The 230,686-nt window shown below is 72.4% G+C and carries 185 protein-coding genes, 3 pseudogenes and 1 riboswitch; of the genes and pseudogenes, 109 read left to right on the top strand and 79 right to left on the bottom strand.

The window, feature by feature from the left end; all coding sequences use genetic code 11:
- Window positions 1-189 precede the first annotated feature (189 nt).
- On the top strand, window positions 190-1,086 hold the full coding sequence (locus ACWCPW_RS16170; RefSeq protein ID WP_449762177.1) for a lytic polysaccharide monooxygenase auxiliary activity family 9 protein: 897 nt from the start codon (window positions 190-192) through the stop codon (window positions 1,084-1,086).
- A 384-nt stretch (window positions 1,087-1,470) separates the two neighbouring features.
- The gene (locus ACWCPW_RS16165) at window positions 1,471-3,609 is read left to right on the top strand and encodes a carbohydrate binding domain-containing protein (RefSeq protein WP_449762176.1); all 2,139 of its coding nucleotides are present in this window, start codon (window positions 1,471-1,473) and stop codon (window positions 3,607-3,609) included.
- A gap of 412 nt (window positions 3,610-4,021) precedes the next feature.
- Here ACWCPW_RS16165 and ACWCPW_RS16160 read toward each other — a convergent pair whose 3' ends face one another.
- Entirely contained in the window at window positions 4,022-5,068 is a 1,047-nt protein-coding gene (locus ACWCPW_RS16160) for a hypothetical protein (RefSeq protein WP_449762175.1), read from the bottom strand.
- A 446-nt stretch (window positions 5,069-5,514) separates the two neighbouring features.
- On the opposite strand from ACWCPW_RS16160, the pseudogene ACWCPW_RS16155 reads away from it, so the two are divergent.
- Window positions 5,515-6,276 (top strand): annotated as a pseudogene (locus ACWCPW_RS16155) (XRE family transcriptional regulator).
- A gap of 159 nt (window positions 6,277-6,435) precedes the next feature.
- On the opposite strand, the gene ACWCPW_RS16150 reads toward ACWCPW_RS16155, so the two are convergent.
- The 3 genes from ACWCPW_RS16150 to ACWCPW_RS16140 form a co-directional block, all read right to left on the bottom strand.
- Window positions 6,436-7,278 (bottom strand): dioxygenase family protein, encoded by an 843-nt coding sequence (locus ACWCPW_RS16150; RefSeq protein ID WP_449762174.1) that lies wholly within the window; start codon window positions 7,276-7,278, stop codon window positions 6,436-6,438.
- A gap of 76 nt (window positions 7,279-7,354) precedes the next feature.
- Window positions 7,355-8,293, bottom strand: a complete 939-nt coding sequence (locus ACWCPW_RS16145) for an AraC family transcriptional regulator (RefSeq protein ID WP_449762173.1) — start codon at window positions 8,291-8,293, stop codon at window positions 7,355-7,357.
- Between the two features lie 384 nt (window positions 8,294-8,677).
- Window positions 8,678-10,018 carry a cytochrome P450 gene (locus ACWCPW_RS16140; protein WP_449762172.1) on the bottom strand — a complete coding sequence of 447 codons (1,341 nt, stop codon included), beginning with the start codon at window positions 10,016-10,018 and terminating at the stop codon, window positions 8,678-8,680.
- 244 nt (window positions 10,019-10,262) lie between these two features.
- Here ACWCPW_RS16140 and ACWCPW_RS16135 point away from each other — a divergent pair, with 244 nt between their 5' ends.
- From ACWCPW_RS16135 to ACWCPW_RS16125, 3 genes are all read left to right on the top strand, one after another.
- The gene (locus tag ACWCPW_RS16135) at window positions 10,263-11,702 is read left to right on the top strand and encodes a cytochrome P450 (RefSeq protein WP_449762171.1); all 1,440 of its coding nucleotides are present in this window, start codon (window positions 10,263-10,265) and stop codon (window positions 11,700-11,702) included.
- A gap of 82 nt (window positions 11,703-11,784) precedes the next feature.
- The gene (locus ACWCPW_RS16130; protein ID WP_449762170.1) at window positions 11,785-12,705 is read left to right on the top strand and encodes a terpene synthase family protein; all 921 of its coding nucleotides are present in this window, start codon (window positions 11,785-11,787) and stop codon (window positions 12,703-12,705) included.
- Between the two features lie 258 nt (window positions 12,706-12,963).
- A complete protein-coding gene (locus ACWCPW_RS16125; RefSeq protein WP_449762169.1) occupies window positions 12,964-13,803 on the top strand; it encodes an alpha/beta fold hydrolase in 840 nt (279 codons plus the stop codon).
- An 85-nt stretch (window positions 13,804-13,888) separates the two neighbouring features.
- Here ACWCPW_RS16125 and argF read toward each other — a convergent pair whose 3' ends face one another.
- Entirely contained in the window at window positions 13,889-14,872 is a 984-nt protein-coding gene (gene argF, locus ACWCPW_RS16120) for an ornithine carbamoyltransferase (RefSeq protein WP_449762168.1), read from the bottom strand.
- Between the two features lie 435 nt (window positions 14,873-15,307).
- Between argF and ACWCPW_RS16115 the strand changes: the two are divergent.
- A pseudogene (locus ACWCPW_RS16115) lies at window positions 15,308-16,471 on the top strand (Cmx/CmrA family chloramphenicol efflux MFS transporter); the annotation flags it as partial.
- A gap of 218 nt (window positions 16,472-16,689) precedes the next feature.
- Here the strand turns inward: ACWCPW_RS16115 and ACWCPW_RS16110 are convergent.
- Genes ACWCPW_RS16110 through ACWCPW_RS16095 form a run of 4 tightly spaced genes read right to left on the bottom strand, consistent with a single transcriptional unit; the run spans window position 16,690 to window position 21,569 of the window.
- Window positions 16,690-18,498 carry an SDR family oxidoreductase gene (locus ACWCPW_RS16110; protein WP_449762167.1) on the bottom strand — a complete coding sequence of 603 codons (1,809 nt, stop codon included), beginning with the start codon at window positions 18,496-18,498 and terminating at the stop codon, window positions 16,690-16,692.
- A complete protein-coding gene (locus ACWCPW_RS16105) occupies window positions 18,495-19,370 on the bottom strand; it encodes a M24 family metallopeptidase (RefSeq protein ID WP_449762166.1) in 876 nt (291 codons plus the stop codon). The genes ACWCPW_RS16110 and ACWCPW_RS16105 overlap by 4 nt, the downstream gene beginning before the upstream one ends.
- A 59-nt stretch (window positions 19,371-19,429) precedes the next feature.
- Window positions 19,430-20,563: a PDR/VanB family oxidoreductase gene (locus ACWCPW_RS16100; protein ID WP_449762165.1), complete on the bottom strand. Its 1,134-nt coding sequence runs from the start codon at window positions 20,561-20,563 to the stop codon at window positions 19,430-19,432.
- Between the two features lie 52 nt (window positions 20,564-20,615).
- The gene (locus tag ACWCPW_RS16095; protein WP_449762164.1) at window positions 20,616-21,569 is read right to left on the bottom strand and encodes a metal-dependent hydrolase; all 954 of its coding nucleotides are present in this window, start codon (window positions 21,567-21,569) and stop codon (window positions 20,616-20,618) included.
- A 383-nt stretch (window positions 21,570-21,952) separates the two neighbouring features.
- Here ACWCPW_RS16095 and ACWCPW_RS16090 point away from each other — a divergent pair, with 383 nt between their 5' ends.
- From ACWCPW_RS16090 to ACWCPW_RS16070, 5 genes are all read left to right on the top strand, one after another.
- On the top strand, window positions 21,953-22,636 hold the full coding sequence (locus ACWCPW_RS16090) for a TetR/AcrR family transcriptional regulator (RefSeq protein ID WP_449762163.1): 684 nt from the start codon (window positions 21,953-21,955) through the stop codon (window positions 22,634-22,636).
- Between the two features lie 220 nt (window positions 22,637-22,856).
- Window positions 22,857-23,822 (top strand): ABC transporter ATP-binding protein, encoded by a 966-nt coding sequence (locus ACWCPW_RS16085; RefSeq protein WP_449762162.1) that lies wholly within the window; start codon window positions 22,857-22,859, stop codon window positions 23,820-23,822.
- Window positions 23,822-24,673 carry an ABC transporter permease gene (locus ACWCPW_RS16080; protein WP_449762161.1) on the top strand — a complete coding sequence of 284 codons (852 nt, stop codon included), beginning with the start codon at window positions 23,822-23,824 and terminating at the stop codon, window positions 24,671-24,673. The genes ACWCPW_RS16085 and ACWCPW_RS16080 overlap by 1 nt, the downstream gene beginning before the upstream one ends.
- The gene (locus ACWCPW_RS16075; RefSeq protein ID WP_449762160.1) at window positions 24,670-25,881 is read left to right on the top strand and encodes a sensor histidine kinase; all 1,212 of its coding nucleotides are present in this window, start codon (window positions 24,670-24,672) and stop codon (window positions 25,879-25,881) included. The genes ACWCPW_RS16080 and ACWCPW_RS16075 overlap by 4 nt, the downstream gene beginning before the upstream one ends.
- Before the next feature lies 1 nt (window position 25,882).
- Window positions 25,883-26,551, top strand: coding sequence for a response regulator (locus ACWCPW_RS16070; RefSeq protein ID WP_449762159.1), 669 nt, complete (start codon window positions 25,883-25,885; stop codon window positions 26,549-26,551).
- Window positions 26,552-26,725: 174 nt separating this feature from the next.
- Here the strand turns inward: ACWCPW_RS16070 and ACWCPW_RS16065 are convergent, their stop codons facing one another.
- Window positions 26,726-27,628 (bottom strand): alpha/beta fold hydrolase, encoded by a 903-nt coding sequence (locus tag ACWCPW_RS16065; protein WP_449762158.1) that lies wholly within the window; start codon window positions 27,626-27,628, stop codon window positions 26,726-26,728.
- 105 nt (window positions 27,629-27,733) lie between these two features.
- Between ACWCPW_RS16065 and ACWCPW_RS16060 the strand changes: the two genes are divergently transcribed.
- Together ACWCPW_RS16060 and ACWCPW_RS16055 are read left to right on the top strand one after the other, a co-directional pair.
- Window positions 27,734-28,483 (top strand): TetR/AcrR family transcriptional regulator, encoded by a 750-nt coding sequence (locus tag ACWCPW_RS16060; RefSeq protein WP_449762157.1) that lies wholly within the window; start codon window positions 27,734-27,736, stop codon window positions 28,481-28,483.
- A 75-nt stretch (window positions 28,484-28,558) separates the two neighbouring features.
- Window positions 28,559-29,251 carry an RraA family protein gene (locus ACWCPW_RS16055; protein WP_449762156.1) on the top strand — a complete coding sequence of 231 codons (693 nt, stop codon included), beginning with the start codon at window positions 28,559-28,561 and terminating at the stop codon, window positions 29,249-29,251.
- A gap of 102 nt (window positions 29,252-29,353) precedes the next feature.
- Here the strand turns inward: ACWCPW_RS16055 and ACWCPW_RS16050 are convergent, their stop codons facing one another.
- The 5 genes from ACWCPW_RS16050 to ACWCPW_RS16030 all read right to left on the bottom strand — a co-directional run bounded on the left by ACWCPW_RS16050 (window position 29,354) and on the right by ACWCPW_RS16030 (window position 33,392).
- Window positions 29,354-30,487 carry a PP2C family protein-serine/threonine phosphatase gene (locus tag ACWCPW_RS16050; RefSeq protein ID WP_449762155.1) on the bottom strand — a complete coding sequence of 378 codons (1,134 nt, stop codon included), beginning with the start codon at window positions 30,485-30,487 and terminating at the stop codon, window positions 29,354-29,356.
- A 234-nt stretch (window positions 30,488-30,721) separates the two neighbouring features.
- A complete protein-coding gene (locus ACWCPW_RS16045; RefSeq protein ID WP_449762154.1) occupies window positions 30,722-31,501 on the bottom strand; it encodes a VOC family protein in 780 nt (259 codons plus the stop codon).
- A gap of 165 nt (window positions 31,502-31,666) precedes the next feature.
- Window positions 31,667-32,539, bottom strand: coding sequence for an arginase family protein (locus tag ACWCPW_RS16040; protein ID WP_449762153.1), 873 nt, complete (start codon window positions 32,537-32,539; stop codon window positions 31,667-31,669).
- Between the two features lie 109 nt (window positions 32,540-32,648).
- Window positions 32,649-33,110 (bottom strand): universal stress protein, encoded by a 462-nt coding sequence (locus ACWCPW_RS16035; protein ID WP_449762152.1) that lies wholly within the window; start codon window positions 33,108-33,110, stop codon window positions 32,649-32,651.
- 81 nt (window positions 33,111-33,191) lie between these two features.
- Window positions 33,192-33,392 carry a DUF1918 domain-containing protein gene (locus tag ACWCPW_RS16030; RefSeq protein WP_449762151.1) on the bottom strand — a complete coding sequence of 67 codons (201 nt, stop codon included), beginning with the start codon at window positions 33,390-33,392 and terminating at the stop codon, window positions 33,192-33,194.
- A 179-nt stretch (window positions 33,393-33,571) separates the two neighbouring features.
- Here ACWCPW_RS16030 and ACWCPW_RS16025 point away from each other — a divergent pair, with 179 nt between their 5' ends.
- Window positions 33,572-34,087 carry an ATP-binding protein gene (locus ACWCPW_RS16025; protein WP_449762150.1) on the top strand — a complete coding sequence of 172 codons (516 nt, stop codon included), beginning with the start codon at window positions 33,572-33,574 and terminating at the stop codon, window positions 34,085-34,087.
- A gap of 215 nt (window positions 34,088-34,302) precedes the next feature.
- On the opposite strand, the gene ACWCPW_RS16020 is transcribed toward ACWCPW_RS16025, so the two are convergent.
- Window positions 34,303-34,689: a BlaI/MecI/CopY family transcriptional regulator gene (locus ACWCPW_RS16020; protein ID WP_449762149.1), complete on the bottom strand. Its 387-nt coding sequence runs from the start codon at window positions 34,687-34,689 to the stop codon at window positions 34,303-34,305.
- Window positions 34,690-35,013: 324 nt separating this feature from the next.
- Window positions 35,014-35,463, bottom strand: a complete 450-nt coding sequence (locus ACWCPW_RS16015; protein ID WP_449762148.1) for a DUF4267 domain-containing protein — start codon at window positions 35,461-35,463, stop codon at window positions 35,014-35,016.
- Window positions 35,464-35,786: 323 nt separating this feature from the next.
- Between ACWCPW_RS16015 and ACWCPW_RS16010 the strand changes: the two genes are divergently transcribed.
- The 3 genes from ACWCPW_RS16010 to ACWCPW_RS16000 all read left to right on the top strand — a co-directional run bounded on the left by ACWCPW_RS16010 (window position 35,787) and on the right by ACWCPW_RS16000 (window position 37,890).
- Window positions 35,787-36,290, top strand: a complete 504-nt coding sequence (locus tag ACWCPW_RS16010; protein ID WP_449762147.1) for a MarR family winged helix-turn-helix transcriptional regulator — start codon at window positions 35,787-35,789, stop codon at window positions 36,288-36,290.
- Between the two features lie 105 nt (window positions 36,291-36,395).
- Window positions 36,396-36,887, top strand: a complete 492-nt coding sequence (locus ACWCPW_RS16005; RefSeq protein ID WP_449762146.1) for a hypothetical protein — start codon at window positions 36,396-36,398, stop codon at window positions 36,885-36,887.
- Between the two features lie 136 nt (window positions 36,888-37,023).
- Window positions 37,024-37,890, top strand: a complete 867-nt coding sequence (locus tag ACWCPW_RS16000; RefSeq protein WP_449762145.1) for an NmrA family NAD(P)-binding protein — start codon at window positions 37,024-37,026, stop codon at window positions 37,888-37,890.
- Window positions 37,891-38,259: 369 nt separating this feature from the next.
- Here the strand turns inward: ACWCPW_RS16000 and ACWCPW_RS15995 are convergent, their stop codons facing one another.
- The 4 genes from ACWCPW_RS15995 to ACWCPW_RS15980 all read right to left on the bottom strand — a co-directional run bounded on the left by ACWCPW_RS15995 (window position 38,260) and on the right by ACWCPW_RS15980 (window position 42,189).
- Window positions 38,260-39,153 carry a hypothetical protein gene (locus tag ACWCPW_RS15995; protein WP_449762144.1) on the bottom strand — a complete coding sequence of 298 codons (894 nt, stop codon included), beginning with the start codon at window positions 39,151-39,153 and terminating at the stop codon, window positions 38,260-38,262.
- Between the two features lie 28 nt (window positions 39,154-39,181).
- Window positions 39,182-39,760, bottom strand: coding sequence for an N-acetyltransferase family protein (locus ACWCPW_RS15990; RefSeq protein ID WP_449762143.1), 579 nt, complete (start codon window positions 39,758-39,760; stop codon window positions 39,182-39,184).
- A 160-nt stretch (window positions 39,761-39,920) separates the two neighbouring features.
- Window positions 39,921-40,523: a helix-turn-helix domain-containing protein gene (locus tag ACWCPW_RS15985; RefSeq protein WP_449762142.1), complete on the bottom strand. Its 603-nt coding sequence runs from the start codon at window positions 40,521-40,523 to the stop codon at window positions 39,921-39,923.
- A 157-nt stretch (window positions 40,524-40,680) separates the two neighbouring features.
- Window positions 40,681-42,189 carry a YibE/F family protein gene (locus tag ACWCPW_RS15980; protein WP_449762141.1) on the bottom strand — a complete coding sequence of 503 codons (1,509 nt, stop codon included), beginning with the start codon at window positions 42,187-42,189 and terminating at the stop codon, window positions 40,681-40,683.
- Between the two features lie 238 nt (window positions 42,190-42,427).
- Between ACWCPW_RS15980 and ACWCPW_RS15975 the strand changes: the two genes are divergently transcribed.
- Entirely contained in the window at window positions 42,428-42,868 is a 441-nt protein-coding gene (locus ACWCPW_RS15975; RefSeq protein ID WP_449762140.1) for an Lrp/AsnC family transcriptional regulator, read from the top strand.
- Window positions 42,869-43,031: 163 nt separating this feature from the next.
- On the opposite strand, the gene ACWCPW_RS15970 is transcribed toward ACWCPW_RS15975, so the two are convergent.
- Entirely contained in the window at window positions 43,032-43,613 is a 582-nt protein-coding gene (locus ACWCPW_RS15970) for a 2'-5' RNA ligase family protein (RefSeq protein ID WP_449762139.1), read from the bottom strand.
- Window positions 43,614-43,746: 133 nt separating this feature from the next.
- Between ACWCPW_RS15970 and ACWCPW_RS15965 the strand changes: the two genes are divergently transcribed.
- Window positions 43,747-44,283 carry a DoxX family protein gene (locus tag ACWCPW_RS15965; RefSeq protein WP_449762138.1) on the top strand — a complete coding sequence of 179 codons (537 nt, stop codon included), beginning with the start codon at window positions 43,747-43,749 and terminating at the stop codon, window positions 44,281-44,283.
- A gap of 170 nt (window positions 44,284-44,453) precedes the next feature.
- On the opposite strand, the gene ACWCPW_RS15960 is transcribed toward ACWCPW_RS15965, so the two are convergent.
- Complete coding sequence (locus tag ACWCPW_RS15960) at window positions 44,454-46,385, bottom strand: glycerophosphodiester phosphodiesterase (protein WP_449762137.1); 1,932 nt, start codon at window positions 46,383-46,385, stop codon at window positions 44,454-44,456.
- A gap of 625 nt (window positions 46,386-47,010) precedes the next feature.
- Between ACWCPW_RS15960 and ACWCPW_RS15955 the strand changes: the two genes are divergently transcribed.
- Entirely contained in the window at window positions 47,011-51,987 is a 4,977-nt protein-coding gene (locus tag ACWCPW_RS15955; RefSeq protein ID WP_449762136.1) for an amino acid adenylation domain-containing protein, read from the top strand.
- Window positions 51,987-57,431 (top strand): non-ribosomal peptide synthetase/MFS transporter, encoded by a 5,445-nt coding sequence (locus ACWCPW_RS15950; RefSeq protein ID WP_449762135.1) that lies wholly within the window; start codon window positions 51,987-51,989, stop codon window positions 57,429-57,431. The genes ACWCPW_RS15955 and ACWCPW_RS15950 overlap by 1 nt, the downstream gene beginning before the upstream one ends.
- A 172-nt stretch (window positions 57,432-57,603) precedes the next feature.
- Here ACWCPW_RS15950 and ACWCPW_RS15945 read toward each other — a convergent pair whose 3' ends face one another.
- A complete protein-coding gene (locus ACWCPW_RS15945; protein ID WP_449762134.1) occupies window positions 57,604-58,266 on the bottom strand; it encodes a TetR/AcrR family transcriptional regulator in 663 nt (220 codons plus the stop codon).
- A 250-nt stretch (window positions 58,267-58,516) separates the two neighbouring features.
- On the opposite strand from ACWCPW_RS15945, the gene ACWCPW_RS15940 reads away from it, so the two are divergent.
- Window positions 58,517-59,041 carry a YceI family protein gene (locus ACWCPW_RS15940; RefSeq protein ID WP_449762133.1) on the top strand — a complete coding sequence of 175 codons (525 nt, stop codon included), beginning with the start codon at window positions 58,517-58,519 and terminating at the stop codon, window positions 59,039-59,041.
- Between the two features lie 59 nt (window positions 59,042-59,100).
- Here ACWCPW_RS15940 and ACWCPW_RS15935 read toward each other — a convergent pair whose 3' ends face one another.
- The gene (locus ACWCPW_RS15935) at window positions 59,101-61,572 is read right to left on the bottom strand and encodes a beta-glucosidase (protein ID WP_449762203.1); all 2,472 of its coding nucleotides are present in this window, start codon (window positions 61,570-61,572) and stop codon (window positions 59,101-59,103) included.
- A gap of 154 nt (window positions 61,573-61,726) precedes the next feature.
- Here ACWCPW_RS15935 and ACWCPW_RS15930 point away from each other — a divergent pair, with 154 nt between their 5' ends.
- Window positions 61,727-62,368 carry a helix-turn-helix domain-containing protein gene (locus ACWCPW_RS15930; protein WP_331770830.1) on the top strand — a complete coding sequence of 214 codons (642 nt, stop codon included), beginning with the start codon at window positions 61,727-61,729 and terminating at the stop codon, window positions 62,366-62,368.
- A gap of 88 nt (window positions 62,369-62,456) precedes the next feature.
- Here ACWCPW_RS15930 and ACWCPW_RS15925 read toward each other — a convergent pair whose 3' ends face one another.
- Both ACWCPW_RS15925 and ACWCPW_RS15920 read right to left on the bottom strand, forming a co-directional pair.
- Window positions 62,457-64,763, bottom strand: a complete 2,307-nt coding sequence (locus ACWCPW_RS15925; protein ID WP_449762132.1) for an alpha-L-rhamnosidase-related protein — start codon at window positions 64,761-64,763, stop codon at window positions 62,457-62,459.
- Window positions 64,764-64,839: 76 nt separating this feature from the next.
- On the bottom strand, window positions 64,840-65,742 hold the full coding sequence (locus tag ACWCPW_RS15920; RefSeq protein WP_449762131.1) for an alpha/beta fold hydrolase: 903 nt from the start codon (window positions 65,740-65,742) through the stop codon (window positions 64,840-64,842).
- 119 nt (window positions 65,743-65,861) lie between these two features.
- Here ACWCPW_RS15920 and ACWCPW_RS15915 point away from each other — a divergent pair, with 119 nt between their 5' ends.
- The 8 genes from ACWCPW_RS15915 (at window position 65,862) to hisC (ending at window position 81,849) form a co-directional block, all read left to right on the top strand.
- Window positions 65,862-67,196 carry an ABC transporter substrate-binding protein gene (locus ACWCPW_RS15915; protein ID WP_449762130.1) on the top strand — a complete coding sequence of 445 codons (1,335 nt, stop codon included), beginning with the start codon at window positions 65,862-65,864 and terminating at the stop codon, window positions 67,194-67,196.
- A gap of 125 nt (window positions 67,197-67,321) precedes the next feature.
- Complete coding sequence (locus ACWCPW_RS15910) at window positions 67,322-69,754, top strand: MFS transporter (RefSeq protein WP_449762129.1); 2,433 nt, start codon at window positions 67,322-67,324, stop codon at window positions 69,752-69,754.
- Window positions 69,747-72,692: an ABC transporter permease subunit gene (locus tag ACWCPW_RS15905; RefSeq protein WP_449762128.1), complete on the top strand. Its 2,946-nt coding sequence runs from the start codon at window positions 69,747-69,749 to the stop codon at window positions 72,690-72,692. Before ACWCPW_RS15910 ends, ACWCPW_RS15905 begins: the two co-directional genes overlap by 8 nt.
- A gap of 3 nt (window positions 72,693-72,695) precedes the next feature.
- A complete protein-coding gene (locus ACWCPW_RS15900) occupies window positions 72,696-73,649 on the top strand; it encodes an alpha/beta hydrolase (protein ID WP_449762127.1) in 954 nt (317 codons plus the stop codon).
- 485 nt (window positions 73,650-74,134) lie between these two features.
- Window positions 74,135-76,069, top strand: a complete 1,935-nt coding sequence (locus tag ACWCPW_RS15895) for a CocE/NonD family hydrolase (RefSeq protein ID WP_449762126.1) — start codon at window positions 74,135-74,137, stop codon at window positions 76,067-76,069.
- A gap of 290 nt (window positions 76,070-76,359) precedes the next feature.
- Window positions 76,360-79,596 carry a BTAD domain-containing putative transcriptional regulator gene (locus ACWCPW_RS15890; protein WP_449762125.1) on the top strand — a complete coding sequence of 1,079 codons (3,237 nt, stop codon included), beginning with the start codon at window positions 76,360-76,362 and terminating at the stop codon, window positions 79,594-79,596.
- A gap of 212 nt (window positions 79,597-79,808) precedes the next feature.
- Window positions 79,809-80,405, top strand: a complete 597-nt coding sequence (locus tag ACWCPW_RS15885; RefSeq protein ID WP_449762124.1) for a hypothetical protein — start codon at window positions 79,809-79,811, stop codon at window positions 80,403-80,405.
- Window positions 80,406-80,679: 274 nt separating this feature from the next.
- Window positions 80,680-81,849, top strand: a complete 1,170-nt coding sequence (hisC, locus tag ACWCPW_RS15880; RefSeq protein WP_449762123.1) for a histidinol-phosphate transaminase — start codon at window positions 80,680-80,682, stop codon at window positions 81,847-81,849.
- Window positions 81,850-82,022: 173 nt separating this feature from the next.
- Here the strand turns inward: hisC and ACWCPW_RS15875 are convergent, their stop codons facing one another.
- Window positions 82,023-83,183, bottom strand: coding sequence for a pyridoxal phosphate-dependent aminotransferase (locus tag ACWCPW_RS15875; protein WP_449762122.1), 1,161 nt, complete (start codon window positions 83,181-83,183; stop codon window positions 82,023-82,025).
- Between the two features lie 120 nt (window positions 83,184-83,303).
- Between ACWCPW_RS15875 and ACWCPW_RS15870 the strand changes: the two genes are divergently transcribed.
- Both ACWCPW_RS15870 and ACWCPW_RS15865 read left to right on the top strand, forming a co-directional pair.
- A complete protein-coding gene (locus ACWCPW_RS15870; protein ID WP_449762121.1) occupies window positions 83,304-83,840 on the top strand; it encodes a helix-turn-helix domain-containing protein in 537 nt (178 codons plus the stop codon).
- A 148-nt stretch (window positions 83,841-83,988) separates the two neighbouring features.
- A complete protein-coding gene (locus ACWCPW_RS15865; RefSeq protein WP_449762120.1) occupies window positions 83,989-85,110 on the top strand; it encodes a poly(ethylene terephthalate) hydrolase family protein in 1,122 nt (373 codons plus the stop codon).
- An 18-nt stretch (window positions 85,111-85,128) separates the two neighbouring features.
- Here ACWCPW_RS15865 and ACWCPW_RS15860 read toward each other — a convergent pair whose 3' ends face one another.
- A complete protein-coding gene (locus tag ACWCPW_RS15860; RefSeq protein ID WP_449762119.1) occupies window positions 85,129-85,581 on the bottom strand; it encodes a heme-binding protein in 453 nt (150 codons plus the stop codon).
- 201 nt (window positions 85,582-85,782) lie between these two features.
- On the opposite strand from ACWCPW_RS15860, the gene ACWCPW_RS15855 reads away from it, so the two are divergent.
- From ACWCPW_RS15855 to ACWCPW_RS15835, 5 genes are all read left to right on the top strand, one after another.
- Window positions 85,783-86,172, top strand: a complete 390-nt coding sequence (locus tag ACWCPW_RS15855; RefSeq protein ID WP_449762118.1) for a cupin domain-containing protein — start codon at window positions 85,783-85,785, stop codon at window positions 86,170-86,172.
- Between the two features lie 277 nt (window positions 86,173-86,449).
- Complete coding sequence (locus ACWCPW_RS15850) at window positions 86,450-87,280, top strand: oxidoreductase (protein WP_449762117.1); 831 nt, start codon at window positions 86,450-86,452, stop codon at window positions 87,278-87,280.
- Between the two features lie 206 nt (window positions 87,281-87,486).
- Window positions 87,487-87,801: a GNAT family N-acetyltransferase gene (locus tag ACWCPW_RS15845; protein ID WP_449762116.1), complete on the top strand. Its 315-nt coding sequence runs from the start codon at window positions 87,487-87,489 to the stop codon at window positions 87,799-87,801.
- Between the two features lie 96 nt (window positions 87,802-87,897).
- Window positions 87,898-88,146 carry a hypothetical protein gene (locus ACWCPW_RS15840; RefSeq protein ID WP_449762115.1) on the top strand — a complete coding sequence of 83 codons (249 nt, stop codon included), beginning with the start codon at window positions 87,898-87,900 and terminating at the stop codon, window positions 88,144-88,146.
- Between the two features lie 180 nt (window positions 88,147-88,326).
- Window positions 88,327-88,677 carry a GNAT family N-acetyltransferase gene (locus ACWCPW_RS15835; RefSeq protein WP_449762114.1) on the top strand — a complete coding sequence of 117 codons (351 nt, stop codon included), beginning with the start codon at window positions 88,327-88,329 and terminating at the stop codon, window positions 88,675-88,677.
- Between the two features lie 16 nt (window positions 88,678-88,693).
- Here the strand turns inward: ACWCPW_RS15835 and ACWCPW_RS15830 are convergent, their stop codons facing one another.
- The 3 genes from ACWCPW_RS15830 to ACWCPW_RS15820 all read right to left on the bottom strand — a co-directional run bounded on the left by ACWCPW_RS15830 (window position 88,694) and on the right by ACWCPW_RS15820 (window position 91,355).
- Entirely contained in the window at window positions 88,694-89,359 is a 666-nt protein-coding gene (locus ACWCPW_RS15830) for a LysE family translocator (RefSeq protein WP_449762113.1), read from the bottom strand.
- Window positions 89,360-89,461: 102 nt separating this feature from the next.
- Entirely contained in the window at window positions 89,462-90,847 is a 1,386-nt protein-coding gene (gene hisS, locus ACWCPW_RS15825; RefSeq protein ID WP_449762112.1) for a histidine--tRNA ligase, read from the bottom strand.
- 127 nt (window positions 90,848-90,974) lie between these two features.
- The gene (locus ACWCPW_RS15820; protein WP_449762111.1) at window positions 90,975-91,355 is read right to left on the bottom strand and encodes a MerR family transcriptional regulator; all 381 of its coding nucleotides are present in this window, start codon (window positions 91,353-91,355) and stop codon (window positions 90,975-90,977) included.
- A 64-nt stretch (window positions 91,356-91,419) separates the two neighbouring features.
- On the opposite strand from ACWCPW_RS15820, the gene ACWCPW_RS15815 reads away from it, so the two are divergent.
- From ACWCPW_RS15815 to ACWCPW_RS15805, 3 genes are all read left to right on the top strand, one after another.
- A complete protein-coding gene (locus tag ACWCPW_RS15815) occupies window positions 91,420-92,637 on the top strand; it encodes an MFS transporter (RefSeq protein ID WP_449762110.1) in 1,218 nt (405 codons plus the stop codon).
- A 162-nt stretch (window positions 92,638-92,799) separates the two neighbouring features.
- The gene (locus ACWCPW_RS15810) at window positions 92,800-93,579 is read left to right on the top strand and encodes an SDR family NAD(P)-dependent oxidoreductase (RefSeq protein WP_449762109.1); all 780 of its coding nucleotides are present in this window, start codon (window positions 92,800-92,802) and stop codon (window positions 93,577-93,579) included.
- Window positions 93,580-93,812: 233 nt separating this feature from the next.
- Window positions 93,813-94,388, top strand: a complete 576-nt coding sequence (locus ACWCPW_RS15805) for a GNAT family N-acetyltransferase (RefSeq protein WP_449762108.1) — start codon at window positions 93,813-93,815, stop codon at window positions 94,386-94,388.
- 145 nt (window positions 94,389-94,533) lie between these two features.
- Here the strand turns inward: ACWCPW_RS15805 and ACWCPW_RS15800 are convergent, their stop codons facing one another.
- On the bottom strand, window positions 94,534-95,925 hold the full coding sequence (locus ACWCPW_RS15800; protein ID WP_449762107.1) for an MFS transporter: 1,392 nt from the start codon (window positions 95,923-95,925) through the stop codon (window positions 94,534-94,536).
- Window positions 95,926-96,211: 286 nt separating this feature from the next.
- Between ACWCPW_RS15800 and ACWCPW_RS15795 the strand changes: the two genes are divergently transcribed.
- Complete coding sequence (locus ACWCPW_RS15795) at window positions 96,212-96,598, top strand: VOC family protein (RefSeq protein WP_449762106.1); 387 nt, start codon at window positions 96,212-96,214, stop codon at window positions 96,596-96,598.
- 459 nt (window positions 96,599-97,057) lie between these two features.
- Entirely contained in the window at window positions 97,058-97,495 is a 438-nt protein-coding gene (locus ACWCPW_RS15790; RefSeq protein WP_449762105.1) for a hypothetical protein, read from the top strand.
- 341 nt (window positions 97,496-97,836) lie between these two features.
- Here ACWCPW_RS15790 and ACWCPW_RS15785 read toward each other — a convergent pair whose 3' ends face one another.
- Window positions 97,837-98,214, bottom strand: coding sequence for a MerR family transcriptional regulator (locus tag ACWCPW_RS15785; protein ID WP_449762104.1), 378 nt, complete (start codon window positions 98,212-98,214; stop codon window positions 97,837-97,839).
- 179 nt (window positions 98,215-98,393) lie between these two features.
- A complete protein-coding gene (locus tag ACWCPW_RS15780; RefSeq protein WP_449762103.1) occupies window positions 98,394-99,158 on the bottom strand; it encodes an SDR family NAD(P)-dependent oxidoreductase in 765 nt (254 codons plus the stop codon).
- Between the two features lie 201 nt (window positions 99,159-99,359).
- Between ACWCPW_RS15780 and ACWCPW_RS15775 the strand changes: the two genes are divergently transcribed.
- A complete protein-coding gene (locus ACWCPW_RS15775; RefSeq protein WP_449762102.1) occupies window positions 99,360-99,779 on the top strand; it encodes a TOBE domain-containing protein in 420 nt (139 codons plus the stop codon).
- A gap of 297 nt (window positions 99,780-100,076) precedes the next feature.
- Window positions 100,077-101,129 carry a 2-dehydropantoate 2-reductase gene (locus ACWCPW_RS15770; protein ID WP_449762101.1) on the top strand — a complete coding sequence of 351 codons (1,053 nt, stop codon included), beginning with the start codon at window positions 100,077-100,079 and terminating at the stop codon, window positions 101,127-101,129.
- Between the two features lie 33 nt (window positions 101,130-101,162).
- On the opposite strand, the gene ACWCPW_RS15765 is transcribed toward ACWCPW_RS15770, so the two are convergent.
- The gene (locus ACWCPW_RS15765) at window positions 101,163-102,137 is read right to left on the bottom strand and encodes a LysR family transcriptional regulator (protein WP_449762100.1); all 975 of its coding nucleotides are present in this window, start codon (window positions 102,135-102,137) and stop codon (window positions 101,163-101,165) included.
- A 299-nt stretch (window positions 102,138-102,436) separates the two neighbouring features.
- Between ACWCPW_RS15765 and ACWCPW_RS15760 the strand changes: the two genes are divergently transcribed.
- Window positions 102,437-103,132 carry a type 1 glutamine amidotransferase domain-containing protein gene (locus tag ACWCPW_RS15760; RefSeq protein WP_449762099.1) on the top strand — a complete coding sequence of 232 codons (696 nt, stop codon included), beginning with the start codon at window positions 102,437-102,439 and terminating at the stop codon, window positions 103,130-103,132.
- Between the two features lie 60 nt (window positions 103,133-103,192).
- Here the strand turns inward: ACWCPW_RS15760 and ACWCPW_RS15755 are convergent, their stop codons facing one another.
- Window positions 103,193-104,719, bottom strand: a complete 1,527-nt coding sequence (locus ACWCPW_RS15755) for an MFS transporter (protein WP_449762098.1) — start codon at window positions 104,717-104,719, stop codon at window positions 103,193-103,195.
- Window positions 104,720-104,778: 59 nt separating this feature from the next.
- Between ACWCPW_RS15755 and ACWCPW_RS15750 the strand changes: the two genes are divergently transcribed.
- Window positions 104,779-105,963: an ROK family protein gene (locus ACWCPW_RS15750; protein WP_449762097.1), complete on the top strand. Its 1,185-nt coding sequence runs from the start codon at window positions 104,779-104,781 to the stop codon at window positions 105,961-105,963.
- A 74-nt stretch (window positions 105,964-106,037) separates the two neighbouring features.
- Here the strand turns inward: ACWCPW_RS15750 and ACWCPW_RS15745 are convergent, their stop codons facing one another.
- A complete protein-coding gene (locus ACWCPW_RS15745; RefSeq protein WP_449762096.1) occupies window positions 106,038-106,883 on the bottom strand; it encodes a serine/threonine protein kinase in 846 nt (281 codons plus the stop codon).
- An 858-nt stretch (window positions 106,884-107,741) separates the two neighbouring features.
- Window positions 107,742-108,869 carry an outer membrane protein assembly factor BamB family protein gene (locus ACWCPW_RS15740; protein WP_449762095.1) on the bottom strand — a complete coding sequence of 376 codons (1,128 nt, stop codon included), beginning with the start codon at window positions 108,867-108,869 and terminating at the stop codon, window positions 107,742-107,744.
- A gap of 148 nt (window positions 108,870-109,017) precedes the next feature.
- On the opposite strand from ACWCPW_RS15740, the gene trpS reads away from it, so the two are divergent.
- Complete coding sequence (gene trpS, locus ACWCPW_RS15735; protein WP_449762094.1) at window positions 109,018-110,166, top strand: tryptophan--tRNA ligase; 1,149 nt, start codon at window positions 109,018-109,020, stop codon at window positions 110,164-110,166.
- Between the two features lie 894 nt (window positions 110,167-111,060).
- Window positions 111,061-113,193, top strand: coding sequence for an MMPL family transporter (locus ACWCPW_RS15730; protein WP_449762093.1), 2,133 nt, complete (start codon window positions 111,061-111,063; stop codon window positions 113,191-113,193).
- A gap of 212 nt (window positions 113,194-113,405) precedes the next feature.
- On the opposite strand, the gene ACWCPW_RS15725 is transcribed toward ACWCPW_RS15730, so the two are convergent.
- The 3 genes from ACWCPW_RS15725 to ACWCPW_RS15715 form a co-directional block, all read right to left on the bottom strand.
- Window positions 113,406-114,353, bottom strand: a complete 948-nt coding sequence (locus ACWCPW_RS15725; RefSeq protein WP_449762092.1) for a MerR family transcriptional regulator — start codon at window positions 114,351-114,353, stop codon at window positions 113,406-113,408.
- Between the two features lie 85 nt (window positions 114,354-114,438).
- Complete coding sequence (locus ACWCPW_RS15720; RefSeq protein WP_449762091.1) at window positions 114,439-116,067, bottom strand: ABC transporter substrate-binding protein; 1,629 nt, start codon at window positions 116,065-116,067, stop codon at window positions 114,439-114,441.
- A gap of 313 nt (window positions 116,068-116,380) precedes the next feature.
- On the bottom strand, window positions 116,381-117,937 hold the full coding sequence (locus ACWCPW_RS15715; protein ID WP_449762090.1) for an alkaline phosphatase D family protein: 1,557 nt from the start codon (window positions 117,935-117,937) through the stop codon (window positions 116,381-116,383).
- 219 nt (window positions 117,938-118,156) lie between these two features.
- On the opposite strand from ACWCPW_RS15715, the gene ACWCPW_RS15710 reads away from it, so the two are divergent.
- The gene (locus ACWCPW_RS15710; RefSeq protein ID WP_449762089.1) at window positions 118,157-118,609 is read left to right on the top strand and encodes an SDR family NAD(P)-dependent oxidoreductase; all 453 of its coding nucleotides are present in this window, start codon (window positions 118,157-118,159) and stop codon (window positions 118,607-118,609) included.
- A gap of 22 nt (window positions 118,610-118,631) precedes the next feature.
- Here the strand turns inward: ACWCPW_RS15710 and ACWCPW_RS15705 are convergent, their stop codons facing one another.
- Window positions 118,632-119,174 (bottom strand): YqeB family protein, encoded by a 543-nt coding sequence (locus ACWCPW_RS15705; protein ID WP_449762088.1) that lies wholly within the window; start codon window positions 119,172-119,174, stop codon window positions 118,632-118,634.
- A 243-nt stretch (window positions 119,175-119,417) separates the two neighbouring features.
- Complete coding sequence (locus tag ACWCPW_RS15700; protein WP_449762087.1) at window positions 119,418-120,353, bottom strand: NADP-dependent oxidoreductase; 936 nt, start codon at window positions 120,351-120,353, stop codon at window positions 119,418-119,420.
- 160 nt (window positions 120,354-120,513) lie between these two features.
- Here ACWCPW_RS15700 and ACWCPW_RS15695 point away from each other — a divergent pair, with 160 nt between their 5' ends.
- Both ACWCPW_RS15695 and ACWCPW_RS15690 read left to right on the top strand, forming a co-directional pair.
- Window positions 120,514-121,512 (top strand): GlxA family transcriptional regulator, encoded by a 999-nt coding sequence (locus ACWCPW_RS15695; protein WP_449762086.1) that lies wholly within the window; start codon window positions 120,514-120,516, stop codon window positions 121,510-121,512.
- A 137-nt stretch (window positions 121,513-121,649) separates the two neighbouring features.
- Window positions 121,650-122,462, top strand: coding sequence for an SGNH/GDSL hydrolase family protein (locus ACWCPW_RS15690; protein ID WP_449762085.1), 813 nt, complete (start codon window positions 121,650-121,652; stop codon window positions 122,460-122,462).
- Here ACWCPW_RS15690 and ACWCPW_RS15685 read toward each other — a convergent pair.
- A complete protein-coding gene (locus ACWCPW_RS15685; protein ID WP_449762084.1) occupies window positions 122,452-123,459 on the bottom strand; it encodes a DUF5937 family protein in 1,008 nt (335 codons plus the stop codon). The two genes, ACWCPW_RS15690 and ACWCPW_RS15685, sit on opposite strands and share 11 nt — an antisense overlap.
- A gap of 88 nt (window positions 123,460-123,547) precedes the next feature.
- Between ACWCPW_RS15685 and ACWCPW_RS15680 the strand changes: the two genes are divergently transcribed.
- From ACWCPW_RS15680 to ACWCPW_RS15665, 4 genes are all read left to right on the top strand, one after another.
- On the top strand, window positions 123,548-124,795 hold the full coding sequence (locus tag ACWCPW_RS15680) for an MFS transporter (RefSeq protein WP_449762083.1): 1,248 nt from the start codon (window positions 123,548-123,550) through the stop codon (window positions 124,793-124,795).
- A 348-nt stretch (window positions 124,796-125,143) separates the two neighbouring features.
- Window positions 125,144-125,506, top strand: coding sequence for a YciI family protein (locus ACWCPW_RS15675; protein WP_331770782.1), 363 nt, complete (start codon window positions 125,144-125,146; stop codon window positions 125,504-125,506).
- Window positions 125,503-126,753, top strand: coding sequence for an RNA polymerase sigma factor (locus tag ACWCPW_RS15670; protein WP_449762082.1), 1,251 nt, complete (start codon window positions 125,503-125,505; stop codon window positions 126,751-126,753). Before ACWCPW_RS15675 ends, ACWCPW_RS15670 begins: the two co-directional genes overlap by 4 nt.
- 200 nt (window positions 126,754-126,953) lie before the next feature.
- Window positions 126,954-127,520: a dihydrofolate reductase family protein gene (locus ACWCPW_RS15665; protein ID WP_449762081.1), complete on the top strand. Its 567-nt coding sequence runs from the start codon at window positions 126,954-126,956 to the stop codon at window positions 127,518-127,520.
- 70 nt (window positions 127,521-127,590) lie between these two features.
- Here ACWCPW_RS15665 and ACWCPW_RS15660 read toward each other — a convergent pair whose 3' ends face one another.
- Complete coding sequence (locus ACWCPW_RS15660) at window positions 127,591-128,103, bottom strand: VOC family protein (RefSeq protein ID WP_449762080.1); 513 nt, start codon at window positions 128,101-128,103, stop codon at window positions 127,591-127,593.
- Window positions 128,104-128,415: 312 nt separating this feature from the next.
- On the opposite strand from ACWCPW_RS15660, the gene ACWCPW_RS15655 reads away from it, so the two are divergent.
- Window positions 128,416-128,841, top strand: a complete 426-nt coding sequence (locus tag ACWCPW_RS15655; RefSeq protein ID WP_449762079.1) for a DUF3052 domain-containing protein — start codon at window positions 128,416-128,418, stop codon at window positions 128,839-128,841.
- 295 nt (window positions 128,842-129,136) lie between these two features.
- Here ACWCPW_RS15655 and ACWCPW_RS15650 read toward each other — a convergent pair whose 3' ends face one another.
- Window positions 129,137-129,751 (bottom strand): GNAT family N-acetyltransferase, encoded by a 615-nt coding sequence (locus tag ACWCPW_RS15650; protein WP_449762078.1) that lies wholly within the window; start codon window positions 129,749-129,751, stop codon window positions 129,137-129,139.
- A 61-nt stretch (window positions 129,752-129,812) separates the two neighbouring features.
- Window positions 129,813-130,016: pseudogene (locus ACWCPW_RS15645) on the bottom strand (family 1 glycosylhydrolase); the annotation flags it as partial.
- Here ACWCPW_RS15645 and ACWCPW_RS15640 point away from each other — a divergent pair.
- Together ACWCPW_RS15640 and ACWCPW_RS15635 are read left to right on the top strand one after the other, a co-directional pair.
- Entirely contained in the window at window positions 129,981-130,334 is a 354-nt protein-coding gene (locus ACWCPW_RS15640; protein ID WP_449762077.1) for a TetR family transcriptional regulator C-terminal domain-containing protein, read from the top strand. The pseudogene ACWCPW_RS15645 and the gene ACWCPW_RS15640 sit on opposite strands and share 36 nt — an antisense overlap.
- Window positions 130,335-130,561: 227 nt before the next feature.
- Window positions 130,562-130,900, top strand: a complete 339-nt coding sequence (locus ACWCPW_RS15635; protein ID WP_449762076.1) for a hypothetical protein — start codon at window positions 130,562-130,564, stop codon at window positions 130,898-130,900.
- 133 nt (window positions 130,901-131,033) lie between these two features.
- Here the strand turns inward: ACWCPW_RS15635 and ACWCPW_RS15630 are convergent, their stop codons facing one another.
- Together ACWCPW_RS15630 and ACWCPW_RS15625 are read right to left on the bottom strand one after the other, a co-directional pair.
- The gene (locus ACWCPW_RS15630) at window positions 131,034-131,414 is read right to left on the bottom strand and encodes a CGNR zinc finger domain-containing protein (RefSeq protein WP_449762202.1); all 381 of its coding nucleotides are present in this window, start codon (window positions 131,412-131,414) and stop codon (window positions 131,034-131,036) included.
- A complete protein-coding gene (locus ACWCPW_RS15625; protein ID WP_449762075.1) occupies window positions 131,411-132,340 on the bottom strand; it encodes a MurR/RpiR family transcriptional regulator in 930 nt (309 codons plus the stop codon). Before ACWCPW_RS15625 ends, ACWCPW_RS15630 begins: the two co-directional genes overlap by 4 nt.
- A gap of 207 nt (window positions 132,341-132,547) precedes the next feature.
- Between ACWCPW_RS15625 and ACWCPW_RS15620 the strand changes: the two genes are divergently transcribed.
- The 9 genes from ACWCPW_RS15620 to ACWCPW_RS15580 all read left to right on the top strand — a co-directional run bounded on the left by ACWCPW_RS15620 (window position 132,548) and on the right by ACWCPW_RS15580 (window position 144,699).
- On the top strand, window positions 132,548-133,684 hold the full coding sequence (locus tag ACWCPW_RS15620) for a C45 family autoproteolytic acyltransferase/hydolase (RefSeq protein WP_449762201.1): 1,137 nt from the start codon (window positions 132,548-132,550) through the stop codon (window positions 133,682-133,684).
- 138 nt (window positions 133,685-133,822) lie between these two features.
- The gene (locus ACWCPW_RS15615; protein ID WP_449762074.1) at window positions 133,823-135,469 is read left to right on the top strand and encodes an ABC transporter substrate-binding protein; all 1,647 of its coding nucleotides are present in this window, start codon (window positions 133,823-133,825) and stop codon (window positions 135,467-135,469) included.
- 43 nt (window positions 135,470-135,512) lie between these two features.
- A complete protein-coding gene (locus ACWCPW_RS15610; RefSeq protein ID WP_449762073.1) occupies window positions 135,513-136,463 on the top strand; it encodes an ABC transporter permease in 951 nt (316 codons plus the stop codon).
- Complete coding sequence (locus tag ACWCPW_RS15605; protein WP_449762072.1) at window positions 136,460-137,338, top strand: ABC transporter permease; 879 nt, start codon at window positions 136,460-136,462, stop codon at window positions 137,336-137,338. Before ACWCPW_RS15610 ends, ACWCPW_RS15605 begins: the two co-directional genes overlap by 4 nt.
- Window positions 137,338-138,351: an ABC transporter ATP-binding protein gene (locus ACWCPW_RS15600; protein ID WP_449762071.1), complete on the top strand. Its 1,014-nt coding sequence runs from the start codon at window positions 137,338-137,340 to the stop codon at window positions 138,349-138,351. Before ACWCPW_RS15605 ends, ACWCPW_RS15600 begins: the two co-directional genes overlap by 1 nt.
- Complete coding sequence (locus ACWCPW_RS15595) at window positions 138,348-139,169, top strand: ABC transporter ATP-binding protein (protein WP_449762070.1); 822 nt, start codon at window positions 138,348-138,350, stop codon at window positions 139,167-139,169. The genes ACWCPW_RS15600 and ACWCPW_RS15595 overlap by 4 nt, the downstream gene beginning before the upstream one ends.
- Before the next feature lie 232 nt (window positions 139,170-139,401).
- On the top strand, window positions 139,402-141,360 hold the full coding sequence (locus tag ACWCPW_RS15590; protein ID WP_449762069.1) for a fibronectin type III domain-containing protein: 1,959 nt from the start codon (window positions 139,402-139,404) through the stop codon (window positions 141,358-141,360).
- Between the two features lie 145 nt (window positions 141,361-141,505).
- Complete coding sequence (locus ACWCPW_RS15585) at window positions 141,506-143,596, top strand: fibronectin type III domain-containing protein (protein ID WP_449762068.1); 2,091 nt, start codon at window positions 141,506-141,508, stop codon at window positions 143,594-143,596.
- Window positions 143,597-143,817: 221 nt separating this feature from the next.
- Window positions 143,818-144,699, top strand: a complete 882-nt coding sequence (locus ACWCPW_RS15580; RefSeq protein ID WP_449762067.1) for an LLM class flavin-dependent oxidoreductase — start codon at window positions 143,818-143,820, stop codon at window positions 144,697-144,699.
- A 90-nt stretch (window positions 144,700-144,789) separates the two neighbouring features.
- Here the strand turns inward: ACWCPW_RS15580 and ACWCPW_RS15575 are convergent, their stop codons facing one another.
- Window positions 144,790-145,257, bottom strand: coding sequence for a pyridoxamine 5'-phosphate oxidase family protein (locus ACWCPW_RS15575; protein ID WP_449762066.1), 468 nt, complete (start codon window positions 145,255-145,257; stop codon window positions 144,790-144,792).
- Between the two features lie 192 nt (window positions 145,258-145,449).
- Window positions 145,450-146,052: an HDIG domain-containing metalloprotein gene (locus ACWCPW_RS15570; RefSeq protein ID WP_449762065.1), complete on the bottom strand. Its 603-nt coding sequence runs from the start codon at window positions 146,050-146,052 to the stop codon at window positions 145,450-145,452.
- A gap of 349 nt (window positions 146,053-146,401) precedes the next feature.
- Here ACWCPW_RS15570 and ACWCPW_RS15565 point away from each other — a divergent pair, with 349 nt between their 5' ends.
- The 5 genes from ACWCPW_RS15565 (at window position 146,402) to ACWCPW_RS15545 (ending at window position 151,943) form a co-directional block, all read left to right on the top strand.
- The gene (locus tag ACWCPW_RS15565) at window positions 146,402-147,037 is read left to right on the top strand and encodes a hypothetical protein (protein ID WP_449762064.1); all 636 of its coding nucleotides are present in this window, start codon (window positions 146,402-146,404) and stop codon (window positions 147,035-147,037) included.
- Between the two features lie 106 nt (window positions 147,038-147,143).
- Window positions 147,144-147,779 carry a TetR family transcriptional regulator gene (locus ACWCPW_RS15560; protein WP_449762063.1) on the top strand — a complete coding sequence of 212 codons (636 nt, stop codon included), beginning with the start codon at window positions 147,144-147,146 and terminating at the stop codon, window positions 147,777-147,779.
- A gap of 33 nt (window positions 147,780-147,812) precedes the next feature.
- Entirely contained in the window at window positions 147,813-149,918 is a 2,106-nt protein-coding gene (locus ACWCPW_RS15555) for a HelD family protein (RefSeq protein WP_449762062.1), read from the top strand.
- Window positions 149,919-150,044: 126 nt separating this feature from the next.
- On the top strand, window positions 150,045-150,686 hold the full coding sequence (locus ACWCPW_RS15550; protein ID WP_449762061.1) for an SGNH/GDSL hydrolase family protein: 642 nt from the start codon (window positions 150,045-150,047) through the stop codon (window positions 150,684-150,686).
- Between the two features lie 126 nt (window positions 150,687-150,812).
- Window positions 150,813-151,943, top strand: coding sequence for a DUF2079 domain-containing protein (locus ACWCPW_RS15545; protein WP_449762060.1), 1,131 nt, complete (start codon window positions 150,813-150,815; stop codon window positions 151,941-151,943).
- Here ACWCPW_RS15545 and ACWCPW_RS15540 read toward each other — a convergent pair.
- Window positions 151,916-152,713 (bottom strand): maleylpyruvate isomerase family mycothiol-dependent enzyme, encoded by a 798-nt coding sequence (locus ACWCPW_RS15540; protein WP_449762059.1) that lies wholly within the window; start codon window positions 152,711-152,713, stop codon window positions 151,916-151,918. The genes ACWCPW_RS15545 and ACWCPW_RS15540 overlap by 28 nt on opposite strands.
- A 175-nt stretch (window positions 152,714-152,888) precedes the next feature.
- On the opposite strand from ACWCPW_RS15540, the gene ACWCPW_RS15535 reads away from it, so the two are divergent.
- A complete protein-coding gene (locus ACWCPW_RS15535) occupies window positions 152,889-153,170 on the top strand; it encodes a type B 50S ribosomal protein L31 (RefSeq protein WP_449762058.1) in 282 nt (93 codons plus the stop codon).
- 177 nt (window positions 153,171-153,347) lie between these two features.
- Complete coding sequence (locus tag ACWCPW_RS15530; RefSeq protein ID WP_449762057.1) at window positions 153,348-154,193, top strand: SAM-dependent methyltransferase; 846 nt, start codon at window positions 153,348-153,350, stop codon at window positions 154,191-154,193.
- Window positions 154,194-154,224: 31 nt separating this feature from the next.
- On the opposite strand, the gene ACWCPW_RS15525 is transcribed toward ACWCPW_RS15530, so the two are convergent.
- Window positions 154,225-155,115 carry a Gfo/Idh/MocA family protein gene (locus tag ACWCPW_RS15525; RefSeq protein ID WP_449762056.1) on the bottom strand — a complete coding sequence of 297 codons (891 nt, stop codon included), beginning with the start codon at window positions 155,113-155,115 and terminating at the stop codon, window positions 154,225-154,227.
- Window positions 155,116-155,303: 188 nt separating this feature from the next.
- On the opposite strand from ACWCPW_RS15525, the gene ACWCPW_RS15520 reads away from it, so the two are divergent.
- From ACWCPW_RS15520 to ACWCPW_RS15510, 3 genes are all read left to right on the top strand, one after another.
- Window positions 155,304-156,338 carry an LLM class flavin-dependent oxidoreductase gene (locus tag ACWCPW_RS15520; RefSeq protein WP_449762055.1) on the top strand — a complete coding sequence of 345 codons (1,035 nt, stop codon included), beginning with the start codon at window positions 155,304-155,306 and terminating at the stop codon, window positions 156,336-156,338.
- Window positions 156,339-156,518: 180 nt separating this feature from the next.
- Entirely contained in the window at window positions 156,519-157,313 is a 795-nt protein-coding gene (locus ACWCPW_RS15515; protein ID WP_449762054.1) for an SDR family NAD(P)-dependent oxidoreductase, read from the top strand.
- Window positions 157,314-157,520: 207 nt separating this feature from the next.
- Window positions 157,521-159,146 carry an alpha/beta fold hydrolase gene (locus tag ACWCPW_RS15510; RefSeq protein ID WP_449762053.1) on the top strand — a complete coding sequence of 542 codons (1,626 nt, stop codon included), beginning with the start codon at window positions 157,521-157,523 and terminating at the stop codon, window positions 159,144-159,146.
- A 123-nt stretch (window positions 159,147-159,269) separates the two neighbouring features.
- Here the strand turns inward: ACWCPW_RS15510 and ACWCPW_RS15505 are convergent, their stop codons facing one another.
- The 4 genes from ACWCPW_RS15505 to ACWCPW_RS15490 all read right to left on the bottom strand — a co-directional run bounded on the left by ACWCPW_RS15505 (window position 159,270) and on the right by ACWCPW_RS15490 (window position 164,365).
- Window positions 159,270-160,799, bottom strand: coding sequence for an MFS transporter (locus ACWCPW_RS15505; RefSeq protein ID WP_449762052.1), 1,530 nt, complete (start codon window positions 160,797-160,799; stop codon window positions 159,270-159,272).
- A 165-nt stretch (window positions 160,800-160,964) separates the two neighbouring features.
- Window positions 160,965-161,657, bottom strand: coding sequence for a TetR/AcrR family transcriptional regulator (locus ACWCPW_RS15500; RefSeq protein WP_449762051.1), 693 nt, complete (start codon window positions 161,655-161,657; stop codon window positions 160,965-160,967).
- Between the two features lie 188 nt (window positions 161,658-161,845).
- Window positions 161,846-162,835 carry an aldo/keto reductase gene (locus ACWCPW_RS15495; RefSeq protein ID WP_449762200.1) on the bottom strand — a complete coding sequence of 330 codons (990 nt, stop codon included), beginning with the start codon at window positions 162,833-162,835 and terminating at the stop codon, window positions 161,846-161,848.
- 105 nt (window positions 162,836-162,940) lie between these two features.
- Complete coding sequence (locus ACWCPW_RS15490; RefSeq protein ID WP_449762050.1) at window positions 162,941-164,365, bottom strand: aminotransferase-like domain-containing protein; 1,425 nt, start codon at window positions 164,363-164,365, stop codon at window positions 162,941-162,943.
- 234 nt (window positions 164,366-164,599) lie between these two features.
- On the opposite strand from ACWCPW_RS15490, the gene ACWCPW_RS15485 reads away from it, so the two are divergent.
- Window positions 164,600-165,466 carry an SCO6745 family protein gene (locus tag ACWCPW_RS15485; protein ID WP_449762049.1) on the top strand — a complete coding sequence of 289 codons (867 nt, stop codon included), beginning with the start codon at window positions 164,600-164,602 and terminating at the stop codon, window positions 165,464-165,466.
- A 402-nt stretch (window positions 165,467-165,868) separates the two neighbouring features.
- The gene (locus tag ACWCPW_RS15480) at window positions 165,869-166,363 is read left to right on the top strand and encodes a DUF1203 domain-containing protein (protein ID WP_449762048.1); all 495 of its coding nucleotides are present in this window, start codon (window positions 165,869-165,871) and stop codon (window positions 166,361-166,363) included.
- Here the strand turns inward: ACWCPW_RS15480 and ACWCPW_RS15475 are convergent.
- Window positions 166,329-166,823: a hypothetical protein gene (locus ACWCPW_RS15475; RefSeq protein WP_449762047.1), complete on the bottom strand. Its 495-nt coding sequence runs from the start codon at window positions 166,821-166,823 to the stop codon at window positions 166,329-166,331. The two genes, ACWCPW_RS15480 and ACWCPW_RS15475, sit on opposite strands and share 35 nt — an antisense overlap.
- A 96-nt stretch (window positions 166,824-166,919) precedes the next feature.
- On the opposite strand from ACWCPW_RS15475, the gene ACWCPW_RS15470 reads away from it, so the two are divergent.
- Both ACWCPW_RS15470 and ACWCPW_RS15465 read left to right on the top strand, forming a co-directional pair.
- Window positions 166,920-167,558 (top strand): hypothetical protein, encoded by a 639-nt coding sequence (locus ACWCPW_RS15470; RefSeq protein ID WP_449762046.1) that lies wholly within the window; start codon window positions 166,920-166,922, stop codon window positions 167,556-167,558.
- A 346-nt stretch (window positions 167,559-167,904) separates the two neighbouring features.
- A riboswitch (cyclic di-AMP (ydaO/yuaA leader) is annotated at window positions 167,905-168,100 on the top strand.
- A gap of 32 nt (window positions 168,101-168,132) precedes the next feature.
- On the top strand, window positions 168,133-169,371 hold the full coding sequence (locus tag ACWCPW_RS15465) for a transglycosylase family protein (protein ID WP_449762199.1): 1,239 nt from the start codon (window positions 168,133-168,135) through the stop codon (window positions 169,369-169,371).
- A gap of 153 nt (window positions 169,372-169,524) precedes the next feature.
- On the opposite strand, the gene ACWCPW_RS15460 is transcribed toward ACWCPW_RS15465, so the two are convergent.
- Both ACWCPW_RS15460 and ACWCPW_RS15455 read right to left on the bottom strand, forming a co-directional pair.
- Entirely contained in the window at window positions 169,525-170,589 is a 1,065-nt protein-coding gene (locus ACWCPW_RS15460) for a glycerophosphodiester phosphodiesterase family protein (protein ID WP_449762045.1), read from the bottom strand.
- 318 nt (window positions 170,590-170,907) lie between these two features.
- On the bottom strand, window positions 170,908-171,390 hold the full coding sequence (locus ACWCPW_RS15455; RefSeq protein WP_449762044.1) for a MarR family winged helix-turn-helix transcriptional regulator: 483 nt from the start codon (window positions 171,388-171,390) through the stop codon (window positions 170,908-170,910).
- Between the two features lie 102 nt (window positions 171,391-171,492).
- Here ACWCPW_RS15455 and ACWCPW_RS15450 point away from each other — a divergent pair, with 102 nt between their 5' ends.
- Window positions 171,493-173,748, top strand: a complete 2,256-nt coding sequence (locus ACWCPW_RS15450; protein ID WP_449762043.1) for an MMPL family transporter — start codon at window positions 171,493-171,495, stop codon at window positions 173,746-173,748.
- Window positions 173,749-173,856: 108 nt separating this feature from the next.
- On the opposite strand, the gene ACWCPW_RS15445 is transcribed toward ACWCPW_RS15450, so the two are convergent.
- Window positions 173,857-175,320 (bottom strand): hypothetical protein, encoded by a 1,464-nt coding sequence (locus tag ACWCPW_RS15445; protein ID WP_449762042.1) that lies wholly within the window; start codon window positions 175,318-175,320, stop codon window positions 173,857-173,859.
- A 225-nt stretch (window positions 175,321-175,545) separates the two neighbouring features.
- Here ACWCPW_RS15445 and ACWCPW_RS15440 point away from each other — a divergent pair, with 225 nt between their 5' ends.
- The gene (locus ACWCPW_RS15440) at window positions 175,546-176,559 is read left to right on the top strand and encodes a hypothetical protein (protein ID WP_449762041.1); all 1,014 of its coding nucleotides are present in this window, start codon (window positions 175,546-175,548) and stop codon (window positions 176,557-176,559) included.
- Window positions 176,560-176,674: 115 nt separating this feature from the next.
- On the opposite strand, the gene ACWCPW_RS15435 is transcribed toward ACWCPW_RS15440, so the two are convergent.
- Window positions 176,675-177,325 carry a Type 1 glutamine amidotransferase-like domain-containing protein gene (locus tag ACWCPW_RS15435; protein WP_449762040.1) on the bottom strand — a complete coding sequence of 217 codons (651 nt, stop codon included), beginning with the start codon at window positions 177,323-177,325 and terminating at the stop codon, window positions 176,675-176,677.
- Between the two features lie 271 nt (window positions 177,326-177,596).
- Between ACWCPW_RS15435 and ACWCPW_RS15430 the strand changes: the two genes are divergently transcribed.
- Together ACWCPW_RS15430 and ACWCPW_RS15425 are read left to right on the top strand one after the other, a co-directional pair.
- Window positions 177,597-178,442 (top strand): polysaccharide deacetylase family protein, encoded by an 846-nt coding sequence (locus tag ACWCPW_RS15430; protein WP_449762039.1) that lies wholly within the window; start codon window positions 177,597-177,599, stop codon window positions 178,440-178,442.
- Window positions 178,442-179,665, top strand: a complete 1,224-nt coding sequence (locus ACWCPW_RS15425; protein WP_449762038.1) for a YVTN family beta-propeller repeat protein — start codon at window positions 178,442-178,444, stop codon at window positions 179,663-179,665. The genes ACWCPW_RS15430 and ACWCPW_RS15425 overlap by 1 nt, the downstream gene beginning before the upstream one ends.
- Window positions 179,666-179,793: 128 nt before the next feature.
- On the opposite strand, the gene ACWCPW_RS15420 is transcribed toward ACWCPW_RS15425, so the two are convergent.
- Window positions 179,794-181,296 carry an MFS transporter gene (locus ACWCPW_RS15420; protein WP_449762037.1) on the bottom strand — a complete coding sequence of 501 codons (1,503 nt, stop codon included), beginning with the start codon at window positions 181,294-181,296 and terminating at the stop codon, window positions 179,794-179,796.
- 210 nt (window positions 181,297-181,506) lie between these two features.
- Between ACWCPW_RS15420 and ACWCPW_RS15415 the strand changes: the two genes are divergently transcribed.
- Window positions 181,507-182,145, top strand: coding sequence for a TetR/AcrR family transcriptional regulator C-terminal domain-containing protein (locus ACWCPW_RS15415; protein ID WP_449762036.1), 639 nt, complete (start codon window positions 181,507-181,509; stop codon window positions 182,143-182,145).
- A gap of 217 nt (window positions 182,146-182,362) precedes the next feature.
- Here ACWCPW_RS15415 and ACWCPW_RS15410 read toward each other — a convergent pair whose 3' ends face one another.
- The 3 genes from ACWCPW_RS15410 to ACWCPW_RS15400 all read right to left on the bottom strand — a co-directional run bounded on the left by ACWCPW_RS15410 (window position 182,363) and on the right by ACWCPW_RS15400 (window position 185,755).
- The gene (locus ACWCPW_RS15410) at window positions 182,363-183,523 is read right to left on the bottom strand and encodes a (Fe-S)-binding protein (RefSeq protein ID WP_449762035.1); all 1,161 of its coding nucleotides are present in this window, start codon (window positions 183,521-183,523) and stop codon (window positions 182,363-182,365) included.
- Window positions 183,520-184,905: an FAD-binding oxidoreductase gene (locus ACWCPW_RS15405; protein ID WP_449762034.1), complete on the bottom strand. Its 1,386-nt coding sequence runs from the start codon at window positions 184,903-184,905 to the stop codon at window positions 183,520-183,522. The genes ACWCPW_RS15410 and ACWCPW_RS15405 overlap by 4 nt, the downstream gene beginning before the upstream one ends.
- Window positions 184,906-184,990: 85 nt before the next feature.
- Window positions 184,991-185,755, bottom strand: coding sequence for an SDR family NAD(P)-dependent oxidoreductase (locus ACWCPW_RS15400; protein ID WP_449762033.1), 765 nt, complete (start codon window positions 185,753-185,755; stop codon window positions 184,991-184,993).
- A gap of 115 nt (window positions 185,756-185,870) precedes the next feature.
- Here ACWCPW_RS15400 and ACWCPW_RS15395 point away from each other — a divergent pair, with 115 nt between their 5' ends.
- The 10 genes from ACWCPW_RS15395 to ACWCPW_RS15350 all read left to right on the top strand — a co-directional run bounded on the left by ACWCPW_RS15395 (window position 185,871) and on the right by ACWCPW_RS15350 (window position 197,609).
- Complete coding sequence (locus tag ACWCPW_RS15395) at window positions 185,871-186,644, top strand: IclR family transcriptional regulator (RefSeq protein ID WP_449762032.1); 774 nt, start codon at window positions 185,871-185,873, stop codon at window positions 186,642-186,644.
- A gap of 253 nt (window positions 186,645-186,897) precedes the next feature.
- Window positions 186,898-187,749 (top strand): fumarylacetoacetate hydrolase family protein, encoded by an 852-nt coding sequence (locus tag ACWCPW_RS15390; protein ID WP_449762031.1) that lies wholly within the window; start codon window positions 186,898-186,900, stop codon window positions 187,747-187,749.
- Window positions 187,746-188,645 carry an SMP-30/gluconolactonase/LRE family protein gene (locus tag ACWCPW_RS15385; RefSeq protein ID WP_449762030.1) on the top strand — a complete coding sequence of 300 codons (900 nt, stop codon included), beginning with the start codon at window positions 187,746-187,748 and terminating at the stop codon, window positions 188,643-188,645. The genes ACWCPW_RS15390 and ACWCPW_RS15385 overlap by 4 nt, the downstream gene beginning before the upstream one ends.
- Window positions 188,646-188,768: 123 nt before the next feature.
- Window positions 188,769-189,701: an alcohol dehydrogenase catalytic domain-containing protein gene (locus tag ACWCPW_RS15380; protein ID WP_449762029.1), complete on the top strand. Its 933-nt coding sequence runs from the start codon at window positions 188,769-188,771 to the stop codon at window positions 189,699-189,701.
- Window positions 189,702-189,758: 57 nt separating this feature from the next.
- Window positions 189,759-191,054 (top strand): alpha-galactosidase, encoded by a 1,296-nt coding sequence (gene melA / locus ACWCPW_RS15375; RefSeq protein ID WP_449762028.1) that lies wholly within the window; start codon window positions 189,759-189,761, stop codon window positions 191,052-191,054.
- Between the two features lie 225 nt (window positions 191,055-191,279).
- Window positions 191,280-192,371 (top strand): amidohydrolase family protein, encoded by a 1,092-nt coding sequence (locus ACWCPW_RS15370; RefSeq protein ID WP_449762027.1) that lies wholly within the window; start codon window positions 191,280-191,282, stop codon window positions 192,369-192,371.
- Entirely contained in the window at window positions 192,368-193,303 is a 936-nt protein-coding gene (locus tag ACWCPW_RS15365) for a carbohydrate ABC transporter permease (protein WP_449762026.1), read from the top strand. Before ACWCPW_RS15370 ends, ACWCPW_RS15365 begins: the two co-directional genes overlap by 4 nt.
- Before the next feature lie 10 nt (window positions 193,304-193,313).
- On the top strand, window positions 193,314-194,276 hold the full coding sequence (locus ACWCPW_RS15360) for a carbohydrate ABC transporter permease (RefSeq protein ID WP_449762025.1): 963 nt from the start codon (window positions 193,314-193,316) through the stop codon (window positions 194,274-194,276).
- A gap of 19 nt (window positions 194,277-194,295) precedes the next feature.
- Window positions 194,296-195,669 (top strand): ABC transporter substrate-binding protein, encoded by a 1,374-nt coding sequence (locus ACWCPW_RS15355; protein ID WP_449762024.1) that lies wholly within the window; start codon window positions 194,296-194,298, stop codon window positions 195,667-195,669.
- 44 nt (window positions 195,670-195,713) lie between these two features.
- The gene (locus ACWCPW_RS15350) at window positions 195,714-197,609 is read left to right on the top strand and encodes a spherulation-specific family 4 protein (protein ID WP_449762023.1); all 1,896 of its coding nucleotides are present in this window, start codon (window positions 195,714-195,716) and stop codon (window positions 197,607-197,609) included.
- A gap of 206 nt (window positions 197,610-197,815) precedes the next feature.
- Here the strand turns inward: ACWCPW_RS15350 and ACWCPW_RS15345 are convergent, their stop codons facing one another.
- Complete coding sequence (locus ACWCPW_RS15345; protein WP_449762022.1) at window positions 197,816-198,688, bottom strand: aldo/keto reductase; 873 nt, start codon at window positions 198,686-198,688, stop codon at window positions 197,816-197,818.
- A 254-nt stretch (window positions 198,689-198,942) separates the two neighbouring features.
- On the opposite strand from ACWCPW_RS15345, the gene ACWCPW_RS15340 reads away from it, so the two are divergent.
- A complete protein-coding gene (locus ACWCPW_RS15340; RefSeq protein WP_449762021.1) occupies window positions 198,943-200,214 on the top strand; it encodes an ATP-binding protein in 1,272 nt (423 codons plus the stop codon).
- Window positions 200,215-200,458: 244 nt separating this feature from the next.
- Here the strand turns inward: ACWCPW_RS15340 and ACWCPW_RS15335 are convergent, their stop codons facing one another.
- Both ACWCPW_RS15335 and ACWCPW_RS15330 read right to left on the bottom strand, forming a co-directional pair.
- On the bottom strand, window positions 200,459-201,313 hold the full coding sequence (locus tag ACWCPW_RS15335) for an endo alpha-1,4 polygalactosaminidase (protein WP_449762198.1): 855 nt from the start codon (window positions 201,311-201,313) through the stop codon (window positions 200,459-200,461).
- Between the two features lie 366 nt (window positions 201,314-201,679).
- A complete protein-coding gene (locus ACWCPW_RS15330) occupies window positions 201,680-202,297 on the bottom strand; it encodes a TlpA family protein disulfide reductase (protein ID WP_449762020.1) in 618 nt (205 codons plus the stop codon).
- A 423-nt stretch (window positions 202,298-202,720) separates the two neighbouring features.
- Between ACWCPW_RS15330 and ACWCPW_RS15325 the strand changes: the two genes are divergently transcribed.
- The 6 genes from ACWCPW_RS15325 to ACWCPW_RS15300 all read left to right on the top strand — a co-directional run bounded on the left by ACWCPW_RS15325 (window position 202,721) and on the right by ACWCPW_RS15300 (window position 210,150).
- Entirely contained in the window at window positions 202,721-203,281 is a 561-nt protein-coding gene (locus ACWCPW_RS15325; RefSeq protein WP_449762019.1) for an ATP-binding cassette domain-containing protein, read from the top strand.
- The gene (locus tag ACWCPW_RS15320; protein ID WP_449762018.1) at window positions 203,278-203,712 is read left to right on the top strand and encodes a S26 family signal peptidase; all 435 of its coding nucleotides are present in this window, start codon (window positions 203,278-203,280) and stop codon (window positions 203,710-203,712) included. The genes ACWCPW_RS15325 and ACWCPW_RS15320 overlap by 4 nt, the downstream gene beginning before the upstream one ends.
- 128 nt (window positions 203,713-203,840) lie before the next feature.
- Window positions 203,841-205,007: an L-rhamnose isomerase gene (gene rhaI / locus ACWCPW_RS15315; RefSeq protein ID WP_449762017.1), complete on the top strand. Its 1,167-nt coding sequence runs from the start codon at window positions 203,841-203,843 to the stop codon at window positions 205,005-205,007.
- A gap of 242 nt (window positions 205,008-205,249) precedes the next feature.
- Window positions 205,250-207,292, top strand: coding sequence for a bifunctional aldolase/short-chain dehydrogenase (locus ACWCPW_RS15310; RefSeq protein WP_449762016.1), 2,043 nt, complete (start codon window positions 205,250-205,252; stop codon window positions 207,290-207,292).
- Between the two features lie 132 nt (window positions 207,293-207,424).
- Entirely contained in the window at window positions 207,425-208,918 is a 1,494-nt protein-coding gene (locus tag ACWCPW_RS15305; RefSeq protein WP_449762015.1) for a rhamnulokinase, read from the top strand.
- Between the two features lie 206 nt (window positions 208,919-209,124).
- A complete protein-coding gene (locus ACWCPW_RS15300; protein WP_449762014.1) occupies window positions 209,125-210,150 on the top strand; it encodes a LacI family DNA-binding transcriptional regulator in 1,026 nt (341 codons plus the stop codon).
- Between the two features lie 49 nt (window positions 210,151-210,199).
- Here the strand turns inward: ACWCPW_RS15300 and ACWCPW_RS15295 are convergent, their stop codons facing one another.
- Window positions 210,200-212,782 carry a collagenase gene (locus ACWCPW_RS15295; RefSeq protein WP_449762013.1) on the bottom strand — a complete coding sequence of 861 codons (2,583 nt, stop codon included), beginning with the start codon at window positions 212,780-212,782 and terminating at the stop codon, window positions 210,200-210,202.
- A gap of 618 nt (window positions 212,783-213,400) precedes the next feature.
- On the opposite strand from ACWCPW_RS15295, the gene ACWCPW_RS15290 reads away from it, so the two are divergent.
- Complete coding sequence (locus ACWCPW_RS15290; protein WP_449762012.1) at window positions 213,401-215,722, top strand: glycosyl hydrolase family 18 protein; 2,322 nt, start codon at window positions 213,401-213,403, stop codon at window positions 215,720-215,722.
- 374 nt (window positions 215,723-216,096) lie between these two features.
- Here ACWCPW_RS15290 and ACWCPW_RS15285 read toward each other — a convergent pair whose 3' ends face one another.
- The gene (locus ACWCPW_RS15285; RefSeq protein ID WP_449762011.1) at window positions 216,097-218,649 is read right to left on the bottom strand and encodes an alpha-L-rhamnosidase-related protein; all 2,553 of its coding nucleotides are present in this window, start codon (window positions 218,647-218,649) and stop codon (window positions 216,097-216,099) included.
- Between the two features lie 273 nt (window positions 218,650-218,922).
- On the opposite strand from ACWCPW_RS15285, the gene ACWCPW_RS15280 reads away from it, so the two are divergent.
- Complete coding sequence (locus tag ACWCPW_RS15280) at window positions 218,923-219,531, top strand: TetR family transcriptional regulator (protein ID WP_449762010.1); 609 nt, start codon at window positions 218,923-218,925, stop codon at window positions 219,529-219,531.
- A 581-nt stretch (window positions 219,532-220,112) separates the two neighbouring features.
- A complete protein-coding gene (locus tag ACWCPW_RS15275) occupies window positions 220,113-222,611 on the top strand; it encodes a hypothetical protein (RefSeq protein WP_449762009.1) in 2,499 nt (832 codons plus the stop codon).
- Window positions 222,612-222,857: 246 nt separating this feature from the next.
- On the opposite strand, the gene ACWCPW_RS15270 is transcribed toward ACWCPW_RS15275, so the two are convergent.
- The 7 genes from ACWCPW_RS15270 to ACWCPW_RS15240 all read right to left on the bottom strand — a co-directional run bounded on the left by ACWCPW_RS15270 (window position 222,858) and on the right by ACWCPW_RS15240 (window position 229,279).
- Entirely contained in the window at window positions 222,858-223,337 is a 480-nt protein-coding gene (locus ACWCPW_RS15270; protein ID WP_449762008.1) for a VOC family protein, read from the bottom strand.
- A gap of 124 nt (window positions 223,338-223,461) precedes the next feature.
- Window positions 223,462-224,235, bottom strand: a complete 774-nt coding sequence (locus ACWCPW_RS15265; protein ID WP_449762007.1) for a copper homeostasis protein CutC — start codon at window positions 224,233-224,235, stop codon at window positions 223,462-223,464.
- Window positions 224,236-224,582: 347 nt separating this feature from the next.
- Complete coding sequence (locus tag ACWCPW_RS15260) at window positions 224,583-225,551, bottom strand: asparaginase (RefSeq protein ID WP_449762006.1); 969 nt, start codon at window positions 225,549-225,551, stop codon at window positions 224,583-224,585.
- Between the two features lie 134 nt (window positions 225,552-225,685).
- Window positions 225,686-226,549: an amino acid ABC transporter permease gene (locus ACWCPW_RS15255; RefSeq protein WP_449762005.1), complete on the bottom strand. Its 864-nt coding sequence runs from the start codon at window positions 226,547-226,549 to the stop codon at window positions 225,686-225,688.
- Complete coding sequence (locus ACWCPW_RS15250) at window positions 226,546-227,190, bottom strand: amino acid ABC transporter permease (protein WP_449762004.1); 645 nt, start codon at window positions 227,188-227,190, stop codon at window positions 226,546-226,548. The genes ACWCPW_RS15255 and ACWCPW_RS15250 overlap by 4 nt, the downstream gene beginning before the upstream one ends.
- Window positions 227,191-227,367: 177 nt before the next feature.
- Window positions 227,368-228,333, bottom strand: coding sequence for a glutamate ABC transporter substrate-binding protein (locus tag ACWCPW_RS15245; protein ID WP_449762003.1), 966 nt, complete (start codon window positions 228,331-228,333; stop codon window positions 227,368-227,370).
- A 178-nt stretch (window positions 228,334-228,511) separates the two neighbouring features.
- A complete protein-coding gene (locus ACWCPW_RS15240) occupies window positions 228,512-229,279 on the bottom strand; it encodes an amino acid ABC transporter ATP-binding protein (protein ID WP_449762002.1) in 768 nt (255 codons plus the stop codon).
- Between the two features lie 148 nt (window positions 229,280-229,427).
- Here ACWCPW_RS15240 and ACWCPW_RS15235 point away from each other — a divergent pair, with 148 nt between their 5' ends.
- A complete protein-coding gene (locus ACWCPW_RS15235) occupies window positions 229,428-230,582 on the top strand; it encodes an ROK family transcriptional regulator (RefSeq protein ID WP_331770679.1) in 1,155 nt (384 codons plus the stop codon).
- Window positions 230,583-230,686: the final 104 nt, after the last annotated feature.

Raw genomic sequence — 230,686 nt, 5'->3', positions numbered from 1 at the left:
GGAACACCGGGATCCGTCGCGGCCGTCGCGGATCCCCGTCCCACCTGTGTCGACCCACCCCACCCGTGCCGACCCACCCATCCGCGCCGACCGTCCCATCCGCGCCGATCCGCCCCATCCGAGGGCTCCCGTACGAGGCCTCCCGCACGTCCCCGTTTTCGGCAACTCCCTTACCCGGAGGGCTTCATGATGTCTCGCCGCAAGGTGGCGGCTTTCGCCGCGACCTGCTGTCTGGCGCCCCTGACGATCGCCGCGCTCTCCACCGGCACGGCCCAGGCACACGGCACGCTGAGCAATCCGCTCAGCCGCACCGGCACGTGTCGTGCCGAGAATCCGGAGAACCCGACGTCCGCCGCGTGCAAGGCCGCGGTCGCGATCGGCGGCACGCAGCCCGTGTACGACTGGAACGAGGTCAACCTCGCGGACGTTGCCGGCCGGCATCGTCAAGTGATTCCCGACGGCAAGTTGTGCAGTGCCGGGCGGGACAAGTACAAGGGCTTCGACCAGGCGCGCGCCGACTGGCCGGCGACCGCCGTCGCCGCGGGCAGCACGTTCAACTTCCTGTTCCGGGCCACCTCCCCGCACCGGGGCACGTTCGAGTTCTACGTGACTCGGGACGGCTACGACCCCACCGTGCCGCTGAAGTGGTCGGACCTGGAGCCCACTCCGTTCCTGACCCAGACCGACCCGCCCCTGGACAACGGGTCGTTCGTGATGAACGGGCGGATGCCCACCGGCAAGACCGGCCGGCATCTGATCTACGTCGTCTACCAACGCACGGACAGTCCCGAGGCGTTCTACTCGTGCTCGGACGTCGTCTTCGGCGCCGCGCCCGCCGCCGCACGGGTGAACGCGGCCACCGCGCCGCTCGCGCACGAGACCGGCGCGCCGTACATCGAACCGGCCGGGACCAACCACCAGAGCATCCACGAGGCCCCGGTCGCCGCGGCCGTGTCGGACAACGGCCCCGCCGGCGTCCCGCGTGCGGTCGCCGTCGGCGCGGCGGGAACGGGCGCGCTGATCATCCTCGGCGGCGGCGTCATGGTGCTCAGCAACCGGCGCCGGGAGGCCCACGCGCGGCGCTGAACCACGCGCCGACGCCCCACAGATGCCACCTCCGGTCCGGACGAAGCCGACGGGCCCGACCAACCCGACGGCCGCCGCCGGGCCGGAGGTGGGCCAACTCCCCGCGCGACCCCGCCGCCCCACGCACCCCGCCCACGCTCCCGTACCTCGCCGCACCACGCTGCGCGCCGCCCCCGCGCACCGCGGACGCCGCACCCACGCACCCCGCCTCCGCCGCACCATCCCGCGCGCCGCACCCCGCACCGCGCACACCGCGGGCCGCACCCCGCGCATGCCGCTCGGCGGCGCATCGCACCGCATCCCGTCTCGGATCCGCCGCCTCGCGTCACCGTCCCGTCCCACCCGGCACCGTCCCTTCCCGTCCCTTCGAATACGGGAGCACCGATGAGACGACCACATCCGCTTCGCGCCCTGGCGACCGCGCTGACCACGGCGGCCGCGTCGCTGGGCCTCGTGCTGTCCGCAGCCGGCGCCGCGCCCGCCGTACCCGCCGCGCCGACGACCGCCTCCACGACCGCCACGACCGCCACGGCCGCCGCGACGCCCGCCGCCGCGCGCCAGGCCCTCGGTACCCCGATACCCGCCCGCGTGTTCGCGCCGTACTTCGAGGCATGGACCGGCGAGAGCCCGGCGACGCTGTCCGCGCAGTCCGGCGCCAAGTACCTGACCATGGCCTTCATCCAGACCCCGAGCCGGGGATCCTGCACGCCGTACTGGAACGGCGACACCGGGATGCCGATCTCGCAGTCCACGTTCGGGGCGGACATCGCCACGATCCGCGCGGCCGGTGGCGACGTCATCCCGTCCTTCGGCGGCTACACCGCGGGCAACACCGGTACCGAGATCTCGGACAGCTGCACCAACGTCAACTCGATCGCCGGCGCCATGCAGAATGTCATCTCGACCTACGACCTCACCCGGATCTGCCTCGACGTCGAGGACAACTCGCTGACCAACACCGCCGGCATCGACCGCCGCAACAAGGCGCTCAAGCAGGTACAGGCCTGGGCGGCTAGCACCGGCCGGCCGTTGCAGATCCAGTACACCCTGCCGACCACGACGCACGGCCTGGCCCCCAGCGGCCTGGCCGTGCTGCAGAACGCGGTCACCAACGGCACCAAGGTCGACGTGGTCAACATCATGACCTTCGACTACTACGACAACCAGCCGCACCAGATGGCCGAAGACGCCAAGACCGCGGCGACCGGCCTGAAGAACCAACTCGCGCAGTTGTACCCGACCAAGACCCAGGCGGAGCTGTGGGCCATGGTCGGCGTCACCGTGATGCCCGGCGTGGACGACTTCGGCCCCGCCGAGACCTTCACCACCGCCGACGCGGTCACCGTCTACAACTGGGCCAAGGCACAGGGCATCAGCACCCTGTCGATGTGGGCCCTGCAACGTGACAACGGCAACTGCCCCGGCGGAGGGGCGGCCGACAACTGCTCCGGGATCCCGCAGGAGCTGTGGCAGTTCACCCGCACCTTCGCGCCCTTCACCAGCGGGGGACCGGTCACCAACGACTTCTCGCTCGCGGCCAGTCCCGGGTCCGGTTCGGTGGCCAAGGGCGCGAGCACCTCGGCGACGATCAACACGGCGGTCACGGCCGGCAGCGCGCAGAACGTCGCGCTCACCGTCACCGGCGCGCCCGCCGGGGTCAACGCCACGATCACCCCGACCTCGGTCACCGCGGGCGGGTCCGCGACGTTGAACATCGCCGCCTCCACGTCCGCGACGCCGGGCACCTATCCGCTCACGATCAACGGAGTGGGGCCCTCGGCGACGCACAGCGCGACCTACCAGCTCACCGTCACCTCCGGGCCGACCACCGACGACTTCTCCATCTTCGTCGCACCCGCGTCCGGCACCGTCCCCCAGGGCGGGACCGGCACGGCGACGGTCAATACCGGCGTCACCGCGGGTCTCACCCAGAACGTCGCGCTGACCGTGACCGGTGTGCCCACCGGGGTCACCGCGACGGTCGACCCGACGTCGGTCGACGCGGGCTCGTCGGCGACGTTGAACATCGCCGTGTCCACCACCGCGCAAACGGGCACCTTCCCGCTGACCGTCACCGGTGTGGGTCCCTCGGCGACGCACAGCGCGACCTACCTGCTCACCATCACCGTCATCGGCGGCGGCGGCCTGCTCAACGCGGACCTGGAGAGCGGCGCACTCAGCCCGTGGACCTGCCAGCCGGGCGGCGCGGTGGTCACCACCGTCGCGCACGGCGGTACCCACTCCATCGCGGCGGCGGCCGGCCCGGCGCAGACCGGGGAGTGCCGGCAGACGCTGCAACTCGCCCCGAACTCGACGCACACGCTCACCGGTTGGGTCCGCGGGAACTACGCCTACCTGGGCGTCAGCGGCGGCGCGAGCGGCAGCACGTGGGCTTCGCCCGGGGCCGCGTGGACCAAGCTGACGGTGCCGTTCACCGTCGGCGCATCCGGCTCGGTGACCGTCTACCTGCACGGCTGGTACGCGCAGGGTTCGGTCTACGGCGACGACTTCGCGATCACCTGAGCTCGGGGCGTCGAGATCGACCGGGACCGGATCGTCGAGCCGGGACCAGGTCGTCGTGACCACCCGGAGCCCGGGTCGTCGTGACCACCCGACACCGGATTCGCCGGAGCGGGCCCCGCGGATCCGATCGGGTCCGCGGGGCCGGCCGCACACGCCCCGTCGATCGCCCATGAACCCCGGTCGCCGGCTCGCGACCCCACCGTGAGCCGGCGGCCGGTCGTCGGCGTGCGCGCGATGGAAGGTCTCGACGCGAGCGGGTCCGTTCGGCGTCGGTGCCTTCGGACGGCGCCCGCGGGCGTCCGTCGGCGTCGTGCACCCCCTGGTGCCGGGCCGGACGAGTACCGGTACGCAGTTGTCACGCCCTGCCTCGCAGCGGCAGCACACGCGATACGAGGGGGCGTGCATCACGCCATCACTGCCGCTGCGCGTACTGCCACGGTCCAGTCATGCACGAGTCGGTGCGATGCTTCGGCGAGTTCGGCGAGTTCGGCGAGTCGTGCCCGTTGCCGGTCTTCATGCGGACCCATGACGTGGCTCGGGAAACAGCCCGGCGCGCGGTCGCGATCGTGCGCGAGGCCGGCCACGTCGAGACGAAGCCACAACGAGGCACGTTCGTGTTCGCACGCGACAAGGACACCGAAAGCTGAAGTAGGTCAGCCCCGACCCCGGTTGCTTCGGGTTGGGGCTGACCCGGGTGCTGGGTGATGGGCGCCGGTCCGATCTCCACTCGGCGGTTCGGGCCGTCGACCCATGTCCGTTGCCCGTCCGGGCTCACGGTGACCCCGTGCTGTTCGCGCGCGGGCTCGCCCTGGGCACGCCACGCGTCGTAGGCGGTTTCGATCTCCGCCCACAGATCACGTGGTCCGGACTCGTTCACCTCGAACTTGTCGGCCCCGGGCACGTAGTCCACCGATGCCCACGACAAGCCGTCACTGAGCCATTGCGTGTACTCGTCCGCAGCGTCGCCGCGCCCGAAGTACACGCGTTGCTCGACATCCGGCAGTCGGAGCCCGATCGCGAACTCTGTGTGCTCCTCCCTCATGCGTCTTGGGTCGGTCGTGGTGTGTCGCACCCTGTCCGGTGCCGGGTCCGGGATGACGTCGCCCACGAACTCGCGGGTGTCGAACCTTCGACGTTGCGACCGTGCCCACATGAAGTTCACGCTGCCCACGAACGGACCGCTCGCCGTGCCGTCGCTGTTGACGACAAGACGTAGAAGCCCGCTGTTGTGGAACGCGGTTCCCCAGGGTGTGAGGATCACACCGCCGGGCTTCACTTGCTCCGGCCACTCGTACGGCACGTGCTGAACCGCCATGGTCGCGATGAGGCGGTCGTACGGTGCGCCGTCCGGGTACCCCCGCAATCCGTCGCCCACGACAACGAACGGTGCGGCGCGGCAAGCGATCAGGCTCTCTTTGGCTTGTGCCGCCAGGGCCGGGTCCACCTCGATCGTGATCACCTCGCCATCGGTCAGCGCGGTGGCCCGAACTCCCATACGGGGTGCGGCTTTCGCATCCGATCGGACGGGGCAGAGGGTCCGACCAACTGTGAACGGAGGTTGCCGGTTCCCCCTGCCCCCTTCCGCGCACGGATCGGCCGTACGAGCGCGTACCCCGACAGTGTTCGGCCATCGATGCGTGAAAGGCGATACTCGGGCGGGCTTTCCGCAACCGGCTCATCCGGCATCGCGCATCACTCCGATTCGGGTAGCGGTCCGTGGCTCTCGGCGCGCCGTGCGGGGAATGGACAAGCCCAGCGCCGAGGTTCTGCCGCCGATTCAGCTCCATACACAGACGTTGGCGGTGCGCGGTAGACCCGCGCGGCGACAGAGAAGACGGCATTCCGGCGTCATTAGGGGCGGCAAGTCGGTGTCGGAAGCGTGTGCGCACGTCTACCGTGATCCGCATGACGGAGCCGAACAGCACACTTCGCGCGGTCCGCATGGGGCTGCTTCTGAGTCAGGACGAAATGGCCCGGGCCGTTCGCAACGCCGGCGAACGGTCGGGGGAACCCAACGGGTGCAGCAAGCGACACGTCCAACGCTGGGAAGCGGGTGAAGTCGCAGCGCCACGGCCGGTCTACGCACGTGCCCTCGAGTCCGTCACCGGCCTTCCGATCGGCGCGCTCGGCTTCACACTGGCGGTACCCGTGGCGCGGCTCTCCGACGACTGAGCCGGTGGCCATGATCTGAAGCCCTCGCCCACCGGAGTGGCAGCCGCCCGCAACACGCCCGGCGCCGACACTCATGAGGCCGCCCAAGGCAGCTACAGCGGGATATGGCTCAGCCGGTACGAATACTACTCCAGTGGCCGGAACGGAACGTACGTCGGACAGCACCACGTCATCCTGTTGCAACACGGCAACCGGCTCACGGCGCGCAGCCTGCCCGGCTCCTCGGACTCCCCGCTGACTCTCGATCCGGCCGTCGATCGGAACGTCGTGACGGGTACGTGGACGGAGCAGACCGCGAACGACGGCTACTACCAGGGGGCGCGCTACCACGGGGCGATCCAACTCCTCGTGGAGCCGACCAGCCGCCGTATGTCCGGGAAGTGGGTCGGATTCGGCAAGGAGTTCGACGTGAACACGGGACCGTGGGAACTGGTCTTCAAAGACGCGTCCACGTCGAAGGCAGCCCTGGAGCGGTACAACAAACGCCCCGAATGAGCGATGACGAGGTCTGGCGCGGAGCAAGGTACCGACGGAACCGTCGTTGGCCTTTGCCGCGAAGCTCCCGGTCGGTGACCGGCGCCGGGCATGCGTTGGGCCCCGGCGGGTGGCGCCGCCGGGGCCCGTGATCGACTCGCCTCCCCCCGAGGGTGTCGATCAGATCCGCTGCCACAGAGCCGGCACGTTGGGCGGCTCCCAGCCCGGTTGTGCGGTGTGGCCCTGCAGGCAGCGGTAGTTCTGGCCGCCGTAGGTCGCCGTGCTGCCGGCCGCGTAGTTGGTGCCCACGCGCCAGGTGCCGCCCGGCGGGTTGGTGGGCGGTTCGCTCGTCGGCGGCTGCGTGGTCGGCGGTACGCCGTTCACGTTCAGCACGAAGTCGAAGGACGCCTGCCTGCCGTTGCCGACCGTGCGCACCGTCATCAGCAGGCGGGGGTCGAAGATGGTGTCGGTGTTGTTGCGCGGCTCACCCGGGAAGTACGTCTGCGTGGTGAGGATGCCGCGGTTGGGCGCCTGGACCTTCATGTGCAGGTGCCGGGTGCGGCCGGGGTACAGGCCCGGCACGATCGTGGTCAGCGAGTACGCCCCCTGGGCGTTGGTGAACTGGTGGCCCCGGAAGGTGTATCCGACGTTGTCGTAGTTGCCGTTGGTGTCCGCCTGCCAGAAGTCGAGCAGTACGTTCGCCAGTGGCTGACACTGCCGGCCGAACACGTATCCGGAGACGGTGAGCGGCACACCCGGGGTGTTGGGGGTGGTGAGCACCGAGCGCAGCGGTGAGTTGGGCTTGAAGTACGGGCCCTCGGTCTGCGCGATCGTGGGCTCGTCGCCGTCGTGGCAGAAGGGGGTGGGTTCCAGCGTGCCCGACTCGCGCTGCGCCCTGGCCAGCGCGGGCACGCCGCCGATGAGCAGCGGGAGGGGGGCGGCCACCAGGGCCGCCTTGAGCAGGTTCTTGCGGGTGATGCCGTGCCTGACGGGCTCGTCCTGATCGGTGTTGTCGGTGTCCACGGCGACCTCTCCTCGGCGAGGGGGACGGGCGGGCAGGGTCGAGGAATCGATCCGCCCACTCGCGATTGGTCTGAACCTATGCGCGCCGATCGGGTGCGTCGATGGACAAAGCACGGCCCTCGTGGTGCTTCGCGTTGATGTCCCGGCGGTACTCCCCGGGGGTGCTTCCGGTCTCCCGGCGGAAGAATCGGCAGAAGTACGCGGGGTCCGCGAATCCCACCCGATCGGCGACCTGGCGCACCGTCAGATCACTGCCCGCGAGCAGCCGTTTGGCCTCGACCACCTGGGTCTGGCGGATGATCTGACCGGGGGTGCGCCCGGTCGTGCTCTTCACCGCGTGGTTGAGGTGGCCCACCGATACGCCCAGTTGGGCGGCATACGCGCCGACCGTGCGATCCAGGGGATCCAGGTCCACCGGCCCGTCCAGCAGCCGGGTGAAGCGCTGGGCGATGACGGCGGTGGGGCCCGGATCGGGATCGGGGTCGCCGTCCGGGCCGCTTCGTGCCGCGAGTCGTGCCGCGCGCAGGATCAGCACGTGCAGGTACGCCTGCAGGATCGGGATGAACCCCTCGCCCTGCTCGGCGTATTCGCGCCGCATCTCGGCCACCACCCCGGCCAGCCCCGGTGCCGCCTCGGGTGTGGGTCGCAGCCTCGGGTGTCCGGCCAGGTCGCGTACCGTGTCCCGGTCCTCGGGGTGGGTGAGCAGGAAGTCGTCGTTGAACAGGACGACCCAGCCGGTGAGTTCCCGCATCCGGTGCCAGAAGTGCACCTGGCCGGGCGCGACGAAGAACAGGTGCGGCGGGGTGACCGTGCGCGGCATTAGGTCGATCACGTGTGTGCCGCGCCCGCCGGTCACGAAGACGATCTCGTAGAAGGTGTGCCGATGGGGGAAGTCGGCGCGCGACATCGGCCCGATCGTGTCGAACGAGCCGATCGCGAACGGCAGGATGCTCGGCGCGGGGACGTCCAGTCGGTGCAGGGGGACCGCCGGGCGAAGCTGGGTCGGCGAACTCATCGGCTCACCCCGACGCGTTCGTCGGGCCGTTCCGGTCGTTCCGGTCGTTCCGGCCGTTCGCCGGGCCGGTGCTGCCGGTGCTGCCGGTGCTGCCGGTGCTGCCGGTGCCGCCGGTCCCGCCCGGGTGGCCCGTCCGCTCCTTCCGTCCCGGGCGGCCCGTCCGGCCCGTCGTAGCTGCGCGAATTCCATGCCATGTCGGCCCCCTGCGGTTCCGGTCGATGCGGCCGGCGCTCGTTCAGCGGCCAGGCTAGACCGATCGATACCCGCCGTGGGCGAGTTCGCACCGTCCGTCACGAACTGGCAAACACGGCCGCCCCGGTGGGCCGCCGCGCGAGCGGCCGGGCACGCGGGACGCCCCGACCCTCCGCCCCCGGGCCCGGGCGGCTACCCCACCGGACGCACCAAGAGGGTCAGTCCGGTCGGGCTGGGAATGGGCTCGCGCACCGACACTCCCACCCGCAGACCCGCCGGCGGCTCGAAGCTCCAGCGTCGACCCACCGCCACCAGGGTGGCCATCATCTGCATCCCGGCGAAGTTGTCCCCGATGCACTTGAACCGGCCACCGCCGTACGGGGTGAACGCGTGCCGCGGCGGCTGCCATCCGCCGCCCGGCAACCACCGCTCGGGCGAGAACACCTTGGGATGCGGGAACAGCCGCGGATCGGTGTGCAGGGAGTGCTGGCTATAGGCGGTGTCGGTGTCCACCGGCAGCATCACCCCGCCCAACTCCACGGCGGCGGTGGTGCGTTGGGTCACGAGCTGGACCGAGTGCAGGCGCATCGCCTCGTACAGCACCGCCCGGGTGTAGGGCAGTCGGGCCAAGTCGGCCATCGTGGGGACGCCCTCCAGTGTCGCGATCTCGGCCAGCATGCGCTCCTGCGCGCCGGGACGCAGCGCCAGGCGGAACCACGTCCAGGCCAAGGTGGTCGGCACGTTGGCCGCACCGCCGATGAGCATCGCGATCACCTCGTCGCGCACGAGCTCGTCGCGCAACGGCGCACCGGTGTCCGGGTCGCGGGCCGCCAGCAGGCATCCCACCACGTCCGCCGCCCGCGCGTGCGCCGGTTCGGCGTCGCGGCAGGCGGCCACCGCCTCGTCGACCACCGCGCGCATGCGGACCATCGCCGCCTCCCCTCGGCGGACGAAGGGCAGCGGCATCCGGTCCACCGACTTGGGCATCATCGGGCGCTCCACCGCCGCCTTCTCGATCACCGGAAGCACCTCCGCCAACCGGGCGAGCACGTCTGTGCTCAGCCGCCCGGAGAAGAGCGTCTCCGCGGTCTCCGCGACCGCGAGCGCCCTCAACTCGCCCATCACGTCCACCGGACACCCGGGCGTCCAGTCGGCGCAGCGCAGTTCCACCTGTCGGTATACCGACGCCAGGTGCCGCTCGACGTGGGCGGGTCCGAACGCCTTTCGGATGGTCAGCCGTTGCCGGTGGTACAGCTCCCCGTCCGAGGTGATCACCCCGTGGCCCAGCAGCGGCACCATGCGTTGGAACTGCCTTCCGCGGCCGAAGCTGCGTCCCTTGGACGACTGCACCTGGTGCACCAGGTCCGGGTCGGTGACCACGTACATCGGTGCGGTACCGAGCCGGATCCGCACCAACGGCCCCAGCCGGCGCAGGGATTCGAGGAATCGCAGCCGGTCGCCGGCGAGTCGGTGCAGATGTCCCACTCCCGGCAGGCCGCCCGCGGCGGTGGGCACATCGTCGAGAGTCAGCACAGGCCACTCCTTCGCGTGGTTCGCCCAGCCCCCGTGCCCGCCAGTGTGACCATCGCGGCGTCGTACCGGCAGGGCGCGCCAACCATCGTGGCCGGCGCCCCCGCGTGCGACCCCGCACGCCCTTACCGACCGGGCCCGGGAGCGCGAGCATGGCCCGGTGACGGGGGCAACGCCCGGTGCCGCGGACGTCTGCGGTCGGCCACGGGCGTGCCCCGCGACGGACAGCGGATCCAAGGAGCGCTCCATGTCCACGCCCACCACCGCCATCGCGCCGCCGATGGCCGCCCACGCCCTACCGATCCTGGGGCACACCCTGCCCATGTGGCGCGACCCCATGTCGTTCCTGCTGGCGCAGCACGCGATCGCCCCCGTGGTGCGCCTGCGCCTGGGCCCCAAGCTCGCCTACCTGATCACCCGTCCCGAACCGGTGCACAAGGTGCTGGTCACCGAGGCGCACCGGTTCGACAAGGGCGGTCCGTTCGTGGACGCCGCCCGCACGCTGATCGGCGACGGCCTCGGTACCTGCGCCGCAGGCGACCACCGCTACCAACGTCCGTTGATGAACCAGGCGTTCCGCAAGCGGTGCATCGTCTCCTATACGGATGCCATGGTCGACTGCGCCCGGGACCTCGTCTCCTCGTGGCAGCCCGGCCAGATCATCGACGTGTGCCGGGACATGCGCCGGCTGGCCTGCCGCGCGCTGACCCGCACGCTGTTCTCCGATCCCGCGCAGGCCCGGCTGACCGCCGAGATCGAAGCGGCGTACACCGTGCTGATGCCCGGCATGTGGTGGCAGATGGTGATCCCCATCGGCCTCGTGCACAAGGCGCCGCTGCCGGCGAACCGCCGTTTCGAGCGGGCCCGGGTGACCGCCCGCAGCCTGATCGCCCGCATGGTCGCCGCCTATCGGGTCCGGGACGAGGAGATGCACGACGGTCTGGCCACGATCATGTCCGCCCGCGACGAGCACGGTCGGGCGTTCACCGACGACGAGGTGTGCGATCAGATCGCCACCTTGATGATCGGCGGCATCCCGGCCACCGCCGACCTGTTGGCGTGGCTGTTCTGCGTGCTCTCCCGGGAGGAGGCGAGGAGCCGGGAGGTGACCGCGGAGGTGGACTCCGTCCTGGCCGGTCGCGCCCCCGGCCACGAGGACATCGCGCGGTTGCCCCGGCTGGGCCGGGCACTGACCGAGACACTGCGGCTGTACCCGTCGGTGTCGATCCTCAGTCGCCGGGTCGTCGAGCCGATCACCCTCGACGGCACCCGGCTCGAGGCGGGCGACGAGGTGTTGTTCAGCCCGTACTGCCTGCACCGCGACCCGGGCGTGTTCGCCGACCCGGAGCGATTCGACCCCGACCGTTGGCTGCCCGCGGCCGTCGGCCGGGAACAGCGCGAGGCGTTCATCCCGTTCGGGGCCGGCACCCGCAAGTGCATCGGCGACGCGTACGGCATGACCGAGGCCACGCTCGCCGCCGCGGCGATCCTCTCCCGGGTGCGGCCGGCCAAGGTCCCCGGTACGCCGGACGCGGCGCCGCTGCTGCGGATGACTCTGTCGCCGGTCCCGCTGAACCTGACGGTCGAACCGCGTACCAACGGAATCCACGGACCGAGGGAGACCGCCGATGAAGGCGCACCGGCTCGCTGCCCAGCCCATCGTGCCGGCGGCGGCGACGGCGACTGACCACCGACATCCGGCGACCGGGCTCGAGACCCCGCGATTGTGGTGCCCGATCGCGCCGGCCCGGCACGCGGCGGAACAGGAGGTGACCGACCGGACGATCGAGTGGATGCGGCGATTCGACTACATCCGCACACCGCAGGAGGAATCGAGCGCGCGGGCCGCCCGGTTCGGCGCACTCGGCGCGCTCACCCATCCGCACGGCAGCCTCGACGGCGCCGTGTTGGCGGCGCAGGCGATGGTGTGGCTGTTCCTCCAGGACGACCGGTTCTCCGAACGCGCCCCGGCGCAGGGCCGGATCGAGGATCTGGCCGAGCACATCCTGTGCTGCCAGCGGGTGTTGCACGGCCCGGCGGAGATCCCCGAGCCGCCCGGGCGGTATCCGGCCGCGCTGCTGGATCTGCGCATCCGGCTGGCCGGCATGGCGGCCGACCCCGAGCAGGTGGAGCGGTTCACCGACGGCTTCAACCGGTATCTGGCGGCGGTCGCCGCGGAGGCGATCTATCGGGTCCGGGGCGTCACGCCCGACCTGGCGCAGTACATCCGGCTGCGGGAGTCGACGATCCTGATGCGCGGCATGTGCTTCGTGCTCATCGAACTGGCCGACGACTGCTACCTGCCGGGCCCGCTGTGGGCGCGGCCCGACGTGCGCCGCTGCGAACGGGCCGCCGCGCTGGCGATCGCCTACACCCACGACATCCTCTCCGGCCTGCGTGAGTTGTACTGGCCGGGCCACGTCAATCTGATCACCGCGCTGGCCCGGCACCTCGATCGTCCGTTGGCCGACGCGTTGGCGGAGGCGGTGCGGATGTGCGAGGAGCAGATGGCCCTGTTCCAACGACTGGCCGGGCCGCTGGCCGAGGAGGGGGACGAACGACTGGCGCGCTATGTGCGGGGCATGGGCGCGTGGATCCGCGGCAACCTGGACTGGTCGATGACCTGCGGCCGCTACCACGTGTCCTCGCCGCGCCCCTCGGGCGAGTCGCCCGGGATGTTCGGCGCCTGAGGACACGGCCCGGGGGCGGCGGACGACGCGAGGACGATTCGTCGGCGGGAGACTACTTCATACGGCGTTTCGTCCGTGAAACCGGAGAACCACCCCGAATGGGTCGCCAGAGGTCGAGTGGGCGAATGTCTGGTCGCGCGCGAAGAGGCCCGGCCGACGTTTCGTCGGTCGGGTCGCGCCCGCGCCTTCGGCGGGCGGGGCGGCGCACGTGCGGGAAGCCGATTGCCCGGGGTGCGGGCGGCCGGCAGGGTCGTGGCCATGCCTACCTTCTCCGCGCACGACGGGACCCCGCTCGCGTACCACGTGTCGGGGGACGGCGCGCCCTTGGTGTGTCTGCCCGGCGGGCCCATGCAGGCCTCCGCCTACCTCGGCGACCTCGGCGGCCTGGCCGGGCACCGCCGGTTGATCATGCTCGACCTGCGCGGGACCGGCGAGTCGGCGAAGCCGCAGGACACCTCCTCGTACCGCTGCGACCGGCTCGTCGAGGACGTCGAGGCGCTGCGTGGGCACCTCGGCCTGGCGCGGATGGACCTGCTCGCGCATTCGGCGGGCGCGAACCTGGCCGGGCGGTACGTGAGCCGGCACCCCGAACGGGTGGGCCGGCTCGTGCTGGTCACGCCCAGCGTGATGGGCGTCGGGCTCGCGATCACCGCGACGGACCGGACCGAAACCGCGCGGCTGCGCCGGGCCGAGCCGTGGTTCCCGCAGGCGTTCGCGGCCCTGGAGGCGATCGTGGCCGGCCGGGCCGCGGCGGATACGTGGGGCGCCATCGCGCCGTTCGCCTACGGCGTCTGGGACGATCGGGCCCGGGCGCATCGCGCGGCCGAGGACACCCAGCGCAACGACGAGGCGGCGGCCGCTTTCGGGGCGGAGGGCGCGTTCGACCCGGCCGCCACCCGCGCGGCGCTGGCCCGCTTCGGGGCGCCGGTCCTCCTGCTCGCCGGCGAGGTCGACATCTCCGGTCCGCCGCGGGTGATGGGGGAGTTCGCCGCGTTGTTCCCGCACGCCGAACTCGTGGTCCAGGCCGGGGCCGGCCACTTCCCCTGGCTCGACGACGCCGACCGTTTCGTGCGGACCACGGCGACGTTCCTGGGGTAGCGCCGTGCCGCGCCGCGTCCCGGGAGCGCCGCGCCTCGGAGCGCCGCGCCGTCGGCTCCGGGGGTGTGTGCGAGAGCGCCTTCGGTCAGCCCGCGATGGTGAGTTGCATCAGGGCCTTCGCGGTGTGCATGCGGTTCTCGGATTGCTCGAAGACGCGGCTTCGAGGGCCTTCGAAGACCTCGTCGTCCACTTCGAGGATGTCCGGGTGCGCGCGGGCGGTCTCGGTGTCGAGGTCGTGGAAGGCCGGGAGGCAGTGCAGGTAGATGGTGTCCGCGCGCCCGGTGCCGGCCATCAGGTCGGGGGTGACCTTCAAGTCCCGGAGCAGGTCGACGCGTTCGCGGGTGTGCGCCTCCTCGCCCATGGACACCCACACGTCGCCGTAGACGGCCGCCGAGTCGGCCAGGGCATGGGCGGGCGACGCGGTGACGGTGATCGCGGCGTGCGGGGACTCGGCCTCGGCGAGCAGCTCGGCGATGGATCCGGGGTTCGGGTGCAGCGGCTCGGGGGCCAGGACGCGCAGGTCCAGACCGAGTTTGGCGGCGGCGATGGCCAGCGTGTACGCCACGTTGTTGCGGCCGTCGCCGACGTAGGTGACGGGCAGGCCCTCCAGACGACCGAAGTTCTCGCGCAGGGTGAGCAGGTCGGCGAGGACCTGGGTGGGATGGTACGAGTCGCACAGGCCGTTCCACACCGGTACGCCCGCGTGGCGCGCGAACTCGGCGATCGTCGCGTGCTCGAAGCCGCGGAACATCACGCCGTCGAAGACCCGACCGAACACCCGGGCGATGTCGCGGACGGACTCCTTGACGCCGAACCGGATGTCCTCGCGGCCGAAGAGCTCCGGATGCGCGCCGGACTGCGTGGCGGCGACCACGAACGAGACCCGGGTGCGGCACGAGGGCTTGAGAAAGATCAGTGCGATGTTGCGACCGGCCAGGACCGGGACACGTTCGCCGTGCGCGGCCCGCTCCTTGGTGTCCGCCGCCCGGTCGAGCAACTCGGTGATCTCGTTTGCGCCGACGTCGCGCAGGGAGAGCAGATTGCGGCCTTTGAGAGTGGAATATCCCATGGGTGGACCTCGACTCGACGACTCGATGATGCATGAATATGTCTTACTCGGCATCATCATGCACCATGGCGTGCGGATGCCGCAGGTGTTTCCGCCCGGAAACCGGTGGAGGCCGGGCGGGTCCGGCTGGTAGCTTCCCGATCGTGTCCAGCCCCGAGTCGGACAGACGACGGCCGCCGGTGAAGCGGTGGCCGACCTCCTGTCGAACGTGTCGATGAACTGAGCCGCCCGGCCGCAGCAGCGAGCCGAGGGCGTGCTTCGACCCGCCCGCGGGCATGACCGCCATCCGAGTCGCCGGAGCAGCGAAGTGTGGGCTCCGCGCCGCAGTTGCGACACCCGGGCGAACAAGCCGGTGTCGTGCGCACGCGCGGACGCGGCCCACCCCTGCCCAATCGGATCCGGATCGGATCCCTCGGACGTCCATGGGGTTTCGTCATGCCATTCGCTGTCTACGTGCTCGGGCTCGCGGTCTTCGCCCAGGGCACCTCGGAGTTCATGCTGTCCGGCCTGCTCTCGGGCATCGCCGCCGACCTGCACGTGTCCATTCCCACCGCCGGGCTGCTGACCTCGGCGTTCGCGATCGGGATGGTGGTCGGCGCGCCCGCGATGGCGCTGCTGAGCCGCACCTGGCCCCGCCGGCGCGCGCTGTTGTCGTTCCTGGGCGTGTTCATCGCCGTGCACGTGGTCGGCGCGCTCGCCCCGAACCACCCGGTCCTGCTGGCCACCCGGGTGGTCGGCGCACTCGCCAACGCCGGGTTCTGGGCGGTGGCCCTGGTGACCGCGATCGACCTGGCCGGGCCCGAACGTCGCGCCCGGGCCACGTCCGTGGTGGTCGGCGGGGTCACCCTCGCGTGTGTGGCGGGGGTGCCCGCCGGTGCGTTGCTGGGCGCGTGGTGGGGGTGGCGCTCGGCGTTCTGGGCGGTGGCCCTGGTGTCGCTGCCGGCCGTGTTCGCGATCGCCCGCACGGTGCCGAACCGGCCGGTCATGGCGGATGCCGCGGTCGGCGCGCGCCGCGAACTGCGGGCCCTGTCCACGCCGCCGCTGCTGATCACCCTGCTGCTGAGCGCGCTCGTCCAGGGCGCGACGTTCGGTACGTTCTCCTACCTCGAACCGCTGGTCACCGACGTCGCCGGGCTCGGCGACGGATGGGTGCCGCTCACGCTCGCGCTGTTCGGGGTGGGCTCGTTCGTCGGCGTCACCGTCGCGGGCCGCGTCGTCGACGCGCGGCCGAACGCGCTGATCACGGCCGGCATGGCGGCGCTGGCGGTGGGATGGGCCCTGCTCGCGGCGACGGCCGCTCATCCGGTCGCGGTGATCGTGCTCGTCCCGGTGCAGGGGATGCTCGCGTTCGGCACCGGAACGGCCTTGATCTCCCGGGTGCTTCGACTCGCCCCGGAGACCTCGGCGTTGGCCGGAGCGGGCGCCACCGCCGCCTTCAACGTGGGCGGCGCCCTCGGGCCCTGGCTCGGCGGCTTGGCCATCGACGCCGGGTTCGGCTACCGCGCGCCGGTGTGGGTGAGCACGATCCTGATGGTCACCGCCCTTGCGGTGGCGGGGGTGACGCGTCGGGCGACCCGGGCGAGCGCGGCGACCCACGCGCCCGACGCGACCCACGCGCCCGATGCGCCACGGGTACCCGGGACGCCCGAGGCGCCCGAGGTGGCTGAAGCGATCCAAGGGCCCGAGGCGACCCAAGGGCCCGAGGCGACTCGAGCGCCAGAGCCCCGCGAAGGCGTCCGGTAGCTCTCACCCCACGACGCCGGTCGGGCGCATCGATCCACCGCCCGACCGGCGTCGGAGCCGTCGGCCCGCGGCCGTCAGCCCATCCCGACCCGCGCCAGCACCCGCATCGCCCCCGGCGACACCCGACTCAGCAACCGGCCCGCCTTCGCCTCCGGCGTCACCGGCACCACCGCCCGCCGCCGTCGGATCGCCCGCACGATCTGGTCGGCGACCTTCTCCGGCGGGTAGTTCCGCCGGGCGTACAGCCTGGAGAACCGTTCCCGACGCGCGTCCTGTTCGGTGTCGTCCACGCCGGAGAAGGTGGTGCTGCGGGTGATCCCGGTGTTCACGATGCCGGGGCAGATCGTGCTCACCCGCACGCCCGAACCGGCGAGCTCGGCCCGCAGGCAGTCGGACAACATCGCCACCGCGGCCTTGCTCGTCGCGTACGCCGCCAGCATCTTGGCTGGCGTATACGCCGCCGCCGACGCGAGGTTGACGATGTGCCCGCCCTCGCCGCGCTCGGCCAGCAGCGTGCCGAACGCCCGGCAGCCGTGGATCACGCCCCACAGGTTGACGTCGAGCACACGCTTCCACTCGGCGTTCGTCGTGGCCAGGAACGTGCCCGAGTGACCCACACCCGCGTTGTTGACCACGATGTCCGGGACGCCGTGCGCGTGCACGACCTCGGCGGCGAACGCGTCCATCGCCGCGCCGTCGGCCACGTCCACCCGATACGCGTGCGCCGTCCGCCCGTACAACCGGGCGAGTTCGGCCGTGCGCTCGGCGGCGGGCAGATCCAGATCGCACACCACCACATCCGCGCCCTGTTCGGCGAACGCGACCGCGGTGGCCCGCCCGATCCCACCTCCCGCGCCGGTGACCAGCGCGAGTCGCCCCGCGAACGGGTCGTCGCCAGACGGGCGTTCGCGTTGCCGGGCCAGGTCCAGCGCCGGTGTCGCGGTGCCGTGCTCGATGTGTTCGACGAACTCGCGGGTCATTCGGGCCACGGTCGGTCCCTTCTCCAGGAGGGCGGACCAGTGGCCCGCGGCGACACTCCGCCGCCACAGCCGAGGCACCCAGCGTTCCAGGCCCTCGGACAGCGCCGCCCCGACGTAGCGGTCGTCGGTGAGCGTGATCAGTTGTACCGGCACGGTCGTCTCCCGGCGGCCCGGCAACACCATCCGCGGCAGCATGTTGGCGCGGTACAGCGCGATCCCGCGCACCGCGTCCTCGACCAGCGTGGGCTGCGGGTGCCCGGCGCGCGGCCGGATCCCCTCCGCCCCGGCCAGCACCCGATCCCAGCGGGCGGCCAGTCCCAGCCGCCAGGTCGCGGGCGCGAGCACCGGCAGGTGGAACGCGGTGATGTACCACGAGCGCACGGACTGCGCCGCGAGTTGCCGCAGATGCCGGGGGGTGGGCCGGGCGAACCGGGCGCGGGCCCAGTGCCCGACGTGGTCCAGACAGGGCCCGGAGATCGAGGTGTACGAGGCGATCCGGCGCGGGCCGGCCCGATCGGTGACCGCCTCCCAGGCCTGGATCGAGCCCCAGTCGTGGGCCAGCACGTGCGCCGGCCGATCCGGCGCGACCGCAGCCAACACCGCGAACAGGTCGGCCGCCAGTTGTTCGAGCCGGTAGCCGTACCGACTCCCGGGCGCGCCGGAGGCTCCCGCGCCGCGCACGTCGTAGCGGACCACCCGGTGATCGCGTTCCAGGTCGGCGGCGACGTCGTCCCAGACCCGATGGCTGTCCGGGTACCCGTGTACCAGCAGCACCAACGGCCGTTCCTCCGGGCCCTGTTCGTACACCGCCAGGGACACCCCGGCGGAGACCACCGTGCGGGTGCGCAGGTCCTCGACCACGTCCACGACGCGCTTCGCGTCGGTCGCGGGCGGCGCCGTCATCGCCCGCCCGCCGCACGCACCCGGTGCACGTGCGGCACGTCCTCGTCCAGCCAGTACGCGTCGTCGTCGGTGACCACCAGCAACTCCTCGAATTTGGCGCCCACCGCACGCAACGCGATGTGCGGCTCCACCGCCCACAGTCCGGGCGTCGGCGCGTGCCGGGACGCCCGTCCGTCCGCCCACAGCGGCGAACGCCCGTGCAGCCGCTCGCCGATCAGTTCCCGGCCCAGGGTGCGCAGTGTGCGCACGCCGAAGCCCAGGGCGTTCACCCCGACCGGCCGGCGCAGCGTCACCCGGGTGACCCGATGGCCGATCACCCGGCCGGGATAGACCCGATGCCGGTTGTCGTAGCCGTGTTCGAGGATCAGCGCGTCCACCGCGCGGTACACGTCGTCGAGCGGCTTGCCCGCCTTGACCTCGCGCAGGATCAGGTCGCGGTACGCGCCGAGGTCGAGGACCAGGCGATCCCACACCGCGTTCTCGCCGACCTTGCCGGCATAGCCGATGTCGGCGGTGTACCCGTCCACGATCGGCGCGCAGTCCAGCACGTACGGCATGCCCTCGGCAAGCACCCGGCCGGTGGCGAAGAACTGCAGCGGGCTGTGGAAGTTCCGGAAGGCGGTGCGGTCGCCGAACCACGCGAACGGGATGTGGAAGAAGTCCCGGACTCCCTCCGCCACCAGTTCGCGGCGCAGCCGCGCGGCGGTCTGACGCTCCGTCACGCCCGGCTCGATCCAGGCCGCGACGCGCTCGGCGCAGCGGTAGGCCAGCCGCTGCACGTCGCGGAAACGATCAAGGTCGACCTCGTCGAACGCGAACGCCGGGATCCCCCGGGGCGCTCGTGCCGCCGGAACCTGTGGCCGTGTGCTCATGTCCTCCGCCTTCGTGGGGGGTGGGATGGCGAACGCGGACACCCCGCCCGCGCGGTCGCTCACAGATCCAGGATCAGCCGCTCGCCCGCCGCGGCGCGCGACACGCACACCAACATCGCGCCGGCCGCCCGCTCGTCGTCGGTCAGCCGCAGATCGCGGTGGTCGACCTCGCCCGCCAGCACCCGTACCCGGCACACACCGCAAAATCCCTGACGGCACGAGTAGGCGGTCTGGGGCAGGGCCTCGCGCAGCACGTCCAGGGCGGGTCGATCGGCGGGCACGGCCAGATCGATCCCAGCGCGCCGCAGGCGCAGTTCGAACGGCCGCCCGTCGACCACCGGGGCGGGCGCGAAGCGCTCGAAGTGCAGACCGCCGCCCGGACCGGCGTCGACGGCAGCGCGGACGCCGGCCAGCATGGGCGCCGGCCCGCAGCAGTACACCGCGGCCCCGGCGGGCGCTCGGCCCACCAGCTCCGCGCAGTCGGGCGGGCCCGCCTCGTCGTCCGCACGCACCTCGAACCGCCCGCCCGAGCCGTCCAGTTCGCTCAGCTCGGCGCCGAACGGCAGCGAGGCGCGGGTGCGGCCGAGGTGGATCAGCCGCCAGTCCAGGCCCGCCCGGGCGGCCTGACGCACCATCGGCAGGATCGGGGTGATGCCGATGCCGCCGGCCAGGAACAGCACGGCGGGTTCGGCGGCGAAGGGGAACGCGTTGCGCGGGCCGATCGTGCGCAGCGTCGCGCCCACCGGCAGTGCGTCGTGCATCTCCACCGATCCGCCGCCGCCCTCGGGCAGTCGGCGGATCGCGATCCGGTAGGTGTAGCGGTCCAGGGGGTCGCCGCACAGCGAGTAGTGCCGGCGGCGCCCGGAGGGCAGTTCCAGGAGCAGGTGGGCGCCGGGCTGCCAGCCGGGCAGCCGGCCGCCGGCAGGTGCGGTCAGCCGCAGCGAGATCACCTCCCGTGCCTCGACGACCCGCTCGCGGACCACGAGTTCGAGCATTCCCGCCGGCCGGGGCGGGGCGTCGGGCGCGCCGGCTCGGGCCCGCCGCCGGCCGCGGTGCGCGACCGCGTCGGTGTGCAGCCGGCCGAGCACGGTCAGCGCGCGCATCATCCGGTCGGCGCGCTCGCGCCCGTACAGGTCCGGTGGCACGGTGCTCGGCCCGCCGGATATCGAAGTCGGCGGCGTGGACGGGCTCATGGGCATCCTCGGCATCCTCGGTGTCCGGGACGGACGGCGGGCGGGGGCGCGCTCAGCGGGCGGCGGCGCGGGCGGCGGGTGAGCGGGCCAGGTACGCGACGGCCTGGCGGGTCGAGCCCTCCTGGGTGGGGTGGTAGCGCGGCTTGACGTAGCGCGCGGCGGACCGCGCGGCCCCGGTCAGTCCGGGCAACAGCCCCCGACGCGAAGCCTGTACGTACGCCCGCCAGGTCGGCCTGGCCCGACCTTCCAGCTCGGGATCGGTGAGCATCAGGAAGCGCACACCGCGCACCCACAGCCAGGTCAGTACCGGCCCGGTGACCGCCATGGTGCGCATGCGCCGCAGGTAGCCGGGGTCCAGGTGGACCAGCAAGTCGTAGGCGACGCTGCGGTGTTCGACCTCCTCTGCGCCGTGCCAGCGCAGCAGGTCGAGCATCGTGGGGTCCACCTCGGCCCGGTCCAGGCCGGGCGCGTTGAGCACCCAGTCGCCCAGGAACGCGGTGAAGTGCTCGATCGCGGCGATGATCGCGACGCGCTCGATCAGATTCTCCCGGCGGGCCGCGCCGGTCAGGTCGTCCCGGCCGCCGAGCACCCGGTGGAAGAGCCATTCGACCTGGCGCACGAACGGTGCCGGGTCCAGGCCCTTGGCGAGCAGCAGGTCCAGCACGCCCTGGTGTGCCTCGGCGTGCACGGACTCCTGGCCGATGAAGCCGATCACGTCCTCGCGCAGCCGCTCGTCGGCGATCAGCGGCAGCGCCTCCCGGAAGGTGCGCACGAACCAGCGCTCGCCCTCGGGGAGCAGCAGGTGCAGCACGTTCATCGTGTGCGTGGCCATGGGCTCCTGCGGCACCCAGTGCATCGGAAGGCGCGACCAGTCGAACCGCACGTCGCGCGGGTCGAGTGCCAGGTCGTGGTGTTCGTCGGCGCGAATGGCCGCTCCCTGTCCCGGAGTTCGGGTCGAGCGTCGGGCGATCCGCAAGGCCGTCGGGGCGGGTGGAACCGAGGACATGGCGGTGCTCCTTCGTCGGAAGGATTCTTGTTACCTCACAGTAGGGAGTGTTGAATAAAAGTCAATACCTTGCTCGGACGGCACCGGGGCCCACTTTGCCGAGGCCCCGCCCGGTGCGCGGAACGGCCCGGGCGCGATGTCGGCGGTGAGCTTGTCCGCGGATACGGGGGACTGTCGGGCGCGCACGTCGATCCGGAGACGAACGGCGGCACGATCGGTCGACAGGCGCGCGACCGAGGGGTGTTCGGGAAGGAGTTCCCCGACTTTCGCGAGGTCTTCGCCGGTACTCTTGCCGTGGACGTGCGACTTGGAGCGGAACCGCCCCCGCCGCGTCACCGCCGACCCGTGCACACACCTTGCCGCGATCGAGACTAGGCGCCGTTTTGAATCAAAGTCAACGCCCCCGACCGCAGGGCCGCCGGACCCCGCCCGACTCCGAACGCTCCCAGGCGCGCCGAGCCGAACTCGTGGCCATCGGACGGCAGTTGTTCGCCAACACCTCCTACGACGCGTTGTCCGTGGACGAGATCGCGGCCCGCGCCAACGTGGCCAAGGGCCTGCTCTACTACTACTTCCGGAACAAGCGCGGCTACTACCTCGCGGTGATCGAGGACTCGGTCGCCGACCTGGTCGCCCGCGCCCGCAGCGATGCCGACCAACCCGCCGCCGATCGGCTGCGCAACGTGCTGGACGGCTACCTGCGCTTCGCCCAGGGCAACGAGGCCGCCTACCGCACGGTGGTCAGCGGCGGGGTCGGCTTCGACACCGACGTGCTCACCATCCGCGAACGCGTCCGCGAGGAGATGCTCACCTCGCTCGCCGAGGGGGCCTACGGTCGGTCCGACCTGTCGCCGATCGCCCGCGCCGCGCTGATCGGCTGGTTGTACTGCGTCGAGGGGGTCACCCTGGACTGGCTCGCCCGCCGGGAACTGGAGCGCGAGGCGGTGCACCACCTGCTGGTGATGCTGCTCCTGGACACGTTCGTCACGATCGCCCGACTGGACCCGGCGTGGCAGCCCCCGGCGGCGGCCCTGGCCCTGTGGCGCGCGAGCGGGCACCCGGAATAGCCGACGCCGGGCACCCGGAACAGCCGACGCCGGCACCCGGCGGGTCATCCCAGCGACGGACGCGTTCACCCTCGGGGCCCACATTCGCCGCTCCCGGGTTCGCCCCCACGGCGATCGTCACGGTCCCGGCCGCCGGCTAGCGTTGAGGGCAGATCGGGCACCCGCCCGACGGCCCTCCTCGCGGAGGTGCCCAAGCACCGGAGCCACGGAGACGGCAGCGATGATCAAAGCCGACGCACTCACCAAGCGCTACGGGCCCAAGACCGCCGTCGAGGCACTGACCTTCACCGTCCGCCCCGGCGTGGTCACCGGCTTCCTGGGCCCCAACGGCGCCGGCAAGTCCACCACGATGCGGATGATCCTGGGCCTGGACCACCCCACCTCCGGCACGATCACCGTCAACGGCCGCCGCTACGCGGACCATCGCGCCCCGCTGCACGAGGTCGGGGCGCTGCTGGAGGCCAAGGCCGTGCACACCGGGCGCTCGGCGTACAACCACCTGTTGTCGATGGCCGCCACCACCGGCATCCCCACCCGCCGGGTGCGCGAGGTGATCGAGATGGTCGGCCTGGACGAGGTGGCCCGCAGGCGGGTCGGCGGCTTCTCGCTGGGCATGGGTCAGCGCCTGGGCATCGCCACCGCGCTGCTGGGCGATCCGGCCACGCTGGTGCTGGACGAGCCGGTCAACGGGCTCGACCCCGAGGGCGTGTTGTGGATCCGCACGCTGCTCAAGTCGCTGGCCGCCGAGGGCCGCACGGTCTTCCTGTCCTCGCACCTGATGAGCGAGATGGCGCTCACCGCCGAGCACCTGATCGTGGTCGGCCGCGGCCGGCTGATCGCCGACGTCTCGGTCGCCGAGTTCATCCACAACGCCGCGCCCGACCAGGTCCGGGTCCGTACGCCCGACGCCGACCGGCTGCGCGCGCTGCTGTTCGGCCCCCGGGTGCGGATCAGCGGCCACGAGCGGGACGTCCTGGAGGTGTCCGGGGTGTCCAGCGACGACATCGGCCGGGTCGCGGCGGCGCACGGCATCACCCTGTTCGAACTGGTCCCGCAACAGGCTTCACTGGAGGAGGCGTTCATGGAATCGACCCGGGACGCGGTCGAGTACCGGGTGGCCGCGGGCGGACCCGGATCGGCGCGGACGACCGGCGCGGGCCGCCGCCGCAAGGACGAGGCGGCCTGATGTCGACCACCACGACCGTCGCCGGCGACACCGCCGGCGTCCCCCGATTCGTCTCCACGGCCGCCGGCCGGGGCCGGGTCACCTTCGCGCGGGTGCTCCACGCCGAGTGGATCAAGCTGCGCAGCCTGCGCTCGACCCTGTGGGTCCTGGCCACCGCCGTCTTCCTGGTGATCGCGCTGGGCCTGCTGATCACCTCGGGCACGGTCGACCGCTGGCCGAACATGAGCGCCGGCGAGCGGGAGCGATTCTCCGCGCCCAACGCGAGCCTGACCGGGTTGTATCTGGCCCAACTGGCGATCGGCGTACTCGGCGTCCTGGTGGTCACCGGCGAATACGCCACCGGCTCGATCCGGGCCACCATGTCGGCGGTGCCGCACCGGCTTCCGGTGTTGTGGGCCAAGACCGCGGTGTTCGCGACGGCCACCTTCGTGCTGATGCTCGGCACCTGCCTGGTCGCGTTCACGAGCGGACAGGCGGTGCTGGCGAAGGAGCACATCGACGTCTCGCTCGGCGACCCGGGCGTGCCGCGCGTGGTCGTGGGCGTCGCGGTCTACCTCGCCCTCACCGGCGTCCTGGCGATCGGGATCGGCGCGATCGTCCGCAACGCCGCCGGCGGCATCGCGATCGTGTTCGGACTGCTGCTGGTCCTGCCCGAGGTGGTGCGCGCGCTGCCCGCCGACTGGCAGGAGCGCATCACCAAGTACCTGCCCAGCGAGGCCGGTCAGGCGCTCAGCCGGTGGCGGCCGACGGAGGGCGTGCTGTCCCCGGGAGCGGGCATCACGGTGTTCGTGCTGTACGCGGCGGCCGCGCTCGCGGTGGCGGCGGTGCTGCTCCGGCGGCGCGACGCGTGAACACGATTTCCGCACGGTTCGGCGGCGAGCACGCGCTCGCCGCCGTACCGGCACGTGTGGTGGCCTTCACCCGCCGGCATCCGGTCCGGGCCGACGCCACGCTCTCGGTGGCCCTGCTGTTTCTCTTCGAGGCCGGCAACCTGCTGCGGCTGTCCCCGTGGGTGGTGACGGGGGCGGTGCTGACCCTGCCGCTCGCGCTGCGCCGCCGGGCCCCGGTCGCGGTGTTCGTGGTGATCTCGGCCACGGCGCTGGGGCAGTGGTCCCTCGACGCGCGGACGGGCGCGGACGCGAGCCTGCTGATCGCGCTGTACACCGTGGCCGCGACCTGCGACCGGCGGCGCACCCTGTACGCGCTCGCCGTGGTCGAGATCGGCATCGTGCTCGCCGTCGCGCGCTGGACCGTCGACGGGTACCGGTTCGGCGCGTTCGTCGGGCTCAGCGCGATGGCCGTCACGGCGGCGGTGCTCGGCGCCAACCTGCGCACCCGGCGGCGCTACCTGCTGGCCCTGGAGGAGCGGGCGCAACGCCTGGAGCGCGACCAGGAACAGCAGGCCGAACTCGCGGTGGCGGCCGAACGGGCGCGGATCGCCCGCGAGATGCACGACATCGTCACGCACAACCTGTCGGTGATGGTGGCGCTCGCGGACGCCGCCACGATGACCGTGCACAGCAGACCGGACCGCTCGGCCGCCGCGATGGAGCAGGTCTCCGGCACGGGCCGGCAGGCGCTCACCGAGATGCGCCGCTTCCTGGGCGTGCTGCACGAGGACGAACCCGACGCCGCCCGGCACCCGCAGCCGGACCTGGCCCGGCTGGGCGCGTTGGCCGAACAGGTGCGCGCGGCGGGACTGCCGACCACGCTCACCGTGCAGGGCGACACCCGGCACGTGCCGGCGGGCGCGCAACTGGCGGTGTACCGGCTCGCCCAGGAGGCGCTGACCAACACCCTCAAGCACGCCCATCCCGGCGCGAACGCGCGGATCCGAGTCCGGAGTTCGCCCGAACGGCTGGAGCTGAGCGTGGTCGACGACGGCCGCCCACGCGCGCGCGAGGTCGGCGACCGGGAGGAACCGCGGGGCGGGCGGGGGCTGGCCGGCATGCGGGAACGAGCCGCCGTCTACGGTGGTGATGTGGAGGCCGGGCCGTTGCCCGGGGGCGGCTGGCGAGTGTCGGCGCTGTTGCACCTGACCGATCCGGGAGGATCCTGACGTGGCCATCGACGTACTGGTGGTGGACGACCAGCCGCTGCTGCGGATGGCGTTCACGATGGTTCTGGACGCCCAGGAGGACATGGCACTGGCGGGCGAGGCCGACTGCGGCGAGGACGCGGTCCGGCTGGCCGAGTCGGTGCGCCCGGACGTGGTGTTGATGGACGTGCGCATGCCCGGCATGGACGGCATCGAGGCGACCCGGCTGATCACCGAGCGCTGCCCGGCCACCAAGGTGCTCATCCTGACCACGTTCGACCTGGACGAGTACGCCTTCGCCGGACTGCGCGCGGGCGCCTCCGGGTTCCTGCTCAAGAACGCGCTGCCCGCCGAACTCCTGGGCGCGATCCGCTCGGTGGCGGCGGGCGACGCGGTGGTCGCGCCCCGGGTCACCCGCCGCCTGTTGGAGACGTTCGCGCACCGGCTGCCGCGGCACGATCTCGCGCCCGGCGCCGAGGATCCGCGGCTGGCGCAGTTGACCGAGCGCGAACGCGGGGTGCTGATCGAGGTCGCGCGCGGCCTGTCCAACGCGGAGATCGCCGCGCGACTGCACCTGTCGGACGCCACGATCAAGACCCATGTGAGCCGGGTGCTGGCCAAGCTCGGCGTCCGCGACCGCGTGCAGGCGGTGGTGGTCGCGTACGAGAGCCGCCTGGTGCAACCGCTGTGACCTGGGCGCCGCACGGGTCGGGCACAGCCCGCGCGGCGCCGGGGACCTTGTTCGCACAGGCGTGGTACACACCCGACGCCGTGCCGCGTACCGGCGGTGACCGGAAACGGGCCATCGCGGTCCGGCCGGCATCTCGGGCCGGTGCCGGCGGACCGCCCCCGCCCCCGCGAACGGTCAGACCCGTGCGATCGACGCGAGGTCGCGCACCTCGTCGGCGACGGTCGTCCACAGGGCGGCGGGCAGGTCGTGGCCGACGCCCGGAAAGGTCACCAGGCGGGCGCCCGGCACCGTGCGCGCGGTCGTCCTGGCCGCGTGCACGCGCAGCAGCGGGTCCTGTTCGCCGTGCAGGACCAGCATCGGCCGGCGCAGCTCGCGCAGCTTCGGGCCGTGCCACCGGGCGCCGATCTGCCGGCTCTGCGCCTTCTTGTCGCGCGGTCCGCTGTCCACGTCGGCCTCGACCCACGCGCGGGCCGCGTCCTCGTCGAACGGGTAGCCGGGCGAGGCGATGCCGCGCCACACGGTGAGCGCGGCCTCGATGTCGCCCTCGCGTCCCGGTGGGAACTCGGCCCGGGCGAGCCGGGCGAGCAGCCCCGGGCGCAGGTAGCGCAGTACGCGCAGGCCGGAGACGTCGCTGGGCAGCGCGGCCGAGGAGGTGACGCCGAGCACCCGATCCGGGTGCCGCAGCGCGATCCGTTGCGCGATCACCCCGCCCAGCGAGTGGCCGAACACGTGCGCGCGCTGCCAGCCGAGGGCGTCCAGCACGGCGATCGCGTCGTCGACCATGTCCTCGGACGTATAGGCCTCGCCGCGCCTGCCGAACAGCGCCCGGAACGGGTTGCCGGTGGCGGTCTCCGGCAGCCGGGTGGATTCGCCGGCATCGCGCTGGTCGTAGCGGGCGACCGCGAAACCGGCCGCGGCGAACGCCTCGCACAGCCCGGCCGGCCACCAGAACCGGGCCGTGGCCAGACCCATGATCAGCAGCAGCGGTTCGCCCTCCGCACCTTCGAGCCGGTCGTAGGCCACCTCCACCGCGCCGTTGCGGGCGTGGCGGGTCGGCGTCCATCGGGTGTCGGGCATGGCGATCCCCTTCCGTGCGTGCACCGTTTCACAAAACTGCGATCGATGTTCGCAGTTTCCGATCACTAAGCTACTGCATACGTCGTTCGCAGAAAAGGAGAGTCCGTGACCGAGCCCGCGCACAGCATCTGGCTACGGCCCGAACGCGCCGCCCGCGGTCCGGCGCCGGAGTACGACCGGGACCGGATCGCCTCGGCCGGCGTCGCGATCGCCGACGCGCAAGGGCTCGCCGCGGTCACGATGCGCGCGGTCGCGGTCGCCCTGGGCGCGGGCCCGGCGTCCCTCTACCGCTACGTGGCCACGCGCGACGAACTCCTGGAATTGATGACCGACCGGGTCAACGGGGAGATCTCCTACGCCGGACTCGGCGGCGCGCACTGGCTCGACGACCTGCTGGCGCTGGCCCGGGAGAGCCGGCGCGTGCACCTCGCGCACCCGTGGTTGTCGGAGGCCGGCGCGCAGCGGACGTCGATGGGACCGCACGCGGTCGACTACCTGGACCACGCCATGGCCGCACTCGCCGATCTCCCGGTCGGCCCTCGGGTCAAGCTGGAGGCCGTCGGCATCCTCAACGCCGTCGTCGCCGCGCTGACCCGTGCCGAGATCGAACAACGCCTGGCCGGGAAGACGATGGCGCAGTGGCAGCGGGCCCAGGGCGAATACCTCGCCCACGTGGTCGAGGCGGGCCGCCACCCGCACCTGTCCGCCGTGCTGACCGGGGCGGCTCCCGGAGCGGACGAGGAGCCGGTGGAACCGCTCTTCGACCGGATGGTCACCCGGGTCCTGATCGGCCTCCTGCACCCCGAGGACACCGGCCGACCCGCGACGTCGACGCGTGCGAGCGGGCGCGGATAGCATCGCAGCGCTGTGCCGCCGCGTCCGCGCGCGCCGCTCCCGGGTCGGGACGACGCCGAGCCACGGAGAACGCCCATGCCCGAGACCTTCGCCGACCTGTCCACGCCGCTGGTGGCCGACGCGTGCGTGCGCCACGGCGTACCGCTGCGCGTGGCGCCACCGGGCATCGGCGCGGTCGTGCCCGGACACCGCGTCGCCGGGCGGGTGTTGCCGGTTCGGCACTACGGCAGCGTGGACGTGTTCCTGGAGGCGTTCGGCGGGGCCGAGCCGGGCGACGTGCTGGTGATCGACAACGGCGGCCGGTCGGACGAGGCGTGTGTCGGCGACCTGGCGGTCCTGGAGGCCGAGGCGGCGGGGGTGGCGGCCCTGGTGGTGTGGGGGCTGCACCGCGATACGCCGGAGCTGGTGGAGATCGGCCTGCCGGTGTTCAGCTACGGCGCCTTCCCGCCCGGACCGGTGCGGTTGGACGAGCGTGAACCCGAGGCGCTGAGCACGGCGCGGTTCGGGACGCACCTGGTGAGCGGCGCCGACCTGGTGTTCGGCGACCGGGACGGCGTGCTGTTCGTCGCCGCCGATCGGGCCGACGAAGTGCTCGCGACGGCCCGGGGGATCCGCGACACCGAGCGCGAACAGGCCCGCCGGATCCGGGCCGGCGAGACGCTGCGCCGACAGACGACCTTCGACGACTATCTGGCCCGGCGCGCGGTCGACCCGTCGTACACGTTCCGGCAACACCTGCGCCGCACGGGCGGGGCGATCGAGGAGTAGGCCGTCGAGCGCGAGGCGGGCGCCCGGGGTCGACCGGCGCGGCGCTCGCCCACCGCGGGATCGGGTGACCTCGACCGCGGCGCGCGAACCCGCGCGCCGAGTTCACGGCGCGTGGTGGGGCTCCGGCGGGTCGCTCGCCCTGGCGAGCGCCAGGACCAGCGCGTCGTCGGTGAGCCGCAGGAGGCCGACGTGCCGCATCAGGTCGTCGCCCAGCCGTTCCACCGCCACCACCGGATCGGCGTCGCCCAGACGGCCCTCGCGGCACAGTGCCCGGATGCGCTCGATCAGCGGATAGTGCCCGCCCGCCGCGTCGCGCGCGTCCGCGAACCCGTCGGTCATCAAGAGCAGCAGATCGCCCTCGTGAAACGGCACCACCCACACGGGGGGCGGCTCCGGCTCCAGTTCGCCCAAACCCAGCGGCAGACCGGGATCGGGGGGTTCGAGCACATGCACACTGCCGTCCGCGTGGATCGCCACCGGTTCCTCGTGGCCGCGGTGGGCGAAGGCCACCCCGTCGGGCCGGACCTCGACCAGGAGCGCGGTGACGAACCTGTCCGCGGGCGCGTTCCGGGTCACGCTGACGTCGATGCGGCGGGCCACCGTGCTCAGTTCGGGTTCGTCGTAGGCGGCTTCGCGAAACGCGCCGATCGTGATCGCGGCCGTCCGGACCGCCCCCAGGCCCTTGCCGAGCACATCGCCGATGATCAGCCGCACCCCGAACGGCGTGTCGAGCGCGATGTAGAGATCGCCACCGAGTTCGGCCTCCTCGGCCACCGCGAAATAGCGCACCGCCAGGCGCAGACCGCCCAGATTGTCGGTCGGCGGCAGCAGGATCGCGCGCTGCGCGGCGACGGCCACCTCGGAGACGGCGACCAGGGCCCGCTCGCGGCGGATCCGGGCGGCGGACAGGTACATGGCCAGCGCGGTCGCCATGACGTACATCCAGGTACTGACCTCGAAGAGGTCGCTGTACTCCGGGCCGAGATACCCGTCGTTGGCGGCCAACCAGTAGCGCAACGGCAGCGAGACGCCGCCGATGACCAGGATCGCCGCCGGCGGCGCGGTGGCGGCGGCGAGGGTCGGCGCGAGGAGCAGGAACGGATAGAAGACCGTCGAGGTTCCGGTGGCCAGGTCCACCACCGTGACCACGACGAGAATGCCCACGGGCAGCGCGACCTGCCGGAGCAGCGACCCGGTCGCCGACCCGGCCACCCGCGGCGGTGCCAGGCTGTTCATCGTCGCGTCCATGATCGCCGGCCAGGCGGCATCGTGTCGCCGCGCAGCGCCCGCCGAACAGGTGAAGACGCCCGAACGGACGCGGCGGAGACCGTGCGGCGAACGGACCGGGCCGGCGGCCCGCGAACCCCGGGCCGGGCGCCGCGACCGGAACGGTGCACCGGCTCCCGGGAGCGGCGTCGGGACGCCCGCGCGGCGGCACCTCGGCGGTCACCGCGGCGTGATCGCGAACGACTACCCGGCCTGCGGTTCGCTCCGGATGATGGCGAAGGGCGCGCCGAAGGGGTCGGCCAGCCACGCCAGGCGGCCCACCTGCGGGACGTCGGCGGCGGGCATGAGCACCGTTCCGCCGTGCTGCCGCGCCTTGGCGACGATGTCGTCGGCGTCGGCGACCTCGAAGTAGGCGATCCAGTGCGGGTCCTGGCCGTTGGGGTCCGGTACGACACCGCCGAAGGAGGCGTCCTGCTGCTCGCCCTCGGCCGTGGACAGCACGGTGTAGGTCATCGCGGGCATCTCGAAGGCCTGCGCACGCCAGCCGAACAGCCCGCCGTAGAAGGAGGTCGCCACGCCGAGCTCGACGCCGTGCAGTTCGACCCACGACAGCGAATTCGGCTTGCCCACCAGCTCCGAGCCCTGGAACGTGCCGGGTTGCCAGATGGCGAACTCGGCGCCGGCCGGGTCGGTGAGCGGCGACATCCGGCCCATCTCCATGACGTCGAACGGTTCCACCCGGACCGTGCCGCCGGCCTGCCGCGCGGCGCGGGCGGTGGCGTCGGCGTCGGGCGTCTTGAAGTAGACGGTCCAGGCGGACGAGGCGCCCTCCTCGGTGAGCGGGCCGATCCCGCAGATCGTCTTGCCGTCCTGCGTGAACAGGCCGTAGCCGCCGGCGTCGGGTCCGGCGGACTGGAAGTCCCAGCCGAAGACGGCGGTGTGGAAGGCGGCCGCCGCCTCGGTGTCGGGGCTGCCGAGGTCGAGCCAGTTCGGCGCGCCGGTCACGTAGTCGGTGCTGAGCATGTCGCTCCTTCATCGGACCATCGGACCCGGTTCGGCCCGATTCACACGTGTGGTTCGGACATGTCAAGTCTGACTCCGCAGGCCGGTGCGAGGCTCGCGAACGCGCGGGTTCGGGGACGGCGGATTGGCCGTGCTGCGCCGAAGGGGTGAGCGAGCCGACGCTCGTCACCCCGCGGACACGCCGGCGAAGATCTCCCGGAGCACGCGGTCGTTGCCGGCCGGATCGCCGGCCGCCTCGGTTCCCGGCGCCGGCGCGTGCTCGGTGATGCCGAGCCCGGCGAGCGAGAACGCGCCGGTCAGCGCGCACAGCGCCGCGCGCAGCCGCGCGGGCGGCAGGCCCTCGGGCTCCGGGAAGGACAGCGCGGTGAACTGCTCGGGATCCAGGACGTCGAGATCGACGTGGATGTAGACGTGCGTGGCCCCGGTCTCGGCCACGGCGGCGACCAGCTCGCTCGGCTCGTCGAGGCGGTCGACGGACACCCGGCGAATGTGCGCGGAGTCGATGAACCGCTGCTCGGCGGGATCGATGGACCGCACACCGGCGAGCACGAGCCGCTCGGCGGACAGCCGTTGTCCGGGCGGCGGAAGCAGTGCGGCGGGCCCCTGGCCGAGCAAGGTGCGCAGCACCATGCCGTGGAAACCGCCGGAGGGCGAGGTGTCGGGGGTGTTCAGGTCCGGATGGGCGTCGAACCACACCACGGCCAGGCGATCGCCGTGCCGGCCCACGGCGTGGGCGATCGGGGCGAGTTCGACACCGCAGTCGCCGCCCACGGTGAACAGGGCCGCCTCGCCCCACCCCTCCAGCGCCCGCCCGGCCGCGGCCGACGCGCGGGTCAGGACGTCGAGTTGCCGTACGCCGTCCCGATCGGGCGCCGGGTCCGCGTCGACGCTCACGAAGGTGCGTCGTACGGCGGGCAGCAGCGCGCTCAACCGGTGGGCTCCCGCGACCAGGCGGCGCGCGTCGACGGCGCTCGAACCCTGCCATTGCGGGACCACCAGCATGTGTTCGAGCGGCGGCGCCGAATAGATATGCTCCATGTGACATATATTTGCAGGGTGGTCGTGGCCTGTCCAGGGATTTGTCCGCTGTGGGCCACGCGAGCGCGCCGGCCGCCCCGTAGGGATCTCGGGCCCCGGGTGCGGCGGTTCAGGGGATGACGGTGACCGGCCAGCGGGCCGAGCGGACCAGGCGGATGGCCAGGGAGCCGATCAGGCGGTGGCCGAAGCGTTCGGAGGCGCCGACCACGACCGCGTCGGCGCGCACCTCGTCGGCGACCTTGGCGATCTCGTGCGCGATGTCGCCGCGCGCCTCGACGAAGCGGTGCCGTACCCGCAGTTCGGCGGCCCGTCGGGCGATGTAGTCCGCGATGTCGCGCATCGTGTCCTCGTGCGCCTGCTCCATTACCTCGGCGCCCTCGGGCGTGGTGGCGGCGAGCCCGAGCGGCGCGCGCACGTAGACGCCGACCAGTTCCGCGCCGCCGCGTCGGGCCTGGCCCAGTGCGTAGTCGGCGGCGCGGAGGGAGGTTCGGGAGCCGTCCACGCCGACCAGTACGGCACGAGGCCCGTCCGTACCGAGCTCGAACGCCGGCGGCGGCGCGGGGCTGGTCACTGGGGGATCCTCCTCGGGAGGCGTGCGCACGAGCGGGCCGCGTGGGCCGGGCGGCCCGACGGTCGCCGGGCGGCCGACTCGCTAGTCGGAGTCGCCGGACTTGCGGTGCTCGACCACCGAGTCCGGGCCCGGCGACATGATCGTCTCGTGCCCGTTGGCGGCCCGCACCCGAAACGGCGGTGTGCCGTCGGGGCCCAGGACCTCGATGATCTCCACGAAGTGGTCCTCCTGGCCGACGACTCGGCCGTGGATGAGAAGGCGATCGCCCTTGGTGGCGTGCATGTCGAATGGCTCCTCTGGGGTGGATGGCATGCGGTGGGACATCAGGATACTCAAAGGGTAACAGGATGATCACTATGAGTGAGTAGTGCTCGATCGCGGGTCCCCGTCGACGGCTGGAGTCCCGGCCCGATCTCTCCTACAGTGCGTAGGAGTTTTTGCCGGGTGAGGAGACGTGTGCGATGGCGCGGTTTGCGGGCGGCGGGCCGGCGAACCCGGCGGACCGGGTGCGTCCGGCGCCGATCCAGGGTGGAGCGGTGTTCGACGCGGTTCCCGCCGAGGTGCCCCGGGCCCGGCGCGTGCTGGTCGCGGCCTTGCGCCGGTGGCATGTGCACGAGGACGACGTGCACAGCGCACAACTGGTCGCGTGCGAGTTGCTGAGCAACGCGGTCCGCTACGGCAGCGGGCCGACCATGGACCTGGACGTGCGGATGGACGAGGCGCACATACACCTGGCGGTGCGCAACCGGCATGCCCGCCCCAGGCGCCTGGCGCGGTCCAACGGCTCGGCCGCGCCGATCGGGTCGCCCGAACCGGATGAGGCGTCGGAGCCGAGCGAGTCGGTGTGGGGCAGCGAGTGCGGCCGAGGTCTGCGCTTGGTCGAGGCGCTGGCCGTGGAGTGGGGGAGTCGGCCGCTGGCGGGCGAACTGCTGGTGTGGGCCACGATCGCGCGTGCCGATGCCGGGCGGTCGGCCTGATCGAGAATGCGGTCGGTGGCAACGCGGGTTCGCGCCTGCCCGGGTGACGGCGCGCGGCGCGTTCGGCTATCGGTGTGCGAACGAGGCCGGATGGGCGTGCCTGTGACACCGGACCGGGGCCGCGCCGAAATCCCCGGTGCCGACCAGGGTCGCGCTCGGCGTCGGGCCCGTCGCGATCGCCGCGCCCGACAGCGCGGCCCGGACGGCGAACGTGCTCATCGCCCGCCGCGCTCGTGCTCGATCCGGCGGGCGAGTTCGCGCAGGTCCTCCAACTCCGACACCTTCAGCCCGCCGACGAGTTGCGCGAGGGCCACCCGTCGGGCCGGCGCGGACGCCGCGGCGAGCGCCGAACTCACCGAGGAGGCAACGTAGTCGGCCTCGGTCACGGTCGGCCGGTATACGAACGCCTGTCCCTCCCGGGCTCTGGCCAGCAGACCGCGCTCGGTCAGCCGATTGCACACGGTCTGCACGGTCGTATAGGCGCCACGCGAGGGCTCGGCCAACTCGGAGCGGATGCGCTCGACGGTACCGGCCTCGATCCGCCACAACACGGACATGATCTCCGCCTGCAACTCCCCCTGCACTCGGGGCGACTCGTCCACCGCGTCCCTCCGTCCTCCGTGTCCGCGCACACCCGGCTCCCGGTTGGTTGCGGGTCTCGACGGTACCCGCTCGCGGACGCGAATCGGCGCGCACCGGCCGGCCCACGGCTGCGGATGGTGCGCCGTTGCAAGCCGATTCGCGGATGCCGGGCGCCGACGCACGCGGGCCGGCTCGGGTTGGTGACGATCGGCGCGCGTGGCGGCGAAGTCGGAGCGACCCGGTCGCGGACGGGCCTCGGCCGCCTTGCCCGCGCCGACCGAGAGGTCGGGGGGCGAGGCGGCCGGAGGGATCGGGCTCGGGGCTCGGGGGCTCGGACCGGTCGGTCAGCCCGCGGCCGGGGCCGGGATCCGGGTCGCGGCGGGGGAGGCGGGTGCGGGGGAGGTCGCCGGGGCGGGGCGCTCGCGCAGCAGCAGGCCGGCGGTCAGCGCGACCAGGGCGGCGGTGAGGCCGTGGATGCCGAGGGCCTTCGCCGCCGAGCCGTCGTTGCCCAGCACGATCACCATGTCGCCGGCGGGCACGAAGGTGATGGCCGCCAGCGCCCAGCCCAGCGCCCGCCGGTGGCCGGTCAGCAGCAGCGCGAAGACGACCAGCCCGGTGCCCAGGTCGCGCACACCCTTGATGGCCAGGAACGCGGTGCCCTCGTGCTCGGGCCAACTCGGCAGACCGAACCCGGACGCGGAGGACTGCGGGGCGATCAGGTAGGCCATCCCGATGTAGACGATGAACAGGCCGCCGAGAGCGGCCAGGGTGGTGGTGAGGTTCCTGATGTTCATGAGATCTCCCGAATGAGGCGATGGTCCCGGTCGAGTGGTTCGTGAGCGAACCCGCACTCCGGGCGGCGGTCTTCGTCTGCCTGGAAGAACTCTCGCCGGGGGCTCCTGGAAGGCACATGGAGGCGACTTGGAGCGTGTCGAGGACCCCGGGGGCCGCAGGGGGACAACGCGGGGACGGCCCGGGGACAACCCGGGGGCGGCCCGGGGGCGGCCCGGGGACCACCAGGGTGACCGTCCCGAGGACCACCCGGCGCACCCGCGCCCGCGTGGCTTGACCGGAGAAGTAGTTAGGGGCCATATTAGTTGTCGTGGAACGTGAACCGATGCCTGAGGAAACCCCCACGCTCGACCAGGCGGCGTACCAGATCCGGCGCTACGGGCTCGATGCCGACCCGCAGGCCGTGCTGGTCGCCGTGCGTCTGATGGCGGCGGGGGCGCGGCTCGGCCAGGCGGTCGAGGTGCACTTCTCCAGGTTCGGCCTGTCCGCGGGGCGATATCGACTGCTGGCGGCCCTGGAGGACGCCGACGGGGAGATGTCTCCTTCGGGCCTGGCGGACGTGCTCGGGGTGTCCCGGGCCACTGTGACGGGACTGCTCGGCGGTCTGGAGCGGGAGGGGTTCGTGCTTCGCCGGCCCTCCGCCGAGGACGGCCGCTCCGCCGTGGCCGTGTTGACCGCCCGAGGGGCGCGGAAGATGCGTGACCTGGCCCCGGAGCACTTCGGTCGACTCCAGGAGATGGTCGGCGCGCTCGATCCCGAGGAGCGCACCGTCTTCCTGGACCTGCTCGGTCGCCTCGTTCGTGGGATCCCGGCGCTGACGCGGGAGTAGCGGGACCACGAACCCCGAGCTCGTCGCCGTCCCGGTGTGGTCGCGTCCGCGCGCCGTGCCGCCGGGGCGGCTTTTCCTCGACCATATAGTTAGGGAGCTAATCAAATGACCGAGATGGAGACCGAAAACCGTATGGGACAAGGCCGTTCGTCCGCCCGGGGTTTCGGCCCGCCGCCGTTCACGCTGTGGCGCGAGGTGCTCGTCGCCTACCTCGCTCCCGCACTGACCGCCGGCGCCGGCGGCGTGGCCACCGGGCAGCGCGACCTGACCATCGCGGCCTGCACCTCGATCGCGGGCACCTCGGCGATCGTGGCCGCACTGGTCGGCGGCCGGCTGCGGCGCCGCGGCGCTCGACGCACGTGGCTGACCACCACGCCGCGCCTGATCCCGACCCTCGTCCTGACCGTCGCCGTCGCCACATTCGCGGGCCTGGTCGGCTGGTTCGTGGCCGGCCACGTGCCCGAGCGGATCATCCCGCACCACGGCTCGTGGCCCGAACGCCTCCGCCTGGACCTGCCCATCTCCGCAGCTCTGGCCACCGCCATCATCACGTGGCGCTGGCGCGGGGCGACGCGCGAGCGGCGACCGGCCGGATAGGGAGCCTCCTCGATCCCTCGCCGGATCCCGCGTACGAGCCCCGACCTTCGACCCCCCGACCATCGACCCCCGACCTTCGACCCCCTGACCCTCGACCCTCGACCCCCCGACCATCGACCGGTAGGACAGGACACACATGATCGTCGTCATGGGCGCCACCGGCGCCACCGGAAGTGCCCTTCTGCAGCGCCTCGTCACCCTCGGCATACCGAGCCGGGCGCTCAGCCGCGACCCCGAGCGGCTGCGGGCCGGTCTCGACGACACGGCCCGCCGACTGGTGGAGATCCGAGCGGCCGACGCGGGCGACCCGCGATCGTTGCGTACCGCCTTCCACGGTGCGAACCGACTCTTCCTGGCCATGGCGAACAGCCCGGCGCAGACCGCGCTGGAGACCGGCGTGATCCGGGTCGCCGCGACCGTCGGCGTCGAGCACGTCGTCAAACTCTCCGCTCCGGCCGCGACCGCGGACTCCCCGGTCGCCGTCTCCCGATGGCACCACGCCATCGAGGAGACCCTGCGTGACACCGGCCTGTCCCACACCGTGCTGCGCCCGTACGCGTTCATGCAGAAACTGCTCACCCTCGCACCGGCGGTCGCCGCTCAGGACGTCGTCCATGGGGCGATGGCGGACGCGGCCTGCAACTACGTCGACTGTCGCGACATCGCGGACGTGGCCGCCGAGGTACTGACCCGCCCCGAACTCGCCGGGCGGACCTACACCCTCACCGGGAGTCGAACCTTCAGCAACCCGCAACTCGTCGAACTGCTCGGCGTTCTGCTGGGTCGGCCGATCCGCTACCTCGACCTGCCGCCCCGGGTCATGCGCGACCACCTGATCGAACGCGCCGGCCTGCCGGCCTGGCTCGCCGATCACGTGGTGGAGATCCAGCAACTGGCCGTGACCCGGCCGGAGGAACCCACCGACACGGTCGCGAGCCTGCTCGGCCGGCCGCCCCGAACGCTGGAGGCCTTCCTCGGCGAGAACATCGAACAATTCCGCTGATCCCGCTTCGCGACCCGCACGCCCGCCGACCGCGGAAGCCCCGAAGGAGAAGACGTCGGGGGCGGCGAAGACGCACCGGTCGCGGCTCTCGCACCGGTGACCCGGTCGGGATCAACAACCGTGCGGCCGGGCGCAGTTCGAGGTCGCGTGCGGGGCGGGGCGCGCCGAGTCGGTACGCGGCCTCGGCGCACTCCGCGGTGAACAGGGCCGCGTGGTACAGACCTCGTTACCGCGCCGCCGGATCCATGTGCTCCCCTTGGTCCGTCGCGGGATCGCCGGTGCCGCGGCCGGGAACGTTCCTGCGTCCCGGTCGCGGCATCGGGCATCGGGCTATGCCCGTTCACGACGATCCGTCGGGGATGGCGGCTGTCAGCGACCCAGTTGGGTGTAGGTCTTGAACGTGTACAGGCCGTCCAGCGTGACCGAGTTCGCGCCGCCGGGCGAGGGCAGGTTGTTGCGGTGGTTCAGCACGGCGCCGAGCGGTCCGCAGTCTGTCGCGGCGGGAATGGCCACGGTGTTGTCCCACAGGGTGCCCTTGAGAATGGGCGGGTCCTTGGAGACCCATTCGTTGGGGCCCTTCCGCATCATGGTCAGCCGGATCGGGTGCTCGGCGGTGCCGATCGAGCAGTCCTTGGGCAGCAGCGGACCGCTCAGGGCGAGGGTCACGTCCAGACCGCCGGCCGAGGTGCCGTGCGAGAGGAAGTCGAACCAACCGCCGTACTTCGTCTCGACGTTCACCCCGAGCATCGGCGCGCGCTCGGGCAATCCGGGGATGTCGAGCAGGCCGCCGGTCGCCGGACTGGGCGTCGCGTGCATCGCGCCGAAGACCTGTCCGGTCGAGCCGTCCGGCAGCGGACCCTCGGCGTGCGTGATGGTCATCGGGCGCAGCGGCACGGTGAGTCCGCCGAGCCGCATGTCGCCGGTGGCGACGTGTACTTCGCAGCGCCACTTGTCCGGGTCCGCACCGGCGGGCAGGGCGGGACAGTCGGCGAAGTCGAAGGTGGGCAGCGGTGCGGCGGCCGAGGCGGGCGCCGCCCGAGGTGCCGCCCGCCCGTCGGCGAGGGCGGGCGCGGCGGACAGTCCCACCGCACCGAGTGCGAGCCCGGCACAAGCGGCGGTCTTGGCCCACCTACGGTTCGTCTTGCGATCCACAACGATCGTCCCCTTGATCGGCATGCGCGACTGAGTCCCCTCGAAGGTAGGGAAGGCGACGCGCACGCAGAATCCGGCCAACCCCAGCGCGGACACTGGTGCCTGCCCCATCCCGCGCTCGTCGTCCGCGCGATGGACGTCAGGCGCTCGGGTCGCCGGGCCGGAGCGGGTCGCCGGCGGGGACGGAGGGAACGGTGGGTCGGGGGAGCTGTTTGTAGTAGAAGGTGCAGTCCCGGAGCGTGCCGTCCGGGGTGGCCGCGTATTCGGGGACCACGCCGTAGCGGGTCCAGCCGGCCCGGCGATAGAGGTGGTCGGCGGTGCTCTCGGCCTCGGTGTCCAGGAGCAGGAGGGTGGCCCCGGCTTGCGCGGCGGCCTGTTCGGCGGTGGCGAGCAGCGCCCGACCGAGGCCGTGGCCGCGCGCGTCGCGGTGCACCATGAGCTTGACCACTTCGGCACGGTGCCGGCCGTTGGGCTTGCGTTCCAGGGCCAGGCCGATCGTACCGGCGATGCCGGACGCGCCGTGCGCCATCCAGACGTGCAGGCTGCCGTCGGCGACGGCGGGCGCCCGGTCCAGCCACCACGTCGCCGCCGCGCGGTTGTCGAAGGGGGCGACGAAGCCGAGGGAGGAGCCGTCGGCCACGACGTCCGCGAGGAGGTCGGCCAGCTCCGCCACGCTGTTTCCGAAGTCGTCGGCGGTCAGACGGGTGATGGTGTGCACCGTGGGTCTCCGTTACGGCAGGACGCTTTGCGGCGAGACGATGTGCGGCAAGACGATGTGCGGCAAGACGATGTGCGGCGCGACGAGTTCCGGCGAGACGAATTGCGGCGGGACGGGTCGGCGAGGCGAGCTTTGGCGGCGCGCTTCACGGCAGCACGCCTCACGGCAGGACGATCAAGAGGGCGTAGCGCACCGGATCGGGCCCCGGGCAGCGGAAGCGCGAGCGGCCCCACAATCGAAAGCGCAGGCAGTCCCCGGCGCGCACCTCGTGCGTACGACCGCCCGAGGTCACCTCCAGGACGCCGTCGAGGACCCAGATGTGCTGCTCCAGTCCCGGTACGGGCGGCCCGTCGTAGGCGATGTCCGCGCCCGGTCGCAGGACGCCCTCGACGACCTCGCCGCGCAGTCCCGGGTGCGGCGGCGACACCGACCGCCGGGTGAACCCCGAGGCCCGGTCCTCCCACACCTCCTGGCGCCCGGCCCGGACCAGTTGCGGCGGTTCCGACTCCACCTCGGCCAACAACTGCGACATGGTCCGTTCGTACGCCGCGCACAACCTGCCGAGCAGCGCCGCGGTGGGGCTGATCTCGGCCCGCTCCAATCGGGACAGCGTGGACCGGCTCACGTCCGTACGCCGTGCCAGCTCGTCCAACGACCACCCCCGCTCGCCGCGCAACTCCGCCAATCGCTCGGCCAACCGGGCCTCGACCTGCTCGGGTGTGCGTGCCGACGACGTGGCCTCCCCGCCATCGCTCATTCTCATATTCGAGACGATATCCCGAATATGAGAATCGGCGCGAGTCCCGACCGCTCCGGTGTTGTGCCCGCGCTGCTTCCGTGGGTCTTCGCGCCGGGTACCGGCCGGTGCCCTCGGCGTTCGGGACGAGGGTCGGCCGGTGTCACCGATCGGGGCCCTCGCCTCAGCGGCCCCGGTGACGACCCCGGGCCGCGGGCACCGGCGCCGGGGCGGCTCCGCTCTTCCCGGCTCCGCTCTTCCCGGGTCCGCCGTGGTCGGCCGCCGCCAGGATCGCCGCCAGGGCGGTGGTCACCGGGACCGAGGCGACCAGGCCGATGCTGCCGACCAGGGTGCGGGCGATCTCCTCCGCGACGATCTCGCTGGTGGCCACGTCCAGGACGTCCCGACGGGCGATCGAGAACAGCAGCATCAACGGCAACGCCGCGCCCGCGTAGGCCAGTACCAGGGTGTTGACGGTGGACGCGATGTGATCGCGGCCGATCCGGATGCCCGCGCGATACAGCCGACGGGCCGTCATGGTCGGGTCGGCCTGCTTGAGTTCCCATACCGCCGACGTCTGAGTGACCGTCACATCGTCCAGCACGCCCAATGATCCGATGATGAACCCGGCCAACAACAGACCGTGCAACTCGATGTCGGGATACAGCGCGTGCACCAGGCCGGTCTCGTCGGAGGTGTTGCCGGTCAGATGCGCCCAGCCGATGAACAGCGAGCCCAGTACCCCGATCAGGGACAGCGATACCAGCGTGCCGACCACCGCGACCGAGGTCCGCGCGGATATGCCGTGGCACAGGTACAGGGCCACGAACATGATCGCGCTGCCGCCGACGACCGCGACCAGGAGCGGATCGGACCCGTGCAGGATCGCGGGCAGGATGAAGAACGACAGGACCGCGAAGCTGATCGCCAAAGCGATCAGCGCGGTCAGCCCGCGCAGTCGCCCGACCAGGATCACCGCGACCGCGAACAGGCCGGCGAGCAACAACATCGGCGGCCCGCGCCGGACGTCGATCACCGAGTACCTCAGGTCCTCGGGCGCGTTGGGGGCGTACGCGAGCACCACCCCCTGCCCGACCGAGAACCGGCGCAACTCGGTCGGCCGGACCAGTTCGGTGACCGAGCGACCCTTGTCGGCGCCCGAGGTGACCTCGATCGTGGCCCGGTGGCAATCGGCGCGCGGGGCGGCCGAGCCGGGCGCGGTGGAGGCGCCGAGGGAAGGCGGGGGCCAGGGCACACCGCCCGGTTCGGCGGCGGGGTCACCGGGCGGCGCGGCGGGCCCGTCGGCCGATCCGGACGGGCCGGACGCGGCCTCGGGGGCGGACGGGTCCGCCGCGCCGGCGAAGGCCTCGGCGTCGGCTCGGGCGCAGGGCAGTTCCTCGACCTTGGTGACCCGCCCGTCGCGGGTCTCCTGGTCGAAGCCCACCCCGGTACGCGGATGCGCCGGCGTGCTCCCCGGCCACAGCACCACCAGGCCCACCACCACGGCCGCCGCGAACGGGATCAGGACGGCGGCCACCAGGCGGCGCAGCCGGGCCGAGGCGGGCGAGGGTGGTCCGTGCGCGTGACTGTGCCCGTGCGCGTGGCCGGCCCCGTGGTGTCGGTGGCCCGGCGCGTCGTCGGATGCGTCGGGGGCATCGTCCGTACCTCCGCGATGCGTTTGTGTGCCGCCCATGCCGCAGTCCCTCCCGGTCCGGTCGACGCGTCCTCGTGCCGGAGTCCCGGCCGGAAGCGTATCGGGCCGGACACCCGGCCCCGGTGCCGATCACGGTCGCGGCCCCGGTGCGGGCAACCGGGTGAACGGCGCAAGCCACTTGCGGGGAATCGCCTCGAAGCCGCAAGATTCTTGCCTGCCGACCAGGTTTCTCGCCTGGAGATTTGCGTGGGCAGCGCCGAGGAGTGGAGCGCCGAGCATGGCCGAGATCGACAGCATCGACCACAACATCCTGCGCATGCTGCGCGAGGACGGACGGCGGACCTTCTCCGAGATGGCGGGCCGGATCGGGCTGTCCGTCGCGGCGGTCAAGCGCCGCGTGGACCGGTTGCGCGAGGAGGGTGTGATCACGGGCTTCACGGTCCAGATCGACCACGCCAAGCTCGGCTGGGGCGTCGAGGCGTTCACCGAGCTGCGCTACCCCGGTAGCATGCCGGTCAGCGAGATCGTCCGCACCGCGACGGACACGCCCGAGGTGCAGGCCGTGTACACGATCGCCGGCGACCCGGACGCCCTCATCCACGTCCGCGTCCGCGACATCACCCACCTCCAACAGGTCATCGACCACCTGCGCCGCAACGGCAACGTCACCGGCACCAAGACGCTCATGGTGCTCGGCTCCTGGACCAAGGAGAGCTGACGACAAGGTCGGCCGGGGCCGCCGATCCCACCTCCAGGCGGCCCTGCCCAAGCGCCAACGCAAGGCCCGCGCGGCCGGCCGGGTCGGCGGTCGGCCGCTCTCGTCGGCCGGCCGGTCCGGCGATCGGGCGCGATCGGTCGGTCCGGCGATCGGTCGGTACGCCCTAGGACGCGGTGGCGACGCCGGTGTTCGTACCGGGCTCGGTGGTGCGTGGCGCGAACGGGAACGCCTCGCGGAGGGCCCAGTTGCCGTCGTCGTCGCAGACCACCAGGTCGAGCCGGTCGACCCGGGCGGTCAACGGCAGTCGGCCGGTCACCTCCGCCGCCAGCGCCCGCAGTTCGTCGGGGCCCTGGCCCAGCGCGACGGTCAGGTGCGGACCGACGTCGTCGGGGTCGTCCAGGTACGCGCCGCCATACGGGAGGTAGTCCGGCCAGCGGTCGGACACCGCCGCGATCAGGCGCAACACCGGCTCGGCCGGATCGGGCGCGAGCCACAACCCCCGGTGGAACTGGCCGACCCGATCGAAGACCAGGTCCAGCGCGGAGCGCGCGGCGGCGATGTCGGCGAGCGCGGCCAGGTCGGCGGGCCCGATGTCCGCGGGCGCCAGCCAGGGATAGAGCACCGTGACGTGCGCCGGGATGCCCTCGGCGCTGCGCGGGTCGTAGCGCTCGCGCCAGGGCTCGACGACCCGCTCGACGTCGGGGACCAGCAACACCAGGGCACTCGCCGCGTTCCGTTCGGCCATTCCCGCAGTGTACGGTCCGCGTCCGGGCATACCGGCGGATCGTCGGATCGCCGGCCGGGGTGTTTCGCCGGCCGGGAGTCGCTCTCGGCGGGGGTGGGTTCGAGGCGTCCGTTCCGGGGGCACTCGTCCCGGCATGGCTGTGTTGAGAACCTTCGCGCGTCCCATGCTGGCCTCGATCTACGTGCTGCAGGGGTACGACGCCGTGGTGCGTCCGGACCGCGTGGTGCCCGTCGCCGAACCGGTGGTGCGGCGGATCGCCGGGCTGGTGCCGATCGTGCCGGCCGACATCCGTACGGCGGTACGCCTGAACGGCGGTGTGCAATTGGTCGCCGGCGCGCTGCTCGCCCTCGGCCGGGCGCCGCGCCTGTCCGCGCTCGCGCTCGCGGTCACCCTGGTGCCCACCACGCTCGCCGGACATCGCTTCTGGGATGCCGAGGACAAGCAGGAACGGGCGGGTCAGCGCGTTCACTTCCTCAAGAACGTGTCGATGCTCGGCGGCCTGCTGATCGCCTCCGCCGACACCGGCGGCAAGCCCTCCCTCGCGTGGCGCGGCCGGCACCGCGCGCACGCCCTCCGGCACGACGTCGACCTCGCCCGCCGAACCGCCAGGTCCGGCGCGACGTCCACGAGCGTGGCCCACCGCCTGGGCGATTTGGTTCCCGGTCACTAGTCCCCCCGCGGTCCAGTACCCCCCGCGGTTGCCCCGGACAGGCCGACGGGCGAGGTGGATCCACGTGCCCTGGTCGGCATGTAGATCCACCTCGCCCGTTTTCGGCCCGAGGGCGGTTCGCGAGCACCGCGCTTCCCCCCGGCCGGCGCAGTGCTCGCGAACCGACCCGATCAGCCCAGCGCGCGAGCGTCCGAGGCGATCAGCTCGGCCCGGGGCGCCGGGATGGTGCGGCCCGCCTGGTTGTCGGCCCAGCGGGCGAGTGCCTCGTACTGGTCGTGGGCGAGCATCGTGGTCAGGGTCGCGATCGCGGTGCGGTCGGCGGCGGAGGTCAGGATCAGGTGGGCGAGGCCGGTCCGTGAGGCGGTGACGGTGAAGGCCGACTCCGCGACCGCGGTGCCGCCCGGGCCCTTGGCCTCGGCCCGCAGGGTGTGCGCGCCGAGCGGCAGCGTGCCCGAGTCGATCGGCGTGCCGGCGGCGAACTCCCGCCCGTCCAGCGTGAGTCGGACCGTGTCGGCGCCGGTGGTGCGGAGCGAGGGGACCGGGTTGCTCGCGCGCTCGACCTTGGCGCCGGCGGCCGGCGCGAGCACCTCGACGGTGGGCGCGGCGGGCGGCTCGGGAGTGCCGGTCTGGCGCCAGGCGGCATTCCACCCGGCCAGTTCGGCGGGACGGTTGGTGATGATCGCGTCCGCGCCGCCCGCCTCCAGGGTCTTCCACCCGGTCGCGTCGTCGACCGTCCAGACCATCACCGCGACGCCGGCGCGGTGCAGGTCGGCGACCACACCGGGGCGCTTGGCCAGGCCCGCGGCCGAGGGGTTGTAGGCCTTGAGGGCGAGCTGCTTGGCGAGCGCGACCGGATCCGCGTCGAGGTTGCCGCGCAGCAGACCGAGCGGCAGATCGGGGGCCAGCTCGTGGGTGAAGGTGAGCGCGTCGACCTCGAAGCTCTGGACGAAGACCCGGCCGCTCATCCCGGTGTCGCGGATGTCCTTGACGATCCGGGAGACCTCGTCCTTGGTGTGCTTGCCCTTGATTTCCAGGAGCAGGTTGCCGCCGCGCGTGCGCAGGTCCTCCAGTTGTGCGCGCAGGGTCGGCACCCGGGCTCCGCTGTGCAGCGGGGAGAACCACGAACCGGCGTCCAGGGCCGCGAGTTGAGCGGCCGTCAGGTCCCGGATCCGGCCCTTGCCGTCGGTGGTCCGGTCGACCGTGTCGTCGTGCAGGATGTGCGGGATGCCGTCCTTGCTGGGCTGGACGTCGTTCTCGATCCAGTCGGCGCCGGCCCTGCGGGCGGTCTCGTCCGAGATCAGCGTGTTCTCCGGCGCGGCGGAGGACGCGCCGCGGTGCGCGATCACGGTGAGCGGGGCGCCGGGCGCGCGCAGGTAGGCGTTCGCCTCCGGGGCCAGCCGGGTGACCTTGACGTCGTCGAAGGAGACCCGCGAACCGTTGACGAGCAGCGCCTGCGCGCCGTCGGCGGAGCGCTGGACCCGGGTGCTGCGCAGCGCCTCGCGGCCGTCCACGACCAGGCGTGCCCGGCTGCCGTGCACCTCGACCGCGACCCGCACGTCCCGGCCGATCCCGGCGGCGGTCGGCGCCGAGCCGGTGTCGGTCACGTTCCACGCGTCGCCGGTGGTGCGCTGGGCGAACTCCAGGCCGTTGCCGGCGGTGGTCCCGGTACGCATGGTCGCGATCGACCACGGGGTCGTGCCGGCGGCGGGCACGTCCAGGCCGAACGCGGTCCAGCGTGCCGCGTCGACGGCGCTCTCGAAGCGGACGACCGCCTCGAAGCGGAAGTCGTCCAGATGCCGGCCGAAGGTGATCCGGCTCTGTTGGCCGGAGTTCGCCGAGGTGCCGACCAGGCGGCCGTTCTCGACCTTCCAATCGCCCTCGACCGCCCGCCATCCGGTGGGCAGCGCGGAGCCGGCGAAGTCCTCGGACACGACCACGTCGCCGGCGGGCGGCGCGGCGGGGGTGTCCGGGGCGGCGACCGAGACGCCGGTGAGGGTGGCGGTGGCGCCGATCCCGAGGGCGGCGACCACGGCGCCGATGCGGAGTCGGGAGCGATGCCGCGGAGGCAGCCGGAACGGGGACGAAGTTGTCTGCGAAGGCATGTTCGAAACCTAGGGAGCGTGGGCGAACCCCCGATCACGCGACGCTGAAGCTCTGCCCAACGGTCGGGTACGCGCGGTGGTCGGCGGGTGGTCGCCCGATGGTCGCCCGGGTGGCCGGCCGGCGCCACGTCGGACGATCGTGCCCCGGGAGCCGGCCCGCGCCAAGCGGGATGCAAGCCCGAGGCGGTACTTCTTGAGGCACGGACCGGCGCGGCCTGCCGGCCCGCGAGTTCCACGGGCCCGCGAGCTCCGCAGGCCTGCGAGCTCCACGGGCCCGCGAGATTCACCGGACGCGATTCGACCGGACCAGAGCAGGCACGATCCGACGGATCACACGCGGCCCGACCGGATCACAGGCGACCCGACCGGATCACAGGCTGCCCGACCGGACCCGATCCGATGCGGTCGGATCCACATCCGAAGCAGTCCGAAGCAGTCCGAAGCAATGCGAATTCCAGTCCCGCCCAACCCCGTGACCACCGCCCGCGACGGCGGCTTCAGGCCAACCCGAAGTAGTGGGGGACAGATGCTAGGCACAGTCAACTCTTTCCTCCACGATCTCCCCGGGAGTACATCGTCTGCGCCGCCGACCACGAATCGGCATCAGGACACCTCAGGAGAGTCGATGAGTCCAACCGCCTACCCAGCACTGGATCCGACCGCATCCCTGGCCGCTCTGGTCGATGCCCGGATCGAACAATCGCCCACGCTCATCGCCTTGATCGCCGGGGAACACCGGCTCTCCTACGGCGAGTTGGGTGCCATGGCCGATCGGGTCGGGGCGCGCCTGGCAGAGGCGGGGGTGGCCGGGGGCGACCTGGTCGGCGTCTGCCTGCCGCGCACCCCGTACCTGGTCGCGACGTTGGTCGCGGTCCTGCGCGCGGGCGCCGCGTACGTCCCGTTGGACCCCGAGTACCCGCGGGAGCGACTGGAGTGGGTGCTCGGCGACGCGCGGGCTCCCGTCGTGGTCACCGACCGCGCGCACGAACACCTGCTCGCCGACGCTTCGGCCGACCTGGTGTACGTCGACGCCGATCCGCCCGCCGATTCGGTACGTCCCGCCCGCGCGCACACCGGGCCGGACGAACTCGCCTACGTGCTCTACACGTCCGGGTCCACCGGGCGGCCCAAGGGGGTTCGGGTGACCCACCGAGGGGTCACCGCGATGCTGCGCTGGGCGGCCGACACCTATCGGCCCGACCAGGCCCACCGGGTGCTGTTCTCCACCTCGGTGTGCTTCGACATCTCGGTGTACGAGCTGTTCTTCCCGCTCGTGGTGGGTACGGGCGTCGTCCTGGTGGACAGCGTGCTCGCGCTCGCGGACGCGCCCGCGCGGGACGAGGTCACCCTGATCAACACCGTGCCCAGCGCGATGGCCGCGCTCTTACGCGGGCCCGGACTGCCGCCCGGGGTGCGCACGATCAACCTGGTCGGCGAGGCGCTCTCGCGTCGGGTCGCGGACCAGGTATACGCGTGTCCGCAGGTCGAGCGGCTCTACAACCTGTACGGGCCGACGGAGGACACCGTGTACTCCACCTGGGCCGTGGTGGACCGCACCGACCGGGCCGAACCGCTGATCGGCACACCGCTGCCCGGCACCACCGCGCACGTGCACGACGAGAGCGGCGAACCGGTCGCCCCCGGCGAGCTCGGCGAGCTGTACCTGGCGGGCGAGGGCCTCGCGCAGGGATATCACGGCCGTCCCGACCTGACCGCCGAGCGGTTCGTCACCGTGGCGGGGGAGCGTCGGTACCGCACCGGCGACCTGGTCCGGCGTCGGCCCGACGGCGCGCTGGAGTATCACGGGCGGGTCGACCAGCAGGTCAAACTGCGCGGATTCCGGATCGAACTCGGGGAGATCGAGGCGGTGTTGACCGGACACCCCGGCGTCCAGGCGGCCGCCGTGGTGCTGCGCGAAGACGCGCTGGGACCGTATCTGGCGGCGTTCGTGCAGGGCGCCGACCGCAGTCCCGAACCCACCCCGGCCGAACTGCGCGCGCACTGCCTGACCCGACTCCCGGCCTACATGCTGCCGGACGCGATGGTGCTGCCGACTTTGCTGCCGCTCACCCTCAACGGCAAGATCGACCGCAACGCGCTGCCCGCCGCGACCCGGACCCGCTTCCGGGACATCGAGTTCGTCGCGCCCGGGACGCCGACCGAGACCACGATCACCGACCTGTTCCGCGACGTCCTCGGCGCCGATCGCATCGGCGTGCACGATCCGTTCCTGGAGTCCGGCGGCAACTCGCTGCTCGCCGTCGGGCTGTTGGCCCGGGTACAGCGGGCCTGCGGGGTGCGGATTCCGCTCGACGTGTTCTTCGCCGACCCCACGCCGGCCGCCCTGGCGGAGCACGTGCGGCAGGCCGACGCGTCCACCGGGTCGGCCCGGACGACGGTGCCGCCACCGTGCCGCGAACCGCACGCTCCCGCGACGGCCGGCACCGTGCAGGGCGAGTTCGCGATGCACGAGATGGTCCGGCCGGGCAGTGCGCTGTACCACGTGCCGCTGCGGATCCGGGCCCGCGGTGCCCTGGACGTCGCCGCGTTGGGCCGGGCACTGGGCGAGGTGGTGCGCCGGCACGAGGTGCTGCGCACCGCGCTGGTGCACCGGGGCGGCGAACCGGTGGTGGAGATCCGGCCGCCCTACCCGGTCGAGCCGGCCCTGCTGGACCTGCCGGACGCGGACGAGGAGCGCCTGGACGCGGTCCTGCGCGCCGAGGCCCTGCGACCGCTGGACCGGGCCGAGGGCCGGCTGTTGCGCGCGCTGGTCGTGCGGGTCGGTCCGGACCGGCACGAACTGCTGCTCACCGTGCACCACATCGCGATGGACGGCTGGTCGATCGGCCTGCTGCTGCGCGATCTGGCGCACGCCTACCAGGGGTTGCCGCTCGCCGAACCGGCCCTGCAGTACTCCGACGTGGCCCGCTGGGAACGACGCCACGCGGACGCCGAACACGACGAGGCGCGGCGCTGGGCCGGCCGACTCCGGGGCCTGGGCACCGAACAGCACCTGCCCGGCGACCGCACTCGGCCCGACCCGTTCGATCCGAGCGGAGCCCGGTTGACGCGCCGGCTGGATCCCGAACTCCTGCGCGCCGCCGAGGAATGGGCGGCCGGCGAGGGCGCCAGCCTGTACATGACCCTGCTCGCCGCGCTCGGCACGCTGGTGCACCGCTACACCGGCCGCACCGATCAGGCGGTGCTCAGCCCGTTCGCGGTCCGCCCGCTGCCCGAACTCGAGGACGTCATCGGCCCGCTGCTGAACACCGTGCCGCTGCGCTTCCGGGTCGAGGGCACCGACACGTTCCGGGAACTGGTGCGCCGACTGCGCCCGGTGGTGCTCGACGCGCTCGACCACAGCGCCCTGCCCTACCTGGAACAGCTCCGCTTCGCCGGCATCTCGGGCGCGGAGACCTCGACCCCCGTGTCGCAGATCCTGCTCGCGGTCCAGAACCACCCGGGGGCATCGGTGGAACTGCCGGGTCTGACCCTGGAGTTCCTGAACGAGGTGTGCAACGGCGGGGCCAAGACCGATGTGTCGATGTTCGTCGAGTTCCCGAGCACCGGACCGCTGCTGTCCGTGGAGTACCGCACCGGGCGCTACGACGCCGCGTCGATCGAGACCATCGTGGACCACCTGCTGGCCGTGCTGGCCGAGGTACTGGCCGCGCCGGACCGGCCGATCGGTGAAACGATCATGCTCGGCCCGGCCGAACGACACCGGCTGATCGAGTCCGTCAACCCGGCCCCGATCGCCCGGCCCGACCTGCGGCTGCCCGACCTGGTCGCGGCGCGGATCGCCCGCACCCCGCACGAGACCGCCGTCGTGGCGGACACCGGCAGCCTCACCTACGCCGAACTGGACGCCACCGCGAACCGGTTGGCGCACGTCCTGCGCCGGCGCGGTGCCGACCGCGGCACCCTGGTCGCGATCGCCATGCCCCGCACCCACCTGTTGCCCGCCGCCCTGCTGGGCGTGCTCCGCACCGGCGCGGCCTACCTGCCCATCGACACCGACCAGCCGATCGCCCGCAACCGGGCCCTGCTCGACGACGCCAAGGTCACCCTGATCGTGGGGCAGAGCGCGGCCGCCGCCGCGTCCCCGCTGTCGGCCGACCCCGGCTACGACGTGATCGCGGTGGACGGCGCCGAGGTCGACGCGGCCGACGAGGGCCCGCTTTATGGGCACGCCGAGGCGGAGGACCCGGCATACCTGATCCACACCTCCGGCTCCACCGGCCGACCCAAGGCGGTCGCCGTACCGCACCGGGCGATCGTCAACTTCCTGCTCTCGATGGCCGACGAACCGGGACTGACCGCCGCCGACACGATGGCCGCCGTCACCACGCTCACCTTCGACATCGCCGGGCTGGAGTTGTGGCTGCCGCTGGTGGTCGGCGCCCGGGTGGTGATCGCCGACCGGGACACCGCCGCCGACGGCCGACGGCTCGCCGACTGGCTGGAGCGCCACCGGGTGACGGTCTGCCAGGCGACGCCGGCCACCTGGCGGATGTTGCTGGACGCGGAGGGGACCTGGCCGGCCGCACTGGTCGCGCTCTGCGGCGGCGAGGCGCTCACCGGGGACCTGGCCGGCGCGCTGCTGGATCGCTGCGCGCGGGTGTGGAACATGTACGGCCCCACCGAGACCACCGTATGGTCCACCGTCCTGCGCGTCGACCGCTCGCACGCCGCGCTGCCCGTGGTCCCGCTCGGCGCACCGATCGCCAACACCCGCGTCTATGTGCTGGACCCGGCCGGGCGTCCCGCGCCGGTCAACGCTCCCGGCGAACTGTGCATCGCGGGCACCGGGGTCGCGCTCGGCTACCTCGGCCGGGCCGAACAGACCGCCGAACGCTTCGTCCAGGACCCGATGGGCCCACCCGGAACACTGATGTACCGGACCGGCGACCTCGCCCGCCGCCGACGCGACGGCACCCTCGAGTACCTCGGGCGCGCCGACCATCAGGTCAAACTGCGCGGCTTCCGGATCGAGTTGGGCGAGATCGAGGCGGGACTCGCCGCGCTCGCGGGCGTCACGGCCGCGGTCGCGACCCTGTGGGCGGGCCCGGCCGGACCGACGCTGGTCGGGTACGTCGTCCCGGACGGTCCGTTCGTCGCGACGGACCTGATCGCCGCGCTCGGCGAGCGGCTGCCCCGATACATGGTTCCCGGTGTGCTCGTGCCGCTCGACGCGCTGCCGTTGACCCCCGCCGGCAAGGTCGACCGGGCCGCGCTGCCCGAACCCCGGCCCGGCGGCAGCGGCGCGCCCCCCGAGGGCGACTGCGAGGAGATCCTGGCCGAGATCTGGCACGAACTGCTCGGCCCGGATCGGATCGGCCGCGACGACACCTTCCTCGCGCTGGGCGGCAACTCGCTGCTCGGGCTGCGCCTGATGGCCCTGGTGAGCGAGCGCTTCGAGATCGACTTCCCGCTGCGGGTCGTCTTCGAGGCGCCGACGCTGGCCGCGATGGCCCGCCGGATCGAGGACATCCTGCTGAGCGAAATCGACGAATCCGCACCCGACTTCGGCCGCCCCAGCGGGCCGAACGTCGCGAACGGGCACACCGCCCCGGCCGACTCGACCGACCGGGACGCGTGATGACCGACTCCGAGGAGATCCTGACCACGCGCCCCGAACCCGACCCCGACCGCGCCCGCCGCGACCTGCTCCGCAGCCGGCTCGCCCGGGCCCGAGTCGCCGCCCCCCGCGCCGACCTGGCCCCCAGGCCCGCCGACGTGCCCACACCGCTCTCCGCCGCGCAGCGCCGCATGTGGTTCCTCGCGCAGTACGAACCCGACGGCGCCGCCTACAACATGCCGCTCGTGCTGCGCCTGACCGGTCGGCCGGACCGGGACGCGCTGGTGGCCGCGCTGACCGACGTGGTCGCCCGGCACGAGGTGCTGCGCACGGTCTATCCCAGCGTGGACGGACACGTCCTGCCCACCGTGCACGAGATCGACCGGTTCCGGGTGTCCGTGCTCGGCGTGGCCGAGGCGGAGGTGACCGCCCGGCTCGCCGCCGAGGCCCGCCGCCCCTTCGACGTGTCCCACGAACTCCCGATCCGGGCAGTCCTGTTGTGCACGGGGGAGCGGCATGTGCTGAGCCTGGTGCTGCACCACATCGCCGCCGACGCGTGGTCGGTGGGCGTACTGTTCGACGACCTGGCCGCCGCGTACACCGCGCGTTGTGCCGGTCATCCGCCCGAACTCGCTTCGCTGCCGGTCCAGTACGCGGACGTCGCCTACCGGCAGCAGACCACCCTGGCCGCCGAACTCGACCGCCAGCAGACCTGGTGGCGGGCCCGGCTGCGGGGCGCGCCGGGCACGGTGAGCGTGCCGGTGGACCGGCCGCGTCCGGCCGTCGCGGACACCCGGGGCGAGCGGATCGAGGTCGGCTTCGGCAGGGAGCGCTCGAGGCGGATCCGGGCCCTGGCCGAACGCACCGGCGGCACCACGTACATGGTGCTGCTGAGCGCGCTGCAGATCGTGCTGGCCCGGTACAACGGCGTCACCGACGTCACCGTGGGCAGTCCGGTCGCGGGGCGCACGCACCGCAGCACGGACGCCCTGATCGGCTGCTTCGTGAACACCTTGGCGATGCGCACCGACCTGTCCGGCGAGCCGACGGTACGGGAGTTGCTCGGCCGGGTCCGGGAGGACACCCTCGCCGCCTTCGCGCGCCAGGAACTCCCTTTCGACCGGCTGATCGACGCGCTCGACCTGGATCGCGAACTCGCCTACACGCCGCTGTTCCAGGTCCTGTTGAACGTGCACAACCAGGCCCCGGCCCGGCCCACGCTGCCCGGCGTCGAGGTCGAGTGGTGCGATACGCACACCGGCGCGGCGAAGTTCGACCTGTCGCTCGCCGTGCTCGACACCGGGCCCGCCGACGAACTCGTCGCCGACCTGGTGTGGCGCAGCGTGCTCTACGACGAGGCGAGCATCCGGCGGGTGTTCGGGCACCTGACCACCGTGCTGGATGCGATGATCGCCGACCCGGACCGCGCGGTGGCCGAACTGCCGCTGCTCACCGCCGGCGAGGAGCGGCAACTCGCGGGCTGGAACGACACCGCCCGGGACTGGGACACCGACGGCACCCTGCACGCCCTGATCGAGGAGCAGGTCCGCCGCACGCCGCACGCGCCCGCCGTGCGCGGCGTGGACGGCGAGCTGAGCTACGCCGAGCTCGACGGCCGGGCGAACGTGCTGGCGCGTCGGCTGCGCGGCCTCGGGGTGGGGCCGGATCGCGTGGTCGGGCTGTTCGCGGAGCGCTCGACCGCGCTGATCGTCGGCATGCTCGGCATTCTCAAGGCCGGTGGCGCGTATCTGCCGCTGGACCCGCTGTACCCGGACGAGCGGGTGCGCGCGCTGCTCACGGCCGCCGACGCGGTCGCGGTGGTCACGACGGAGGAACTGCGGCCCCGGTTGCCCGGGTCGCCGCCCGTCGTGGTGCCCGAGGAGGCGCCTCCGGAGGTGGACCCGGGGCCCTTGGCCGTGGACGTGCGGCCGGACCACCTGTGCTACGTGCTGTTCACGTCCGGATCCACCGGCGCGCCCAAGGCGGTCGCCGTCGAGCACCGCAACTACCGCAACTACCTGCACGGCCTGCGGGAACGGGTGGGTCCCGGACGGGCGGCCGACGGGCGGCCGTGGAACTGGGCGCTGGTCTCCACGTTCGCCGCCGACCTGGGCACCACCAACGTGTTCGGCGCGCTCACCGGCGGCGGCTGCCTGCACCTGCTCACCCGGGACCAGGCCACCGATCCGGACGCGTTCGCGCGGTATCTGAGCACGCATCGCATCGACGCGATGAAACTGGTGCCCAGCCACCTGGAGGGCCTGGCCGCGCTCGGCGATCGGCTCGCCGACGTGCTCCCGCGCGCGTTGCTGATCTGCGCGGGCGAGCCGTTGCGCGCGGACGCGGTGGACCGCCTGCGGGCGGCCCGGCCGGAGTTGACGCTGCACAACCACTACGGGCCGACCGAGACCACCGTGTCGATGCTCGGCACGCCGGTCACCGCCGTGCCGGCCGGTGCGGCGAGCGCGCCGCTGGGGCTGCCGTTCGGCAACGTCGGCGCGTACGTGTTGGACCCGCACGGGCGGGAGTTGCCGGTCGGCGTGCCGGGGGAACTGTTCGTGACGGGAGCGGGGTTGGCGCGCGGCTACCTCGCGTGCGCGGACCTGACCGCCGAGCGCTTCGTCGAGTGGGCCGGGCGGCGCGCGTATCGCACCGGGGACCTGGTCCGGCGCCGTGCGGACGGAGCGATCGAGTTCCTGGGCCGGGCCGACCAGCAGGTCAAGATCCGCGGTTTCCGGGTCGAGATCGGCGAGGTCGAGGCCGAACTCGGCGCTCGGCCGGGGGTGCGCGAGGCGATCGTGGTGGCCCGGGGCGAGGGCGCGGGACGCAAGCTGGTGGGATACGTGGTCGCGGACGCGACGGCGACGGTGGACGCGGGCGCGATCCGGGCGGCCCTGAGAACCCGGTTGCCCGACTACATGGTGCCCTCGGCGGTGCTCGTCCTGGCCGCGCTGCCGCTGACCGGCGCCGGCAAGGTGGACCAGGCGGCACTGCCCGCGCCCGAGCTCGTTCCGGCGCAGGAGGGCGGCGTCGAGCCGTCCACGCCCACCGAGGTGGCGGTGGCCGTGACCTTCGCCGACGTCCTGGCCACGACCGGGGTCGGCGCGGCGGACGACTTCTTCGCGCTCGGCGGCGACAGCTTCTCCGCCGTGCGCGCGGTCCGCACGATCGGCCGGGGCCTGTCCATCATCGACCTGTTCCAACACCCCACCGTGCGCGAACTCGCCGCCCTGCTCGACGGGCGCGCCGGCGAAGACGGCCCGGCCGAGCGTCCGCGCCCGCTGCTGCACCGGCTCACCAAGGACGCGGGACCGACCACGCTGACCCTGGTCTGCGTGCCGTACGGCGGCGGCAGTCCGATCACCTTCCAACCACTCGCGGACGCGCTGCCCGCCGGACATCGGCTGTACGCGGTGGAGTTGCCCGGCCACGACCCCAGTCGGCCGGACGAGGAACCCGAGGAGCTGGAGCAGCTCGCCGACCGGCTCGCGGTGCGGATCACCGAGCGGATCGGCGGCCCGATCCTGCTCTACGGCCACTGCCTGGGCGGTGCGCTGGCCACCGCGCTGGCCGGACGGCTGGAGGCGGCCGGGGCCGAACTGCGCGGCGTCGCACTGGGCGGGACCTTCCCGGCGGCTCGGCTTCCGGGCCGGTTCGCCGAGTGGGTGGCCAGGCGGCTGCCCGGCGACCGGTTGCTCTCGGACCGGGCCTACCTCGACTACCTGCGCGCGATGGGTGGTTTCACCGATGTCTACGACGAGGCCGAACAGCGCTTCCTGATCCGGGCGTTGCGGCACGATGTGCGCCAGGCCGAGGACTTCTACACGCGTGCCTACGGCGACGCGCACCCGACGCCGGTGGCCGCGCCGATCCTGTGCGTGGTGGGCGACAAGGACCGTGCGACGTTGTTGTACGAGGAGCGCTACGCGGAGTGGGAGCACTTCGGCCCCAGGGTCGAACTGGCGGTGATCCCGCGCGCGGGGCACTACTTCCTCAAACACCAGGCCGTCGAACTGGCCGCGGTGTTGAGTCGCTGGTCGGCCGGTCCCGGACCCGGGGCCGCCGACCCGCCTCCCGGCCCGCGGGCGGCCTCGGCCCGGCCGAATCTGGCCACCTTCGCGAAGGTGGCGGGCGGGCAGTTCGTGTCGATGATCGGCACCGCGCTGTCCACCTTCGCACTGGGGGTGTGGGTCTACCTGCGGACCGGGTCGGCCTTCGACTTCGCGATGATCTCGGTGGCCGCGGTGCTGCCCGCGGTGTTGTTGTTGCCGATCGCGGGCGCGGTCGCGGACCGGGTGGACCGGCGGCGGATCATGATCGTCACCGATACGGTGGCCGCCGCCGCGATGTTGTCGCTGGGCGTGCTGTTGTGGACGGACCAGCTGCAGCTCTGGCACGTGTACGTGGTCGCCTGCGTCGGCTCGGTGTGCAACGCCTTCCAACGGCCCGCCTACATCGCCGCGATCGCCCAGTTGGTGCCCAAGCGCTATCTGGGGCAGGCCAACGGTCTGGCCCAACTGGGCACCGGTTCCGGGGACATGCTGGCGGCGTTGGCCGGCGGCGTACTGGTCGCGGCGGTCGGCCTGCACGGCGTGGTGCTGTTCGACATGGCCACGTTCCTGATCGGGGTGAGCGTACTGCTGCGGGTGCGCTTCCCCGACACGCTGTTCGAGAAGCGCGAGGAGCCGCTGCTGCGCGAAGTGGTCACCGGGTGGCGCTACATCGTGCGCCGGCGCGGGCTGGTGGCGATGGTGGTCTTCTTCGTGGTGTTCAACTACCTCTTCGCGGTGGCCACCGTGCTGGTCACCCCGATGGTGCTGGCCGACGGGTCGGCGGTGACGCTGGGCGTGGTGACCGCGGTCGGCGGGGTCGGCGCGGTGCTGGGCGCGCTGGTGATGGCGCTGTGGGGCGGGACCGCCCGGCGGGCGACGGGCATGATCGGCTTCACCTCGGTGGTGGGGGTGGCCGCGGTGCTGGCGGGCAGCCGGCCCGAGCCGGTGTTCGTCGCGGTCGGACTGTTCGTGTTGTGGGCGGCGCTGATGATCCTGAACTCGCACTGGATGGCCCTGATCCAGACCAAGGTCGGGATGGAGTTGCAGGGTCGGGTGCTGGCCACCAATCAGATGCTGGCGATGTCGATGATGCCGCTCGGCTTCCTGACCGCCGGACCGCTGGCGGACCGGGTGTTCGAGCCGCTGCTGCGCTCGGACGGCGCGCTCGCCGACTCGGTGGGCGTGCTGCTGGGCACCGGACCCGGGCGTGGCACCGGTCTGTTGCTGGTCCTGGTCGGCCTGGCGCTGGGCGTCTGGGGCCTGGTGGGGTTGTTGTACCGGCCGCTGAGTCGGATGGAGGACGTGCTGCCGGACGCGATCCCGGATGTGGAGATCGGTGACAAGGACACCATTCAGGCCGAGGCGGACCGGCGGCTGGCCGGCGCGGGTGGGGCGGGGGTGCCGGTGTCCTGACGGCACGCGTGCGCGGTGTGGGGAGACACGGGCCGCGGAGTCCCCACACCGCGCGGCGAGGCTCGCGAACGGGAAGCCGCACACCGCGCGGTGAGGCTCGCGAACGCGAACGCTCGCCCCATACCCCGTGGCGGGGGAGCGAGATGCCGTCGGTCGGGGCCCCGCCGACGGCTCAGGGGTGCGGCGCGGAGGCCGCCAGCGGCAGCAGGATCTCGTCGATGAGGCGGGTCAACACGGCGGCGTCGACCGGGTGTTCGGCGAAGACCGTCTGATAGAAGGCCATCGAGGGCAGGACCAGCGCGAGCAGGCCCAGGTCCCGGTCCGGGTGCACCTCGCCGCGTTCGCGGCCGCGGTCCAGCAGCGGGCGCAACATCTGTTGCCACTGGGTGACGAAGCGTTCGCGGACGATCCGGGCCAACTCCGGATTGCCGGGCAGGATCGGCAACAGGGCCACCACCGCGCGGGCGTGCGACTCGTCGATGTGCTCGGCGGTGTCGGCCAGCATCGCGATCAGGTCGCCGCGCAGGGTGCCGGTGTCGGGCACGGGCTCGGCCGAGTCGGCCCCGGCGCACAGCGCGGCCTCCGCGATCAGCGCCTCCTTGGACGGCCAGCGCCGGTACAGCGTGGCCTTGCCGGCCCGCGCCCGGGTGGCCACGGCGTCCATGGTCAGCCGGTCGTAGCCGATGTCGATCAGGACGCCCAGCGCCGCGCGCATGATCTGCGCGTCGCGATCCGCGTCGCGCGGCCGGCCGCCGCGTCCGGCCGGCGCGGCGGTGGGGCGACGCAGGGCACCGGCATCGGCGGCGGGGGTCTTGTCGACCTCGGTGTCCGGCATGGGTGCCTCCTCGTACTCGTCGTCGTGCTCGTCGCCCGCGCGCTCTCGCCGGAGGCGGTCACCGGAGTGGCGGGTGTACGTACCCAGAATCCCACCTCGGACCCGCGCCGGAGCCGGACGCCTCGACCACCCTGTTATGGAACGCTTGAGTTCCGGAACTGATTCGTTCTACGCTGGGACGAGTCGACGCCCGCGTCGGCTTCGGGAGCGGCCGATCACGCACGCCCCACCCCAGCGAGAGGCCACCGCCATGAGCACACCCACATCCGCCGAGCAGAGCATTCGTCCCGGGTTGTGGACCGTCGACCCGCGGCGCAGCCGAGCCGCGTTCACGGTGAAGAACTTCCTGGTCCTGTCGGTGACCGGGGCCTTCCCGATCCACGAGGCGACGGTGTCGGTGGGACCCGACGGCGGACCCGTCGAGGTCCGGGCGCGGTTGGACGCGACCGGCTTCGGGACGGGCAACGCCAAGCGGGACGCACACGTGCGCAACCCGGACTTCCTGGACGCGGGCCGATACCCCGACGTGCTGTTCGCGAGTACGGAGGTCACACGAGAGGGCGCGGCGTGGCTGGTCCGAGGGCTGCTGACGATCAAGGACCGGGCCACGCCGATCACGCTGACCACCCGCACGGTGAAGGCCTCCGGCGGCATCGCCACGGTGTGGGCGACCGGCACCGTCGATCGCCACGAGGCCGGGTTGACGTACGGCAACAACTTCGGGGTGAGCCGACTGGCCGCGCTCGACCTGCGGGTCGAACTCGCCCACGGGTGAGCCTTCGCGGGCCCGGATGTGGGACGGTCGCGCGTGGGCGCGGACCGTCCCACCCCCGGTCAGGGGCGACCCGTCGGGCGCACCTCCACCGTGGTGCGCAGCGGCAGGTCGGCGCTGGAGCCGCCCACGCGCAGGCTGTAGCTGCCGGGTTCGCTCTCGCGGCGGCCGGTCTCCTCGGACCAGTGCTCGAAGGCGCGGGCCGGGACACGCAGGTCGACGGTGACCTCGGCGCCGGCCGCCGCGGTCGCCGACGCGTAGCCCGCCAGCCACAGGACCGGGCGCTCGACACCGCCGTCGGCGCGACCGAGATAGGCCTGGAGTACGTGCCGGCCCGCGCGTGCGCCGGTGTTGCGCACCGTCACCCGGGCCACGAAGTCGGCGCCGGAGGCGACCGTTTCCATCCCGACGTGCTCCCACGTGGTCCAACCCAGGCCGTGGCCGAACGGGTAGGCGGGCGTGGCGCCCGCCCGGGCCCAGCCGCGGTAGCCGAGGTGGATGCCCTCGGTGTAGTCCAGACGCCCCTCGGTCGGGATCGTGGACAACACCGCCGGGTCGTCCTCGCCCCCGGGCCAGGTCATCGGCAGTCGGCCGCCCGGCTCGGCGCGCCCGAGCAGCACGTCGGCCAGCGCCGCGCCGAACTCCTGGCCCGGGAACCACGCGACCAGGACCGCCGCGACGTCCTCGCGCCAGGGCAGCAGCACGGGTGAGCCGCTGTTGACCACCACCACGGTGTTCGGGTTGACCGCCGCGACCCGGCGGATCAACTCGTCCTGCCGGCCCGGCAGGGACAGGTGGGCCCGGTCGCGGCCCTCGCTGTCGCTCTCCTCGGTGCTGCCCACCACGACGATCGCCACCTCGGCGTCCGCCGCGAGCGCGACGGCGTGCTCCAGGTCCGCGTCCTCGTGCGCAGCCGGCCGATCGACGCCGAGTACGAACCCGGTGCCCGGGCGCTCCGCCTCGAAGTCGTGCCGCAGGTGCAACTCGACCTCCCGACCGGCCTTCAGGTCGACGACGGCCCACCGCTCGGGCGGGGTGAGGATGCCGCCGAGCGGGTCGTCGGTGACCAGGTCGTCGTCCACGAGCGGGACGCCGTCGGCCAGCAGCCGGAAGCGGCCCACGCCGGCCACGCCGATCCGGTGCGGCCCGTCCTCGCGGACCTCCAGCACGCCGATCGCCTCGATCGCCACGGCCCGCGCGACGATCGGATCGTCGAGCCACAACAGCCGCCCGCCTCCGCGCGCCTCCTCGTGCAGCACCTCGCCGCCGGGACCGATGAAGCGCACCCACAGACCGCGCTCGCCGGTCTTGGGATCGTGGACGTCCGCGCCGGTGACGGCGGGCAGCCGATGACGGATCCGGGCGCCGGCGCCATGGGTGACCTCGACGTCGGGTCCCAGCGCGGCGCGCAGCCCGGCCAGCGGGCCGATCGTGTACGGCGGTACGACCGTCGCGCTGCCGCCGCCCTGGATCCGCGCCGTGTCGGCGTTGGGTCCCAGCACCGCGACCCGGCGCAGCGTGCCCGGATCCAGCGGCAGCGCCGTGCCGGTGTCGCGCAGCAGCACCATGCCCGCGGCGGCCGCCTCGCGCAGCAGTACGTCGGGCTCGGACACCGAGGGCGCCGGTGCGGGCGGTGCGATGTCGGCGAGCGCGCCGACCCGGGCGGCGAGCAACAACAGCCGGCGCACCTTGCGGTCGACCGCCTCCCGCGGGACCAGGCCCGCGCGTACGGCGGCCACCAGCGCCGCGCCCCACGGCCGGTCCGGACCCGGACCCGGCATCGCCAGATCCAGCTCTGCGCTCGCGGCGCCCTCGGTCGAGCGGGTCGCGAACCAGTCCGAGACGGCCGGCCCGTCGAAGCCCCACTCGGTCCGCAACGGCGTGTCCAGCAGCGGGCTCTCGGTCATGGTGACACCGTCCACGCTGTTGTAGGCGGCCATCAGCGCCCACACGCCGCCCGAGCGCACGATCTCCTCGAACGGCGCGAGATGGACCTCGTGCAGCGCCCGCCGCGACATCCGCACATCGACCGAGTACCGCTCGGTCTCCGAGTCGTTGGCGGTGAAGTGCTTGACGCAGGCCGCGACGCCGCCGGCCTGGACACCGCGCACCAGCGCCGCGCCGATCCGACCGGACAGCAGCGGATCCTCCGAGTAGCACTCGAAGTGCCGGCCGGCGTACGGGCTGCGCTGGAGGTTGACGGTCGGGCCCAGCACGACGTCCACGTGCTTGCGCCGTGCCTCGACGGCGAGCAGGCCGCCGAGCCGCTCGACCAGGTCCTCGTCCCAGGACGCGGCGAGCGCGGTCGGACAGGGCAGGGAGGCGGACGGCTCGCGTTCGTCGAAGCGCTCGCCGCGCACGCCCGCCGGGCCGTCGCACAACACCATCTCGCGCAGCCCGATGGCGGGTTCCGCGGCGGTTCGCCAGAATCCCGAACCGGTGAGCAGCCGGACCTTGCGTTCGAGGTCGAGTCCGGCCAGGGCCGCCTCGATGCGCTCGAGGAGGTGGGCGTCCGGCGCCCTGGGGCTGTGCATGGGGGTGGTTTCGAGCGGCTCGAAGGCGCCGGACGCCTCTTCGACCGAGGACAGGGGAAGGGTGCGGTCATCATGACCGTTGGCCTGCGACACGCGGGGCACACTACATTCAATATATTCCAGGTGGAATGCTTTCACGAGGGGAGCCGGACGGATGTCGGATCGCACGGGGGCACGGGGCCCGTACGCGCGCGGTGTCGCGCGGCGGCAGGAGATCGTGCACGCGGCGCTCGAGGTGTTCGCCACGCGCGGCTACGACGCGGTCTCGTTGCGCGAGATCGCCGCTCAGGTGGGTCTGTCGCACACCGGCCTGCGGCACCACTTCGCGTCGAAGGAGGAGTTGCTCACCGCCGTGCTGCGGTACAAGGACGAACTGACGCTGACCCCGGACGAGCCGGTGGACGTGTCCGGCATCGCGTGGGTGCGGGCCAGCCGGGACGTGGTCGCGCTCAACGCCCGACAGCCGTTGCTGATCCGGCTGTTCGCGACGCTGTCCGTACAGGCCACCGATCCCGCGCATCCGGCGCACGCGTACTTCGTCGAGCGCTACCGGATCGCGCGCGAGATCGCCGCCGGGCACCTGGCCAGGGCCCGCGACGACGGTGACATCGCCGCCGACGTGGACGCCGAGCATTGCGCCGAGTTGATGCTGGCCGCGATGGACGGCCTCCAGGTGCAGTGGCTGCTGGAGCCCGACCGGGTGGACATGGTGGCCGCCTACGGCCAGTTCCTGGACCGCTTCCTGGCCGTGCTCGCCGTCCCGCTGCCGGAGGCGGGCGGAACGGCGAGGCAGTGAGACCGCGAGGTGACCTCGCGCCGGGCGCCCGGATCCGGCGCCTGGGCCGGCGGCCCCGCGCCGGCCCGGGATCCGGTGCGCGTCGCCGCTACGGCGCCGGTCGGTCCGCCCGGTGGATGGTGTGCCGCCCGGCCGGTCGGCGCCGACCGGCGTGCACGAACGGCACCGGGCTGTCCACCGTCAACAGGCTCGGCGTCACCACGACCTCGATCCGGCCCGCCGGGCACGGCACCGCACCCGCGGCCCGGGTCAGGTAGCCGAGTTCGGGTTCGATCCGGGCCACCGCGAACCCCGGCTCGGCCGGCTCCACGCCCAGGACGCGGGTCATCAGATCGCGCGTGGGCGTCGAGGACCAGCCGTGGCTGACCGTGCCGCCGTACCAGGTCTCGCTCCACGAGGTGTCGCTGCGCGCCAGCAGCGCGACCCAGTCCAGGCACAGGCCGGCGATCAGGTCGGCGCGGCCGGCCCGGGCCAGCGCGTCGTGCACCACGTAGCGGAAGAACGGCTGGGCGCGCACCACTTGCCGCCCGGTGTCCCACCACGGCTTCGGCGGCCCGGCGCGCAGGTGCGCGCCGCCGACCTCGGTGTCCGAGCCGGGGTCGGCGGGGCCCTCCGGGGCGCTGAAGGCGGCGTGGACCAGGTCGTCCTCGGCGGTGAGCACCCGCACCAGCCGCTCGATCCGCTCGGCCGGCACCAGGCCGCCCACGATCGCCGCCGCCTGGCCGTGCTGGGACGCCATCGGCCGGCGCTCGCCGTCCGCGATCGAGTCCGCGTAGCGCTCCCGCTCCGGGTCCCACAACCGCTCGAAGCCCGTCACGAGCCGGGCGTGCGCGGCGCGCGCCCAGTCGGCCCGGCCCCGATCGCCGAGCCAGTCCGCCAGTTCGGCGAACTCCAGCAGGGCCCGGCCCCACAGGCCGCACAGCGCGGCCGAGACGCCCTCGGTGTGCACCGCGGACCAGTCGATGATCACCCAGCCGAACACGTCGGTGGGCAGGCCGGTGTCGTCCAGGAACGGTACGAACCAGCGCAGCACGCGCTCGGCCACCGGCAGCAGTTCGGCGATCTCCTCCCGATCGCCCACGTAGCGGTACAGGTTCCACACCGAGTGCACCCAGTGCAGCGCCCAGTCCGGGATCACCGTGAAGTCGGCCCACTCGGCGTCCCCGGCCACCGCCATCGGCAACATGCCGTCCGAGCGCGGGGAGGCGGCCAGCCGCGGGTGCCAACGGGCCAGCCGCCAGTCGGCGTTGGTGGTCAGGTCGACCAACTGGTGCACCACCGCGTCGCCGGTCCAGGCCCGCTGTTCGCGGGTGGGGCAGTCGACGTAGGCGTCCGCCGAGCACAGCGTCACGGTTCGTCGGCCGACCCGCCAGATCTGTTCCAGGCGCGGATCCGAGCAGGTGAACCACGCGCCGCCGGTGACCGGGTAGGTGCGTTCGCGGACCGCCACGCGATGCACGGTGACCTCGTCCGGGGCCTGGACCAGGACGCCGCGCAGGCCGTAGGAGTCGAGCGATTCGAGCACGCGCCGGCTGCCGTCGGCGGTCACCGCCAGGCTCGCGTCGTGCTCGCCTGGAGCGGGTCGTCCGCTCGGGTCGAGGAACTCGGCGGTGTGCACCACGACTTCGGTGCCGGCCGGGCCTTGGGCGTCGACGACCAGAGTGCCCGAGAGCACCCGCTCCGCGGTGTACCCGCCGCCGGGGCCCGGGGTCAGGATCGTCTCGCGCGGCTGCGGCCAGGTGATCGGCCGGCCGCCGAACGGGCCGCCCGGGTAGCTGGGCGGTTCGGGCCGGCCCGGCTCGCCGGTGGTCATCGCGCGCCGCAGCACGGCCGCCGGCCAGCCCGGATCGTGGTCCGGTAGCCGCCAGTCGGCGGGCAGCGCCCGGGCGTCCAGCAGTTCGCGGCCACGGCCGGAGACGGTCCCGCCGCCGGCGGTCGCGGTCCAGCCGTCCAGGACGCGGGCCTGCCACCGCTCGTCGGTGACGAACCAGGTGTCCGGGCCGAGCCGGGCCTCCAGGACGAACGCGCCGTGCACCAGGTCGTTGCCGAACGGCGACGGCGGCAACCACCACGGGGTCGGCCCGTCGTAGACCCAGGCCAGCGCGGTGACCACGTTGGCCCCGGGTCGCAGCCGGCCGGCCAGATCGAGGTCGTCGTACGGCCGGAGGCGCGGATTCGCGCGCACCGGCCCCCGGGCCACCTCGACGCCGTTGACGGCCAGCGCGTACCCGGACAGCGCGACCACGCGCGTGGGCACCCGCTCGGGGACGGTGTCGAGGTGGAGCTCGGCCCGCAGCGCGACGGCGTGCCGGCCGGGCGGGCGGTCGTCCCGCGGCTCGGCCCAGATCCATCGGGCCCGCCACCGGCCGGGCGGAAAGTCGGTCTTGGCGATCACGCGATCGTTCCTTCGTGTCGGGGGAGCGGGCGGCTCGTGGCCGGGCACGACTTCGCCCGGCCGGTGTTCGAGGCCGCTACCGGGTCAGGTGCTCGCGAATCGCGTGCAGCCACGCCTGGGGTCGCTCCGTCTGCGGGCTGTGTTTGGCCCCCGGGATCACCCGGAGCTCCGCCCCTCGGATGCCGGCGGCGAACTGCTCGGCCGCGCCCCGCAACCGCCGGTCGTGTTCGCCGACGACCACGGTGACCGGGCAGGACAGCTCCGCCAACCGGCCGACCAGTGACGGATACGTGCCGAGCGCCTCGGCACAGCCGACGAAGGCGGCGCGGTCCATCCCGGTGAGCGCGCGGGTCTGCCGCTCGCGGCGGGCCGGGACGTCGGGGTCGGCGTCCGCCGGGATGCGGGTGAACGGCTTGAGGACGGTCAGCAGCGGGGTCAGGCCGAACCGGCCGACCACCGCGTTCATGCCCTTGCCGAGCGCCCGCGACAGCGGCGTGCCGGTGGGTTCGGCGGCGGTGTCCATCAGGACCAGCGACCGCACCCGGTCCGGGTGGGCCAGCGTGTAGCGCAGCGCCAGGACGCCGCCCATCGAGTGGCCGAGCAGATCGATCGGCTCGGGCAGCACGCGCTCGACGAAACCCGCCAGGTCGGCGGAGAGCTCGTCGAAGGTGTACGCGGACCGGTCGCCGAACTTGGTGCTGCCGCCGTGCCCGCGGTGGTCGTACGCCAGCACCCGCCGATCCCGGGCCAGGAGCGGCGCGACGCCGTCCCAGTCGGCCAGGCTGCCCGCGAATCCGTGCAGCAGGAGCAGGGGTGCCGTACCCGGTCGCGGGTCGGCCGCGGGCAGGTCGCAGTAGCGCAGATCCGCCCGTGAGCGGGGCGGACGAGAGGGGTCGAAGTGGTGTGATTCGGCCTCGCCGAGCGTACCGCCGGCGAGGAGTCGGGATGATGCCGTCCACGAAAGCCTTCCATCTGGCATGTATTCAATGTTAGCGTCCCGCCGTCGTGATGTGACACACAAATCCCCCCGGATTCGCCGGGGCCAGGGCCTCCCCGGCCGCCATTCCCACACTTCCTTCGAAGGACAGGTGAGCCGCTGTGTTGCTCCGAGGAGACCGACCCGCTCCGGCGCGACGTATCGCCGCAGGCGTCCTGCTCGTCGCCTTCGGCCTGACCGCGTCGGTCGGCTGCTCGGTCGAGAAGAAGTCGGACGACAAGAAGCCCGCCGGGCCGGCCGCCGCCCCGAGCGGCCCCGCCAAGGGCGTCACCGACACCACCGTCAAGCTCGGCGTCGCGGCCACCGACCCCGCGCAACTCAAGGCCTTCGGCGTGCCGAGCGAGGGCCCGGCGAGCAAGGACATGTACGCCGCCTGGATCGCCGCGCAGAACAAGCGCGGCGGCGTCCAGGGCCGCACCATCGAACTCGCCTTCCGCCCGTTCCTGCCCACCGGCCCGGCCGAGGCGCAGGCCGCGTGCGTGGAACTGAGCGAGGACAAGAAGGTGTTCCTGGCCATCGGCATCCTCACCGGGGACACCCCGCTGTGCTTCACCGAGACGCACGGCACGCCCTACCTCGGCCAATGGGGCCAGTCCGCCGAACGCGACCGCCGCTCCAAGGCACCGTTCGTCGCGCTGGAGATGGCCGACGACCGCCAGCGGGCCGCCGCCGTCAAGGCGCTGCTCGACCAGAAGCTGCTCCAGGGCAGGAAGGTCGCGCTGTACTGGGAGGCCCAGGACGCGGCCGTCACCAAGAACACCGTCAAACCGCTCCTGGACGCGGCCGGCGTCGACGTGGTCACGCAGACCCCGCTCGACGACTACGGCACCGACCAGGCCGCCGGCGACCAGGCGTTGGACACCCTGGTCCAGAAGATGCGCTCCTCGGGCGCCGACACGATCCTCAACACCTCCAACTTCTCCAACCTGATGATCGCGCTGCAGCGCGCGAACTGGCTGCCCGAGCAGGTGTACGCGACCTCGGCCCAGGCACTCAGCCCGGCGGTGGTCAAGACCACCGGGATCAAGCCGACGACGATGCAGCGGGTGACGGTGGCCGCGCCGTACATCCCGACCAAGGCCGAACTGCTCGCCGACCCGGCGGTGACGGCGTGCGTGGACGAGTACAACGCGGGCGGCGTCGGCGAGCGCTTCGACGCGGCGGCGGCGAGCCGGGAGGCGCTGAGCGCGGTGGCCAACTCGTGCGCCGCGTTCCGGCTGTTCGTCCAGGCCGCCGACGCCGCCGGGCGGGACCTGACCGCGGCGTCCTGGCGGCGCGGCGCCGAATCGCTGACCAAGCTCGCGCTGCCCGGCATGCCGCTCGCGTCGCTCGCGCCCGGCAAGCACAGCGCCGGCGACGCGGTGGGCGTGTTCCGGTGGGACCCGGCCCAGAACCAGATGCTCCCGGCCGGGCCGCCGATCTCCGCGACGAAGTGATCGCACGCGCCGCGACGAACCGAGCGCGCGGACCGCGATGACGTGAAGGCGTGCTCCGCGACGACGTGGCGGCACGCGCGGTGCCGAAGCGACGGCACACGAACCACGAGAAAGGCCGATCACATATGGACGGCGGCACCGCCGCACCCCAGCGGGACGACACCGGAGGCGAGCCCGGGAACCTGGCGGACCTCGCCGGTGCGGTCCTGGACGAGACACCTCGGGCGGCCGGGCGCACGTCGTCCGGCCGGCGCAGGCCGCCGACCCGGCCCGAGAACCCCGCCGCCGACGCCGATACCGCCGTCCCCGGCGTCGGCGGCGGCCCCGACCGGGCCGACCGGAAGCCGCCCGCCGAGCCGTTGACCCTGCGTCAGGGACTGCGCAGGGGCGGCACCTCCGTGTTCACCGTGCTGCTGATCCTGACCGCGCTCGACGAACTCGAAGGCGCCGCGCTCGCGGTGCTCGCCCCCGACATCCGGGACAGCCTGGGCGTGGGCAACGGCACGATCGTCTTCCTCGGCGTGGCCGCGGGCGCGTTCACCGTGCTCGGCGCGGTGCCGATGGGCTGGATCGCGGACCGCTACCGGCGCGGTCCGGTGATCGGCGTCTCCACGGCGTTCTTCGCCGCGATGGTGTTCCTCTCCGGCTTCGCGATGAACGCGTTCATGTTCTTCTGGACCCGGTTCGGCGCGGGCGTGGCCAAGTCCAACAGCGGCCCTGTGCAGGGGTCGTTGCTGGCCGACACCTACCCGATCGGGATCCGCGGCCGGCTGGGCGCCTCGATCGGTGTGGGCGGTCGACTCTGCGCGGTGCTCAGCCCGCTGGTGGTCGGCGGGATCGCCGCGGCGGTCGGCGGACCCGACGGCTGGCGCTGGGCGTACTACCTGCTCGGACTGCCCGTGCTGATCTTCGCCGCGTTCGCCTTCTTCCTGCCCGAACCCCCGCGCGGGCAATGGGAGAAGGCCGACGTGCTCGGCGAGGTGATCGAGGACGAGAACCCGCCGCCGATCTCGATCGAGGCGGCGTTCGCCCGGCTCGGCCGGATCCGCACGCTCAAGACGGTGATCCTCGCCTTCGCCGCGATGGGCTTCGGCCTGTTCACCACGCCCGTGCTGGGCAACCTGTTCCTGGAACAGGAGTACGGCCTGGGCGCGTTCGAACGCGGCCTGGTCGGCACCGCCGGCGGGATCGGCGGACTGCTCGTGCTGCCGTTCGTCGGCCGCTACTACGACCGCCGCTTCCGCGAGGACCCGGCGCAGGCGCTGCGCCTGATCGGGCTGCTGATCGTGCCCTCGGCACTGTTCGCGCCGTTGCAGTACTTCTCGCCCAACCCGGTGCTCTACACCGTCTTCGGCGTGCCGCAGATCGTGCTCCTGTCCTGCGCGTTCGCGCTGATGGGTCCGCTGATGCAGACGATCGTCCCGTACCGGCTGCGCGGGCTGGGCACCGCGATGGCGTCCATCTACGTGTTCTTCATCGGCGCCACCGGTGGCGGGCTGGTCTCCGCGCCGCTGATCGACAGCTTCGGCCCGCGCACCGCGGTGCTGGTCACCCTGGTCCCGGCCACCGTCATCGGCGGCCTGCTGATCATGCGCGGCGCCGGCTACGTGCACGACGACCTCGCGCTGATCGTGGCCGAACTGCACGAGGAGCACGAGGAACACGAGCGCCGGCGGGCCCGGCCCGATCAGGTCCCGGTGCTCCAGCTCAACCACGTGGACTTCTCCTACGGCCAGGTGCAGGTGCTGTTCGACGTCGGCCTCGAGGTGCGCCGCGGCGAGGTGCTGGCGCTGCTCGGCACCAACGGCGCGGGCAAGTCCACCATCCTGCGGCTGATCGCGGGCCTGGCCACTCCCGAGCGCGGGGTGATCCGACTGGACGGACGTACCGTCACCTTCGTCGCCCCCGAGCAGCGGATCCGGCTCGGCATCGTGTCGTTGGCCGGCGGCGCGGGCGTGTTCCCCGGGATGAGCGTGCGGGAGAACCTGGAGATGGGCGCGTACATCCACCGCGCCGATCCCGAACAGGTGCGGGCCAGGATCGAGCGTTCGCTCGCGCTGTTCCCGCAGTTGGTCGAGCGGGCGGGCGAGCCGGCGTCGGCGCTGTCGGGCGGGCAGCAGCAGATGCTCGCGCTCGCGATGGCGCTGCTGCACGACCCCGAGGTGTTGTTGATCGACGAACTCTCGCTGGGCCTCGCGCCGGCGATGGTGGCCGAACTGCTCGCGGTGATCGAGCGACTCAGGGCCGAGGGGCTCGCGATGATCGTGGTCGAGCAGTCGCTGAACGTGGCGATGTCGATCGCGGATCGGGCGATCTTCCTGGAGAAGGGCCGGATCCGGTTCGAGGGGGCGGCGGCCGACCTGGCCGAACGCGACTTCGTGCGGGCGGTGTTCCTCGGCGGCGACGCGGAGGCGGGCGAACCCGGCGGGACCGCGGGTTCCTCGGACGCGGCCCGGTCGGTCGGCCCGGTCGGCCCGGTCGGCCCGGTCGGCCCGACTGGTCCGATCGGCTCCGTCGGCTCTGTCGGCTCGCTCGGAAAGGGTGCCGACCATGGCTGACCTGATGACTCGCCAGATCGCCTTCGACGGTCTGGTCAACGGCCTGGCGATCGGCCTGATCGCACTCGGCATCGTGCTGGTGTACCGGTCCGGTCGGGTGATCAACTTCGCGGTCGGCAACCTGGGCGTGATCGGTGCGGCGCTGCTGCCGCTCGCGGTGATCAACTACGGCGTGCCGTTCTGGGCCGCGCTGGCCGGCTCGCTCCTGGTCGGCACCCTGGCCGGGACGATCGTCGAACTCGCGGTGATCCGCCGGTTGTTCGACTCGGCTCGGGTGACCGTACTGATCGCCACCATCGGCGTCGCCCAGGCCTGCGTGGCGGCGGTGCGCGCGCTGCCCGACGTGGACGGCGCGGTCCGCGCGAGCTACCCGGTGGCGATCGACGCGCAATGGCAGCTCGCCGGCGTCCGGGTGACCGGCGCGCAGGTGTGCGTCCTGGTCGTGGTTCCCCTCGTGGCCGGCGCGCTGACCTGGTTCCTCGGCCGCACCACCCAGGGACGCGCGGTCACCGCGGCCGCCGAGAACCCCAATCTCGCCCGCACGGTCGGCATCAGCCCCAAGACCGTGTCCACCGTGGTCTGGACGCTCGCCGGCCTGCTCTCCACGCTCGCGATGATCCTGATCGCCGGCCAGTCCGGCCGGGTCTCGGCCACCGCCGACCTGGGCCCCAACACCATGGTCCGGGCGATGGCCGCGGCGGTGATCGCGGGACTGACCTCGTTCCGCTGGTCGATGCTCGCCGGCGTGCTGATCGGTGTGCTCCAGGCGGCCATTCGATTCAACTTCGTCGAACAGACCGGCCTGGTGGACTTCCTGCTGCTGTGCGCGGTGGTCGTCGCGGTCTGGGTCCGGGCCCGACGCGACGCCCGCACCGACAGTCGGGGCGACGTGCGCACCTTCGCCACCGGGCCGCGCCCGGCACCGATCCCGGAACGGCTGCGCGGCGTGTGGTGGATCCGACACCTGAACCGGCTCGCCCTGCTCGTCCCGCTCCTGGTCGCCGTGCTGCTGCCGCTCGTGGTCACCCAGGCGTCCCGGCACCTGCTCTACGGCACGATCCTGGCCTTCGCGATCTGCGCCTGCTCGCTCACCGTGCTCACCGGCTGGGCCGGCCAACTCTCGCTCGGCCAGATGGCGTTCGCCGGGCTGGGCGCGTTGACCACCGCCGCGCTCACCCGAGGCGTGTCGATCGACATCGGCGGGGACCGTACGATCGCCTTCCAAGCGCTGCCGTTCGCGCTCTCCGCGCTGCTCGCCGCCCTCGTCACGGCCGCGCTGGCGGCGATCGTCGGTGCCGGCGCGCTGCGGGTGGACGGCATGCTGCTCGCGGTCAGCACCTTCGCGCTCGGCGTCGCCGCGGCCGGCTACCTCTACCGGCGGCCGTTCCTCACCGACGGCAACGCGTCCTCGGTGCCGCTGCCCCGCGGCGACCTGCTCGGCCTGGACCTCGCCGACGAACGCACCTACTACTACGTGCTGTTGGTCGTGCTGATCGTGGTCCTGGCGCTGATCGCCCGGCTGCGCGCGCACGGTACCGGGCGGCGCACCATCGCCGTCCGGGACAACCCGGAGGCCGCCGCCGCGTGTACCGTCCCGCCGCTGCGCACCAAGGTCACCGCGTTCGCCCTGTCCGGGGCGATCGCCGGGCTCGGCGGATCGCTGCTCGCGGGCTGTGTGCAGAGCGTGCCGCTGACCGAACGGTTCTTCCAGGTCTCGGATTCGCTGACCCTGGTGGCCATCGTGGTGATCGGCGGCCTCGGCTCCACCGTCGGCCCGGTGATCGGCGCGGTGTGGGTGATCGGCCTGCCCGCGTTCTTCCCCGGCAACTCGCTGGTGCCGATCTTCGCCTCCAGCATCGGACTGCTGGTGCTGCTGCTGTACTTCCCGGGCGGCCTGACCCAGATCGCGAACGCGGCGCGCGCGGCCCTGCTGCGCTGGGCCGAGGGCAGACTGCCGGCCGAGACCACGCCGTCGACGCCCGCGCCGAAACCGGAACGCGCGCTGCGAGTTCGGGAGCGCCGCGAGGTGGTCGCCGCCGACGCGCCGGTCCTGGCCACGCGCGACGTGTCGGTGCGCTACGGCGGCAACACCGCGGTCGACGCCGTGTCGATCCAACTGCGCCCCGGCGAGATCCTCGGCCTGATCGGCACCAACGGCGCGGGCAAGTCCACCCTGCTCAACGCGATCGGCGGGTTCGCGCCGGCCACCGGGACGGTCGAGCTGCTCGGCCGGGACGTCTCCCGCCTGGCACCCGCCCGGCGAGCCGCGCTGGGCCTGGGCCGGACCTTCCAGGCCGCCCGCCTGTTCCCCGAACTCACGGTCCGGGAGTCGGTGTTGGTCGCCCTGGAGGCGCGCCGCCGCTCGGGCCTGGTGTCCACCGCGCTCCTGCTGCCCGCCGCCACGCGCGCCGAACGACAGCGCCGGGCGGAGGCCGTCGACCTGATCGACCTGGTCGGCCTGGGCCGCTACGCGGACACCCCGGTCGCGCGACTGTCCACCGGCACCCGGCGGATCGTGGAACTGGCCAACCTGATCGCCCTGGACGCGCGCGTGTTGTGCCTGGACGAGCCGACCGCCGGCGTCGCACAGCGCGAGACCGAGGCCCTGGGGCCGCTGCTGTTGCGGCTCCGGCAGGAACTGGACGCCGCGATGATCGTGATCGAGCACGACATGCCGTTCATGATGTCGATCAGCGACCGGCTGTACTGCCTGGGCGCGGGGCGCGTGATCAGCGAGGGCACGCCCGAGCAGGTGCGCTCCGACCCGGCCGTGATCGCCGGCTACCTCGGCACCGACGTGCGCGCGATCGACCGATCGGGCGCGGCGACCGCCGAGGCCGCGCCGGCCGCCGGCACGGCCCGCGCCGCCACCCCCGTCCTGGCCGCATCCGCCGCCACCCCGCCGCACCCCGTGCCCGACCCCGCGATGGAGAGCTGACCCATGCCCCTGGACCCGCCGATTCAGCGCATCATCGACCTGCTCGCCGCCCACCGCGACACGAACGAGCCGCCCGGAACCCTGGACGAGCGGCGCAAGCTCGCCAACTCGACCATGCGACTCGCCTTCACCGGACGGCCCGACGACGTCACCGCCACCGACCACCAGGTGCCGGTCGCCGACGGCGAGATCACCGTCCGCATCCTGCGCCCGGCCGGACTTCCCGCCGCGGCACCGGTGTTCTACTTCATCCACGGCGGCGGCTGGTTCCAGGGCGACCTGGACACCGCCGAGGTGGAACTGGGGCCGATCACCTCGCTGGTGCCGTGCGCGGTCGCCTTGGTCGACTATCGGCTCGCGCCCGAACACCCCTACCCCGTACCGCTGGAGGACTGCGTCGCGGGCTACACGTGGCTGCACGCCAACCACGCGGAGCTCGGGCTCGACCCCGAGCGGATCGCCGTCGGCGGGTGCAGCGCGGGCGGCAACCTGGCCGCCGCGCTGTGCCTGATCGCTCGGGACCGCGAACTGCCGATGCCATGCGCGCAGTTGCTCGACGTACCGTGTCTGGACCTGACCCGGATGGAGATCGATGCCGACCCGGAGGCGAACCTCGACTTCGGCGGATTGACCCCCGAGGCGTGCAACGAGTTCTTCGGTCTGTATCTGGCCGGTGTCACCGACCCGCGTGATCCGCGGGTCTCGCCGATGTACGAGCCCGATCTCGGCGGCCTGCCGCCGGCCGTGATCACGGTCGCCGAGTACGACCCGGTCCGCGACCAGGGCGAGCGCTACCTGACCCGACTGCACGAAGCGGGCGTGCCCGGCGCGGCCTTCCGTGTGCTGGCCCACCTGCACGGTGGCTGGGTCATCCCCGGCACCGTCACCCACGCCCTCGTCGGCGACCTGCGCGCCGCCTCCGTACGCCGAGCCCTCACCGGGACACTCGCCCCCTGACCCACCCCTGAAGCCGAGCCCGCACCGGGGCACTCGCCCGGCGACCCACCCCTGAAGCCGAGCCCGCACCGGGGCACTCGCCCGGCGACCCACCCCTGAAGCCGAGCCCGCACCGGGGCACTCACCCGCTGACCCACCCCTGAAACGGTCGTCCCGAACGCGGTCCGGCCCTGCCGCGGTTCGCTCTGCCGAGCGGTCGCCCGGCCGGGCCCGTTCGAGGACGACACGGCCGCCGGTCGGCTTCGAGAGCCGAATCGCCAAGCGGCCATCCCGGCACGCCCGCTCAACGGTCGTGCCCACCATGCGCCGTCGAACCCAGCCGGGCCCGACGCGACCCCACCACCCGTCCCACCCACCGCACTTCGCGCCACCGTCCCCCTCGTACGCGTGACCTTTTGGAGGTCAGGGTGTCCGTCCGCATCCCCATCCCCGTTCCCATCCCCCCGAGACGAACAGCACAAAGAGCGGCCCGCCGCCGTGTCGGCGTGGCTCTCGCCTCCACCCTCGCCCTGCTCGCCGCGCTGTTCGGCGCGGTACCGGCGACCTCGACGCCCGCCGTCGCGACGCCGCTCGTGCAGGGCAGCGTCGCGCAGTACGGCGTCGCCAAGCAGCAGAACCTGCCCGTCACGATGGCCGACGGCACGGTCCTGCGGGTCGACGTCTACACACCGGCCGACGCCGGCACCACCACGCCGGCGACCGGGACGTTCCCGGTGCTGCTGACCCAGACCCCCTACGGCAAGGGGTCCACCGAGGCCGAGCTGTCCTGGTTCGTGCAACGCGGCTACATCGCGGTGGCGGCCGACGTGCGCGGAACCGGCACGTCCGCCGGCTCGTGGTCGCCGTGGGCGCCGAAAGAGGCCCAGGACGGCGCCGAACTGGTCGCCTGGGCGGCCACGCTGCCGCATGCCGACGGCAAGGTCGGCCTCAACGGCGGCTCGTACGCCGGCATCAACCAGATCATGACGGCCGCGTCCATCGGCCCGAACTCGCCGGTCAAGGCGATCTTCCCGCTGGTGGCGGGCAACGACCTGTACCGCGAACTGGCCACGATGGGCGGCATCCCGGACGCCGAGTTCATGTCCTTCTGGCTGACCTACACCGGCATCGCGCACCTGAGCGCGCCGCTGGCCGAGGCACTGCGCCAGGGCTCGACGCAGAACATCCTGGACACCCTGGCCCTGGAGCTGCAGCACCTCGGCGGCGTCGCCTCGGCCAACCTGCCGATCCTGACCGGCCTGCTCGGCGGCGGCGAGCAGGCGTACGACGGCACGTTCTGGCAGCAGCGCCGGCCGGCGGACATGCTCGCCGGCGTGGTCGCCAACGGCGTGCCCGCGTTCCTGGTCGGCGGCTGGTACGACCTGTTCCAGCGCGGCGCGTTGATGAACTACGCCGGTCTGCAGAACGCGTGGGCGGGCCGCCCGGTCGGCGCGCCGATGGTCGCCGGCCAGCCGGTCACCGACCGCTACCAACTCCTGATGGGCCCGTGGTACCACGACCCGCGCCAGGACCCCACGTTGGACCTGCCCGGTCTGCAACTGCGCTGGTACGACAAGTGGTTGAAGGGCATCGACACCGGCATCACCGGCGGAGCCAACCCCAACCCGCTGCACGTGAAGGAACTGGGCGGCAACCGGTGGCTGGACACCCGCACCTATCCGTTCACGGGCGCCGACCCCACCCGCCTCTACCTGGACCAGGGCCGCACCGGCAGCGCCCCGGCGTCCGCCAACGACGGCCTGCTCACCCCGAACGCGCCCACCGGCAACGGCAGCGAGTGGATCAGTTGGACGGCGAACAACAGCCCGTGCACCCGCTCGACCGCGCAATGGCTCGGCGGCTTCCTCAAGGACCCCGCCTGCACCGACAGCAACACCGCCCGCGAGAGCGGCCCGAACTCGCTCGTCTACACGACCGCCCCGATGACCGAGACCAAGGTGCTCGCCGGCCCGATCGGCGCGACCCTGTACGCGCAGTCCAACACCCCGGAGATGCACTGGGTGGTGACCGTCACCGACGTCGCCCCCGACGGCTCCTCGGTCCCGCTCACCTCGGGCGCCCTGGCCGGCTCGCACCGAGCCCTCGACCCGGCTCGTACGTGGTACGCGCCGGACGGCAGCACGCTGATGCCGTACCACCCGTCCACGCAGAGCACCACGACCTCGGTGCAGCCGAACCAGGTCACCCGCTACGACGTCGAGGTCTTCCCGACCTTCGCCTCGATCGCCCCCGGGCACCGGATCCGGGTCAACGTGACCACGGCCGACACCCCGCACCTGGCCGCGACGCTGACCCAGACGCCGGGCCTGCTGGCCGGCATCTGGCAGCTCAAGTCCGGCCCGGCCAATCCGTCCTCGGTCACCATCCCGCTCGCTTCGGCCACGGCGTTCGGCACGCCGTGCACGAGCGTGTGCCCGTGACCGGGTGAGGCGCGGGTAACGCCCACGGGCGCCCGGCCGGGGGTGCACACCCTCGGCCGGGCGCCCCCGTGCGTGCCCGGCGGGGCCGCGGCTCGCCGACCCGGGGCCGCGCCGGTCGGGAGCACCGCCGAGCGCCCGCCGTCCACTGTCCGCCGACCGCCCGCCCGGCGCAGACCGCCCCTCGGCTCGCCGGCGGGCACCCGCCGCCGACCTCCCACCGCCTCTCGCCGGCCGCCCCCCGTCCGCCCACCGCCCGCCGGACCCGGGTGGGGTTCTGCGATCCTGGCGCCATGCAGGTTGCGCTGCTCGGAGGGGTCCGGGCCCAGGTCGATGACGGCACGCCGATCGAGATCGGTGGGGTGCGGCTGCGCATGCTGCTGGCCCGGCTGGCGCTGGACGCGGGAAACGTGGTGTCGATCGACGCCCTGGTGGACGGGCTGTGGGGCGTGGAGCCGCTCGCGGACTCCGGGAACGCGGTACAGACGCTGGTGTCGCGGTTGCGCAAGGTGCTGCGGCCGGCCGGCGTGTCGGTGGACCTGATCGGCGGCGGCTACCGACTCGACGTGCGGGCCGAGGACGTGGACGCGCACCGGTTCGAGGAGCTGGCCGCGCGAGGGCGGCGGGAGCTGGCGGCGGACCGGGCGGACGAGGCCGCCGCGGTGCTGGCCGAGGCGCTCGCGTTGTGGCGCGGGCCGGCACTGGCGGACCTGGTGGAGGCGCCGTTCGCCCGGACCTACGCCGCGCGGTTGGACGGGCTGCGGGTGGACGCCGCCGAGGACCGCTTCGAGGCCGAGCTGCGCTCGGGCCGGCACGCCGAGGTGCTGGCCGATCTGACCGCGGCCTGCGCGGCGCACCCGCTGCGTGAACGCACCGCTGCGATGCGGATGCGCGCGCTGTACGCGGCGGGACGCCAGGCGGACGCGCTGGCGGTGTACGAGGACATCCGGGGCCGACTGGCCGGGGAACTGGGCGTGGACCCCTCGGCCGAGCTGCGGGAGACCCATCTCGCGGTGCTGCGCGGCGAGTTGGCCCAACCGGCAGCGCGCCCCGAACCGGCCGCCGCGCCGCTGCCGGCCCGATTGACCGGCTTCTTCGGCCGGGACGACGAACTGCGGCTGCTCGCCGACCTGATGGCCGGCTCCCGATTGGTCACGCTGGTCGGAGCCGGCGGTGCGGGCAAGACCAGGTTGTCCGTGGAGGCGGTGACCCGGCATCAGGCCTATCGGCGCGGGCGGGTGTGGTTCGTGCCGCTGGCCGGCGTGGGCACGCCGGACGGAGTGGCCGACGCCGTGCTGGCCGCGCTCGGCTCGTGGGAACTGCGCTCCTCGGACGGACGGCCGCGCCGGACCGGCACGCCGGTGGACCGGGTCGCCGAACTGCTCGACGTCGGCGAGGCGGTGCTGATCCTGGACAACTGCGAGCATCTGGTGGAGGCGGCGGCCGAGCTGGCGTACCTCCTCCTGGACCGGTTGCCGCAGCTCACCATCGTCGCCACCACCCGGGAGCCGCTGGGGATCACCGGTGAGGCGCTGTGTCGGGTCGGCCCGTTGCCGGTACCGACACCGACCGGTGATCCGCGCGCGGACCTCGCCGCGGCGGGCGAGGCGGCGTCGGTGCGGCTGTTCCTGGACCGGGCCGGCGCGGTGCGGCCCGGGTTCACACTGGACGCCGGCACGATCGATCCGGTGGTGGAGATCTGCCGACGACTGGACGGGATGCCGCTCGCACTGGAGTTGGCCGCCGCCCGACTGCGGGCGATGAGCGTCGAGCAGATCGCCCGCCGCCTCGACGACCGCTTCCGGCTGCTCAGTTCCGGCAGTCGCGCCGAGGCGCCGCGTCGGCGCACCCTGCTGGCGGTCGTCGAGTGGAGCTGGGACCTGCTGGCCGAATCGGAACAGCAGCTCGCCCGGCGATTGTCGGTGTTCCCCGGTGGTGCGACGGTGGCCGCGCTGGAGGCGGTGTGCGCCGACGAACTGTTGTCGGTGGACGACGTGTTCTACGTACTCGGCTCCCTGGTGGAGAAGTCGATCGTGGACGCGGTGGGCGACGGCGAGCCGCGCTACCGGATGTTGGAGACGGTACGCGCCTACGCGGCGGACCGGTTGGTCCGGGCCGGGGAACGCGACGAGTTCACGGGCCGCTTCGAGCGGTACTGCCTGGCGCTGGCCTGCGAACACGACCCGCTCCTGCGGACCGCCGCGCAGCTCACCTCGATCGCGCTCCTGGACGCCGAGTACGACAACCTGATGGCCGCGTTGCGGGCGTTCGTCGACGCCGGGGACGCGGCGGACGCGGCCCGGTTCGCCGGCGCGATGTTCTGGTACTGGGGGATGCGCGGGATCGGCGCGCCGTTCGAGACCATCGTGCCCGAGGTGCTGCGCTTCGGCGACGCGCTGCCCGAGCACGCGCGGGCCGCGTTCGCCGCGATGCACGTGCTGGCCGGGATCAACGCCCCGCGACTCGCGGACGGCGAGGAACTGCGCTCGGTGCTGCGGGCGTGCGCCGTGGCCGACGTGTACGCGCACTACCCGGCGCTGGTGGTGGGACTGCCGCTGGCCGCGTTCCTGTCCGGGAACACCGAGGTGGGTGAGCGGGAACTGGCCCGGATGTCGGCCGGGTCGGATCCGTGGGTCCGGGCGTGCGCGCACTGGATGAACGACTTCGTGTACACCGATCGCGGCGACTGGCAGGCCGGAGCGCCCGCGCGGAGCGAGGCGCTGTCCGGGTTCGCGGCAGTGGGCGATCGGTGGGGTTTGGGGATGGCGCTGATGGCCGTCGGCGCGCACCACTCGATCCGGGGTGAACACCCGTCGGCGATCGCCGCGTTCGAGCGGGCGGTGGCGCTGGCGAGCGAACTGGGCGCCGTGGACGACTTGTCGCTGTACCGCGGCACGCTGGCGGCGGAGCGCATGCGGGCCGGCGACCTGGCCGGCGCGCGGAGCGAACTGGACGCCGCGGAGCGGCAGGCGTGGGCGCGTGGGCATCGGTATCTGGAGATCGGCGTACTCTCCGGCCGCGCCGAACTGCACCGTCGAGCAAAGGAGTTCGCTGCGGCACAGGACGTTCTCGACCGGGTGCAGGCGCTCGCCGAGAGCCTGTCGCTGCCCGCCGAGATGGTCGGCGACCTGATCGCGCAGGGGAGGTTGGCGACGCTGCTCGCGAGCGCCGCGGAGGGGCCCGACGCGCTCTCGCGCGCGCGGGAGTTGCTGCCCGCGACGTCGGCAGCGGCGGTGTCCCGCCGTGACCTGGCCGACGTCGCGCCGACGGCGGAGTTGCTGGCCGCGGTGCTGGGGCGCGAGGGTGATCCGGTCGGTGCGGCGGAGGCGCTGGGGCTGAGCGCGGCGCTTCGCGGCATCTTCGACGCGGGTAGCCCGGACCTGCGGCTGCTGGTGGACCGGCTCGTCACCGAGCTGGGCGAGGTGGGCTACCGCGAGGCTTATGCTCGATGTGCCGCGCTGTCCCGGGAGGAGGCACTCGGCGCCGTACTGGCCCGACTCGAACCGGCCGGCGTGCCGAACACGCCGTAGTTCGGGGCGGATGCGGTGGTGGGTGACGGCAGCGGACCCACCCGGCCTGATGATGAATTTGCATCTGCCGGTCGAATCTCCATGATGGTGTTGCAAATGCGAGTGAGAGAGCTGATTTGGCTTGCAGATGTATTTTGTGTCCAGGCCTGTCGGCATGGGCATGATCCGGAGCAGTGGCTGAACGGGTGATCACGCGATCGGAAGGGGAACCGGTGAGCGATCGCGGGATCCGGGAGTTCGGGCTGGATCGGGAGTTGACCCGGGCGGCGGGCGTCGAGGTCCGCATCGTCGTCGACGGCATCGCGGCCTGGGGCATCGAGTGGGTCGACGGCCCGACGGTGGACCGGATGCGCGGTCAGGTCGCCGCCGTGCGCCGCGAACGACGCCACGTCGCGCCCCCCGACCACCGGCTCGACTACCGTCGCCGGCAGAGCCCGCGCGCGTGGGCGGCGCGGGCGATATCGGCGATGCGCGACGCGAGTTCGGCCCGCGCGGTGGCGGCGGGCGCGGCGATGCGCCGAAACCATCCGGCCGCCCAGGGCCGCCGGGCCGGCGATCTGACGCCCGAGGACCACGCGCTGCTGGATCTGGTGCGTCGGTTGTCCGAGGGCATAGCCAATCCCGAGCGTGCGGACCGGCCGGAGGACGAACCGCTGATCCGTCGCCTGCTCGACGAGGGCAACCACTCCACGGAAGCGATGTGCCGCCTCCTCAACGGGGCACCCGACGGCCTGGGCTTCGGTTTCGGCTTCGGGATCGCCGACGAGGATGAGCGGGCGCGGCGGCGGTCGCGTCTGCGGCTGGTCTAGGGCGCGTCTTCAATCCCCCGTAGGGCTCCACGACGCCCGGCACCGCATCCGCCCTGCGGGCTCCTCGCCGCGCTCACGCCGCGGAGCCCGATGGGGGCGAACCCCCCGGCAGCTCCACCGCCGTCCTGTCCAGGACGCGCGGCCGCGCGGTCGTGAGGCCCTCGCTCATCGGATAGCTGCGCCCCGACACGCCGGTTAGCCTCGGTCACGACCGGAATGTGATCTTCCGATTTCGCGCCCGCGCGGGCGACGACCCCATTCCGAAGGGGCAGCGATGAACGAGGTCCTGCGGCTGGCCCGCCCCGACATCCTGGCGCTCAAGACGTACGTCACCGGCCGCGACGACGCGGACGTGGCAGGGGTGTCGGTGTATCTCGACGCGAACGAGAGTCCCTATGCTCCGTTCGCGCACGGCGGCGAGTCCGGGGACGGCGGCCCATGGCCTTCGAACCGTTACCCGGAACCCCAACCGGCCTGGCTCCTGGAACGGTTCGCGTCCCACTACGAAACGTCCCCGGCCCGGCTGCTGGTCAGTCGCGGCGCGGAGGAGGCCATCTCCCTGCTGGTCCGGGCGTTCTGCGAGGCACGGGTCGACCATGTGGTGGTCAATCCGCCGACGTTCGGGATGTACGAGGTTGCCGCACGCATCCACGGAGCCGGCGTCCGTGCCGTGCCGCTGCTCACCGGCGACGGGTTCCGGCTCGATGTGGACGGCATCCTGGATGCCGCGTCCTCGGGGGTCAAGCTGGTATTCGTATGCACCCCCAACAACCCCACAGGCACCCCCGTGCCGGGCGAGGACGTCATGCGCCTGGCCGAAGCCCTGCGCGGCAAAGCGCTGGTGGTCGCCGACGAGACCTACCTGGAGTTCCACGGCGCCGCCTCGCTCGGCGGACTCGTCGGCCGCCGGCCCAACCTGGTCGTCCTGCGCACGCTGTCGAAGGCGTACGGGCTGGCGGGCGAACGCTGCGGCGTCACCATCGCCCACCCCCAGGTGATCGCGGTCCTGCGCAAAGTCCTCGCGCCCTACCCGCTCACGCAGTCGTCCCTGCGGGTCCTCTCCCGCGCCCTGTCACCGGAGGGCATCACCCACGCCCACGAGAACATCCTCCGCGTCCGCGCCGAACGCACGCGCATGGAAGCCGCGTTGGCGGAGGCGCCGGCGGTGCTGCGAGTCCACCCGAGCGTGACGAACTTCGTGCTGTTCGAGACCCGGGACCCCACCCTCCTGGTCAAACACCTGCACGCCGCAGGCGTGAAGGTCCGCGACCGCAGCGACCAACCCGGCCTCGGCCGATGCGTACGCGTCACCATCGGAACGCCCGCCGAGAACAACGCCATGCTGGCCGCCGTGCACCGGTTCAGCCCCACCGGCGAGCACACCTCTTCTGCCGCACATCCCGAACCAGCGGCGGGGGCCGTCAGCGTCCGCGACGCGCCCTAGTGGCAACGCCGTTCAAAAATACCGGCCTTGACAAACCCGCGCCCGCCCCTGACTGAACGGCGTTGCTTCCAGGACTCCGGCCGCCGAGTACGCCGGGCGGTATGCCGCCGGCTCGACGCGAAGGCGGCCGATCGGGTCGCGGCCCGTGATCCGCCGGACTGGCGCCCGGCGGATCAGCCGAACGCCGCGGCGAACCGGTCGCGCAGGTCGCCCAGACGCTCGACCGTTTCATTGGCGAAGACCAGCCGCAGATACGAACTTCCTTGCGGACCCCAGCCGTTCATTGGCGTCGCGGCGACCCGCCCGAGCCGGAAAAGTCGTTCGGCGGCCGTCTCGGGGGTCAGGCCCAGCGCGGTGGTGTCGATCAGCAGCGACCAGCCGCCGTGTGGACGTACGCACGGGTAGTCGGCGAGCCGATCCAGGATCGTCACGCAGCGGTCGCGCCAGATCGTGGTCGCCGCGGCGACGTCGGCGTCCGCGTCGGGTGCGGACAGCGCGGCGGCGACGGCCGCCTGACCGATGCCCACCGGGCAGACGACGTTGCTCAGGCCCACGAGTTTGACATCGGCCATGATCTCGGCGGGACCGACCACCCAGCCCACCCGCCAGCCGATCATGCGCAGTTCCTTGGACGCCGCGCCGCACGTGATGGTGCGGTGGGCCAGCCCGGGATGCGCGGCCGGATGGTCGGGAGCCTTGCCGTCGAACCGGATCCGCTCCATCGCCGCGTCGTAGACGACCCAGCAGTCGTGCTCCGCTACCGCGCGGGCCAGCGCGTCCCAATGGCCGGCGTCGAGCAGCGCGCCGGTGGGCATCGCCGGGGCCATCACCAGCACGGCGGCGGTGTTCGGGCCGACGGCGGCGGCGAGTTCGTCCGGATCGGTGCTCCAGCCGACGGGGCCCGGGGTGGCCCGGACGTGGCGCGGGACGCCGCCGGCGAGGCGGACGCGATTGATCAGGCCGGCGTAGATCGGGTCGGCGATCACCACCTCGCGGCCCGGTTCGACGGTGGCGAGCAGGACGTTCAGGACGCCGTTGAGGCCGCCGGCCGCGTTGACCACCTCGTCACCGGGGTCGTAGCCGCGCCCGGCGAGTCGGCCCACGTGTGCGGCGGCGGCCTCACGCAGGGCGAGGGAACCGTGGAAGGGCAGGTAGCTGTTCGCGGCGTCGTCGTCGATCGCGGCCCGGGTCGCGGCGAGCGCGACGGCCGGCGGCCGAAGGTCGGTATCGAGGTTCTCCAGGCGCAGCAGGTCCGGATCGTGCGCGGCGTCGGCGGCGTCGCCGACCTTGTCCACGCCGATGCCCGGGATGTGCCGTAGGCGGGAGACGCGCATCGTGATGACCTCCATCCCTGGGGTGCGGTGCCGAGCGGTGCCGCGCGGCGCCGGGGAACAGTGCGTCGCATGCGGTGCCGTACCGGTAAAGTGATACGTTGATCCAGCATAATGAACGCCATGACCATCGCAAGGGATATCGGACACAACATCCGGACGCTCCGCGAGGCGGCGGGCCGCTCCCTGGCCGATCTCGCCGCGAGCGCGGGGCTGAGCAAGACCACGCTGCACGGCATCGAACAGGGCGAGGCCAATCCGACGCTGAGCACGCTGTGGGCACTCGCGGGCGCGCTCGACGTCCCGCTGGGCGGCCTGCTCGACGCGGGCGCGCCGGCGGTCACCGTGGTGCGGGCCGATCAGGGCCCGCGGGTGAGCGGCGAGGCGGTGCGGGCCCGGCTGCTGCACCGGGTGCACGTACGCGGCTGGGTGGAACTGTACGAACTCGACGTGACCGGGGACGAGCAGGTGTCCGAGCCGCATCGCCCCGGCGTCGAGGAGTGCCTGCTGGTCACCGACGGCCGGATTCGCACGGGCCCGGTCGCCGACCCGCGCGACCTGTCGAGCGGCGACTCGATCCGTTTCGACGCGACCCGACCGCATGTCTACCGGGGACTGGACGAGAACAACCGGGCCGTGTTGCTGATGGTCCATCAATGACCGGACGGGAACCGGGCTGCGGCGCACCGCTCGTCGCCGGTCGGATCCCCGTGGGGGTTGCCGGAATCCCACCACTGTGACCGGAGTCTCCATTCTTTGGCCAAGTATCGCCCTGCCAAAGCGAGTTGGACAACGGTTGACTCCACTCATGGCAACCACACTCGTACCCGAGAGTCCGGTGCGACCGGACCAGCCGGGGCACTTCAACATCGGCACCATCGAGTTCCCGTTCTGGACCGGCGGCCCCGGGTTCACGCTCGCCAAGATCAGCTACCCGGCGGAGTACGACGGCTGGCTGGCCCCGGCCGACAAGTCCGAGGGCTCGTATCCGTCGATCGTCCTGGCGCCCGCGACCTGGACCGGCTCGAACATGTACGACTGGTTCACCGACTACGTGGTGCGGCACGGATACATCGTCTTTCGCTACTTCCCGGAGAACATCCTCGCGCTCGACCCGCACGTGCACGCCGACACCGTCAGCGACGCCATCGACAAGCTGATCGACATCGACGACGACCGGTTCAACCCGCTGCGCGGCCTGATCAAGCAGGACGCGTTCGCCGCGGTCGGAGTGTCCCTGGGCGGGGCCGGCGCGCTGCTGGCGGCGGCCCGCGACAAGCGCATCCGCGCGGTCCTGGGCTTCGCGCCCGGCCGCAACGTCAAGGAACCCGACCTGTACGCGCGGATCGACGCCGAAGTGTGCAAGGTGGCCACGCCGACGCTGATCGTGTCCGGGCAGAACGACAGGATCTCGCCCGGATCCGGTGTGCACTACCTGGACCTGGTCCCGGGGGGCTACAAGGCGTACGTGGAGATCACCGGCGGCAATCACGTGCAGTTCCTGGACCCCAGCGACGTGGACATCCACCTGCCCGGCCTGCCCCGGGACGGCAAGCCCGGCATCACCTTCGCGGAGCAGCACGCGATCACCAACGTGTACGCGACCGCGTTCCTGCACGCGGCGCTGAAGGGGCACGGACACTGCGAGGGGTTGGTGTCCGGCGAGGACGCGTTGATGGCGCTGAAGAACGGCCAACTCTCCGACCTGCGTTCGGAGGCCGGCCCGCTGCCCCTGCCGTTCCCGGCGGCGACGACCGGCGTACGCGGCGCGGCGGCCGCCGCGATGCCGGCGGCGGCGTCCGGCAACCTGATCGAGGCCGCGACCACGGTCGCCTCGGCGGTGCTGCTGCGGGTCAACGGCCTGGTGCGGGACGTCGCCCGGGGCGTGGAGCGGGCGACGGTGGAGGTGGAGAAGCGCATCGTGCGGTAGGGGCGTCGCCCCGGCGGGTCAGTCGTCCGCGTCGTGGCCGAAGGATTCGGCGGCGGCGCGGGCGAGTTCGTCCTCGAACTCCGCCGCGTCCCCGCTGACCCCGACCCCGCCCACCGGGCGGCCGTCGATCAGGAGCGGATGGCCGCCGCGCCCGAGATACCAACCGCCCTGTGCGACAAAGCTCTGCGCGAACACGGGCCGGTCGCCCAGCAGTTCCTCCATCGCCGCGGTGGCCCGCCCGAACGCCGCCGCCGTGCGGGCCTTGGCCGCGGCGAGATCCGCGCTGAACCGCAGCGCGCCGTCCATGCGCTCGAACGCGACCGGTACGCCCGCGCCGTCCACCACCGCGACGCTCACCGCACGCCCGGCCGCCGAGGCCGCGGCCACCACGTCGCGCACGATCGCCCGCGCGGCGGACGCGGCCACGTCGTGACGGGCGACGACCCGGTCGACCCGGTCCCCGTTCACCATCGCTGCTCCCGCGTCGAAGAAGTCGAGCCGCGCGTCCCGGCCCGGCCGCGCGAGGCCGCCCCAAGAGTGCCGGCGCCGCGCCGATCGTGGAAGGGCCGACGCCGGGCGGACGCGATCGTGTCCCGACCGGAGACTCGCCCATTCGGTGTGGTTCGGCGCGGTGCGCGTTTCCGGGTCTCGGCCCGCGTCGACCCTGAACCCATGGCCGACCGTGAACTCGTGAACCAAGCCGTGCTCGTGCCCCCCGGCGCCGACGTCGTCGGTGCGCAGGGCATCCGGATCAGCGAACGTGTGTCCGCCGCGACCGTGGGCGCCGGACGCCTGTGCGGCTTCTTCGCCACCCTGGGACCGGGTGAGCGGACGGCGGTGCATCACCACGAGGACGAGGAGACGATCGTGCTGCTCACTGCGGGCAGTTGCGATGTGTTCTCCGGCGAGGGGCTGACCGGCGGGGTGCGCATGCGGGTGGGCGACGTGGTGTTCATCCCGGCCGGCTGTGTCCACCAGGTGCTGGCCGGGCCGCACGGCTTCACCGTCTTCGAGGTCCGCTCCGGCGCCACGGACCGCACGGTGGTGGTCGGCCCGCCGTGATCGGGGCGGACCCGGGTACCGGGTGGTGCCGAGGGTGACCGGGTACCGGGTGGTGCCGGGATGATCCGGACCCCGGCGGCGCCGGGATGATCCGGACCCTGGGCGGTGCCGAGCACGCTCCGGACCCCGGGCGGTGCCGAGCACGCTCCCGTCATCGATAACCATCGGCTATCACCGTCGGTCTTGGACGGTGGGCCGGCCCGCGCGGGAAGGTGATCGCACGGGAGGCGCCGCCGACTCGCCGAGTGGGCGGCGCGATGACGAGGGGAATCACACGATGAGCAGGATCTGGTTGGTCACCGGCGCGAACAGTGGCTTCGGACGGGCGGTCACCGAGGCGGCGGCGGCCGCCGGCGACACCGTGGTGGCCACCGCGCGGCGGCCCGAGTCGCTCGCGGATCTGGTGGCCGCGCACCCGGATCTGGTCGAGGCGGTCCGGCTCGACGTGACCGACGCGGCCGGCATCGAGAGCGTCGTGCGCGGTGTGGTCGCCCGGCACGGCCGGGTCGACGTACTCGTCAACAACGCCGGTCGCACCCACGTGGGTGCCATGGAGGAGACCACCGACGAGGAACTGCGCGCACTGTTCGAGGTGCACGTCTTCGGCCCGGCCGCGCTGGTTCGCGCGGTACTGCCGCACATGCGCGCCCGGCGCTCCGGGGCGATCGTGCAACTCAGCAGCATGGGCGGGCAGATGTCGTTCGCGGGCTTCTCCGCCTACAGCGGCACCAAGTTCGCGCTCGAGGGCATGTCCGAGGCGTTGGCCGACGAGGTGCGCGAGTTCGGCATCAAGGTCCTGGTGGTCGAGCCGGGCGCGTTCCGCACCGGCCTGATGGGCGCCGCCGGGGTCAGCGCCGAGATCGCCGCGTACAGCGACACCGCCGTCGGGGTCACCCGGCGCATGGTCGGGACGGCCGACGGGCAGCAGCCGGGCGATCCGGCCAAGGCCGCCGCCGCGATCCTGGCCGCGCTCGGCGCCGAGGCCACGCCGCTGCGGTTGCCGCTGGGCGCGGACGCGGTGGACGCGGTCGTCGGGCACCTCGACAGTGTGCGGTCCGAGATCGACACGTGGGAGAAGGTCGCCCGCGCGACCACGTTCGACTCCTGAGCCGCGGTCCCGAGGTGGGACCGCCGAGCCGGCCGATCCGGGCTGCCGACCCGGGCCGATCCGGGCTGCCGACCCGGGCCGACCCGGGCCGACCCGACCGACCCGGGCCGGGCCGGTCGGAGGCCCGTGGGCCGCGGGGCGCGCTCCGGGTGGTCGATACGGTGAGGGTCCGGGTCGTACGTCCCGGTCCCGGACCAGGAGGCAGCATGGAAACGCGCGTGGTCGACAACCCGGCGCAGTCCCGCTTCGAGATCCACGCGGGCGGCGAACCCGCCGAGCTCGCCGGGTTCGCCGAGTACTTCCTCGGCGACGACCTGATCGCGTTCATCCACACCGAGGTCGATCCGCGCTTCGCGGAGCGCGGTTTGGGCGACGTGCTGGTCCGGTCCGCGCTGGACGCCGCCCGCGAGCGCAAGGTCGGCGTGGTGCCCAACTGCGCCTATCTGCGGGCCTGGATGATCGAGCACCCGGAGTACCTCGACCTGGTCCCCGAGCGGCATCGGCCCGCGCTGGGCCTGTGACCCGGCCCGGGGGTGTCGGTGTCGGGGCCGTCCTGGCAGTCTTGGGTGCGACCGCCGCGGTGCGATCCGGGCGGTCGCCCGACGTCGGGAGGATCGATGACGAAATCCTTGCGGGACGAGATCGGACCGGAGCGGTTCGACGAGTTGATGGCCCAGGGGGTCCGGAAGGCGGTCGCGGAGCTGCACGCGGCGGGCCTGCCCGCGGTCGGCGGCGAGAACGGGCGGGTGTACAAGGTGTACGCGGACGGCACCAAGGTGTACGTCGACGAGGAGGAAGAGGGCGCGCGCGAGTACCGGATCTTCGCCGACGGAACCAAGGTGTACGTCGAGGAAACCCCGGCGTGATCCCCGGCCCGCGTGGCGGGCGGCAGGCGGGTCGGGTGGGCGTGACCGGGGCGATCCGGGCGATGGGTCGGCCGGATACGGTGGGGTGCGCGGGCACGGTCATCGGTGGGGTCGAAGTGCGTGCGCGTGGACAGGAATGCCCGGGCCGCAAGTCCCGATCGTGACCCAGGAGGCAGCAGCATGGAAACGCGTGTGACGGACAACCCGGCGCAGTCCCGCTACGAGATATTCACCGGCGTCGAGGCCGCCCCCGGCGCGTCCGTGGCCCCACCGCTACGGGCCACCGAACTCGCGGGCTTCGCCGACTACTTCGTCAGCGGCGACGAGGTCGCGTTCACGCACACCGAGATCGACCCGCGGTTCGGGGGCCGGGGTCTGGGCGGTCGGCTCGCCCGCGCGGCGCTGGACGCGGTCCGGGAGCGGGGTCTCGCGGTGTTGCCCTACTGCTCGTTCATCCGGGACTGGATCGCCAAGCACCCGGAATACGTCGACCTGGTGCCGGAGGACCGCCGCGACGCGTTCGGCCTGTGATCCCGTCGGCGCAGGCTCACGACTCGACCGCCATCCGGATGCCCAGCGCGACCATGACCCCGCCGGACGTCTGCTCCAACCGGCGCCGGACCTTGGCGCGGCTCAGCACGGTGCGCATGCGGCCGACGAACCAGACGTACAGGCTGTAGTAGCCGATCTCATATGCCGCCCAGATCGCGGCGAGCGCGACCATCGTGGGCAACTGCGGCGCGCCGTGCGGGACGAATTGGGGGAGGAAGGACATCGCGAAGACGGCGGCCTTGGGGTTGGCCAGGTTCAGGGTCAGCGCGGCACGGTAGGCGCGTCGGCCGCTGCCCGCCTCGCGCTCGGCGCCGGCGTCGGCCCCCGCCCGGGCCCCGGCTTCGGTCGAGCCGGCGGCGGTGAATCCGGTCAGGCCGTCCCGGCGGGCCGCGCGGATGGCCTGGACGCCGAAGCCGACCAGGACGACGGCGCCGACGATGCGCATGATGTCGTAGGCGAGTTGGGACGCGGCCAGCAGACCGGTCAACCCGAAGGCCGCGGCGAGTCCCCAGACGAAGACCCCGGTCTCGTTGCCGAGCACCGCCAGGAAACCGGACCGACGGCTCTGCAACGAGTGTCGGATGATCAGCACCGAACTCGGCCCGGGACTTGCCGCGATGAGGGTGCAGGCGCCGAGAAACGCCAGAAGTGTGTGCGTCATGCCCGCATCCTGACCCCCCACCCGTCCACGACGCCATCGAATTGCCGCACGAACGGCCCGGCACCCGCCGCCGCCCGCTCGCAGCCCGCCGCCGAACCGGCGCTACCGTGCGGCGACCGGCTCGACCGGCTCGACCGGCTCGACCGGCTCCCAACCGTGCGGGTCGGCCACGACCTGCCTGCCGGACGCGAGTTCCTTCACCTGATGCGTCTCGCCGCCGTCCGCGCCCACGCCCGCGCCGGCGTTCCCCCCGGTCCCGGGGAACCACACGTACGCGATGCCCTTGCGCAGCGCGTACCGCAGTTGTTTCTGCAGCTTGTCCGGCTGGTGGTAGACCTCGATGCGGATTCCTCGAGCACGCAGCGTCGCGGCGGTCCGCACTGCCGTCGCGAACGACTCGGCGTCGGGCACCGCGACCAACACCTGAGTGGGGCACTTCGGCCCGATCGGCAGCCGGCCCTCGGCGACCAGCTTGGCGAAGATCCGGGTCAGACCGATGGAGATGCCCACGCCGGGCAGGTCGCGCCGGATGAACGACCCGGCGAGGTTCTCGTAGCGGCCCCCCGAGCAGATGCTGCCGTAGTCCGGGAATTCGACGAACTTGGCCTCGTACACGGTGCCCGTGTAGTAGTCGAGTCCCCGTGCGATGGACAGGTCCGCGACGATCGAGCCGGAGGGCAGGTCGGCCAACGCATCGAGCACGAAGGCCAGTTCCGTGAGCCCCTCGTCGAGCATCGGGTGTTCGACGCCCAGCGCCCGAACGTCGGCCACCACCGACGCGTCGATGCCGCGAACCCCGGCCAACTTCAGGCAGTTCGCCACCTGGTCCGCATCGAGCCCGAGTTTGCCCGCGAGCAGCTCCCCGACCCGCTCCGAGCCGACCTTGTCCAGCCGGTCGGCGATCCGGATCGCGGCCACCGGGTCCGCGATGCCGAGCCCGGCGTAGAAGCCCTCCAGGACCTTGCGGTTGTTGAGGTGGATCGTGAAAGGACCGATGCGCAACGCGGTAAGGATTTCGTGCGCGATACGCGGCATTTCCGCGTCGAAGTACAACGGAACCCGGTCGACGTTGATCACGTCGATGTCGCATTGCACGAATTCTCGGTACCGGCCGGCCTGCGGGCGCTCGCCGCGCCAGACGCGCTGGATCTGATAGCGCTTGAACGGGAAGACCAGGTCGTTGAAATTCTGCGCGGTATAACGCGCGAACGGCACGGTGAGGTCGAAGTGCAGACCGAGACGGGCATCGCTCTCGTCGTCCGGGTCCGCCTGGAGCCGGTGCAGCGTGTACACCTCCTGCGACGTCTCACCCTTCTTGAGCAGGACGTCGAGCGCCTCCACGGCGGGCGTCTCGACGGAGGTGAAACCGTACGACTCGAACGTGCGCCGAATGTGGTCGAGCCACCGCATCTCGACCAGACGGACTTCCGGAAGCCATTCCGGAAAGCCGCTCAGCGGCGTCGGACGCAGTGGCGAGTCGGCGCGCACGATGGACACCATTTTCGGTCGGGGCCATGAATCGGTTCCGGGATCCCGGATCCGGGTTCGGCAACCCTCACAGGATCGACCGGGTCGGGCAAGGCAATTCATGGGATGCGACCGACGGTGGATGGGGTCAGGACGTGGCTGGTTGGGGGAGGCCTTCGCGTACTACGTCGAGGTATTCGGCGATGGCGTCGCGGTTGCGGATGAGGCAGTTGACGCGTTCGGTCATGCGGTCGCGTTCGTGCTCCAGGGTGGCGATCATCTCCGGTGTCGCGTCCGGGAAATGGATGATGCGAGGCTTGTCGAGACAGGGCAGGATCTGTTTGATGATCCGGGTCGGCAGGCCGGCGTCGAGCAGGCCCCTGATCTGCAACACCCGGTCGACGAAGAACTCGTCGTAGTCCCGATAGCCGTTGGGCGAGCGGTTCGCGACGATCAGGCCCTGCTCCTCGTAGTAGCGAAGCAGCCGGCGGGGGGTGCCGGTGCGCTCGGACAACTCTCCGATGCGCATGTGACTCACCTCATGTCTCGTCGCTTGACCATCACATCAATGTGAGGGTTCGAGCATACGCGGCATGACAAGTCACAGCACGGCACCAGCCCCGTCCCACCAGGAGACCGACGACCGCAAGCTGCCGATGGCGGCGCTGTTGGCGCTGGCCACGGCGGTCTTCGTGACCAGCCTGACCGAGACCCTGCCGGCGGGCGTGCTGCCCGCGATGAGTTCCGACCTGGGGGTCGGCGAGTCCGCGATGGGACAGTCGGTCACGATCTACGCGATCGGCACCGCGCTCACCGCGATCCCGCTCTCCAGGGCGACCGCCGGGTGGCGCCGCAAGCGGTTGCTGCTCACCGCGATGGCCGGCTTCGCGGCGGCCAACACGGTCACCGCCGTCTCCGGCAACTACCCGCTGACCATGGCGGCCCGCTTCGTCGCGGGCGTGGCGGCGGGCCTGGCCTGGGCGCTGCTGGCCGGGTACGCCCGCCGGATGGCACCCGCGCACCTTCAGGGCAAGGCGATCGCGATCGTGATGGCGGGCATTCCGATCGCACTGTCGCTGGGGGTGCCGGCGGGGACGTTCCTCGGCGACGAGTTCGGCTGGCGGCTCACCTTCTCGTTGATGACCGTGCTCGCCCTGATCCTGATCGGCTGGATCGTCGCGACCGTCCCCGACCACCCCGGGCAACGACCGGACGAACGAACGCCCCTGCTGCGCACACTGGCCGTCCCCGGCGTGGCCCCGGTCCTGTTCGTCACCCTGGTCTTCGTGCTGGCGCACACGATCCTCTACACCTACATCGCCTCCTACCTGGACCGGCTCGACATGGGCGGCTCCACCGACGTGGTCCTGCTCGCCTTCGGCGGCGCGTCGCTGGTGAGCATCTGGCTGGTCGGCGTGTTGATCCACCACCGACTGCGGACGCTCACCATCGCGGCCACGCTGTCGTTCGGCGCGGCGGCGGCCGTGCTGGCGGTGTTCTCGGACAGCCACGTCCTGGTCTATGGCGCGGTCGTGCTGTGGGGGCTGGGCTGGGGCGGCGTGCCCACCCTCCTGCAGACCGCCGTCGGCGACGCGGGCGGCGCCGACGCGGACGCCGCGCAGGCGATGCTGGTCACGCTGTGGAACGCGGCGATGGCCGGTGGCGGCGTGGCCGGAGCGATCCTGCTGGACCTGGTCGGCGCCGGGTCCTTCCCGTGGAGCGTGCTGGTCCTGCTGGTACCCGTACTCGTGGTGGTCCTCGCCGCCCGCGCGCACGGATTCCCGGCCCGGCGCCCGAACGCGCCTTCCTGACCACCCGAGGCGACGCGGGGCGATGCGGGGTGACCCGAGGCGACGCGGGGCGACGCGGGGCGACCCGGGCGAGACACGGCGAGGCGGCGGGCGAGGTGGATCGGTGACGCGGCGAGATCGCCCGGCGGGTGTGGCCGGGCGCGGTCCGTCTAGGGTTCCGTCATGAGCACGCAGGCATACCTTTCCGAACTGTTCTCGCTGGAGGGTCGGGTCGCCGTGGTGACCGGCGGGAGTTCCGGCATCGGTCGAGCGATCACCCGGGCGCTGGCGCGGGCCGGGGCAAGCGTGGTGGTCATCGCCCGGCGCGAGGCGGAACTGGCCACCGCCGTAGACGAGTTGACCGCACTGGGTGGCAAGGCGGCTTGGGTGAGCGCCGATCTGGGCAGCAGGAACGCCGTACGCACGGCTGCCGACGCGGCGGCCGAGGTGTACGGCGAGCCCGACATCCTGGTCAACTCCGCCGGGATCAACCTGCGTCCGCCGATGAACGAACTCGACGACGACGTATGGGACGCGACGATGGCGGTGAACCTGGAGGCGCCCTACCTGCTGGGGCAGCGGTTCGGGCCCGGCATGGCCGAGCGGGGCTACGGGCGCATCATTCACGTCTCCTCGCAGCAGGCGCATCGCGCGTTCGTCCAGAGCGGCGCCTACGGCGTGTCCAAGGGCGGCCTGGAGTCGCTGGCCCGATCCCAGGCGGAGGCCTGGTCGCGGTACGGGGTCACCAGCAACACGCTCGTGCCCGGGTTCGTGATGACCCCGCTCAACGCCCGGCTGGCCTCCGACCCGGAGAAGTCGGCCGCGCTGGCCGCGCGCACGATGGTCGGACGCAATGGCCTGGCCGAGGACTTCGAGGCTGCGGCGCTGTTCCTGGCGAGCCCGGGATCGGGCTACGTGACCGGCCAGTCGATCTTCGTGGACGGCGGGCTCTCGGTCCACTGAGTACGCCGAGCGGCCGGCCCGGCCCGGTGCACGTCGCCCGGCCGGCCCGCGACGACGATCGCCGGCCTCCTCGCGACCCCGCACCCCGCACCCCGCACCCCGCCCCGGCTTTTCGGCTCCCCGGCTCCCCGGCTCCCCGAACTTCTCGAACTTCTCGACACTCCGACACCTCGACACCCCGACATCCCGGAAATGGTGTGGACGACCGGTCGGTTGTCGCCGATGATCCCCGGGTGACAGATCCTCTCGATACCTCCGCCGCGCGCCCGTCGTCCGCCCGCTCGGAGCGGCAGGTCCGCTGGGTCTACCTGGTCGGTCGACCCCTCGGCGCGCTGCTGGCCGGCGACCTGGCCGAGGCCCGCCGGCAAACCGGCCTGGACCTCCCCGAGTTCTTCGTGTCCGACCGAGCGCGCGGCCTCTGGCGCCGCCGCTTCGACCAGGTGACCGCCGAACCCGAGAGTGCTCCGTGGCTCGCCCGGGCGGCGGTGTCCGAGCCGGACGGGGCGGTGGTCGGCTACGCCGGGTTCCACGGGCCGCCGGACGAGGCGGGCATGGTGGAGATCGGCTACACCGTGGTGCCCGAGGCGCGCCGCCGAGGATACGCCCGCGCGATGCTCGCGTCGCTGCTGGAGCGCGCGGCGCACGAACCCGACGTGTCCACCGTCCGGGTCACCATCTCACCGGACAACGCCGCGTCGCTCGCGACCATCCAGGGGTTCGGATTCGTCGAGAAGGGCGAACAGATGGACGAGGAGGACGGCCTGGAAATCATCTTCGAGGTACCGGCCGACCGCATCCTGGCATCATGACCGCCGTGGGGCCGCGACCTTCGTAAGGCGAGTCGGCGAGCCCGCGCGGGAAGCCGTCACCCGATCCCGGGCCGGGCACGCTCGGCCCTCGGCACCTCGTCCGGGCCGCCGGCGTCCACCGCGCTCCCGCCCACCCGCCGGAAGTTCAGCGCGACGAGCACCGCGAGCACCGCGCCCGCCGCCGCGCCGAACACGGCGGTCCGCAGTCCGTCGGCGGTGGCCGTCCGCAGCGCCTCGCCGGTGCGCCCGTCCGTGCCGGAGTCGGCGACGGCGACCAGTACCGCCAGGCCCATCGCGCCGCCGACCTGCCGGCCGGTGGACGCCATCCCGGACGCGACGCCCTGCTCATGTGGCCGCACCCCGGTCGCGGCGGCGGCGAACATCGTGGTGTAGACGACGCCTTGGCCGATCCCGTAGACCAGCAGGCCGGGCACCAGGTCGAGGTAGGAGCCGTTCGCCGAGATGCCCAGGCCGACCGCGACAGGCCGACCGCGCTCACCGCGAGGCTCGCCGGCAGCGTGGACCGTACCCCCAACCGGGTCGCCGACCGGCCGCCGAGCAGCGAGCCGATCAGGCCGCCGCCCATCGGGACCAGGTAGGCGAAGCCGGTCCGCAGCGCGCTGTACCCGTGTACACCCTGGAAGTAGACGGTGAGGAAGTACGGCAGCGTGCCGAGCGTGGCCATGAACAGGAACGCCACCGCCATACCGGTGCACAGGGAGCGGTCGCGCAGCAGGCGCGGCGGCATCAGCGCATCCGGATCGCGCCCCTCGGCCACCACGAACACCACCAGCAGACCGACGCCCAGCGCGCCGCCGGCCGCCACGAGCGGGCTGGTCCACCCCGACTCCGGGCCCTGGACGAGGGTGAACACGACCAGGGTCGAGCCGAGGGTCGCGGTCAGCGCGCCGAAGACGTCGAACCGCCGACCGGAGACGCGCGCGGGGTCGGCGGGCAGTACGACGAAAGCCGCCAGTGCTGCGCCGCCGGCGAGCGGGACGTTGACGAAGAACACCGCCTCCCACCCGAGCGCCTGGGTCAGGACACCGCCCAGCAGCGACCCGAGGATCAGCCCGCCGGAACCGGTCGCGGCCCGGACCGACAGCGCGTGGTTGCGTTCGCGGCCCTCGGCGAACGTGGTGTTGACCAGGGACAGCGTCGCGGGGAAGAGGAGGGCGCCGCCCAGGCCCTGGACCGCGCGGGCGGCGATCAGCACCCCGGGCTCACGGGCGAGGCCGCCGGCCGACGAGGCCACCGCGAACAGCGCGAGTCCCAGCACGAACATCCGCCGGCGGCCGAGCAGGTCGGACATCCGGCCGCCGAGGAGCAGGAACGCGCCGAAGGCCACCGCGTACGCGCTGACCACCCACTGGAGGGTCTGCGCGGAGAAGCCGACTCCGGCGCCGATGTCGGGCAGCGCGACGTAGACGATGTTGTAGTCGAGCGAGGTGATCAGGCTCGCGAAGGCGAGCAGCGCGAGGGCTCCGCCGGGGCGGCGCGGGCCGGACGTGTCGACGTCGTGACGGGGAGCGGGCATGGCGAAGCCTCCCGAGGCGGGCGGAGGGGGGTTCGCGCGGTCGGCTCCGGTGGGATCGGGGCCGATTCCGGCGACGGCTCGAAGGCTGCCACGCTCGTGCGCCGCCGAGGAGCGGAGCGTTCACCCTGGGATCGCCGATCCCTGGATACCCGGGTCTCTGCCGGCCGCCCACCGGCCGATCCAGGATCGAGTCGACCGGGTTACGGCGGACACCGCCGAGCCCCCGCCCCCCGGCACGGCCACACCCCCCCGACACCCGCGATACCCCCGACACCAAGGAGCCGACATGCCCGTCCAGTTGAACCACACCATCGTCACGGCCGTCGACTCGCGCACGTCGGCGCACTTCCTCGCCGACATCCTGGGCCTGGCCGTCGGCGAACCGTACGGCCCGTTCCTGCCGGTCGAAACCGCGAACGGGGTGACCCTCGACTACCTGGAGGAGCCCGGCGGGCGGGTGAGCCCGCACCACTACGCGTTCCTGGTCGAGGAGAACGAGTTCGACGCGATTCTCGCCCGGCTGCGCGCGGCCGAGGTGACGATCTACGCCGACCCGTGGCGCCGGGTCGCCGACCGGATCAACACCTGGCACGGCGGCCGGGGCGCGTTCTTCGCCGACCCGAGCGGGCACAACATGGAGATCATCACCAGGCCCTACGACAGCGGCTCATGACGGCCCGTCAGCCTGGCCCGCCTCGGATCGCCCGGTCGCGGTGAACGCCCGACGCAGGCGCTCGACTCCCTCGACCGGTGGCCGGGGTCTCGAAGGCCGGGCCGTTGCGCGCCGCGTGCGGCCACCGTTGACGCCCGCGATACCGGTGACCGCGCTCGGCCGGCTCGCGCGCATCGTGCCGACCCGGCGGGCCGGGACCGCTCCCGCGCGACCTCGACCCGTCGCGGCCGAACGCGGGCCGGTTTCGGGCGGGTTCGGCGGAACCGGTCGGGTCGACGGTGCGTCACATCCGCGTCGCGCCGTTCGGCGCGCGGTGCGGGCGGACGACGTGAGGTGGGTCGCGTGTTCGGAGCGGGAGTACGGCGGGCCGGCCGGCGGCCGGCGTCGGTGGCCTCGGCCCTTGCGGGGGTGTTGCTGCTGGCCGGGTGCGGCGGTGGCGGGGGCGGCGACGCACCGCGCGTGGTGAGTGACCCCGCCTCCCTGCTGTACGCGCCCGCCGAACCGGGTGCCCGGGAGGCGGGCGCCCGGGCCCGGACGGCCCAGGCGGCGAATCGATGGATCCGGGAGCGGCGCACGGACGCGCCGCGCCGGACCGGGGTCTCGGGTCCGGTACCCGAGACGGTCACCGTCTCGGCCGACGGGCGCGAACTGACCCTGCGGTTCGCGGGCACGCCCGACGTGCCGGGCCCGTGCGGCGCGGACTACTCGGTGGAGAGCACCCAACGTCCCGACGTGGTGGCGGTGGAGATCGTCGCCCGGGCGCGAGTGGCCACGCCCGGCGCGAAGGACGCGGCCTGCTCCCTGATCGAGGCTGCCCGCACGGTGACGACGACCCTGGCCGCGCCGCTCGGCGACCGCCCGGTGATCGACACCACGGCGACGGCGATCCCACGCTGAACGGCTCGCCTCCGACCACGCGCGAGCCGGCCCGGACCTCGGCGGACCGGAAGGCTCCGGGACACGGCTTCCTCGGGCGGCAGTCCCCGCGCCGAGGCCTCGTCCGGCGCCGGCCACCGGCGCCATGATCTCCCCGCACGAGGGCTTCCGTGCCCGGAGCCCTCGTGCGGGGGCTTGCACCAACGCATCGCCGGCGGCTCGCGGGGCAGCTCGGCGGCCCCGATCGCTCGGCCCGTTCGGCCCAGGTCGGTTCGTACCGGCTTCCCGATCCGCCCGGCATTCCGGCCCCGGGGTGCCGGTGGTACCGGTCGCGGGGGTGTCGCACGGCCCTCCCGGCAGGGTCAGGCCACCGGGCGGACGCGATCGACGCCGGCTCGGCGCAGCGCGGTCGCCAGGTTGTTCCGGGCCTCGGTCTGGGCCGCGATGCGGGCGTCCAGTACGGCCAGCCGGTCCAGCGCGATCCGCACGGCGGCGGCGGACGGCGGGCTCGCGACGACGTCCACGCCGGCGTCCAGGCACGGCAGGAAGGCGCGTACGTCGTCCAGGGTGAGACCGACACCGAGCAGGTCGCGGATCGAGCGGACCCGGGCCACGTCGCGCTCGTCGTAGACTCGATAGCCGTTCGCCGACCGGGCCGACTCGATCAGCCCCGCCTGCTCGTAGTGGCGCAACGCGCGCGGCGTCGCGCCGGTCGCCTTCGCCAGTTCACCGATCCGCATCCGGACACCTCCGCTGCGACCACACCTATCACGAGCGCGCGCCACACATCCCACCCGGCGCGGTACGGCTGGTGGGACCGCGCGACTCGGCCGCGCGACGTGGTGTCCGGGTCGGTTGACGACCGGCGAGCCGTGCACATCCCGGCTTGTCCGTACCGGCCCTCCAGGGACACGCCCTACTAGGAGAGCACCGCGCCCCCGTCGACGGGCAGGATCACGCCCGTGACGAAGGAGGCGCCCGGTGCGGTCAGGGCGGTGACGGCCCAGGCGACCTCCTCGGGGTCGCCGATCCGGCCCAGCGGGGTGTGGGCGAGTTGCCAGGCGCGGATCGCGGCGCGCTGTTCGGGGCTCCAGCCCTGGTGTTCGGCGATCGGCGTGGTGATCGCGCCGGGGGCGACCGCGACGACCCGCACGCCGCGCGGAGCCAGCTCGACCGCCCAACTGCGGGTGAGCAGTTCGAGCGCGGACTTGCTCGCCGCGTACAGCGAATTCCCCGGCCACGCGCGCTGCCCGACCGAGGTGGTGATGTTGACGATCACCCCGCCGGAGCGCTCCAGCACCGGCAGCGCGGCCTGGGTCAGCAGCACCGGCGCGACCAGATTGGTGGCGAGCAGCGGGTCGATCATCTCGTGCGTGTACGTGCCCAGATTGCCGGTGCCCACGATGCCCGCGTTGTTGACGAGCACGTCGAGCCGCCCGTGGGCCTCGGTGACGGTACGCGCGATCCGCTCCGGCTCGCCCTCGGCGGTGATGTCGGCGGCCAGCGGCGTGATGCGCTCGTACCCCTCGGCGGTCTCGCCGAGCGGCTCGGCCCGGCGCCCCACCGCGATCACCCACGCGCCCTCGGCGGCGAAGGCGCGTGCGGTGGCTCGTCCGATCCCGGTGCCGGCACCGGTGACCAGGACGACGCGGGCGGGACGGGAGTGGTTGTCGTTCGGGTTCATGCCGCGATGCTCCGACCCTGCCGCCAACGACAAGGTCAAACCCCGCGTGCGGAAGCCGCATCCACCGTCGGGTCCGCCCCTCGGATCGCAGCCGCGGGATGCTGCGCGTGTCCGTTCCGCCCCTGGGGATTCGTCCCGAATAGCGTGGTGATCACGTACCGGGGGACGCGCCCGCGGACGATCGAGGATTCAGGTGTCGCCATGTCGCTCAGCATCCGTAACCGGTTCCCCGGCACCGTGGCCTCCGTGGCGACCGGCGAAGTGATGGCGATCGTCAAGGTCCGCCTCGCTTCGGGGCTGGAGCTCACCGCGGCAATCACCGTCGACGCGGTCGAGGACCTTGGCCTGGCCGAGGGCGGCGAGGTGCTGGTGCTGGTGAAGGCCACCGAGGTGTCGCTGGCCATCGGACCGGTCGCCGGACTGAGCATCCGCAACAAGATCCCCGGCACGGTGACCCACGTCGCCGCCGGCGGCGCCATGGCCGGCGTCAAGGTCGGCATCGAGGACGGCGAACTCACCGCCGCGATCACCGCGGACGCCGCGACCGAACTCGACCTCGAGGTCGGCACCTCGGTGACGGCACTGCTCAAGTCGACCGAGGTCTCGCTCGCCACCGTCTGACCCGCTCCCAGCCGACTCCCGGTGCACCCCGGTGCACCCGGTGCGCGGCACGTTCGCGAAGCCGCGAAGCCGGGCAGCCGGGCAGCCGGGCAGCCGGGAAGACGGGCAGTCGGCAGCGGCGGAACGCGGCTCCGGTCGCCGTCGCGACCCGCGCGCGGCGCTGCCTTTCCGCGCCGGCGTCGGGTGCGGCCCGTGTGGGTGGTTCGGGACGATGGAGGCATCGAACGTGGGTGCGGGCGGGGACGTAGGCTTGCGGATCGGTTCGATGGCTGATTCATCCGTAGGCGGAGGCTGTACATGTCCCAACCCGCTCCACGTTCGCGGACCCGGCCCCGGGTCGCGGTCTTCGGTGCCGGCAGCGTCGGCTGCCAGCTCGGTGGCCGGCTCGCCGCGTTCGCCGATGTCACGCTGATCGGCCGGCCGTCCGTGCTGGACGCGCTGGCGGACGGGTTGACCGTGACCGGCGCGGGCCGCCCGCCGACCGTGGTCGCGCCGGAGCTGTTGACCCTGGCCGAGTCGGCGGACGCGGTGGCCGGCGTCGACTTCGTACTGGTCACGGTCAAGTCGGGGGCGACCGAAGAGGCCGGGCGTGCCCTGGCCGGGTGGCTCGATCCGGCCGCGATCGTGGTCAGCCTGCAAAACGGCGTCCGCAATCCGGCCGTACTGCGGGCCGCGTTGCCCGGGCACACGGTGCTGGCCGGCATGGTCCCGTACAACGTGCTGCGCACCGAGCCCGCCGTCTTCCATCAGGGCACGTCCGGCGCGTTGATGATCGACGCGAACCCCCGGGTGATCCCGCTCGTGGACGTGCTGGTCGAGGCCGGCATCCCGGTGCAGGTGCGCGAGGACATGCCCGAGGTGCAACACGCGAAGTTGCTGATGAACCTGAACAACGCGGTCAACGCGCTGTCCGGACTGCCACTGCGCGATCAACTCGGTCAACGCGACTACCGCGCCTGCCTGGCGCTGTGCCAGGGCGAGGCGCTGGCCGCGTTCCGGGCCGAGGGCATCCGGCCGGCCAAGCTCGGGCCCGCGTCCGCCGCGCGCAGTCGGCAACTGCTCGCGCTGCCCGATCCGCTGTTCCGCCGGCTGGCCGGTTCGACGCTGCGGATCGACGCGAAGGCCCGGTCGTCGATGTGGGAGGACCTGCAGCGGGGCCGGCGGACCGAGGTCGACAGTGTGCAGGGCGAGATATTGGCGATCGCCGAACGCAACGGGCTGACCGCGCCCGCCAACGCGCGCATGATCGAACTGATCCGCGAGGCGGAGGCCGCGCCGGCGGGGCAGTCCCGACAGTGGAGCGGCCCGGACCTGCTGGCCGAACTCACCACCGCGGTCGCCGCCGGCTGACCCGGGCGTCGGCGTCCGCGGGGGGCGGTGGTCTCACCACGTGCGGGCCGCCCGGACCAGGTGTTCGTGGACCAGCGTCAGGTGCGGGTGGTCCGCGGTCCCCGCGCGGCGGACCAGATAGCCGGTGTTGATCGGTGGGTCGTCGGGCGTGAGCAGGGGGACCAGCGCGCCGGACGCGAGTTCGGCCTCGCACAGGTAGCGGGGGAGTACGGTCAGGCCCGCGCCGGCGACCACCGCGGTCAGCACGCCGCGCAGGTCCGGGACGGTGATGGCGGCTCGCTCGGTGAGCCGGGTGCCGAACACGTGGCGCCAGTAGCGGCGGGCGATCGGCAGGTCCTCGGCGTAGCTGACCATCGGTACGCCGCGCAGCGCGACCGGGCCCTCGGCGGCGACCCGATCCGGCCCGATCCGCTCGGCCCAGGCAGGGGCCGCGACCAGCACGAACTCCTCGTCCATCAGCGGTATGGCCGCCAGCGTGCGTCCGCGCGGCCTGATCGTGGCCAGGACCAGGTCGTGCCGACCGGCGCGGAGTCCGTCGAGCAGGTCGTCGGTCATTCCGGTGGTGATCCGCAACAACACGCCGCGCTCGATCAGCGGTGCGAGTACGGGCAACGCGCGCACGCACAGGATCTCGGCGGGACCGGCCAGGTGCACCGGCTCCGCGGGGGTGTCCGCGCCGAACCGGTCCCGGTCGGCGACCTCGGCCAGCGCGTCCAGCGGGTCCGCGACCCGGATCGCCAGGTCGTCCGCGATCGGTGTGGCCGCCACGCCCCTGGGCAACCGCTCGAAGAGCGTCCGCCCCAGCCGGCGCTCGAGTGCGCGGATCTGGGTGGTGACCGTGGGCTGGGACAGGCCGAGGACGCGGGCGGCGCCGGTGAACGAGCCGGCGCGGTGCACCGCCAGGAAGGTGCGCAGCAGGGTCAGATCCAGCGGGCCGCGGGCGCCCGGGTCCGGTATCGACGCCGACCCGGTGCCCGAGGACGATCCATCGGAATCTTCATGGCTCATGGTGGAGAGCCTATTTGAATACCGATGGGTGGGCGATCTAGGTTCGAGTCCGACGGCGTGACGCACCGGCGGCGCGTGCACCGACGGCGTGACGCACCGGGGGTGTGACGCGCCGACGCGACGCACCGAGGGCGCCGCACCGTCCGCAACGAACGACCGGGCGGATCCGACGGCGAACGTCCGACGATCCGCACACGGCGACGATCCGACGCCGCGACGCACCCCACGCACCCCACGAAGCGATCACATGATGGCTCCCGAGCGCACCCGCTCGGCGGCGCCGAATGGAGAGATGACTCATGGCGAAGATCCTGTTCGTGCTCACCGGTTCCGACCACTGGACGCTGGCCGACGGCACGCGGCACCCGACCGGCTTCTGGGCCGAGGAGGCCGCCGCCCCGTTCGAGGCGTTCACCGCTGCCGGCCACGAGGTCGTGGTCGCCACCCCGGGTGGCGTGGCGCCCACCGTCGACCGGGCGAGCCTGGCGCCCGAGGTGAACGGCGGCCCCGACGGGGTGGCCGCGGTGACCTCCGCGCTGGAGCGGTTCACCGCGCTGCGCACGCCGATCGACCTGGCCGACGTCGATCTCGCCGACTACGCCGCGGTCTTCTACCCCGGCGGCCACGGGCCGATGGAGGACCTCGCGGTGGACGCGACCTCCGGTGCGCTGCTCACCGCGGCGCTCGACTCGGGCAAGCCGCTGGGCGTGGTCTGCCACGGGCCGGCCGCGCTGCTCGCCGCGAAGCGCGCCGACGGCACCTCGTCGTTCGCCGGCTACCGGCTGACCGCGTTCACCAACGCCGAGGAGACGCAGGCCGGCTTCGCGGACAGGGCCCGGTGGCTGCTCCAGGACCGCCTGACCGCACTGGGAGTCGACTTCCGGGAGGGCACTGCCTGGGCACCCTACGTGGTCGTCGACCGCAACCTGTACACCGGCCAGAACCCCTCCTCCTCCGCCCCGTTGGCCGCCGAACTGGTCAAGGTCCTGGGCTGACCCGGGCGCCGACCGGCGCCGCCGACGTGCGGCGGCGCCGGTCGGTTCCGTGCTCGGGTGTCACCGGCGGTCCGTCGGCAGGGGTGACACCGAGGTCACCGCGCCCGAGGTCGACGTGCCGACGAGGGCGGGCGGCACGTTGCCCGGAGCGGACGGTGCGTCGCCCGGCCCGGCCGGCCCGGTGTCGGTGCCGCGCGGGGCGGCCGTGGGATTGAGCATGCGGGCGGCCGGGATGAGGATCGCGGTGAGCACGGCGACCACCGCGAACGAGGCGCTCAGCGACGCGCGGTCGGCGATGCCGCCGACGAGGGCGGGGGCGATCAGGCCGGACGTGTAGGTGACCGTGGCCACGCCCGCGATGGACTGACTCGGGTCGTCACCGATCCGCCCGGCCGCCGCGAAGGTCAGCGGGAGGACCGCGGACACGCCCACGCCCAGCAGCGCGAAGCCGAGCGCGGCGGGCAGTGGGGAGTGCGCGGTCGCCACCAGGATCGCGCCGATCGTGGCCAGGACCGCGCCGGCCCGGACCGTACGGGTCACCCCGAACCGGTCCACGACCGTGCCCGAGACCAGCCGGGCGATGGCCATCGTGCAGGCGAAGCCGGTGTAGGCGAGGGCCGCGACGCCGGGGGAGGCGTCCGCGACCTCCTTGAGGTGTACCGCGCTCCAGTTCATTCCGGCGCCCTCGGCGAAGATCGCGCAGAAGCCGACCGCGCCGATCACGAGCACCGGGCGGGACGGCAGCGCGAAGCGTGGCGGGGCCTTCGCGCCGGCGGTGGGACGCGCGTCGAGCAGGTCGCGGCCGGCGAACCAACCCGCCGACGCGAGCAGCAGGGCCAGGATGGCGAGGTGTACGCGGGCGTCCAGTCCGGCGAACGCGGCGGCCGCGCCCAGGCCCGCGCCGACCAGCGCGCCCGCGCTCCACATTCCGTGCAGCAGTGGGAGCGTCGAGCGGCCGAGCCGCCGTTCGACCACGAGCCCCTGGGTGTTCATCGCGACGTCGGACATGCCCGCGCCCACGCCGAACACCAGCAACGCCGCGCACAGCCACGGCAGACCGGGCGCGGACGCGGGCAGCAGGGGCACCGCGCACCACAGCGCGATCAGGCAGCGCAGCGCGGTCCGGCCCCCGTGTCGGTGCACCAGCGACGCGGCCAGCGGCATCGCCAGCGAGGCGCCGACGGCGGGCGCGGCCAGCGCGAGGCCCAATTGGCCCGGGCTCAGATCGAGATGGTCCTGAAGCCAGGGCAGGCGGGACGCGAAGCCGCCGCCGACCGCGCCGTGCACGGCGAAGATCAGGCTTGCCGCGATCCGGGCCCGACCGGCCTCGGCGACCTCGGTGGTGGACGGATCGGGCGGTGGCGGTGGTGCCTCCGTCGCCGTGGGCGGCGGGGCGGACGAGGCGAGCGGCGAGATGTCGGGCGTGTGCGAGAGCGCTTGCGGCGGCGTCGGTGAAGTCGCCTGTGCGGGCGACTGCGCGGGTGCCTGCGACGGTGTCTGCGAGGTCGCCCGCGACGGCGTCCGCGAAGGCGATTGCGGAGTCGAGGGCAGGCCGGCGGTGTTCGGCGACATGGAAGTCTGCGTCATGGTGCGATAAATTATCAGGCAAGGTTCCTGAAAGAAAGAGTCTGCGAGGATCGGTATCCATGACAGCCGCCCATACCGCGACGCCGAGCACGGCCCGTGCGATCAACGACCGCCTGGCGCTCGATCTGCTGATCGAGCACGGCCCGTTGACCGCCTCCCAGCTCAAGACCCTCACCGGACTGTCCCGCCCCACGGTCGCGGATCTGGTCGAACGCCTCGGTGGCGCGGGCCTGATCCACCTGGTCGGCGAGGCGGGCGAGCGACAGCGCGGCCCGAACGCGCGGCTGTACGGCATCGTCGCCGAGCGCGCGCACATCGCCGGCCTGGACGTGCGCGTGGGCGGGGTCGAGGTGGCCGTCGCCGATCTGGCCGGCCGGACCGTCGCGACCGGCGCGCTGGCGATACCGCCGGATCGCGATCCCGCACAGGCCCTCGCCGATGTGCTCGAACTGGTCGACGACGCGGCGACCCGGGCCGGCGCCGACACGCTGCACACCTTCGGGATCGGTGCTCCCGGCCTGATCGACCCGGTCTCCGGCAACCAGCGCTCGGCCGACTTCCTGCCGGGCTGGCACGCCCTCCTGGTGACCGCGCTGCGCGAGCGCGGTCGGGTGGTCCTGGAGAACGAGGTCAACCTCGCCGCCATCGCCGAACAGCGCCTGGGCGCGGCCCAAGGCCTGGACACGTTCGTGCTGGTCTGGCTCGGCCAGGGCATCGGCGCGGGCGTGATGCTGGACGGGCGGCTGCGCCGTGGAGCTTCGGGCGGCAGCGGTGAACTGGGCTTCCTCCCGGTCCCGGGCACCGGTCACCTGCCCTCGCGCACCGACTGCAAGGGCGGCTTCCACACGCTGGTCTCCGGTGTCGCGATCGAGGAACTGGCCGCCCGGCACGGCTTCACCGGCAATGCCGTGGAATGCGTCCGGGCGGCGGTCGAGCAGGAGGGCTCGACGCGGCAGGCGCGGGCGGGTGCGGCGTTCCTGGACGAACTCACCGGCCGGGTGGTGCTCGGAGTCGCCGCGCTGGCGGTCATCCTCGACCCGGGCTGTGTGGTGCTGGGCGGCGAGACCGGACGGGCCGGCGGCACGGTGCTGGCCGATCGGGTGGAGGCCGCACTCGCCGAGGCGACTCCGCTGACCACACGGGTGCTGGCGGGCACGGTGCCCGGCAACGCGATCCTGGACGGTGCCGTGCTGACCGCCCTCGACGAGGCGCGCGACGACCTGTTCGGCCGACCTCGGCGCTGAGCCCGCCGGGTGTCACGCCTTCCGGTGGGCGTCCGAAGTGCCGGACGTGCCCGAGGCGTCCGGGGCTCGGGTGCTCACACCCGGTGCGAGCCGGAGAGCAGACCGGCGGGCGCGACCGCGCTCCACGCGTCGAAGAGTTCGGTGACGTTCAGGTAGCGCTCGGCCGGGTCGCGCCGGGTCGCCCGCTCGACCACGGCGAGTTGGGCCAGCGTGCCGCGCCACGCGCGCTCCTCGTCGCCCGCGTCCAGCAGCAGGCGCAGCGTGCGGCCGAGCAGGAACACGGTGCCGGCGCGGGTGACCAGCGCGCCGCGCCGACTGTGCTCGGGCGGCATGTACCGGGTCGACCCGGACAGCCGCGCGCAGTCGAGCACGAACGGCGTGTTGCGATACTCGTCCAGGTCGATCAGGTGCACGCGCCGCGCGTCGAAGTCGTACAGCACGCACCCGTCGTACCAGTCCACGCCCACGTAGCCGGCCGCGTCGATCAGCCGGTGCGCGTCGAGGATCGCGTCCAGGGCGGCGTGTACGTCCTCCAACGGCAGCGCCCGGAAGCGGGCGAGCGGCGAGGCCGCGCCGGTGCGCAACTGCTTGCCCGCGCGCTTGACCGTCGAGTGGTAGAGCACCTCGCCCGTGCGCCACGGCCCCACCGTCACCGGGACACCGTTGGCGTTGAACGCGTGCAGCACCGGCACGATCGCCGGATGTCGTACGTGCGCGTGCAGGTCGATCGCGCGGCGCAGGCTGAGCGCGGACGCGGGGTTGGGGCCGGTCTTGACGAACCAGTTCCCCTCGGCGTGCACGCCGTAGGAGACCGCCCCGGAGTCCTGGTCGCCGAACGTGGTGTGCACGGTCCCGATCGAGCGCAGGAAGTCGGCAGGGTTCTGCGCGGTGTCGATGGCGTCGAGCAATGGGTGCGGCACGGCGGTGGGCCTTTCCTGGCGGGTGTTCCGGACCCGCCGCCCGGGTGTCGGCAGCGTGGAGACGGATCGAGCCTGTGGGCATCGGGTCCTTGTAGGCGACGGTAGCGCCCTCGGGAAGGGCGATGGGGCGTTTTCGGCGGAAGCCCCGCAGATGAGGGGCCTGCCAGGGGCGGTCGGAGCGGGCGAAGGAACACGAATTCGGGGCACTGTGTCAGCAAGCGCGGCAATTGCGCGACCGCGCCCCGGGGCGATCTCACACCCTCTCGCGGGCTCGGTTTCCACGCCGGGTCGGCCCGACGAGGCGGAGCGCGGTGGGCCCGCCACATCCGCCTCGTCCGCCGCGCCGCGGAGGGATACCTCCCCAAAGGTTCTCCACAGCGCTATTCGGATCGGTTCGGGTGGGTTCCCGGCTCGACCGGCCGGCTCGGAGCCGGTGGTCCGCTCGTCGGTGGCCTGGAGCCGGTGGTCCGGGCGTCGGTGGTCCGGGGGGTCGGTGATCGGGAACGGAAACAGGGGAGTCGCCGGCCGGCCGAAGCCAACCGGGGCGAACCCACGTTCGACCAACGCGGTTCGCGACCGGCATCTCTTCCGCCCGGCCGTCCCGACCCCGACACCACGAATCCGGGCAGCCGAACACGACACAACAGCCGGCCGTTGCCACGCTAGCCCGCAACGAGCCCTCCGCGACAGGCGATTACCGGACACATACGCCAAGTGCGCCATACCAGCCCGCGCTTCGGACGGCCCGGGTTCACATTTCGGCACGGCGACGTGCGCTTCGGACGCCCGGAACCGAAGTCCGGCACCCCGAGGCGTGCTTGCCGCGGGCTCGCGAGCAACGGCCGCGCCCGTCCCCGCTCAGGCGTCGTCGTCGACGGCGGCGGCCAGTACCGTGCCTCGGGTGAGCAGGAATACTTCCGAACCGCCGTCGCCGCGGAGTTCGGCGACCCGACGGTGGAGCGAGGTGCGCCGGACGATGCCCCCGTCCGGATCGAGGTGGAGCAGCGTGCCGTTGCGAGTGACCATCGCGAACCCCGAAGGCGTGCCGGCCACCCCGTCGGCCAGGGGTTGTGCGATGTCCACGCGCCATCGAAGCGTCCCGTTCGCGGGGTCCACGGCCCGGTAACCGTCCCGCCCTTCACGCACGAAGAGCAGACCGCCGACGTATTTGACGGCCCCCGCCGGAAGTTCCCGCCCATTCATCGGCAACTCACCCACCACGTCCGACCCTTCACGGATCACCGCGAGCGAACCCGGCCCACACCTTGCGACCACCCGACCTGCACCCCCGGGCGTGAATACCGGTCCGCCGTCGATCATCCCCAGTGTCCCGGGCAGCCCCGCCCGCCACACCTCGACACCCGTCCGAGGGTCGATCGCCCACACCCGCGAGCCCTCCGCCTCCGCCATCAGCGCCAGGTGCCCCAATCGCGCCGGCAGTACCGTGGCACACCCCGGGCGCGCCTCCCACAACTGTTCGCCGGTCCGCAGGTCGAGCGCTCGCACCGGGGACCATCCACGCCATCCACCGATCAGCACCACATCTGCGATCACCGCGACATGCCCGGTCCATTTCGACACGCCGATCCGCCACCGCGGCGACCCGGTCGCGAGGTCGAGGCAGTCGAGGCGGTCCGGGCTCTGCGGCCGCACCAGGCACACGTCGCCTGCTCGCACGATGTTCCGCGGCCAGTCGCCGACCCGCGCGTCCCACGTCACCGAGCCGTCGTGGCGGTTCAGCCGCACGAGCCGGCTGGTCCGCTCGTGGACCAGTACATGGTCGTCGGCGACCAGAACCGAGGAGATCGCGCCGCGCTGGTGCAGGGCTCGTTCCCAAAGAGGTGGCGTGATCATCGCGCCACTCCACCAGAGGCCCGAGCGGTCCGGCAATCCGATGGTGGGCGGTGGTCGGCGAGATGTCTCGGGTACGGGGGAGTTGCCCGTGGGGGTGTAGGGGGCGGGGTATGGTTGGGGGATGCGGTTCACAGCGGGTCAGAGTTGGTGGCGCTCCTTCTAGGGGCGACCACCATTCGTGCATGACCAGGGTCGTTCGGACGGACGGCCCTTTTTTGTGCCCTGGATCAGGGGTGGGTGCCGTCGGGACGGCGACCCGTCCACCGACCAGGAGAAGATCATGACCGGCACACCGAACACCACGATGCACACCTCCGGTTCGGTCCTTCCGACCGAGTCGGCGGACCCGATCGACCTGACCGACTCGATCGACTCGATCGGTACGAACGCCGCGCAGGCTCGAAGTGCCGTTCTCGAAGCGCGGATTCGCCGCGAACCTGGGCGATTTCGAGTGCTCACCGGAGACCGCCCGACCGGACGGCTGCATCTGGGCCACTATTTCGGCACCCTGCACAATCGGGTGCGCCTGCAGAATCTGGGTGTCGAGCAATACCTGGTCATCGCCGACTACCAGGTGCTCACCGACCGCGACGTGGCCGACCGGCTGACGGAGTACGTCGACGGGCTGCTGCTCGACTACCTGGCGGTCGGGATCGACCCGGACCGGACCACGATCTTCACGCACAGCGCCATTCCGGCCCTCAACCAACTGCTGCTGCCCTTCCTCAGCCTGGTCTCGGTCGCGGAGTTGAGCCGCAACCCGACGGTCAAGGACGAGATCGCGCACTCGCGGCAGGCCGCGGTGAGCGGACTGATGTTCACCTATCCCGCGCACCAGGCGGCCGACATCCTGTTCTGCAAGGGCAACCTGGTTCCGGTCGGCCAGGACCAACTGCCGCACCTGGAGCTGACCCGCACCATCGCCCGCCGCTTCAACGACCGCTACCCGGCCGGCGGGCGTCCCGTCTTCCCCGAACCCGAGGCGCTGTTGTCGGCCGCACCGCTGCTGCTCGGCACCGACGGCACCAAGATGAGCAAGAGCCGGGGCAATGCGATCGCGCTGGAGGCGACGGCGGACGAGACGGCGAAACTCATCCGCGGGGCCAAGACCGACGCCGACCGGCACATCACCTACGACCCCGCGACCCGCCCGGAGGTCTCCGGCCTGGTCCTGTTGGCCGCGCTCTGCCAGGGCCGCGACCCGCATCGGGTCGCGGAGGAGATCGGTCCGGCGGGCGCCGCCGCGCTCAAGCGGACCGTCACCGAGGCGGTGAACGAGTTCCTGGCCCCGATCCGGGCCCGCCGAGCCGAGTACGCGCGCGACCCGGCCCAGGTCCGGCGCATCCTGCACGCGGGCAACGAACGGGCGGACACGGTGGCCCGGGCGACGTTGCGCGAGGTGCGCGAGGCGATGACGAGCCTCTACTGAATACAAGCCACACCAGCCACACAAGCCACACAAGCCAAGCCACGCATGGGCGTCAGCGGAGGCGGCCCAAATCAGGAAGAGGAATGACCTGAATCAGCGGGAGAATCGACCCGACGGTTCGGCGGTGACGCCCGCCGGGGTCGACGACAGGGAGTGGGCATGACGGGCACGGGCCGGGCACCGGCGGACGGTGCTCGACGACGGCCGGCGGTGACCCTCGACGCGTTGGTCCGGGCGCCGTCGTTGCCCGCGGACACCTACCCGCACCTGGTGGCGACCGCGCGCCAACTCAACCGGGCCGGGCATCGACGCGCGCTTCGAGTCCGTCCTCGAACGTTTCCTGGACGGACTGGCCCTGCTGCCCCGGACGACGAGGGCCGACCCGGACACAACCGGCCCGACCGACCCGACCGACCCGACCGGCTCGCCCGAACCGACCCGACCAACCGGCGCGACCGGTTCGCCAGAAGCAACCCAACCAACCGACTCGATCGGTTCGACCGACCCGACCGAGGAGGCCTGACGACGAGCCGCGAGGGCCGGACGGTAGGCTCGCGTGCCCGCTCCGTCATGATTCGACGTTGAATCACGCCTCGAATTCGGCGAGTTCACCAGGAATTAACCCGCCCTGTGCCCAACTGGGCGGTATTCGGTGGACGGTGGTGCCATCCATCCAGGACAATCCGCCGTCGGACTGTCGGCAAGCGATCAGTTTCGGGGCGCCGCGCAGTCTGAACTCCTGTATGCACCACAACTATTTCGACACCGTCCGGTTGGCTCCGGGCGGTGTCGTGGACAGTCTCGATCACCGGCCGTCAAACCCGGCGTCGAGCTGACTCCATGTTGTCGATCGACCGCTGCTTCCTTGGAATCAGCCCATCAGCTGGGGGAAACATGAACCGGATCAAGGCGCTTGCGGCGTTGCCGTGCGGGCGTCGATCCAAGTGGGTCGTGCTGGCCTTGTGGGTGGTGTTGCTCGTCGTGGCAATGCCGCTCTCGAGCAAGCTGACCGACGCTCAGAACAACGAGGTCTCGTCCTGGCTGCCCGCCGAGGCCGAGTCCACGAAGGTCATCCACGAACAGAAGGACTTCCGCCCGGACACGACGGTTCCCGCCGTCGTGGTCTACGAGCGGCAGTCCGGCCTCACGCCGGACGACACGAAGGCGATAGCCGAGGACCGGGCCAAGTTCGGCACCGCCAAGGGTGTCACGAACCAGGTCGAGCAGCCGGCGTTCGATCCGCTGAACAAGGCCGCGCAGACCCTGGTTCCGATCACCGTCAAGGACGGCGGCTGGAACGACCTCAATGTCGCGGTCGATCAACTCAAGGAAGCTCTGAAGGACAATCCGGCGGGCCTGAAGTCGTACGTCACCGGCCCGGCCGGCCTCGGCTCGGACCAGGCCTCCGCGTTCGAGGGCATCGACGGGACGCTGCTGTACGCGACGCTGGGCGTGGTCGTCCTGATCCTGCTGTTCACCTACCGCAGCCCGGTGTTGTGGCTGCTCCCGGTGATCTCGGCGGTCGCGGCGCTGTTCATGGCGCAGGCCGTGGTGTACCTGTTCACCAAGGCCGGCCTGGTCGTCAACGGGCAGAGCGCGGCCATCCTGACCGTGTTGATCTTCGGCGCCGGCACCGACTACGCGTTGTTGCTGATCGCGCGCTATCGCGAGGAGCTGCACCGGTACGAGGACCGGCACGACGCGATGGCCGCCGCGCTGCTCCGTGCCGGTCCGGCGATCGTGGCCAGTGCCGCGACGGTCGGCGTCGGCATGTTGTGCCTGATGGCCGCCGAGATGCAGTCCACCAAGGGCCTGGGCCCGGTCTGCGCGCTCGGTGTCCTGGTCGGCCTGGTCGCGATGACCACGCTGCTGCCCGCGCTGCTGGTGATCGTCGGCCGCTGGGTGTTCTGGCCGATCCGCCCGGCGTACGAGCCGGACGCCGTCACGCACGACGAGAACGGCATCTGGGCCAAGGCCGGCCGGCAGATCGCCCGCGGTCCGCGTCTGGTGTGGATCGTGACCGCGGTCATCCTCGGCGTGATGACCATCGGTCTGACCAACCTCAACGGCGACGGCATCGCCAACAAGGACTCGTTCACCAACAAGCCGCAGTCGATCAGCGGCCAGGAGGTCTCCGAGCGCTACTTCCCGGCGGGCTCCGGTGACCCGATCGTGGTGATCGGCCGGGAGTCGGCCGGGGCGACGCTGATGCAGACGCTTCAGGCGACCCCCGGGATCGCCCCCAACGGCGTGCGCCAGACCGGTGCGGCGAACGGGCGGGTGCAGATCGAGGGCGTGATGAGCGACTCGCCCGACTCGGCGGCGGCCAAGGCGACCGTCGACCGGGTCCGCGCCGCGATGCACGCGGTACCGGACGGCGCGGCCAAGGTCGGCGGCGGCACGGCGACCCAGATGGACATCGCCAAGGCGTCGAAGCACGACGACAAGGTGATCATCCCGCTCATCCTGCTCGTGGTGCTGATCGTGCTCGGCCTGCTGCTGAGGGCGGTGATCGCGCCGTTGGTGCTGATCGCCACCGTGGTGTTGTCCTTCGCCGCGGCTCTGGGCATCAGCGTGTTCCTCTTCGAGCACCTGTTCGGCTTCAAGGGCACGGACGTGAGCTTCCCGCTGTTCGTCTTCGTGTTCCTGGTGGCACTGGGCATCGACTACAACGTGTTCCTGATGAGTCGGGTGCACGAGGAGTCGAAGCGGCACGGGACCCGGCGCGGCGTGCTGATCGGGCTGTCCGCGACCGGTGGTGTGATCACCTCGGCCGGCCTGGTGCTGGCCGCCACCTTCGCGGTGCTCGGCACGCTGCCGATCGTCTCGTTCGCCGAGATGGGCTTCACCGTCGCGCTGGGCGTGTTGCTGGACACCTTCATCGTGCGCTCGGTCCTGGTCACCGCGCTGGGTCTGGACATCGGCCGCAAGATCTGGTGGCCGAGCAAGCTCGCGCAGCGCCCGGACGAGGAGGACGAGCCGAAGGCCGGTGGCGACGGCGACCGGGAAGGCGTCCTGGTGAGCTGATCCATCACGGGGCCGGTTCCACCGGCGCCGGATGATCGAGGGTGGTGGGCGGATCGCATCCGCCCACCACCCTCTTCGTGTCGGGGCCGGAGTCCGTGGCCCCAGGGCAAGGAATGCGCGGGCCCGCCCACGGCGAGGTCGCCTGCGGCGAAACCCCGCCCACGGCGCGGCCGTACGCCCCGAGCCCGCTGCGGCCCGGGGCGTGCGGGGGACTACGCGGTGCCGTTCCGGGCGCGGAGCGCGGCGAGGAACCACGCGAAGACCGGCGTCATGCTCGGCCAGGACGGCCAGCCGTTCATCACGCTCAGCAACTGCCAATAGCGCTCGGCGCGCGGGTCGCCACCGATCTCGAAGCGTTCGACCAGCCAGGCGACGAAGGCCGCGTCGGGCGTGCGATCGAACGCGGCGGCGTACTGCGCGAGCAGGTCGGCGACCACCGGTTCGGCCTCGGGCGAGGTCGGCTCGACGCCGGCCGTACGGGCCGCCTCGACCAGTTCGCGGGTGACCGTGGTCAGCCGCTCGTGTGCGTCCGGCGCGACGTCTTCGCCGCGGCCGCGCTCCTGCGCCTGGTACTCGGCCATCCGCCGAATCGACGCGCGGAAGTCGGGGTCGGCGACCAACTCGCCGAGCTCGACCCACGCCTCGACCTGCTCGGATGTCGGGTCGTCCGGCAGGTTCGGCAGTCCGCAGCGCATCCTGGCCAGGAAGTCCGGGTCCACGTCCAGGTCGGCGAAGGTCGCGTCGAGGAAGTCGGTGATGATCCTCCGGCGTTCCTCGTCGGACAGTTTCGCGAGCTTGTGCATCAGTTCCAACTCCTCGGGACTCGATCCCCGCCGAGCCACCGCGCGCAGCACGGCCCGACGCAGCCGCAGGGTGCGGATCTGCGTGTCCACCGCGTTCGCGTGCGCCAGCGCGACCTCGCCGACGGTGACCTCGCGCGCCAACACGCGACGGATGGTCTCCAGATCGATGCCGAGGTCACGCAGCGTGCGCACGAGTTCGAGGCGGACCAGCGCGTCGAGGTCGTACAGCCGGTAGCCGGCCGGACTTCGTTGAGTGGGCGGCACGACACCCGCGTCCGCGTAGAACCGGATCGTGCGAACCGACAAGCCGGTCCGCCGCGCCAGGTCGCCGATCGAATACAGGGTCGCGCCGTCCATGTCCCTCACCGTGCCGTCTCCACCGGGTGGAGACTCAAGTCCGAGCCCCGAGCCTACGAGTTCGCGGCCCGCGGAGCGGCCCTGATCAGCCCTTGAGCCCGATCCGGTCCATCAGCACCATGCCGTCGTTGGTGAGCACCATGCCCACCACCGTCGAGCGGTGGAACCCGGTGACCACGGACGACTGGTACGTCCACAACGGCGCGTCCTGCTTGAGCTGCGCGGCGATCGCGGTATACGCGGCCTTGCGCTGGGCCGCGTCGTTCGTGGTCCGGGCCTTGTCCAGGTTCTGGTCCACGGTGGGGTTGGCGTACAGCAGGTAGTTGTTCGGGCTGGTGCTGTACAGGTTCACGTACAGCCCGGGTTCGGCGTCCGAGAGGTAGTAGCTGAACATCGCGGCCTGGTAGTTCTTGTTGATCACGATGTCGGTCTGGAACGCGGCGATGGGCATCGGGGCGATCTTGACGCCGATGTTCTTCAGGCCCTGGAGCGAGGTCATGATGTATTCGGCGGTCCGCTGCGCGTTCGCGTTCTGCGGGATCGAGTATGTGAAGTCCAGCGGCTTGCCCTCGGCCGCCAACTCGTTCAGCAGCCGCTGCGCCTCCGCGCGGTCGGTGCGTTGAACGGTCTCGGTACCCGGGTCCACCAGCGGGCTGTCCGGCGGGAAGATGCTGTGCGTGGGCGTGCCGTTGCCGCTGAAGGAGATCTTGTTCACCTCGTTCGCGTCCAGCGCGAGCTGCACCGCGCGGCGGGCCCGGACGTCGTCGAACGGGGCGCGTTTGTTGTTGAAGTAGAGCGACTCGCCGCCGATGATCGTGACGACCTTGGTCTCCAGGCCCTTCTGCTTGGCCTTGACCGGGTCCTCCGCGTTGACCGACACCTTCAGGTCGGCGCCGCCGGAGTAGACGGTCTCCAGGGCCTGCGTGCTGTCCTGGATGATCTTGAACACCACGGTGTCCGCGTACGGCTTGCCCGCGCCCTGCCAGTAGCCCGGGTTCTTGACGAACGTCATGTGGTCGCCGTTGGTCCACTCCTTGAACGTGTACGGACCGGCGCCGACCGGACTGCGGGCGAAGCCGGCCGGGTCCTTGCGGTAGGCGGCGGGCGAGACGATGAAGGCCAGGTTGGACGCGACGATGTGGTCGAAGTTGGCGTTCGGACCGGTCAGCGTGATCTTGAGCGTGGTGGGGTCGACCACCTCGGTGGCCTTGACCGCCTGGATCGTGCCCGCCTGGTACGACTTGCGCGCCGGTGCGGCGTGCTCGTCCCAGGTGAACTTCACCGCCGCCGCGTCGTAGGGCGTGCCGTCGGAGAACTTGACGTTCGGCTTGAGCTTGAGCGTCCACGAGGCGTTGCCCGGGTCCGGGGTCAGGCTTTCGCCGATCTGCGGCATCACCTTGCCGGTTTTCGCCTCGTGCCAGAACAGCGAGTCGTAGACCGCGTTGAGCCGGCTGTTGTCGGTATAGGAGTTGCTCAGCGCACCGAACGGGTCCATCGAGCGCATGTCGCTCGCCATTGCCACGGTCAGCGTCCCGCCGCTCTTGGGTGCGACCGTGGAGGTGTCCGCGTCCTTGGCCGCCTTGTCCTCGCCGCCACCGCACGCGCCCAGCACCAGGCACGCGGCGACGGCGGGGATCACGGTACGGAAGGCGCGCCCGCCGGCGGGGCTCCGGGCCGGGTCGTCGGGGCCCGGTATAACGCGTTTCGTGTCCATGTCTGTGCCTCGCTTCGATCTGTGCGCCGACCCCCGAGGGGCAACCGGTGGCGGAGCATAATCGAAGCCGCGAACGATCTTTGTCGCGCTTTTTCGGGTACTGATGGATGTTTCGCCCGGCGCGGCCCCGCCGCCGCCCCGGCACCCCTCCGGCGGCGCCCGCGGGCAAGTTCCGTATCGATTGGTCCGGTTGATCGACCGCGCCCGGAAGCCCTCGTCCGCGACGAGGGCTTCCGGGCGGTGTGCCGAGTCGGGTGCCGGATGTCTGTCGGGTGCCCGACTCCCCGGTACCCGCCGCGCTGTGCGGCAGGTGTCAGCGCACCGGCCGCAGGGTCTTGCTCCACAGCACGGTGGAGGCGCCGTCGCGCAGATTGACCGTCAGATCACCCGAGGGGCCGTCGATCTCGACTTCGCCGAAGTGCTGGAACCCTTCCAACGGCGAGTAGTTCGCGCGCGGCGGAGCGTGCACGAACTCGGCCTTCGGGCCGAACGTGCCGTCCAGCGCGTTGGGGCCGAACGCGCCCGCGTTCAACGGACCCGAGACGAACTCCCAGAACGGGTCGAAGTCCTTGAACGCCGCCCGCGCGGGGTCGTAGTGGTGCGCCGCGGTGTAGTGCACGTCGGCGGTCAGGAACACGATGCCGCGCACGCCGCGTCGTTGCGCGGTGCGCAGGATCGTGGCGAACTCCATCTCCCGACCCAGCGGCTGTCCCGGGTCGCCCTGCGCGACGCCCTCCTGTGCGGCGGCGCCGTCCGGCACCACCAGGCCCAGCGGCAGGTCGTTGGCGATCACCTTCCAGGTGGCCCGGCTCTGCGACAGCCCCTCGATCAGCCACCGCCGCTGCCGGTCGCCGAGCAGCCCGCGCTCGGGGTCGGCGTAGCGGTTGTCGCCGTTGGGGTCCTTGTAGGTGCGCATGTCCAGGACGAACACGTCCAGGTGCCGGCCGTAGGAGAGCTTGCGGTAGACCCGGTCGTCACCGATCGGCACCCACTCGCGGAACGCCTGCCTGGCGCGCGCGGCGAGCACGTCGACGCGCTTCTCGGTGTAGCGCGCGTCGTCCAGGATCTGGCCCGGGTACCAGTTGTTGCGCACCTCGTGGTCGTCCCACTGGTTGATCTGGGCGACCTCGGCGGCGAACGCCCGGTAGTTGCGGTCGAGCAGGTTGTAGGCGAACTGGCCCCGGTACTCGGTCAGCGACTCGGCGACCTTGGACTTCTCCGGCGTGACCACGTTGTGCCAGATCCGGCCGTCGGGCAGCGGCACGCTCTCCACCAGCGGGCCGTCCGAATAGACCGTGTCGCCGCTGTTGAGGAAGAAGTCCGGACGCAGCCGGCGCATCTGCTCGAAGATGGTCATGCCGCCGATGTCCGGGTTGCTGCCCCAGCCCTGGCCGACGGTGTCGCCGGACCACACGAACCGCACGTCGGAGCGGCTGCGCTCGCTCGGCGCGGTGAACAGCGAACCGGTCACCGCCTCGCCGGCCGCACCGCGCTCGCCCTCGACCCGGACGCGGTAGTGGATCCGCCGCCCCGCCGGCAGGTCGCGCAGGCGAACCCGGCCGGTGAGGTCGCCGGCCGGGGTCAGCCACGGACCCCGTACGCGGTGCGCGTCGCGCAGGTCGGGCCGGGTGCCGTACTCGACGATCAGCCGACCGGGCCGATCGGCGCGGCCCCACACGATCGCCGAGGACGCGGTGGCGTCGCCGCTCTGCACACCGTGGCTCAGGCTCGGCCGGCCGGAGGCCACGTACGCGGGCGCGTCCGACGTCGAGGCCGAGGCCGTGCTCGCGCCCACCACAGGAGCGATCGCCAGGCCCGCGCCGACGACGGAACCGGTGCGCAGGAGGGTCCTTCTGTCCACTGAGGTCATGGACATGTGTGTAGTGGCGCCGGGCGACGTACCGGCGAACGCCGGCTTGCCGGTTCGTCAAGTCTGGTCGGCGGGCCGGGGGCGACCGGACGCTCGGGCACGCGGGCGGCGGGCCGGGCGAGGTGTCTCTTGTTTCCGTCGGCCGCTGCGCCGATGATCCGTTCCACGCGGGCGCCGGCCGCGCCGGGTGGCCGGCCGTGACGAAGGGCGGGCCACGGCATGGGCGCACGGTTCGACGGACAGCGGGTGCTCGTGACGGGCGCGTCCTCCGGGATCGGCGCAGCGACCGCACGCGCGTTCGCCCGCGAGGGCGCGGTGGTCGGGCTGGGTGCGCGCCGGACCGAGCGGCCGGCGCGGGTGCCGGCCGACCTTCGCGAGGACAGCCCCGACTCGCGGATGTGGCCGTTGGACCCGGCCGAGGTGGAGGCCCTCCCGGACTTGGCGGCGACGGTGGAGCGGGAACTCGGCGGGGTGGACATCCTGGTGAACAACGCCGGCATCCCCAAGCGGCGGCGCGGCGCGAAGTTGTCCGGCGAGGATCTGCGCGAGGTGACGACCGTCAACTACGAGGCGCCGGTCCGGCTGACCGCCGCGCTGCCGCCCGCGATGCCGACGCGGGGCACCGGACACGTGGTCAACCGCGCGATGCGCGAGCGCCTGACACCGCGCTGACCCGGAGCCCATCAGGCACGCGCTACCCGGGCTCGTCGGTGGTGCCGTGCTCGCGCCAGGGGTAACCGTGTGCCCGGAACGCCCGGGCCACCGCGTGCCGGCCGACCCGCGGCAGGCCCCCGCCGAGCGGGTGGGCGTCGTGGTCGAACAGGACCACCCGCTTGTCGTCGAGCCGGACCGCGCCTATCGCGGTCCGCTCGATCGTGGTGCTCCGGTCGTTGTGCTCGAGCAGGACCCGGGTGTCGGTGAGGGTGAAGCGGGTCGACTCCGCGACGGCGACGAAGGCGACGCCCAGGCCCAGGATCAAGCCGAGGACCGCGCCGAGGGCGACCTGCGACGGCTGCTCCGCGGCGCCGACGATGCGCACGACCGAGCGCATGGGAAGGATCGGCAGTTCCATCGCCAGCCGGGCCAGCGGCGGCAGCACGAACCCGAGCAACAGTCCGAGCGCCGGTATCCCGCCGAAGATCACCAGCCGATCCGCGCGCGAGTAACCCAGGACCGTGCGCCCCTCGGCGGCCTGCGCCGCCCACCCGTCCGTGTGGGCGGTCCGCTCGTCGGCCATGGCGTGCCCTTCCCTTCCCCCGCGGTGGGCGGCCGGATCCGTCCGCCTCCACCTCGATGTTAGGGAGACCCGGTCGGCGCCCGCAGCGGCCGAAGGTCGATCACGCGCAGACTTATGTCGAGGGCGCCGAGCCGAACCGCCGGGCACGTGGCCCGGACGACCCCGAGCCGCGAGCCCCGCACCGAGCGGCGTGCGACGTGCGGCGTATGCGGGAGGGTCGATCGGCCCGGCCCGGCGGCCCGACTACTCCACCACGGTCAGCACGATCTTTCCCGAGGTCCGCCCGCTCTCGCCCAGTTCGTGCGCCTTGCCCGCCTGCTCGAGCGGCAGCACCGCGTCGATCACCGGCCGCAACAGGCCCGCCTCGACCAGGGCCGCGATCTCCTTGAGCCCGCCCTGGTCCGGCTCCACGATGGTGAACCCCGCGCGCAGCCCCGCCGCCTCGGCGACCGGCACCAGGTCCACCTCCGCCGGCGACGCCAGCGAGACCACCAGGCCGCCCGGCCGCAACGTGCGCAGCGAGCGCGGCCCGTACTCGCCGCCGATGGTGTCCAGCACGACGTCCACGTCGCGGACCGTCTCGGCGAAGTCGACGGCCGTGTAGTCGATCACCTCGTCCGCGCCGAGCCCGCGCAACAACTCGTGCTTGGCCGCGCGGGCGGTGCCGATCACGTACGCGCCGCGCGCCTTGGCGATCTGGACCGCGAGGTGGCCCACGCCACCCGCCGCGGCATGGATCAGCACCCGTCGGCCGGGGCGTACGTCGGCCGCGTCCACCAGCGACTGCCACGCGGTGAGCGCGGCCAGCGGCAGCGCCGCGGCCTCCACATGCGAGAGGCCGGCCGGCTTGCGGGCCAGGTGGCGCGCCGGCGACGTGACGAACTCGGCGTAGGCACCGGCCGGCAGTGGCAGTCGGGGCATCCCGAACACCTCGTCGCCGGGCCGGAAGACGCTGACGCCCAGGCCGACCTCCTCGACCACACCCGACACGTCCCAGCCCAGCGGGACGGGAGTGTCGCCGAGCAGCCCGCCGCTCGCCCGGTGCCAGTAGTCGGTCGGATTCACCCCGGCCGCGTGCACCCGGACCAGGACCTCGGCCGGCCCGGGCGTCGGGCGCTCCACCTCGACCACCTTCAGTACCTCGGGTCCGCCCAGCGTCTCCTGTCGGATGGCGCGCATCGTCATCACATTCCCCTGCCCGTGTTCGGGTCGATCCTCGTGCCCGGCGCGGTGACCGGGACCGTTCGCCGGTTCTCGGCGCCCGGCGCGGGACCAACTCTGTCGGGGCGGCCGGACCCCATCGAGTGGCCCGATAGCCACAATGTGAAAGGATCGGGCCATGCATCGCGTCGTGGTCCTGGCCCTGGAAAACGTCTATCCCTTCGAACTGGGCATCCCGGTCCGGATCTTCGGCACCGCCACCGGCGCCGACGGGGAACCGCTGTACGAGGTGGTCACGTGCAGCCTCGACGGCCGGCCGGTGCGCACCAGCGCCGACTTCACCATCGGCGTCGAGCACGGCGTCGAGGCGCTGGCGACCGCCGACACCCTGGTCCTGCCGCCCTTCGTGTGCGGCGTGGACGAGAACGACGAACCGGACTGGCTCCCCGAACCGCTGGCCCGGGCCCTGGCCGGGCTGCGTCCGGGAGTGCGGATCGTGTCCATCTGCACCGCGTCCTACGTGCTCGCCGCCGCCGGCCTGCTCGACGGCCGCCCGGCGACCACGCACTGGAACGAGGCCGACCGGTTCCGCAGGCGTTTCCCCCGGGTCGACCTCGACCCGGACGTGCTGTTCGTCGACGACGGCGACATCCTCACCGCCGCCGGCGTGGTCGCCGGCATCGACCTGTGCATGCACCTGCTGCGCCGCGACCACGGCAGCGAGGTGGCCAACCGGGTCGCGCGGCGCTGCGTGGTGCCGCCGTGGCGCGAGGGCGGTCAGGCGCAGTTCATCGAACGCCCGGTGCCGGAGCCGTCCTCGGCGGCCACCTCGGCGACCCGGGAATGGGCCCTCGAACACCTGCACCGCCCGCTGTCGTTGGCCGAGTTGGCCGACCACGCGCGGATGAGCGTACGCACCTTCACCCGGCGCTTCCGGGACGAGGTGGGCATGACGCCGGGTCAGTGGTTGACCCGGCAGCGGGTCGAGCACGCCCGGCGACTGCTGGAGACCACCGACCTGACCGTGGACCGGATCGCCGACCGGGCCGGCTTCGGCACCGGCGCCTCGCTGCGTCAACACCTGGTCGCCACCATCGGGGTGCCGCCGATGACCTACCGCCAGACCTTCCGCACCCACGATCGGGCGCCCGTCGATCAGGTGCCGGCACGCGGGTGAGGGACCGGGTGCCCGCGTCGTCCCGACCATGAGCGGGGTGCTCGGGGCGTCCTTCCGACGGGTGATCGGGATCAAGTCGGCCGACCGGGCGGCCGATACCTCCGACAACGTGCCCACGCTCCGGAGGAGATCCACTCGTGCCGTCGCCGTCCCGTGTCGCCGTCTCCCTCGTCGCCGCCGCGACCCTCGCGTTCGCGGGGATCGCCGCGCCCTCGGCCGCGGCGCCCGCCGGCGTCGCGGCGCCCGAGGGCGGTTACGCGGCACTGGGCGACTCGTACAGCTCGGGCGTCGGCGCGGGCGACTACCTCGCGGACGGCGGCGCTTGCAAGCGCAGCGCGAACGCCTACCCCGCATTGTGGCAACAGGCGCACGCGGCCGCCGAGTTCGACTTCGTCGCGTGCTCCGGGGCGACCACGGCGGATGTGCGCGCACGGCAACTGTCCGTGCTGGACGGCGACACCACGCTCGTGACGATCAGCGCGGGCGGCAACGACGTCGGATTCGCCGAGACGATCACGACCTGCGTCCTGGGCGGCGACCGGGACTGCTCGGACGCGGTGGCCCGGTCGATGGACTACACGCGCGACCGGCTGCCCGCGGAGCTGGACGACACCTACGCGCGGATCCGCCGGCAGGCGCCGAACGCACGGCTCGTGGTGCTGGGCTATCCGCGCCTGTTCGAACTCGGCACCTGTCTCCTGGGGTTGAGCGAGAACAAGCGACGCGCGCTGGACCGGGCGGCCGACACGTTGGTGGAGACCACGGCGACTCGCGCGGCGGCCGGCGGCGCCCACTTCGCGGACGTCCGGGATCGCTTCGCGGGGCACGGGGTGTGCGGCGCGCAGGAGTGGCTGCACGGGCTGACGTTGCCGGTCGACGAGTCGTACCACCCGACCGTCACGGGGCAATCCCGGGGATACCTCCCGAGCCTGGTGGCGATCACCGGCTGAGTGTTCCGGTGGGTCGGTCCGAACCCGCGGCCAACACCTCGCCAAGGGCGGTGTGTTGGTAGTGCACCGAGCGGCCCACCCGGATGCCGGTGATCAGATCGGCGCGGCGCAGCACGGCCAGGTGGTCGCCGACCGTGCCCAGGCCGAGACCGAGCCGGGCCGCGAGTTGGGTGGTGGTGGCCCGGGTGGCCAGCGCGCGCAGGATCATCGCCCGCGTGGTGCCCAGCAGATCGGCCAGCGCGGCGTCGTCGGCGCGGGCCGGAGCACCCAGGAGTTCGGCCACGCCGCAGGCCGGATACACGATGGCGTACGGCCACGGCGGCTCCACGTAGGCGATGAACGCACCGAACGCCGACGGGACGAACAGCAGCCCGGCGCCGTCGAGCGTCACCGTGTCGGCGGCGTGGCGGGTCACCTCGATCACGCCCTCGTCGCGCCACCGCAGCCGCGGCGACAGGTCGCTCAGCGCCGCACCCCAGCCGTACGCCGCCAACCGCCCGGCGGTACGCACCAGATCGCGCTCCAGCACGGCGCGCAGCGCCGGCCACCGCGGCTCCAGCAACGTCGTCCACGCGGCCTCGATCGCATCCGCCAAGCGGGCGACCACGTCGGGGGAGTCGAGCAGCGCCCGGACCGAGGCCGAAGGCGGGCGCATCCCCTGCAGGTTGCGCGCGATCTCGCCGTGGGCGCGGGCCGCCGACGTGGCCCGCAACACGGTCAGCTCGTCCCCGATGCCGGCCGGTGTCCCCGAGGGCGGCGGGTGCAGGAAGTCCGCGTTGTAGGCGCCGCGCCGGTACAGCGACGTCATGGCCGCGACCGCCGGCAGTTCCCGGCGCAGTCGCTCGTACGCCGGCCGCAGCCGCTCGATCCACGGCCGCAGCGGCCCTGCCTGGTGGTTTCCCGACAACGTCCGCAGCACCATCACCGTCTCGCCCAGCGGGGAGATGCCGAACCTGCTGCGGGCCACGTCGGCCGGCCCGACCTCGATCCTGAGCATGCGTGGCCTCCCACCCGGCAGCCTGCCAGGTTTCGGTGGTGCCCGAAAGGTTGGCCGGCGGGCGGCGTGGCGCGGCACGCTCGCCCGCATGATCGGCGACGACGTCAAACCGGCGACCTACCGCGAGGTCTTCGCGGTGGGCGCCTTCCGGGTGCTCTTCGGTTCCTATGTCCTGCTGCTGATCGGCGACACCGTGCGGATGCTCGCGCTCGCGGTGCTCGTCTACGAACGGACCGGGTCTCCGGCACTGTCCGCGCTCGCCTACGTCGCCGGGTTCGTTCCGCAGGCGTTCGGCGGCGCGCTGCTGCTCTCGCTCACCGACCGGGTGCCGGTGCGCGCGGCGATGGCCGGATACGACCTGATCCGCTGCGCGCTCGCGCTGGTGCTCGCGCTCGACGTACTCCCGGTGTGGACGGTCCTGTTGCTGCTCGCGAGCGTGGGACTGGTCAGCCCGGTCGCGGGCGCCGCGCGGCAGCGCACGCTGCCCGAACTGCTGCACGGCGACGCCTACGTGCTGGGGCGCTCGGTGTTCGGGATGACCGCCGGCGCGATGCAGGTGCTCGGCTTCGCGGTCGGCGGCCTGCTGCTCGCGCTGGTCGGGTCGAGCGGCGCGCTGCTGTTCGCGGCGGCGACCGCGCTGGCGTCCGCCGTGGTCGTGCGCCTGGGCCTCGCGCCCGGGCCGCGCACCGAGCGCACCGAGTCGACCCGGGCCGAGGGCACGGTGCGCGCGACCCTGCGGGTCAATCGCGAACTGCTCGGCGACCGGGCGGTGCGCGGCCTGCTGCTGGCCCAGTGGATCCCGGCCAACCTGGCCGTCGCCGCCGAGGGCGTGGTCGTCCCGTACTCTCCCGGTCACGCCGGGGTGCTGTACGGCTCGGCCGCCGCCGGGATGTTGCTCGGCGACCTGGTGGTGGGGCGCTTCGTACGCCCGGCCCGCCGCGAACGCCTGGCGTTGTGGCTCGCCCTGCAACTCGGCGTCCCGCTGCTGTTCTTCGCCGCGGGCCCGCCGCTGTGGGTGAGCGCCGGCCTGTTCGTCCTGTCCAGCACGGGTCTGTCCTACCAGCTCGGCCTGCAACGCCGCTTCCTGGAGGCCGTCCCGAAGGCCGCCACCGGCCAGGCGATGGGTCTGGCGATGACCGGCACGATGACCCTCCAGGGCCTCACGATGGCGGGCGCCGGAGCACTGGCCGGGGTGCTGGAACCGGCTCATGTGATCGCGCTGGTCGGGGCGGCGTCGATCGCCGGCACGTTGGCGATTCACCGGGTGCTGGTGCCGGGCCGGGTTGCGCGGGCGGTCGTGCCGGCTCCGGTGGCCGAACCGGGTCGGATCGCCTGACCCGGATCCCACTCCCGATCGGATCCGGGTCGATGACGATCCGGATCCGGCCTTCGGCCGGGGCCGGTGCGTCCGGGGCATCCGGGGGTGGCGTGCAATGTGGTCGTTCGGGGAACTCCGGAGGGTTCCGGGAGGGCGCGATCGTCCTCGGCGCGTCGATCCGACATTCTGTGCGCCGGGATGTCGAGAACCGTCGGCCGGCTCCGACCCGGTTGCGAGTGGCCCGCCGGGGGATTCGGGAGATGGACCCCGAGCCTGCGATCGGGCCGCGCCGACCGGATCGGGCCGCCGCGTGGACCGCGTGGCCCGACCAGACCCGACCAGACCAGAGCCACCAGGAGGCACCCGATGAAGTTCATGCTGCTGATCCACAACCGCCCGGGATTCGTCGAGGAACTCTCCGAGGCGGAGCGCACCGAGTTGTTCGGCGAGGTGGACGCCCTGATGGCGGAGCTCACCGCGTCCGGGGAACTGCTCGGCGGCGAGGCGCTCGCCGATCCCGCGCAGACCCGGACGGTCCGGGTCCGCGACGGTGTACCGGCGGTCACCGACGGCCCGTTCGTCGAGGCCAAGGAGCACTTCGCCGGCTACCTGCTGGTCGAGTGCGAGAGCACCGAGCGGGCCGTCGAGATCGCCGCACGCTGGCCGGACGCCCGGTACTGGGCGATGGAGGTACGCCCGGTGATGACGGATTCCGGGACGGAGATGTGAGCCCGGACGCGCACGTCGAGGGCCTGCTGCGGGAACTGACCCCGCAGGTCCTCGGCGTGCTCGTCCGTCGGCACGGCCAGTTCGACGCGTGCGAGGACGCGGTCCAGGAGGCGCTGCTGGCCGCCACCGTGCAATGGCCCGTGGAGGGGATCCCGGACAGTCCGTGGGGCTGGCTGCTCACCGTGGCGGACCGGCGGCTGATCGACCACTGGCGCAGCGAACGGGCCCGGCGCAACCGTGAGGAGCGGCTCGCCGCGCGGGCCCCGGCCGACGAGCACGTCTCGCCCGCACCCGGCGACGAAGCGCCCGGCGACCGCGACGACACGCTGACCCTGCTGTTCCTGTGTTGTCACCCCGCGCTGACGGGGGCCTCGCAGGTCGCCTTGACGCTGCGCGCGGTCGGCGGCCTGACCACCGCGCAGATCGCCGACGCGTTCCTGGTGCCGGAGGCCACCATGGCGCAGCGGATCAGTCGGGCCAAGCAGCGGATCAAGGCCGCCGGCGGTCGGTTCGGCGGTGCGATCGGACCCGAGTCGATCGAGCGCCTGGGCGCGGTGCTGCACGTGCTCTATCTGATCTTCAACGAGGGCTACACCGCCGGCTCGGGCCCCGATCTGCTGCGCACCGACCTGACCGCCGAGGCGATCCGGCTGACCCGCGCGGTGCGCCGGTTGCGGCCGGACGACGGCGAGGTGTCCGGGTTGCTCGCGCTGATGTTGCTGACCGACGCCCGCCGGGCCGCGCGTACCGCCCCGGACGGCGGGCTGATCCCGCTGGCCGAGCAGGACCGGAGTCGCTGGAACGCGGAGGCGATCCGCGAGGGCGACGCGTTGGTCACCGACGCGCTCACGTGGGGACCGCCGGGGCCGTACCAGGTGCAGGCCGCGATCGCCGCGGTGCACGCCGAGGCGGCGCACGCCGACGATACGGACTGGCCGCAGATCCTCGCGCTGTACCGACTGCTCGCGCACCTGTCGCCGGGCCCGATGGTCACCCTCAACCAGAGCGTCGCGGCGGCGATGGTGCACGGCCCCCGAGCCGGCCTGGACCTGCTCGACACGCTGGCCGAGGACGAGCGGATGACCGGGCACCACCGATTCTGGGCGGTCCGCGGCCATCTGCTCGAACTGGCGGGCGACGGCGAAGCGGCCCGGGAGGCGTACCGCACGGCGGCCCGCCGGACCACCAGCCTGCCCGAGCGGCGCTACCTGGAGATACGCGCGGCGCGGGTGGCCGGCGGGGGGTGATCCGGTGCCCGGGTCGGGTGCCGGGCATGCGGCACCTTCGCCCGCCTGCCCGCTCGTATGTACGTACGTATGGAGGTGTGTACGTGCGGGAGTGGTCTCGAAAACTCTTCTCGGGAATTCGCCGGGAGGTGTCGAGGACCGGGGCCCGGCTCCGACCTCACCGTGAGAACAGCGAAGACAGGCACTGACAGGAGCCCGACATGCGCAAGATCCTCTACATGGTCCACCAGTCGCTCGACGGTTACATCGAGGGGCCGAAGGGCGAATTCGACTGGCCGGTGATGGGCCCGGAGCTGTCCGACTTCGGCCAGACGCTGAACGAGGGGGTCGACACGTTCCTGTACGGCCGGGTCGTGTGGGAAATGATGTCCGGCTACTGGCCGATCGCCGAGACGATCTCCACCGACCCGCACGACCTGCGGTTCGCGCCGATCTGGCGGGCGACCCGGAAGGTCGTCGTCTCGGCCACGCTGGAGCGGGCCGAGTGGGGCGCCGAGGTGATCGGCGCGAACCTCGCCGAGGACATCGCCGCGCTCAAGCGGGAGCCCGGCAAGGACATCCTGCTCACCGGTGGGGCCGGACTGGCCAACACGCTCACCGGACTCGGCCTGATCGACGAGTACCTGATCTTCGTGCACCCGGTGATCCTCGGCGGCGGCAAGCCGGTCTTCCGGGCCGACGAGACCCGGCACCCGCTGACGCTGGTCGATTCGCAAACGTTGGACGCGCGCACCGTCCTGCTGCGCTACGAACGCGCGGGCGAGTAGCGGTAGTCCGCCGTCTCGGCGGGGCCCGGGCGGTTCGGCCCGGGAGCCGGCGGCCGTCGGTCCGCGGCCGTCAGCCCGGGAGTTTGCCGGCCGCGCGATCGGCGAGCCAGCCGTCGAAGGCGGTTCGGGCCTCGGCGGCGTCCTGTTCGGTCAACGGGCGGGACTGGTGGGTGATTTCCAGGTGCACGCCGTTGGGGTCGAAGCAGTACACCGAGTACCAGACGCCTTCGTGGTCGATCGGGCCCCGGACCTCGACCCCGTGTCGACGGATCTGCTCGGCCATCGCGTCCACTTCGGCGACGGAGTCCACGGCGAGTGCGACGTGCCGGGTCCACCACTCGAGACCGTCGGGCACGGGCGCGTACTCCTTGGCCACGTCGAAGAACGCGATGCACTCGCCGCTCGCGAGCGCGTAGAAGACGTGCAGGAAGGGCGCGGTGACCTCGCCGCTGCTGGTGGTCCGGGACTCCTCGCGGACCGCGCCCGCGAGTTCGGCGCCGACCGCCTCGGTCCAGAACCGGTGCGTCGCGGCCAGATCGCGGGTCTGGTAGGCGAGGTGGTTCAGCGCTACCGGCACGGCCATGGTGTGCTCCTGTTCGCCCGACGGTGAGCAACTTCGGTGCACCATGCACGATATCGGGAACACGGCCGTCCCGACACCGCGTCGCGACGAGCCGGCGAATCGGCGGTCGGCCGCGGGCCGGAAGGGTGGCAAGCTGGTCGATCCGTTCATCGAGGGTGTCGGTGGGCCGTCACTCGATCGAGGGTCCGGCTGAGTGGGCACCCACCTGGGGAGAGGCTTTCATGTGGCGCTGGTCCTCGAGAGGCAGTGCGAGTGGATGACCGGTTGCCTTTGGGAGCGCGGGCGCGCGTTCCGGGAAACAAGGAGGTCGTGATGGTGGCTGCCGGTGAAGTGCCGGGCTACGCACAGAAGTTGGGCGTCAAGCGGTCCATGGTCGTCCAGGAGTTGGGCTGGGACGAAGACACCGATGACGACATGCGCGCCGATATCGAGGACGCGATCGGCCGAGCGATGGTGGACGACGAGACCGACGAAGTCGTGGAGGCCGCCCTGCTCTGGTGGCGGGCGGGCGATGGCGATCTGGTGGACGAACTCACGGATATCGTGCGCCCCCTCGCCGAGGAGGGCTTTGTCTGGGTCCTCACCCCGAGGACCGGCCGGCCCGGCTTCGTCGATCAGAACGAGATCGCCGAAGTCGCGGACGCGTCCGGCCTGACACACACCGACACGGTGACCCTCGGGAGTTGGTCCGGCAGTCGGTTCGTCCGGCCCGGGACCTCCGCCGAACAGGGCTGGTGACAACGGGTATCGAAGCGGACTCTCGGCCGGGGCCGGCATCGGCGCGTGGCTCGGTCCGCCGAGGGCCTGATGGACCGGGGCCGCAATTTCCATGGGCGACCGGCCGCCGGTTGGCGCGTTCGGCCCGGTGACCTGCCGACCGGGTCACGTCGCCTGCCGGTCTTCCGGTGTGTATTGCGTCCTGCCACGATCGTTTCCGGCCGACCGCCCGGCCGACGAGCGGCGCGGCGGGCCGGGGAGCCCGGCGTGACTCGGTGGTCGCGGGACGGAACCTGCGTATGAGACGCGGTGGTTCTCAGGTGGTGCGGGCGGGGCGCCACATGGTGGTCACGATGTGTCCGGTGTCGAGTGTGACGGTGTCGAGGGGGACGAAGCCGGCTCGGCCGTACCGTGCGTTGTTGGCGGGGTTGCACGACTCCAGGTAGGCGGGCGTGCCGAGGGCGTCGACGCGGTTCAGGCTCTCGGCGAGCAGGCCCATGCCCAGTCCCCGGCCGCGGTGGTCGTCGTGGGTGGCGAGCAGGCTCAGGTAGAAGTGCGGCTCGTCGGGCTGGGCCGCGCCGAGCAGTTCGAAGATGCGGAGGACGCGGTCCGCCGTGGTGCGATCGCCGCTGTCGACGAGGTACCGCTCCAGGCCTTCCTCCTCGTCGGCCGACAACTCCGTCCCGCCCGGCGGGATCCACAGGGCCGCCGCCTCGACGTGCTCGGTCACCAGCGCCCAGGGGTACCGCAGTGCCGACGTGGCGAACAGCCGCCACAAGGCCGCCGCCTGCACCGCGCGCCGATCGCGGTCCGGGAACGCGGGGCCCCACATGGGGTCGTCGAAGAACGCGGTGGTCAGGGTGGCGACGATCGGGTCGATGTCGTCGGTCGTTGCCACTCGTGCGGGTACCGGGGTCACGGGAGTGCTCACGGCGTCAGCCTAGTGAGCGCGTGGGTGGGGACCGGCGTGACCTCGGACGGGCCGGCGTCGGTCACACGGCGTTCCTTGTCGTTTCGTTGATCCCTCGGGAGCGCAGACCCACGTCCGCGAGCCGTTTCGCGGACGGTTTCGGGGTGCGGGCTATGGTGCTGCGGTCTACCGCGATCAGGCCGAACGTGGGTCGGTAGGAACCCCATTCGTAGTCGTCCAACAGGGTCCAGTGCAGGTAGCCGCGTACGTCGATGCCGTCGGCCAATGGCGCTACGAAGACCTCCGCACCCGAATCGCCGCCTCCCCGACCTCCGGCCCACCGCGGCCCACCCGGGAACCCACCACCCCACCCGACCCCGCCTGGATCGCCCGCATCCTCGTCGCCGCGGTCGACGGCCTCCGACTCCAATGGCTCCTGAACCCCGAAATCGACATGGGCGACGACATCCAAACCCTGTGCGCGGTACTCCTGGCCGCCTTGCCGGGCCCCGACCCGAATGAGGGTCCGGCGTCGGAGGACACCGCGGGCGCCGGAGGCGCGGGTGCGGACGGGAGCGAGAGCGGGGACTTGGCGGGGTCGTAGGGCCGCGTGGGCGGGAGGTGGCCGCGGGGTGCGGGTCGGCTCGGGCTCCCGGGATGCCTCTCCCGGTCTCTCGGTCTTCCGGCGTCGCGATAAGTCTCGTACACCCGCGAGGGAAGCCCGGATCCGGCAACCGCTCGCGCCCGCCCGCCCGCTCGCCCGCCGGCCGGCCGGCGGGTCCGGGGGAGGCGCCGGTGCGTGGTTGTCGTACTCCTGGGTAGGTTTCGATCATGACTGCCTCAGCCGCCCGCCCGACACCGAGTCAGGATTCCGGCGGCCTCCGACCACCCGTCGAGACCGGCCCATTGGCCCCGCGTCTGGTCTGGGCCGGAATCGCGCTACCCGTCTTCATCGTGGCCGCCACGCTGTGCGCCGTGGCCGCCGACCTCGACTTGGCCGCCGCCCGAGTGTTGTGGATCCTTGGCGCGGCCCTCTGCGCGACCGCGGCCCTGATCGCCTGGGCCGACATCCTGGTCGTCGTACATCGCCGCCGCCCGGCCCCCCGATCCACCACGTCCGGCCCGCCGGTCGAGAACGCCGGACCCGCCTCGCCGGCCGGCCGAGCATGACCACCTCGCCGGCCGGCCGAGCATGACCACCGCGGTTCGAATCCAGGAGACGGCTCGCGTGGCGCGCGCCTGCCGGATCGGTTCGTCGGTGTGACTTGACCTGGGTGTTCGCAGGCTCGACCGGTGTCCGGCGTCAGGTGCTCCCGCTTCGGCGAGTTCGGCCGATGGGTCGAAGGGTGCCGCCCGGGACGAGAGGAGCCTCGCGTGTTTCACGGTGCCTCCGGGATTTGGCATCCCTCGGTTGGGAGTCGTATCGCCGGTTGCCGTGAGTGTCCCTCGGTGAGGTTCCCGGGCATGACCGGGTTCCGCGTGAGTCGGGGCCGCGACTTCGGGGCGGTTGGTCGTGTGGTTGTGGACCCGCACGGTTGGCGCGGTGGGTGGCTACCCGTACTCGGGTGGCGCAGCGGGTGGTGCGGTAGCGCTGGGGCGCTCGGCGGCCGGTGTCGATGAAGTAGTCGGCGCAGTCGGGCGCGGCGCATTGGCCCCACGCGCAGGTTCCGCGTTCGCTGCTCAGCGCCGGGGCCGGCCCTCCTTCGGCTCCAGCAACTGTGCCCGCAGGGCCGTCAGTTGATGGGAATGCTCGACCGAGCGGGTCTCGTCCAACGAGGCGACCGCCAGCAGCAGCGCGTCGCTGAGCACGATCGCGGCCAGCGACTCGGCGGTGATCCCGGTCGGGGTGTGCGGCGCGTACAGGACCGCGTCCGCGGTGTCGGCCAGGCGCTCGACCAGTTCGTCGGTGACCACCACGATGCGGGCGCCGACCACCCGGGCGCGGTCCAGGAGAACCTCCATGTCGCGCAGGAAGCGGCCCGGGACGAACATCACCACCACGTCCGCGCGGCGCAGCGTGAGCAGTTCGTCGGCCAGCCCGAAGCCCGTGGTGCCCACGAAGCGGGCCCGGCGGCCCATCCGGTTGAGCTTGAGCGCGAGGTGGCGGCCGGCCAGCTCGGAGGCGCCGACGCCGTACGCGAGCACCTCGTTCGCGTCGGCGAGCAACTGGGTGGCCAGCCGGAAGGCGTCCGCGTCGAGGTTGGCCCGGCCGTGCTCCAGCCGCTCGATCGCCTCGTCGTAGACCCGGGCGCGGATTCCTTCGAGGTCCTGGCCGACCTGGCTGATCCGCTGCCGGAGCCTGACCTCGGGGGCCACGTCCGTGCTGAAGTCGGCGGCGATGTCGCGCTTGAGCGCGGACAGTCCGCCCAGGCCCAGTCGTTGCAGCGTACGCACCACCGTGGCGTTGCTGACGCCGATGCTCGCGCCCAGGTCCTGCGCGCTGGCGAAGAGCACCTGCTCGGGGGAGCAGTTGGTCAGATAGCGGGCCACGTTCCGCTCGGCCGGCGACAGGTCGGCCCACTGATCGCGGATCGCCGCCCGGAGCCGGGCCAGCGCCGGATTCTGCGGTTGTTGTTCGCTCACGCCTCTTGACTCCCCGGTATCAACCATTACTCTCCTCATGCAACGTGCAATACATGTTACCGCGAACTCGTAATGAACATTACGACACGTGGTGCGACGAGCGATGCGACGAGCGTCACCACACGTGTCACGACACGCGTCACAACGATCGTCGGCGGGCTCGCGGCCCCAGGACAGCGTGCAGCACCCGCAACGCTGCCGAACCCCCAGCACCCAGGAGACGACGTGAGTGGCGTGTCCCTTCCGACCATCGAGATCGCCGGCGAGCCTCGGACCCGAGGTCGCCAGTACGGCGAAGGGGCGAGCGCGCTGATCCGTACCGCGGTCGACTACTACACCGAGGCCTTCGGCGCGGCCGGTGGCCTGACCTGGCGGCAGGTCACCGAGCGGGCCGAACACTGGCTCGCCCCCTCCCGCGCCTTCGCCCCCGACCTGGTCGAGGAGATGGCGGGGATCGCCGAGGGCGCCGGCCTCGACCTGCTCGACATCCTCGCGCTCAACGCCCGAGGCGAGATCATCTACGACGACACCTTCGCCGAGATGGGAGCGCCCGCACCGGCGGAGAACCCCGACGGCTGCACCTCCTTCGCGCTGCTCGACCAGGCCTCCGGTGACGGCCACGTGTACGCGGGCCAGAACTGGGACTGGCGCTACGGCGTGCGCGAGACGGTCATGGTCGTGCGCGTCGTGCAGCCCGGCAAGCCCACCGTGGTGATGCAGGTCGAGGCGGGCCAGATCGGCCGGCAGGGTGCCAACTCGGCCGGCATCGCGCTCAACGCCAACGGCCTCGGCGGGCGCTTCGACCACGCCGTCGGCATCCCGCAGACGCTGATCCGCCGCCGGGTGCTGGACTGCGCCAACCCGGCCGAGGCGCTGGACGTCCTCTTCCGCACCCGCGCGCACATCGCCAGCAACGCCCTGCTCACCCACCGCGAGGGCTTCGCGATCGACATCGAGACCACCCCCGGCGCGAACGGCTGGATGTACCCCACCGACGGCCTGCTCGTGCACGGCAACCACTACCAGGCCTTCATGCCCGCGCAACTGGCCGCGAACTATCGTCCCGCGGCCCCCGATTCGCTGCTGCGCGTCCCGCGTGCCGAGGCCGGACTGCGGCGCTGCCGCGACGCCGGAGACCCGGCCGAGACGCGCAAGCTGATCCACGCCGCGATGTCCGACCACCTCGGCTACCCCGAATCGTTGTGCACCCACCCGGATCCGGCCCGACCGGCGGTCCGGCAGTGGGCGACGCTGCTCTCCAGTTGCGTCGACCTGACCACGGGCGAATACCGCGTCACCGCCGGCACCCCGTGCGACCACGAGTACGAACTCCTGCCCTGGAACCTGCACGACGGGCCCGGCGGCGCCTGAAGGCCATCCGCCCCGGAGGCGGCCCGAAGGTCACCGGCCCCGGCAGCGCCCGAAGCCCGAACCCTTCCGGCCCGCGCCCCAAGCACGCCCGCCCCGGCGCCCCACCCCACCATCCCCCCGCATCCCCCGGAGAGTCGCATGTCCCGCACTCGCACCCTCACCACGCTCGGCCTGGCCGCCCTGCTCGGCCTGACCACCGCGTGTTCCGCCAAGAACGCCGGCGGCAACAACGCGGCCGGCGCCCCCGGCAAGCCCGCCGACCTCGCGCTGACCGACACCACCGCCAAGGCCGCCGGCGCGGTGGACAACGTCAAATGGCTGCTGGCCAAGGAACCCAAGTCACTGGACCTGGACGTCAGATCCGACAGCGACTCCAACGCGGTGCTCGCCAACGTCTGCGAACGACTGTTCCAGACCCAGCCCGACCTGAGCATGCGCCCGCACCTGGCCGACTCGGGCACCTACACCGACCCCACGACGCTCGTACTCAAGCTTCGCGCCGGCGTCACCTTCCACGACGGCTCGCCGATGACCGCCGACGACGTGGTGTGGAGCCTGCGCCGGCACGCGGCCGACGGCAACAACGAGTCGGACGAGTTCGAGCGCGTGCAGTCCATCGAGCGCACCGGCGACGCCGAGGTCACCGTGCGGCTCAAGGAACCCGACGCGCTGTTCACCAAGGCCCTGGCGGGCAACGCGGGCATCGTGCTCGACCGCGAACAGGCCGAGCCCGCGGGCAAGGACTACGGCACGCCCGGGCGCGCCGACGCCTGCTCGGGGCCGTACACGCTCAAGGAGTGGAAGGCCGGCAGCCGGATCACCCTGGAGCGCTACGACGCCTACTGGGACAAGTCCCGCAAGCCGCTGGTGCGTTCGGCCACCTTCGGCTGGGCGGACGAGAACGCCATGGTCAACAGCATGACCACCGGCGCCGCCGACGGCACCTACCTCACCACGATGAGCGCGGTCCCGCCGCTGGCCGGCAACGGCGCGCTCACCGTCTCCTACGGCTCCTCCTCGCGTGCCTGGACGCTGATCCCCACCGAGCGCGGCGGGATGAAGGACCCGCGCGTGCGGCGCGCGCTCTCGCTCGCGCTGGACCGCCAGGGCATCGCCAAGGCCGCCTTCGCCGGACTCGCCACGCCGTGGAAGACCCCGCTGGGACCGGGCGCGTGGGGCTACGAGAAGGCCACCTTCCAGGCCGGCTACGACGCGCTGCAGGGCGCTCCGGCGCAGCCCGGCGCCGCCGACCTGGACGCGGCGAAGAAGCTGATCGCCGAGGTCGGCCCCGCCGCGCCGACCCTGGTGGTCGCCAACGACGGCACGCCCACCCGCAACCTGATCGCCAACGCGGTGGTGGACGCCGCCCGCAGAATCGGCCTCAAGGCCGAGATCAAGACCATGTCGGGCGCGGACTTCACCTCGCTGTACACCGACCAGGCGCTGCGCAAGAGCGTCGACATGTTCGCCGACGACTGGTACATCTCCAAGGCCGACCCGGCCGGTTTCTACGACAACGCGCTCACCGGTTCGAACAACAACTGGGTCGGCTTCAGTTCGCCCGAGTACGACAAGGTCGTCAACGAGGCACTGCGCACCACCGACGACGCGGCCCGGGCCAGGCTGCTGGTCGAGGCCGAGCGCCGGTTCACCGCGGACGCGGTGTGGTTGTCGCTGGTCCAGGTGCCCAACGTGCTGGTCACCAGCGCCAAGCTGACCGGCGCGCCGGCCTCGATGGCCAACGTCGCCTACCCGTGGCTGGCCGACCTCGGCGCCAAGGGCTGATCCCACCAAGCCCGTTCCCGTCGCCTTCGGAGGTGTCACCACCATGCCCGCCCGCGCCCTGCGCATCACCCTTGGGCTGCTCGTCACCCTGTTCGCCGCGTCCTTCGTGATCTTCGGCGCGATCTACGCCGCGCCCGGCGATCCGGCCGCGTTCCTGGTCGGCGGACAGGAGGACGCGACGCCGGAGAAACTGGCCGCCGTCCGGGCCGCCTACCACCTCGACGACCCGCTGTGGGTGCAGTACGGGGACTGGATCGGCGGCGTCCTGCACGGCGACCTCGGCCGCTCGATGCAGTACCACGACCAGGTCGCGGACCTGGTGTCCTCGCGCGTGCCCACCACGCTGTTCCTGGTCTGCTACTCCGCCGTGCTGTTCGTGGTGGTCGGGATCGCCCTCGGCGTGTTGTCCGCGGTGCGCGGCGGGCGGGTCGACTCGATCATCGTCGCGATCACCACGCTGCTCGCGTCCATCCCCAAGTTCGTCAAGGCCCTGGCCCTGGTCGCCTTCCTCGGCGTGCAGTTGGGCTGGTTCCCGGTCACCGGCGCCGGTGAGGGCTTCGGCGACCGGCTCTACCACCTCACCCTGCCCGCGCTCTCGCTCGCGCTGGGCGAACTCGCCGTGGTCAGCCGGGTGACCCGGCAGAGCATGCTGGAGCAGTACGCGCAGGACCACGTCGCCGTGGCCCGCGCGGCGGGCCTGTCCGAGTTCAAGGTGATCCGTCGACACGTGCTGCGCAACGCGCTGGCACCGGTGGTCACCATGTGCGGCCTGATCACCGCGAGCCTGTTCGCGGGCACCGTGGTGGTGGAGACCGCGTTCGGGATCAGCGGGATGGGCTCGCTGCTGGTCCAGGCGATCAACACGCACGACTTCCCGGTCACCCAGGCCGTGCTGCTGCTCATGGTGCTCGCGTACATGCTCGTCACCACGCTCGTCGACCTCGTCCACCCGCTGATCGACCCGCGGGTGCGCCTCGAAGGAAGCGCCGCATGACTCTCCTCCAAGCCGGCGCGCGGCCCGTTTCGGCGGCGCCCTCGAAGCCGGCCCGTCCCAGGAAGCGGACCTGGCCGATCTCGTTCCGGATCGCGGCCGGATTCCTGCTGCTGACCGCGTTGGCGGCGGTGCTGGCGCCGCTGGTGGCGCCGTACGAACCGGACGCGATCGACCTGAACGCCTCGCTCGCGGTGCCGGACGGCGCGCACGTGTTGGGCACCGACCAGTCCGGGCGGGACCTGCTGTCGAGGGTGCTGCACGGCGCCGGGCCGAGCCTGGTGGCGCCGCTGGCGCTGCTCGCGCTCGCGTCGGTGATCGGCATCGCGCTGGGCACGCTGGCCGCGTGGCACGGCGGCTGGGTGGACGCGTTCGTCTCGCGCGTCACCGACGTGATGTTCGCCTTTCCCGGGCTGTTGTTCGTGATCCTGATCGTGTCGGTGTTCGGCGACGGGCTGACCACCGCGGTGATCGCGCTCGCGCTCGCCTATTCGCCGGTGGTGGCCAAGTACACCCGCAGCATCGCGCTCGCCGAGCGGGCCAAGCCGTACATCGACGCCTACCGGGTGCAGGGCATGGGCGGATTCGCGATCTGCGTACGGCGGTTGGTGCCCAACCTGGCGCCGTCGCTGATCGGTTACCTGGTGCTGATGTTCGGTCAGGTGCTGATGGGCATGGCCACGCTCAGCTATCTGGGCTTCGGCGCCCAGCCGCCGAGCTCGGAATGGGGCCTGATGGTCAAGGAGGGTCAGGCCGCGCTGGTCCAGGGCGCGTTGTGGCCGGCCCTGGTGCCCGGCACCGCGATCGCCCTGGTCGTGGTGGCCTTCAATGTCGTCGGCGTGCGGATCTCCGACCGCCTGGGGGTGAGGGAACGTTGATGGTCGAGACCAAGACGGACGCGGTGGACGAACTGCTGGAGATCCGGGACCTGACCGTCGAACTCCCGGGCACCGGCGCGCGGCGCCCGGTGCTGGACGGGGTGGACCTGCGGGTGCGCCGGGGCGAGGTGGTCGGCCTGGTCGGCGAGTCCGGCTCGGGCAAGTCCACCACCGCCAAGGCCGTGTTGCGGATGCTCCCGCGCGACGCGCACATCCATGGCCGGGTGGACGTGGCCGGGCGCGACGCGCTCACCCTCGACACCGGCGAACTGCGCGAACTGCGGGCCCGTCGGGTGGCGATGGTGCACCAGGACCCGCGCTCCTCGCTCAATCCGGTGCGTCGCATCGGCGACTTCCTGACCGAACGACTGATCCACACCCTGGACCGGCCGAAAGCGCAGGCGTACGCCGAGGCGCTGCGCCTGCTGGAGGCGGTGGGCATCGTGCGCCCGGCCGAGCGGCTGCGGCAGTTCCCGCACGAACTCTCCGGCGGGATGCTCCAGCGGGTGGTGATCGCGGCGGCGCTCGCGGGCGATCCGGAACTGCTGCTCGCGGACGAGGCGACCAGCGCGCTGGACGTGACCACGCAGGCCGAGATCCTGGCCATCCTGCGCGAGCACCGGACCGGGCGCGGCCTGGGTCTGCTGTTCATCACGCACGACCTGCACCTGGCGGCGGCGTACTGCGACCGGGTGTACGTGATGTACGCGGGGCGCGTGGTCGAGGAGCGCACCGCCGCGAGCCTGTTCGAGGATCCGCGCCACCCGTACACCGCCGGTCTGTTGGCCTGCACGCCCGAGTTGGGCGACCCGCGCCCGATCCGGCCCATCCCGGGCCGGCCGCCGTCGCTGGACGACGCCTTCCCGGGCTGCCCGTTCGTCGCGCGCTGCCCGGTGGCGGAGACCGCGTGCGAGACCTGGCGGCCGGTCTCGCGCGAACTCCCCGACGGCGGCCGGGTGACGTGCCGCCGCACCGACCTGGACCACCAGCCCGCGGAGAAGGTGCTCGGATGACCACCCCTGCTCTCGAAGTACACGGCCTGTGCCGCGAGTTCGCACTCCCGGGACGGCGCGCCGAGCGCACGGTCGCGGCGTCCGACATCTCCTTCACCGTGCCGCCGGGCGGCTCGCTCGGCCTGGTCGGCGAGTCCGGCTCGGGCAAGACCACGATCGCCCGGATGCTGGTCGGGCTGATCCGTCCGGACGCGGGCAGCATCGCGGTGGACGGGCGCCCGCGCGCGGCGCGGGCCAAGGGCGGCGCGGAACGACTGCGTCGGGCCCGGGAGATCCAGATGGTCTTCCAGGACCCGTACGTCTCGCTGGACCCCAGGCTCACCGCCGCCCAGTGCGTGGCCGGCGTGCTGCGGCTGCACGGCGAGACGGATCGCGATCGGCGGGTGCGCGAACTGCTGGACCAGGTCGGTCTGGGCACCCGCGAGGCCGGCGCCCGGCCGCACCGACTCAGCGGCGGGCAGCGGCAACGGTTGTCCATCGCCCGGGCGTTGGCGGCCCGGCCCAGGGTGCTCGTGCTGGACGAGGCGGTCTCCGCGCTGGACGTGTCGATCCAGGCGCAGATCCTGCACCTGCTCACCGAGCTGCGCCGGGAGACGGACGTCGCGTTGGTCTTCGTCAGTCACGACCTCGCGGTGGTGCAGCAGGTCACCGACGACATCCTGGTGTTGTACCGGGGCGTCGCGGTGGAACAGGGCCCGACCGCCGACATCCTGACCGAGCCCCGCCACGCGTACACCCGTCTCCTGGTCGGCTCCGCCCCGCGCCCGGGCTGGGACCCGGCCTCGGTGGCCGGATTGCGCAAGGCGCTCACCGTGTGACGGGGCACGAGGAGGCCGGTGAAAAACGGGCGTGGGGACGGGAATCGGACCGCTGCGGAGCGTAACCGGTTGGGGACGGCGAGGTAAACGGAGTCGGATCGCGGAGAAAACCTTGACACGCTCTATTGGTCTGGACCACTTTGGCCTAGACCATTAAGCGCGCAGGGCGGGCTGACGCGCACGCGGTCGCACGACTTCCACCTACATCGCTTCTCCACGCACGGAGGCAGTAGTGGCACGCGTTTCGCACGTTCCGCGAGCGAAGTCCCCTCGCCGCGGACACCCCACCCTCGCCGCACTCGCGGCGCTCACGCTGGCCGGCGCCGGACTGACCGTCGCGGTCGCCGGCAGCGCGCAGGCCGCGGACAACCTGGTGAGCAACCCCGGCTTCGAGAACGGCCTCGCCGGTTGGACCTGTTCGGCCGGATCCGGGGCCTCGGTGAGTACTCCGACGCATGCCGGCACCGGCGCGCTCAAGGCCACTCCGGCGGGCTCCGACAACGCCCGTTGCGCACAGACGGTCACGGTGCTGCCCAACTCGGCCTACACACTGAGCGCCTGGGTCCAGGGCAGCTACGTGTACCTGGGCGCGACGGGTACCGGCACCACCGACCCGTCCACCTGGACGCCGAGTGCCGGAACGTATCAGCAACTCACCACCACGTTCCGCACCGGCGCCTCGACCACCTCGGTCACCGTCTACACGCACGGCTGGTACGGCCAACCGGCCTACTTCGCCGACGACATCGTGCTCTCCGGCCCCGGCGGCGGCACCCAGATCCCGGCGGTGCCCACCGGCCTGGCCGCCGGTGCGCCGACCTCGTCGAGCGTGCCGCTGTCGTGGAACCCCGTTCCCGGCGCCACCGGTTACAACGTGTACCAGAACGGCGCCAAGGTGCAGTCGGTCACCGGGACCACCGCGAACATCACCGGGCTGACCCCCTCGACCGCGTACGGCTTCCAGGTCAGCGCGACCAACTCGGCGGGGGAGTCGGCCAAGTCGGCGACGGTCACCGCAACCACCACCGGCGGCGGCACCCAGATCCCGGCCACCCCCACCGGCCTGGCCGCCGGTGCGCCGACCTCGTCGAGCGTGCCGCTGTCGTGGAACCCCGTTCCCGGCGCCACCGGTTACAACCTCTACCAGGACGGCACCAAGGTGCAGTCCGTGGCCGGGACCGGTGCGACCGCCGGCGGTCTGACCGCGTCCACCTCGTACAGCTTCCAGGTCAGCGCGACCAACGCGGCGGGCGAGTCGGCCAAGTCCGCCGCGGTGACCGCGACCACCACCGGCGGCGGGGGCGGCGGCCAACTGCCCAAGCACGTACTCACCGGCTACTGGCAGAACTTCAACAACGGCGCCACCGTGCAGACCATCGCCCAGGTGCCCGCCGAGTACGACATCATCGCCGTCTCCTTCGCGGACGCCACCGGCACCCCGGGCGGCGTCTCGTTCACCCTGGACCCGGCGCTGAACTACTCCGAGGCGGCGTTCAAGGCCGACATCGCGGCCAAGAAGGCGGCCGGCAAGAAGGTGATCATCTCGGTCGGCGGCGAGAAGGGCACCGTCTCGGTCAACAGCTCCGCGTCGGCGACCAACTTCGCCAACACGCTGTACACACTGATCCAGAACTACGGGTTCGACGGTGTGGACATCGACCTGGAGAACGGCATCAACTCCACCTACATGTCCCAGGCGCTGCGCTCGTTGTCCGGCAAGGTCGGCGCGGGCCTGGTGATCACCATGGCGCCGCAGACGCTGGACATGCAGTCCACCGGCACCGAGTACTTCAAGACCGCGCTGGCGATCAAGGACATCCTGACCGTCGTCAACACCCAGTACTACAACAGCGGCGCGATGCTCGGCTGCGACGGCAAGGTGTACAGCCAGGGCACGGTCGACTTCATGACCGGCCTCGCCTGCATCCAGCTCGAAGGCGGCCTGGCCCCCTCGCAGGTCGGCCTCGGCCTGCCCGCGTCGCCGCGCGGCGCCGGATCCGGGTACGTGCCGCCGAGCGTGGTCAACAACGCGCTCGACTGCCTGACCAAGGGCACCGGCTGCGGCACGTTCAAGCCGAGCAAGACCTACCCGGGTCTGCGCGGTGCGATGACCTGGTCGACCAACTGGGACGCCCTGAACGGCAACCAGTTCTCCAACACGGTCGGCCCGCACCTCGACACGCTCCCGTAGCGCGTCGCGCCCGGGCCGGACCACGCGACCGGCCCGGGCGCGGCTCATCCGGCTCGACCGAGCCCGGCCCCCGCTCGGCCCGGCTCGGCCGCGCCCGGTCCCGCCCCGCTCCGCTCCGTCCCGTCCCGACCACGCGAGGAATCCCATGTCCGGATCCACCAGCGTTCGTCCCCCCAAACGGCTGCGCCCCCTCGTCGCCGCGGCAAGCACCGCCCTGTTGACCGCCGCCATGCTCACCGCCGCCGGCGGCACCGCCGACGCGGTCGATGCCGCCGAACTCGTCCGCAACGGCGGTTTCGAGTCCGGCATGTCCGACTGGACCTGTAGCGCCGGCAGCGGAGCCACCGTCAGCACCCCCGTGCACGGCGGCACTTCCGCGCTGAAGGCGACCCCGGCCGGCAGCGACAACGCGCGCTGCGCCCAGACCGTCACCGTGCAGCCCTCCTCCGACTACGTGATCTCCGGTTGGGTACGCGGCAGTTACGTGTACATCGGCGCGACCGGCACCGGCACCACCGACCCGTCCACCTGGACCGGCTCCGCGCCGGACTGGACCCGATTGACCACCACGTTCCGCACCGGCCCCAACACCACGTCGGTGACCCTGTACACGCACGGCTGGTACGGCACCGGCGCCTACTACGCCGACGACCTGTCGCTGACCGGCCCCGGCGGCGGCACCCAGATCCCGGCGGTGCCCGCCGGGCTCGCGGCGGGCACGCCCACCGCCTCCAGCGTGCCGCTGTCGTGGACCGCGGTGCCCGGCGCGACCGGCTACAAGGTCTACCGCGACGGGGTGTTGGCCCAGACGGTCACCGGCACGAGCGCGACCGTCACCGGCCTGACCCAGGCGACGACGTACAGCTTCCAGGTCAGCGCCACCAACTCGGCCGGCGAATCGGCCAAGTCGGCGGCCGTGAGCGCGACCACCTCCGGCGTGGTCGTGGTCCCGGCCACCCCCACCGGCCTGACCGCCGGTACGCCGACCGCCACGACCGTGCCGCTGTCGTGGACCGCGGTGCCCGGCGCGACCGGTTACAACGTCTACCGCAACGGCACGTTGGCGCAAACCGCGACCGGCCCGAGTGCCACGGTGACCGGACTGACCCCGGCCACCGCCTACACCTTCCAGGTCAGCGCGACCAACTCGGCGGGCGAGTCGGCCAAGTCGGCGGCCGTCACCGCGACCACCGGCACCGACGGCGGAGGCGGCCAACTGCCCCCGCACGCGCTGGTCGGCTACCTGCACGCGAGCTTCGCCAACGGCGCGGGCTACACGAAGATGGCGGACGTACCCGCGAGTTGGGACGTGATCAACCTGTCCTTCGGCGAGCCGACGTCGGTCACCTCCGGCGACATCCGGTTCGTGCGCTGCCCGGTCGCCGAGTGCCCGAGCGTGGAGAGCGACGCCGACTTCAAGGCCGCCATCAGGGCCAAGCAGGCGGCGGGCAAGAAGGTGCTGATCTCGATCGGCGGGCAGAACGGCCAGGTGCAACTGTCCACCACCGCCGCGCGGGACAAGTTCGTCGAATCGGTCGGCCGGATCATCGACGAATACGGACTCGACGGCCTGGACATCGACTTCGAGGGCCACTCGCTGTCGCTGAACACCGGCGACACCGACTTCAAGAACCCGACCACACCGGTGATCGTCAACCTGATCTCGGCGGTCAAGACGCTCAAGGCCAAGTACGGCAGCCGGTTCGTGCTCACCATGGCGCCCGAGACGTTCTTCGTGCAGATGGGCTACCAGTACTACGGGTCGGGACAGTGGGGCGGCCAGGACCCGCGCTGCGGTTCCTACCTGCCGGTCATCTACGCCCTGCGCGACGACCTGACCCTGCTGCACGTCCAGGACTACAACTCCGGCTCGATCATGGGCCTGGACAACCAGTACCACAGCATGGGCGGAGCCGACTTCCACATCGCGATGACCGACATGCTGCTCGCCGGCTTCCCGGTCGCGGGCAACACCAACAACGTGTTCCCGGCCCTGCGGCCCGAGCAGGTCGCGATCGGCATGCCGGCCTCGGTCCAGGCGGGCAACGGCTGGGTGTCCACCACCGAGGTGAACAAGGCACTCGACTGCCTGACCAAGGGCAGCAACTGCGGAAGCTACACGCCACGCGGCGGCGTACGGCCGAACCTGCGCGGGCTGATGAGCTGGTCGATCAACTGGGACCGGTTCAACAACCTCGAGTTCTCCCGCAACTTCGACAACTACTTCGGTAGCTGACCGGTTCGACAACTACTTCGGTAGCCGACCGGAGCACCGGTCCGCCACCCGACCCGACCCACCACCCGATGCGACTCGGCTGCCGCCGTCCCCCGGCAGCCGAGTCCCCCCAAGCGACCCCCGCCGCCGGCACCCACGAGAGACCGGCGGCGGGCCGGTCCACGCGGCCGGCGCGCGCCGGCCATTGTTCCCGTCGACCCGATGCGGCACCATCCGGCGGCATGGACATAGCGATGACCCTGCCGACCATGCTGCCCCACGGACGCGACGAGGTACTGCGCTGGTGTCGCGGCATCGACGAGGGTCCGTGGGCGAGCCTCGCGGTACCGGAGCGCATCACCTACACCAGCCACTCGCTCACCGTGCAACTCGCCGCGGCCGCCGCGCTGACCGAGCGGGTCCGGCTGTGGACCACGATCGTGATCCTGCCGTCGCACAACGCGGTCCGGATGGCCAAGGACCTGGCCTCGGTGGACCGGCTGAGCGCGGGACGACTGACCGTCGGGATCGGGGTCGGCGGTCGTGAACAGGACTACCGCGCGGTCGGCGCCCCGTTCGAGCGGCGCTGGCAGCGGATGGACGACCAGGTCGCGACGATGCGATCGATCTGGGCCGGCGACCCGCCCGCACCCGACCTGGACCCGGTCGGACCGCCCCCGATCCAGGCGGGCGGACCGCCGTTGGTCGCCGGGGCCATGGGCCCGATGGCGACCGCCCGGGCGGCGCGCTGGGCCGCCGGCGTCGACGACGGCTCCGCCGTGGCGGCACCCGATCCCGACACGTTGCGCGACGTCGCGGAGCGGGTCCGGGGCGCGTGGCGGGACGCGGGTCGCACCGACCCGCCGCACCTGTCCACGAGCCTGTGGTACGCCCTGGGTTCCGACGCCGAATCCCGGCTGCGCGCCTACGCGTTCGACTACCTGCGAGTCTTCGGTGAGCAGATCGGCGAGGCCGTCGCCGAGAACGTCGCCGCCTACACGCCCGCGGCGCTCCGCAAGGCCGTCGACACCGTCCGCGAGGCCGGTTTCGACGAACTCTTCCTGGTCCCCACCACGGCGGACCCGGACGAACTCGGGCGCACGCGCGAGGCGTTGGGGTTCTAGGGGCCAGGGCGCACGGACGCACGGATCGCGAAGTGCCGCAATCCCACCGGCGGGAGTGCTCCGGCCGGTGGGTGTCCGGGGCGCTACCGGCTACGGAGCGAGCCAGGTGCCCTCGCGCAGGAGGTCGCGGCCCTGGATCTCGTTGGCCTCGCGCCAGGCCTGGACCAGGCGCGGACGGACCCGGAAGTAGTGGTAGGACGTGGTGAGTTCGCGAGGATCGAAGCCGGTTTTGGCGGCGAACGCGTCGCCGAGGTCGTCGGCGATGCCGGCCGCCGGGAACGCCTCGGCGGTGGCCTCGATCAAAACCACGTCCCGAGTGGGTCCGATGCCGAGCCGGAGGGTGCCGCCGGCCAGCAGGTTGCGCGCGGTCGGGCTCGCCGAGGCGGTGGCCATCAGCAGCGTTTCGCCGTCCCACAGGAAGGACAGCGGGACCAGGTACGGCGTTCCGGTCTTCGCGTCGGCGGTGGCCACCCACGCGTCGACGTCGTTGTCGAGCCGGTCGAGGGTGTCCCGCCGGCGCTGCTCGGCGGTACGGGCGGGGGATGGCGGTGGGGTCACGGTGACACTGCCTCCGGATCGGTGCTCTCGGGCGGTTGTCGGGCGGATCTCGCGGGGGATGGTCGCGAACGGATCCACCCGCGAACGATCATGCCGGATACGGACCCGCGAAGGTCGGCGCCCCGGACGCCCCGGCACCGGTACGCCGCCGAGCCGAGCCACGACCCGCCCGCCGGGCCCGGCCCGCCGCGCTCAGCTCACCCGGTGGCCGAACTCGGCCGCGAGCGAGTCGAGTTCGGGTGTCCCGAACTCCGCCTTCAACGCCTCGAACGTGACCACCTTGTCGTCCCCGAAGCGGCGGATCCTGGCCGCGAACGTGTCGGGGCGCAGGAAGCGCGGCGGGTTCGACTTGCTGTGGAACTTGTCCGCGTACATCACCAGCCGCTCCTCGGCGGACTCGGCGACGTAGTCGTCGACCGGGATCGGCAACCGTTGGCTCACCACGTCGTGCCGGGTCAGTCCGACGCCCGTGTGGCACGAGCAGAAGCGGTGCAGCGACTCGTCCAGGCCCTCCTTGCGCAGGATCTCCGCACCGAGCAGCCCGTGGCGCACGTAGTTGGCGCCGTCCAGCCGGCCGTTCTCGTCGTAGAGGCGGTAGACCCCGATGTCGTGCAGCAGACACCCGGCCCGGACCAGGTCGCGGTCCACGTCCGCGCCGCCGGCGCCGGCCGTCAGGGCATCGGCGATCCGCCAGACGATGGCGCAGTGCGTGTGCACCTTCTCGAAGATCGCCCGGCTCGGTGCGTAGGCCTTGTGCAGTGCGGTGATCTCGGCGACCGTCGGAAGCTGTGCCATTCGGGGAGCCTAACCGAGACACCGTCGGGTTTGTCCGTATGGGCGGCGGGGCCCGCGTGGCGGGAACTGCCGGCGGTACGGTCGCCCGCCTCGTCGTGGGCTCGGCGCCGCGGCGGGAAAGGTCCGGGAATGCGCCGTGTGCCCGCGTGAACCTGCCTTCACGCAGCGCGAGTTCGATGTTCGGCCGCCCCGACGGGTACCCTCGTGGTCGCCTGATGTTCGCCCGGTCGATCCTGCGGGGGCATCCCGGGATCGGGCAACGTGGAGGGGCGACGGCCGGCGACGTGCTCGCACGCTCGGGCGGGTCCGTCCGCGACCGACGGCCATCCCAGCGAACCAGGACACCGCGATGACCCCGACCACGCTCGCAGGGCCCGCTCCCGCCGGGCGCACCGACCACCACGCGTTCATCGCGATCGAGGGACCGCCGGGCGCCGGCGGCGCCGCGCTCGCGGACACCCTCGGCACCGCGCTCGGTTGTACGCCGATCGCCGGGCGCGCCGAATCGATCCGCCTGGACGCCCGAGCCGGCTACGGTCTGGGTCTGGCCGGGCTGCTCCGAGCCGACGCGCTCGTCAAGCGACAGCGGCCGGCCGGGCCGGTGGTCGTGCACACCTGGGCGGCCGGCGTCGCCGCCGACGGTGCGGCGATCTACCGCGCGGACGGGACCCGGCTCAGCGCCCAGGTCGCCGAGTATCGGGCCGTGCTGGAGCAGCCGACCGTCACCGTCCACCTCACCGCGTCGGCCCGCACGCTGCGCGACCGGTTGTCCGCGCAGCAGGTGCTGTCCGCCGACGACCGGGGCTGGCTCACCCGCCGGGGCGCGCTCGAACGCGTCGCGGAGGCGCATGTCGCGCTCGCGCTCGAGGCCGATCCCCGGCACGCGATCGTGGTCGACATCGACGGGTGCGGTTCGCGGTCGGTGGCGGACGTGGTGTTCGCCGGACTGCAGGCGCGCGAGATCGGGGTCGTGGACGCGGCATAGGTCGGCGCGGGCCCGGCCGGGCGATGGCCTCGAAGGCCGGACGGGTGCGTGTCGCCCGGCGCATCTTCCGGCGCCCTCCGCGAAGCTCTCCCGTAAGGTGCCGCGCATGAGCGGTGAGATGGGGCTGCGGGAGCGGAAGCGGTTGCGGATGGCGGCGAACATCTCCGATGTCGCGATCGGGTTGTTCCTGGCCAGGGGCTTCGACGCGGTGTCGGTCGCCGAGGTCGCCGAGGCCGCGGAGGTCTCCAAGCCGACGCTGTTCCGGTACTTCCCGACCAAGGAGGACCTGGTGCTGCATCGGTTCGCCGACCACCAGGACGAGGCCGGCCGGGTGGTGGCCGGGCGATCCGAGGACGTCTCCGCGCTGACGGCGCTGCGTCGCCACTTCCTGACCGGGCTGGATCGGCACGATCCGGTGACCGGGCTCAGCGACGACCCGCAGGTGCTGGCCTTCCACCGACTGCTGTACGGGACCCCCGCGCTGCTCGCCCGCGTGTTCGCGTACACCGAGGGCGCCGAGGAGGCGCTGGCCGCCGCGCTGGGCGGCCCGGACGAGGTCGAGGCGCGCCTGGCGGCCGGCCAGATCATCGCGGTGCAACGGATCCTGGCCCGGGAGAACTGGCGACGGATCGCGGCGGGCGAGCGCGCGGCGGACCTGCGTGCGGCGGCGGGCGCGACCGCGGAACGGGCCTTCGACCAACTGGAGGCGGGACTGACCCGCTACCGGAGCGTTACTCGGTAACATATTTAACAGAGTTGCATTATCCTGCTCGGTATGACGTCACTCGATGCCGTACTCGATGCCGAACTCGGTCGGGAACGCGACTACCACGAGGTCTGCCGCGAGGCGATGGCCGCGATGGTCGCGGGCGCCGCCGAACACGTCGTCACCGGTGCCGACGTCTCCGCGTCCGGCGCGGACGCCGAGGCGCTGGGCTACACGCTGCGCAGCCGCGCCAAGGAGATGGGCGAACTCCCGCAGACCCCGCTGTTCTTCGGCCGACTCGAATTCGCCGGGACGGCGGCGGCGGGCGAGCACCGCGGTCGCCGCTACCACATCGGCCGGCGCCGGATCACCACCGATCCGGCCGTCCCGCCGCTGGTGGTCGACTGGCGCGCGCCGATCTCCCGGGCCTTCTACCGGGCGAGCGCCCGCGACCCGCAGGGCGTCGCGGTCCGCCGCCGGTTCGGCTGGGCGCCGCGGAGCGCGGGCGCCACCGAGGACCTGACCAGCCTGGAGGACGAACACCTCGACGCCCGGCCCGAACCCGGCGCGAGCGACCCCGGCACTCCCGGCACTCCCGGCACACCCGGCGCGATCCTGGCCGGCGAACTCGGTCGGCCCCGGGTCGGCCCCATGCGCGACATCGTCGCCACCATCCAGCCCGAGCAGGACGACCTGGTCCGCCGCGACCTGACCGCCTCCATTTGCGTCCAGGGCGCCCCCGGCACCGGCAAGACCGCCGTCGGCCTGCACCGCGCGGCCTACCTCCTCTACACCCACCCGCAACGCCTGCAACGCGGCGGCCTGCTGATCGTCGGCCCCAACCGGGCCTTCCTGCACTACATCGCCGAGGTGCTGCCCGCCCTCGGCGAGACCGGCATCCGCCAGGCCACCATCGACGAAGAGGTCGGCCGACACCCGATCCGGGCCCGGGACGAACCGGCCGCCGAGGTGGTCAAGCACGACGCCCGGATGGCCCGCGTGCTGCGCCGCGCGCTCTACGCGCGAGTCACCGCGCCCGGCGAACCGGTCGCCGTACCGGACGGCTCCTATCGGCGGCGGATCGGCCTGGACGAGTTGGCCGCGATCGTCGAGCGGGTGCGCGCCGAGGACACCCCCTACCAGGTCGGCCGGGAGCGGGTCCGGGCCCGCGCGGTGGCCGTGCTGCAACGCCAGGCCGAGCGCAACTCCGGTCCGCCGACCGGTGACTGGCTGCGCCGGATGGGCCGATCCAAGGCGGTCGGCGGCTTCGTCGACCGGTGCTGGCCGCAGGCCCGTCCGGAACAGGTCCTGGCCGGGATCCTCGCCGACCCGGACGCGCTGGCCGCCGCGGCGGACGGCATCCTCACCGCCGACGAGCAGCGCGCGATCGGCTGGGCCCGGCCGCCGCGCTCGTGGCGCGGCGCCCGATGGTCGGCCGCCGACCTGGTGCTGCTCGACGAGGTCGCCGGACTGATCGAGCGGCCGGCCGGCTACGGCCACGTGGTGATCGACGAGGCCCAGGACCTGTCCCCGATGCAGTGCCGCGCGCTGGCCCGCCGGATCGGCTTCGGCTCGGTCACCGTGCTCGGCGACCTGGCCCAGGGCACCACGCCGTGGTCGGCCCGTACCTGGCCCGACCTGCTCGCCCACCTGGGTCGACCCGACGCCGAGGTGGCCCCGCTGACCGTCGGCTTCCGGGTGCCCGCGGTGATCGTCGCGCTGGCGAACCGCCTGCTCGCGAGCCTGGACGTGGACGTACCCGCGGCCCGGTCATTGCGCGAGGACGGCGCGCTGACCGTGCACGAGGTGGCCGACCCGGTCGCCGCGACGGTCACCGCGGTGCGCGCCGCACTCGTCCACGAGGGCTCGATCGGGGTGATCGCGGACGGCGCGGGCACCGAGCCGCTGCGCGCGGCGCTGGCCGAGGCGGGCATCGCCACCGGCACGGCCGACACACCGGATCCCACCGGCGCGGTACGGGTGACCGTCCTGCCCGCGACGCTGGCCAAGGGCCTGGAGTACGACCACGTGGTGGCGGTCGAACCGGCCGCGATCGTGGCCGCCGAGGCGCGGGGCGCGGGCCGCCTGTACGTGGTGCTGACCAGGGCGGTGTCCCGGTTGGACATCGTGCACAGCCGGCCGCTCCCGGACGTACTGCGCGGGGCGGTCGGATGACCGGACGTGCCCGGGCGGTCACCACCCGTTCGCGGTAGCCGGGCGGGCGGCCCAGGGCGGTCGAACCTACCGTTTGGGGGAGGACCGGTGCCCGGACGCGGCCGGTGGATCGACCCGGGAGGCACGATGACGAGTGCGAGGCACGAGGTCCCGGTGATGATCGCCGGCGATTCGATCGGCCACGTCGGCAGTGGCGACCGGACCTGGCGCTACCGGCTGTGGCGTCACCTGCGCGCCCACGACGTGCGGCTGGACCTGGTCGGCTCCAAGGATCCGCTCGGCGACATCGGGACCGAGGTGGCCGAGCACCGACCCGACTACCTCCTGGTCCTGCTGAGTGTCGACGATCTGCGCCGCCCCCCGATCGAGCCGGCCGGTTTCGAGACCAAACTGCGCGACTTCATCACCGAGGCCCGCCGGGCCAGCCCGAGCCTACGGATCGTGCTCGGCCACGTCCTGCCCACCCATCAGGCGGGCCCGGACCCGGAGTTCGCCGCCCGCGCGGCGAGCTTCAACGCGCGCATCGACGCCATCGCCGCCGACCTGAACACCGACGAGTCGCCGCTCGTGGTGGCCCGCACCGACGCCGAATTCGTCGCGGCCGACCACACCGGCGACGGGCTGCACCCCAACCCGGCCGGCGAGTACCGGATCGCGGCGGCGTTCGCCGACGTCCTGGCCGACCGATTCCACCTCGGTGCGCACTACCCGCGTCCGTTCCCCAGGGTCTTGGACGCCTCGACGGACGCACCGGCTCCGGACGACTGACCACCGGGCCTCGGGTCGGCGGGCGCCGACCCGTCGAGGGCATCGCAGGCGGCCACCCGCCCACGGGCGGCATCGCGGCGGACCGGGCGTCGTCGGGCGGGCCGGGCCGCCGTCGGGTGTCGTCAGGTGGGGCGCGGCGTGCGGAAGATCCAGCGGGTCGCCCCTTCTCGGCCGGCCGAGTGGTGCTGGGCCGGTCGGGGGATTGATCGGCGCCGGGGCGTGTCGCCGCGCCGCGCGGACCGGCTCGGTGTTCAGCCTTCGCACCGCGAGCGCGCCCCGAACCATCGCCGGGAACCGCTGGTCCTGGCGAAGGAGGACCCCGGTGTGACGGTCGCGGTGCCGGGTCTGCTGATCGCCTGGCGCGCGTACCACCCACCCGAGCGGGATCGCGCCGCCGTGCGCCAGGGGCTCGGGCCGGCGATGTTCGGCCTGGTGGTCGCCGCGCTCGTGATCGGCGTGCTGCTGCCGGCCGCGAACCCGGACGGCGGCTATTCGTACTGGGACTCGGTGAACGGCGGCACGGCGGGCACCCCCGGGCCCAGCACGCGGGCGGCCGAGCAGGCCCGGACCCTGTGGCTGCTGCTGCTCGTGGTCGGCTTCGCGGCGCTGCGTTCATCGGTGGTCCTGGTCGCGCTGCCGACGCTTGGGCCGCGCTTCGTGTCGGACGTACCGCTGCACTGGGGGACGGAATTCCACTACAGCGCGACGCTGATGCCGGTGTTCTTCCTCGCACTGCCGGACGCCCGGCCGCGGCCGCGCGCGGCCCGCCGGCGAACGACGCGCGGGTACGCCCGGGCGCTCCCGGCGCTCTGCCTGCTCGTGGCGGCTTTCCTGGCCTGGGACCTTCCCTTCCGGGATCTCGCGTACAGCGCCTTCTGGCGCGCCGATCCGCGCTACCTGGCCGCCCGACACATGGTCGGCCTGGTGCCGGACGGCGCGCGGGTGTCCGCGACGAACCACCTGGTGCCGCAGTTGACCTCGCGCACCGTGGTGTCGCTGCTGCCGGATCCGCGGATCCGCCCCCGGTGGGTGGTGGCCGACACCTGGGTGGCCGGGTTCCCGGTACCGGTCGCGGCGCAGAACGACTACCTGGACCGGCTGCGCGCCGGAGGGTGCGTACAGCTCGGCGCGGAACCGGGCTTCGTGGTGCTGCGCTGCGATCGGCAACCGGACCGGGTGCAGGCGGGGCCGGTGGAGACGGGGCCGGTGGAGACGGGGTCGACGCGGACCTACACGGAGGGGACGAGCGTCGAATAGCGGTCGAGCACGTCGCGGTCGCCGGTGACCTCCAGCCGGCCCGCCGCCGGGCGTCCCCACACGAAGAGCATCAAGTCGGAGGCGGTGCCCGCCAGTTCGACATCGCAGGGTCCGTCGGTGTCGCCGAGCAGGACCCGATCGCCGGCGAAGTGTGCCGCCCAGACGCCCGGGCCGTCGGTCTGCCGCAGCCGCAGGCGCTCCCCGGCCCCGGCCGCGGCCGCCACTCGGGCTCGCCGAGCCGGGACCATCACCTCGAAGTGCTGGCCCACGGCGTCCGCCGCCAGTTCGGCGTCCATCGGCGCGGCGGGCCCGACCGTGTTCTCGGCGTCCCAGCGGTGCACCGCGGCCTCGATGGTCTGCATGCGCGACCAGAAGCCGACGGTCCGCTCGTCGGACCAGGTCCAGACCCGCTCCTCGGCCGGGGTCCGCTCGAACGCCCGGGCCAACTCGTCCGCCCCGGCGGCGAACCAGTCGACCAGACCGGGGGCGAGCGGCCCCCATGTGGGCGTGGGCCCCACCGGATCCGGCCAACCGGCGCGATCCTCGGGCAGCGCGAAGATGCCGACGTCGGAGGCATCCGGTGGTTCGCCCAGTCGCGCGTCGACGACCCGCGTCACGAAGCGATGCACAACCCCGAGGTGGACGACCAGATCGGACATCGTCCACTCCGGGCAGGACGGCACGACGGGTGCGTCCCGACCCTCGGGGCACCGCCGCGCGGCGGCCTCGAACGCGCGAACCTCACGGCGGAACCGGCTGATGCGATCCATGCCTCGATTATCGCGTGGTCCGCGTCGCCGGACAGGTGGTTCCGTTCGGCCGGACGGGTGTGTGGTCTCGCGGGGGTGGGGATTGTTCGCGAGGGTGTTGGCGAGGCCGTCGAGCCAGGGCGCACGTGGTGCGCGCCGGGTCGGTGGCGTATCGGAATCCAGCCGAGGAGCAGCGATGCAACAGGACAAGCACCCGTCGTACGGCCCGGTGGTCTTTCGGGACAGGTCCGCCGGATACGCCTTTCTCACCAAGTCCACGGCGGTCAGCGAGGAGACGATCGCGTGGGACGACGGGAACACCTACCCGGTCGTCGACGTGGAGATCTCCTCGAAGAGCCATCCGTTCTACACCGGCAACGCCCGCCCGGTGGACCCCGAGGGGGAGATCGCCAAGTTCGAGCGCCGCTACGGCGACCAGGGGAGTGAGGGTACCGGCGCGGGAGGCGAATCGGGGTGATCCGGGCGTGCTGATCTCCCGCCATCTCGCTTTGTTCGCACGGGAGTTCGAGGACGGTCGAGAACGGCGGGGAGTGCGACGGTTGGTCCTTGCCCCGGGCAACAAACCGAGTCGATCACCAATAGGCTTGCCGTCAACGGGAACTGATCATCACTCACACCATGGTTGGAGCCTTTCATGGCAGACGACTCGCAAGCGGCGGCCAACTCTCCGGTCGGATCGGACGACGACTGGCGACCGGTCGGCATCGACATCTCCACGCCCAGCATCGCGCGGGTCTACGACGCGGTGCTCGGCGGCAAGGACAACTACCCGGTGGACCGGGCGATCGCCGAGGCGTCGCTGGCGATCGTCCCGGAGATAGGCGATGTCGGCCGGTACAACCGGGCGATACTCGGGCGCGGGGTCCGGTACATGGCGGAGCAGGGCATCCGTCAGTTCCTCGACCTGGGTTCCGGCCTGCCCACCGTGCAGAACACCCACCAGGTGGCGCAGGAGCACTCGCCCGAGGCCCGGGTGGTCTACGTGGACAAGGACCCGATCGTGCTCGCGCACGGCCGCGCCCTGCTCGCGGAGAACGACCGGACCACGGTGGTCACCGCCGACCTGCGCGAGCCCGCCGAGATCCTGTCCCACCCGGACGTGCTCGCGCTGATCGACTTCGACCAGCCGGTCGGCCTGATGCTCGTCGGCGTCGTGCACCACCTCAACGACGACGAGGGCCCCGAGGCGATCGTCGAGGCCTACAAGAAGGCGCTGCCGCCCGGCAGTTTCCTCTTCCTCACGCACTTCTGCGCGTCCAGCCCGGACGCGGTCGCGTTGGAGAAGGCGCTGCTCACCGACCTGGGTTCGGGCCGTTTCCGGACCATCGAGGAGATCTCCGCGTACTTCGACGGCCTCGAAACGGTCGAGCCGGGCGTGGTCTTCCTGCCGCAGTGGCGGCCCGAGGAGCCGGTCGAGGAGCCGCTGACGGTCGGTCAGAAGCTGATGGCCGGTGGCATCGGCCGCAAGCCGACGGCCTGAACCGCCGCGGCGCAGCGTCGCGGCGCGCGATTCAGCGTGCCGCGACGAGTTGTTGTTCGGCGCGGGCGACGATCTCCTGGAGATACAGTCCGCGACGAACATCGCACACGTGCCGGCCGCCGTCGCGGACCAGGGTCGCGAACTCCGCGCGCAGCACCGCGAAGGCGGACCCGTCGATCGCCGCGGACAGGTCCAGCGTGGCGGCCCCGGCCGATCCGTACAGGTCCACGTCGTAGCGGTGGCCGCCTTCGGCCGAGCAGCACAACAGCAGTTGGGACACCGCGCCGCCGGCGTGGACGAGCTGAAGCGCCGCCCAGCCCGCGCCCGCGGAGTCGGCCCGCAGGTCCACGATGTCGCCCAGCGCGACGCTCATCAGGTCGAACGCGTGCGGCCCCACGTCCAGGATCGCGCCGCGCGCCTGCCGCCACGGCGACGCCGCGAACGGACCGCCGAGGAAGGCCCCGGTGACGCAGGTCAACCTGCCCGTGCGCCACGGCGTCTCGGCGCTCTCCAGGTGGGCCAGGAACTCCCGTACACGCGGCGCGTATCGCGCGCTCAGGGCGACCATCGAGCCGACCCCGGCCGTGTCGATCACGTCGGCCAGGCGGCGTGCGGTGTCCGGGTCGGCCGCGATCGGCTTCTCCAGCAGCACGGCCTTGCCGGCCCGCGCGGCGCGCTCGGCGAGCGGGGGTTGGGCCTCGGGGGCGATCGCGAAGACCACCGCCTCGCACGCGTCGAGCAGCTCGTCGAACTCCGCGCACGCCCGGGCGCCGTAGGACTCGGCGAGTTCCCGGGCCGGCTCCGGTCGGCGCGCCCACACCGCGGCGAGCCGGGTCTCCGGCCCCGCCGCGAACACCGGCGCGTGCACCAGCCTCGCCCACGGCCCGGCCCCGACCAGACCCACCGCGACCTGCTCGCTCATCGTCTTCGCCTCCGGTCTCGTGCACCCCGAGCCTGCCGTGTTCCCGCCGGCCGAGCGTACCGGGCGGTTCGCGTTGCCCGACCGCGCCACTCGCGTGTCGAACGACGGACGTCGCCATGGCACTGGAGAGCCGGCGAGGTCGCTGCTAGCTTCCGCCCGCATGAGGCTCTTCGGATGAGGTCGTGCGCATGAGGTTCTCCATGTCCCTGCCCGTGCTGCGCGATCCCGGCCACGCGCAGCCCTATCACCGCACGTTCGCGCTGGCGCGGATCGCCGAGGAGGCCGGATTCGACACCGCCACCGTCGGCCACCACCACTTCATGCCGGGCAACATGAGCGATCCACTCACGCTGCTGGCCGCCGTTGCCGCCCGGACGGACACCCTGCGGGTGGGCACCGGCATCTTCCAACTCCCGGTGCACCATCCCTTGCGGGTCGCCGAACAGGTCGCCACGATCGACGAGATCTCGGGCGGACGGGTCACCCTCGGCGTCGGACTGGGCTGGTGGCCGCTGGAGTACGCGGCGCACGGATCCGAGTTCCGCACCCGGGGCGCGCGGATGGAGGAGGCGTTGGAGATCCTCCGCCTGGTCTGGACCCGGGAGAACGTCGCCTATCGGGGCCGCTTCCACGACTTCCCCGAACTGACCGTGTACCCGCGCCCGGTGCAGGAGCACATCCCGCTGTGGGTGGCCGGCGTCGCGGACGCCGCCGTCGAGCGCGCCGCGCGCCTGGGGGACGCGTGGTTGTGCGGCCCGGTCCAGTCCCTGGCCAAGGCACGATCCTGCCTGGCGGTCTACCGGGCGGCGTGCGCGCGGCACGCCCGGCGGCCCGACTGGGTGCTGCGCCGGTACGCGTGGCTCGGCAAGGACCGCCGCACGGTCGCCGAGGAGGTGTTGCCCGCGTACGTCGGCGGCCTGCTCGAGCACTGGCGCGCATCGGCCGAGGACGCCACGGAGCGCGACTTGTTCCACCGCCTGGACGCCGGCGAGCACGTCCCCGCCGAGGAGATCGCCCGGGACCGGTTGTTGTGGGGCGGCCCCGAGGACGTGATCGCCCAGATCGCCGACTACCGCGACCGAACCGGCGGCGACCACATCCACGCGGCCTTCGGCGCGGGCCTGCCGGGCGACACCGGCCCGACGTCCACGCGCGGCTCGTTCGACGAACTGGCTTCGATGATCGCACTGTTCGGCAAGGAGGTGATCCCGGCCCTCCGGTGACGCCGACCGGGCGGCGACGTCACCCGCCCGGCGGCGGGAGGGAGTGCCCGCGGTGCTCGTGGCACGGTGCGGCATCGGCGGGCCGCTTGTGATCGTCGGCCCGTCGCCGACTCCGATCCGTCGCCCGGATGATCTACTGGACGCGGCCGGGGGATGGGTGTCGGACGAAGGGTTCGCAGCGTGCTGATCGATCTTGCCGGGAAGAGTGCGTTGGTCACCGGGTCGACCCAGGGGATCGGGGCGGCGATCGCGGTGGGGCTGGCCCGGTCCGGGGCCCGGGTCGCCGTGAACGGACGCACCCCCGAGTCCGTGGAGGCGGCGCTGGAGCGCATGCGCGGCGAGGTGCCCGGCGGTGAATTCCGGGCGGCGCCGGGGGACATCGCCACCGACGAGGGGGCCGCGCGGGTGTCGGCGGCGGCGCCGGACGTGGACATCCTGGTGAACAACCTCGGCATCTTCGGCGCGCGGCCCGCGCTGGAGATCGACGACGCCGAGTGGCGGCGGTACTTCGAGGTGAACGTGCTCACCGCGGTGCGGATGATCCGCGCCTGTCTGCCCGGGATGCTCGAGCGCGGCTGGGGGCGGATCCAGAACATCGCCAGCGACTCGGCGGTGGTCACCCCGGCGGAGATGATCCAGTACGGCATGTCCAAGACGGCGTTGCTCGCGGTGTCGCGCGGATTCGCCAAGGAGGCGGCCGGCAGCGGGGTGACGGTCAACTCGGTGATCGCCGGGCCGACCCACACCGGCGGAATCGAGGACTTCGTCTACGAGTTGGTCGACCCCGCACTGCCGTGGCCACAGGCACAGCGCGAGTTCATGCGGCGCCACCGCCCGCAGTCGCTGATCCAGCGGTTGATCGAGCCCGAGGAGATCGCGCACATGGTGGTCTACCTGAGCTCGGACTTCGCGTCGGCGACCACGGGCGGTGCGTTGCGGGTGGACGGCGGATACGTGGACGCGATCCTTCCCTGAGCGATGCGGGGCCGGGCCGGTCCCCGAGCGAACCCGGCCTCCCGGACGACAGCGCGGCACCCCCGCGGACCCCCGGCACCCCGCACACCTCCGGCATTCGCCCCGGCACATCTTCGGCCCCCCGGCTCGCCCCTGGCACCCCCGGCCCCGGCGCGGCACCCCATCGCCCCGTGTGGCCCGGCTCTCGGCCCGCTCGACTGGAGCCCCATGCAGCCCCCCGACTCCTGGCTCCCGCCACCCAGGCGCCGCACCACCCTCCGACGCGGCCTGCGGATCGCCGTCTCGTGCGCGGCGCTGCTCGCCGGCGTGGCCGGCACCCTCGTCGGCACCGACGCGCAGGCCGCCTCCGGTGCCGACGCGAACGCCGGCGCGGTCAACCCGTACGGCGCCCTCGGCGCGCAGCGTCCGCAGTGGCGGGTGTGCGACTGGTACACCTCGCCCGGTCCGCGCGATCCCGACTGGCGGGACCACCCGGTCACTTCCTGCGCGGACGTGCGCGCGCCGCTGGACTGGTACGACCGGAGCAAGGGCACGATCACCGTGCGGGTGACCCGGGTGGCGAGTACCGGTGGATCGGCGCGGCGCGGCGTGCTCCTGGTCAATCCCGGCGGCCCCGGCATCGACGGCTCGGCATCGGCGACCCGGATCGCCCGGTCCCAGCCCGAGTTGTCGCGGACCCACGACATCATCGGCTTCGCGCCCCGGGGAGTCGCGCCCTCCACGACTCTGGACTGCGGCGTGGACTGGACGCGGTACGACTCGGTCGCCGACACCCGCGACCGCTCGCCGGCCAACGTCGCACGGCAGCTCGCGAACGCGCGCCTGGTCGGACAGGCCTGCGCGGACGCGGCGTTCGCCCCGTATGTGACCACCGATCAGACCGCGCGGGACCTGGACCTGATCCGGGCGGTGCTCGGCGAGCGCCGCATCGACTACCTCGGCTTCTCCTACGGCACCTGGCTGGGCGCGTGGTACGCGGCCACCTATCGCGATCGGGTGGACCGTTTCGTCCTCGACTCGAGCATGAACTGGTTGTCCACGCCGGAGGAGGTCTTCGTCGAGTCGTGGGCCCGCGGCTTCCGGCGCCGCTTCGACGTGCAGTTCCTGCCCTGGCTCGCGCGCCACCACGACCGGTACGGGTTCGGCGACACCCCGGAGGCGGCCGGCGCCGCGTACGAGGAGTTGCGCGCCGCCGTCGCCGGGCAGGGTCGCGGCACGGCGTTGGACGCGACGCAGGCGACCGTGCTGTACAACTCCGGCGGTTGGCCGCAGTGGGCCGAACTGTTGGTCGCGCTGCGTGGCGATCCGACCCGGGCGACGGACCTGCTCGCCGCACCCAGGGTGCCGGTCGGCATACCGGACAGCGGAGCGCACTGGGCGGTCCGGTGCGGCGACGGCCGGTGGCCGCGGGACCCGGCCCGCTGGGTCGCCGAGGGCGACCGGCTCGGCGCGCGCTATCCGTTGGCCGGCTCGCTCGCCACCGAACAGCCTTGTGCCTTCTACCCGTTCGCGACCGCGCGGCCGGCCGTGCCGAACGCGGCCACACTGCCCCGGATGTTGATGGTGCAAAACCAGCTCGACCCGGCGACGCCGGCCGACGGCGCGCTGATCGCCGCCGCCGAGTCGCACCAGTCGATGATCTTCGTCCGGGACGCGGGCAATCACATCGCCTACGACAGCGGCAACGCGTGTGTGGACGTCCGGGTCAACGCCTACCTCGCGCGCGGCGCCCGGCCGGGCACGGTGGTCTGCGAGGGGCTGCCGCTCCCGCTGGACGACGTCGTGTACCCGGTCGGCGCGGCCGGCCCGCAACCTCCGCGCCAGGGCCGCTGACCACGGCCGCCCGGGGGCGGACACCGGGCCCCGACACGGCGCGGGCCCCACCGCCGATGGCGATGGGGCCCGCGCCCGAGGTGCCGTGAGGTCCCGAGGACCCGGCGGTCACCGATCGTGCGATCAGTGCACGAGCACCGGAACCGGCAGCTCGTCCGCGTCGGTGTCCGCGTCCTTGTCGTTCGTGGCGACCACCGTGCTGTCGCCGTGCCCGACGGTGATGAAGGTGAAGGCGATCGCCGAGGCCAGCGCCAGGATGCCGACCGCCCACCAAATGGCGGTGGCGTAGCCGTGCACCATGGCCTGCATCTTGAGCTGCTCCAGGCCGGCCGAACCGGACGTGTGCGAGGCCACGTAGGCCGTGGTCGCGCTCGCCGCGATGGTGTTCAGCAGCGCCGTGCCGATCGCGCCGCCGACCTGCTGCGAGGTGTTGATCATCGCCGAGGCGACGCCGGCGTCCCGCGGCTGGACGCCGTAGGTGGCCAGGCTCATCGCCGGCATGAACGCCGTGCCCATGCCCAGACCGAGCAGGATCTGCGCGGGCAGGATCAGCCCGACGTACGAGCTGCCGACCTCGATCTGGGTGAGCAGCAGCATGCCGACACCGGCGGTCAGGAAGCCGGGGCCCATCAGCAGCCGGGCCGGGACCCGGGTCATCAGGCGCGCGCCGATCTGGGTCGAGCCGGTGATCATGCCCGCGATCATCGGCAGGAACGCCAGGCCGGTCATCACCGGCGAGAAGTCCTTGACGATCTGGAGGTAGTAGGTGAGGAACAGGAACATGCCGAACATCGCGATGATGGCCAGGCCGAGCGAGAGGTAGATGCCCGCCCGGTTGCGGTCGGCGATCACCCGCAGCGGCAGGAGCGGGGCCTTGACCCGGCTCTCCACGAGGACGAACGACGCGAGCAGGACCGCCGCGGCGACGAACAGGCCCACCGTGCTGCCCGAGGTCCAACCGTGGCTCTCGGCGCGGGTGAAGGCGTAGACCAGGGTGCCCAGGCCGACCGAGGACAGCACCACGCCGGGGATGTCCAGCGGCGAGCGGTTGCGGGTCCCGGCAGGCTCACTGATGACCAGGACGGCACCGGCCGCGGCGACCGCGGCGAACGGGATGTTGACGAAGAAGGTCCAGCGCCAGTTCAGGTACTCGGTGAGCACGCCGCCCAGGATCAGGCCCACCGCGCCGCCGCCACCGGCGATCGCGCCGAAGATGCCGAACGCCTTGGCGCGTTCCTTGGCGTCGGTGAACATCACCGCGAGCAGGGACAGCGCGGACGGGGCCAGCAGCGCGCCGAACGCGCCCTGGAGTGCCCGGGCGCCGAGCAGCATGCCGGTGCTCGCGGCTATGCCGCCGAGCGCGGACGCGGCGGCGAAGCCGGTCAGGCCGACGATGAAGGTGCGGCGTCGACCCCACAGGTCGGCGATCCGGCCGCCGAAGAGCAGCAGCCCGCCGAACGCGAGGGCGTACGCGGTGATCACCCATTGCCGGTTGCCGTCGGAGATGCCCAGGTCGGTCTGGGCGGACGGCAGCGCGATGTTCACGATGGTGCCGTCGAGGACGACCATCAACTGGGCGATGGCGATGAACAGGAGGGCTTTCCAGCGCCTGGGATCGGGCACGGTGGTCTTGGGCGGGGCGGTTGCAGACATGGGGGTACTCACTTGGGGGGTGCGATGCGACGGCGGACGTCGCGAGGGTGGACGGTGCTCCCTCGCCCGCGCGGAGTCGGCGGGTCGACGGTGAAGTGTTCGTGTGTTCGTGGTCGTTACGCGGTCACGAGGTGCTACGGAGGTTCGGGAAGTCGGTGGCGCGCGTCAGCGCCCGGAAGGCCGCCCCTCGTGTTCGGCGGCAATCCGTTCCATGTCCCCCAGCGCCACGGCGCTGCCGGACAGCGGGGTGGGGTCGGGTGTGCCCAGACCGTCGAGCAGCACGTCCAGGTGACGGTGCACGAACCGGTCGTTCTCCACGCAGCCGCCCATCCCGGGCAGCGGTCGGGTGAGCTGGGTGATCGCCATCAGCAGATCGCCCGAGCCGACGTCGGTACGCAGCCGGCCCTCGGTACGAGAGCGCTCCATCAGCGTCTCGACCAGGTGCTCCAGCCGCGCCCGGGCGGCGACCATCTCGGGATGCGTCTTGTCCACTCCGGCGGACATGAGCGTGCACAGCGCCCCGATCCGCTCCTCCGTCGCGCCGTGCGCGAAGCGCCGCAGGGCCGCGAAGGCCTCCGGCTCCTCGGCCAGGGCCAGCTCGCCCCGCTCGGTGATCCGTTCCAGGACGGAGAGGATCACCCGCTGCGCGAGCTCGTTGCGGTCGGCGAAGTGGCGGTACAGGGTCGCGTTGCCGACTCCCGCGCGGCGGGCGACCTCGTCGAACGGCACCTCGACACCGTGTTCGACGAACATCTCGCGCGCCGCGGCGATGATCCGCTCGCGGTTGCGCCGGGCGTCCGCACGAAGTCGCGGACCACGGTCCTCGGCGACGTCGGTGGCAATGACGGTGCTGCCCATGATCCGGCTCCTTCCTGTCGGTACCCGAGCGATAACCGGGGAGTGATTCCCCGATTGTTGATTCGCTGGGTTAAACGGACAGGAAGTCCCCGGATATTTCGATCGGTGATGTGACCTGGGTCACATCTGATGCGGCGGGCCGGCGACCGGGTGGCGGTGCGCCCGGCACCCGGTCGGCGATCCGCCCTCTACCAGGCGAAAGACTCCGGCGCGGGTCCCGGGCCGGGGAAGATCCGGTCCAGCTCGGCGAGTGTCTCCGGGCTCAACTCGACGCTCGTCGCCCGCAGCGCCGAGTCCAATTGGTCTCGCGTGCGCGGGCCCACGATCGGGCCGGTCACCCCGGGGCGGGTGAGCAGCCAGGCCAGTGCGACCTCCCCCGGCGGCGTACCGATCTTGGCGCACAGGTCCTCGTACGCCTGGATCTGCTCGCGCCGCTCGGCCACCTCACCCGCCGCCCGGTCCCCGGCGGAGCGGTGTCGACCGCCCGCGCGCTCCTTCTCCAGCACCCCGCCCAGGACACCGCCGTGCAGCGGCGACCACGGGATGACCCCGAGGCCGTAGGCCTGTGCCGCCGGCAGCACCTCGGCCTCGGCGGCGCGCTCGGCAAGGTTGTACAGGCACTGCTCGCTGACCAGACCCAGCGAGGATCGGCGGGCCGCCGCCTCCTGGGCCTGCGCGATGTGCCAGCCGGCGAAGTTCGACGACCCGACGTAGAGCACCTTGCCCTGCGCGACCAGCAGGTCCATCGCCTGCCAGATCTCCTCCCACGGGACCCGGCGGTCGATGTGGTGCATCTGGTAGATGTCGATGTGGTCGGTGCCCAGCCGGCGCAGGCTGTCCTCGCAGGCCCGGCGGATGTGCCGGGCGCTGAGCCCGCCCGAGTTGGGCCAGTCGCCCCAACTGCCGTAGACCTTCGTGGCCAGCACGACCCGTTCGCGCCGGTCGCCCCCGGCCAGCCAGCGGCCGACGAGCTCCTCGGTGTCCCCCCGGGCGCCGGCGCCGGTCAGTTGGGAGCGCCCGTACACGTTCGCGGTGTCGAACAGGTTGATGCCCGCGTCGAGCGCGGCGTCCATGATCTCGCCGCTGTCGCGTTCGTCGGTGGCGGGCCCGAAGTTCATCGTGCCGAGCACGATGCGACCCACGGTCAGGCCGGTGCGGCCCAGTTCGGTGTACGGCATGGCGGAGGTGGAAGAGGTCATGCTCTTGTCGCTGCCCGGCCCGAGCAGGCCGGAACCCATGGGATTCGCCACGCGGGCGACGGCCGGCGAAGCCGTCGGTCTGCGTCAGCGACTCGCCGCCAGCCGACGGGTGTGCTCCTCCCATGCGGCGGTCAGCCGGTCGACGGCCGATTCGAGGGTGGCCGCCGACTCGGCGAAGGACAACCGCACGCCGCGATGGTGTCGGCCGTCCACGCACGCGTCGGCGCCGGGCAGGACCAGCACGCCGTACCGCGCGGCCAGGTGGGCGAACGTGGTGCTGTCCGCGACCGGCAGGTCCGCCCACACCGACAGTCCGGCCCGCGGCGCCTGCACCCGCCAGGCCGGCAACTGCCCGGCCAACAGGTCCAGCAGCAGATCGCGGCGCTCGGTCAGCGTCCGACGCAGCCCCTCCTGCCAGTCCGCGCCGGCGGCCCGCAGCAGGCGCGCGGCGAGCACCTGCGCGGGTACGCTCGCCGCCGCACCGGTCGCGCGGGTCCGGGTCAGGTGGGCGTGCAGCGCGTCCGGCGCGCGCAGCCAGCCCACCCGCAGACCGGCCCAGAACATCTTGGACAGCGAGCCGAACGCGATCACCGCGTCGTCGTCGGCGGCGGCCGGCGGCACGGGAGGGGCACGGTCGGGTCCCAGGCCCAGTCCGGCCTGGGTCAGGTCCTCCACCAGCACCGCGTCCCGGGCGCGGCGCACCGTGAGCAGGGCGCGGCGGCGGAGTTCGGCCAGGGGCGCGCCGGTCGGGTCGTGGGCGGCCGAGGCGGCCAGGACCACCGGTGCGTGCAGCCGGGCGGCGGCTCGGTCCACGGCGGCCACGTCCAGACCCAGGGCGTCCACACCGACACCGATCGGCCGGCCCCCGGCCGCCGTCACCGCCGCGGCCAGGCCGGGTGTACCCGGGCAGCCGGTCAGGACCGCCCGTCCCGGCGACACCAGCGCCGCGAGCACCAGGGACAGCGCGTGCCGGGCGCCCGCGGTGACGATCAATCGGTCGGGTGTGGTCGGCAGGCCCAGGTGCGTGGTGAGGTGGTCGGCCAGGGCCGCGCGCAGTTCGGGCAGACCGCCCGGGGGCAGGCCGTGCCCGTCGTCCTGGGACAATACGAACGCGGCGTCCGCGGGCGGCAGATGCCCGGTCCCGGCGGGCACCGACAGGGACAGGTCGAGCACGTCGGCGTCGGCGACCAGGCGCCGCCGGACCGGGGCCGCGACCGGGGTGGGCGGATGCGTCCACCCGGGCCGGGGACGCACGAACGTGCCCGCGCCCTGGCGCCGCTCCACCAGGCCGGCCTCGGCGAGCGTCTCGTAGCCGCGCACGACGGTGCCGCGGCCCACCCCCAAGGCGTGCGCCAACGGGCGCTCGGCGGGCAGGCGTACGCCCGGGCCGGCGAGTCCGCGCTCGATCGCCTCGGCCAGCGACTCGGCGATCCGTCGATGGCGCGGTCCCGCGCGGGTGTGCCAGTCGTCCAGCGCGACGCGTACCCACCAGCTCGGATCCTGGTCCATTCACCCAGATTGGCACTGTCCCGGGAGTGGGACAACGGGCAGGCTCTTCGACGGGGGACGGCTGGTGGCCGGTGGCTCGTTACCCACGGCTCTTGGTTCGTGGCTCCTGGCTCTTGGTTCGTGGCTCATGGTTCGTGGCTCACGGCTCGTGGCTCGCGGCTCCCGGCTTGTCGGGCCCGGTCGTCGACCGCCGCCGATCCCCCGCTCTCCGTCGTCGAGTGAAAGGTGCCCGTCGTGTCGGCCGCTCCCGCCCCCACCCTCGCCAGACGCTTCTGGGAGGCGATCGAACCCGTCCACGCCATCGTGTACTTCGCGCCGGAACCGGCCGAGGCGGCCCGCGCGCTCGGGCTGATCGGGTGGTGGATGGGCTACTTCGCGGGTCGGCTCGCCCCGCTCGGCGCGGTCCGCGCCCCCGAGGCGAGTGCGCTGTGCTTCGCCTTCGCGCCCGCCCGCGTGGCCCGCGCGCTGCCCGACGCGTGGGCGTACACGACGCCGGAGAAGATGCTCGACTCCCGGATCGGCGCGGTCGGGACGGCACTGGCCCGAGCCCTGCCGGCGGTGGACGATCGACACCTGGAAGACCTGGTCGACCTGCTGGAACGCGCCGTCGAGGGTTGCGGGTACGAAGGACGCGCGCTCGCCGCGGCGTGGTCGGCTGTGCGGCGTCCGGACGATGCGGCCGGCCGGTTGTGGTTGGCGAGTACGGTCCTGCGCGAACACCGCGGCGACGGCCACGTGATCGCGGTCGCGCACGCCGGCCTGACCGGCATCGAGGCGGGCCTGACCCACGCCGCCACCGGCAACGTCTCGCGCGAACTGCTCCAGAGCACCCGGGGCTGGAGTGACGCGCAGTGGGAACAGGCGCGCCGCCGCCTGGTCGCCAAGGGCCTGCTGGACCGCGACTCGCGACTGACCAGGAGTGGTGGGGCGCTGCGCCGCGACGTGGAACACGCCACCGATCGACTCGCCGCCGACCCCGTCACACTTTTGGGCGAGGTCGGGGTCGAGGAGGCCATCCGGCTGGCCGCGCCGCTGAGCCGACACCTCGTGGACAGCGGCCTGGTCCCCGTACCCAACCCGATCGGAGCGCCTCGCCCATGACCACGCGCCCCCACCCCCGGACCGGGGCGACCCTGCGCGTCGAACGGGACGGGCCGATCGCCGCGCCGACCATCGACCGGCCGCGCGGCCGAACCGGGCCTGGTCGACCGTGTGCTGCCCGTCGCCGAACCGATCGGTGCGGCGCGGGCGTTGGCCGAGCGGATCATCCGACACCCGGCGAGCGCGGTGTCCGCGTGCCTGGCGGCGGTCACGCGCGGGATCGACCCGCCGATCGACGAGGGCCCGGCGGTGGAGGCGTCCTGTTCGCCGCGACCGACACGGACTGGGCGTCCTACCGCCGGGATTGATGCCGTCTCGACGGGCGGGCCGGGTGAGCCGGGTGCCGAACGAGGTGTCCGATTGCCGCCGGCACCGCGTCCCGGCCGCGTCCACTCTGGAGGCATGACCACCACCGCGGACACCCGCACCTTCGTCGTCCGAGCGATCCCCGCCGAGGTCCTCGCCTCGGTCCGGGCCACCGGCCTGGACGTCTCCGGCCACCCGGTCGAATCGCACACGGCCGGCGGCGGCGAACCGCTGCGCTGCTGCCTGCGCGACACCGAAGAGGGCGAGCGGCTCATCCTGTTCGGCTACGAACCGCCGCTCCCGGCAAGCCCCTACCGCGAGATCGGCCCGGTCTTCGCGCACGCCGACGCCTGCCCCGGACCGGTCGGCGACTCCTACCCGCCCCAGTGGCGGGCCCGGCGCCAGGTCTTTCGCGCCTACGACGCCCGGGGACGGATCCACCCCACCTCACGCGTGCACGACACCGACGACCCCGAGCCCGCCCTCGCCGAGATCCTCGCCGACCCCGAGGTGACCGAGATCCACAGCCGCAACATCACCTACGGCTGCTTCATGTTCACCATCGTCCGCCCGTCCACCCCCGACCGCTGATCCCACGACCGGCCCCCCGGTAGCGCCCGGCGCGAGCGCTACCGGGGGGCCGGCGCGAACGCCCGGCGCCAGTGCGTGGTGGCGCGCCGTCCGTCGAGCAGGCCGGTCGCGGCCGGCGCGAACGCGCCCGAGCAGATCGACACCGGTCGCGCCCCGCGCGTGTGGGCCCGGCGCAGCGCGTCCCCAGGGCCGGCGACACCGTCGCGCCGGCCCCGGCCACGCCCGGGACGATCACCGTGTCGGCGGCGGCGAGGGTGTCCGGTCCGTACTCGGCGCGCAGCGAGAAGCCGCCCACCGCGCGCAGATCCCGGTGCGGCTGCTCGGCGCACACGCGCAGCTCGTACCGGGGCAGATCACCCAGCTCCGGGCGGGCCAGGCCGAAGACCTCCACCACCACGCCCGGCTCGAACGGGGCCATCCCCTCGAACGCCGACACCGCGACCACGTGCGCCTTCGTCATGGCCGCATCCCAAGGAGGAGCGCACCGGCGACCCGGGGCCGGATTCCGCACCGGCCCGCGAGCGGGCGGCCCCGAGCCGATCGCTACCGTACGCGGATGGACAACGCTGTCGTGCGCAGCCCGTCGGCCCAGGTCGCGGCGCGGGCCGACGCTCCCGATCCGGGCCGCGTCCGGGGCGCCGCCCAGGTGGTCACCGACGTCCTCCAGCCGCGCAACACCATCCTGGCCGGGCTGTCCGGCTTCGGCGCGCTCGTCGCCCAGTCGTGGACCGGCGCCGGGTGGGGGCTGTTCGCGGCACTGTGCGCGGGCATCGTCCCGGCCGGGTACATCGAGTGGGAGCGTCGCCGCGGTACCTGGGGCGACCGTCACGTGGTGGACCGCCGGCAGCGTCCGCGCGTCTTCGCGGTGATCCTGGCCTCGATCGGCGTCGGCGCGGCGGTCATGCTCGGCGCCGGCGCGCCGTCCCGGCTGGTGTTCGCGATGTTCGCGCTGTGGGGCATGACGGTGGTGCTGCTGGTGGTGAACGCGGCGTGGAAGATCAGCGTCGACTGCGCGGTCGCGTCCGGCATCGTCGCGCTGCTCGCCGTCGCGGGCGGACCGTGGTGGTCGACCGGTTTTCTCGCGGTCGGTGTCGTGTGCTGGTCGCGTGTGGCACTGCGTCACCACACCGTCGCGCAAGCCGTGGCCGGTGCGCTCTTGGGCGCCGCCACCGGGGCATCTGTGGTTTTGGGCTGACAGATATCGGTACATATCGGACCATCTTCGAGTGCTTCTATGGCGCACGTCACATGTCGGGTACCGATGGTCAGCAGTTCGTACGCACCGTGAACCGTCTTTCCGCGATTGCTGCCTGGAGTAATCGGGATATCCACGCTGCGTCATCGAATCGGGCACAATGCGTACGCTTCTCGGGACTTTAGGTCCCGTTATTCCCCCCTTCCGACCTGATTCGTCGGTTTCGGCGAAACGTGATGTTTGGATCCGAGTCGGGGGTGTGCGTAGTTTGGTGCTTCGCCACACCGGTCCGGTGCTCGGCGAAATGGTCTCCCGGTTCGCCGAATCCTGCCGCCGGAGCGAGGCCACGGTACGAAACCCGAAAGGCAGGAGCGGGGGAACCAAGTGGAATGCCGTCCCGGGCGTCCGTGACACGGACGCCCATCACGACGGCTTGGGGTGAAGCCGTGCCCGTCCCTTCCTCAGGAGGGCCGAACACGGCCGGGCGAGACTCTCCAGCCCGAATCCGACAGCTCACTTCGTAGGCGTGGGAGAAGGAAAAATCTTCGTGCAGTCGTTCATCACCCCTGCCCGCATGCCCAAGAAGACGCGTCTCGCGCTGACCCTCGGCATGGCCGGCGCGATCGTCGCCGCCCCGCTGGTCACCGGTCTCGCCACCGCCAACGCCGCCTCCGTCTCCACCTGGGACAAGGTCGCCATGCTCGAGAGCTCGGGCAACTGGCACATCAACACCGGCAACGGTTTCTACGGTGGTCTGCAGTTCACCATCAGCACCTGGAACGAGTTCGGCGGTCAGCAGTACGCCCCGCGTGCCGACCTGGCCACCAAGGACCAGCAGATCGCCATCGCCGAGAAGGTTCTCGCCGTACAGGGTCCCGGCGCCTGGCCGAACACCTCCGGCCCGGCGGGCCTGACCAAGGGCAGCGCCGCTCCGGCCGTCTCGCCCGGCACCAAGTCCACGGTGAAGGTCACCCCGAAGGCCGCCGAGCCGGCCGAGTCCGCTTCGGAGACCACTGCGGCCCCGAAGATCGAGGTCGTCCCGGCGGCCGAGACGAAGTCCGCGTCGACCACCACCTCGTACTCCGTGGTCAAGGGCGACACGCTCTCCAAGATCGCCGCCGCCAAGGATGTCGAGGGCGGCTGGTACAAGCTGTACGCCGACAACCGCTCGGTGATCGGTGGCAACCCGAACGTCATCCAGATCGGTCAGAAGCTCTCGCTCTCCGGCAAGGCCTCGGCCTCGACCGAGTCCGGCAGCACCAAGACCGAGACCGCTCCGGCGGCGCCGAAGACCGAGACCAAGGCCACGGCGTCCGTGAAGGTCGCGCCGAAGACCGAGGTCAAGGAGAAGGCCCCGGTCGCGGCCAAGGAGTCCTCGGTCAAGGCCGAGTCCACCACGGCCAACGCGTCCGGTTACGTCGCTCCCGTGAAGGGCGGCCTGGGCACCGCGTTCGGCACCGGCGGCAAGCTGTGGTCCAGCGGCAGCCACACCGGCCAGGACTTCGTGGCCGCCACCGGCACCTCGGTGAAGGCGATCACCTCGGGCACCGTGGTCAAGGCCGGCAACGGCGGCGCCTACGGCAACGAGATCGTGATCAAGCACGCGGACGGCAAGTACTCGCAGTACGCCCACCTGTCCAGCATCGGCGTGCGCGTCGGCGCCACGGTGAGCACCGGTCAGCAGATCGGCCTCTCCGGCGCGACCGGCAACGTGACCGGCCCGCACCTGCACTTCGAGATCCGCACCACGCCGAACTACGGCAGCGGCATCAACCCGGTCACCTACCTGCGCGCGCACGGCGTCAACCTCTGAGCCGAGCGTCATCAGGCGGTAACCACACCGCGATAGCCACAACAACGCGGTAGCCGTACCAGGGCCGGGCCCGTCGACCAAGTGTCGACGGGCCCGGCCCTTTTCGGCGTCCCCACCCCTGCGGACGCCGAAGTCCCCGGCGGAGCGCGCCGATCAGCCGCGCGCCGGGTAGCGCTTGGGCAGCGGCAGCCCACGTGCGGCCATCAACTCCCGCAGCCGGTCCGGGTAGTCGGTGATCAGACCGTCCACGCCGTCGTCCATCAGCTTGGCCATGGTCGCCGGGTCGTCGACGGTCCACGGCACGACCTTGATGCCCGCCGCGTGCGCCCGGGCGACCATGTCGCGGGTCACGTAGGGACGGTAGTTCGGGTCGGTGACCTTGCCGTTCTGCGGGAAGCCGTGCACGGGCGAGAACGTGCCGGCGCCGAACGACTTGATCGCGCGCAGCGGATCGCCGCCGAAGTCGTCGATGTCCAGGCCGCCCAGCCAGGGCGAGGCGCCGGGGTTGCCGACCTGGAGGAAATCGTAGTTGGTCAACGCGACCAGCGGCAGGCGCGGTTCGACCTGCCGCATGCGCATGAGCGCGCCCCAGTCGAAGCTCTGCACGGTGACCTGGCGCAACAGCCCGGCCCGGCGCACCTCGCGCGCCACGATCTGCACGAACTGCTCGCGCGGCGCGGTCTCCTGCGGGGCGCCGGCCTCGACCTTGGTCTCCACGTTGAGCTTCACGCCGTGCGCGTGTCGGCGATTGACCAGGTCGAACACCTCGGCGAGCAGCGGCATGCGGGCGCCGGGCGAGGTGGTCTGCGCGGGGAAGCCGGGGAATTGCCGCGACCCGCAGTCCAGCGTGCGGACCTGCGCCAGGCTGAGCGTGTTGACGTACTTCCCGACGTAGGGGAACTCCGGGTCGCCGGCGCGTACCGGCTTGGTGTCGGCGCACTTGCGCCCGTCGACCTTGCGGTCGTGGGTGACCACGGCCCGGCCGTCCTCGGTGATCTGGACGTCCAGTTCGAGTGTGGACACCCCCAGGTCCAAGCCCTTGGCGAAGGACGCGAGCGTGCTCTCCACGGTCAGCCCGAGACCGCCTCGGTGCGCCTGGAGGTCGAAGGACTTGCGGTGGTGGCCACCGTGACGATCCGCGGCGGCGGCCACTCCCGGGGCGGCGACAACGGCGGCCCCGGCCAGGATCGCGGCCGTGACGGTCTTCCATCCGGACATGGACGTCTCCTTCTCGCTCCGGTCGACGACGATCGACCGTCGACGCCCACACCCTGGCCCGCGCGAAGTGATGTGCGGGGAGTCGGATCATGGCGGTCGGGCGAAGAAGAGACGAAGAAGCGGCGAAGTACTCCGGAGCGAGCCCGAATCCGGGCCCGGGCTCGCATGCGGATTTGAGCTCGCGCCCGTGCCCGTGCCCGAGCCCGCGCCCGCGCCCGCGTCCGAATCCGGACCCGGGCTCGAAACGGAACCCGGCCCGAGCGGGACCGCGGTCGCCCGGCGGGCGCCCCGCATCGGGCACCGCGCGGAAGCGGCCGTTCAGCAGCTCGAGTCGGGCCCGTCGTCGGACCACCCGGGACGGTGCGCGGCCAGCAGCCGGCCCGACGCGTCGTGCACGATCCGCCGGTCCTCGGCCGAGACGCTGGCGAAGAACGCGTCCTCGGCCTCGCTCAGCAACCGGGTGCTCTCCGCGACCAGTTCGCGTCCGGAGGCGGTGACCTGGATGACGTGCCGCCGTCGGTCGTGCGGGTTGCGCCGACGCTCGGCGAAGCCGCGCTCCTCCAGGTCGTCGAGCACGCCGACCAGGACGTTGGGGTCGATCCCGAGCAGTCGGCTCACGTCCTGCTGGGACAACGTCTCGTAGGTCAGCAGGGTCTCCAGCACATGCACGTGCTTGGTCTTGACGCCCAGCGTGGCCAGCGTCTGATCGGCGAGCGCCAACAGGAGATCGGCCAGCTTGACCAGCCGGTACCCGGTCCGTGCTCCCATCGGCGGCCGCCCGGTGTTGGGTCGGTCCGTCATGTCCACATGTTAGCGGCCCGCGAACATATGTCATCTAGACGAAAGGCCTTGCGTATCGTATGTTCCACATACGATCCATCGACTCTACGGAAGGGTTCGGCGATGTTCGCTGCCCTGGCCCGCCTGACCACGGCCCGGCCCCGGCTCCTGCTGATCACGGCCCTGTTCCTGCTGATCGGCGCCGGACTGCTCGGCCGAGGCGTCGGCGACCACCTGCTCGGCGGCGGCGCCGTCGACCCGAACTCGGCCTCGGCCCGCGCCGCGACCGCCCTCGACCGCGACTTCCCCGGCAGCCGCCCCAACCTGGTCCTCCTGGTCGGCGCCGACCGCCCCCTCGACGCGCCCGAAGTCGCGCTCCAGGCGAAGGAGTTGACCGACCGCCTCGGCGCCGAACCGGATGTCGCCGGGGTGGTCTCCTACTGGAACGGCGGCGCACCGACCCTGCGCACCGCCGACGGCCGGCACGGACTCGTCCTGGCCCACATCCGGGGCGAGGAGACCGCCGCCTCCGACACGTTCGAACGCCTGGCCGCCGACTACCGAGGCACCCGCGGCGCGCTGAAGGTCGAACTCGGCGGCAGCGTCGCGGTGCGCCACGACATGCAGGAGACCATCTCCGACGACCTGGTCCGCGCCGAACTGATCGCCCTGCCGATCACGCTGCTGATCCTGATCCTGGTCTTCGGCAGCCTGGTCGCCGCGCTGCTGCCGCTGGGCGTCGGCATCCTGGCCATGGTCGGCACCAACGCGGTGCTGCGCGTGGTCTCCTCGGTCACCGACGTCTCGGTGTTCGCGCAGAACCTGACCACCGTGCTGGGCCTGGGACTGGCCGTCGACTACGGCCTGTTCGTGGTCCGCCGCTACCGCGAGGAACTCGCCGCCGGCGCCCCGCCGATCCGCGCCGTGACGGTGATGCTGAACACCGCCGGGCGCACCGTGGTCTTCTCCGCACTCACCCTCGCCGTCTCGCTGGCCGCGATGCTCGTCTTCCCGCAGTACTTCCTGCGCTCGTTCGCGTACGCCGGCATCCCGGTCGTGCTGCTCGCCGCGTTCGGCGCGCTGGTGATCCTGCCCGCCGCGCTGGTCCTGCTCGGCGACCGGGTGGACCGGGGCGACCTGCGCGTGCCGCTGCGCCGACTCGCCGGCCGGCCGCGGCCGGTGCGCCCGGCCGCGCCGCTCGGGCGGCGGGAGAGCCGCTGGTATCGGATCTCCCAGGCGATCATGCGCCGGGCGCCGATCGTCGCCGTCCTCACCACCGGCGTCCTGGTCGCGCTCGGACTGCCCTTCCTGGGCGTGCAGTTCGGCACCGGCGACGATCGCCAACTGCCGAAGTCGGCCGAATCCCGGCAGGTCCAACAGGTGATCCGGGACCAGGTGGACGGCCGCCCCACCGGCGCGATCGAGATCGTCGTGGGCGCGGCGCGGCAACCGGACGGCACCGCCGACTACAGCGCCCGACTGTCCGCGATCGACGGTGTGGCCCGCGTGGTCGGGCCCGCCGGCACCTTCGAGCACGGCACCCGCAGCGCGCCCCCGGGTCCGGCCGAGGCCGGTCGACGAGCCGCCGGCAGCGCGTACATCTCGGTGGTGCCCGCCGTCGAGGACCTCTCCGCCGCCGGTCAGGATCTGGTGCGCGAGGTGCGGGCCGTACCCGCCCCGGGGCCGGCCCTGGTCGGCGGACAGACCGCCGAGGTGGTCGACGCCAAGCACGCGATCGGCAGCCGACTGTGGCTCGCCGGCGGGCTGATCCTGCTCACCACGTTCGTCCTGGTCTTCCTGCTCACCGGCAGCGTGGTGCTGCCGATCCTGGCGATCGTGTTCGCCGCGCTGAGCCTGACCGCGATGTTCGGCGCGGTGGTGTGGGTCATCCAGGACGGCCACCTGTCCGGCCTGCTCGACTTCACCCCGACCGGGTCGATCGAGACCGCGCTGCCGGTGCTGATGTTCTGCATCGCGTTCGGACTGTCCATGGACTACGGCGTGTTCCTGATCTCCCGGATCAAGGAGGAGCACGACCGCACCGGCGACCACCGGGGCGCGGTCGCCACCGGACTGGCCCGCACCGGCGGCATCATCACCGCCGCGGCGTGTGTCCTGGCGGTGGTGATGTTCGCGATCGGCACCTCGCGGGTGACCAACACGATGATGCTCGGCGGCGGACTCGCGCTGGCCGTCCTGGTCGACGCGTTCGTGGTGCGCAGCCTGCTCGCGCCGGCGGTGTTGGCCCTCACCGGCCGGGCCACCTGGTGGGCGCCGGGGCCGCTGCGCCGGCTGCACGATCGCTTCGGCCTCTCCGAGGGCGGGCCGGCCGAGCCGCCGACCGTGCCGGAGCCGCGCGTGCCGGTGCCCACACCCTGAACGGACCGGGCGCCGGGCGGGGCCGATTCCGGCCCGCCCGGCGCCCGACTTCCGACCGCGGCTTGAGAACACCCCATCAAGCCCGGCCGGTGCCCGATGCCGACCGGCTCATCGGCGGTACAGCACCGCCTGTGGCGCCGCCGCGGTCAACGTGACCGGCTCCTTGGGACGGACCGGCACTGCCCGCCCGGGTCGGTCGTCCTCACCCAGCAGGAACGCCCGATTGACCCCGTTCACCGTGACCGTGGTGCCCGGGTCGACACCGGCCACCGTTCGGATCGCCACCACCTCGACGATGTCCGACGCCCGCGTCCCGTGCGGGAGTCGCACCGTGGTCGCCGCCGGATCGTCGCGCTGCAGCGACCAGTCCACCCGCCCGCGGTCCGAGCGGTACAGGGTCGGGTCGCCCTTGATCCGCACACCGAGCGCGACACCGGCCCAGCCGGCCGCGCCGGGCGGCGGCGCCGAGGTGGTCTTGCGGACCACCGCGTACAGGTAGTCCCGCGGGTCGGCGATCAGCGTCGTGGTGTCCCCCGGCGGGTCGGCGACGACCCGGCCCTCGCGGCGCACCTCGTCGGTCATCACCGGGTACACCCACGGGTGCCGGTCCACCATCTCCTCGCGCGCGGTCTTCTTCGGGTCGACCAGCCGCTCGACCGCCGCCGGGGCGAACCGCATCGGGTTGTCCACGACGTCGCACAGGTTGTTGTTCAGCGTGCACGTCTGCAGCAGGGGGTGGCCGTCCTCGTAGCGGCCGGCGAACAACTTCGTGCCGTGGTCGGGCGACTGGAAGTACGCGGTGCCCGGCACCGCCTTGCCCCGGCCGTCCACCTCGACGCGGTAGGCCCATTCGATGTCGGTGGTGCGGCCCCAGCGGGCCATCAGCGCCGGCGTCGAGGTGCCGCCGTCCTCGTTGCTCCACACGATCGTGTAGGTCAGCACCCGGTTCCCGGCGGTCGCCGCCGGGGCCTCCTGGTACCAGGCCAGCACCGGCGTGTCGGAGATCGCGTTCTGGAACGGGCCGGTCGCCCCTCCGGGCACACCCGGGATGCCGCGGCCGTAGAGCACGGGCGCGTTCGCGGCCACGGCGTGCTCGCGGTCCGTCGTGGCGATGGTCTCGGTGCGCAGCCGGGAGACCCGCACCACCGATCCGGCCGGCGACGAACGATCGGCCGCGTAGCTCAGCGTCAGCTTGTGCCGGCCCTTGCGCAGCGCGCCGAGGGCGAAGCCGCGCTCGGTGGGCGTGGCGCCGAACACCACCACGTCACCGGCGGGCCGCCCGTCGACGAGCAGGTGCAGCACCGCCGACTCCTTGCCCGGCGTACCCCAGTCGAGACCCGGCGCCGCGACGGTGAGCGTCACCAGGGCCTCGCCGTCGCGCCCGGTGCGGAACGGCACCACCACCGGGCGGCCGTCGCGCTGCACCCCGAAGGTGCCGTGCGCGCCCGCGGATCGGTCCGTTTCGGCGGCCCGCGCGGACGGGACCGGGCCGACCAGTGCGGCCGAGGCGGCGAGTACGGCGGCACCGATCACGGATCGGCGCAGGCCATGGGTACGAGAACCAGCGAACACGAGCATCCCCCGAAACACATCGGTGAGGCTGACCCGTCCACCGTGGTCGGCCGGCGGTGCGCGGGCCAACCCCCGGGCGGGCAAATTCCACCAACCGTCACCGCCGGGCCGACGTCCCGACACGCCCCGGCCACGCAATCGGTGCGACGGCGCGCCCCCGGTCGCGGCGCGCCCGGTGTCCGATTCGTTCAAGACCGAGCGCGCGCGGCGGCCTAGCGTCGAGTCATGGAATGGATCACCCAAGACATGATCGAGCGGGCCGAACGTTTCCTGTGGACGTCGGGACGGGTGCTGGAACAACGCCGTTTCGCATACCTGTTCGGCACGAAGGACGGCAGGGCCGAGGACGACAGGGCGAGGGACGGCAGGGCGAGGGACGGCAGGGGCGCCGGGCGGGGGAACGGTGCGGTGGACGGCGAACGGGCCGGAGTGCTCGCCGCGTTGGACGCCTACCGGACCCCCGACGGCGGCTTCGCGTACGGCTTGGAACCGGATGTACGCGGTCCCCTCCCGCAACCGGCCACGCTGCGCACCGCGATGCCGATCCTGGCCGAGACCGGCGCGCTGCGCGGCGCGGAGACGGCCCGGCTCTGCGACTGGCTCGCCGGCGTGGCGACCACGGCGGGCGGGGTGGCACCGGCGTTCGCCGGCCTGCGCGACTATCCGCACCCGCCGTGGCTGGTGGTGCCGGACCCGCCGACCGCGGGCCTGATCCCGACCGGTTGGATCGTCGGGGCGCTGCTTCGCGCCGGCGTCGAGCACCCGTGGCTCCCCAGCGCGACGGAATTCTGCCGGACCGCCGTCGAGAGTCTGGCCGGCACCCATCCGTACGAGGTGGAGGCGGCCGTCACCTTCCTCGACGGCACACCGGATCGAGCGTGGGCCCGGCAGCAGGCCGCACGGCTGGGCGAACTGGTCCGGGAGCAGCGGCTCGTGCTGCTCGACCCGGCCCATCCGGAACAGGCCCGACTCGCGCCGGGCTACGCGGTCGGCGAATACCACCTGCCGCACGACTTCGCGCCGTACCCGGACAGCCTGGCCCGGGACTGGTTCACCGATGCCGAACTGCGGGTCGGCCTGCGGGCGCTGGTCGAGGCCCAGGAGGAAGACGGCGGTTGGCCGTTGCGCTGGGCCGAGTGGTCGCCCACCGTTCGGGCGGAGGCCCGGCCGGGCCTCACCATCGCGGCCCTGACCATCCTGCGGGCCTACGCGGAGGCGGTGCCGCCCAAGGCGGATTGAGCGTACGTCGGATCGAGGGCACGTCCGGCCGAGCGCACGCCGGGGGACCGCGGGTCCGGCCGAGCACAGGTACCCGGGGCGCAGGTCCGGGTGGGCGCCGGCCTCGCGTCCCGGCTCAGTGGAGCGTGACCCGCGCCCCGTCGATCAGCAGGACCTGTCCATCGCGCAGTGTGCGGTGCGGCACGCCGCGGGCGCGATAGTCGGCCACGACGGCCGCGAGCAGCTCCGCCTCCGGGTGGCCGGGCGAATCGATGTGCGGCACGACGGCATGGTCGAGGACGGCCAACCCGTCCCAGGGGGCGGGTTCCCCGTACAGCGCGGTCACCGCGTCCGCGTCGTCGCAGCGTTCGAGGCCGCGCAGGCTCGGTGCGAGCACGCACGCACCGGCGCTGTACCCGGCGTACACCAGCGCGTCACGGCGCAGCAGGTCGACGAGGACGCGGTCCGCGCCGCTGCGGGCGAGCGCGTGGCGCAGCACGAACACGTTGCCGCCGCGCACCCACACCGCCGCGAAGTCGTCCAGTGCGGAGGCGACTTCGGTGTGCGGACGGTCGAAGAACGTGCGCAGGTCGAGTTCGCTCGGGCGCAGTCCCAGGGCGTCGAGGCCGGCGATTTCCTGGTCGACGCCGGCGGCGCGGACGCCGGCGGGCCGGTCGTCGGTCGCGTTGGCGATCACCGCGATCCGGGCGCCGGTCGGCGGGTCGAGCAACGCGAGCAGACGGTCGGGGTGTTCGCCGAACCGGAACGAGGAGAGATACATCCGCATCATCGGACCCTAATACCGCGAGCGGAAAGCCGAGTCGCCGCGGGGTACTTCGCGGCCGGGTGCCGGTCGACACGGGAGCACTTCGACGGTCGCGGCACTACTCCATCGGGGTGGCGCACGAGGTTGGACGTTCACCCGCGCGGGTCGATCGGCAGGCGCCCCCGGTCCCCGGCAGCCGCCGGGAGACACACAGTGAACACGATGCGACACGCAGCGTGGGCAAGCGTACGCATACCGCGCTCACGCGGTCGCAGCCCGTAAGGTCGCCGGCGTGACGCCTCTGGATCGCCGAAGCCTGCTTCGCCGGCTCGCCCGGGCCGCCGCGCTGGGCGCAGCCGCCGGCGCGGCGGCGAGCGCGTGCGGCGACGGGTCCCCCCGCGCGTCGACACCCGCGTCCGCTCCGGCGTCCACGGCGGCCGGCGGCGGCGACAACCCGCCGCCCGCCGCCGTTTCCGGTGCCCCGAGTACCGCCGCCGGCGTCGGAGCGCTCCGGGAGCCGCCGCCGCTGCCCGCCGGTCTGCCGTTCCACATCGGCTCGGGTCCGCCGGATCGGCCCCAGGTGGCGCTGACCTTCCACGGGCAGGGCAGTGGGGAGATCGCCGACTCCCTGCTGGGCCTGATGGAGGCGGCCGGGGCGCGCGGCACCGTGCTCGCGGTGGGGTCCTGGCTCGACGAACAGCCGCGGATGGCCCACCGCGTGCTGACCGGCGGCCACGAACTGGGCAACCACACCATGCACCACGGCGACATCTCGTCGATGTCCGCCGATCGCACCTACGCCGAGATCGCCGACTGCGCCGACCGGCTCAACCGGCTCACCGGCTCGATCGGGCGCTGGTTCCGGCCCTCCCAGGCCAACGACTGCACCCCCACCGTCGTCGCCCAGGCCCGCCGCGTGGGATACGCGCACTGCCTGGGCTACGACCTGGACTCACTCGACTTCACCGATCCCGGCGCCGCCACCGTCACCCGCACCGTGCTGAACGAGGTTCGGCCGGGCTCGGTGGTCAGCCTGCACTTCGGACACCCGGGCACCGTAGCCGCGATGCCCGCAATCCTCGACGGCCTACGGACCCGCGGACTGCGGGCGGTCACGATGTCGGAGCTCGTCACCTGATGACCACTCATTCTTCCCCCTCCCGCCGCCGCCCCGGCCGGACCTCGCTGTTCCTGGCGGGCTGTTGCCTGGTGGCGTCCGCCGCGTGCGGATCCGCCACGAACGACGCGGCGAAACCCGAACCGATCAAGTCCTCGATCGCCCCCGTCGACCCCGCACCCGCTCCCGCAGTACCGGTGGCGGAGACCGCGAACCTGCTGCCCGGCATGCCGCCGCCGCTGGATCCGAACGACCTGTACGCGGCCGACCGCCCCGGCATGCTCGCGGACGTGGTCAAGGACTTCCCGTCCCGGGTGTACGTACCCAACACCGAGTCGAACACGGTCAGCGTGATCGACCCGGCCACCTACAAGGTGATCGAGACGATCAAGGTCGGCCACCAGCCGCAACACGTGGTGCCCTCCTGGGACCTGAAGACCCTGTGGGTGAACAACGACCTGGGCGACACGCTGACCCCGCTGGACCCGGCCACCGGCAAGGTCGGCACGCCGGTTCCGGTGGAGGACCCGTACAACCTCTACTTCACGCCGGACGGGAAGTACGCGGTCGTGATGGCCTCGATGGACCGCCAGGTGGTCTTCCGCGACGCGCACACGATGGCCGTGGTCAAGGCCATTCCCAGCGACTGCGCGGGGGTCAACCACGCGGACTTCTCGCCCGACGGCAAGTACTTCATCGTCTCCTGCGAGTTCTCCGGGGAGCTGCTCAAGATCGACACCGCCGAGATGAAGGTGCTGGCCAAACAGAAGATCCCGATGTCCGGTGCGATGCCCCAGGACGTCAAGATCTCGCCGGACGGCCGCACCTGGTACATCGCCGACATGATGGCCGACGGCCTGTGGGTGCTCGACGGTGACACCTTCGGCAAGCCGACCAGGCTGCGCACCGGCAAGGGCGCGCACGGCCTGTACCCCAGCCGCGATTCCAAGAGCCTGTACATCTCCAACCGCGGCGAGGGCTCGATCTCGGTACTCGACTTCGCCACCGGCGCGCTGACCGCCAAGTGGCACCTGCCCGGCGGCGGCAGCCCGGACATGGGCGGCGTCTCCGCGGACGGCAAGGTGTTGTGGCTCAGCGGGCGCTACGACTCCGAGGTCTACGCGATCGACACCACCGATGGCCATCTGATCGCCCGCGTGCCCGTCGGCGTCGGCCCGCACGGGTTGTGCGTCTACCCGCAACCGGGCCGCTACTCGCTCGGCCACACCGGCGTCTTCCGCTGACCGAGGACGCGGTGCGGCGGTGAGACGGGCGGCGGGGCGCACCCCCGCCGCCCGCTCGTTGCCGTTTCGGGCGGGCCGGGCGGCCCGGCCCGAGATCGGCGAGATCCGCGCCGCCCGCTCCGGGCCGTTCAGGACGAGTGGGCGTCCCGGGTCGAGCGCGTGTCGATCAGTACGGCCGCCACGACGGCGGCGCCGAGCATGATGCCCGTGGCCACGAGCAGGGCCACGCCGAACCCGTGCACGGTGCCCGCCGTCACCGTCTCCGGCCCGCCTTCGTGGGTGCGCAGATAGGTCGCGGTGACGCTGGTGGCGACGGTGTTGAACAACGCGGTGCCGAGCGCGCCGCCCACCTGCTGACCGGCGTTGAAGGTCGCCGCGGCGGTTCCGGCGTCGGCGGCGCCCACTCCCACCGCGGCCAGGCTGGTCGCCGTGGTGAGCACGACCCCCAGGCCCAGTCCGATCAGGATCTGTGCGGGCACCAGGTACCCGATCAGCACGTGCGCGCTGTCCGCCGTCAGCCGGGACAGGAGCAGCAGCCCGGCGGCCATGGCGAGGAGTCCGGGCACCATCAGCACCCTGGCCGACACCCGGGACAGCAGCCTGCCGGCGATCAGGATCGAACCCACCAGCGAACCACCGACCAGCACCATGATGACCAGTCCGGCCCGCACGGGCGAGTAGCGCAGGACCGTCTGCGCGTAGTAACTCAGGAACAGGAAGCAGCCGAACAGCGCCGCCAGCATCAGCGCGCCGGTGAGGTACACGCCGCCGCGGACACGGTGGCGGAGCACCCGCATCGGCAGCAGCGGATCACTCACCCGCCGCTCCACCATCACGAACAGGCCGAGCAGGAGCACCCCGGCGGGCAGCAGTGTGAGCACCAACGGGTCGTCCCAGCCGCGCGATTCGGTGCGGTTGAAGCCGTAGACCAGCGCCGTCGGTGCGGCCACGCTCAGCAGCGCCCCGGGCAGGTCCAGTCGGCCGGGACCGGCCGAGGGCCGGTCGCGGTACACGAACGGAAGGCCCAGCAGCGCGAGTCCGGCGATGGGCACGTTGACCCACAGGCACCACCGCCAGTCCAGATACTCGGTGAGCAGCCCGCCCGCGAGCAGCCCGACCCCCGATCCGGCGGCGCCCATGGCCCCGAACACCCCGAACGCCCGGCCCCGATCGCGCGGGTCGGTGAAGGTCAGGGTCAGCAGCGACATCGCGGCGGGCGCCATGCCCGCCGCGAACAGCCCCTGCAGCGCGCGGGCCGCGAACAGGGTGCCCGCGTCGGTGGCCGCGCCGCCCAGCGCGGAGGCCGCCGCGAAACCGATCAGGGTGACGCGGAACACGCGCCGATGTCCGAACATCCCGCTGGTCCGGCCGCCGAGCAGCAACAACCCGCCGAAGGCCAACACGTAGGCGACGATCGCCCACTGCCTGTCGGCGTCCGCCAGGCCCAGGTCGCGCTGCATCGAGGGCAGCGCGATGTTCACGATGGTGCCGTCCAAAACGATCATCAACTGGGCGAGCGTGATCACGGATAAGGCCCACCAGCGCTGCTCGTACCGACGATCGACCGGCTGATCGGCGGGGTCCCGCTCGTGGTCCGGCGCGTGTTCGCGCTCGTGCTCTTGCTGGTGCATGGGTTCCTCGGGCTTCTCTAGAACAACGTACGAGTACTGGTACAACGTTCGACAAGGCTCGGATACTAGGCTCGCGGACACGGAAAGAGCAAGGAGGTCGGGGCCATCAAGGGCAAGCAGGGCAAGCAGGGCAACGCCAAGGACCAGGCCGGGGGAGGCGCGAGAAGCGTCTGGCTGCGCGAATCCCGGGCGTTGCGGGAGGAACCCCCGTTGACCCGGGGGCGCATCGTCGCGGAGGCGGTGGCCCTCCTGGACGCGGAGGGCATCGAGGGACTGACCATGCGACGCCTGGCCGAGCGGCTGGGGTCGGGCGTGACCACGCTCTACTGGCACGTCGACACCAAGATCGACGTGGTCGACCTCGCGCTCGACGCCATCTTCGCCGAGACACCGATACCGCCCGCGTCGCCGGAACCCGACGCGTGGCGGGCCGACATCGTCGCGCTGCTCCTGGACTGGCGGGCGACGATGTTGCGGCATCCGTGGTCGGCCGCGCTCCTGCAGCGACCGACCCTGGGCCCGAACCTGCTCGCCCGCATGGAGTTCCTCCAGGCGGCCCTGGTCCGAGCAGGCTTCACCGGCCGCCGGCTGAACTCGGCGACCTGGGCGCTGTACAACCACCTCATGGGCGCGACGGTGGCCCGAGCCGGCTTCGCGTTGTCCGTCGAGGACCGCGAGGCCGCCCAGCGGCAACTGCACGACCTGAGCGAGCGGTACCCGACGCTCAGCGCGAACGACTACATGCTCCAGGACGACTGGGACGCCACCTTCACCAGCGGCCTGGCCTACGTCCTCGACGGCATCACGGCATCGTCCGACGCGGCATCGGACACGCCCTCCGCGACCTGAGGTCTCACCCGCTTCGAGTACGGGGTGCGCGAGGGTTTCGAGTTCGACTCGGCGCGGGGCCCGCGGCGGCGGCCGATCGACGACCCGACCGCGCCGCGCTCGGGTGTCTCCCGCGCCTGCCGAGCGGGGCCGGGCCCGGGCCGGGCACGGCGCACGCGGCTCCCCCCGTGTGGAGTCGCATGCGCCGAACTCGCCCCGGGCCCTGCGTCTCTCGAACTCAGCCCGGTCCCGCGCCCCCGTCGTCGACGCGGAACTCGGTGAGGAACTCGGCGAGATGGACCGCGCGCACCCGCGACCCGCGGCGGCGCAGGCCGGTGCGGAGTTGGCGCAGGCAGCCGGGATTGACCGCGACGACGACGTCGGCGCCGCTCGCCTCGATCGCGGCGAGCTTGCGGTCCAGGATCCGGCGGGACTCGGCCGGTCGCAGCAGCGCGTACGTGCCGGCCGCGCCGCAACATTCGGCGGCGCCCGGGGTTTCCACGAAGTCCGCGACCCGAGACAGGAGTTCGCGCGGTTCCCGCCAGACGCCCAGGCCGTTGCGCAGGTGGCAGGAGTCCTGGAGGGTGACCTTGATCCGGCGCCCGGGCGGCCCGCCCTCGGTGAGCGTGGCCGGGTCGATCGCCTCGGAGAGTTCGGTGACCCGGTCCCGGCCGAGTACGTCGGCCAGGTGCGCGGCGCAGCCACCGGAGGTGGTGACGATCCGGCCGGGCAGCCGTTCGCCCAGCCGGCGGGCGAGTGCGCGGCCCTTGTGCAGCTCGCCGTTGTGCGCGTGCAGCGCACCGCAGCAGCCCTGGTCGTCGGGTACCGCGAGACCGGGCAGCAGGGTGCGCGCGGCGCGGGCCACCTTCGGGAACAGGGCCCGCTCGAAGCAGCCGAGCATGAGCGAGGCGCCGGCGCCGGTGCTCGTGCGCCGGCCGACCTCGACACCGGGAGCCCGCGCGTCGGTCCGCACCGTGGGGGCCGGCGTCGTCGGCTGCGATCGTCGGTGCCCTCGGCCCGACGGCAGTACGAACCGTCCCCATCCCATCGCCCGTACCACCGGCGGCATGCTCACCACGACGGTCAGCAGCCGGGCCAACGGTGGCCGACGCCGGCCGCGCCACTGGTGTTCGCGCCACTGTTCGAGCAGGGAGCCGTACGGCACGCCCGCCGGGCAGACCGGTTCGCAGGCCCGGCAGCCCAGACAGGCCGAGGACTGTTCGAGCAGAGTCGGGTCGTCGGCGTCGAGCCGACCGGTCTCCAGCGCCCGCATCAGATTGATCCGGCCGCGCGGCGAGGACGCCTCGTCGCCGGTCTCGGTGTAGGTCGGGCACGCGGGCAGGCAGAAGCCGCAGGAGATGCAGCGGGAGAGTTCCTCGGGATCGAACACACCGGTCATGAGCCGAGCTTTCCGGGGTTGAGGATGTGGGCGGGATCGAAGGCGGTCTTGATCCGGCGCAGCAGATCCGTCTGGGCATCGCCCAGTTGGGCCCGCAGATGGGGCAACTTGGCCGCCCCGACGCCGTGTTCGCCGGTGATCGTGCCGCCCAGTTCGATCGCGGTGCGGAAGATGTCGTCGAAGGCGGCGTGGGCGCGTTCGATCGACTCGGTGTCGTTCGGGTCGGCCACCACGCAGGTCGGGTGCAGGTTGCCGTCGCCGGCGTGGCCGAAGGTGGCGATGGTGACCGTGTGCCGGTCCGCGATGGCGTCGATCCGGTCGACCATCTCGGCGATCCGGGGACGGGGCACGGTGGCGTCCTCCAGGATGGTGAGCGAGCCGAGCCGGGACAACGCGGGCAGTGAGCAGCGGCGCGCGGTGAGCAGCGCCTCGGCACCGGCCACGTCCTCGGCCAGGGTCCACTCGGTGGCGCCGGCCCGGTCGCACAGGTCGGCCATCCGGGCCAGGTCGCGGCGTACCGCGTCCGGCGCGCCGTCGTCGCCGAACAGCAGCAGGGCGCCCGCGTCCCGGCGCAGGCCCAGGTGGGCGAAGTCCTCGACCGCGCCGATGCAGCGCCGGTCCAGGAATTCCAGGGTCGCCGGGACGATGCCGGCGGAGAGGATGTCGGCGACCGCGCGGCCCGCGTGTGCCAGGTCGGGGAAGTAGGCGATGCCGGTGCCCGTGTCGGCGGGCGCGGGCAGCAGTGCCATGGTGATCTCGGTGATCACCGCGAGGGTGCCCTCCGAGCCGGTGAGCAGCCGGGTCAGGTCGTAGCCGGCCACGTCCTTCCAGAGCCGGCCGCCGGTGCGGATCACCTCGCCGGTGGGCAGTACCGCCTGCAGGCCCAGCACGTAGTTGCGGGTCACCCCGTACTTGAGCCCGCGCAGCCCGCCCGCGCAGGTGGCCACGTTGCCGCCGACGGTGGAGACCGTGCGGCTGCCCGGGTCGGGCGGGAACAGCAGGGCGTGCTCGGCGACCGCGCTCGCCAGCGCGGCGGTGGTGACGCCGGGTTCGACCACGGCGAGCAGTTCGGCGGGGCTGATCTCGCGGATCCGGTTCATCCGGGTGGTGACCAGGACGATGCCGCCGTCCAGGGCGACGGTGGCCGCGCACAGGTTGGAGCCCGCGCCCCGGGGGACGACCGGGATGCGGTGTTCGGTCGCCAGGCGCAGTACGGCGGCCACCTCGGCGGTGCCGGCGGGGAAGACCACGGCGTCCGGGAGCCGGTCGAACAGCGGCGTGGCGTCGCGCGCGTAGGGCACGAGATCACCGGCGGCGTGCCGGACGTGTTCGGCGCCGACGATCGCGCCCAGGCGATCGATCAGGTCCGTGGGCAGGGGCATACGACGTGCTCTCCCTCGCGTGCGGCGGGTGGATCCGGCAGGTGGTCGGGCGAGTGGGCGGGCCGGCGGGCGGGGCCTACTCCGCTCACATGACCGCGAGTTGGCCGCCGTCGACGACCAGTTCCGCGCCGTGCACGAAGGCCGCGTCGTCGGAGGCGAGGAACGCGTACGCGGCGGCGACCTCCTCGGCCAGGCCCGCTCGTCCCAGCGGGATCCGGTTCGCGATGTAGTCGCTCTCGAAGTCGTCGTCGCTCATCGCGCCGGCGATCGAGGCGTTCAGTGGTGTACGGATGTATCCCGGGCACAGCGTGTTCACCCGGATCCCGTGCCGACCCAGTTCCACCGCCATGGTCTTGCCGAGCAGGAGGACACCTCCCTTGGAGGCGTTGTAGTGCGCGTAGTCCTCCTCGCCCGCGATCCCGTTCGTGGACGACATGTTGACGATCACCCCGCCGCCGCGGTCGACCATGTGCCGGCCCACCGCCTGGGCGACCAGGAACATGCCGCGCAGGTTGACCGCGAGCATGCGGTCGAAGTGCTCGGGGGTGATCTCCAGGAAGGGTTCGCGCCACGCGATGCCGGCGTTGTTCGCGAGCACGTCGATGCCGCCGAGGGAGTCGACGGCGGCGGCGACCAGGGCGGCCACGTCCGGCTCGTGGCTGACGTCGAAGGCCTGACCGGTGATGTCGCCGTACGGGCGAAGCGCGGTGACGGCCGCCTGGACCTCGGCGGGGTCCAGGCCGCTGACGAAGACGCGACATCCCTCGTCGAGGAAGCGCCGGGCGGCCGCGAGGCCGATCCCGCTGCTGCCGCCGCTGACCAGTACCCGCTTGCCGACGAGTCCGCGCATCGCTTCTCCTCCGTGGGCTCCGATGAGCCGGGACGGTATCAGCGTTACGCGGTACGGTCTATCATTCCACTAGACGGAACGCCATCCCATTATCGCCTCGTCCCTAGGGGGGACCTTGACCGGCAACAGCGATTCGCCCGTGATCAGCGTGGATCGAGCACTGCGGATCCTGATGCGTATGGGGGAAATGCCCCGAGGCATCACGTTGGAGGAACTCGCGGGGGATCTGGACGTGCCCAAGAGCACGCTGCACCGCCTGCTCGGCGCGCTCAAGTACCGGGGCTTCGCCTCCCAGCCCGAGGTCAACGGCCCGTACTTCATCGGGAGCCAGTTGCTGGCGACCGCGTTCCGCTTCCACGACGACATAGACCTGCGCTCGATGGTGCATCCGCTGCTGGCGGACCTGCGCCGACTGATGGACGAGACGGTGCACGTGGCCATCCTGGACGCCGGTGAGGTGGTCTATCTGGACAAGGTCGAGGCGTCCGGCGCGATCAAGCTCTCGTCCGTGATCGGCGGCCGAAATCCCGCGCACAGTACGGGAGTCGGCAAGGCGTTGCTGGCCTGGACGTACCCGACCGACGAGGCGCTGCGGGCCTGGGCGACGCCGCGGCTGCCGCTGCGCGCGGCGACCCGGCACACGCTCACCTCGGTGCCCAAGCTGGCCGCCGAACTGGAGGAGGTGCGCGGCCGCGGGTACGCGACCGACCTGGAGGAGAACGAACTGGGCCTGCGGTGCGTGGCGGTGCCGCTGTTCCTGGGGCGGTCGGCGCCGGCGGCCGCGATCAGCGTGACCGGGCTGAAGTCGCGGATGACCTCGGCGCGGATGGCCGAGCTGGCCGAGGCGCTTCGCTCGCGCGTGGCGGAATGGGCCGGCGCCGCGGGCTAGGCCGGTCTGCGGTCCGGCGTCCTCGACCGCCGGACGGGCTGCGAATGTTCGGCCCGGGCGATTCGAAGTGCCCGGAAGTGACACGCAGTGTTATCCAACTTGGTTGCACAGTAAGCGAATTACCCGAGGCCCCCGAACCGGAGAGTTGCCGGCTCGGGGGTCTCTTGACATCTTCGTCGGCCCGTTGTTTTACTCACCACGCCACTTGGAATTGCGTTCCGCTAGACGGAACGCTGAATCGCGGGGAGTGGAAATGAGACTGGCGACAGTCGAGTACGAGGGTCGGCCGGTGGCCGTCGTCGAGCGGGACGGCGGGTTGTACCGACTCGACGGACCCGGCGACGGCACGCTCGGCGCGCTGGTCGCGGCCGGTCCCGAGGCACTGCGCGACGCGGCGCTCGGCGCGACAAAAGAGATCGAGGCCGGCCGGCGACTGGCCCCGCTGCGGCCCGGGAAGATCGTCGCGATCGGGCTGAACTACCTGGACCACATCCGCGAGGCCGGGGTGCGACCGCCGGAGAGCCCGCTGGTGTTCGCCAAGTTCGCGTCCAGCGTGATCGGCACCGGGGAGGCGATCGTGATCGACCCCGAACTGACCGGGAACGTCGACTGGGAGGTCGAGCTGGGTGTGGTGATCGGCCGCACGCTGCGGCACGCGGACAAGGACGAGGCGATGGCCGCCATCGCCGGCTACACCGTCGCCAACGACGTCTCGGCCCGCGACCTCCAGTTCGCCGACGGCCAATGGGTGCGCGGCAAGAGCCTGGACACCTTCTGCCCGCTCGGGCCGGTTCTGGTCACCCCCGACGAGATCGCCGATCCGCAGGCGCTGGTGTTGCGCACCCGGGTCAACGGCGAGACCGTGCAGGACTCCTCGACCGCCGAGATGGTCTTCGGCATCGCCGAGTTGTTGTCCTACTGCTCGCGGGCCTTCACCCTCGAACCCGGCGACCTGGTACTCACCGGAACCCCGTGGGGCTGCGGCGCGTTCATGGACCCGCCGCGCCGGCTGGTGCCGGGCGACGTGCTGGAGACCGAGGTCGAGGGCATCGGGGTGCTGGTCAACCCGGTCGTCGACGCCGACGCGGCGCCGGGCCGCCGGTGATCGTCGGCGGTTCCGTCCCCGGCGCGGGGGCGGGGCCGACCCTGCTGTCGCCGCCGGCCGCGTTGCTGGGCGAGAGCCCGTGCTGGGACCCGCACACCGGCCGCCTCCTGTGGGTGGACATCCCGGCGGGCCGGGTCCACCACCTGGCGCCCGACACCGACCTGCACGGCTGGTACGACGTCGGCACGCCGGTGAGCGCGGTGGTCCCGCGCGCGGCCGGCGGCTACGGCCTCGCGGTGCGCGAGGGGTTCGCCGTACTCGACCCGGACGGCACGGTGCGCGTGATCGCCGAGGTGGAGGCCGACCGGCCGGGCAACCGGATGAACGACGGGGCCTGCGACGAGGCGGGCCGGTTCTTCGCCGGCACCAAGGCCGAGGACGACACCCCCGGCGCGGGCGCCCTCTACCGACTCGACCCGAGCGCCGACGCCGACCACCGGCCGGACCCGGTACGGGTGTTCGCCGATGTGACCAACTCCAACGGGATCGCCTGGAGCCCGGACGGACGACTGCTCTACTACGTGGACACCGGAACCCGGCGGATCGACGTCTGCGACTTCGACCCGACGACCGGCACCGTCTCCGACCGCCGACCCTTCGCCGGGATCGGCGCCGAGGCCGGTTGGCCGGACGGACTGGCCGTGGACGCCGAGGGCGGCGTATGGGTCGCCCTGTGGGAGGGCGGCGCGGTCCGCCGGTACACCCCCGACGGCCGGCTGCACCGGACCCTGTACGTCCCGGCCCGCCGGGTCACGAACTGCGCGTTCGGCGGCCCCGACCTGGACGTGCTCTACGTGACCACCGCCGCGACCGACGACCGGGAGCCGCTGGGCGGCCGGTTGTTCGCGTTTCGGACCGGGATCCGCGGTCTGCCCGCGCACCCCTACCGAGGCTGACCTCCCGTCGCGGGCAGGCACCGCCGCGACCCACGAACGACACGACGCCCGCCCCAGGGCGAGATGGAGAGTGCACGTGAACCGCAACCGCACCGGCAACGGCGCGACACAGGGGGCACGACGGTGAGGGCGCTCGTATTCACCGGCCCCTCGACCGTGCAGATGGACGACGTCGCCGAACCCGAGGTGGGCGAGGACGAGGTGCTGGTGCACGTACGCAGCGCGGGCATCTGCGGCAGCGAACTGCACGGCGTGCGCACCCCGGGTTTTCGGGTCCCGCCCCTGGTGATGGGCCACGAATTCGCGGGCGTCACCGACGACGGCGTCCCGGTGACGGTCAACCCGATCCTGTCCTGCGGCACCTGCGACCTGTGCCGCAACGACCTGCGCCAGGTCTGCCGCGAACGGCGGATCATCGGCGTGCACCTGCCCGGCGCGTTCGCCGAGCGGGTCGCCGTCCCGCGCTCCGCGCTGCACAAGCTGCCCGCGGACATGTCCTGGGAGGCGGCCGCGGTGGTGGAACCGGCGGCCAACGCCGTGCACGCCTGGCGGCTGGCCGATGTCGCGCCCGGCGCCCGGGTCGGCGTGATCGGCGCCGGCGCGATCGGTCTGGTCTGCGTGCTGGCCGCGCTGACCGAGGACACCGCGAGCATCGCGGTGGCCGACCGCTCGCCCGAACGACGGCGGATGGCCGCCCTGTTGGGCGCCACGGTCGGCGGCGAACTCTCCGGCGAGTTCGACGTGGTCTTCGACGCTGTCGGCACCGGTGAGACCCACGAGCAGTCGGTACGGCTGCTGCGCCCGGGCGGGGTGGCGATCTGGCTCGGCCTGGCCGAGGCCGGCGCGGGCTTCGACGCGACCGTGCTGGTGCGTACCGAGAAGCGGGTGCTCGGCTCGTTCGCCTACACCGACGACGAGTTCGCCCGGGCCGCCGAACTCGTCGGCGGCTGGGACCTGGGCTGGACCGCCGGCTACCCGCTGGAGTCGGGCGCGGAGATCTTCACCGACCTGATGCGCGGCGGCAGCCACCCGGTCAAGGCGATCCTGCGCCCGTGACGCCGCCCGTGACCAACCGCCCGTCCGCCCCGACGTCCACAGCGAGGTGACCCGAACATGGCAAGGATCGTGCTCATCGGAGCCGGCAGCATCACGTTCGCCAAGAACCTGCTCTCCGACCTGCTGACCTACCCCGAACTGACCGACGAGATGACCGTCGTGCTGCACGACATCGACGTCGACCGGCTGAACACCGCGGAACAGATGACCCGTTGGATGATCGAATCGCTCGGCGTCGGGGCCCGGGTCGAAGCGCACCTGGGCCGCCGCCGGGCGCTGGCCGGCGCCGACTACGTGATCAACGAGATCGCGGTGGGCGGGGTCAAGGCCGCCCACCTGGACTTCGAGATCCCGGCCCGCTACGGCCTGCGCCAGACCATCGGAGACACCCTCGGCATCGGCGGCATCTTCCGCGCGCTGCGCACCATCCCGGTGATGGTCGGCATCGGCCGCGACATGGCCGAACTGTGTCCGAACGCGGTGCTGATCAACTACAGCAACCCGATGTCGATGGTCCCGCGCGCGGTCCACGACGGGACCGACTTCAAGAACGTGGTCGGCGTCTGTCACTCCATCCGCGACACCGAGGCCACGCTGGCCGGGCTGGTCGGGATCCCCGCGGAGGAGATCTCCTTCAAGACCGCGGGGGTCAACCACCAGGCGTTCGTGCTGCGGTTCGAGCACCGGGGCGAGGACCTGTACCCGCGCCTGGACGAGGTGATCGAGGCCGACCCGGAGATGAGGCGCCGGGTCCGGGTGGAGATGTACCGTCGATTCGGCTACTTCCCCACCGAGTCCAGCGAGCACGGCTCCGAGTACCTGTCCTGGTTCCTGTCGCACGAGGACCAGGTGGAGCGGTTCCGGCTGCCGATCGGCACCTACCTGGACTGGCTCCAGGACAACCTGGACACCTACGAGGCGCTGGTGGCCGGCCTGCGCGCGGGCGAGGGGGTGCGGATCGAGCCGGGCAACGAACTGGCGTCGCTGATCATCCACTCCACCGAGACCGGCACCCCGCGCGTGTTGCACGCCAACGTGGTCAACGACGGGCTGATCACCAACCTGCCCGGTGACGCCTTCGTCGAGGTGCCCTGCCTGGTCGACAAGGCCGGGGTACAACCCACCCGGGTCGGCGCGTTGCCCCCGCAACTGGCCGCGCTCAACCGCACCTACCTCAACGTCGGCGACCTGACCGTGCGCGCCGCGCTGGAGGGCCGCCGCGACCACGTCTACCACGCGGCGATGCTCGACCCGAACGCGTCCGCGACGCTGACGCTGCAACAGATCCAGGACCTGGTCGACGAGTTGATCGTCGCGCACGGTGCCGCGCTGCCCGACGGCATCCGCAACTAGTCCCGCGCCCGGCCCGTTCGCCTCGGCCCCTTTCATTCCGTTTCGTTCACTCCGGCCCGTTCACTCCGGCCCGTTCACTCCGGCCCGTTCACCCGGCCGCTTCACCCCGGGTTCCGTCCACCCCGGGTCCGGTTCACCCCGGGTCCCGTTCACCCCCGCGCGGCGCCCGGTGCGGCGCGGCCGGGCGCGGCACCGATCCGCGACACCCAGACAGGGAGCGACGAGATGATCCCGCACTTCCCCCACGAAACCGTCGTGCCGGCTCATGTGAAGGACCTGCCGCTGGCGCGCTACCGCCCACGCTCGCGGCTGGTCGTCGGGGCGCACGAGGTCGAGCGGGCCTCGCTCCCGGTCGTGGACGCGCACATCCACCTCGGCCGCTGGCTCAGCGAGGACGGCGGCTGGGTGGTCCCCGACGTCGGCGCGCTGATCGCGATGATGGACGAGCTGGGTATCCGGGGCATGGTCAACCTCGACGGTCGCTGGGGCAAGGAACTCGACGAGAACCTGGAGCGCTACGACCACTCCCACCCCGGGCGGTTCGCCACCTTCTGCCATGTGGACTGGCGCGAGTTGGACACCCCCGGCTTCGCCGAGCGGATCGCCGCCGGCATCCGCGAGGCCGCCGACGCGGGCGCGGTCGGGCTCAAGGTCTGGAAGGACCTGGGCCTGCACCTGCGCGACCACGCGGGCACGCTGGTGATGGTCGACGACCCGCGCCTGGACCCGCTGTGGGCGACCGCCGGCGAGGTGGGCCTGCCGATCTGGATCCACACCGCGGACCCGGTCGCCTTCTTCGATCCCATCGACGAACACAACGAGCGACTGGAACTGCTCCTGGCCCGACCCGACTGGTCGTTCGCCGACGAGCGCTTCCCGACCTTCGAACGGCTGGTGGACGCGCTGGAGACCACCGTCTCGCGGCATCCGGGCACCACCTTCGTCGGCGTGCACATGGGCTGCTACCCGGAGAACCTGCAATGGGTGGGCCGGATGCTGGACAGCTACCCCAACTTCCACGTCGACATCGCGGCGCGGATCGCGGAGTTGGGGAGGCAGCCGCGGGCGACCACCGAGTTGATCCTGCGCCACCCGGACCGGGTGCTGTTCGGGACCGACGAGATCCCGCCCGACCGGGACGTCTACCGACTGCACTTCCGCTTCCTGGAGACCGCGGACGAGCACTTCCCGCACTCCAACCAGGACCCGCCGCTGATGGGCCGCTGGGCGATCAGCGGGCTGGACCTGGCACCGGACGTCCTGCGCAAGGTCTACGCGGACAACGCGTTGCGCCTGGTCCCCAGGCTGGCCTCATGAGCATGACCCTCACCCGGCGCAAGAGCCCGGCCGGCGAACGCCCGACCCGCACCGCCGGCCGGGCACGGGCCAAGGAGAACCGGGCCGCCGGCCTGTTCCTGCTGCCCGCCTTCATCGGCTTCGCGGTGTTCTACCTCTACCCGACCGGGCGCGGCATCTGGATCTCGCTCACCGACTGGAACCTGCTCGCCGACCCGAACTACGTCGGCACGGACAACTACGCCGAGGTCGTCAAGGACCCGCTGTTCTGGAACGCGCTCAAGGTCACCGCGTACTTCGTCTTCATCACCCTCGGCGTACAGATCGGCGTCGCGCTCCTGCTCGCCGCGATCATGGTGCGCCTCACCGGATCGGTGGTGGTGCGCGCGCTGCTCCTGGTGCCGTGGTTGGTGCCCAACGTGACCATCGGCCTGATCTGGCTGTGGATGCTCGACGCCAACCTCGGCTTCGTCAACCACGTGATCGGCTCCGCCGGCGGCGAGACGCACGGCTTCTTCGCCTCGCCGGACGAGGCCCTCGCCAGTGTGTCCGTGGTCAACATCTGGGCGGGCACCGGGTATGTGGCCCTGCTGCTGTACGCCGGGATGTTGCAGATCCCGGGGGAGTTGTACGAGTCCGCGTCGATCGACGGAGCGGGCGAGATCCGGATGTTCTTCAAGATCACCCTGCCGCTGCTGCGGCCCATCCTGGCCCTGGTGATGGTGGTCTCGGTGATCGGCTCGTTCCAGATCTTCGACACCATCGCGGTGACCACCAAGGGCGGTCCCGTCGATGCCACCCGGGTCGCCTACTACTACATCTACCAGGAGGCGTTCACCCACTTCCGGATGGGCTACGCCGCCGCGATGGCGCTGTGCCTGGTGGTCGTACTGGGCGGACTGACCTATCTCCAGATGCGCCTGCTGCGCGCTTCCTCGTCCGACCTGGCGTGAGGAGTCGACCATGTCCACATCCACGCAGGTCCGCCCCGCCGCCGCGGCCGCGCCCGCCGCGCCGGTGCCCGAGAGCGGGCGCCGCGAGTCCCGCCGCAAGCGGCTCACCCCCGGCCGCGCGGCGGCCTGGCTGGTGCTCGCGATCTCGCTGCTGATCACGCTGTTCCCGTTCTACTGGATGTTGCGCACCGCGCTGACCGACGGCAATCACCTCTACACCGACAGCACGTCGCTGTGGCCCGAGCACTTCACCTTCGCCAACTTCAAGCGGGTGCTCGGCCTGGGTTCGGTGGAGGAGAGTCGGGCGGCCGGCGGGTCCGGGGCCGACCTGGACTTCCTGCTGTACACCCGCAACTCGATCATCTACACCACCGCGATCGTGGTGGGACAGACCATGTCCTGCGCGATGGCCGGCTACGCGCTGGCCCGACTGCGCTTCCGCGGCCGGGAGTTCGCCTTCGCGGTCGTGGTCGGCGCGCTGATGGTGCCGCCGATCTTCACGCTGCTGCCCAACTTCGTGATGGTCAAGGACCTGGGCCTGCTGAACAGCTTCGCCGGCATGGTCGCGCCCACGCTGCTGATGACCCCGTTCACGGTGTTCTTCCTACGCCAGTTCTTCATGTCGGTCCCCCGCGAGATCGAGGAGGCGGCGATGCTCGACGGCGCCGGCCACTGGCGGATCTTCTGGCGGGTGGTGCTGCCGATGAGCAAGGGCCCGATCCTGACCATCGCGCTGACCACCGCGGTGTGGGCCTGGAAGGACTACCTGTGGCCGCTCCTGGTCGGCAACGACCCGGACAACCGCGTACTCACCACCGGCATCGGCGTGTTCCTCCAGCAGTCGCCCAACGCCCGCCCCGACTGGACCGGCCTGATGGCCGCGTCGACGCTCTCGGTGATCCCGATGCTGATCCTGCTGATCGTCTTCGGGCGACGGATCGTCAACGGGCTCAACTTCACCGGCCTCAAGTGAACCCCTCGAGGAGATCCCCATGTCCCGTTCCGTCATGCGCCGTTCGCTGAGATCGCCCGTCGTCAAGTCCGCCGCCCTGGTGGCGAGCGCGGTGCTGGTGGCCGCCGGGTGCGGTTCCAGTGGCTCCTCCGGGAGTGGCGGCGGTGGCTCGGTGAAGCTCAAGTACTCGCTGTGGGACGACAACCAGGTCCCCGCGTACAAGAAGTGCGCGGACGCCTTCCACGCGAAGAACCCGAAGATCAGCGTCGAAGTCACCCAGACCGCGTGGGCACAGTACTGGCAGAACCTGACCACGCAGGTCGTCTCGGGCACCGCGCCGGACGTGTTCACCGATTCCGTCCTGTACTTCCCGCAGTTCCAGAAGAACAACCAGATCCAGGACCTCACCTCCTACATCCAGCGCGACGGCGTGGACCTGGCTCGATTCCAGCCCAACCTGGCCGACGTGTGGACACGTGACGGAAAGCGCTACGGCCTGCCCAAGGACTGGGGCACGATGGGTGTCGCCTACAACAAGGACCTCGCCCAGCGCGCCCAACTGACCCCCCAGGCGCTGGGCGCGTGGAACTGGAACCCGGTGGACGGCGGCGACTTCGGCCGCGCCGTGGCCGCGCTGACCGTCGACGAGAACGGCCGCAACGGCCTGGACCCGGCCTTCGACAAGAGCAAGGTCAAGACGTACGGCCTCGCCATCGCCTACGAGGGCGGAGCGGTCGGACAGGACTCCTGGGGGCCGTTCGCGGCGTCCAACGGCTTCCAATACGTGGACAAGAACCCGTTCGGCACCAAGTACAACTACACCGACCCCAAGCTGGCGCAGACCCTCGACTGGTTCGCCGGGCTGATCAAGAAGGGGTACATGCCGCCGTACGACAAGCAGTCGACGGTCGGCGCGGACGGGTTGCTCCAGTCCGGCAAGGCCGCGATGACCATCGCGGGCTCGTGGATGGCCAAGACCTACATGAGCGACGGCAAGGTCGCCTTCACCGGCATGCCGACCGGTCCCGCCGGGCGCAAGACGCCGATCAACGGCCTGTCCGACGCGATCTACGCGAACGGCAAGCACAAGGAAGAGGCCTGGCAGTGGGTGAAGTTCCTGGCCTCCACCGAGTGCCAGGACATCGTCGCCGAAGAGGCTGTCGTCTTCCCGGCGATCACCTCCTCCTCGGTCAAGGCCGAGGCCGCGCAGCAGGCCGCGGGCCGGGACATGCGGGTCTTCACCGAACCGGTCAAGACTCCCGGCGAGACCTTCGTACTTCCGGTCACCGACCAGGGCGACCGGATCCTGGACATCGTGCAGAGCGCCGTCGACCGGATCTGGCTCGGGCAGACCGACGCCAAGTCCGCGCTCGGCCAGGCGAACAGCGATGTCAACGCCCTTCTCAAGAAATGAGCCACCGTCCCATCCGGAAACAGACCTTTCCCGAAGGAGTACGAATGCGCACGGATTCTCGCGCCCGCTCATGGCGAGCGCGCGGGGCCGCGGCGGTCGCCGCGACGGCCGCCCTGCTCGGCGGGTCGCTGGTCGCGACCGCGCCGGCCGCCCAGGCCGACCCCGGTCCCGGGATCAACCAACAGGTCGGCATCCCGGCCTACTTCCACCCCGGCGTCGACCCGGGCGGCAAGCAGTACTGGGCGACGCTCGGCAGTGGTGCCGGCACGCCGGGGCTGACCATCGTCAACATCGCCAACGGCCCCAGCTTCGACGAGAGCACCCCGAACGCCGTATTCGCCGCCGCGATCCAGAAGGTGCGGCAGGCGGGCGGCAAGGTGATCGCCTACGTCGACACCGGCTACTTCGGGACCAACACCATCGGTGCCCCGAAGACCACCCGACTCGGCGAGTCGACGATCGAGGCGTGGCGGATCCAGATCCAGCACGACGTGGACAAGTGGTACCGGTTGTACGGCTCCGACATCGACGGGATCTTCTTCGACCAGGGGCAGAACGTGTGCGGCCCCACCGCCGGTTCGCAGGCCTACGTCAACGAGTACCGCGCGCTCACCGCCTACACCAAGCGCAACCATCCGGGCGCGCTGGTGGTGGACAACCCCGGCATCGACATCCCGCAGTGCTATGAGGACGCGGCCGACATCCAGGTCACCTTCGAGGGCAACTACAACGACTACCAGGCCTTCAACCCGCCGCAGTGGGAACTCGACAGCGACCCGTCCAAGTTCTGGCACCTGATCTACGAGACCTCCGCGGCGCAGATGCCGCTCGCCGTGGCGCAGAGCAAGCAGAAGAACGCCGGGACCGTCTACGTCACGCCCGACCAGCTCAACTCGAACCCGTGGGACCTCCTTCCCGACGCCTCCTACTGGTCGGCGGAACTCGCCGCGGCCAAGGTCGCCCCCACCGCCGCCCCGGCGACCCCGGCGCAGCCCACCGCCTCCGCCACCGCGGCCACGTCGGTACAACTGAGCTGGCCGAACGCGGGCCCGAGCACGGTAGCCGGCTACGATGTGTACCGGAACAACATCAAGATCGGCTCGGTGCCGCATCGGAGCACCGGCACCGCGCAGTTCACCGCCACGGACCTCGACCCGTCCACGGCATACGCGTTCACGGTTCGCGCCCGCAACGACGCGGGGGTGTTGTCGGCCGCGAGCCCGGCTCGGAACGTCACCACCTCGGCACCGGGCGCCAACCCGCCGGGCGTGCCCGGGTCGTACACCGCCACGGTCGGCGGCCCCACCTCGGTGCGGCTCTCCTGGGCCGCGTCGACGCCGGGGTCGGCCGCCGTCGAGGCCTACGACATCTACCAGAACAACGCCCGTATGGCGACGGTGCCGGCGGGCCAGACCTCCGCGCATCTGGGTGACCTGACGCCCGGATCCACCTACTCCTTCGACGTGGTCGCCCGGGACGCCACGGGCCGGGTCTCCGCACACACGACGCCGGTCTCGCTCACCCCGCCGCCGCCGGTGGGCGGCCCGATCGTGAATCAATCGGCGACCCTGACCGCCACTCAGGCCGAGTACAAGGCGACCTTCCAACTGCCGTTCGCGACACACCACGTCTTCATCGACGCGGACAACAACGGGAACAGCGGCTATCTCGTCCCGAACGGATTCCCGGGGATCGGGGCCGACTTCATGCTCGAGAACGGTAATCTGTACAAGGCCGTGCAGAACGGTCCGATCTGGGACGGAACATGGCAGTTCGTGGCCATGACGCCCTCGCCGCTGATCTCCACCACCAACGGCCAATACGTCTGGCGGCTGCCGACGTCGCTCTTCGCGGGCCTGAACACCGGCACGCAGCGGGTGGCCTTCCACGGCAGCCTGCCGGAGAGCTGGGTGCCCAACCTGACCATCGTCCAGCAGTAGGCCCCCGAACGGGCATCCCGGCCGCCGTCCATGGCCGGGATGCCCACGAGGGCACGAGGACGCCTGCCCGGCCCCGGAACCTCGGGGCCGGGCAGGCGTTCTCGTACCCTCGGCCGCCCCGCTCGTGGCCGGCTCGGGTGGGGCGTCCCGTCCCGTCCGGCGGGACGGGACGCGGCGCCGGCCGGGCCGGGCCCGACCGATGGTTTTCAGACCGCGGCCGACAGCGCCTCGAACTGCTCGTCGGACAGCTCGATCCGGGCCGCCTCGGTGTTCTCCTCCAGGTGCGCGACGCTGGAGGTGCCCGGGATCGGCAGCATCACCGGGGAGCGGTGCATCAACCACGCCAGCGCCAGCTGCGAGGGCGCCGCGCCGTGTTCCTTGGCGGCCTGGTCCAACGGTCCGCCCGGGCGCGCGAGTTCGCCGGTGGCCATCGGGAACCACGGGATGAAGGCGATGTTCTCTCGCGCCGCGTAGTCGAGCACGGCCTCGGCCTTGCGGTTTGCCAGGTTGTACAGGTTCTGCACGGAGACGATCTCGACGATCTCCCGGGCCTCGCGCAGTTGCTCGACGGTGACCTCGGACAGGCCGATGTGTCGGATCTTGCCCTCCTCACGCAGCCGGCCGAGCTCGCCGAGCTGGTCCGCGAGCGGGACCCGCGGGTCGATCCGGTGCAGTTGGTAGAGGTCGATCCGGTCCAGGCCGAGGTGGCGCAGGCTCAGTTCGGTCTGCTGGCGCAGGTACTCGGGCCGGCCGAGCGCGTGCCACTCGCCCGGCCCGGTGCGGGCGAAGCCGCCCTTGGTGGCGATCACCACGTCATCGGCGTACGGGTGCAGGGCCTCGCGGATGAGTTGCTCGCTGACGAACGGGCCGTACGAGTCGGCGGTGTCGATCAGGTTCACCCCGAGTTCGACGGCGCGGCGCAGTACCCGGATCGCCTCCCGGCGGTCCTTGGGCTCGCCCCAGACACCGGTCCCGGTGAGCTGCATCGCGCCGAACCCGAGTCGGCGCACCGGCAGGTCGCCGCCGATCGGGAAGACACCGGACGCGTGGGCGGGGCCGGACGCGGACGAGACGGTCATGTGTGCTCCGTAGGGGTCGGGCGGCCCGGGCGGGCCGGACAATGCGGTCGAGGTCGTGGCCATTGTGCCCCGGTGGGACGAGTGTGGTCGCAGGGTGTCACCGACTCGCATGCCGCAGCCACAGGGCGGGATGTCCATCCCCGCGGTGACCAAGTTCGCGTGTCTATTTGTACACAACGACGCGTTCGCGGCGCCGCTACCCTCCCTACTGTTTGCCACTCGTCGAGGCACTCGATCCACGGACGGAGCTGTTCATGGTCTGGCTCATACAGGACTACCGCGAGGAGGACCTCGCAGCGGTGGTGCACCTCATCGACACCACGACCGGCCTCGGGCAGGAGTCGGTCTTCTCGCTGTCGGAGTGCATCAACGCGCTGACCTCGCGGCAGCCCGCGATGGTGGCGCGTCGGGACGGCGCGGTGGTCGGGGCGGCGCTGGCCACGGTCTCCGAGGGGCGGGCCTGGGTGATGCGGATCGCCATCTCGCCCGCCGCGCGCGGCCTGGGCCTGACCAGCACGCTGCTGCTCGCGCTGGAGCGCCGGCTGGTCGAGGAGCGGGTGCGGCGGATCGCCTACGTGCTGCCGGAGGAGGACTCGCGGGAGCAGGGCCTGCGCAACGCGGGCTACGAACGGCGCCCGGCGGTCGCCTACTTCGAGAAGGTGGAGCCGGTCGACGACCACGCGGCGGAGACCCTGGATCGGCTCGGCGGACGGATGTTGCCGGGCGACCTGTGGTCGAAGGTGGCCGGCATGGAGGTGGAGAAGAACCTGATCGAGCGGCGGGTGGTGCTGCCGTTGGCCGATCCCGAGCGCGCGCTTCGGCACGGAGTGGAACCGCCCAGCGCGATCGCGTTGTTCGGCCCGCCCGGAACCGGCAAGACCACCTTCGCCCGGGCCATCGCCTCGCGCCTGGGCTGGCCGTTCGTGGAGTTGCTGCCCTCGCGGCTGGCCGACGGCGGCAACCTGGCGGCGGCGCTGCGCGAGGCGTTCGGGCGGCTGGCCCGACTCGAGCGCATCGTGGTGTTCATCGACGAGGTCGAGGAGATCGCGCCGGTGCGGCACGCCCGGGCCGGCGCCGTGCACGCGGTGACCAACGAACTGCTCAAGCTGATCCCGGCGTTTCGCGAACACGGCGACCGGCTGCTGGTCTGCGCGACCAACTCGGTGCGCTCGCTGGACCCCGCGTTCCTGCGGCCCGGCCGATTCGACTACATCATCCCGGTGGGCACGCCGGACGCGGACGCGCGCCGGGCGATGTGGACCCGGTACGCGTCGGCCCGTCCGGACGTGGACCTGGACGCGCTGGTGGCGGCGAGCGAGCTGCTCACGCCCGCCGACATCGGCCACGCGGCGCGGATCGCCGCCCAGGCCTCCTTCGAACGCGACCTGTTCGACGAGACCGCCGGCGACGGCCCGGGCGCGCACACCGAGGACTACCTGGACGCCCTCGCCCAGTCCCGCCCCACGGTGACCGCGAGCATGGTCGAGCTCTTCGAGGAGGACATCACCACCCACGCCCGGGTGTGACGGCGTCGCCGCGCCGGCCGGGACCGCCCGGGCCGGCGCGGCGCCCACGGCGTGCGCCGGATCGGCAACTCGACCACAGGTCGGCCGAGTTGCCGATGGCGGTGTCCTGACGGTCCGGATCGGCAGCTCGCTTACCCATGGGTTGGGCTGCCGGGTGCGGTGTCCTGACGGTCCGGATCGGCAGCTCGCTTACCCATGGGTTGGGCTGCCGGGTGCGGTGTCCTGACGGTCCGGATCGGCAACGTCAGCAACTCGCGTATACGTGCGCCGAGTTGCCGGGCGCGGTGACCTGACGGTCGCGGAGTACGACGGAGACCTTGCCGCCCCAGCCACGGCACGCGGTGTCGAAGTCGGCCCGGGTGTACTCGACGACGAAGACCCGATCGGCGTAGGCCGCGGCGTAGGCCCCGCACTCGTCGTAGTGGCCGCACTCCTCGGCGACCGCGAAGTCGAAGCCGATCTCGGTGCGGCGGCCGGCCAGTTCGACGGTGTTCTTCTGCCCGATGGCCAGGCCCGCGGCATGGGCGCGCCCGGTCAGCAGCCGGGCGAACGCGGCGTCGTGTTCGATGGTCAACAGGCCGCCCGAGCGGCTGTAGGAGTCCAGGTTGTCGGGTTCGACGGCCTGGAAGCCGCGTCGGGCGCAGTCGTCGATCCAGGGCCCGACCACCTCGATCAGCGCGGCGCGCTTGGCCTGGGTGGACACGTCGAGCAGGGCCTCGCCCCAGTCCTCGTCCAGCACCACCTTGCCGGCCTTGCGCAGGAGCAGGTCCGGGTGCTCCTTCTCCCACCACGCCCGCGCGTCCGGCTGGGTCTGGAAGGCGTTGACGTAGCAGATGTTGTACCGCCCGGGTTCGGGCCGCGCGCCCCGATCGCGGATCACCACGCGCACGTTCGCCGGCGGCGGGTAGGGGCCGCCGATCTGGTAGTCGAACGGGGCGTCGGCGGCGGGCGGCACGACCTGCTTGGCCGAGGTGCCGGGTGCGGCCTGCCCGGGCGGCGCGGGGGTGTTCGTGGCCGGGGCGGCCCCCGGTGCCGTCGGATTCGCCGGCGCCGTCGGGCTCGCCGACGTGGTCGGGACTTCCGGAGCGGGCGCACTCACCGGCGCGGTCGGGCTCGCCGGCTGCGAGGCCGCCGACGGCGAACCGTCCGCCGCCCGGGGCGGATTCGCGTCCGCGTCCGACCCTCCTTCGGACCCGCAACCCGCCACGGCGGCCAGCGCCAGGGTCAACGCGACCGCCGCACCGGCGACTCCGCGGTGCCCGCGGTGTCCGCGGTGTCTGCGGGCAATGAACGAACCTGACACGTGCACTCCTTGCGTGACGGGGCGAAACCGCGCTCGCCCGGCGCGGCGAATTCCCGCCGGTGGATATCTGATCCCGGTAATAAATCGAGGTTCGCGCGGGAACGCCTCCGCGTTCCACGACTATAGCCCGATTGCCGGGAGCAAATTACCCGCCGAGAATGATCACGCCCGGGAATCACGCATCCGGATAAACGACCCTGTCGGAATCCACCCGCGCCCGGCCGAATCCGTCATATCAGGCCGCGGTGCGCACCGGTGCGGAAAGGGCTTTCGGGTCGAAACCGCTCGCGTGACCCTGCCATTCGCATCCGGCAAACCGAACACCGGATATCCGGCGACCGCGAACCCCCGGCCCAACGGACCGTCGGCCGGCTCCACCACGACCCGCGCGACCGCGGTCGGCGCGGCGACCTGCTCGCACGTGTCCGCCTCGTCGCCGTGCACCACCGCGAGCACCCGCCGACCCTCGCCGGCCGCCTTGCGCGCGGCCTTCACGAACAGCGGCAACCGCTCCGCGCAGGCCGGACACCCCGGTGCGAAGAAGCCGAACAGCACGGCCCCCAAACCGTCCCGGGACACCGTCTCACCTGCGATGGTGACCGCGGTGAAGGCGGGCACCGTCGCACCCACCGGCAGCACCGGGTCCGCGACGTCCGCGTCGTGTCCGCCGTGCCCGGGCCCGCCTCGCGCGCGCAGCCTGCGCACGACGTCGAAGGTGAGCAGCAGGTTCGCCAGACACAACACGGTGACCAGGACCACGGCGGCGATCAACGACGGCATGGCGACTCTCCCGAGGCGGCGAAGGATGTCGGCCGACCTCCGGGCCCGCCACGCACGGGCGAACGGGACCGGCGTACAGGATCCGTGAACGGGACCGCGAACACGACCGGCGAAATGTATCCCCGGGCCCGCCCATGGCAAGAGTGCTCACCCGGAACCGGTCCGAAACAAAGAAGATACTCGTCAATTCGGGCCGCTCGCATTCTCTTGCCACTCGGCGTCGTACGGGTTTAGCGTCGCCTCCGGCAGAAGCACACCCCGCTTCCGTCGAATCGACCCTGCAATGGAGGTCCACGATGAACCGTGTGATCGGCACGACGGGCGACGAACTGTTGGGACTCGTCCTCCGCGAGAAACGAACCGGGGCGTGCGTCCCGGAACACGGCCGGTTCTGCGCCTGCCGTAGCCACTACCGCTAACTACATGACCTACGACCTCTCGGCGGCGGAGAACATCGGTATCGGCGACCTGGCCCACCGCGAGGACCTGGTCCGGACCCGGGCCGGCGCGGTGTCGGCGGGCATCGACGCGGACCTGTCCGCGCTGCCGGACGGCTACCGCACCCAGTTGAGCCGGGTGCACCTGGACGAGGACGACGACAAGGCCGGTGTCACGCTGTCCGGCGGCCAGTGGCAGCGGGTCGCGCCGGCCCGCTCGCTGATGCGCGCCGACGCGGACCTGCTGATCCTGGACGAGCCCGGTTCGGGCCTGGACCCCGAGGCCGAACACGACGTGCACCGCACACTGCACCGGCATCGGGCCGGCCGGACGAGCCTGCTGGCGTCGCACCGGCTCGGCGCGCTGCGCGACGCGGACACCATCGCCGTGCTCGCCGACGGCCGGATCGCCGAACTGGGCCGCCACGACCAGTTGATGGCGTTGGCCGATGGGCACTATGCCCGGCTGTTCGGGCTCCAGGCGGCCGGATACCGGGACTCGGATCGGCTGGACGACTCGACCAGGATCGCGGAGGACGCGCAGTGAACCCGAGTACACGCGGTGCCCTGGTGGTCGCCGCGATCGTGGCGACCGCGGCGCCGGCCGTCTGGGCGGTGCGCTCGCGAGTCGCCCTGGTGCGGGTGACCGGGATGAGCATGGCGCCCGCGTTCGTGCACGGCGAGCGGCTTCTCGTGCGCCGGACCACCACGGTGCGGCGCGGCGACGCGATCGTCTTCCGCAACCCGGTCCGGTTCGGCGCGGAGGACGAACTGCGCTGGCTGGTCAAGCGGGTGGCGGCGGTGCCGGGCGACCCGGTGCCGCGCGAGGTGCGCCCGGCGGTGCAGGCGGTGCGCGGGGCGAGGGTGCCGGCGAGATCGCTGGTGGTGCGCGGGGACGCGGCGCGGACCCAGGACTCGCGGCACTTCGGGTACGTGCCGACCTCGACCGTGCTGGGCGTGGTGGTCGGCGGACGCTGAGACCCGGCGTGCCGCGCCCGGCCGGCGCTGCCGGGGCGCCCCTGTCTTGACGGGTTCGACCGTGGGGTCGTACGTTCCCTTGCGTCGAATTGAAACGTTTCATTTCTGTGCGTCAGGAGAGTGCCGCCATGCCGGACCACGCGATGGTGCGGGCCGCCCTGCGCGCCCAGCGGATCGAGACCCCTTCGTGGGCCTACGGAAATTCCGGCACCCGGTTCAAGGTGTTCGCCCAGGAGGGCGTGCCGCGCGATCCGTTCGAGAAGATCGCGGACGCGGCCCAGGTGCACGCCTTCACCGGAGTGGCACCGATCGTGTCGTTGCACATCCCGTGGGACCGGGTCGAGGACTACGCGGAACTGGCCCGACACGCGCGCGACCACGGCGTACGGATCGGCGCGATCAACGCGAACGTCTTCCAGGACGACGACTACATGCTCGGCAGCGTGACCAACCCCGACGCGCGGGTGCGTCGCAAGGCGATCGACCACCTGCTCGCGTGCGTGGACGTGCTGGACGCGACCGGATCGCGCGATGTGAAGTTGTGGTTCTCGGACGGCACGAACTACCCGGGGCAGGGCGACATCGCCACCCGGCAGGGACACCTGGGCGAGGCGCTGGCCGAGGTGTACGCGCGACTCGGCGCGGACCAGCGGATCCTGTTGGAGTACAAGCTCTTCGAGCCCGCGTTCTACATGACCGACGTGCCGGACTGGGGTACGGCCTACGCGCACTGTCTCAAGCTCGGCCCCAAGGCCGTGGTGTGCGTGGACACCGGACACCACGCGCCGGGCACCAACATCGAGTTCATCGTGGCGTTCCTGCTGCGCGAGGGCCGGCTCGGCGCGTTCGACTTCAACTCCCGCTTCTACGCGGACGACGACCTGATGGTGGGCGCGGCAGACCCGTTCCAACTGTTCCGGATCATGCACGAGGTGGTGCGCGGCGGCGGGCTCGACCCGGCCGCCGGGGTCAAGTTCATGCTCGACCAGTGCCACAACATCGAGCCGAGGATCCCCGGCCAGATCCGCTCGGTGACCAACGTCCAAGAGGCCACCGCCAAGGCGCTCCTGGTGGATGCCGCGGCACTGGCCGACGCGCAGCGGGCAGGCGACGTACTCGCTGCGAACGCCGTGCTGATGGACGCCTACAACACCGATGTCCGGCCGCTGCTACAGGAGTTGCGCGAGGAGCAGGGGCTCGCGCCGGATCCGGTCGCGGCGTATCACGCGTCGGGTCACGGCGATCGCATCCGGGCCGAGCGGGTCGGGGGCACACCGGCCGGCTGGGGCGCCTGAGCCCGGGGTCCGCTTCGCCCGCCTCCGGCCCCGCGCAGGCCGCATGTTCGCACCGCGCGGCGCCAGACCGCATGTTCACACCGCGCGGCGCCGCATCGCATGGTCACACCGCGCGGCGCCGTACCGCCTGTACGCACCGCGCCGCCGCGAACCGCGCGTTGCCGCAGCGCGGTTCCGCACCGCGCCGTACCGCAGTTCCGTACTTCCGCACCGCGCCGTACCGATGTACAAGGAGCCCGCCGATGTCCGCCACCCCGTCCGAGGTCGATCGTCTGCTCAGTCGTTCCCGTGCGCTGGGCGCGGATCCGCGCAATACCAATTACGCCGGAGGCAACACCTCCGCCAAGGCCGACGGGATCGACCCGGTCACCGGCGCGGCGGTACCACTGATGTGGGTCAAGGGATCCGGCGGGGACCTGGGCACGCTGACCGAGGACGGGCTGGCCGTGTTGCGGCTCGACCGGCTGCGCGCGTTGGTGGGGGTGTACCCGGGCGACGAGCGCGAGGACGAGATGGTCGCCGCGTTCGACTTCTGCGCGCACGGCAAGGGCGGCGCCGCGCCGTCCATCGACACCGCGATGCACGGTCTGCTCGACGCCGCGCACGTGGACCACCTGCATCCCGACTCGGGCATCGCCCTGGCCACCTCGGCGGACGGCGAGAAGCTCACCGCCGAGTGTTTCGGCGACACCGTGGCGTGGGTGCCGTGGCGCCGACCCGGATTCCGCCTCGGCCTGGACATCGCGGCCATCCGGGCGGCCAACCCACACGCGATCGGCTGCGTGCTGGGCGGGCACGGGATCACGGCCTGGGGCGACACCAGCGCCGAGTGCGAGCGCAACTCGCTGCACATCATCCGGGGCGCGGAGAAGTTCATCGCGTCGCGGCTCGACCCGGCCCGGCACGCGTTCGGCGAGCTGCTGGCCGAACCGCTGCCCGAGGCGCAACGGCGGGCCAGGGCCGCCGCGTTGGCGCCCGTTCTGCGCGGACTCGCCGGCACCGACCAGCGTCGGGTCGGGCATTTCACGGACAGCGCACCGGTGTTGGAGTTCCTGTCCCGGGCCGAGCACCCCAGGCTCGCCGCGCTGGGCACCTCGTGCCCGGACCACTTCCTGCGCACCAAGGTCCGGCCGATGGTGGTCGACCTGCCGGCCGGCGCGCCGATCGAGGACGTGCTCGCCCGACTGCCCGAACTGCACGCGAACTACCGTGCCGAGTACGCCGCCTACTACGCGCGGCACGCCGAACCCGACTCGCCGGCCATGCGCGGCGCCGATCCGGCGATCGTGCTCGTGCCCGGGGTGGGCATGTTCTCCTTCGGCCCGGACAAGCAGACCGCCCGGGTGGCGGGCGAGTTCTACGTCAACGCGATCAACGTGATGCGCGGTGCGGAGACGATCTCGACCTACGCGCCGATCGACGAGCGGGAGAAGTTCCGGATCGAGTACTGGGCCCTGGAGGAGGCCAAGTTGGCCCGCCGGCCCGCGCCGCGGGCGCTCGCCGGTCGGGTGGCCCTGGTCACCGGCGCGGGTTCGGGGATCGGCAAGGCGATCGCCGAACGGCTGGTCGCCGAAGGGGCGTGCGTGGTGGTCGCGGACGTGAACGCGGCGACCGCGGGTGAGGTCGCCGAGGCCCTCGGCGGCCCGGACCGGGCCGTGCCGGTCACCGTCGACGTGACCTCCGAGGAGGGCATCCTGGCCGCGTTCGCCGCGGCGGCTCTGGCCTTCGGCGGCGTGGACCTGGTGGTGAACAACGCGGGCCTGTCCATCTCCAAACCGCTCCTGGAGACCACGGCCCGCGACTGGGACCTGCAACACGACGTGATGGCGCGCGGCTCGTTCCTGGTCTCGCGCGAGGCGGCCCGCACCATGATCGCGCAGGGCACGGGCGGCGACATCGTCTACATCGCCTCCAAGAACGGGGTGTTCGCCGGCCCCAACAACATCGCCTACGGCGCGACCAAGGCCGACCAGGCGCACCAGGTGCGGCTGTTGGCGGCCGAGTTGGGTCCGCACGGGATTCGGGTCAACGGCGTCAACCCCGACGGTGTGGTGCGCGGGTCTGGCATCTTCGCCGCCGGGTGGGGCGCGCAGCGCGCCGCGGTGTACGGGGTCGAGGAGGACAAGTTGGGCGAGTACTACGCGCGGCGGACGCTGCTGGGGCGCGAGGTGCTTCCGTCGCACGTGGCCAACGCGGTCTTCGCGCTGACGGGCGGGGAGTTGTCGCACACGACGGGCCTGCACATCCCCGTGGACGCGGGCGTCGCGGCGGCGTTCCTTCGCTGAGTCCGTCGAGTCAGTCGACTCAGTCGGCCCGTCGACCTCATCCGGTTCATCGAGTTCATCCGATTCGTCGCGTACTTCGCGTACTTCGCGTACGTCGAGTCCGTATCGGCAAGGCAAGAGGAGGTGTTGGGCATGCGTACGCCGCGGACCTTTGTGGCCGTCGATCTCGGGGCGTCCAGTGGGCGAGTGCTGGCCGGACGGGTGGGGCCGGAGTCGCTGACGGTGAGCGAGGCGCATCGGTTCGTCAACCGGCCGGTGCGCGTCGCCGGCACGCTGCACTGGGACGCCCTGGCGTTGTACGGCGGCGTCCTGGACGGGCTACGGGCCGCCGGACGCACCGCCGGGACGCCGGTGAGCGTGGGAATCGACGCGTGGGCCGTCGACTTCGGGCTGCTCGACGCGAGCGGAGCGCTGCTCGGCAATCCGGTGCACTATCGCGACGGGCGCACCGAGGGGGTGCCCGAGCGGGTGTACGCACGCGTGCCGGCGGCCGAGCTGTACGCGATCACCGGGATTCAGCACGCGGGCTTCAACACCGTCCACCAACTCGTCGCGGCCGCCGACACACCGCAATTCGCGACAGCCCGGCAGGCGTTGCTGATTCCGGACCTGATCTCGCACTGGCTGACCGGGGTGGCCGGCACCGAGGTGACCAACGCCTCCACCACCCAGCTCCTGGACCCGGTCTCCGGGCGCTGGTCGACCGCGATCATGTCGGCGCTCGGGCTCGATCCGGACCTGTTCCCACCGCTGCGGTTGCCCGGCGAGGCCGCGGGTGTGCTCGGCGCCGAGGTGCTGGCCGAGACCGGACTGCGCGGGCCGGTCCGGGTCACCGCCGTGGGATCGCACGACACCGCGTCGGCGGTGGTCGGCGTGCCCGCGCGCGGCGAACGCTTCGCGTACATCTCCAGCGGGACCTGGTCCCTGGTCGGTGTCGAACTCGACGCGCCGGTGCTCACCGAGGAGAGTCGGCAGGCCAACTTCACCAACGAGCTGGGCGTCGACGGCACCGTGCGCTACCTGCGCAACGTGATGGGACTGTGGCTGCTCCAGGAGTGCATGCGGCACTGGGACCGGCTCGGCCGACCGCACTCGCTGGAGCGCCTGCTCGACGACGCGGCGAAGGTGCCGGCGCTGCGCTTCCTCGTGGACGCCGGTGATCCCGCGTTCCTGGCGCCCGGCGACATGCCGGACCGGATCGCGGCGGCCTGTCGCCGGGCCGGCGGGCCGTTGCCCGGCACGCCCGGCGAGATGGTGCGCTGCATCGTGGACAGCCTGGCGCTCGCCTACCGCACGGCCGTCCTGGACGCGCAGCGCCTGTCCGGACACGCCGTCGACGTCGTGCACGTGGTCGGCGGCGGGGCACTGAACACGCTGTTGTGCCAGACGACCGCCGACGCGTGCGCACTGCCGGTGGTGGCCGGGCCGACCGAGGCCGCGGCGCTGGGCAATCTGCTGGTGCAGGCACGGGCCGCCGGGAGCGTGACCGGTTCCCTGGCGGACCTGCGCCGGCTGCTGCGGACGACCCAGCCGCTGCGCCGGTACGAGCCGCGCGGTGGGGTCGGCGAGGGAGACTGGGCGAGGGCGGCGGATCGACTGCCGGTACGACCGGCCTCGGTCGGCTGAGGGCGGCAGGCGGCAGGCAGCAGGCGGGGCGGGGCGCGGGGTCCCGGCGGTACGCCCTCGGGGCGCGAATCGTGCGGACGTGCCCCGGGTGCCGCCCGGTTCGCACCCGCGGTCGGCGCCGAGCCGAGGTGCTCGGCGACAACCGTTAGGCTGCCCTGGTGGCGCCCGCCGGAGCGTACCGGCCTGGAGGAGCGGATCGATCCCGGATGACGACGTCGAGCATCAAAGAGGTGGCCCACCGGGCCGGCGTGTCGGTGGGCACCGTGTCCAACGTGCTCAATCACCCCGAGCGGGTGGCCGAGTCGACCAGGACCCGGGTGTTGGAAGCGGTGGCGCTGCTCGGGTTCGTCCGCAACGACTCGGCCCGTTCGCTGCGTTCGGGCGTCGCGAACACCGTCGGCCTGATCGTTCTGGACGTGGCGAACCCGTTCTTCACGGATGTCGCGCGCGGTGTGGAGGACGCCTGCAACGAGACCGGCTCGGTGGTCATCCTGTGCAACTCGGACGACTCCGGGGCCAAGCAGGAGCGGTATCTGCGGGTGCTCCAGGAACAGCGGGTCCGCGGCGTGCTGGTCACTCCCGCGCGGGACGCCGAGCTGCCGGTGGCGGAGTTGCGGGCGCGGGGCCTGGCCGTGGTGCTCCTCGATCGTGCCGACGACCGGGCCGACCTGTGCTCGGTCGCGGTGGACGACGTGGTCGGCGGCCGGTTGGCCGCGGAGCATCTGGTGGCCGAGGGGCATCGCGAGTTCGCGTTCGTCACCGGTCCGCTGGGCATCCGGCAGTGCGAGGACCGGCGTCGGGGCATGCGGGCCGCGCTGCGGGACGCGGGCCTGCGCCTGGGGACGTCCACGCGGGACGTGGTGGTGCCGGCGATGAACGCGCGCTCGGGCGCGGAGGCCGCCGGGCGGCTGCTCGCGGCGGGCCGGTTGCCGTCGGCGGTGTTCTGCGCCAACGACCTGCTCGCGATGGGGTTGATGCGCGAACTGCTGCGCGCGGGGGTGCGGATTCCGCGCGACGTCGCGGTGGTGGGTTACGACGACATCGAGTTCGCGGCGGCGTCCGCGGTCGCGTTGACCTCGGTGCGCCAGCCCACGTATCGGCTCGGGCGTACCGCCGCCGAACTGCTTTTCGAGGAGAGCGAGCAGCCGCGCTCGCACACCCATCGGCAGGTGGTGTTCCGGCCCGAGTTGGTGGTGCGCGAGTCGACGACGAGCGGCGGCGGGACCCGGTAGGTCTCGCCGCCGCACGGTGTGGCGCTGCGCTGTCGCTCGGTGGTGTCGGTCAGAAGGTCGTGGTGACCGACGCGCCGGTGAAGGTCTGCTTCGCGTGCAGGGTGATGTAGTGGTACCCCTCGTGCGGAGCCGTGATGGTCAGCGTCTCGGCGTTTTGGGCCTGGGTGGACTTGGCGGTGTAGGCGGTGTCGGTGGCCCACACGGTGCTGTTGTAGTAGAGATCGGCGTTGCCGGTGCCGCCGGCGGTGGTGATGTTCAGGCGGGCGGTACCCGCCGGGATGTAGATGTAGAAGTAGAGCCGGTCGTTTCCGTTCGTCGCCGCCGACAGGGCGCTGCGCGTGCAGTTCTTGGCCAGGGCGCGGATGTCGGGGTCGGTGCACTCGGCGGTGCCGCCGCCGGTGACCGTGACGTTGTGGGTGATGGTCGCGGTGGCGCCCCCGTTGTCGGTCACGGTCAGCCGTACGGTGTAGGTGCCGGCGGTGTAGGTCTTGGTCGGGTTGGTCGCGGTCGAGGTGGTGCCGTCGCCGAAGTCCCAGGCGCGGGAGGCGATGGTGCCGTCGGGGTCGGTGGAGGTGTCGGTGAAGGCGACCGAGGTGCCGTTGACGGCGCTGGTGAATTCGGCCACCGGCGGCCGGTTGCCGGGAGTTCCGCCGCCGCACTCGCCGGCCGCGCAGGCGGCCAGCCACGTGTACCAGTCGCTGTCGTAGCGGTTGCCGATGGTGCTGGTCAGGAACGTGCGGGCGCCGGTCCAGTCGCCCGCGCGGTAGTAGCCCAGCAGCCGGGTGACGTCCGCGGGGTGCTTTTGCAGCATGTACCGCACCGCGAGGTAGCCCCAGCGGTAGATGCGGGTCGTGTCGTGGGAGTAGGTGGTGTCGAACACCGTGCTCAGCGCGTAGGTGTGCTTGCCCGCCTCGGTGATCGCCGCGTCGTAGGGCAGGTTGCGGTAGGAGTAGGAGACGTACTCGGCGAACCCCTCGATCCACCAGATGGTCGGGGTGCTGACACCGGCCTCGAAGTCGCCGGCCATGTCGAACCGGCCGTCGAGGTAGTGCGTGTACTCGTGGTTGAGGTTCCAGATCTCGAACGCGGGGCGCGTCCACTCGGCCTCGTAGGCGATGAAGCGCGGCTGGTTGCCGGCCGCGCTCGGGTCACCCTCCAGGTACATGCCGCCGTTGTTGGTGTCGATGCCGAAGATCGCGCCGGCGTAGGTCTGGTAGTCGGTGCTGGAGTCGAAGACCACGACCTCGATCCTGGTGTTGAGATCGCCCGCCACCGGGCCGTTGTCCCCGGCCACGCCGTGGAAGTAGGCGTCCTGGTTGCGCAGGCTGGTGCACGCGGCGGTCAGGTTGGCCGGGGTCATCTCCTGCGCGCGGATGCGGATGCTCGCGCTGCACGTGTAGTCCACGGTCAGCACGGCCGCGGTCAGTCGGGCCTGGAGGTTACAGGTGTCGTAGTAGGCACACTGTGCCTTGTCGTAGTAGTCCGTTCCCGAGGCCAGTGCGACCCACAGCGGCGCGGTCGGCCCGGTGATCGAGGTGGCCGCCAGGTGCGTGCGCACCAGCGGGCGCACCTTGGCCTGGAGGGTCGGATACTGGACGAACCGGACCAGTTCGCGACCCGCGTTGGTGGTCAGGTACGCGCGGTCGGTCCCGAGCAGGTCGCGGTGCGCGGTCGCGAATCTGTCGACCGCGTCGATGACGCTCTGGTCGGCCTGCACCGCGGTGACGAACTCGGGAACCTGGTGGCCCCGGAAGAGCACGGTGAAGACGTTGTTGACCGCGGCCTTCATCCACCAGGACGCGTCGTACGAGCTGTTGTAGCCCGCCAACAGGCGCTTGACCACGGACAGGTAGCGGGCGTTCTCCTCGGCGCTGTCGATCAGGGTGACGGCCTCGGCCAGCGTCTCGCCGTTGGCGTCGGTGACGTCAAAGGAGTGTGCGTTGGCGTAGAAGGCGTCCAGACCGGACCGGATGGCGGTCTGCAACGTGGGGCCGTAGGTGCCGACGGTGGCTTCGTTGTACCAGTGCACGTAGTAGCCGGCCCGCAGGAAGAGCACGATCTGCGGGGCGCCGGTGCTGCCGTTGCCCGGATAGGAGCCGGCGAGGTCGCGCAGGGCGTAGGCGACCGTGGTCATCTGCGCCTCACGGAAGATCGAGGCGGCGTCGGGCCCGGTGACCGTGAACAGCGTGTTGACGCAGTCCGTGGTCGACGCCTTGATCTGCTGGACGAGCGCGGCGCCGGTGCGGCTCGCGAAGTCGGCGACCGTGCAGGCCGCCGCGGCGCGTCGCTCGCCGGCCATGGACGGGCGAGCCGGCAGTACGGCGCTCGACGGGTCGCCGTAGTCGCGCCGGGCGCTGTCCGGCGCGCTCGCGGACAGTGGTGGTTGGTCGGGTACCGCGAGCGGTTTGCCCTGGGTGTGCGGGGTTTGGTCGGCCGATGCGCTGGGTGCGGTGCCGGCCGACGGGCCGGAGGTGGAAGCGGAGGTGGAGGTCGCCTGGGCTGTCGACGTCGTCACAGCCGGATCGGAGGGGGCGGCCGATCCGGGCTGGGTGAACAACCCGAAGCCCATGGCGAGTGAGATGGTGACCACCGCGATGCGGCGAAGTCCTCGTCGTGCCGGTTTGGTTCGCAAAGACCGTCTCCTTGCGGAACAGAGGTCGCGCGCACGCGCGCCTCCGATGAGGGGTGGTGCCACGGCATGAGCGGTTCGACGTCGGCCCCGATCGGGGTCTTCGGGGTCGGCGCGAGCGTGGTCCTGGTTCCTGCCTCACCGCAAAGCCCAACGGTGGCAAGGCAGTTGGAGCCGTAGAGGACCGGAAGGGGAGCGTCCGGGCCGCTGCGTGACATGTACCATGTCACAAATCACATTTTGCGTGAAGGCCTGTGCGGCACCGATTGCGGCCAACGAAACGGCGGTCGTCCGGGCGGCGTTCGCCACGGTGGGGCCGTCGGGATCGACGGGGGTGGTGGTGCCCCCGTGGCGACCGGGACGGCGGGGCGGCAGTCGCTCGCGCGCGCGATCCGATTCGGTCGCGGGCGCGCGCCGAATCGATCAACGCCCCTGAATCCAGCCGGAATTGCCGCGCCGACGAGCCGACTTCGATCGATCCCGGTCCGCGCTGATCCCTACTGGTCTAGACCTTGATTATTGGTCCAGACCTTCACTACGCTCGCTGTACTGTGTGAGCCGGACATCGCGGCTCATTGTGGGGCGCAGGTTCTCCATCGGATCCCAAATCCAGGAGCACCCATGGCCATCGGAACCGTGAGGCGCACCAAACGCACCAAGCCGGGCAAGAGACTCGTCGCGATCCTCGCGGCCCTGCTGCTCCCGCTCGCCGCGATGGTCGGCCTGTCGGCCGCGCCCGCGCAGGCCGCCGCGGGCGCGACCGCCACATTCGCCAAGACCTCCGACTGGGGCAGCGGCTTCCAAGCGGAGTGGACGATCAAGAACACCGGTACCGCCTCGATCACGGCCTGGACCGTCGAGTGGGACTTCCCCACCGGCACCAGCGTGGGTGCGTACTGGGACACGCTCATCACCAGGTCCGGAACGCGGATCACCGCGAAGAACCGGGAGTACAACGGTTCGCTCGCGCCCGGAGCCAGCGCCAAGTTCGGCTTCGTCGGCAGCGGACCGGGAAGTCCGAGCAACTGCAAGGTGAACGGCGGCCCCTGCGACGGCGCGCCGCCGACGGACAACCCGCCGAGCGCCCCCGGGCAACCCACCGCGACCGCGACCACCGTCGACTCGATCTCGCTGAGCTGGGCGGCGGCCACCGACGACAAGGGCATCCAGAACTACGACGTCTACCGAGGCAACACCGTGGTCGGCACGGCCGCCGGCACCGCGTACACCGATACCGGGCTGACCGCCGACACCGCCTACGTGTACAAGATCGTCGCTCGGGACACCATCGGGCAGACCGGGCCCGCCGGGCCCACGGGCACGCTGCGCACCAGGCCCACGGGCGGCCCGGACACCCCACCGACCGCGCCGGGCACGCCGACGGCGAGCGCGGTCACCGACACCTCGCTGACGCTCGACTGGGCGGCGGCGACCGATGATCACGGCATCAAGAACTACGACGTCTACCGGGGCGCGACCAAGATCGCGACGGTGGCCGGCACCACCCACGCGGACACCGGTCTGACCGCGAACACCACGTACACGTACACGGTGGTCGCCCGGGACACCATCGACCAGACCGGCCCGGCCAGTGCGCCGCTGACGGTCAAGACCACCGGTGGGGGCACCCCCGGCAACGACTACGTGCGCGTGGGCTACTTCGTGCAGTGGGGCATCTACGGACGCGCCTACACGATGAAGTCGCTGGACACCTCCGGGGCCGCGGCCAAGCTGACCCACCTCAACTACGCCTTCTCCAACATCGATCCGACCAACCTGACCTGCATGAACGGGGTCACCCGAGCCACCCTTCCGGGACCACAGGATCCCAACCAGGGTGACGGGGCGGGAGATTCGTGGGCCGACTACGAACGTTCGGTCGGTGCGGGAGAGTCCGTCAACGGCACCGCGGACACCTGGAACCAGCCGCTCGCCGGAAGCTACAACCAGCTTCTTCAACTCAAGGCCAAATACCCGAAGTTGAAGTCGCTGATCTCGATCGGCGGCTGGACCTACAGCAAGTACTTCTCGGACGCCGCCAAGACCGACGCGTCGCGGCAGAAGTTCGTGAAGTCCTGCGTGGACATGTACCTCAAGGGCAACCTGCCGGTGACCAACGGACGCGGCGGCACCGGTGTCGCGGCCGGCGTCTTCGACGGGTTCGACATCGACTGGGAGTGGCCCGGTGCCGAGGGTCACGCCGGCAACCACATCTCGACCGCCGACAAGAACAACCTCACCCTGCTGATGGCCGAGTTCCGCAGGCAGATGGAGGCGCTGACCGCGACCACCGGCAAGAAGTACCTGCTCACCGCGTTCACCCCGGCCGACCCCGGCAAGATCGACGCCGGTTGGGACATCACCACGCACGACGGCACGCCCGGTGTGTTCGACTACATGGACTTCGCCAACGTGCAGGGCTACGACTTCCACGGTTCCGGCAGCGACAACAGTTGGGAACCCAACCGCACCGGCGACCAGGGCAACCTGTATGTCGACGCGGGGGACCCGTACCCGACCAAGTTCAGCGTGGAATCCACCGTCCAGTACTACCTGGACCAGGGCGTGGACCCGCGCAAGCTGGTGCTCGGGCTCGCCTTCTACGGCCGTGGCTGGCAACAGGTCACGGACGGCGGGGCGCACGGCGAATGGCAGGCCGCCAACGGCGCCGCACCGGGCCAGTTCCCGGAGGAGGCCGGCACCAGGGGCTACGCCAACCTGATCGCGTCGGTACCGAACCTGACCGTCTACCACGACGAACAGTCGGTCTCGACCTACGGCTACACCGGCAACAACGGCCAGTGGTGGACCTTCGACGACACGTGGTCCATCGGTAAGAAGACGGCCTGGCTCCGTACCAAGAACCTCCTGGGCGCGATGGTCTGGGAGATGAGCGGAGATACCGGAGTGTTGATGACCGCGGTCGACAACGGGCTCAAGTAGCCCACCTGATCGGAAGGTCGGGATGCCGGTGAGTGGCCGCTCCCGACCTTCCTCGCGTCCGGCCCGCCCGGCGGACCCCGACCCGCCCACCGCGTCCGGTGGGCGGGTCGGGGCGTGCTGTACGCCGGGGTGTGCCGGGGCCAGGGGTTGGATCGTCGGAGTCGGCCGGCGATCGTGCGCGGGAGGGGTTCGCCGGCGGGGCGGGCCGACGAGTCGCACGGCGGTGATCAGGCCCTTGGCCCGCGAACAGGGATATGCGGCGCGGGGCGCGCCGGGCGGGGAGCGGATCGGGTCAGGGAAGCGGAGCGGAGCAGGCGAGTGCGGGGCGGGCAGAGCGTGGACCGATCTCGGCGTGCTGTGCGGGGTGGCGGTGGTCATGGACGGCCCGGATGCGGTTCCGGGGTCGCCAGGCGCTCGGCCGGGACCTCCAGGACCGCGTCGAACGTGCCCGCGGGATGTTCGGCGACGTTGCCGTCCCGGGCCACGAGCACGACGGGGACCGGGGATCGCACGTGTACGCGGGTGCCCTCGACGCGGACGTGGACCGGCCCGTGCGGGGTGGGCACCGACCCCTCGGCCCAGTCCAGCCCGCCCGGTCTCGGGGCGACGCGGACCTTGGCGTAGCCGGGTTCGGCCGGGGTGACGCCCAGCGTGTACACCAGCAGGTCGCGGCTGGGCGTGGAGGACCAGCCGTGGCAGTAGGTGCCGCCCTCCCAGGTCTCCCGCCACGCGGTGGGACCGGTGGCCAGCAGGCGTTCCCAGTCGCGGTACAGCCCGGTGAGCGCGTCGGCGGCGCCGAGCAGGGCCAGCGCGTCGTGCACGACGTAGCGGAAGAAGGGTTGGGCGCCGACGACCCGACCGCCCACGTCCCAGGTCACCGCGGGCGGCGCGAACTGCTCGACCCGGTGTCCGGTCGGCGCGCCATCCGCGTCGCCACCGTGCGCGGCGACCGGGGCCAGGGTGAACATGGCTTCGCGGTCGAGCAGGAAATCCCGTACCCGGTCCGTGCGTTCGGCCGGAACCAGGCCCGCGCAGACGGCCGCCGCGGTGGTGTGTTCGCTCATCGCGGGCCGCACCACGTCCCGGACCGCGTGATCGCGATAGCCGCCGCGTTCGTGATCCCAGAAGATCTCGAAGCCGGCGCGCACCCCCTCGTGCAGAGAGCGGGCCCACGCGGCCCGGTTGGCGTCGCCGAGCCAGTCGGCCATCTCGGCGAAGTCGCCCAGGGCGCGCGCCCACAGCGCGTTCAGTGCCGCGCTGGTCCCCTCGACCTGTACGGGCGACCAGTCGATCAGGACCCACCCGGTGACGTCCCGGGCCAGGCCGTCCGGGCCGAGGAAGGCGGTGAACCAGTCGAGCACCAGCTCCGCGGTGGGCAACAGCCGGGCGACCAGCGCCCGGTCGCCGGTGTAGCGGTAGAGGTTGTGCACCGAACGCACCCAGTGCAGCGACCAGTCCGCAATGGTGACCAGGTCCGGATCGCCGGCATCGCCCGCGACCGCCATCGGCAGCAGGCCGTCCACCCGCGGGGTCGCGGTGAGCAGCGGCTGATGCCGGGCCAGGCTCCAGTCGGCGTTGTTGACCAGGTCGACCGACTGGTGCACGACCGCGTCGCCGGTCCAGGCCCGCTGTTCGCGACTGGGGCAGTCGATGTAGGCGTCGTGCGCGGTCAGGTCCACGGTGCGCAGACCCACCCGGTGGATCTCCTCCAACAGCGGGTCCGAGCAGGCGAAGTACGGGCCCGGTGGGCGCGGGCGCAGCCGCTCGGCCACGGTCGGCGCGATCCGGGTGGAGCCGGTGCCGGAGACGACGAGCACGATGTACCGTCCGCCCGCCGGATCACCGAGTTCGAACCGCTCGCCGTCGCCGCCGCGAGCGGTGTAGGCGAACAGCGCCGCGCCGGCGAGCGCGGCCAGGGTCGGCGACTCGGTGAACGCGCCGAACAGCAGGGTGTCCGGAGCCGCTTCGAGGTCGATCCGCAGCGTGCCGCTGACCATCATGCCGAAGTCGGCGACCACCAACCGGTATCCGGCCGTCAGCGCCAACGACGGGGGCACGGGCGCGTCGCCCGCGTCGGGCAGGCGGTCGGGCCGGGCCTCGGGGCGGATCTCGGCGAGCGCCTCGGCCAGGGCGGCGTGTACGTCCGCGAAGCCGAGCGGGCCCTCGGGACGGGCGATCGCGGTCGGCGTCGCGGTGACGAAGGAGGTGGGCTCGCGGATCGAGCCGCCGGGCTTGGGCAGCGGGCTGGGCAGCAGGGCGCCGTACGGCTCGGCGGGCGGCCGGGTGGTGCCCGCGCTGCCCACGTGCGAGGCGGGCAACACCGTGGCGGCGGGCCAGTGTACGTCGTCGAACCCGGCGCGGTTCCAGGCCGGGTCGAGCCGCCGGCCGTCCAGGATCTCCGGGATCTGCGGGGAGACGGTGGACTGCGGCGCACACGGTGTCCAGGCGTCCGACTCGAGACAGCGCCAGGACGTGTCGGTGGCGATCCAGGTGTCCGCGCCGACGCCGAACTCGGCGACCAGCGCGCCGCCGCCGAGGGTGTAGGTGGTCGGGGAGGGCGCCCACCACGCGGTGCGGTGGCCGTAGAACCGGACCAGGACCGCGATCACGTTGCGCCCGGGGCGCAGTGCCGGCGCCGCGTCGCCGACGTCGTAGTACAGCCGGCGCGCGCCGTGCCGGATCGGGCCCCGGGTCAGTTCGACACCGTTGACGTAGAGCACGTGCCGGGAGTCGGAGCTGATGCGGAACGGCGCGCGCTCGGGAACCTCGGTCAGTTCGAAGGTGCGCCGGAACAACACGCGGCGGTCGAATCGCTCGGGATCGAGGGAGCCGTTCATCGGGTTCTCGCGGGGCGGCGCACCCACCGCGCCGTGCTCGGTCCAGAGCCACTGACCCTGCCAACGACGGTCCGCGAACGTGTCTCGCATCGCGCGTGTCCTCCCGATTTCTCGACCCTCGGTTCCCGGCATCGCACGCGGGTCTCCCGGATCCCGAGCGGCGGGGACTCCCGACCGCCGCTCGGCGGACCACACCCTAACCCCGTTTTTTACTAACCACTAGATAAAAATGTTAGGGTGCTCACCGTGACTGAGAGAACGCGCGGGGATGACGACGGTCGCGGGAAGCCGTCCCGACAGAGCCCCCAGCCCCGCCGCGGCCCGGGGCGAAGCGAGCGCGGTGCGCGCCGGCGCGAGGAACTGGTGACCATCGCAAGCGAACTCTTCGCCCGCAGCGGCTTTCGCGGCACCGGGCTGGCCGAGGTCGCGGCCCGCGCCGGGATCACCCAGCCCGCCCTGCTGTACTACTTCGGCAGCAAGGAGGGCCTGTTGCAGGCGGTGATCGAGCGTCGCGGCGCGCAGAGCATCGAGTTCGCCCAGGAGTCGGTGGCCGTCGGTGGCCTGCGGGCGATCCGGGAACTGCCCGCCTCCGCGCATCGCAATCGGCGCGAACCGGGTCTCGCGCGCCTGTTGGCGGTGCTGACCATGGAGAACCTGGACCCGGAGGACCCCGCCCACGACTACTTCGTGCAGCGCTACCGGCGATTGCGCGCACTGATCGCGCGGATCATCACCGACGCCCAGGCCACCGGCGAGATCCGCGCCGAGATCGACCCGGCGCACAAGGCCGCCGAACTGCTCGCCACGATGGACGGCCTGCAACTGCAATGGCTGCTGGACCCCACCGAGGTCGACCTGGTCACCGCCATCGAGTCCTACGCCCTCACCCTGATCCGCGACCTGGCCGCCGACCCGGCGGCGTACGCCACCGCCTTCGCCGGCACCGCCGCGGACCCCGCAGACCACGATTGATCCCGGCGCCTGGCACGCGAAAGGGCGCCCTCGACGGCGAGGGCGCCCGGTGGCGCGGTGGACGGGATGGGTTCGGTGATCGGACGAGTCGACGCGCCGCCGCTCGCGCAAGGCCGCGATGTGCTCGGCCGTGACACCCGACGCGGCCGGTAGTCCGGCGAACCGGCCCCGAGTGGTGCCCGGTTCGCTCAGGCACGTGCGCATGGCGGCAGCCGGCGCACGCAGGATGACCGCGGGCATCGCGGCGTGGTGCACGGCCGACTCGGCATACCAGCGGCCGAATTCGACCGCACCGAACGGTTCCGGCCAGGTCGTCGCGCCGGTGCCCGGTGCCGGGGTGACCGGCAGCGGGTGCACGCGCACGCCCGAGGGCGGTTCGGGCCACGGGCGGCGGTGCGCTCGATCGGGCTGCGCAGGTGCGGGAGCAGGCCGATGCCCAGGCCGTCGAGCAGGCTCTCGGCCTCCGGCGGGCCGGGTTCGCGCCCGACGGCCGGCGGACCGTGCTGGTACAAACGTGACGGCGGCTTCGGGGACGCGGCACCGTGACGCGATCGCAGGGAAACGAACGACGGGGGACGGCCATGGACGACAAGGACACGGGCGCGCCGGGCCGGTGCCCGGCCGGTGAGGAACTGCGGGAACTGTTGGGGAAGCTGACAGGGCGTCGGATCACCGGGCGGGATCGGGAGGCCCTGCGCGAGTTGGCCGGGCGACTGCGCGCGGCCGGCGAGGTCGCCGACGTCCTGGCGGCGGTCGAGGTCAAGCGCCGGGGCACCTTGCCGGACCGGGACGTGGACCTGGATCTGCTGGACGCCGCGCTCGACGCCGGTGTGCCGGTGGCCGACCCGCCGGCCGACGTCGCGCTTCGTCTCGCGCCGTGGTTGGACCTGCGCAAGCGGCGGGGCGGACTGGGCGCCGTGTGCGCCGACCCGAGATTCCGGCCGCTGCTGCGGGACGCGGTCCTGGATCGGCGGGCCGACCTGCTCGCGCTGGGTTGCCCGGTCTACGCGCTGCTGCGCACCCGCCCCGAGGCCGTCGACGCGGTCCTGGCCTCGCCCGGCCTGCTGGACGTGCTGCTCGAAGCCCTGCACACCTGGGTTGCCGCGGTCCGGGCCGGCAGCCTGCCCGCGCTGCACGAGGCGGTGTACTACCTGGACCTGTTGGGTCCGGCCCGGTTGGTCGACGCGCACCCGGCAGCGGGCCCGCCGGTCGGCGAGTTGCTGGGCACCGACCCGGCCGCGCTGCTCGCGCGCACCTGGCGCGCCGGACTCGTCGACGAACTGGGACACCGGGCGCTCGACCGCTTCACCGGGTTCGACTCCGGTGACGACGTCCACCCCGTGGATCTCGTGGACGGGGAGAACGCCGACGCACGCGCCGGGTTCGCGGTGATCGGTGGCATGCGCGCGCTGGTCTTCGACGCCCGACGCCGGGTGGCCGGCCCGCTGCGCGTCCGGCTCCCCAAGACCGGGGGCTCCTCCGCCGTCGCCACCCACCGCCACCGCTTCGAGGCCGGCCTGCTCACCGCGGTCCGGATCGGTCCGAAGGAACCCCGGCCGGCCGATCGCTCGACCTTCGTCCCGGTCGGTGGCGAGCAGGTCCGGGAACTGCGCCGGACCGGGGCCGGGTGGTGGGAACTGGCGGACGCCGACGGGGTGATCACCGCCCGGTGGTACCAGGGCCCATCCCGGCCGCACGGCTCCTCCGGGTCGCACAGCGTGGGTCGGCGCAGGCACCGCTGGGCGGCCGGTAGCGAACTCGTGCCGCCCGCGCACCTGTGGGCGGACCTCGTCCCCCGCGACAAGGCCGGCTCGCGGGTCCTGCGGGCCGCCGACCGGGCCCTGGCCGACCGCATCCTGGCCGCCGTGGACCGCGAACTCGGCGCCCGACTCACCGAGATCGGCCGCCGGATCGAGGTCGGCTCCCCGTCCCGCGAGGTGGCCGACGCCTATCGGGCGCTGCGCGAAGTACTGGACCCGCTGCTCCCGGGGATCCGCGCGGACCGCCTGCTCGAAGGCATCGCCGGTACGGTCTGGACCGCCGTCGAATGCCGCGAACTGGCGGTGCGTCACCTGGACCCGCCCGCGGCCGGGGACGCCGCTTCGACCGCCGTGGTGTTGCGTACCGAGCCCCGGCCCCATCCGCGGGCCGACGCGGGCGACCTGCGGGCGCGGTACTACACCTCGATGCAGGACATGTTCGAGCGCGTCGCTCGGGTCGCGACCGTGTGCGCCGACCCGACCGTCGAAGTGCCGCCGCAGACCGTGCACCTGGTCGACGCCCTGGGCTGGGAGAGGACGTTGGGCCGGCTCGGCAATCGGGCGTTGCGGCTCGCGCTGATCCCCGGCTCCGGGAGCCTCGAGCACCAACGCGAACTCGCCCGCGACCACCTGCGGATCTGGGCGGTACCGGAACTGGGGGACCCCGGCGGTCGCTGGCGGGTGCTGGAAGTCGAGGTGGACTCCGGGCACCCACCCGAGCAGGACACCGTCTGCCGCACCGTACGCGGTTGCGCGATCGTGCTCCAGCGTTCGCGTTCGACGCACGGCAAGGTCGTGTCGGTGCTGGAGTACGAACCCGACGGCCGGTTCGGCGCGGCGCCGTTCGGGACGATCGTCACCGAGCGGATCTGCGCCGGCTGGGGCGGCATGGCCCGGATCGCCGCGCTGTTGCGCCTGCATCACGACCGGGGCACGGCGCCGTGGCCACACCGTTCGGTCGCCGCGTTCGCCGCCGCGACCGGGATGTCACCGGCCCGGGCGGCCGTCCTGACGGCGGGATTCGACCCCCACGACACGTATCTGGTCCGGCGGGGCCAGGGCGTGGACGCGGGTCTGGCCGAGCGGTCCGGGACGGATCCGGGCGAGATCGCGGACGCGGCACGGGAGTTGTCCCGGGACGTGGAGCCCGAGCAGCGGTTGACGATTCCCGAACTGCTGATGCCCGACGACCCCGAGGACGTCTGGGCGGACCGACTCGCGGTCGACCGGGCCGCCGCCTGGTGGCACGCGGAGACCGGCAAGCGGGCGACTCGGCCCGGCGACCCGGATGCGTCGGTCTTCTCCGATGCCGGCCCGTAGCCGGCCCGGCAGCCCGATCCCCCCGCACCCCGGCAGCCTGGTCAGCCCCGCACGGAGCCTCACCCCCCGAGGTCGGGCGGCCCGATCGCTCCCCCCCGGCCGGGCAAGGGCCTATGCGGGGGCGGGCCCGATGGGGGAGGCCCGCTCCGTGTTCCGCCTCATGGTCGGGGCGGCGGCAACATCGCACGGCCGACCGGGTCGGCGCCGTTCACGGCGCGCGATCCGGTCGGCGAACGGGCGTCGTGGTCACCCGCCGTCGTACGCCTCGCGCAGGGCGGCGATGTCGAGCTTGCCCATCTTGAGCATGACCGCGGTGGCGGCGGCCGCCTTCTTCTGATCCCCTTCGGTGAGCATGTCGACCAGTTCGGTGGGGACGATCTGCCAGGAGACGCCGTACTTGTCCTTGACCCACCCGCAGGGACCCTCCTGGCCGCCCTCGGAGAGCTTGTCCCAGTAGTAGTCGACCTCGTCCTGGTCGGCGCAGGGGACCTGGAACGAGATGGCCTCGTCGAAGGTGAACTGCGGTCCGCCGTTGAGGCCGACGAACTGCTGCCCGTTGATCTCGAACTCCACGGTGATCACCGAGCCGGCCGGACCCGGGCCGGCCTCGGTGTAGCGGGCGATCCGACCCAGCTTGCCGTCCTCGAAGATGGTCAGGTAGTGGTTCGCGGCCTCCTCGGCCTGTCCGTCGAACCACAAGCAGGTGGTGAGGGCCTTGCCGGTCATCGCGACCTCCGGTACTGGGTGCTGGGATTGTGTTCACCAGTACCGACCTGTCCCGCACCACAAACTCATCGGTGCCCGGCCGACGAATCTCCCGAATCCCCGACCGGGTCGACGGGTCCGTCGGTCAGCGCTTGCGGGCGGCCTCGACCACGTCGCGGATCCCGTCCGCCGAGGTCACCCGGCGGGAGTATTCCGGTTGGCGCAGCGCGCCGCCCATGTACGGGTAGGGGTTGCGGTGGGTCGCCGTGCTCTCCAGCACCGCACCCGTGGCGAAGTGCACCTCGCGCGCGCCGGTGGCGGCCAGGACGCGGTCGATGTTGCGGGCGGTGATCCCGCCGCCCGGCATGATCACGATCCGGCCCGCGGCCTGTTCGACCAGACGGGCGATCAGCGGCGCCCCTTCGAGCACGCTGCTGTCCTGACCGGAGGTGAGCACCCGGTCGACGCCGAGCTCGATCAACTCCTCCAGCGCGGCGTGCGGGTCGCGGGTCATGTCGAAGGCGCGGTGGAAGGTCACCGAACGGTCGCCGGCGGCGGCCATCAGCTCTTCGATCACCGGCCGGTCCAACGCGCCGTCCGGGGTCAGCGCGCCGATCACGACCCCGTGCGCACCGGCCGCCCGGATCGCCTCGACGTCGCGGCGCATCGCGGCGACCTCGTACTCGTCGTAGACGAAGTCGCCGCCGCGCGGACGCACGATGACATGGACCCGGATGGCCTCGACGGCGGCCAGGGTGGTCTCGATCAGGCCGAGACTCGGCGTGATGCCGCCCTCGAACAGGTCCGCGCACAGCTCGACGCGGTGCGCGCCCACGCGCTCGGCGGCGAGCGCGCCGGGAACGTCGTCGATGCAGATCTCATAGGTCGGGGCGGGGGTGGGACCGGCGGTGACGATCATGTCGTGAGTCTCCTGGAGGACAACGGGAGTAGGGGGGAGGGGAGTACGGGGGAGCCAACGGATGTACGGGAGAGCCAGGGGGCGGGCCGGGCCGGACGAAGGCCCGGCCACGCGGCCGCGTCGTGAGGTCGGCCGCCGGGGCGTGTCTTCAATCCCCCGTCGTGCTCCACGACGCCCGGCACCGCATCCGCCCTTCGGGCTCCCTCGCTGCGCTCGCCGCCCTGGAGAACCACCCGAAGAGAACCACTATGCGGGCGCTTCTCCGGCACGCCGATGCACGGCATCCGCCCTTCGGGCTCCTCGCCGCGCTCACGCCGCGGAGCCCGACGGGGGATTGAAGACACGCCCTAGGTCGAGAGGTCGGCCGTCACCCGGACCTCGCCGACCGGCAGACCGCCGCCCAGCACCGGTACGGAAGCCCAAGCGCGCGCCGCCTCCGTGTCCACGCCCAGCGCGCGCAGCGCCGCCAGCGCCAGGGCGGTGGTGGCCCGCGGGCTGCCGTCGATCACCTTGACCGCGACCGCGTGCCCGGCCGTCGTCGCGGCCACGAACACGCCCTCGGCGCCGCCCTTGACCAGCGTGCCGGGCAGCAGCCGCATCACCTCGGTGTTGGCCTGCCCGTCCCCGCCCACGAATTCCGGGTGTTCACGCATCGCCTCGGCGACCGTACGCTCGGGCCCGCTCGTCGCGACGGCCAACGCGCGCACGCCTCGGGCCAGTCCGATCGGCGTCATCGCGAACACCGGTGCGCCGCAGCCGTCGACGGCGGTGTGCGCGACCGGTTCGCCGGCCAGTTCCTCGATGCCCTCGCGGACCAGCCGTTGCAGCGGGTGCGCCGGATCGAGGTAGCCGTCGGTGGGCCAACCGGCCGTGACACACGCGGCCAGCATCGCGGCGTGTTTGCCGGAGCAGTTCATCCGCTCGCGCGAGTCCTCCTCGCCGCGCCCGATCATCGCCCGGTACGCCGCCTCGTCCTCCGGGCGGCTCGGCGGGCACCGCAACGCGTGCGCGGTCAGGCCGGCCGCCGTCAGGATCTCGCGCACCGCGTGGACGTGGAAGTCCTGCCCGGTGTGGCTGCCCGCCGCGATCGCCACGTGCGCCCCGTGCAACGGCGCGCCCGCGCGCAGGCAGGCCAGTGCCTGGAACGGTTTCGCCGAAGAGCGCGGGATCACCGGGTCGAACGGGTCGCCCACCTCGATCGCGGGCCGCCCGTCCGGGGCCAGCGCGACCAGACTGCCGAAGTGCCGGCTCTCCACGAAGCCGGAGCGGACCACCTCGGCCAACTCGGCGTAACGCGGGCTCGGTTCGGGGCGCACGGTGTCCTCCTGGCGGATCGGGTCCTGCGGGGCCCGCGACCGAGCGGTCGCCGGTGACGGGGGTGTCGTGGGTGTCGTGGGTGTCGCGGGTATTCCAGGGCTCGTCGTCGCGGCGGTCGCCACCGGCACGGTCGTCACAACCGCGCGTCCGAGCCCGCGCGAGCGCGCACCAGCGTGCGCAGGCTCCGGCGACCGGCCGGTCGGAAGCCCTGCCGCGCCTCCAGCGTGCGGGCCAGCTTGGACAACGACGCGTTGAGCACGATGTAGACGAGCGCGATGATGATGTAGGTCTGGATCAACAGCCGGTTGTAGCTGGCCAACACCCGCCCGCTGTAGAGCAGTTCGGAGTAGCTGACGATGAAGCCGAGCGAGGTGTCCTTGAGCAGGCCGACCGACTGGCTGACCAGGGACGGCAACAACCGGCGGACCGCCTGCGGCAGCACGATCAGCCGCATCGTCTGGGTGTCGGTCAGGCCGACGGCCAGGCCCGCCTCGCGTTGACCCCGGTCCAGGGACAGGATCCCGGCCCGGAAGATCTCCGCGAAGATCGCCGCCGCGGACACCGACAGCGGCAGCACCAGCTTCCAGAAAAGCGGCAGGTCCACGCCGTAGTGCGGCAGCCCGAACAGGACCAGATACACCAGCAGCAGCACCGGAACCGTGCGCATCACCTCGATGTACACGGTGGCCGGCCACCGCAGCGCGCGCCGCGGGGACAGCCGGCCCAGGGCCAGCACGATGCCACCGGCCACGGACAGCGCGGTGGCGACGGCTGCGGCGCGGAGCGTGGCCCACAGGCCCTCCAGGAGATACCGCCACATCGGCCACGTGGTGTACGGCCGCCACTTGTCCGCGTCGAGCTGGCCGTGGTCGGCGAACCGCCGTACGGCCAGGGCCAACAGCGCGGCCACCGCGACGGCGACCACGATGCCGGCGATCCGCATCCGACGGCGCGCGATCGGGCCGGGCTCGTCGAACAGCACTCGGGACGCGCTCATCGCACGATCGCCACCTTCCGCTCGATGACGCCGGTGAGCAGACCCGCCGCGGCGCAGATGACCATGTAGCCCAGGCCCGCGCCCACGAACACCGGGATGGGCTGGGCCTCCAGCAGGTTGACCCGGTTGGCGGCGGAGGTCAGCTCGACCACGCCGACCGCCGCCGCCAACGAGGTGTTCATGGTCAGCGCGATGAAGATGTTGCCGATCGGCTGGACCACGCCGCGCAGCGCCTGCGGCAGGATCACCAGGCGCAGCGACTGGCCGAAGGTCAGTCCCAGCGCCCGTGCCGCCTCGGCCTGGCCGATGGACACGGTGTTGATCCCCGAGCGCACGGCCTCGGCGATGTAGGCCGCCTCGTACAGCGCGATCACGATCACCGCGGTGGTGAACAGCGGGAAGATCACCCCGACTTCGGGCAGGCCGAAGACGAACAGGACGAGCAGGACCAGCAGCGGGGTGTTCTGGAAGGTCTCCACGTACACGGTGCCCACTCCGCGCAGGGCGGCGACGGGGGACACCCGCATGGCGGCCACCACGATGCCGATCAACAGCGCGCCGGCGAAGGACAGCGCGGTGAGTTCGAGCGTGGTGGTGATGCCGTCGGTGAAGGCGGAGAGATGTCGCAGCACGACATCCATCGGCGATGGCCTTTCGGGAGGGGGCGGAGAGGGGGCGCGGGCGGGTCCCGGCGCGCGGAGGACCGCTTCGGGGCGCCGGGCGGCGGCCTGGGGCCGGGTGCCCGGGCCGGCAGGGGACCCGGCCCGGGGCGGCCCGGGTCGGGAGGGCGTGGCGTGCCGCTCTCCCGACCCGGGGGATCAGGAGCCGGGCACGCCGCCGATCGCGGGCGGCGTCGGCGGGTTGCCCTCGATGACCGTGCCGAGGGTCTGCTTCCAGACCGTCTGCCACGCGCCGTTCTGGCCGATCTTGCGCAGCCAGTCGTTGACGAACGTCTTGAACGCGGCGTCGTCGTGCTTGAGCCCGATGCCGTACGGGTCGGCCGTGAACGGCTCGCCCACCACCGTGGTGTCGGGGTTCTGCTTCACGTCCGCGACCAGGAGCGCCTGGTCCTGGACGTACGCGTCGCCGCGGCCCTGGCGCAGCGCCGTGACGCACTCGGGGTCGCTGCCGAAAGTGACCACCTTCGCGTCCGGCGCGACCTGCTTGATCGCGGCGATCGCCGGGGTGTTCGCGCCGGCGATCACGGTCTTGCCGTTCAGGTCGGCGGGCAGCTTGATGCCGCTGGTGCCCTTCTTGACCAGGATGGCCTGGCCGGACGAGTAGTACGGGCCCGCGAAGGCGACCTGTTCGGCCCGCTTGGGAGTGATCGTGTAGGTCTGGAAGACCACGTCGACGGTGCCGTTCTGGAGCAGCGCCTCACGGGTCTCGGTCGCCGAACTGACGATCTTCACCTCGGGCTTGCCGATGATGTACTTCGCGAGCAGCCGGCCCATCTCGGCGTCGAACCCGTCGGTCTTGCCGGATATCGGGTTGAGCTGCGACCACAGCGGGGCGTCCTGGGAGCCGCCGACGATCAGGTAGCCGCGCTCCTTGATCCTGGCCATCGTGGAGCCGGGCAGGATCGCGGTGTCCGGTGCGACGTCGGCCTGCTTGGCGACGTCCTCGCCGGCGGGCTTGGCGCCGCCGGGGACGTCAGAGGAGGAGCCGCCGGAACAGGCGGCCAACGCGGTCAGGGACAGTGCCGCGAGGACCGCCGGGGCGGCGGTGCGCAGGCGACGCGGGGACGCGGCGGTGCGCAGGCGACTCAGGGGGAAGCCGGACATCGGGGGCCTTCCTTCGCAGGTGTGTGGGGACGAGGGCGTGCGGGGCCGGGGAGCGGAGCGGTGGCCCCGACGCTCGGCGGTGCGGGTGCTGCGATGGGCCGGGGTTGGTGCCGGTCCGGTGACCCGGGACCCGGGGCCGCGGAGGGCCCGGTGGGCGGTGGTGTGGCGGCCGGGTCGGTCAGTGGTTGAGCACCTTGGACAGGAAGTCCCGGGCGCGTTCGGTGGTCGGGGCGGTGAAGAAGGTCTCCGGCGTGCCGACCTCGACGATCCGGCCGTCCGCCATGAAGACCACCCGGTCGGCGGCCCGGCGGGCGAAGCCCATCTCGTGCGTGACCACGACCATGGTCATGCCCTCGCGGGCCAGGTCGACCATCACGTCCAGGACCTCGTTGACCATCTCCGGGTCCAGCGCGCTGGTCGGCTCGTCGAACAACAGCACCTTGGGTTGCATGGCCAACGCCCGGGCGATGGCCGCGCGCTGCTGCTGGCCGCCGGACAACTGCGCCGGGTAGTGGTCCGCCTTGTCGGCGATACCGACCCGGTCCAACAGCGCCCGGGCCCGCCGGTCCGCGTCGCTCGCGGACAGGCCCTTGACCCGGGTCGGCCCGAGCGTGACGTTCTGCAGCACGGTCTTGTGCGCGAACAGGTTGAACTGTTGGAAGACCATGCCCACTTCGGTGCGCAGCCGGGCCAACGCCCGACCCTCGGCGGGCAGTTCCTCCCCGTCCAGCAGGACCACGCCCGAATCGACGTTCTCCAGCCGGTTCAGACAGCGGCACAGCGTCGACTTGCCCGCGCCGGAGGGGCCGATCAGCACGACCACCTCGCCGGCGGCGACGGTCAGGTCCACATCGGTCAGGACGCGGACCGCGCCGAACGACTTGTTGATGGCGCGTGCCTCGACCATGGGCGTCAGTACGGCGGAAGAAGGCGACGCGGACTTCATCAACGCTCCATCTTTGTTCGGAATCGAAGTTTCGTGTGACAGTAGAAGTGAAATTCGAAGGAAGTCAATGCCTTGCTGGTTATTACGGGGTGTGCTATTCCTGTCACTGCCGTACCGCAGCAGGTGTGCCTCGAACGGGAGTGGGACGTTGGCTGGAAGCGCGGGTGACCTGGTGCGACTCGTGGCCAAGGGGCACGGTCGATCCCGGGCGGAACTCGCCCGATTGAGCGGCATGGCTCCGTCGAGCGTCTCGCTGCGCGTGGAGGAACTCATCGACGCGGGCCTGCTGCGCGAGGACGGCGAGGGCGCCTCGCGGGGCGGCCGGCGTCCCCGTCAGCTACGGCTGCACGAGAACGCGGGTGTGGTGGTGGCCGTCGACGTGGGCACCCACCACGTGCGGATGGCGGTGCTGGACCTGGCCGGCCGAGTGCTCCTGGAACACGAACTCCCGGGCGACATCGCGGAGGGGCCCGAGCGGGTGAGCGAACGCCTGCTGGAGCACATCCGGATGACGCTCCGTCAGGCGACGGTCGAGCGACTGCCGCTGCTCGGGGTCGGCATCGGCATGCCCGGCCCGGTCGACCCGGGCGCCGCCAAGGTGGTCGCACCGTCGCGGATGCCGGGCTGGAACGAGTACCCGATCGGCCGCCGGATGAGCGAACTGCTGGGCGTACGCGTGGTGGTGGAGAACGACGCCAATCTGATGGCGGTGGGCGAACACCGCTACGGCTGGCCGGATCGGGACAACCTGATGGCGGTCAAGGCCGGCACCGGGATCGGCTGCGGCATCATCGCGTCCGGGAAGCTGCACCGGGGGCGGGGCGCGGCCGGCGACATCAGCCACGTCCCGGTGCACGTCCCCGAACCGGTCACCTGCTCGTGCGGCCACTCCGACTGCCTGGAGGCGCACGCGAGCGGCGCGGCGCTGCGGCGGACGCTGCGTGCGCAGGGGATCGAGGTCTCCTCGTCGCGGCAACTCGTCGAACTGGTCAACGACGGCGTTCCGGAGGTGACCACCCTGGTGCGCAACGCCGGCCGCCTGGCCGGTCAGGTGCTGACCCCGCTGGTGAACTTCTTCAACCCCGACGTGCTGGTCCTGGGCGGCGGCCTGTCGGCGGCCGAGCCGTTCGTCGCCGCCGTCCGCGGAGCCATCTACGAACGCTGCCTGCCGCTGGCCACCCGCGACCTGGAGATCGCCACCGCCGTCACCGGCCGCGACGCGTGCATGTTGGGCGCCGGAGCCCTGGTCCTGGACGAGGTACTGGCCAGCGAATGGGTGGACGACACCCTCTCCGCCCGCTGACCCCCGGGAGCCGGTCGTGGCCTCCCGTTGCTACGTTCCTTCCCGCAGTCCGGTGGCCGCCCCGGCCAACGGACGGTCCGAAGCCCTGGTGGCCGGCCACTTTC

This window comes from Embleya sp. NPDC001921, assembly GCF_053594475.1.
Note: the sequence above shows the minus strand (reverse complement) of the source record. Positions and strands in the feature narration are given on the sequence as shown.

Excerpts from the sequence above, each read along its gene's own strand:
- ACWCPW_RS16170 (WP_449762177.1), top strand. The coding sequence starts at position 190 with ATGTCTCGCCGCAAGGTGGCGGCTTTCGCCGCGACCTGCTGTCTGGCG.
- ACWCPW_RS16165 (WP_449762176.1), top strand. The coding sequence starts at position 1,471 with ATGAGACGACCACATCCGCTTCGCGCCCTGGCGACCGCGCTGACCACG.
- ACWCPW_RS16145 (WP_449762173.1), bottom strand. The coding sequence starts at position 8,293 with ATGAGTTCGCCGACCCAGCTTCGCCCGGCGGTCCCCCTGCACCGACTG.
- ACWCPW_RS16135 (WP_449762171.1), top strand. The coding sequence starts at position 10,263 with ATGTCCACGCCCACCACCGCCATCGCGCCGCCGATGGCCGCCCACGCC.
- ACWCPW_RS16125 (WP_449762169.1), top strand. The coding sequence starts at position 12,964 with ATGCCTACCTTCTCCGCGCACGACGGGACCCCGCTCGCGTACCACGTG.
- argF (WP_449762168.1), bottom strand. The coding sequence starts at position 14,872 with ATGGGATATTCCACTCTCAAAGGCCGCAATCTGCTCTCCCTGCGCGAC.
- ACWCPW_RS16110 (WP_449762167.1), bottom strand. The coding sequence starts at position 18,498 with ATGACGGCGCCGCCCGCGACCGACGCGAAGCGCGTCGTGGACGTGGTC.
- ACWCPW_RS16105 (WP_449762166.1), bottom strand. The coding sequence starts at position 19,370 with ATGAGCACACGGCCACAGGTTCCGGCGGCACGAGCGCCCCGGGGGATC.
- ACWCPW_RS16100 (WP_449762165.1), bottom strand. The coding sequence starts at position 20,563 with ATGAGCCCGTCCACGCCGCCGACTTCGATATCCGGCGGGCCGAGCACC.
- ACWCPW_RS16095 (WP_449762164.1), bottom strand. The coding sequence starts at position 21,569 with ATGTCCTCGGTTCCACCCGCCCCGACGGCCTTGCGGATCGCCCGACGC.
- ACWCPW_RS16085 (WP_449762162.1), top strand. The coding sequence starts at position 22,857 with ATGATCAAAGCCGACGCACTCACCAAGCGCTACGGGCCCAAGACCGCC.
- ACWCPW_RS16080 (WP_449762161.1), top strand. The coding sequence starts at position 23,822 with ATGTCGACCACCACGACCGTCGCCGGCGACACCGCCGGCGTCCCCCGA.
- ACWCPW_RS16065 (WP_449762158.1), bottom strand. The coding sequence starts at position 27,628 with ATGCCCGACACCCGATGGACGCCGACCCGCCACGCCCGCAACGGCGCG.
- ACWCPW_RS16055 (WP_449762156.1), top strand. The coding sequence starts at position 28,559 with ATGCCCGAGACCTTCGCCGACCTGTCCACGCCGCTGGTGGCCGACGCG.
- ACWCPW_RS16050 (WP_449762155.1), bottom strand. The coding sequence starts at position 30,487 with ATGAACAGCCTGGCACCGCCGCGGGTGGCCGGGTCGGCGACCGGGTCG.
- ACWCPW_RS16045 (WP_449762154.1), bottom strand. The coding sequence starts at position 31,501 with ATGCTCAGCACCGACTACGTGACCGGCGCGCCGAACTGGCTCGACCTC.
- ACWCPW_RS16040 (WP_449762153.1), bottom strand. The coding sequence starts at position 32,539 with ATGGAGCATATCTATTCGGCGCCGCCGCTCGAACACATGCTGGTGGTC.
- ACWCPW_RS16030 (WP_449762151.1), bottom strand. The coding sequence starts at position 33,392 with ATGCACGCCACCAAGGGCGATCGCCTTCTCATCCACGGCCGAGTCGTC.
- ACWCPW_RS16025 (WP_449762150.1), top strand. The coding sequence starts at position 33,572 with ATGGCGCGGTTTGCGGGCGGCGGGCCGGCGAACCCGGCGGACCGGGTG.
- ACWCPW_RS16015 (WP_449762148.1), bottom strand. The coding sequence starts at position 35,463 with ATGAACATCAGGAACCTCACCACCACCCTGGCCGCTCTCGGCGGCCTG.
- ACWCPW_RS16010 (WP_449762147.1), top strand. The coding sequence starts at position 35,787 with ATGCCTGAGGAAACCCCCACGCTCGACCAGGCGGCGTACCAGATCCGG.
- ACWCPW_RS16005 (WP_449762146.1), top strand. The coding sequence starts at position 36,396 with ATGACCGAGATGGAGACCGAAAACCGTATGGGACAAGGCCGTTCGTCC.
- ACWCPW_RS16000 (WP_449762145.1), top strand. The coding sequence starts at position 37,024 with ATGATCGTCGTCATGGGCGCCACCGGCGCCACCGGAAGTGCCCTTCTG.
- ACWCPW_RS15995 (WP_449762144.1), bottom strand. The coding sequence starts at position 39,153 with ATGGGGCAGGCACCAGTGTCCGCGCTGGGGTTGGCCGGATTCTGCGTG.
- ACWCPW_RS15985 (WP_449762142.1), bottom strand. The coding sequence starts at position 40,523 with ATGAGAATGAGCGATGGCGGGGAGGCCACGTCGTCGGCACGCACACCC.
- ACWCPW_RS15980 (WP_449762141.1), bottom strand. The coding sequence starts at position 42,189 with ATGGGCGGCACACAAACGCATCGCGGAGGTACGGACGATGCCCCCGAC.
- ACWCPW_RS15975 (WP_449762140.1), top strand. The coding sequence starts at position 42,428 with ATGGCCGAGATCGACAGCATCGACCACAACATCCTGCGCATGCTGCGC.
- ACWCPW_RS15970 (WP_449762139.1), bottom strand. The coding sequence starts at position 43,613 with ATGGCCGAACGGAACGCGGCGAGTGCCCTGGTGTTGCTGGTCCCCGAC.
- ACWCPW_RS15965 (WP_449762138.1), top strand. The coding sequence starts at position 43,747 with ATGGCTGTGTTGAGAACCTTCGCGCGTCCCATGCTGGCCTCGATCTAC.
- ACWCPW_RS15960 (WP_449762137.1), bottom strand. The coding sequence starts at position 46,385 with ATGCCTTCGCAGACAACTTCGTCCCCGTTCCGGCTGCCTCCGCGGCAT.
- ACWCPW_RS15955 (WP_449762136.1), top strand. The coding sequence starts at position 47,011 with ATGAGTCCAACCGCCTACCCAGCACTGGATCCGACCGCATCCCTGGCC.
- ACWCPW_RS15950 (WP_449762135.1), top strand. The coding sequence starts at position 51,987 with ATGACCGACTCCGAGGAGATCCTGACCACGCGCCCCGAACCCGACCCC.
- ACWCPW_RS15945 (WP_449762134.1), bottom strand. The coding sequence starts at position 58,266 with ATGCCGGACACCGAGGTCGACAAGACCCCCGCCGCCGATGCCGGTGCC.
- ACWCPW_RS15940 (WP_449762133.1), top strand. The coding sequence starts at position 58,517 with ATGAGCACACCCACATCCGCCGAGCAGAGCATTCGTCCCGGGTTGTGG.
- ACWCPW_RS15935 (WP_449762203.1), bottom strand. The coding sequence starts at position 61,572 with ATGCACAGCCCCAGGGCGCCGGACGCCCACCTCCTCGAGCGCATCGAG.
- ACWCPW_RS15930 (WP_331770830.1), top strand. The coding sequence starts at position 61,727 with ATGTCGGATCGCACGGGGGCACGGGGCCCGTACGCGCGCGGTGTCGCG.
- ACWCPW_RS15920 (WP_449762131.1), bottom strand. The coding sequence starts at position 65,742 with ATGCCAGATGGAAGGCTTTCGTGGACGGCATCATCCCGACTCCTCGCC.
- ACWCPW_RS15910 (WP_449762129.1), top strand. The coding sequence starts at position 67,322 with ATGGACGGCGGCACCGCCGCACCCCAGCGGGACGACACCGGAGGCGAG.
- ACWCPW_RS15905 (WP_449762128.1), top strand. The coding sequence starts at position 69,747 with ATGGCTGACCTGATGACTCGCCAGATCGCCTTCGACGGTCTGGTCAAC.
- ACWCPW_RS15900 (WP_449762127.1), top strand. The coding sequence starts at position 72,696 with ATGCCCCTGGACCCGCCGATTCAGCGCATCATCGACCTGCTCGCCGCC.
- ACWCPW_RS15890 (WP_449762125.1), top strand. The coding sequence starts at position 76,360 with ATGCAGGTTGCGCTGCTCGGAGGGGTCCGGGCCCAGGTCGATGACGGC.
- hisC (WP_449762123.1), top strand. The coding sequence starts at position 80,680 with ATGAACGAGGTCCTGCGGCTGGCCCGCCCCGACATCCTGGCGCTCAAG.
- ACWCPW_RS15875 (WP_449762122.1), bottom strand. The coding sequence starts at position 83,183 with ATGCGCGTCTCCCGCCTACGGCACATCCCGGGCATCGGCGTGGACAAG.
- ACWCPW_RS15870 (WP_449762121.1), top strand. The coding sequence starts at position 83,304 with ATGACCATCGCAAGGGATATCGGACACAACATCCGGACGCTCCGCGAG.
- ACWCPW_RS15865 (WP_449762120.1), top strand. The coding sequence starts at position 83,989 with ATGGCAACCACACTCGTACCCGAGAGTCCGGTGCGACCGGACCAGCCG.
- ACWCPW_RS15860 (WP_449762119.1), bottom strand. The coding sequence starts at position 85,581 with ATGGTGAACGGGGACCGGGTCGACCGGGTCGTCGCCCGTCACGACGTG.
- ACWCPW_RS15855 (WP_449762118.1), top strand. The coding sequence starts at position 85,783 with ATGGCCGACCGTGAACTCGTGAACCAAGCCGTGCTCGTGCCCCCCGGC.
- ACWCPW_RS15850 (WP_449762117.1), top strand. The coding sequence starts at position 86,450 with ATGAGCAGGATCTGGTTGGTCACCGGCGCGAACAGTGGCTTCGGACGG.
- ACWCPW_RS15845 (WP_449762116.1), top strand. The coding sequence starts at position 87,487 with ATGGAAACGCGCGTGGTCGACAACCCGGCGCAGTCCCGCTTCGAGATC.
- ACWCPW_RS15840 (WP_449762115.1), top strand. The coding sequence starts at position 87,898 with ATGACGAAATCCTTGCGGGACGAGATCGGACCGGAGCGGTTCGACGAG.
- ACWCPW_RS15835 (WP_449762114.1), top strand. The coding sequence starts at position 88,327 with ATGGAAACGCGTGTGACGGACAACCCGGCGCAGTCCCGCTACGAGATA.
- ACWCPW_RS15830 (WP_449762113.1), bottom strand. The coding sequence starts at position 89,359 with ATGACGCACACACTTCTGGCGTTTCTCGGCGCCTGCACCCTCATCGCG.
- ACWCPW_RS15820 (WP_449762111.1), bottom strand. The coding sequence starts at position 91,355 with ATGCGCATCGGAGAGTTGTCCGAGCGCACCGGCACCCCCCGCCGGCTG.
- ACWCPW_RS15815 (WP_449762110.1), top strand. The coding sequence starts at position 91,420 with ATGACAAGTCACAGCACGGCACCAGCCCCGTCCCACCAGGAGACCGAC.
- ACWCPW_RS15810 (WP_449762109.1), top strand. The coding sequence starts at position 92,800 with ATGAGCACGCAGGCATACCTTTCCGAACTGTTCTCGCTGGAGGGTCGG.
- ACWCPW_RS15800 (WP_449762107.1), bottom strand. The coding sequence starts at position 95,925 with ATGCCCGCTCCCCGTCACGACGTCGACACGTCCGGCCCGCGCCGCCCC.
- ACWCPW_RS15795 (WP_449762106.1), top strand. The coding sequence starts at position 96,212 with ATGCCCGTCCAGTTGAACCACACCATCGTCACGGCCGTCGACTCGCGC.
- ACWCPW_RS15785 (WP_449762104.1), bottom strand. The coding sequence starts at position 98,214 with ATGCGGATCGGTGAACTGGCGAAGGCGACCGGCGCGACGCCGCGCGCG.
- ACWCPW_RS15780 (WP_449762103.1), bottom strand. The coding sequence starts at position 99,158 with ATGAACCCGAACGACAACCACTCCCGTCCCGCCCGCGTCGTCCTGGTC.
- ACWCPW_RS15775 (WP_449762102.1), top strand. The coding sequence starts at position 99,360 with ATGTCGCTCAGCATCCGTAACCGGTTCCCCGGCACCGTGGCCTCCGTG.
- ACWCPW_RS15770 (WP_449762101.1), top strand. The coding sequence starts at position 100,077 with ATGTCCCAACCCGCTCCACGTTCGCGGACCCGGCCCCGGGTCGCGGTC.
- ACWCPW_RS15765 (WP_449762100.1), bottom strand. The coding sequence starts at position 102,137 with ATGAGCCATGAAGATTCCGATGGATCGTCCTCGGGCACCGGGTCGGCG.
- ACWCPW_RS15760 (WP_449762099.1), top strand. The coding sequence starts at position 102,437 with ATGGCGAAGATCCTGTTCGTGCTCACCGGTTCCGACCACTGGACGCTG.
- ACWCPW_RS15755 (WP_449762098.1), bottom strand. The coding sequence starts at position 104,719 with ATGACGCAGACTTCCATGTCGCCGAACACCGCCGGCCTGCCCTCGACT.
- ACWCPW_RS15750 (WP_449762097.1), top strand. The coding sequence starts at position 104,779 with ATGACAGCCGCCCATACCGCGACGCCGAGCACGGCCCGTGCGATCAAC.
- trpS (WP_449762094.1), top strand. The coding sequence starts at position 109,018 with ATGACCGGCACACCGAACACCACGATGCACACCTCCGGTTCGGTCCTT.
- ACWCPW_RS15730 (WP_449762093.1), top strand. The coding sequence starts at position 111,061 with ATGAACCGGATCAAGGCGCTTGCGGCGTTGCCGTGCGGGCGTCGATCC.
- ACWCPW_RS15725 (WP_449762092.1), bottom strand. The coding sequence starts at position 114,353 with ATGGACGGCGCGACCCTGTATTCGATCGGCGACCTGGCGCGGCGGACC.
- ACWCPW_RS15720 (WP_449762091.1), bottom strand. The coding sequence starts at position 116,067 with ATGGACACGAAACGCGTTATACCGGGCCCCGACGACCCGGCCCGGAGC.
- ACWCPW_RS15715 (WP_449762090.1), bottom strand. The coding sequence starts at position 117,937 with ATGACCTCAGTGGACAGAAGGACCCTCCTGCGCACCGGTTCCGTCGTC.
- ACWCPW_RS15710 (WP_449762089.1), top strand. The coding sequence starts at position 118,157 with ATGGGCGCACGGTTCGACGGACAGCGGGTGCTCGTGACGGGCGCGTCC.
- ACWCPW_RS15705 (WP_449762088.1), bottom strand. The coding sequence starts at position 119,174 with ATGGCCGACGAGCGGACCGCCCACACGGACGGGTGGGCGGCGCAGGCC.
- ACWCPW_RS15700 (WP_449762087.1), bottom strand. The coding sequence starts at position 120,353 with ATGCGCGCCATCCGACAGGAGACGCTGGGCGGACCCGAGGTACTGAAG.
- ACWCPW_RS15695 (WP_449762086.1), top strand. The coding sequence starts at position 120,514 with ATGCATCGCGTCGTGGTCCTGGCCCTGGAAAACGTCTATCCCTTCGAA.
- ACWCPW_RS15685 (WP_449762084.1), bottom strand. The coding sequence starts at position 123,459 with ATGCTCAGGATCGAGGTCGGGCCGGCCGACGTGGCCCGCAGCAGGTTC.
- ACWCPW_RS15680 (WP_449762083.1), top strand. The coding sequence starts at position 123,548 with ATGATCGGCGACGACGTCAAACCGGCGACCTACCGCGAGGTCTTCGCG.
- ACWCPW_RS15675 (WP_331770782.1), top strand. The coding sequence starts at position 125,144 with ATGAAGTTCATGCTGCTGATCCACAACCGCCCGGGATTCGTCGAGGAA.
- ACWCPW_RS15665 (WP_449762081.1), top strand. The coding sequence starts at position 126,954 with ATGCGCAAGATCCTCTACATGGTCCACCAGTCGCTCGACGGTTACATC.
- ACWCPW_RS15660 (WP_449762080.1), bottom strand. The coding sequence starts at position 128,103 with ATGGCCGTGCCGGTAGCGCTGAACCACCTCGCCTACCAGACCCGCGAT.
- ACWCPW_RS15655 (WP_449762079.1), top strand. The coding sequence starts at position 128,416 with ATGGTGGCTGCCGGTGAAGTGCCGGGCTACGCACAGAAGTTGGGCGTC.
- ACWCPW_RS15635 (WP_449762076.1), top strand. The coding sequence starts at position 130,562 with ATGACTGCCTCAGCCGCCCGCCCGACACCGAGTCAGGATTCCGGCGGC.
- ACWCPW_RS15625 (WP_449762075.1), bottom strand. The coding sequence starts at position 132,340 with ATGGTTGATACCGGGGAGTCAAGAGGCGTGAGCGAACAACAACCGCAG.
- ACWCPW_RS15615 (WP_449762074.1), top strand. The coding sequence starts at position 133,823 with ATGTCCCGCACTCGCACCCTCACCACGCTCGGCCTGGCCGCCCTGCTC.
- ACWCPW_RS15610 (WP_449762073.1), top strand. The coding sequence starts at position 135,513 with ATGCCCGCCCGCGCCCTGCGCATCACCCTTGGGCTGCTCGTCACCCTG.
- ACWCPW_RS15605 (WP_449762072.1), top strand. The coding sequence starts at position 136,460 with ATGACTCTCCTCCAAGCCGGCGCGCGGCCCGTTTCGGCGGCGCCCTCG.
- ACWCPW_RS15600 (WP_449762071.1), top strand. The coding sequence starts at position 137,338 with ATGGTCGAGACCAAGACGGACGCGGTGGACGAACTGCTGGAGATCCGG.
- ACWCPW_RS15595 (WP_449762070.1), top strand. The coding sequence starts at position 138,348 with ATGACCACCCCTGCTCTCGAAGTACACGGCCTGTGCCGCGAGTTCGCA.
- ACWCPW_RS15585 (WP_449762068.1), top strand. The coding sequence starts at position 141,506 with ATGTCCGGATCCACCAGCGTTCGTCCCCCCAAACGGCTGCGCCCCCTC.
- ACWCPW_RS15580 (WP_449762067.1), top strand. The coding sequence starts at position 143,818 with ATGGACATAGCGATGACCCTGCCGACCATGCTGCCCCACGGACGCGAC.
- ACWCPW_RS15570 (WP_449762065.1), bottom strand. The coding sequence starts at position 146,052 with ATGGCACAGCTTCCGACGGTCGCCGAGATCACCGCACTGCACAAGGCC.
- ACWCPW_RS15565 (WP_449762064.1), top strand. The coding sequence starts at position 146,402 with ATGACCCCGACCACGCTCGCAGGGCCCGCTCCCGCCGGGCGCACCGAC.
- ACWCPW_RS15560 (WP_449762063.1), top strand. The coding sequence starts at position 147,144 with ATGAGCGGTGAGATGGGGCTGCGGGAGCGGAAGCGGTTGCGGATGGCG.
- ACWCPW_RS15555 (WP_449762062.1), top strand. The coding sequence starts at position 147,813 with ATGACGTCACTCGATGCCGTACTCGATGCCGAACTCGGTCGGGAACGC.
- ACWCPW_RS15550 (WP_449762061.1), top strand. The coding sequence starts at position 150,045 with ATGACGAGTGCGAGGCACGAGGTCCCGGTGATGATCGCCGGCGATTCG.
- ACWCPW_RS15540 (WP_449762059.1), bottom strand. The coding sequence starts at position 152,713 with ATGGATCGCATCAGCCGGTTCCGCCGTGAGGTTCGCGCGTTCGAGGCC.
- ACWCPW_RS15535 (WP_449762058.1), top strand. The coding sequence starts at position 152,889 with ATGCAACAGGACAAGCACCCGTCGTACGGCCCGGTGGTCTTTCGGGAC.
- ACWCPW_RS15530 (WP_449762057.1), top strand. The coding sequence starts at position 153,348 with ATGGCAGACGACTCGCAAGCGGCGGCCAACTCTCCGGTCGGATCGGAC.
- ACWCPW_RS15525 (WP_449762056.1), bottom strand. The coding sequence starts at position 155,115 with ATGAGCGAGCAGGTCGCGGTGGGTCTGGTCGGGGCCGGGCCGTGGGCG.
- ACWCPW_RS15520 (WP_449762055.1), top strand. The coding sequence starts at position 155,304 with ATGAGGTTCTCCATGTCCCTGCCCGTGCTGCGCGATCCCGGCCACGCG.
- ACWCPW_RS15510 (WP_449762053.1), top strand. The coding sequence starts at position 157,521 with ATGCAGCCCCCCGACTCCTGGCTCCCGCCACCCAGGCGCCGCACCACC.
- ACWCPW_RS15505 (WP_449762052.1), bottom strand. The coding sequence starts at position 160,799 with ATGTCTGCAACCGCCCCGCCCAAGACCACCGTGCCCGATCCCAGGCGC.
- ACWCPW_RS15500 (WP_449762051.1), bottom strand. The coding sequence starts at position 161,657 with ATGGGCAGCACCGTCATTGCCACCGACGTCGCCGAGGACCGTGGTCCG.
- ACWCPW_RS15495 (WP_449762200.1), bottom strand. The coding sequence starts at position 162,835 with ATGCCGTACACCGAACTGGGCCGCACCGGCCTGACCGTGGGTCGCATC.
- ACWCPW_RS15490 (WP_449762050.1), bottom strand. The coding sequence starts at position 164,365 with ATGGACCAGGATCCGAGCTGGTGGGTACGCGTCGCGCTGGACGACTGG.
- ACWCPW_RS15480 (WP_449762048.1), top strand. The coding sequence starts at position 165,869 with ATGACCACCACCGCGGACACCCGCACCTTCGTCGTCCGAGCGATCCCC.
- ACWCPW_RS15475 (WP_449762047.1), bottom strand. The coding sequence starts at position 166,823 with ATGACGAAGGCGCACGTGGTCGCGGTGTCGGCGTTCGAGGGGATGGCC.
- ACWCPW_RS15470 (WP_449762046.1), top strand. The coding sequence starts at position 166,920 with ATGGACAACGCTGTCGTGCGCAGCCCGTCGGCCCAGGTCGCGGCGCGG.
- ACWCPW_RS15465 (WP_449762199.1), top strand. The coding sequence starts at position 168,133 with ATGCCCAAGAAGACGCGTCTCGCGCTGACCCTCGGCATGGCCGGCGCG.
- ACWCPW_RS15460 (WP_449762045.1), bottom strand. The coding sequence starts at position 170,589 with ATGTCCGGATGGAAGACCGTCACGGCCGCGATCCTGGCCGGGGCCGCC.
- ACWCPW_RS15455 (WP_449762044.1), bottom strand. The coding sequence starts at position 171,390 with ATGACGGACCGACCCAACACCGGGCGGCCGCCGATGGGAGCACGGACC.
- ACWCPW_RS15450 (WP_449762043.1), top strand. The coding sequence starts at position 171,493 with ATGTTCGCTGCCCTGGCCCGCCTGACCACGGCCCGGCCCCGGCTCCTG.
- ACWCPW_RS15440 (WP_449762041.1), top strand. The coding sequence starts at position 175,546 with ATGGAATGGATCACCCAAGACATGATCGAGCGGGCCGAACGTTTCCTG.
- ACWCPW_RS15435 (WP_449762040.1), bottom strand. The coding sequence starts at position 177,325 with ATGCGGATGTATCTCTCCTCGTTCCGGTTCGGCGAACACCCCGACCGT.
- ACWCPW_RS15425 (WP_449762038.1), top strand. The coding sequence starts at position 178,442 with ATGACCACTCATTCTTCCCCCTCCCGCCGCCGCCCCGGCCGGACCTCG.
- ACWCPW_RS15420 (WP_449762037.1), bottom strand. The coding sequence starts at position 181,296 with ATGCACCAGCAAGAGCACGAGCGCGAACACGCGCCGGACCACGAGCGG.
- ACWCPW_RS15410 (WP_449762035.1), bottom strand. The coding sequence starts at position 183,523 with ATGACCGGTGTGTTCGATCCCGAGGAACTCTCCCGCTGCATCTCCTGC.
- ACWCPW_RS15405 (WP_449762034.1), bottom strand. The coding sequence starts at position 184,905 with ATGCCCCTGCCCACGGACCTGATCGATCGCCTGGGCGCGATCGTCGGC.
- ACWCPW_RS15400 (WP_449762033.1), bottom strand. The coding sequence starts at position 185,755 with ATGCGCGGACTCGTCGGCAAGCGGGTACTGGTCAGCGGCGGCAGCAGC.
- ACWCPW_RS15390 (WP_449762031.1), top strand. The coding sequence starts at position 186,898 with ATGAGACTGGCGACAGTCGAGTACGAGGGTCGGCCGGTGGCCGTCGTC.
- melA (WP_449762028.1), top strand. The coding sequence starts at position 189,759 with ATGGCAAGGATCGTGCTCATCGGAGCCGGCAGCATCACGTTCGCCAAG.
- ACWCPW_RS15370 (WP_449762027.1), top strand. The coding sequence starts at position 191,280 with ATGATCCCGCACTTCCCCCACGAAACCGTCGTGCCGGCTCATGTGAAG.
- ACWCPW_RS15365 (WP_449762026.1), top strand. The coding sequence starts at position 192,368 with ATGAGCATGACCCTCACCCGGCGCAAGAGCCCGGCCGGCGAACGCCCG.
- ACWCPW_RS15360 (WP_449762025.1), top strand. The coding sequence starts at position 193,314 with ATGTCCACATCCACGCAGGTCCGCCCCGCCGCCGCGGCCGCGCCCGCC.
- ACWCPW_RS15355 (WP_449762024.1), top strand. The coding sequence starts at position 194,296 with ATGTCCCGTTCCGTCATGCGCCGTTCGCTGAGATCGCCCGTCGTCAAG.
- ACWCPW_RS15350 (WP_449762023.1), top strand. The coding sequence starts at position 195,714 with ATGCGCACGGATTCTCGCGCCCGCTCATGGCGAGCGCGCGGGGCCGCG.
- ACWCPW_RS15345 (WP_449762022.1), bottom strand. The coding sequence starts at position 198,688 with ATGACCGTCTCGTCCGCGTCCGGCCCCGCCCACGCGTCCGGTGTCTTC.
- ACWCPW_RS15340 (WP_449762021.1), top strand. The coding sequence starts at position 198,943 with ATGGTCTGGCTCATACAGGACTACCGCGAGGAGGACCTCGCAGCGGTG.
- ACWCPW_RS15330 (WP_449762020.1), bottom strand. The coding sequence starts at position 202,297 with ATGCCGTCGTTGATCGCCGCCGTGGTCCTGGTCACCGTGTTGTGTCTG.
- ACWCPW_RS15325 (WP_449762019.1), top strand. The coding sequence starts at position 202,721 with ATGACCTACGACCTCTCGGCGGCGGAGAACATCGGTATCGGCGACCTG.
- rhaI (WP_449762017.1), top strand. The coding sequence starts at position 203,841 with ATGCCGGACCACGCGATGGTGCGGGCCGCCCTGCGCGCCCAGCGGATC.
- ACWCPW_RS15310 (WP_449762016.1), top strand. The coding sequence starts at position 205,250 with ATGTCCGCCACCCCGTCCGAGGTCGATCGTCTGCTCAGTCGTTCCCGT.
- ACWCPW_RS15305 (WP_449762015.1), top strand. The coding sequence starts at position 207,425 with ATGCGTACGCCGCGGACCTTTGTGGCCGTCGATCTCGGGGCGTCCAGT.
- ACWCPW_RS15300 (WP_449762014.1), top strand. The coding sequence starts at position 209,125 with ATGACGACGTCGAGCATCAAAGAGGTGGCCCACCGGGCCGGCGTGTCG.
- ACWCPW_RS15290 (WP_449762012.1), top strand. The coding sequence starts at position 213,401 with ATGGCCATCGGAACCGTGAGGCGCACCAAACGCACCAAGCCGGGCAAG.
- ACWCPW_RS15285 (WP_449762011.1), bottom strand. The coding sequence starts at position 218,649 with ATGCGAGACACGTTCGCGGACCGTCGTTGGCAGGGTCAGTGGCTCTGG.
- ACWCPW_RS15275 (WP_449762009.1), top strand. The coding sequence starts at position 220,113 with ATGGACGACAAGGACACGGGCGCGCCGGGCCGGTGCCCGGCCGGTGAG.
- ACWCPW_RS15270 (WP_449762008.1), bottom strand. The coding sequence starts at position 223,337 with ATGACCGGCAAGGCCCTCACCACCTGCTTGTGGTTCGACGGACAGGCC.
- ACWCPW_RS15265 (WP_449762007.1), bottom strand. The coding sequence starts at position 224,235 with ATGATCGTCACCGCCGGTCCCACCCCCGCCCCGACCTATGAGATCTGC.
- ACWCPW_RS15255 (WP_449762005.1), bottom strand. The coding sequence starts at position 226,549 with ATGAGCGCGTCCCGAGTGCTGTTCGACGAGCCCGGCCCGATCGCGCGC.
- ACWCPW_RS15250 (WP_449762004.1), bottom strand. The coding sequence starts at position 227,190 with ATGGATGTCGTGCTGCGACATCTCTCCGCCTTCACCGACGGCATCACC.
- ACWCPW_RS15245 (WP_449762003.1), bottom strand. The coding sequence starts at position 228,333 with ATGTCCGGCTTCCCCCTGAGTCGCCTGCGCACCGCCGCGTCCCCGCGT.
- ACWCPW_RS15240 (WP_449762002.1), bottom strand. The coding sequence starts at position 229,279 with ATGAAGTCCGCGTCGCCTTCTTCCGCCGTACTGACGCCCATGGTCGAG.